General features: G+C 46.0%; 191 protein-coding genes and 1 pseudogene (1 of these 192 only partly in view). 67 read left to right on the top strand and 125 right to left on the bottom strand.

The window, feature by feature from the left end; translation table 11 throughout:
• Positions 1-66: 66 nt before the first annotated feature.
• Positions 67-2,163, top strand: coding sequence for a sigma-54 interaction domain-containing protein (locus tag HPY27_RS11425; protein WP_174225038.1), 2,097 nt, complete (start codon positions 67-69; stop codon positions 2,161-2,163).
• 487 nt (positions 2,164-2,650) lie between these two features.
• Here the strand turns inward: HPY27_RS11425 and HPY27_RS11420 are convergent, their stop codons facing one another.
• The 3 genes from HPY27_RS11420 to HPY27_RS11410 form a co-directional block, all read right to left on the bottom strand.
• A complete protein-coding gene (locus tag HPY27_RS11420; RefSeq protein ID WP_035291419.1) occupies positions 2,651-3,145 on the bottom strand; it encodes a GNAT family N-acetyltransferase in 495 nt (164 codons plus the stop codon).
• Between the two features lie 117 nt (positions 3,146-3,262).
• Positions 3,263-4,132, bottom strand: coding sequence for an AraC family transcriptional regulator (locus HPY27_RS11415; RefSeq protein WP_174225036.1), 870 nt, complete (start codon positions 4,130-4,132; stop codon positions 3,263-3,265).
• 83 nt (positions 4,133-4,215) lie between these two features.
• Entirely contained in the window at positions 4,216-5,199 is a 984-nt protein-coding gene (locus HPY27_RS11410) for a LacI family DNA-binding transcriptional regulator (RefSeq protein ID WP_174225035.1), read from the bottom strand.
• Positions 5,200-5,320: 121 nt separating this feature from the next.
• On the opposite strand from HPY27_RS11410, the gene HPY27_RS11405 reads away from it, so the two are divergent.
• From HPY27_RS11405 to HPY27_RS11395, 3 genes are all read left to right on the top strand, one after another.
• On the top strand, positions 5,321-5,950 hold the full coding sequence (locus tag HPY27_RS11405) for a YczE/YyaS/YitT family protein (RefSeq protein ID WP_017249950.1): 630 nt from the start codon (positions 5,321-5,323) through the stop codon (positions 5,948-5,950).
• A gap of 13 nt (positions 5,951-5,963) precedes the next feature.
• Entirely contained in the window at positions 5,964-6,689 is a 726-nt protein-coding gene (locus tag HPY27_RS11400) for a hypothetical protein (RefSeq protein WP_174225034.1), read from the top strand.
• A gap of 129 nt (positions 6,690-6,818) precedes the next feature.
• Positions 6,819-7,505, top strand: coding sequence for a class I SAM-dependent methyltransferase (locus tag HPY27_RS11395; protein ID WP_017249948.1), 687 nt, complete (start codon positions 6,819-6,821; stop codon positions 7,503-7,505).
• A gap of 61 nt (positions 7,506-7,566) precedes the next feature.
• Here HPY27_RS11395 and HPY27_RS11390 read toward each other — a convergent pair whose 3' ends face one another.
• The 6 genes from HPY27_RS11390 to HPY27_RS11365 form a co-directional block, all read right to left on the bottom strand.
• Positions 7,567-8,970, bottom strand: a complete 1,404-nt coding sequence (locus HPY27_RS11390; protein WP_174225033.1) for a M20 family metallopeptidase — start codon at positions 8,968-8,970, stop codon at positions 7,567-7,569.
• Positions 8,971-9,031: 61 nt separating this feature from the next.
• Positions 9,032-10,291: an amidohydrolase gene (locus HPY27_RS11385; protein ID WP_017249946.1), complete on the bottom strand. Its 1,260-nt coding sequence runs from the start codon at positions 10,289-10,291 to the stop codon at positions 9,032-9,034.
• Positions 10,292-11,035: 744 nt separating this feature from the next.
• The gene (locus HPY27_RS11380) at positions 11,036-12,340 is read right to left on the bottom strand and encodes a hypothetical protein (RefSeq protein ID WP_017249945.1); all 1,305 of its coding nucleotides are present in this window, start codon (positions 12,338-12,340) and stop codon (positions 11,036-11,038) included.
• Positions 12,341-12,435: 95 nt separating this feature from the next.
• Positions 12,436-13,251 carry an SDR family oxidoreductase gene (locus HPY27_RS11375; protein WP_174225032.1) on the bottom strand — a complete coding sequence of 272 codons (816 nt, stop codon included), beginning with the start codon at positions 13,249-13,251 and terminating at the stop codon, positions 12,436-12,438.
• Between the two features lie 39 nt (positions 13,252-13,290).
• Positions 13,291-13,746, bottom strand: coding sequence for a MarR family winged helix-turn-helix transcriptional regulator (locus HPY27_RS11370; protein WP_173622696.1), 456 nt, complete (start codon positions 13,744-13,746; stop codon positions 13,291-13,293).
• A gap of 212 nt (positions 13,747-13,958) precedes the next feature.
• Positions 13,959-14,513: a hypothetical protein gene (locus HPY27_RS11365; RefSeq protein ID WP_174225031.1), complete on the bottom strand. Its 555-nt coding sequence runs from the start codon at positions 14,511-14,513 to the stop codon at positions 13,959-13,961.
• Positions 14,514-14,736: 223 nt separating this feature from the next.
• Here HPY27_RS11365 and HPY27_RS11360 point away from each other — a divergent pair, with 223 nt between their 5' ends.
• Positions 14,737-16,368, top strand: coding sequence for a peptide ABC transporter substrate-binding protein (locus HPY27_RS11360; RefSeq protein ID WP_174225030.1), 1,632 nt, complete (start codon positions 14,737-14,739; stop codon positions 16,366-16,368).
• A gap of 348 nt (positions 16,369-16,716) precedes the next feature.
• On the opposite strand, the gene HPY27_RS11355 is transcribed toward HPY27_RS11360, so the two are convergent.
• From HPY27_RS11355 to HPY27_RS11345, 3 genes are all read right to left on the bottom strand, one after another.
• On the bottom strand, positions 16,717-18,102 hold the full coding sequence (locus HPY27_RS11355; protein WP_017249940.1) for an L-cystine transporter: 1,386 nt from the start codon (positions 18,100-18,102) through the stop codon (positions 16,717-16,719).
• Positions 18,103-18,829: 727 nt separating this feature from the next.
• Entirely contained in the window at positions 18,830-19,078 is a 249-nt protein-coding gene (locus HPY27_RS11350) for a hypothetical protein (RefSeq protein ID WP_173622694.1), read from the bottom strand.
• Positions 19,079-19,186: 108 nt separating this feature from the next.
• Positions 19,187-19,984 (bottom strand): carbon-nitrogen hydrolase family protein, encoded by a 798-nt coding sequence (locus HPY27_RS11345; protein ID WP_173622693.1) that lies wholly within the window; start codon positions 19,982-19,984, stop codon positions 19,187-19,189.
• A 169-nt stretch (positions 19,985-20,153) separates the two neighbouring features.
• Between HPY27_RS11345 and HPY27_RS11340 the strand changes: the two genes are divergently transcribed.
• The 5 genes from HPY27_RS11340 to HPY27_RS11320 all read left to right on the top strand — a co-directional run bounded on the left by HPY27_RS11340 (position 20,154) and on the right by HPY27_RS11320 (position 26,847).
• Positions 20,154-21,617 carry a sensor histidine kinase gene (locus HPY27_RS11340; RefSeq protein ID WP_174225029.1) on the top strand — a complete coding sequence of 488 codons (1,464 nt, stop codon included), beginning with the start codon at positions 20,154-20,156 and terminating at the stop codon, positions 21,615-21,617.
• Between the two features lie 15 nt (positions 21,618-21,632).
• Positions 21,633-22,328 (top strand): response regulator transcription factor, encoded by a 696-nt coding sequence (locus HPY27_RS11335; RefSeq protein ID WP_017249936.1) that lies wholly within the window; start codon positions 21,633-21,635, stop codon positions 22,326-22,328.
• A 199-nt stretch (positions 22,329-22,527) separates the two neighbouring features.
• Positions 22,528-24,000 (top strand): S-layer homology domain-containing protein, encoded by a 1,473-nt coding sequence (locus HPY27_RS11330; RefSeq protein ID WP_174225028.1) that lies wholly within the window; start codon positions 22,528-22,530, stop codon positions 23,998-24,000.
• A gap of 284 nt (positions 24,001-24,284) precedes the next feature.
• Complete coding sequence (locus tag HPY27_RS11325; protein ID WP_174225133.1) at positions 24,285-24,950, top strand: ankyrin repeat domain-containing protein; 666 nt, start codon at positions 24,285-24,287, stop codon at positions 24,948-24,950.
• A gap of 178 nt (positions 24,951-25,128) precedes the next feature.
• Positions 25,129-26,847, top strand: a complete 1,719-nt coding sequence (locus HPY27_RS11320) for a hypothetical protein (RefSeq protein WP_173622690.1) — start codon at positions 25,129-25,131, stop codon at positions 26,845-26,847.
• A 439-nt stretch (positions 26,848-27,286) separates the two neighbouring features.
• On the opposite strand, the gene speD is transcribed toward HPY27_RS11320, so the two are convergent.
• Positions 27,287-28,102, bottom strand: a complete 816-nt coding sequence (speD, locus tag HPY27_RS11315) for an adenosylmethionine decarboxylase (RefSeq protein WP_371814324.1) — start codon at positions 28,100-28,102, stop codon at positions 27,287-27,289.
• 198 nt (positions 28,103-28,300) lie between these two features.
• On the opposite strand from speD, the gene HPY27_RS11310 reads away from it, so the two are divergent.
• Positions 28,301-28,654 (top strand): DUF805 domain-containing protein, encoded by a 354-nt coding sequence (locus HPY27_RS11310; RefSeq protein WP_017249931.1) that lies wholly within the window; start codon positions 28,301-28,303, stop codon positions 28,652-28,654.
• Positions 28,655-28,757: 103 nt separating this feature from the next.
• On the opposite strand, the gene HPY27_RS11305 is transcribed toward HPY27_RS11310, so the two are convergent.
• The 11 genes from HPY27_RS11305 to HPY27_RS11255 form a co-directional block, all read right to left on the bottom strand.
• Positions 28,758-29,630, bottom strand: coding sequence for a sugar phosphate isomerase/epimerase family protein (locus HPY27_RS11305; protein ID WP_174225027.1), 873 nt, complete (start codon positions 29,628-29,630; stop codon positions 28,758-28,760).
• 45 nt (positions 29,631-29,675) lie between these two features.
• Positions 29,676-30,671: a Gfo/Idh/MocA family protein gene (locus HPY27_RS11300; RefSeq protein ID WP_174225026.1), complete on the bottom strand. Its 996-nt coding sequence runs from the start codon at positions 30,669-30,671 to the stop codon at positions 29,676-29,678.
• Positions 30,668-31,573, bottom strand: a complete 906-nt coding sequence (locus tag HPY27_RS11295) for a Gfo/Idh/MocA family protein (RefSeq protein WP_017249928.1) — start codon at positions 31,571-31,573, stop codon at positions 30,668-30,670. The genes HPY27_RS11300 and HPY27_RS11295 overlap by 4 nt, the downstream gene beginning before the upstream one ends.
• Positions 31,574-31,622: 49 nt before the next feature.
• Complete coding sequence (locus tag HPY27_RS11290) at positions 31,623-32,825, bottom strand: ROK family transcriptional regulator (RefSeq protein WP_173622687.1); 1,203 nt, start codon at positions 32,823-32,825, stop codon at positions 31,623-31,625.
• A 22-nt stretch (positions 32,826-32,847) separates the two neighbouring features.
• On the bottom strand, positions 32,848-33,810 hold the full coding sequence (locus HPY27_RS11285) for an ABC transporter ATP-binding protein (protein WP_173622686.1): 963 nt from the start codon (positions 33,808-33,810) through the stop codon (positions 32,848-32,850).
• On the bottom strand, positions 33,803-34,795 hold the full coding sequence (locus HPY27_RS11280) for an ABC transporter ATP-binding protein (protein ID WP_174225025.1): 993 nt from the start codon (positions 34,793-34,795) through the stop codon (positions 33,803-33,805). The genes HPY27_RS11285 and HPY27_RS11280 overlap by 8 nt, the downstream gene beginning before the upstream one ends.
• An 18-nt stretch (positions 34,796-34,813) precedes the next feature.
• Positions 34,814-35,704, bottom strand: coding sequence for an ABC transporter permease subunit (locus HPY27_RS11275; RefSeq protein WP_174225024.1), 891 nt, complete (start codon positions 35,702-35,704; stop codon positions 34,814-34,816).
• Between the two features lie 19 nt (positions 35,705-35,723).
• Positions 35,724-36,647, bottom strand: coding sequence for a nickel ABC transporter permease (gene nikB / locus HPY27_RS11270; protein ID WP_017249925.1), 924 nt, complete (start codon positions 36,645-36,647; stop codon positions 35,724-35,726).
• A 67-nt stretch (positions 36,648-36,714) separates the two neighbouring features.
• Positions 36,715-38,301, bottom strand: a complete 1,587-nt coding sequence (locus tag HPY27_RS11265) for a glutathione ABC transporter substrate-binding protein (RefSeq protein ID WP_174225023.1) — start codon at positions 38,299-38,301, stop codon at positions 36,715-36,717.
• 72 nt (positions 38,302-38,373) lie between these two features.
• Positions 38,374-39,438: a Gfo/Idh/MocA family protein gene (locus HPY27_RS11260; protein WP_173622683.1), complete on the bottom strand. Its 1,065-nt coding sequence runs from the start codon at positions 39,436-39,438 to the stop codon at positions 38,374-38,376.
• A 104-nt stretch (positions 39,439-39,542) separates the two neighbouring features.
• The gene (locus tag HPY27_RS11255; RefSeq protein ID WP_174225022.1) at positions 39,543-40,499 is read right to left on the bottom strand and encodes an ROK family protein; all 957 of its coding nucleotides are present in this window, start codon (positions 40,497-40,499) and stop codon (positions 39,543-39,545) included.
• 373 nt (positions 40,500-40,872) lie between these two features.
• Between HPY27_RS11255 and HPY27_RS11250 the strand changes: the two genes are divergently transcribed.
• The 3 genes from HPY27_RS11250 (at position 40,873) to HPY27_RS11240 (ending at position 43,365) form a co-directional block, all read left to right on the top strand.
• Positions 40,873-41,436, top strand: coding sequence for a hypothetical protein (locus tag HPY27_RS11250; RefSeq protein WP_017249921.1), 564 nt, complete (start codon positions 40,873-40,875; stop codon positions 41,434-41,436).
• 483 nt (positions 41,437-41,919) lie between these two features.
• A complete protein-coding gene (locus HPY27_RS11245; RefSeq protein ID WP_254612876.1) occupies positions 41,920-42,672 on the top strand; it encodes a matrixin family metalloprotease in 753 nt (250 codons plus the stop codon).
• Positions 42,673-42,840: 168 nt separating this feature from the next.
• Entirely contained in the window at positions 42,841-43,365 is a 525-nt protein-coding gene (locus HPY27_RS11240) for a GNAT family N-acetyltransferase (protein WP_174225020.1), read from the top strand.
• 69 nt (positions 43,366-43,434) lie between these two features.
• Here the strand turns inward: HPY27_RS11240 and arsC are convergent, their stop codons facing one another.
• From arsC to HPY27_RS11145, 19 genes are all read right to left on the bottom strand, one after another.
• Positions 43,435-43,839, bottom strand: a complete 405-nt coding sequence (arsC, locus tag HPY27_RS11235; RefSeq protein WP_017249916.1) for an arsenate reductase (thioredoxin) — start codon at positions 43,837-43,839, stop codon at positions 43,435-43,437.
• 14 nt (positions 43,840-43,853) lie between these two features.
• Positions 43,854-44,894, bottom strand: coding sequence for an ACR3 family arsenite efflux transporter (arsB, locus tag HPY27_RS11230; protein ID WP_174225019.1), 1,041 nt, complete (start codon positions 44,892-44,894; stop codon positions 43,854-43,856).
• Between the two features lie 17 nt (positions 44,895-44,911).
• A complete protein-coding gene (locus tag HPY27_RS11225; protein ID WP_017249914.1) occupies positions 44,912-45,349 on the bottom strand; it encodes an ArsI/CadI family heavy metal resistance metalloenzyme in 438 nt (145 codons plus the stop codon).
• 59 nt (positions 45,350-45,408) lie between these two features.
• Positions 45,409-45,714 (bottom strand): arsenical resistance operon transcriptional regulator ArsR, encoded by a 306-nt coding sequence (arsR, locus tag HPY27_RS11220; protein WP_026043195.1) that lies wholly within the window; start codon positions 45,712-45,714, stop codon positions 45,409-45,411.
• Positions 45,715-45,849: 135 nt separating this feature from the next.
• Complete coding sequence (locus HPY27_RS11215) at positions 45,850-46,449, bottom strand: response regulator transcription factor (RefSeq protein WP_017249912.1); 600 nt, start codon at positions 46,447-46,449, stop codon at positions 45,850-45,852.
• Entirely contained in the window at positions 46,446-47,588 is a 1,143-nt protein-coding gene (locus HPY27_RS11210) for a sensor histidine kinase (RefSeq protein WP_035291416.1), read from the bottom strand. Before HPY27_RS11210 ends, HPY27_RS11215 begins: the two co-directional genes overlap by 4 nt.
• 63 nt (positions 47,589-47,651) lie before the next feature.
• The gene (gene desA / locus HPY27_RS11205) at positions 47,652-48,710 is read right to left on the bottom strand and encodes a Delta(5) desaturase DesA (protein ID WP_174225018.1); all 1,059 of its coding nucleotides are present in this window, start codon (positions 48,708-48,710) and stop codon (positions 47,652-47,654) included.
• A gap of 255 nt (positions 48,711-48,965) precedes the next feature.
• On the bottom strand, positions 48,966-49,985 hold the full coding sequence (locus tag HPY27_RS11200) for an ABC transporter substrate-binding protein (protein WP_174225017.1): 1,020 nt from the start codon (positions 49,983-49,985) through the stop codon (positions 48,966-48,968).
• 117 nt (positions 49,986-50,102) lie between these two features.
• Positions 50,103-51,680 (bottom strand): helix-turn-helix domain-containing protein, encoded by a 1,578-nt coding sequence (locus HPY27_RS11195; RefSeq protein WP_174225132.1) that lies wholly within the window; start codon positions 51,678-51,680, stop codon positions 50,103-50,105.
• Between the two features lie 124 nt (positions 51,681-51,804).
• Complete coding sequence (fhuB, locus tag HPY27_RS11190) at positions 51,805-53,865, bottom strand: Fe(3+)-hydroxamate ABC transporter permease FhuB (protein WP_173622679.1); 2,061 nt, start codon at positions 53,863-53,865, stop codon at positions 51,805-51,807.
• 20 nt (positions 53,866-53,885) lie between these two features.
• Positions 53,886-54,905, bottom strand: coding sequence for an ABC transporter substrate-binding protein (locus HPY27_RS11185; RefSeq protein ID WP_174225016.1), 1,020 nt, complete (start codon positions 54,903-54,905; stop codon positions 53,886-53,888).
• A gap of 460 nt (positions 54,906-55,365) precedes the next feature.
• Positions 55,366-55,989, bottom strand: a complete 624-nt coding sequence (locus HPY27_RS11180) for a hypothetical protein (RefSeq protein ID WP_174225015.1) — start codon at positions 55,987-55,989, stop codon at positions 55,366-55,368.
• 223 nt (positions 55,990-56,212) lie between these two features.
• Entirely contained in the window at positions 56,213-58,090 is a 1,878-nt protein-coding gene (locus HPY27_RS11175; RefSeq protein ID WP_174225014.1) for an FtsX-like permease family protein, read from the bottom strand.
• A 13-nt stretch (positions 58,091-58,103) separates the two neighbouring features.
• Entirely contained in the window at positions 58,104-58,871 is a 768-nt protein-coding gene (locus HPY27_RS11170) for an ABC transporter ATP-binding protein (RefSeq protein WP_017249903.1), read from the bottom strand.
• Positions 58,872-59,047: 176 nt separating this feature from the next.
• On the bottom strand, positions 59,048-60,055 hold the full coding sequence (locus HPY27_RS11165; protein WP_174225013.1) for an ABC transporter substrate-binding protein: 1,008 nt from the start codon (positions 60,053-60,055) through the stop codon (positions 59,048-59,050).
• A 159-nt stretch (positions 60,056-60,214) separates the two neighbouring features.
• Positions 60,215-61,666 carry a polysaccharide deacetylase family protein gene (locus HPY27_RS11160; RefSeq protein WP_174225012.1) on the bottom strand — a complete coding sequence of 484 codons (1,452 nt, stop codon included), beginning with the start codon at positions 61,664-61,666 and terminating at the stop codon, positions 60,215-60,217.
• Positions 61,667-61,796: 130 nt separating this feature from the next.
• Complete coding sequence (locus HPY27_RS11155; RefSeq protein ID WP_174225011.1) at positions 61,797-63,026, bottom strand: efflux RND transporter periplasmic adaptor subunit; 1,230 nt, start codon at positions 63,024-63,026, stop codon at positions 61,797-61,799.
• A gap of 20 nt (positions 63,027-63,046) precedes the next feature.
• Complete coding sequence (locus tag HPY27_RS11150) at positions 63,047-66,178, bottom strand: efflux RND transporter permease subunit (protein WP_174225010.1); 3,132 nt, start codon at positions 66,176-66,178, stop codon at positions 63,047-63,049.
• Between the two features lie 38 nt (positions 66,179-66,216).
• The gene (locus tag HPY27_RS11145) at positions 66,217-66,600 is read right to left on the bottom strand and encodes a MarR family winged helix-turn-helix transcriptional regulator (RefSeq protein WP_017249898.1); all 384 of its coding nucleotides are present in this window, start codon (positions 66,598-66,600) and stop codon (positions 66,217-66,219) included.
• 228 nt (positions 66,601-66,828) lie between these two features.
• Between HPY27_RS11145 and HPY27_RS11140 the strand changes: the two genes are divergently transcribed.
• Both HPY27_RS11140 and HPY27_RS11135 read left to right on the top strand, forming a co-directional pair.
• Positions 66,829-67,995: a sensor histidine kinase gene (locus HPY27_RS11140; protein ID WP_173622673.1), complete on the top strand. Its 1,167-nt coding sequence runs from the start codon at positions 66,829-66,831 to the stop codon at positions 67,993-67,995.
• Positions 67,996-68,027: 32 nt separating this feature from the next.
• Entirely contained in the window at positions 68,028-68,741 is a 714-nt protein-coding gene (locus HPY27_RS11135) for a response regulator transcription factor (RefSeq protein ID WP_017249896.1), read from the top strand.
• Positions 68,742-68,831: 90 nt separating this feature from the next.
• Here the strand turns inward: HPY27_RS11135 and HPY27_RS11130 are convergent, their stop codons facing one another.
• Both HPY27_RS11130 and HPY27_RS11125 read right to left on the bottom strand, forming a co-directional pair.
• Entirely contained in the window at positions 68,832-69,290 is a 459-nt protein-coding gene (locus HPY27_RS11130) for a GNAT family N-acetyltransferase (RefSeq protein ID WP_174225009.1), read from the bottom strand.
• 131 nt (positions 69,291-69,421) lie between these two features.
• Positions 69,422-71,143, bottom strand: coding sequence for an amidohydrolase (locus HPY27_RS11125; RefSeq protein ID WP_017249895.1), 1,722 nt, complete (start codon positions 71,141-71,143; stop codon positions 69,422-69,424).
• 274 nt (positions 71,144-71,417) lie between these two features.
• Between HPY27_RS11125 and HPY27_RS11120 the strand changes: the two genes are divergently transcribed.
• Together HPY27_RS11120 and HPY27_RS11115 are read left to right on the top strand one after the other, a co-directional pair.
• Positions 71,418-71,867 carry a MarR family winged helix-turn-helix transcriptional regulator gene (locus HPY27_RS11120; protein ID WP_026043190.1) on the top strand — a complete coding sequence of 150 codons (450 nt, stop codon included), beginning with the start codon at positions 71,418-71,420 and terminating at the stop codon, positions 71,865-71,867.
• Positions 71,855-73,501, top strand: coding sequence for a DHA2 family efflux MFS transporter permease subunit (locus tag HPY27_RS11115; RefSeq protein ID WP_174225008.1), 1,647 nt, complete (start codon positions 71,855-71,857; stop codon positions 73,499-73,501). The genes HPY27_RS11120 and HPY27_RS11115 overlap by 13 nt, the downstream gene beginning before the upstream one ends.
• 122 nt (positions 73,502-73,623) lie before the next feature.
• On the opposite strand, the gene HPY27_RS11110 is transcribed toward HPY27_RS11115, so the two are convergent.
• Complete coding sequence (locus HPY27_RS11110; protein ID WP_174225007.1) at positions 73,624-75,396, bottom strand: DNA cytosine methyltransferase; 1,773 nt, start codon at positions 75,394-75,396, stop codon at positions 73,624-73,626.
• Between the two features lie 263 nt (positions 75,397-75,659).
• Positions 75,660-76,415, bottom strand: a complete 756-nt coding sequence (locus HPY27_RS11105; protein ID WP_174225006.1) for a metallophosphoesterase family protein — start codon at positions 76,413-76,415, stop codon at positions 75,660-75,662.
• 264 nt (positions 76,416-76,679) lie between these two features.
• Here HPY27_RS11105 and HPY27_RS11100 point away from each other — a divergent pair, with 264 nt between their 5' ends.
• Together HPY27_RS11100 and HPY27_RS11095 are read left to right on the top strand one after the other, a co-directional pair.
• Positions 76,680-77,237: an RNA polymerase sigma factor gene (locus tag HPY27_RS11100; RefSeq protein ID WP_174225005.1), complete on the top strand. Its 558-nt coding sequence runs from the start codon at positions 76,680-76,682 to the stop codon at positions 77,235-77,237.
• Positions 77,234-78,970 carry a DUF4179 domain-containing protein gene (locus HPY27_RS11095; RefSeq protein ID WP_174225004.1) on the top strand — a complete coding sequence of 579 codons (1,737 nt, stop codon included), beginning with the start codon at positions 77,234-77,236 and terminating at the stop codon, positions 78,968-78,970. Before HPY27_RS11100 ends, HPY27_RS11095 begins: the two co-directional genes overlap by 4 nt.
• Positions 78,971-79,025: 55 nt before the next feature.
• Here HPY27_RS11095 and HPY27_RS11090 read toward each other — a convergent pair whose 3' ends face one another.
• The 8 genes from HPY27_RS11090 to HPY27_RS11055 form a co-directional block, all read right to left on the bottom strand.
• Positions 79,026-79,559 carry a GNAT family N-acetyltransferase gene (locus tag HPY27_RS11090; RefSeq protein WP_174225003.1) on the bottom strand — a complete coding sequence of 178 codons (534 nt, stop codon included), beginning with the start codon at positions 79,557-79,559 and terminating at the stop codon, positions 79,026-79,028.
• Positions 79,560-79,571: 12 nt separating this feature from the next.
• Positions 79,572-80,189: a TetR/AcrR family transcriptional regulator gene (locus HPY27_RS11085; protein WP_017249883.1), complete on the bottom strand. Its 618-nt coding sequence runs from the start codon at positions 80,187-80,189 to the stop codon at positions 79,572-79,574.
• Between the two features lie 519 nt (positions 80,190-80,708).
• Positions 80,709-83,873: a hybrid sensor histidine kinase/response regulator gene (locus HPY27_RS11080; protein ID WP_174225002.1), complete on the bottom strand. Its 3,165-nt coding sequence runs from the start codon at positions 83,871-83,873 to the stop codon at positions 80,709-80,711.
• Positions 83,874-83,932: 59 nt separating this feature from the next.
• The gene (locus HPY27_RS11075; RefSeq protein ID WP_174225001.1) at positions 83,933-85,081 is read right to left on the bottom strand and encodes an ABC transporter permease; all 1,149 of its coding nucleotides are present in this window, start codon (positions 85,079-85,081) and stop codon (positions 83,933-83,935) included.
• Positions 85,078-86,208 (bottom strand): ABC transporter permease, encoded by a 1,131-nt coding sequence (locus HPY27_RS11070; RefSeq protein WP_174225000.1) that lies wholly within the window; start codon positions 86,206-86,208, stop codon positions 85,078-85,080. Before HPY27_RS11070 ends, HPY27_RS11075 begins: the two co-directional genes overlap by 4 nt.
• Positions 86,209-86,223: 15 nt before the next feature.
• Positions 86,224-87,162 carry an ABC transporter ATP-binding protein gene (locus tag HPY27_RS11065; RefSeq protein ID WP_173622658.1) on the bottom strand — a complete coding sequence of 313 codons (939 nt, stop codon included), beginning with the start codon at positions 87,160-87,162 and terminating at the stop codon, positions 86,224-86,226.
• Between the two features lie 118 nt (positions 87,163-87,280).
• Complete coding sequence (locus tag HPY27_RS11060; protein ID WP_174224999.1) at positions 87,281-88,396, bottom strand: sensor histidine kinase; 1,116 nt, start codon at positions 88,394-88,396, stop codon at positions 87,281-87,283.
• Positions 88,397-88,412: 16 nt separating this feature from the next.
• Positions 88,413-89,114: a response regulator transcription factor gene (locus tag HPY27_RS11055; protein ID WP_174224998.1), complete on the bottom strand. Its 702-nt coding sequence runs from the start codon at positions 89,112-89,114 to the stop codon at positions 88,413-88,415.
• A 268-nt stretch (positions 89,115-89,382) separates the two neighbouring features.
• On the opposite strand from HPY27_RS11055, the gene HPY27_RS11050 reads away from it, so the two are divergent.
• The 4 genes from HPY27_RS11050 (at position 89,383) to HPY27_RS11035 (ending at position 93,202) form a co-directional block, all read left to right on the top strand.
• Positions 89,383-90,168 carry a class I SAM-dependent methyltransferase gene (locus HPY27_RS11050; RefSeq protein ID WP_069847128.1) on the top strand — a complete coding sequence of 262 codons (786 nt, stop codon included), beginning with the start codon at positions 89,383-89,385 and terminating at the stop codon, positions 90,166-90,168.
• Between the two features lie 145 nt (positions 90,169-90,313).
• The gene (locus HPY27_RS11045) at positions 90,314-90,925 is read left to right on the top strand and encodes a TetR/AcrR family transcriptional regulator (protein ID WP_174224997.1); all 612 of its coding nucleotides are present in this window, start codon (positions 90,314-90,316) and stop codon (positions 90,923-90,925) included.
• 22 nt (positions 90,926-90,947) lie between these two features.
• Positions 90,948-92,252, top strand: a complete 1,305-nt coding sequence (locus HPY27_RS11040) for an MFS transporter (RefSeq protein WP_174224996.1) — start codon at positions 90,948-90,950, stop codon at positions 92,250-92,252.
• Positions 92,253-92,347: 95 nt separating this feature from the next.
• Positions 92,348-93,202: a copper amine oxidase N-terminal domain-containing protein gene (locus HPY27_RS11035; RefSeq protein WP_174224995.1), complete on the top strand. Its 855-nt coding sequence runs from the start codon at positions 92,348-92,350 to the stop codon at positions 93,200-93,202.
• Between the two features lie 585 nt (positions 93,203-93,787).
• Here HPY27_RS11035 and HPY27_RS11030 read toward each other — a convergent pair.
• The 5 genes from HPY27_RS11030 to trpB form a co-directional block, all read right to left on the bottom strand.
• Complete coding sequence (locus HPY27_RS11030; RefSeq protein WP_017249869.1) at positions 93,788-94,663, bottom strand: radical SAM/SPASM domain-containing protein; 876 nt, start codon at positions 94,661-94,663, stop codon at positions 93,788-93,790.
• 101 nt (positions 94,664-94,764) lie between these two features.
• The gene (locus HPY27_RS11025; RefSeq protein WP_017249868.1) at positions 94,765-95,343 is read right to left on the bottom strand and encodes a GNAT family N-acetyltransferase; all 579 of its coding nucleotides are present in this window, start codon (positions 95,341-95,343) and stop codon (positions 94,765-94,767) included.
• Between the two features lie 144 nt (positions 95,344-95,487).
• Positions 95,488-96,702 carry a NupC/NupG family nucleoside CNT transporter gene (locus HPY27_RS11020; RefSeq protein WP_174224994.1) on the bottom strand — a complete coding sequence of 405 codons (1,215 nt, stop codon included), beginning with the start codon at positions 96,700-96,702 and terminating at the stop codon, positions 95,488-95,490.
• Positions 96,703-96,759: 57 nt separating this feature from the next.
• Positions 96,760-97,698 carry a nucleoside hydrolase gene (locus HPY27_RS11015; RefSeq protein ID WP_174225131.1) on the bottom strand — a complete coding sequence of 313 codons (939 nt, stop codon included), beginning with the start codon at positions 97,696-97,698 and terminating at the stop codon, positions 96,760-96,762.
• Between the two features lie 192 nt (positions 97,699-97,890).
• On the bottom strand, positions 97,891-99,057 hold the full coding sequence (trpB, locus tag HPY27_RS11010; RefSeq protein WP_174224993.1) for a tryptophan synthase subunit beta: 1,167 nt from the start codon (positions 99,055-99,057) through the stop codon (positions 97,891-97,893).
• 214 nt (positions 99,058-99,271) lie between these two features.
• Here trpB and HPY27_RS11005 point away from each other — a divergent pair, with 214 nt between their 5' ends.
• Positions 99,272-100,597 (top strand): esterase-like activity of phytase family protein, encoded by a 1,326-nt coding sequence (locus tag HPY27_RS11005; RefSeq protein WP_254612875.1) that lies wholly within the window; start codon positions 99,272-99,274, stop codon positions 100,595-100,597.
• A gap of 52 nt (positions 100,598-100,649) precedes the next feature.
• On the opposite strand, the gene HPY27_RS11000 is transcribed toward HPY27_RS11005, so the two are convergent.
• Together HPY27_RS11000 and HPY27_RS10995 are read right to left on the bottom strand one after the other, a co-directional pair.
• The gene (locus HPY27_RS11000) at positions 100,650-101,165 is read right to left on the bottom strand and encodes an SMI1/KNR4 family protein (protein WP_173622649.1); all 516 of its coding nucleotides are present in this window, start codon (positions 101,163-101,165) and stop codon (positions 100,650-100,652) included.
• A 145-nt stretch (positions 101,166-101,310) separates the two neighbouring features.
• Complete coding sequence (locus HPY27_RS10995) at positions 101,311-101,745, bottom strand: HEAT repeat domain-containing protein (protein ID WP_173622648.1); 435 nt, start codon at positions 101,743-101,745, stop codon at positions 101,311-101,313.
• Positions 101,746-101,930: 185 nt separating this feature from the next.
• On the opposite strand from HPY27_RS10995, the gene HPY27_RS10990 reads away from it, so the two are divergent.
• Positions 101,931-103,244 carry a hypothetical protein gene (locus tag HPY27_RS10990; protein ID WP_174224992.1) on the top strand — a complete coding sequence of 438 codons (1,314 nt, stop codon included), beginning with the start codon at positions 101,931-101,933 and terminating at the stop codon, positions 103,242-103,244.
• A gap of 50 nt (positions 103,245-103,294) precedes the next feature.
• Here HPY27_RS10990 and HPY27_RS10985 read toward each other — a convergent pair whose 3' ends face one another.
• On the bottom strand, positions 103,295-104,506 hold the full coding sequence (locus HPY27_RS10985) for a macrolide family glycosyltransferase (RefSeq protein WP_017249860.1): 1,212 nt from the start codon (positions 104,504-104,506) through the stop codon (positions 103,295-103,297).
• A 254-nt stretch (positions 104,507-104,760) separates the two neighbouring features.
• On the bottom strand, positions 104,761-105,555 hold the full coding sequence (locus tag HPY27_RS10980; RefSeq protein ID WP_174224991.1) for a glycosyltransferase family 8 protein: 795 nt from the start codon (positions 105,553-105,555) through the stop codon (positions 104,761-104,763).
• Between the two features lie 329 nt (positions 105,556-105,884).
• Between HPY27_RS10980 and HPY27_RS10975 the strand changes: the two genes are divergently transcribed.
• From HPY27_RS10975 to HPY27_RS10960, 5 genes are all read left to right on the top strand, one after another.
• On the top strand, positions 105,885-106,967 hold the full coding sequence (locus HPY27_RS10975; protein WP_017249858.1) for a glycosyltransferase family 28 protein: 1,083 nt from the start codon (positions 105,885-105,887) through the stop codon (positions 106,965-106,967).
• Between the two features lie 213 nt (positions 106,968-107,180).
• Positions 107,181-107,804 carry an acetate uptake transporter gene (locus HPY27_RS10970; protein WP_174224990.1) on the top strand — a complete coding sequence of 208 codons (624 nt, stop codon included), beginning with the start codon at positions 107,181-107,183 and terminating at the stop codon, positions 107,802-107,804.
• Between the two features lie 125 nt (positions 107,805-107,929).
• Positions 107,930-108,373 (top strand): cell wall hydrolase, encoded by a 444-nt coding sequence (locus tag HPY27_RS10965; protein ID WP_017249856.1) that lies wholly within the window; start codon positions 107,930-107,932, stop codon positions 108,371-108,373.
• Between the two features lie 204 nt (positions 108,374-108,577).
• Complete coding sequence (locus HPY27_RS30125; RefSeq protein WP_254476049.1) at positions 108,578-108,883, top strand: transporter; 306 nt, start codon at positions 108,578-108,580, stop codon at positions 108,881-108,883.
• Between the two features lie 385 nt (positions 108,884-109,268).
• Positions 109,269-110,804, top strand: a complete 1,536-nt coding sequence (locus HPY27_RS10960; RefSeq protein WP_173622643.1) for a thiol-activated cytolysin family protein — start codon at positions 109,269-109,271, stop codon at positions 110,802-110,804.
• A gap of 168 nt (positions 110,805-110,972) precedes the next feature.
• On the opposite strand, the gene HPY27_RS10955 is transcribed toward HPY27_RS10960, so the two are convergent.
• The 3 genes from HPY27_RS10955 to HPY27_RS10945 all read right to left on the bottom strand — a co-directional run bounded on the left by HPY27_RS10955 (position 110,973) and on the right by HPY27_RS10945 (position 115,879).
• Entirely contained in the window at positions 110,973-113,168 is a 2,196-nt protein-coding gene (locus tag HPY27_RS10955; protein WP_174224989.1) for a tetratricopeptide repeat protein, read from the bottom strand.
• Positions 113,169-113,174: 6 nt separating this feature from the next.
• Positions 113,175-114,371, bottom strand: a complete 1,197-nt coding sequence (locus HPY27_RS10950) for a hypothetical protein (RefSeq protein WP_173622641.1) — start codon at positions 114,369-114,371, stop codon at positions 113,175-113,177.
• Positions 114,372-115,225: 854 nt separating this feature from the next.
• Positions 115,226-115,879, bottom strand: coding sequence for a lysozyme inhibitor LprI family protein (locus tag HPY27_RS10945; RefSeq protein ID WP_174224988.1), 654 nt, complete (start codon positions 115,877-115,879; stop codon positions 115,226-115,228).
• An 82-nt stretch (positions 115,880-115,961) separates the two neighbouring features.
• Between HPY27_RS10945 and HPY27_RS30120 the strand changes: the two are divergent.
• A pseudogene (locus HPY27_RS30120) lies at positions 115,962-116,777 on the top strand (IS3 family transposase); the annotation flags it as partial.
• 26 nt (positions 116,778-116,803) lie between these two features.
• On the opposite strand, the gene HPY27_RS10930 reads toward HPY27_RS30120, so the two are convergent.
• The 3 genes from HPY27_RS10930 to HPY27_RS10920 all read right to left on the bottom strand — a co-directional run bounded on the left by HPY27_RS10930 (position 116,804) and on the right by HPY27_RS10920 (position 119,995).
• A complete protein-coding gene (locus HPY27_RS10930; protein ID WP_174224985.1) occupies positions 116,804-117,265 on the bottom strand; it encodes a hypothetical protein in 462 nt (153 codons plus the stop codon).
• Positions 117,266-117,345: 80 nt separating this feature from the next.
• Positions 117,346-118,965, bottom strand: a complete 1,620-nt coding sequence (locus HPY27_RS10925; protein ID WP_174224984.1) for an NHL repeat-containing protein — start codon at positions 118,963-118,965, stop codon at positions 117,346-117,348.
• A gap of 562 nt (positions 118,966-119,527) precedes the next feature.
• A complete protein-coding gene (locus HPY27_RS10920) occupies positions 119,528-119,995 on the bottom strand; it encodes a hypothetical protein (protein ID WP_174224983.1) in 468 nt (155 codons plus the stop codon).
• A 437-nt stretch (positions 119,996-120,432) separates the two neighbouring features.
• Between HPY27_RS10920 and HPY27_RS10915 the strand changes: the two genes are divergently transcribed.
• Entirely contained in the window at positions 120,433-120,762 is a 330-nt protein-coding gene (locus tag HPY27_RS10915; RefSeq protein ID WP_174224982.1) for a hypothetical protein, read from the top strand.
• A 134-nt stretch (positions 120,763-120,896) separates the two neighbouring features.
• On the opposite strand, the gene HPY27_RS10910 is transcribed toward HPY27_RS10915, so the two are convergent.
• Together HPY27_RS10910 and HPY27_RS10905 are read right to left on the bottom strand one after the other, a co-directional pair.
• Positions 120,897-121,058 (bottom strand): hypothetical protein, encoded by a 162-nt coding sequence (locus HPY27_RS10910; RefSeq protein WP_174224981.1) that lies wholly within the window; start codon positions 121,056-121,058, stop codon positions 120,897-120,899.
• A 542-nt stretch (positions 121,059-121,600) separates the two neighbouring features.
• The gene (locus HPY27_RS10905) at positions 121,601-122,893 is read right to left on the bottom strand and encodes a helix-turn-helix domain-containing protein (RefSeq protein WP_371814323.1); all 1,293 of its coding nucleotides are present in this window, start codon (positions 122,891-122,893) and stop codon (positions 121,601-121,603) included.
• A gap of 226 nt (positions 122,894-123,119) precedes the next feature.
• On the opposite strand from HPY27_RS10905, the gene HPY27_RS10900 reads away from it, so the two are divergent.
• The 5 genes from HPY27_RS10900 to HPY27_RS10880 all read left to right on the top strand — a co-directional run bounded on the left by HPY27_RS10900 (position 123,120) and on the right by HPY27_RS10880 (position 127,287).
• On the top strand, positions 123,120-123,323 hold the full coding sequence (locus HPY27_RS10900) for an aspartyl-phosphate phosphatase Spo0E family protein (protein WP_173622638.1): 204 nt from the start codon (positions 123,120-123,122) through the stop codon (positions 123,321-123,323).
• Positions 123,324-123,566: 243 nt separating this feature from the next.
• The gene (locus HPY27_RS10895; RefSeq protein WP_174224980.1) at positions 123,567-124,649 is read left to right on the top strand and encodes an HNH endonuclease; all 1,083 of its coding nucleotides are present in this window, start codon (positions 123,567-123,569) and stop codon (positions 124,647-124,649) included.
• A 65-nt stretch (positions 124,650-124,714) separates the two neighbouring features.
• Positions 124,715-125,224: an SMI1/KNR4 family protein gene (locus tag HPY27_RS10890; RefSeq protein ID WP_174224979.1), complete on the top strand. Its 510-nt coding sequence runs from the start codon at positions 124,715-124,717 to the stop codon at positions 125,222-125,224.
• A 493-nt stretch (positions 125,225-125,717) separates the two neighbouring features.
• Complete coding sequence (locus tag HPY27_RS10885) at positions 125,718-126,044, top strand: hypothetical protein (protein WP_174224978.1); 327 nt, start codon at positions 125,718-125,720, stop codon at positions 126,042-126,044.
• Positions 126,045-126,777: 733 nt separating this feature from the next.
• The gene (locus HPY27_RS10880) at positions 126,778-127,287 is read left to right on the top strand and encodes an SMI1/KNR4 family protein (RefSeq protein ID WP_174224977.1); all 510 of its coding nucleotides are present in this window, start codon (positions 126,778-126,780) and stop codon (positions 127,285-127,287) included.
• A gap of 1,564 nt (positions 127,288-128,851) precedes the next feature.
• On the opposite strand, the gene HPY27_RS10875 is transcribed toward HPY27_RS10880, so the two are convergent.
• From HPY27_RS10875 to HPY27_RS30110, 6 genes are all read right to left on the bottom strand, one after another.
• Positions 128,852-131,761, bottom strand: a complete 2,910-nt coding sequence (locus HPY27_RS10875) for a type I restriction endonuclease subunit R (RefSeq protein WP_174224976.1) — start codon at positions 131,759-131,761, stop codon at positions 128,852-128,854.
• A gap of 38 nt (positions 131,762-131,799) precedes the next feature.
• Positions 131,800-132,930 carry a restriction endonuclease subunit S gene (locus HPY27_RS10870; RefSeq protein WP_174224975.1) on the bottom strand — a complete coding sequence of 377 codons (1,131 nt, stop codon included), beginning with the start codon at positions 132,928-132,930 and terminating at the stop codon, positions 131,800-131,802.
• Positions 132,923-134,428 (bottom strand): type I restriction-modification system subunit M, encoded by a 1,506-nt coding sequence (locus HPY27_RS10865; RefSeq protein ID WP_174224974.1) that lies wholly within the window; start codon positions 134,426-134,428, stop codon positions 132,923-132,925. The genes HPY27_RS10870 and HPY27_RS10865 overlap by 8 nt, the downstream gene beginning before the upstream one ends.
• A complete protein-coding gene (locus HPY27_RS10860) occupies positions 134,421-136,841 on the bottom strand; it encodes an N-6 DNA methylase (RefSeq protein ID WP_174224973.1) in 2,421 nt (806 codons plus the stop codon). The genes HPY27_RS10865 and HPY27_RS10860 overlap by 8 nt, the downstream gene beginning before the upstream one ends.
• A 65-nt stretch (positions 136,842-136,906) precedes the next feature.
• Positions 136,907-138,529, bottom strand: a complete 1,623-nt coding sequence (locus tag HPY27_RS10855) for a restriction endonuclease subunit S (RefSeq protein WP_174224972.1) — start codon at positions 138,527-138,529, stop codon at positions 136,907-136,909.
• Positions 138,530-139,112: 583 nt separating this feature from the next.
• Positions 139,113-139,295, bottom strand: coding sequence for a helix-turn-helix domain-containing protein (locus tag HPY27_RS30110; protein ID WP_174225128.1), 183 nt, complete (start codon positions 139,293-139,295; stop codon positions 139,113-139,115).
• Here HPY27_RS30110 and HPY27_RS10845 point away from each other — a divergent pair.
• Positions 139,263-139,844, top strand: a complete 582-nt coding sequence (locus tag HPY27_RS10845; RefSeq protein ID WP_371814322.1) for a site-specific integrase — start codon at positions 139,263-139,265, stop codon at positions 139,842-139,844. The two genes, HPY27_RS30110 and HPY27_RS10845, sit on opposite strands and share 33 nt — an antisense overlap.
• 214 nt (positions 139,845-140,058) lie before the next feature.
• On the opposite strand, the gene rlmD is transcribed toward HPY27_RS10845, so the two are convergent.
• Together rlmD and HPY27_RS10835 are read right to left on the bottom strand one after the other, a co-directional pair.
• The gene (gene rlmD / locus HPY27_RS10840; protein WP_174224970.1) at positions 140,059-141,504 is read right to left on the bottom strand and encodes a 23S rRNA (uracil(1939)-C(5))-methyltransferase RlmD; all 1,446 of its coding nucleotides are present in this window, start codon (positions 141,502-141,504) and stop codon (positions 140,059-140,061) included.
• A gap of 118 nt (positions 141,505-141,622) precedes the next feature.
• Entirely contained in the window at positions 141,623-142,513 is an 891-nt protein-coding gene (locus HPY27_RS10835; protein WP_026043186.1) for a diacylglycerol kinase, read from the bottom strand.
• Between the two features lie 112 nt (positions 142,514-142,625).
• On the opposite strand from HPY27_RS10835, the gene HPY27_RS10830 reads away from it, so the two are divergent.
• Positions 142,626-143,630: an ROK family glucokinase gene (locus HPY27_RS10830; protein ID WP_174224969.1), complete on the top strand. Its 1,005-nt coding sequence runs from the start codon at positions 142,626-142,628 to the stop codon at positions 143,628-143,630.
• A gap of 68 nt (positions 143,631-143,698) precedes the next feature.
• Here the strand turns inward: HPY27_RS10830 and HPY27_RS10825 are convergent, their stop codons facing one another.
• The 5 genes from HPY27_RS10825 to HPY27_RS10805 all read right to left on the bottom strand — a co-directional run bounded on the left by HPY27_RS10825 (position 143,699) and on the right by HPY27_RS10805 (position 147,524).
• Positions 143,699-144,601 carry a DMT family transporter gene (locus tag HPY27_RS10825; protein ID WP_174224968.1) on the bottom strand — a complete coding sequence of 301 codons (903 nt, stop codon included), beginning with the start codon at positions 144,599-144,601 and terminating at the stop codon, positions 143,699-143,701.
• A gap of 65 nt (positions 144,602-144,666) precedes the next feature.
• A complete protein-coding gene (locus HPY27_RS10820; protein WP_174224967.1) occupies positions 144,667-145,848 on the bottom strand; it encodes an ABC transporter permease in 1,182 nt (393 codons plus the stop codon).
• Complete coding sequence (locus HPY27_RS10815) at positions 145,848-146,576, bottom strand: ABC transporter ATP-binding protein (protein ID WP_174224966.1); 729 nt, start codon at positions 146,574-146,576, stop codon at positions 145,848-145,850. The genes HPY27_RS10820 and HPY27_RS10815 overlap by 1 nt, the downstream gene beginning before the upstream one ends.
• A 28-nt stretch (positions 146,577-146,604) precedes the next feature.
• The gene (locus HPY27_RS10810) at positions 146,605-147,075 is read right to left on the bottom strand and encodes a hypothetical protein (RefSeq protein ID WP_174224965.1); all 471 of its coding nucleotides are present in this window, start codon (positions 147,073-147,075) and stop codon (positions 146,605-146,607) included.
• Between the two features lie 110 nt (positions 147,076-147,185).
• Positions 147,186-147,524: a hypothetical protein gene (locus tag HPY27_RS10805; protein WP_069847196.1), complete on the bottom strand. Its 339-nt coding sequence runs from the start codon at positions 147,522-147,524 to the stop codon at positions 147,186-147,188.
• A gap of 225 nt (positions 147,525-147,749) precedes the next feature.
• On the opposite strand from HPY27_RS10805, the gene HPY27_RS10800 reads away from it, so the two are divergent.
• On the top strand, positions 147,750-149,510 hold the full coding sequence (locus HPY27_RS10800; protein WP_174224964.1) for an RNA polymerase sigma factor: 1,761 nt from the start codon (positions 147,750-147,752) through the stop codon (positions 149,508-149,510).
• A 196-nt stretch (positions 149,511-149,706) separates the two neighbouring features.
• Here HPY27_RS10800 and HPY27_RS10795 read toward each other — a convergent pair whose 3' ends face one another.
• From HPY27_RS10795 to asd, 6 genes are all read right to left on the bottom strand, one after another.
• Positions 149,707-150,345, bottom strand: coding sequence for a hypothetical protein (locus tag HPY27_RS10795; RefSeq protein WP_254612873.1), 639 nt, complete (start codon positions 150,343-150,345; stop codon positions 149,707-149,709).
• A 13-nt stretch (positions 150,346-150,358) separates the two neighbouring features.
• Entirely contained in the window at positions 150,359-151,984 is a 1,626-nt protein-coding gene (locus HPY27_RS10790; protein WP_174224963.1) for a hypothetical protein, read from the bottom strand.
• 132 nt (positions 151,985-152,116) lie between these two features.
• Entirely contained in the window at positions 152,117-153,553 is a 1,437-nt protein-coding gene (gatB, locus tag HPY27_RS10785) for an Asp-tRNA(Asn)/Glu-tRNA(Gln) amidotransferase subunit GatB (protein WP_174224962.1), read from the bottom strand.
• Between the two features lie 4 nt (positions 153,554-153,557).
• A complete protein-coding gene (gene gatA / locus HPY27_RS10780) occupies positions 153,558-155,030 on the bottom strand; it encodes an Asp-tRNA(Asn)/Glu-tRNA(Gln) amidotransferase subunit GatA (RefSeq protein ID WP_048031142.1) in 1,473 nt (490 codons plus the stop codon).
• Between the two features lie 32 nt (positions 155,031-155,062).
• Entirely contained in the window at positions 155,063-155,353 is a 291-nt protein-coding gene (gene gatC / locus HPY27_RS10775) for an Asp-tRNA(Asn)/Glu-tRNA(Gln) amidotransferase subunit GatC (protein ID WP_007717539.1), read from the bottom strand.
• Positions 155,354-156,077: 724 nt separating this feature from the next.
• Positions 156,078-156,923 (bottom strand): archaetidylserine decarboxylase, encoded by an 846-nt coding sequence (asd, locus tag HPY27_RS10770; protein WP_174224961.1) that lies wholly within the window; start codon positions 156,921-156,923, stop codon positions 156,078-156,080.
• Between the two features lie 197 nt (positions 156,924-157,120).
• On the opposite strand from asd, the gene HPY27_RS10765 reads away from it, so the two are divergent.
• Positions 157,121-158,041 (top strand): diguanylate cyclase domain-containing protein, encoded by a 921-nt coding sequence (locus tag HPY27_RS10765; protein ID WP_174224960.1) that lies wholly within the window; start codon positions 157,121-157,123, stop codon positions 158,039-158,041.
• Here HPY27_RS10765 and HPY27_RS10760 read toward each other — a convergent pair whose 3' ends face one another.
• The 7 genes from HPY27_RS10760 to HPY27_RS10730 all read right to left on the bottom strand — a co-directional run bounded on the left by HPY27_RS10760 (position 158,042) and on the right by HPY27_RS10730 (position 168,473).
• Positions 158,042-158,845 carry an MraY family glycosyltransferase gene (locus tag HPY27_RS10760; protein ID WP_174225127.1) on the bottom strand — a complete coding sequence of 268 codons (804 nt, stop codon included), beginning with the start codon at positions 158,843-158,845 and terminating at the stop codon, positions 158,042-158,044.
• Between the two features lie 257 nt (positions 158,846-159,102).
• A complete protein-coding gene (gene pruA / locus HPY27_RS10755) occupies positions 159,103-160,650 on the bottom strand; it encodes an L-glutamate gamma-semialdehyde dehydrogenase (RefSeq protein ID WP_017249797.1) in 1,548 nt (515 codons plus the stop codon).
• A 275-nt stretch (positions 160,651-160,925) separates the two neighbouring features.
• Positions 160,926-161,993, bottom strand: a complete 1,068-nt coding sequence (locus HPY27_RS10750) for a CamS family sex pheromone protein (protein WP_173622622.1) — start codon at positions 161,991-161,993, stop codon at positions 160,926-160,928.
• Positions 161,994-162,034: 41 nt separating this feature from the next.
• On the bottom strand, positions 162,035-162,934 hold the full coding sequence (locus HPY27_RS10745) for a WD40/YVTN/BNR-like repeat-containing protein (RefSeq protein ID WP_017249795.1): 900 nt from the start codon (positions 162,932-162,934) through the stop codon (positions 162,035-162,037).
• A 47-nt stretch (positions 162,935-162,981) separates the two neighbouring features.
• Entirely contained in the window at positions 162,982-164,997 is a 2,016-nt protein-coding gene (ligA, locus tag HPY27_RS10740; protein ID WP_174224959.1) for an NAD-dependent DNA ligase LigA, read from the bottom strand.
• A gap of 228 nt (positions 164,998-165,225) precedes the next feature.
• A complete protein-coding gene (gene pcrA / locus HPY27_RS10735; RefSeq protein ID WP_174224958.1) occupies positions 165,226-167,571 on the bottom strand; it encodes a DNA helicase PcrA in 2,346 nt (781 codons plus the stop codon).
• Between the two features lie 101 nt (positions 167,572-167,672).
• Complete coding sequence (locus HPY27_RS10730; protein WP_174224957.1) at positions 167,673-168,473, bottom strand: VanW family protein; 801 nt, start codon at positions 168,471-168,473, stop codon at positions 167,673-167,675.
• A gap of 195 nt (positions 168,474-168,668) precedes the next feature.
• Here HPY27_RS10730 and HPY27_RS10725 point away from each other — a divergent pair, with 195 nt between their 5' ends.
• Entirely contained in the window at positions 168,669-169,718 is a 1,050-nt protein-coding gene (locus tag HPY27_RS10725; protein WP_174224956.1) for a DUF418 domain-containing protein, read from the top strand.
• Positions 169,719-169,770: 52 nt separating this feature from the next.
• On the opposite strand, the gene mglC is transcribed toward HPY27_RS10725, so the two are convergent.
• The 9 genes from mglC to HPY27_RS10680 all read right to left on the bottom strand — a co-directional run bounded on the left by mglC (position 169,771) and on the right by HPY27_RS10680 (position 180,999).
• Positions 169,771-170,790 carry a galactose/methyl galactoside ABC transporter permease MglC gene (mglC, locus tag HPY27_RS10720; protein ID WP_017249790.1) on the bottom strand — a complete coding sequence of 340 codons (1,020 nt, stop codon included), beginning with the start codon at positions 170,788-170,790 and terminating at the stop codon, positions 169,771-169,773.
• A 19-nt stretch (positions 170,791-170,809) separates the two neighbouring features.
• A complete protein-coding gene (locus HPY27_RS10715; protein ID WP_174224955.1) occupies positions 170,810-172,327 on the bottom strand; it encodes a sugar ABC transporter ATP-binding protein in 1,518 nt (505 codons plus the stop codon).
• Between the two features lie 85 nt (positions 172,328-172,412).
• Positions 172,413-173,459, bottom strand: coding sequence for a galactose ABC transporter substrate-binding protein (locus HPY27_RS10710; RefSeq protein WP_012684421.1), 1,047 nt, complete (start codon positions 173,457-173,459; stop codon positions 172,413-172,415).
• Between the two features lie 125 nt (positions 173,460-173,584).
• A complete protein-coding gene (locus HPY27_RS10705) occupies positions 173,585-174,571 on the bottom strand; it encodes a substrate-binding domain-containing protein (protein WP_174224954.1) in 987 nt (328 codons plus the stop codon).
• Positions 174,568-176,331 (bottom strand): cache domain-containing sensor histidine kinase, encoded by a 1,764-nt coding sequence (locus tag HPY27_RS10700; RefSeq protein WP_174224953.1) that lies wholly within the window; start codon positions 176,329-176,331, stop codon positions 174,568-174,570. The genes HPY27_RS10705 and HPY27_RS10700 overlap by 4 nt, the downstream gene beginning before the upstream one ends.
• Before the next feature lie 3 nt (positions 176,332-176,334).
• The gene (locus tag HPY27_RS10695; protein ID WP_174224952.1) at positions 176,335-177,939 is read right to left on the bottom strand and encodes a response regulator; all 1,605 of its coding nucleotides are present in this window, start codon (positions 177,937-177,939) and stop codon (positions 176,335-176,337) included.
• Positions 177,940-178,008: 69 nt separating this feature from the next.
• Positions 178,009-178,494, bottom strand: a complete 486-nt coding sequence (locus tag HPY27_RS10690; protein WP_173622614.1) for a tetratricopeptide repeat protein — start codon at positions 178,492-178,494, stop codon at positions 178,009-178,011.
• Between the two features lie 75 nt (positions 178,495-178,569).
• Positions 178,570-179,808, bottom strand: a complete 1,239-nt coding sequence (locus HPY27_RS10685) for a PqqD family protein (protein WP_173622613.1) — start codon at positions 179,806-179,808, stop codon at positions 178,570-178,572.
• A gap of 36 nt (positions 179,809-179,844) precedes the next feature.
• Positions 179,845-180,999: a HesA/MoeB/ThiF family protein gene (locus HPY27_RS10680; protein ID WP_017249782.1), complete on the bottom strand. Its 1,155-nt coding sequence runs from the start codon at positions 180,997-180,999 to the stop codon at positions 179,845-179,847.
• A 500-nt stretch (positions 181,000-181,499) separates the two neighbouring features.
• Between HPY27_RS10680 and HPY27_RS10675 the strand changes: the two genes are divergently transcribed.
• Positions 181,500-182,057, top strand: coding sequence for an RNA polymerase sigma factor (locus tag HPY27_RS10675; protein WP_174224951.1), 558 nt, complete (start codon positions 181,500-181,502; stop codon positions 182,055-182,057).
• Positions 182,054-183,754 (top strand): DUF4179 domain-containing protein, encoded by a 1,701-nt coding sequence (locus HPY27_RS10670; protein ID WP_174224950.1) that lies wholly within the window; start codon positions 182,054-182,056, stop codon positions 183,752-183,754. The genes HPY27_RS10675 and HPY27_RS10670 overlap by 4 nt, the downstream gene beginning before the upstream one ends.
• A gap of 51 nt (positions 183,755-183,805) precedes the next feature.
• On the opposite strand, the gene pcrB is transcribed toward HPY27_RS10670, so the two are convergent.
• From pcrB to HPY27_RS10655, 3 genes are all read right to left on the bottom strand, one after another.
• Positions 183,806-184,501, bottom strand: coding sequence for a heptaprenylglyceryl phosphate synthase (pcrB, locus tag HPY27_RS10665; protein WP_017249779.1), 696 nt, complete (start codon positions 184,499-184,501; stop codon positions 183,806-183,808).
• Positions 184,502-184,518: 17 nt separating this feature from the next.
• Positions 184,519-184,809, bottom strand: coding sequence for a YerC/YecD family TrpR-related protein (locus tag HPY27_RS10660; protein WP_007717484.1), 291 nt, complete (start codon positions 184,807-184,809; stop codon positions 184,519-184,521).
• A gap of 119 nt (positions 184,810-184,928) precedes the next feature.
• Positions 184,929-185,984, bottom strand: coding sequence for a DUF3048 domain-containing protein (locus tag HPY27_RS10655; protein ID WP_026043183.1), 1,056 nt, complete (start codon positions 185,982-185,984; stop codon positions 184,929-184,931).
• 176 nt (positions 185,985-186,160) lie between these two features.
• Here HPY27_RS10655 and HPY27_RS10650 point away from each other — a divergent pair, with 176 nt between their 5' ends.
• Together HPY27_RS10650 and HPY27_RS10645 are read left to right on the top strand one after the other, a co-directional pair.
• The gene (locus HPY27_RS10650) at positions 186,161-186,862 is read left to right on the top strand and encodes a response regulator transcription factor (RefSeq protein WP_017249777.1); all 702 of its coding nucleotides are present in this window, start codon (positions 186,161-186,163) and stop codon (positions 186,860-186,862) included.
• Complete coding sequence (locus tag HPY27_RS10645; RefSeq protein ID WP_017249776.1) at positions 186,859-188,268, top strand: sensor histidine kinase; 1,410 nt, start codon at positions 186,859-186,861, stop codon at positions 188,266-188,268. The genes HPY27_RS10650 and HPY27_RS10645 overlap by 4 nt, the downstream gene beginning before the upstream one ends.
• A 33-nt stretch (positions 188,269-188,301) precedes the next feature.
• Here the strand turns inward: HPY27_RS10645 and HPY27_RS10640 are convergent, their stop codons facing one another.
• Positions 188,302-189,096 carry a GNAT family N-acetyltransferase gene (locus HPY27_RS10640; protein ID WP_371814325.1) on the bottom strand — a complete coding sequence of 265 codons (795 nt, stop codon included), beginning with the start codon at positions 189,094-189,096 and terminating at the stop codon, positions 188,302-188,304.
• 117 nt (positions 189,097-189,213) lie between these two features.
• On the opposite strand from HPY27_RS10640, the gene HPY27_RS10635 reads away from it, so the two are divergent.
• Positions 189,214-190,713, top strand: a complete 1,500-nt coding sequence (locus HPY27_RS10635) for an IMP dehydrogenase (protein WP_017249774.1) — start codon at positions 189,214-189,216, stop codon at positions 190,711-190,713.
• A 46-nt stretch (positions 190,714-190,759) separates the two neighbouring features.
• Here HPY27_RS10635 and HPY27_RS10630 read toward each other — a convergent pair whose 3' ends face one another.
• From HPY27_RS10630 to HPY27_RS10565, 14 genes are all read right to left on the bottom strand, one after another.
• Positions 190,760-191,851 (bottom strand): GerAB/ArcD/ProY family transporter, encoded by a 1,092-nt coding sequence (locus HPY27_RS10630; protein ID WP_174224948.1) that lies wholly within the window; start codon positions 191,849-191,851, stop codon positions 190,760-190,762.
• Positions 191,852-191,888: 37 nt separating this feature from the next.
• Entirely contained in the window at positions 191,889-192,122 is a 234-nt protein-coding gene (locus HPY27_RS10625) for a hypothetical protein (protein WP_017249772.1), read from the bottom strand.
• Positions 192,123-192,191: 69 nt separating this feature from the next.
• Positions 192,192-193,394 (bottom strand): Ger(x)C family spore germination protein, encoded by a 1,203-nt coding sequence (locus HPY27_RS10620; protein WP_174224947.1) that lies wholly within the window; start codon positions 193,392-193,394, stop codon positions 192,192-192,194.
• 52 nt (positions 193,395-193,446) lie between these two features.
• On the bottom strand, positions 193,447-194,946 hold the full coding sequence (locus HPY27_RS10615) for a spore germination protein (RefSeq protein WP_174224946.1): 1,500 nt from the start codon (positions 194,944-194,946) through the stop codon (positions 193,447-193,449).
• A gap of 135 nt (positions 194,947-195,081) precedes the next feature.
• Positions 195,082-196,056: an aldo/keto reductase gene (locus HPY27_RS10610; RefSeq protein WP_017249769.1), complete on the bottom strand. Its 975-nt coding sequence runs from the start codon at positions 196,054-196,056 to the stop codon at positions 195,082-195,084.
• A gap of 76 nt (positions 196,057-196,132) precedes the next feature.
• On the bottom strand, positions 196,133-196,939 hold the full coding sequence (locus HPY27_RS10605; protein ID WP_174224945.1) for a sigma-70 family RNA polymerase sigma factor: 807 nt from the start codon (positions 196,937-196,939) through the stop codon (positions 196,133-196,135).
• A 22-nt stretch (positions 196,940-196,961) separates the two neighbouring features.
• The gene (locus tag HPY27_RS30105) at positions 196,962-197,543 is read right to left on the bottom strand and encodes a lytic transglycosylase domain-containing protein (RefSeq protein ID WP_017249767.1); all 582 of its coding nucleotides are present in this window, start codon (positions 197,541-197,543) and stop codon (positions 196,962-196,964) included.
• Entirely contained in the window at positions 197,537-198,112 is a 576-nt protein-coding gene (locus tag HPY27_RS10595; protein ID WP_174224944.1) for a dTMP kinase, read from the bottom strand. Before HPY27_RS10595 ends, HPY27_RS30105 begins: the two co-directional genes overlap by 7 nt.
• A 4-nt stretch (positions 198,113-198,116) precedes the next feature.
• Positions 198,117-198,536: a hypothetical protein gene (locus HPY27_RS10590; RefSeq protein WP_174224943.1), complete on the bottom strand. Its 420-nt coding sequence runs from the start codon at positions 198,534-198,536 to the stop codon at positions 198,117-198,119.
• 37 nt (positions 198,537-198,573) lie between these two features.
• Positions 198,574-199,128, bottom strand: a complete 555-nt coding sequence (locus tag HPY27_RS10585) for a sigma-70 family RNA polymerase sigma factor (RefSeq protein WP_017249764.1) — start codon at positions 199,126-199,128, stop codon at positions 198,574-198,576.
• Positions 199,129-199,193: 65 nt separating this feature from the next.
• Positions 199,194-199,442, bottom strand: coding sequence for a hypothetical protein (locus tag HPY27_RS10580; RefSeq protein ID WP_174224942.1), 249 nt, complete (start codon positions 199,440-199,442; stop codon positions 199,194-199,196).
• 1 nt (position 199,443) lies between these two features.
• Positions 199,444-199,611, bottom strand: a complete 168-nt coding sequence (locus HPY27_RS10575) for a hypothetical protein (RefSeq protein ID WP_017249762.1) — start codon at positions 199,609-199,611, stop codon at positions 199,444-199,446.
• A 91-nt stretch (positions 199,612-199,702) separates the two neighbouring features.
• The gene (locus tag HPY27_RS10570) at positions 199,703-199,963 is read right to left on the bottom strand and encodes a hypothetical protein (protein WP_017249761.1); all 261 of its coding nucleotides are present in this window, start codon (positions 199,961-199,963) and stop codon (positions 199,703-199,705) included.
• Between the two features lie 95 nt (positions 199,964-200,058).
• On the bottom strand, positions 200,059-200,313 hold the full coding sequence (locus tag HPY27_RS10565; protein WP_017249760.1) for a hypothetical protein: 255 nt from the start codon (positions 200,311-200,313) through the stop codon (positions 200,059-200,061).
• A gap of 135 nt (positions 200,314-200,448) precedes the next feature.
• On the opposite strand from HPY27_RS10565, the gene HPY27_RS10560 reads away from it, so the two are divergent.
• From HPY27_RS10560 to HPY27_RS10470, 19 genes are all read left to right on the top strand, one after another.
• Positions 200,449-200,880 (top strand): hypothetical protein, encoded by a 432-nt coding sequence (locus tag HPY27_RS10560; RefSeq protein WP_174224941.1) that lies wholly within the window; start codon positions 200,449-200,451, stop codon positions 200,878-200,880.
• Positions 200,881-200,984: 104 nt separating this feature from the next.
• Positions 200,985-201,836, top strand: a complete 852-nt coding sequence (locus tag HPY27_RS10555) for a hypothetical protein (protein WP_017249758.1) — start codon at positions 200,985-200,987, stop codon at positions 201,834-201,836.
• A 168-nt stretch (positions 201,837-202,004) separates the two neighbouring features.
• Positions 202,005-202,409: a hypothetical protein gene (locus HPY27_RS10550; RefSeq protein WP_069847282.1), complete on the top strand. Its 405-nt coding sequence runs from the start codon at positions 202,005-202,007 to the stop codon at positions 202,407-202,409.
• Between the two features lie 98 nt (positions 202,410-202,507).
• Positions 202,508-202,738: a hypothetical protein gene (locus HPY27_RS10545; protein WP_232030104.1), complete on the top strand. Its 231-nt coding sequence runs from the start codon at positions 202,508-202,510 to the stop codon at positions 202,736-202,738.
• Between the two features lie 59 nt (positions 202,739-202,797).
• Positions 202,798-206,058 carry a hypothetical protein gene (locus HPY27_RS10540; protein ID WP_174224940.1) on the top strand — a complete coding sequence of 1,087 codons (3,261 nt, stop codon included), beginning with the start codon at positions 202,798-202,800 and terminating at the stop codon, positions 206,056-206,058.
• A gap of 12 nt (positions 206,059-206,070) precedes the next feature.
• Positions 206,071-206,682: an S-layer homology domain-containing protein gene (locus HPY27_RS10535; RefSeq protein ID WP_017249754.1), complete on the top strand. Its 612-nt coding sequence runs from the start codon at positions 206,071-206,073 to the stop codon at positions 206,680-206,682.
• A gap of 49 nt (positions 206,683-206,731) precedes the next feature.
• Positions 206,732-208,147, top strand: coding sequence for a hypothetical protein (locus HPY27_RS10530; RefSeq protein WP_174224939.1), 1,416 nt, complete (start codon positions 206,732-206,734; stop codon positions 208,145-208,147).
• Between the two features lie 11 nt (positions 208,148-208,158).
• On the top strand, positions 208,159-211,194 hold the full coding sequence (locus tag HPY27_RS10525; RefSeq protein ID WP_174224938.1) for a M23 family metallopeptidase: 3,036 nt from the start codon (positions 208,159-208,161) through the stop codon (positions 211,192-211,194).
• Entirely contained in the window at positions 211,194-211,613 is a 420-nt protein-coding gene (locus tag HPY27_RS10520; RefSeq protein WP_174224937.1) for a hypothetical protein, read from the top strand. The genes HPY27_RS10525 and HPY27_RS10520 overlap by 1 nt, the downstream gene beginning before the upstream one ends.
• Before the next feature lie 6 nt (positions 211,614-211,619).
• A complete protein-coding gene (locus HPY27_RS10515) occupies positions 211,620-212,039 on the top strand; it encodes a hypothetical protein (protein ID WP_017249750.1) in 420 nt (139 codons plus the stop codon).
• 13 nt (positions 212,040-212,052) lie between these two features.
• On the top strand, positions 212,053-213,861 hold the full coding sequence (locus HPY27_RS10510; RefSeq protein ID WP_174224936.1) for a hypothetical protein: 1,809 nt from the start codon (positions 212,053-212,055) through the stop codon (positions 213,859-213,861).
• 14 nt (positions 213,862-213,875) lie between these two features.
• Positions 213,876-214,964: a hypothetical protein gene (locus tag HPY27_RS10505; protein ID WP_174224935.1), complete on the top strand. Its 1,089-nt coding sequence runs from the start codon at positions 213,876-213,878 to the stop codon at positions 214,962-214,964.
• Positions 214,965-215,045: 81 nt separating this feature from the next.
• Positions 215,046-218,303 (top strand): 3-keto-alpha-glucoside-1,2-lyase-like domain-containing protein, encoded by a 3,258-nt coding sequence (locus HPY27_RS10500; RefSeq protein WP_371814320.1) that lies wholly within the window; start codon positions 215,046-215,048, stop codon positions 218,301-218,303.
• 11 nt (positions 218,304-218,314) lie between these two features.
• Positions 218,315-222,973, top strand: a complete 4,659-nt coding sequence (locus HPY27_RS10495) for a hypothetical protein (RefSeq protein ID WP_254612871.1) — start codon at positions 218,315-218,317, stop codon at positions 222,971-222,973.
• Positions 222,974-222,985: 12 nt separating this feature from the next.
• Positions 222,986-224,134 (top strand): beta-xylosidase family glycoside hydrolase, encoded by a 1,149-nt coding sequence (locus HPY27_RS10490; RefSeq protein WP_174224933.1) that lies wholly within the window; start codon positions 222,986-222,988, stop codon positions 224,132-224,134.
• Positions 224,135-224,154: 20 nt separating this feature from the next.
• Positions 224,155-226,962 (top strand): discoidin domain-containing protein, encoded by a 2,808-nt coding sequence (locus tag HPY27_RS10485; protein WP_174224932.1) that lies wholly within the window; start codon positions 224,155-224,157, stop codon positions 226,960-226,962.
• 60 nt (positions 226,963-227,022) lie between these two features.
• Positions 227,023-227,796, top strand: a complete 774-nt coding sequence (locus HPY27_RS10480; protein WP_174224931.1) for a hypothetical protein — start codon at positions 227,023-227,025, stop codon at positions 227,794-227,796.
• A gap of 3 nt (positions 227,797-227,799) precedes the next feature.
• Positions 227,800-229,959, top strand: a complete 2,160-nt coding sequence (locus HPY27_RS10475) for a discoidin domain-containing protein (RefSeq protein WP_254612870.1) — start codon at positions 227,800-227,802, stop codon at positions 229,957-229,959.
• A protein-coding gene (locus tag HPY27_RS10470; RefSeq protein ID WP_174224930.1) for a hyaluronate lyase N-terminal domain-containing protein crosses the window boundary here: on the top strand, positions 229,959-230,686 show its 5' portion. It continues 1,765 nt past the right edge of the window; the window shows 728 of its 2,493 coding nt (coding positions 1-728); its start codon is at positions 229,959-229,961; the stop codon falls past the right edge of the window. The genes HPY27_RS10475 and HPY27_RS10470 overlap by 1 nt, the downstream gene beginning before the upstream one ends.

Genomic DNA, 230,686 nt, shown 5'->3' with positions numbered 1-230,686 from the left:
AGATATCTAATCCAATATTTCCACCTAAATAAAAAAGCTATTCGGCAGATAAAAAGGAGTCGCATCATGATCAAACAGAACCCATGCATCTTGTTAATGACCCGACTAGAGACGATCAGCCTGCTGTTTGCAAACACGCTCACGTCTTTTTTCGGCAACCGCTTGGACATCATTCGAAACCATATGCAAGAACGGCTTCATCCGAGTGTGTACGATGAAGTTGATCTCATCCTCGTTTCAGACATGAGTCTCTTACACGATCAGCCAGTTCCTCCGTCAGACATCCCCGTGCTGCTAGCAAGGCGCACGATTGACATTAACAAATTGGATCAACTCATGGATTTGCCGCCAGGAACGCGCTGTCTATTTGTTTCCAACTCCATCGAAATGGTAGAAGGCGCGATTGAGCTATTGTTTCATCTCGGATTCTCTCATCTGACATTTGTGCCGTACGTACCCGATACCGAGACTCCGCTTCCTGAAAAAGATCAAATCGATGTTGCTGTCTGTCATGGACTCAGGGAGCTAATTCCTGCTCTTTTTGAAAACGTCATTGAGTTGGGGCACCGCCCTTTGGATTTGACGACGATCTTTGATATTTCGCGCCTACTTGATCTGTCTCCGGATAAGGCAAACCTGTACACGGCTGACTTCATCAGCGATTTCGTCCATATCGGACGCAAGCTGACCAACTCGGTACACAATGAGCGGAAGCTGAATGAAAAGCTGAGCTCCATTTTAAATGCCGTCCATGAAGGCATCATTGGCACAGATGCCACAGGGAAGATCACTGTGCTGAACAAAGAAGCCGAGAAAATTTTGCATATGACTGAAACCACTTGCATCGGGCGAAATGTAGCGGAGGTCATTCCCGAATTTCTAATTCTGGAAGTAGTAGAATCACACATGGAAGTAACGAAGCAGGTATTGGAATTCCGCGATTTGTACCTCTTGGTGACGAAGATTCCCACGTTCTTGGATGATCAGTTTCTGGGCGCGGTCATTACTTTTCAGGACGTGACAAAGGTACAGCAGATCGAACAGGAAATACGGACAAAGAGTGCCAATCTCGGACTGATGACCAAGTATTCGTTTGACAGTATCATCGGCAAAAGCCCGTCCATTCAGGCCAACAAACGAGTGGCGACCAAGCTGGCCGAAAGCGATTTTACGATTCTCATCACAGGGGAAAACGGAACCGGGAAGGAAGTTTTTGCCCAAGCCATCCATCAACACTCGACGCGCCGTGACGGTCCGTTCGTCCCCGTCAATTTTGCAGGGCTGACCGAGAGCTTGGTAGAGAGCGAATTGTTCGGGTACGAGGAAGGTTCTTTTACAGGAGCGCGAAAAGGCGGAAAGATGGGGCTATTCGAGCTGGCTCACAACGGGACCATTTTTCTGGACGAGATTGGGGACGCCCCGCTTAGCATCCAGGCGTCACTGCTTCGAGTTCTCCAAGAAAAGCAGGTCATGCGCGTAGGGGGCTATCGCGTCATTCCAGTCAATGTCCGCGTCATCGCCGCTACCAATTGCAACCTGATGGAAATGGTCAAAAAAGGGACATTTCGCGAGGATTTGTACTACAGGCTGAACGTCCTGCCACTGCACATTCTGCCCCTGCGTGATCGTCCCGATGATATTTTGGTGCTGATCGATTATTTCTTGCAGAAAAAAAAGCAGCGTCTGTCCTTCTCACGGGAAGTGACGGAACAGCTACTCCGTTACGATTGGCCAGGCAATATTCGCGAGCTGGAAAATTTCATTCACTATGCAGTCGTCATCGCTGAGGGGAATCAGGTGGAATTAGCTCATTTGCCGGAGCGTTTTTTTGCGGGGCATGTCTCGACTCCGCCCCTTCTCTCTCACCGGGATGATACGCTGGAAGATACGATCCGGTATTTGTCCAGGCAAGGCTCCTTGGGAGATTACGTAGCGATCCTGCAAGTACTGTCCGATTGCTACATGCGTCAGGAACGTATTGGACGCAGTGCCCTGCTCGCAAGAATGGAGAGTCCCTCCATGACTGAAGCCCAAATCAGGCACAAGCTGACCGCACTTGACCGCGCTGGATGTGTCTCCATCGGCGTTAAGAAGCAAGGGACGCAGATTACTGCGTTTGGGCAGCAGGTGTTGACGGCTTTGCTGATTATGGAAAAGGGATAATTATAGTTGTCTTCCAACAGATGTGGAGCCCGAAGCCCTACCACATGTTTTCCAGTCGCCTGTATCCTCTCTTCGTTCGGGCGGTCTCCTTCCAAACATGTGGCAGTACTTCTTTACAGCAATGTCATTATTCATTTTTTAAATCGTTTTGTATGTCAGTGCAAAGTAGCTTACTTACTACAACTTCTCGAATCACTTTCAAGGTCTTGACCAAAGCCACCTAGGAAGAAGTGCATTTCCAGTCCAAGCGCCTCTGGAGCCCTACCCAGCGTAGAAATGAATAACGGGGAATTTCAGCTTCACTTATGAGATACTTCCTCGAAACTTCAATGTTTGAAGCGCTCCCGCTATTCATTTCGGAGCGGACAGCAACAGCCCTCAGCAGGGCGTAGGCCGAAGCGTAGACTGGAAATGCACTTCTTCCTTCCACTACAGCATATAAAAAAAGCGGATAGGTTTTAGCTCCTCCGCTTTTTCATGAATCCACCTAAGTAGTCACGATGGACGACTCTATTTTTTCTGGTTGAATGATAGGCAAAATTGGTAGCTCCATCAAATTCCGATGCTTGCCTGGCCCGTAGTAATCCTGCTCAGCATGAGCCAGACGGAAACCATAGGCAGACAGCGCGCGAATAGACGATGCGTTCGTTTCACTCACCGTGACCTGCACAGTGCGAAGTGTCGGGAATTGGCGCAGGGCTTGCAGTCTGGCTTCGATTAGCCGTTTGCCAATGCCTTGGCCTTGAAACTCCTTGCTCACATTGCTGAACAGAAGCCAGCCAGTCGTCTGGTACATATCAATTCCGGCGCAGCTAAAACCGATGAGCTGGCCGTTATAGGTCGCCTTGAAAATCAGCTCAGGAAACAGCTCCATATATTTTTTCAGCTCATGCAAGTTCATTCGATCGGGTAATGTCATATCCGCCAACGTAATCATTTCCGCAAAATCATCTCTTACGACGCGCTCAATCTGCACTTCCACCCTACCCGCCTCCTGTACATTCGCTCTTGCTCTTATACAGTAGCAAACGGGTATAAAGCTGGAATGGATGTCGTGTGAAAGTACTGTAAAATTCATTGCGACCGGCTGAACAAACGTCTATAGAAGCGGAATGTAGATAGCTATTTTCATCGCCTCAGGAAAGCTCGAACCCCTCACGTCTGTCACTTCAAAATCCGGTCCCTCGCCTCTCTCATAATTCGATTGAGGCAACCATGTTCCGTAAATGTAGCGACGTGTGTTTTGCACGAGGTCGGCATCACCCGTCACTTTGAATTCCGCGTATTTTCCGCCAGGCAAGACGAGTGAAAGAAAGCCTTCAGGCAATTCATCAGGAACACGATGCACAGCCTCCCCGATCACAAAAGAAAAGCTCCCGTCATCTTCAAATTCGCAGGCGATTCCGTACGACATATCTTCTGCCGCTTTATTCGGAATCCGCAAGTAGTCTTGATTACGGCCGAATTCATAATAAAAGCCTGGAATGTCCTTAAACTGTTGCTCATCCTGTAAATTCGTCCGAAACCTGCGCCCAATGATACAAATGTCATCCAATGTCGCGATGGTTGGTTTGTTCATCGTGATCTCTCCTTTGATCGTTTGGCGAAAGGCCAAAAAGTCCATCTTAGCTAGATAAGGAAGCGAGTGATTTTCTTTGCGATACCTTCCAGGTGTAATCCCGAACTGCTTCTCAAAAGCGCGTGTCAGTGCCTCCTGCGACTGGTATTGATAGGCCACAGCAATTTCGAGCACATTGTCACTTGTCTGTTTTAGCGCAAGTGCAGCTTCCGATAGCCTGCGCTTGCGAATGTACGCCTGTACGCTGAAGCCTGAGATTGCCTGAAACAGCCGCTGAAAATGAAACGCAGAGAAATGCGCTTGAGAAGCAATTTCTGTGATGTTCATTTCTTCCTGAAGATGCTCTTCCACATAATCAATCGCGTCCTGAATCCGCTTGTACGTGTCCATCTTTGACTTCCTTCACCTATTTTTTCTTTAGTATGCGGGAGATCACTGGCATTTTTTTGATCAACTGTGCTATCTTTCAAGCTTTACGTCGTCAATCGCTCTACCAAAACGGGTGACAGTTCCTTCTCTTCCTTTTTCCCAACCAGCTGCTGTGTCCAAATCCGCTCATGCAGCATCTCAAATGCGTATTTTCCCATCAACGTACTGGAGCTGGATACAGTGGTGATCTCTAGCAATTCTCCGATTGGCTGATCATCGCATCCGACTACGGCTAAGTCTTCTGGTACGCTAATCCCCAACCTACTCGCTTCTTTGATGATCCCTGCCGCTATATGATTGCACGATACGATCATTGCTGTCGGCCGCTCTTCTGTTTGCAGCAATTTCCCCATGACATCCTTGCCGTCTTGGATCGTTAAACACTCTTCAAACGACCACTCAGCAGAGGGTGTTACGTCAATCGAACGCAGCTTTTCGTAATAGGCACGTTTGCGATGCTGACTGTTAAAGCTGTTTTTTCTGCCGATGCAATACCCGATCCGGCGATGCCCCTTCTTCATCAGATACTCCATCCCGATCAGAAACGTTTGATAGTGGTCGATATGAACACTCGAAACAGAGCTGGTATCATTTGCTTCACACGTAATGATAGGTCCGTATCCTGCATATTCATTGAGCGTTTCGCAAGAGCTGGACCTGGAGCACATGATTAGCCCGTCGATTTTTTTATTTTTGAGCAAGTGTAGGACACTGCGTTCTTGCTCGGGGTTGTTATTTGTTTGGCACACCATTAGTTTGTAATGATGCTGGACTGCTTCTGCTGCAATGCCTTCGATAATGGAGCTGTAGTATTGGTTGTTGACGAGAGGCAATGTCACACCGATGACCATCGTTTTTCCGGTAGAGAGGTGGACTGCATTACTGTTTTGAACATAATTTTGTTCTTCAATAATCTTGAGAATCTCCGCACGTTTTTTCTCGTTCACATACGGATGGTTGTTAAGCACACGGGAAACGGTTGAAACGGATACACCTGCCAATTTCGCGATTTCTCTTATGTTAGCCACTCAGATTACTCCTCTAAGTCGGATCAGTAATTATTACATACATCAAAACACATTCCGCTTGCTCTGAAAAGCGTTCCACATATTATGCTCTCCTTATGTAGAATGAAAGGAGTCGTGTTTTGTGATTCGCTTAAAATTTGAATATCTCTTGTTTATCGTAGGCTTATTGATATTGGCGCTCGGGATCAACATGATGACGACCATTACATCCTTTGGTCTTAGCCCGTATGATTCTCTGTTTATTGCCCTGTATCAAAACTTCGGGGTATCGATTGGCTTCTGGATGTTTGCCATTAACCTGACCTTTGTCATCATCGTCCTTTTCATGGATCGCAGTTACATTACTTTCGGTGCCATTTTGGTCATGGTGCTAATCTCCCTCTTTGTCGATATGATCGGGTCCATCGATGCGCTTATGGCTGCTATCCGTACATTGCCGCCGCTTCTGACCATGGCACTCGGAAACATTTGCATCGGTAGTGGTATCGGGTTGTATGTGTGTACGCAAGTGTGCACAGCTCCCCAAGAGGCATTTGTACTGGTGATGTCGAAAAGATTAAAGTGGACATTCAGACGGACAGAAATTTTGCTAGCGTGCATGTTTCTTAGTGCAAGCTTCCTGCTAGATGGCCCGATTTATTACGGAACAGTCGTGCTGTCGTTTACGACTGGCTACATTATTCAAGCAGCAATTAACGTCGGGAATAAGATGCTCCGTCTCGTCAATCAAACGAAGGGAGCGGAGGCATAATAGGAGGAAAGCCTTGAGAAATTTTCGACCAAAAGTTGTGTGTTCCCTTGCAGTGAGCCTGTTTCTATTGCTTGTCGGTTGCTCCTCTTCTACTGGTCTCGTAAAAGCTAGCGGAGAAGTTTTTGCCCAGAGCGAAATTCACAGACTGACCCAAGATCCTGAAAACGTGACGCATTACCGGCCGATGCGTATTCAGGAAATGACACCGCAATTGCCTTCGTCTCTCCAAAGCAGAATCAAGCTCGTGGATAAAACGAAGCTGCCTTTTCCTGTCGAAAAAGAGATGGCCTATCTCGTCTCATTCTCTTCAGGCCCCGAAAAAGAAACGCGACACCAACTACAGCTGACATACGCGCAGGATAACGAAGCTCCTATTACGGAAAACTTCTTCATCGTACGTATGACAGAGACAGATGAAAATCCCTTGGCCCATGTAAAGCCATCTGCTTCTGGACTGGATTCGTTTGGGAACGTCATGCGCGTTGAGCCACTGACCGACGATATCACTTTCTATCATCATATCATCACAACGAACAGCTCTTATGTGTATAACTTTTACAAGTACGATGATGAAAATCAGGCAGTAAATCTAATCGTCACAAACGCCCATGAGATGGAGTTCTATGATCAAGGAATCTTGTATCATCTCGCGTACCACACCGGAAGCACTCAACTGGACCCTACCCTTCATGATCAGATGGTAGCGCTGGCGAAGGATTTCATTTCTGTCCGTTCCTAAATGAAAAAGAAGGATTCCCCTGTAGGTCATACGACTGCGAGGTGGAATCCTTTTTCTATCTCTTGACCTTCACGTGGCGTGAAGCTTTACGATATTTTCCAGTACGATCAAGGAACTGGAGGGTGAACAATGCCAAACCACGAACAAATTTATAAGAATCAAGCGGAACAGTACGATCTGATGATTTCTAGACAACCACGTCTGCTCGCTGTCATCGAAGAAATCACTCCTATCAAAGGACAGGACGTGATCGATCTGGGAGCTGGCTCAGGAAGACTTACGTCTGTGCTCGCTCCTCATGCCAAGTCCATTCTGGCTCTCGATGCTTCTGCTGCCATGCTAGAAGTGAATGCGCAACAACTGACGCAAGCCGGTCTTACCAATTGGAAAACCAACGTAGCGGATCATCGAGAACTTCCCGTAGACGATAATAGTGCGGATGTCCTCGTAGCAGGGTGGACGGTTTGTTACCTCACCAGTTCTGAAGTTCCCAACAACGAGCTCCATCTTGAAAAGATCATTCAGGAGATGAAACGCGTGCTTCGTCCTGGTGGCACGATCATCATCATGGAGACGATGGGGACTGGATATGAGACACCTCACCCACCCCACTTTCTTACACAGTACTATTCCTTGTTGGAAACCAAATACGGCTTCTCTCACAAATGGATTCGCTTGGACTATCAGTTTAAAGACATAGCGGAAGCAGAACGGCTTTCACGGTTTTTCTTTGGAGATGAGCTTGCGGACAGAGTCGCTCGGGAAAAGCTGGTGACATTGCCGGAATGTGCAGGGGTATGGTGGCTGACTGTATGAATACAAAAAAGACGACCCCTGACCGTTCAGAAGTCGTCCGCTTGTTATTTCCACGTGTCTCTTATTTTTTCACAGAAGGCATGACACCCTCTGGAATCGGGCACACATACGTTTGACCGCCCAGACGCTGTTTCAGCTCGGCTTTTGCCTGTTCAATCAGCTCCGGATGATTTAGCATGTCAATGGCTGTAGAAGCCATGACTTTCCCCGCATGCAGCATCCCTTTATGTGCCATGGATGTCGCCCCGAGAGACACCCATTGCCAAGAGTGCAGCGTGGAGCCATTTATATAACACGCAGTCGTACATTGCGCGGTCGGCGCAATCCAGCTCACATCCCCTACATCGGTGGAGCCGTTCAGCGGGATTTTTGATCCGTCGAATGGATGGAGCCATGTCACCATGTCTGGAGCAGGCATGTCTGGTGACTGTTTTTCCGAAGTAGCGAGCTCCTGCTTGGACAGCGTCGCACGCATTTCTTTTGCCAATTGCAGTTCTGCTTCGTCATGCACAGGGACGCCCAGCTCCTGGAAGTTTTTGTACATGACCTCTTCGAGCAGCTTGTTTTGTACGAGGTTCGAGCACGCTTTGTCGAATACGATCTCTACCTCGGTTTCGGTCATGAGCGCAGCGCCTTGCGCAATTTTGCATACGCGCTCGTAAATCTCCTGTACTTGATCAACCTTTGGCGCACGCAAGAGATAGAGCACCTCTGCCTTTGGTTGAACCACATTTGGCGACAAGCCGCCGGAGTTCGTGATGGCATAGTGCACACGTGCTTCCGGGATAATGTGCTCACGCAAGTAGTTCACGCCGACGTTCATCAATTCCACTGCATCCAGTGCGCTTCGACCGAGATGTGGACTTGCTGCCGCATGGGCACTCTTTCCTTTGAACTTGAAGTAAATTTGATAGTTCGCGAGTGAATCGATGGACATGATGCTGTTATAGCCCATTGGGTGCCAGCAAAGTGCGAAGTCCACGTCGTCAAACAGTCCTGCTCGCGCCATGAACGCTTTCCCTGAACCGCCTTCTTCCCCTGGGCAGCCGTAGTAACGAACAGTCCCTGTCATGTTGTTCTCTTCCATGTACGCTTTCACTGCAACGGCTGCCGCAAGAGAAGCGGTACCGAGCAAGTTGTGTCCGCAGCCATGGCCGTTTGCGCCTGCTACGAGAGGCTCTTCTGTGGTTTGTCCTTTTTTCTGGCTCATGCCCGACAGAGCATCGAACTCTCCCAGAATCGCCACGATAGGATTGCCGCTGCCAAAACTTCCAATGAAAGCCGTTTTGATTCCGCCTACTCCACGCTCAACCTTAAAGCCTTCTCCTTCGAGTGTTTGAGCCAGCAGTGCAGCAGATTGGTACTCTTCAAAACGCGTCTCCGCGAAATCCCAAATCTGGTCGCTTACCTTGATAAAGGCATCTCGTTTTTTCTCAATCATTTCTGCAATTCGTTTGGTATGCATTCGCAAACATCCTCTCTGCCCTCGTTGTCCACGTGCTTTTCCGCTCAGGTAGGAACGTTTTTTACGTCAGCAATCGTCTTGCAATTCGGTTCAAAAGCGCTACGCTGCGTGGCAAAATTTCTTCTTGTATATCGAACTTCGGATGGTGGTGGGGCGCTGGGATATCCGTACCGATTGCCATGTACGTTCCTTTTCCGCCACGATCCTGAACGCGTTTAATCATAAAGCTGGCATCTTCACTGCCCATTGAGTTGTAATCGCCGTGCTTAAAGGAATGGAAGCCTTCTACCTGCTTGGCTTCTTCCAGTGCCAGCTCTGCCATCTCCACATCGTAATTGATCGGGATTGCTCCCCCGACGACTTCGATTTTGTAGTCGAGCTCATGCATAGCTGCACTGTGCGCGATGATGTTGCGTACGCGGTTTTCTACTTCTGCATTTACTTCTTCCGTAATGGAGCGAGTCTCCACAACCATCTTGGCATAAGCCGGAATGATATTCGCTGCTGTTCCGCCTTCTAGCACACCCACATTGATTCTCGTATCACCAGTGCTGAAGCGAGGAATCGCATGAATGTTCAACAGGGCGGTAGCCGCTCCGAGCAATGCATTTTTCCCTTGTTCTGGCGACGCACCAGCATGAGAAGAAACACCGTAGAAATGCGCCATCATTTTCGTAGTAGCCAAAAATCCATAGGAACCGCCGTGTACCTCACCCAGCGGCACATTGACACCCAAATGGTTGCAGAAAATATAGTCAACATCGTCCAAATGGCCTTTTTCCACGATCGCGTATGCACCGCGAACACCTTCTTCGGCTGGTTGGAAGATCAGTTTGAGCGTACCGGAAAAATCTCCTGCTGCAAGCACTTCTGCCAATCCCAAGCCAATCGTGGTATGGCCGTCGTGAGCGCAGGCATGCATGTTGCCTTCATAATGGGAGCGGAAGCCATTCGCTTGTGGAAAATGGTCTTGCTCCGTACTTTCCAATACAGGCAGTGCATCCATGTCAAAACGAAAAGCAACCGTTGGTCCAGGTGCCTTCCCTTTCTTCACACCGATCACTGCTGTATAGCCACCGCGCATTTTTTCAACGATCGCCGGGTTTGCACCGTCACGCAAAGCTCTTTCATACGCTGCCTCAAGAGCCGCCTCAGAAGGCAAGCCCCGACGGGAATCTCCATCGATTGCTTCTTGTCCGTATATGACCTCATAGCCGAGGGACGTCAAAATCTCTACTACCTTGGAAGCGGTACGGAACTCCGTAAAACCCACCTCTGGATGTCTATGAAAATCTCTTCGCAACGAAACCAGATCCAACATCGTTCAATTCCTCCTGTTAACTCTGGAGCATGTCTTTTTCCACGCCCAGGTCCGATAGGCAAGCTCTAGAAATATGAGAAGACTGGCAAATGTAAACCCTTACAATATACGAATATTAAAAGACATTTTCGCTTAATTGAATTATATAGTTGCCTCTCTGTTTTTTCAATAGAAGTTGTTAGACTTCTTTAAAAACAGAAACTTTTCCCGGCTGTTGTGGTGGGGAGGAAACAGGAGAAAACGCTCAGCTTCTAGGGCCACCCCCTGGGGGATTGACTGCACGACTCCATGCAAAAAGCGAAACCGCGTCCAAAGTGGTCCACTCAGGATGTGTCTCAGAGGTGGACGCTTAAGAGCGTGTTTCGCTTTTTGTATGGAGTCTCGGTCGGTGTCCCTAAGATCTTCGCTTATTTCTCCTGTTTCCTCTACGAGCTTTCAGTGTGAATCCGATTTTTAAAAGCCCTAAAAGATTGAAGAATGTCAGCAGTTACGACAGAGAAGAATATTTCCAGACGTAGCGACTTGTGGAGTCCTACCGAGCGGAGAAGGGATTTGCGGGCAAAAGAAACGCAACGTGCTCCTACGTCGAAGCGGCTACCACTTTTGCGTTTCCCCGCAAATCCCTTCGAAGCGGACAGTCCAGCCTCCCCGAGGGACGGAGCCTGGAGCCTAGACTGGAAATATTCTTCTCTTCACCGCAGCCCCATGATATAAAAAAACACCCGAACATCACGTCGGGTGCCTTCATTTTTTTAGCTGATAAAGCTTCTTCGGTCGTCCACGTACAGCCTGCTGCTCTTCCCCGCTGAACTCGGCCAAATTCACTTCGCACAAGCTGCCCATGATTCGCTGTGCATTCCGTACCGTCATCGACAAATGCGAAGCGATATCCGTCGTCGAAAACGAATTCCAGCCCATACGCTGAACCAACGCACGCAGCTTATGATACGATTTGACACTTACATTGGCTCGGTTCAGCTTTTCCAACAGCTCGCGATCACTGGAGCGGAACGAATAGGCGAGCTCCTCTGTTTCTCCCACCGATTCCATCATGACGCCATTATCCTGTACGACGACAATGCCCGCCCCCGGTCGTTCTTTTGCGTGTTGGATTGCTTTTCGCGCATTGTTTTCCGCAGAAAACGCTGTATCTCCAAAGCCCACACCTACTGCAACCGGAACCTCTGCCTCCAAAGAGAGCTGTTCCACTGTAAGTCGTAGCATTTCAATCTCTCGTTGAATCGCACCACGCGAGCTGAAAATCTGGTAGCGTCCGTTGCCATTTGCCAGCAGAGAGCCGTCAAGCCTATCGCAGAGCGCAAGCAGAATTTGTCTGATCTTCAGCTCCAGATGCTGCAAGTAAAAGCGCGTGCTAGTCCGCTCGGGAATCTTGTCAAACTGCTCCAGCTCAATGATCTCTACCCCAATTTGTGTATCCTTGAAATAGGAGCTTTTCACCTTTTCAATGACGATTTTCATTGCCTGACGAATCTCCATTTTCGTCATCAGGACACGATAGACAGGAATGCCTTCCTCGCGCAGCGCATGTTCAACCACAGAAAATGTGGTGAACGCTCCTTGTGTCTTGCCTTCACGCCAGAGCGATACATGAAACTGCGTGATCGCATCCAAGTCAAAATTCTCGTCATACATACTGACATAAATCTCCTCGTCAGGTATGTCCAACTCCGACATCGCCTCGCTCAAATGCAATCCTTCCGAATCAATCATATCAATGGAGACACGGTTTACCGCAGTCTTTTGATCAATCGACATCTGGATGAAGCAACGATACAGATTCGAACCGTTCGGTGGGCAATACACGAGATTGGCATCCGGGCTGAGCACGTTTTTAGCGATGGTAAACGGAATCGGTCCAGAGAAAAACCATCCGTTTAAATCTGCATGATGCTCCAGAACGATTTTACTCACATCCCGTACGTCTTCATAACGAAAAGGAACAAATTCGATCTCATGCTCAAACTCATTGGCAACCGCCAGTATCCGCTCCACCGAAGGAAACGGTCCTACAACACCGATTCTATACATAAGGGCGTTTTCTCCTACCTTGTCATGATCGACACCTTTTCCTCATTCATATCATGTGCCGTTCTCTTTGTCTACTGGATGCCAAGCATGCTGTACTACGCTTGCTCCATGATTTGCATAACCATTTGTTCGAGTGAAGCAGTGGGCTTGCCGATGATTCTCTCCAAATCCGTCGTCGTGCTGCTCGCATCAATTTGCATCAAGAAGCGATACAGCCAACTTTCTGCAACAGGGTCCTCCCGATGCCTGATAGATTTGCCTGTCTGTGCCGTCAACACTTCAGCCAGCTCTGCGAAATTCCAAGCACGGGAAGCCGTAAGCTCGTAAGTCTGATTTTCGTGCCCCTCTGTGCTGATGACAGTGGCAGCAGCCAATGAAAGATCCTCGCGTGTCACTGTATGAAAGCTCCACTTGCCAGGGTATGTAAGGAGCTCTCCTGTTTCGATTGCCTGCTGAATACCAAATGCCGCAATCACATCACTGTAAAGTCCATTCCGCAGAAACGTATACGGTATCCCTGTCGTGCGAATGGCGTGTTCCGTTGCCATATGGAGATGCGTGAGCGAGATATTTGCTTTTTCCAAAAAGGCAAAGCTGGTATACACCACGTGAGTGATATTTGCTTTTTTCGCCGCTTCTATGACATGACTATGCTGTCGTACACGAACGGTATCATCAGTGTGTGGGCTGGAAATAAACAAAAGCTTCGTGCCGTCCGCAAAAGAGCGCTCCAGAGACAGAGGGTCATCATAATCCGCCTGTCTTATCTCAATTCCCAACTCTCTTAGCCGTGTCGCTTTGTCCAGTCGGCGCACACAGGCAATGAGGCGTTCTCTTTCCACCCTTTTCAAAAGCTGTTCGATAATCAAGCTCCCTAGCTTGCCCGTTGCTCCTGTAATGAGAATGGCCATGCTTTTGCTTTTCCCCCCTTTTCCCCTGTGGCTCAAAGTTCATCTCACACTTTGCCTTATTTTCTCTAATAAAAAAATCAGTTGATGCAGCTCCTGCTCCTCCAGTCGTCTTAGCCCCTCTGCAATTATCTGGCGATTCCCCGGAAGGTGCTCGAAAAGAAGCTGTTTACCTGCTTCCGTCAGTGAGATTACGGATTTTCTGCCGTCTTTGGGATGGGGAGCCCGGTGTATCAGACCGTCTGTTTCCAGTGGTGCAAGCAAAAGACTAATGTTGGCCTTCGTCACTCCAATGCACGCTGCCAAGCGTGAAGGCAGGATACTGTCACCATGCTTCGCGATCTCTACCAATAGTCGGATTCTTGCACCGTTCATGCCTTTTGCATGCCAATATTTTTCTGAGAGTCCCACCAAATCTGTGGTGGCGTCTACCAAGGAAAAGAATGCTTTTGTCCGTAAAGGGGGCTGGTTTACATACGTTTCGAGATCATCTGCCATGCTCTTCCCCCCTTATTTAGTTAAGTACTTAACAACTTGAAATGTAATCCATCTGTATTTTTTTGTCAATGGGCAAAGCGCTAAAATCGGGTTTGAATCGCTTTTTATCGTAATTAAAAAGAACTGATGGGTATATACACCTTATCCATCAGTTCTTTCTATGAAAAATTTTCCCTTATTAGGTTGATTTCGAAGATTTATGTTTTATACGACTAATAGCGATTCAAGTTTTTAATGTACTTGCCATTAGCCACTTGTCCCTCGTAAATCCAGCCTGGTGGAACAGGTGAATATTTACTTACTAATAATGTGGTTCCATAAGGAGCACCAACGACATTCATGATCGTTTTGCTATCATAATTTTCTCGTGATACAACCCATCCAGTTGGAATAGGGGAGAACTTGGTCACATTGAACTCCGTACGATAAGATGCTCCTATTACATATTTTATCACCCGACCAGCTACTTCATCTCTTAAAACTACCCATCCCACTGGAACGGGAGAATATTTGCTAACTCGTAATTCCTCACCATAGGGAGCACCTGCTGTATTTTTAATTAGCTTTGAACCTAGGTCTTCACGAATGACGACCCACCCCGGTGGAACAGGAGAAGATTTTTTAATCCATTCCTCATCTGAACTCCATCTGGCAGCAGCTAATGATTGTTCTTTCTGCCCACCAACACTAGTGGCTTGAATCGGAGACGTTAGCACTGCAGAAAATACGGCTACACTTAATGCTGAAAAAACCATTTTCTTGAACATAGTGATTCCCACCTCTCCTATCATTAACATCTACCAAAATATACCATATTTTTAAAAGTGAGTAAATTTTCAAGAAAAATCAATTAATTTCATACCACCGTTCCTATCTATCCATGACCTAAGTAAATATTTTTTATCGAGAAATTAAAAAAATTCCTTTGCTATCGAAAACGCAAGCAAATATTCTGAATATACGTTTTCTATCATTTTTAAGGGGGTATTTATGAAAAAGGGACTGGCAATCGCAACCTGTCTTACCTTGCTTTTCGGGGTACTAGCGGGGTGCTCGAATTCTTCCGCACCTGCTGAACCCACTGGCTCCACTACACCTGCAGAAGCGACAAAAACAGAGCCGATGGTGTTAAAATGGAGCATCAACAGCGAACCGCCTTCGATGGACCCTGGGATCGCCGTCGACGCAGATTCGTTTGACATGATTTACGCTGCCTTTGAAGGTTTGACCAGCTATGATCTGAATGGACAGCTCGTCAATGCTACGGCTGAGAGCTTCACCAACTCGCCGGATTACATGAACTACACCTTCAAAATTCGCAAGGACGCCAAATGGAGCAACGGAGATCCTGTCACCGCCCATGATTTCGTCTATGCGATCAAGCGCAACCTCGATCCGAAAACAGCGTCCGAGTACGCCTATCAGCTTTACTACATTAAAGGAGGAGAGGAGTACAATACAGGGAAAGGCAAAGCAGAGGATGTAGGAGTAAAGGCTGTAGACGACTACACCGTCGAGTTCAACCTGAAGTCACCGACTCCCTTTTTCCGTGAGCTAACCTTCTTCCCGACCCTCTTCCCGTTGCATCAAAAAACGCTGGAAGGAAACCCGAAATGGGCGAATGAAGCGAAAACAATCGTGGGAAATGGTCCATTCATTATGGACAAGTGGGAGCACAAAAGCAGAATCGTCTTTACGAAAAATCCGAACTACTGGGATAAGAACAACGTCAAGCTCGACCGGATTGAAATCGCTATGATCGAGGACAACAATACTGCGTTCTCGATGTTCGAAAATGGCGACATCGACTGGGGCGGCTATCCTGCCTCCACACTTCCGACCGACGCAATCCCTACACTCAAAGATGCGGGCAAGCTGATGGTCGCGGATAATCCAGGCACACAATCCGTTGTTTTTAATACAAATAAACCACCGTTCAACAACAAAAAAATTCGCCAAGCCTTCGCTTATGCCATCAACCGTCAGGAAGTCATCGACAATATTTTGCAGACGGGTGTTCCAGCTGCCTATGGTTGGGTACCGACTTCCATGGGATTAAAAGCAGACGGCTACTTTAAAGAAGACCAGGCAAAAGCCAAAGCACTGCTGGAAGAAGGCATGAAGGAGCTCGGACTCTCGACCTTCCCGACTGTCACTTACACCTTTGACACGAATGATACCAACAAAAAGCTGGCTGAAGCCCTGCAAGATCAGTGGAAAAAAGCACTCGGCGTCGACGTGAAGCTGTACACAGCGGAGCTGAAGGTGTACCGCGACATGAGATCACAAGCCAACTTTGACATGATCCGCTTCCAATGGGGGGCAGACTTCAACGACCCGATCAACTTCCTGGAGATGTTCCGCGACAAAACGGGCGGAAACAACCACCCGGATTGGGAAAATGCCAAGTTCAAAGAGCTGATCGACAAGAGCTACAACGAGCCTGATCTGGACGCACGCAAAAAAATCCTGCTAGAAGCGGAAACGATTCTTATGGAGGAAATGCCGCTGGCTCCGATCAACTTCCGCGGTAGCCCTTATGTGAAAAACGACAAGGTGAAGGATTTCATCATCTTCCCACTGGGAGGCGCGTACTTCAAATACACCTCGGTTAATCCGTAGGGAAGAAAACCTCATCTTGTGCGAACATAGTCGTGGGGAAGAGAAAAACGGGCTCCCTTCGTTGGTGGCACGCCAGCGAGGAAGCGGAGATGTCCGTCTCCACTCCAAAAAGCGGTACGTCGACCAAAAGCCACCCGATGGGCGGGGGCTTCTCAGCGAAGAGGTTGGTCGACAAGCGTGTACCGCTTTTTTCCGTTCCGACTGGGTAGGCACGCCAAGGCCTCCGGTCGCTCCGTTTTTCTCTTCCTCTCCGTAGCGTTTTGGATTCACGAGTTTCATGAAACCATAAAACCCAAACAAAACAGGCTGTACCTGTCACAATAGACGGTACAGCCTGTTTCATTACATTTACACAGTCAGCGTTTTTTGGTCGTTTCCGTGGTAAGCATTGGTATCCAGCTCTTTTGTCACTCGACTCGTCAAGAGTCCGGACGTCATGCTTCCGCTTACGTTGAGCGCTGTGCGGCCCATGTCAATCAACGGCTCAACGGAAATGAGCAGACCGACAATTGCAATCGGCAAATTCATCGTGGACAAAACGAGCAGTGCTGCAAAGGTCGCTCCGCCCCCAACACCTGCAACCCCGAAGGAGCTGAGTGCCACTACTGCGATCAGCGTCAAGATGAACGATGGTGTCAGTGGATCAATTCCTGCGACTGGTGCTACCATGATGGCCAGCATGGCCGGATACGTCCCTGCGCAGCCGTTTTGTCCGATAGAGAGTCCAAAGGAGCCTGCGAAGTTGGCAATACCCTCAGGAACACCCATGCTTTGCTGCGTTTTTACATTCAGCGGCAACGCGCCCGCGCTGGTACGCGAAGTGAAGGCAAACGTCAGGACAGGGAATGCTTTTTTCACATAGGTGATTGGATTCAATCCTGCAAACGTCAACAGCAACAGATGGATGATAAACATGATGATCATCGCCACATACGAAGCGACAACGAACTTGCCCAGCTGCCAGATGGCATTGTAATCGCTGGTAGCTGCTACTCTGATCATGATTGCCAGTACACCATATGGCGTCAGGCGCAAGATCAAAGTCACGACACGCATAATAATCGTATGGAATGCATCCACAATTTTCGCGAATAATTCAGCTTGCTCCGGATTTTTGCGTTTTACCCCTAAATAGGCAACCCCGATAATCGCAGAGAAAATCACGACCGCAATCGTAGAAGTCGCCCGATCTCCAGTCAGATCAAGGAAAGGATTCGCAGGAAGCAGTTCCAGAATTTTGGCTGGCATGCTCAAGTTCTGGATATCACCCAAGCGCTGCTCCACCTGTTCAATCCGAGCCGCTTCCGCATCCCCTTGCTGGAATTGTGCCCCGTCGAGATTAAATGCCAAGGTAGTCGAAATCCCGATCGCTGCCGCGACAGCAGTCGTTCCTACCAAAAGTCCGATAATCAGCGTACTGATTTTTCCAATGTTATTGGTTAATTTCATTTTGGTGAAAGCCGATAAAATAGAGATGAATACCAGTGGCATTACGATCATTTGAAGCAGCTTCACATAGCCTTTACCTACAATGTTGTACCATTCGATGGTGGATTTAAGTACGTCCGATTTGGCTCCGTATACGTATTGCAAAATGAGTCCAAATAAAATCCCGAGTCCGAGACCAACAAATACCCGCTTGGAAAAAGAAATATGCTTCTTTTGCATGGCATACAATCCAGCAATGAATAAGAGCAACAAAACAATGTTTACGATGATCAGTAACGTCGACATATATTCCCCTCCCTTTCGTTTTATGTACCTCTCATTATTGTATTCGGTATAAATATAGTTATATTACCAACAATACCTACTGGTCAAGTATGAATTGTTTTTGTATTATTCCAAACTGTCTTACATAACGTCTTAAAAACCTTGTCCAACTGTAGTGGTGGGGAGGAAACAGGAGAAAACGCTCAGCTTCTTGTCCCACCCGCTGTGGGATTGACTGCCCGACTCCATGCAAAAAGCGAAACCGCGTCCAAAGTGGTCTCTTCCTCGAAGTTATTTCAGAGGTGGACGCTTAAGAACGTGTTTCGCTTTTCGCATTGCGTCTCGGTCGGTGTACCAAAGATCTTCGCTGTTTTCTCCTGTTTCCTCTACGAGCTATCCGTTCTAAACGAGTTTTTAACGCTTTAAAAGATTGAAGAATGCACTCTCGTTACGCTAGAGAAGAATATCTCTAGACGTAGCGAATTGTGAAGTCCTACCGAGCGGAGAAGGGATTAGCGGGAAATAGAAACGCAACCGTGCCCACGCGACGTAGCGGCTACCACTTTTGCGTTTCCCCGCTAAGCCCTTCGCAGTGGGCAGTCTATTCCCACAGTGGGACGGAGCACTGAAACCTAGACTGGAAATATTCTTCTCCCCACCGCAGCCACATATAAAGTGACCAAAGAAAAAACCAGGAACCGCCCCTTTGGACGATTCCTGATTCGTTAGTAATACGAAATCGTTTCGCTTATTTCAGTTGCTTCACCACCACATTCCACAGCCAGGTGAGGATGACCGCACCAATGGCTCCGGCAATGACGTTGAAGCCGGCCCACATCCACAGCCAATCACCCAGTACCAAATCGCCCAGCCAGCTACCCAAAAGAGCAGCAATGAGCGAAGCCCACCAGCCCGATCCTGCCGCTTTTCCTGTACAGATCAAGCTCATTGCCCACCAAACGACCACACCGACGACAGCCCATACGAACCAGAACATTCGTACACACTCCCTCTCTCATGATGGTGACGCTTACATAAGGTCCAAAATAATGACTAGTTATCTATTACCATCATATTGAACAAAAGAGAAAGTGTGCATAGGCATTTAATTGGTATACAGTTCCGCGCGGCGGTTGGCTACGCTTGGCAATTTGCCCCGTACTCGTTCAATCCGACTTACATCCAGTTCTGTGATCAATAATGTTTCTTCTTCCCCTGCACTGGCGATCACGACACCCATCGGATCGACGAACATGCTCCGTCCAGCAAAAATATTTCCGACCTGATCAGCCGCACATACAAACATCGTGTTTTCAATGGCACGCGCACGAACCAGCGTCTCCCAGTGATCCTCTTTCATCGCTCCGGCTACCCAGCCTGCTGGCACAAACAAAATATCAGCACCTTGGAGCGCAAACTGTCTCGCGATTTCCGGGAAGCGCACCTCGTAGCAAACCATCAGCCCGATTTTGCCGAATTCCGTTTCCACCACTTGATACGGATTATCCCCAGGCGCGATGAAGTCCGATTCTGTGTAGGAAAAGGCATCGTACAAATGTGTCTTGCGGTACGCGTGCAGCAGCTGTCCTTCACGGCCTAGAAAAACAGTCGTATTGTAAGCTCGGTTTTCATCACCCTCGATCGATTCAAACACACCGCAAACCACATAAACTCCATGCTCCCGAGCAAGCTCTGCCAAGCCAGAGACAAATGGACCATCCAGCTTTTCCGCTACCTCTGCTGGCGTTACCCCTGATTTTGGCGTGGCAGGTGCACTGTACATTTCAGGCAAGATGACAAAATCTGCCCCTGCTACTTTTGCTTTTGCGATGTAATCGGCTGCTTTTTGCAAATTTTGCGTCTTATCCATCGTCGCTGTAAGTTGGGCAATTGCTACTTTCATGAGTATCCCCGTCCTTTCCATTCATCCAAAGCTCTCGTTTTCTTACTTGCTAGTATAACTGATTTTGACCGAGTTCCAAGTAATTATGCTTTACCAGCTGGACGTCTTGTATATAATGGACTTGTCATCTTGCATATTTATTTTCACCCTATCGAAAGTAGGTGAGTCCATGTCCATCCGTATCAAGCTGCTGCTCTCTTACACAGGGATGCTAGTAATCAGCTTGCTGACGTTTTTCGTAGCCGCCAGCCTATTTACAATTGCGGCGACAGGCGACATTAACAGCTTTCGCGACTTTTATAAAGTGCATTATCAGCTCAATCCGCTGACTGAACAAGAAGAGAATATTTTCCTTGAATTGAAATATCTCGCCAAGAATGAACCGGATCAGTTGCAAAACCAGGAGCTGCTTGCCGATTACGATTTCAAGCTAAAAACGGTACGAGCCGGCCTGTATGTCCGCAGGGAGAGTAATCAAGTCTTTGCCTCCCCAACCATCAATCAGCCCGAGCTGGAAAACAGCTTGCCCCCCTATGACTTGAACAACAACCAGATTCGCAACACGTTCAACATCGGCGAAAGATTTTATGCGTATGCCAAGTTTGACTTCAAGTTTTCAGATGGCGCAAAAGGCAGTGTCTTTGTAATCCGCGAACGCAGTCCCTTTGGTGAGGTTATCCGCAAACTGCTGCCGATTCTCGTGTTCCTCCTCCTCGGCGTCATTGTCATTGCAAACGTCTTGTTGTACCGCTGGATCACCCGCAGCGTCGTCAAGCCGCTTGATTTACTGCGCAATTCGGCTGAGTACATCAAGGAAGGCAATCTGGACTTTGAGCTTTATCTGCACACGAAGGACGAGATTGGACAACTGAACGAAGCGTTCGAAAACATGCGCAAACGATTGCAGGAATCTGTGCAGCTGCGCCTTGCGGACGAAGAAAGCCGCAAAGAATTGATTTCCAACATCTCGCATGATTTGCGTACACCGATTACCAATATCAAAGGCTACATCGAGGGAATCCGCGATGGCGTAGCTGATACCCCGGAGAAAATGGACAAGTACGTGAACATCATTTACTCCAAAGCAGTAGACCTCGACATGCTCGTCGATGAGCTGTTTCTCTACTCCAAGCTCGATCTGAAACAAGTACCCTTTACGTTCGAACATGTAGATATCGTGCGGTTTTTGGATGATTGTATCGACGAGCTACACTACGATCTGGAAAAGAAGGGCATTACGATTCAGTGGAATAAGCGTACAGCCGAAGGCACCCTGGTCATCGCCGATCTGGAAAAAATTAAGCGCACTGTCTTAAACATTATTGGCAACTCGCAAAAATACATGGATAAGCCTGAGAAAATCATCTACGTCTCGGTTCAAGCGGACGACCAATGGGCGACCATTGAAATAAAAGACAACGGCATCGGTATCCCGCAAGAAGCCATTCCTCACCTGTTCGAACGCTTTTATCGGGTGGAGCAATCCCGTAATTCTGCCACGGGCGGTAGCGGTCTCGGACTCTCCATCGCGCGCCAGATCGTCGAGGGTCACGGTGGCACCATCTGGGTGGAGAGCAAGCAAGGAGTAGGTACCAGCCTGTTCTTTACGTTAAAACGTACCCACAAACAATAGGAGGTGCACATTCCCATGTCTTCACGCATCCTTATCATTGAAGATGAGACGACCATCGCTCAGCTGGAGCGGGATTATTTTGAACTGAACGGCTTTCAGGTCGATTTATGCCACTCTGGCAGCGAGGGCTTGCCGCTTGCCATCAATGGCGACTACAGTTTGATCATCGTTGATTTGCAGCTTCCGGGCATGGACGGCTTCGAATTGTGCAGCCAGATCAGACAAGTCAAGGAAGTGCCGATCCTGATCGTCTCCGCCAAAAAAGAAGAGATCGATAAAATCCGCGCCTTTAATCTCGGTGCCGATGACTATATTACAAAGCCGTTTAGTCCAAGCGAATTAGTAGCCAGAGCCAAAGCCCATCTGACAAGATACGAGCGTTTGACAGCCCGACAACCTCAACCATCGAACGCAGAGATTCACATTCGCGGTCTCGTCATCGACAAAGTATCCCGAAGAGTCTATGTACGCAATCAGGAAGTCATTTTCACGACAAGAGAATTCAATCTGCTTGAATTTTTAGCGACACACCCGAATCGAGTTTTTAACAAAAATGAGCTGTTCGAACGAATCTGGGGCATGGATTCCAGCGGAGATATCGCGACCGTTACGGTGCACATTCGCAAGCTGCGTGAAAAGATCGAAGTCGATCCGTCCAACCCGCAGTATATCGAGACGGTCTGGGGTGCCGGTTACCGATTTACTGTCTAAGCGTGAACACCATGATCATTACAAAAACCTTCAGCGAAAACGAGGACGGATTTTCCGCTCTACGTCAAAGCTGGGGGTTTTTTATCTTTTTTTAAGAACTTTTTTAGATTCTATTAATCTCTTGTTTCTTGGCAGTTTAGGTCTCTCGTCTATCCTATAGGTAATCAAGTAACAACTGACTCTAAAGGAGGACCAACCGATGAGAAAGTTTTCCAATAAAATTGCAATCATGATGCTCGCCACTGTTTTGGGCACAGCATCCCTTCCTTACGCTGTACTGAACGTGCAAGCAGCTTCCACTCCCCTGAGTGCACAAGAAATTCAAAAAGCGGTTAGTGAGCTCGCCAAGCTGCAAGTGATGCAAAGCAACTCCAACGCTCACAATCAAGTTACGCGCGCTGAACTGGCAAAAATGGTCTCGCACACATTTGGTTTGCAAGGCGGCAAAACAGATAAATCCGTAACCTTCACGGATGTGAAAACAAATGATTGGTTCTACAAATACGCGGTTGACCTGGTATCTCTTGATATTATGCAAGCTAAAGATGGCAAGTTCGATCCGCGTGGAACTGTAACGGATGCTGAGCTCACTCAAGTCGTTGCAAAAGCGCTCAAGCGCGATGCGAAGTCCGTTAACTACTGGGCAGAACGCTTCTTCTCAGCAGACAGCACCGCTACTCGCGGCGAAGCCGCTTATCTGTTGAATACGGCTCGTCAGGCGATGCCTTCTGACAAAGCGAGCATTACGAATGTACAAGCCTTGAACGAAATTACATTGATTGTGACCTTCGACGCTCCGTTGACCGCAGAAAACGAAGCATTTGCAAAAGCAAAAGAAGACTTTGTCTTCAGCGAAGGTCTGACACTGACTAACATGCCCCGTCTGAAAACGGGTTCTACCAATACTTACATTGTGCCGACCTCGGTTCAAAAACCAGGAACCACCTACGAGCTGACTTACAAAGGGAAAAAGGCGGGCACCTTCCAAGGCAACGCAACCAAGATCGACATGACGGAAGTACGACAAGTAACAAACGACACGTTTGAAGTCGAGTCCTTGCGTGCACATGGTGTCCTTGATTACGGATACATCATCTCTGCCTACAGCGGCGGACGTGGAGCAAATGCATTGGTGCTGGATCAAAACAACAGTGCAGACGGCAAAACGTATCAAATCATTCCTTCCATGCAGGCAAGACAAGTGACCATTACACCGGAAGGCGGACAACCAATCGTAGCGAAATACGTGCCTTTCACACAATCAACAGACGGCAAGCAAGAAATTAAATTCCGTCTCCCAGAAGGACAAGTCCTGACTCCGGGCGTTACGTACACCATTACGTCCGACTGGGCGAATATCGCGAATCCTACCTTCGTCGCAAAAGAAATCGCTCCGCTCGAAATCAGCGAAGCTAAAGCAGCTAGTGAAACTTCTATCACCATTACCCTGACAGAGGACCCGGGAGACGAGCTGTTCTCCGGACGCAGCGTAGAACTCACTAGTGCAGACGGAGAAAAACTGCTGGCGACGTACAAATATTCCAGCCGCAAAGGTACCACAGGCGTGTTTGACATCCAGCAGGATGGTAAACTGAAAGCAGATACCACATACACGGTAACACCTGTCGGCGATTGGGCTGGCAAATCTTCTGCTGAGCTGACAGTGGAGTAGTCTTTGTGTGAGTGTTCAAAAAGTCGGCTTTTCAGTACCGAGAAAGTAACGAGAACCTGAAGAAGGAGGAGCGGAGTGTAGGAAACCTACATGAGCACCGGACTTCGAAGGTGAACGTTACTTTCGATGCCGAGTTTGCTCTCAAAACTACTTCGTGATCAAAAGATGACTTTATGAACTACCTCTTTTGTGTGATGCAGGTATCCAAATCAAAAGAAAGGTGTGGGCTCGCTATACTGCGTATTGGTCTTATGACGATCGCCATCGCTCTGACTGGGTGTGAGATGAATTGGAAAACCCTTTTAGCGAGTGGCGAGCAGCAAGCAACCCAGGCGGTGAAAGTTGAAATGGATAAGCTGAATCAAGCCTTATTGACAGCAACCAGTCAAGGAGACAAAGCAGCGATTGAGAGGCTGCTTGCAGAGGGGGCGGATATTGACGCTACCGATAGTAGGGGCCGTACCTCTGCGATGATCGCGGTCCACACTGCTCAACTCGACATTTTCAACTTGTTGGTTACACACGGCGCCAACATCAACATCCGAGACAACAACTTAGACAATCCCCTGCTCTTCGCAAGCGCAGCAGGCCAGCTCTCATTCGTAAAATCCTCGATAGCAGCAGGTACCGACACGACCATTACGAACCGTTTTGGCGGAACGGCTTTGATTCCAGCAGCTGATCGTGGACATGTCGAGATCGTCAAGGAACTGCTCACCACCTCTGATATCAACATTGATCACGTCAACAAATTGGGCTGGACCGCTCTCTTAGAAGCAGTGATTTTGGGCGACGGTGGTAAGAAGCATCAGGAAATCGTGAAGCTCCTGATCGAGCACAAAGCAACTGTCAATCTCGCTGATCACGATGGCGTAACGCCTCTCGGGCATGCGAAGAAGCATGGCTACAAAGAAATGATTGAAATGCTCACGCAGGCGGGCGGTAAATAAAGAATTTCTCCCATATGAAGAAGGATAGGATCGTCAGAAATCATCTGACCCCTATCCTTTTTCTTATTTTCTAGACCAAAAGCCCCTGCTAAACTCAAAACTTTTTCTATATTCAGGCGTCAATTACTAGTGGACTATTCCATTATACCTATACCTTTTTGATTGGAGCCTGTTTTACATGACCGTCAGCTCGTTTACAACTATTTTGGAAACGGACAAACGCATCCGAAAAGCTTCTCCTAACCTTGAAGCCAAGGTGGAGATGTACAAGCTCTTTCTTGCTTCTACAGACGCTATTGAAATCCATATGAGTAACCTGACGCATCCTTTGACTACCCTCAGAATCTATGACATCCATCGAACCAAACTCGCAGAAGCTGAATATAGTACGAACGCCCCCATCATCCTTCCTTTTTTTCCGGAGGAGGATGGTCTTTACTACGTGCAACTGACGATTGGGCCTGATCCAGACCCGCAGCACATCTATCAACTGCACGTGGATAAGTACAAACGCCTATCGGGGATCATCCATCAATCGGAGGAACTTACCGCAGAAAATGGTCCGTACATGATCGGACCAGAGGATGCCATCATAACTGCTGGAACTTCAATCAGCTTTGAAGCAGGTACCTCCATCAACGTACGCTGCCAAAACAAGATCTTTGTCCAAAACGGTGCCTCTATTTCTTTTCGCGGGGAATCAGACAAACCCGTCGTCGTCATCGGTGCTATTGACGATACAACCGCACATCGTTGGAATCAGCTCGTGTTATCTCCCTTGGCTGAGGCAACCTTCCAGCACATGATTGTGCAATACGACAACGACGAAGACGGAATGGACTTCTTGACCTCAGCAGCCCCTTTCGTGGCGATCGCCTCATCCGTTGAAGAATTCGAGTCAACCGTTGCCAAAACGAGCTATGTGGAGCGGGCCGCAGTCGTGTCTCCCTCTTCTCGCTTGGACTTCATCAAAACTTGGTTCCAGCAGTCCAGCCCTTATCGGTTCCATATTTTTGGCGATCTCTTGCCTGAGCTTTATTTCGGCATTGATGTCACCACCTTTGCGCGATGGGAAACGGACACGAAGCGGATTAATGAAGAACGCGTAGAAGCTGGTGAAATCAATTACTGGGATTTTGTTAACGGCAACTTCACTGCCGATTTGATAGAAGCTACGTATCTGTTTGCCAATAATGAGAGCAGCCCCGAGCTGCGAATCCAACGATTGATTGATTTTCTGATCATCGCGCAAAAATGGAGGAGAAAACACGGGTGCTTCAGCCTGTTCGACATGATCGATCCATTCCATAATCACGACGAGGAATTTTACAAAACGTTTGAACAGATGTCGTCCTCCTTCTGGCTCGCGCACAATACGTCCATTATTCACTGGGATACGCTTTCACGAGAACTCGGCATTTGGCAAAAAGAAAGTTTCTTCGAACGGCAATTCATCAACTCCGTCATGATTCGTCTGCACTTCGCAGCCGATCTGCCGTTCTCCCTTCCGGGGTATGGAAACAACATTCCACCTGTCGGCTTTCTCGGTATTTCCATTCACTTTGGCCCGTTCCGCTATCCAGAGGATTATCCGGCACCCGAGCCTGAATTCGACGTCAATTACGGCGAACTCTCTACAGCTACCTATGTGAAATTTATGTTCGAATCGTTTCTCAATGGCAAAACGAATCCCGTCTACACGTGGTGGATACCTACGCAAGCGGATAAGGAGCTGTTTCGAACCTTGCAAGAAAAGGGCATCTCGCTGGATTCCCCTCCGGAAGATTGGGACCGCGAATTCGTGCAGCCTGCTAGAAAAACGCTGGAGGAGATTCGGGCATACTATCTGAACCCAACCCTTCGAAAAGATAAAAGAACGAAGACCTCCCACTTTTGAGGTCGGGAGAAGCCATGCCACATGACTTTCGAACAGCACAGGATTATTTCGGGGGATTGGATCTTTTTGGCAGTTATGTCTGGAAGTCTTTTGTGGGAGATGATCTTTGTTTCAGCATCTTGTGTAATCTGCATGAAGTATTTCACTTTTAAGCTTGGAACAGCGTTCTAGAAAAAAAGCTGCGAGGAAAGAAGCGCATTTCCAGTCCAAGCGCCTCTGGAGCCCTACCTAGCTTCGGAATGAATGGCGGGGGTTTTCAGCTTCACTTATGAGATACTTCCTCGAAACTGTCTACGTTTGAAGCGCTCCCGCCATTCATTCCGAATCGGACAGTCAATCCCCCTTGCGGGGCGGAGGCCGAAGCGTAGACTGGAAATGCGCTTCTTTCCCCCACTACAGCTACGAAAAAAAGCCTCCCCAATCTGAGAAGGCTTCCTCATTAATTCACAATATTTTTCCCATAGTAAATCTCGTCCATCTCTATTTGTAATTGCTTCGTAATATCCTCCTGCTCCTCCGGTGTCAGCTTATCCTTCGTGTATCCGAACAAATAATTGTTCAGATCAAATTGCCTGCGCTTGCATTTGGTGTGGAAAATATTATCTTGGTACACATTCACATCAATCATGTGGAACAATACCTTAATTTCCTCGGGAATATAATTTTGGATCGAACTGATGTCGTGATCGATAAACAGCTTGTATCCATGTATATCCCGGGTAAAACCGCGCACCTTGTAATCAATTGTCATCAAGTCTGTATCAAACGAACGAATTAAATAATTGAGTGCTTTGAGCGGAGAAATCTCGCCACAGGTCGATACGTCGATATCGGCCCGGAATGTGCTGATGCCCTCCGTTGGATGGTACTCGGGGTACGTATGCACCGTAATATGGCTCTTGTCCAATTGCAGCACCACATTTTCTGGCAAAGGTCCGGGAGATTCCTCATATGATTCAGTAGGGACTTCTACAACTGGCCCCTCGGATACAAGAACAGTGACGCTCGCACCTTGTGGTACATAATCTTGTTGGGCGACATTCAGTACATGTGCGCCGATAATATCCGACACGTTTTTCAGGATATTCGTCAATCGCTCTGCATTGTATTGTTCATCTATGTATTCGATATACGCTTCCCGTTCCGCTTTTGTTTTTGTGTAGCAAATGTCATACATGTTGAAGCTGAGTGACTTAGTCAAATTGTTGAAGCCATGCAGCGTAACGTTTTGTTCTGTTTTTTGTTCCAAGCGCATTTCCCCCTGTGGTAGCATCCAAAACTCGTTCGCTCTTACTTTTTCCTCCACCTCGTTCATAAATACCCATTACTTTTGTCCTACACAAAAATGATTCAATAGCATTAGTAAAACTTTACAGGATATGGTTCTAATCCCCTTGGTTTAGTGATAAAATATCGAAGTGTGTCAAAATTTAGAAGAAAGGGGGAAATTATCATGCATTGGTATACAAGTGTATTGAAGAAATATGTTGCCTTTGAAGGAAGAGCTAGACGTCAAGAATATTGGATGTTTACTTTGTTCAACATCATCGTATCTATGGTAATTGCTCTCGTAGACTACTTAATTGGTACAGGATCTATTTTGGGCATGATCTATTCATTAGCTGTTTTACTGCCTAGTTTGAGTGTAACTGCACGCCGATTGCACGATACTGGAAAAAGCGGTTGGTGGATCCTTCTCTCGTTTATTCCTTTAATCGGCGCAATTGTTTTGCTCATATTCTTGTGCAAAGACGGCGAAGGAGACAACAAATACGGTGCGAATCCAAAAACTTCGCAATCCTTCTAATGTCTCCATCACCTCTCCTGATAAAGGAGAGGTTTTTTATTTTTGGTCCAAAGAAAAAACGGCAGTTTGGGACACCCCAAATGCCGTTTGATCTATTACCGTTTTACACCTCGTCCCAAAAACGTCGCAGGTTGTCCATCCCAATCTTGGACCCTTCTCGACAATCCTCCATGCCTTCGAACTCGACCGTGATATAGCTATCATAGCCGGATTGCTTCACCAGCTTGACGACCTCACGGATGTTGATGTCGCCTTGGCCGACTATTGCTCCACGCAGGAAGTTGCCATTGACGGTCTTGAACCATTTGCCTGCGCCTGGATCATGGTAGGACGGCCGGAAATAGAAATCTTTGAAATGCACGAGCGAAGCGTAAGGCAGATTTTTTTGCACACCGACCAGCGATAACTCATCTACGCACATGAAGTTTCCGATATCCAGCGTCGTTTTGAAATTCGGACGATTGACCTCATGCAAGACACGCTGCACGCGATCACTTGCCTGCACCAGCCAGCCGTGATTCTCGATTGTCGTCGTTATTCCGAATTGCGCGGCATAATCAGCGATTCGGCGGCTTCCCTCGACCATCTCAGCCAAATGCTTTTCGAAGTACTCGATCGTCGTCTCCTCTACGGGAACAGTAAAGGCGGACACATCGTGGCGCATATGCTTGATACCCATGCGGTGCAGCAGATCTACATGTGTTTTTACACGTGCGACTTCTGCTTCGAAGGCTTCTTCGTCTGGTTGAATAAAGTTGGTCGGCATCGAGTAGTTGGACAGCTCAATCCCAACCGCTTTTGCCTTATCCCGAACAGCGTCTGCCAATTCGTCATTATCGACCAGCGTAAAACCGTATGGCACGATTTCCATGTGTTCGCCGCCGTTATCGGCGATCCATTGCACGACATCCAGTACATCCATTTCCCCAGCTCGGATTACTGTCAGTAGACTGTAAGTGCTCAATCCAATTTTCATCCGTTCCACCTCATTCGGTTTATTGTATAGAAAGGCTACTGCTCATCATGATGAGAAATGCACCTTGTTGATAGTCACGACTTGCTTGAGACGCTGGGATTCATAGGCTGCCTTCACCACTTCGAGTGTGCGCAGTCCATCCTCTCCTGTAATTGACGGAGGTCGGCCTTCCCTGACATTTTGCACAAAATCGGCAATAAGCCGCTCATCCATATCCACAGCCCAAGGTACATTTTGCAGCTTCGAATCGCGGTCATTGTAATAGAGCACTTGTTGCTTGAACACATCGACGTCCAACGTGCCTTTGGTGCCGACAATCCGCATCGTCACATCTCCCCACGTCGGGAACGTTTTCGGTCGCGACCAGCTCGGATCAATTCCGACGATCACGCCAGACTCCATTTCCACGGAAACCAAGCCACAATCCTCTACCTCAATCTCATAAAAGCGTGTGTCCAGCTCAGCGTAGACGCTTTTTACTTCGTCTTGGAGCATCCAGCGTACGAGGTCCATCAGATGGACGATATGATCCGTCGCTGCCCCGCCACCAGACAGCTCTTTTTCAATGAACCAGCCATCTGGCATTTGTCCGTGGTTCGTGCCATCGATGGCGAGAATGTCTCCGAGAGCACCTGACTGAACGATCTGTTTGACGTTTTCCATCACGGGTGCAAATCGAACAGGATAGGCTACCTGAAGCATGACACCTTCCTCTTTACAGACCTGAATCATTTCGCGTGCATCCGCAATCTCGGTAGCAATTGGTTTCTCGCACAGAATGTGCTTTTTCGCTCGTGCTGCCGCAATCACGTGCTCCTTGTGCTTGGCATTTTCCGAGCAAATAATGACCGCGTCGATACCAGATAGTAAAAAAGCTTGCAGATCTTCGTAAAAATCGAGCTGGTAGGCAGTCGCCATTTCCACTCCACGGCGCGAGTCATCATCCCAGACTGCTATCAGCTGCGCATCCGTGTGCTTTTGCAAATAAGAAGCGTAGCTATGCGCATGCATATGGGCGAAGCTGATGATTCCTACCTTCATCCCTCGTCACCTCCGTGCATGAGCTTCACAGGTTGTCCCGTCTTGACCGATTCTCTCGCCGCCAAAGCGACATCGAGAGCAGCGAGCAGATCACGAGAATGCAGACGTGGCACTTCCTGTTTCTGTACACAGCGAATGAAATGCTCCCGCTGTCGCTGCATCAGGTCCATCCCAGGGAATGTTGTCGAAAGAAACTGCTCTCCCCGACTCCAGCGAATGGGGGTGCTTTCCCGGCTATCATGCGCAATCATTCCTTGATCACCGGTAAGCTCAAAGGAAGCATGTTCGGCCCCTTCCGCCCAAGATAGCTCTACATGCGCAATTGCCCCACTTGCCATTCGGAGCATGACAAGCGCATAATGGACGATCTGTCCTGACTCATTCGTGCGCTTAACCTCTCGTGCCATCACGCGCTCAACCTCGCCGAACGTCCAGCGCAGCCAATCGAATTCACGTATTCCAAGCGATTGAAATATGCATTTCCCTACATTTTCAGCCGATGCAGGAGCACCTCTTCGCACGCGAATGACGCCTGCTTTGCCTATGGCCCTATTCTTTATTTGCTCGTGGGCTTGCTCGTATTCTGGGGCAAAACGCAGTGTATTTGCGAATTGCAGCACGATCTCATGCTGATCGCACAAACTGATTCGTTCACGCCCTAGAGCAGAGCCGTCTGCGCATAAAATATGCTTTCCCTCCTGGGCAGCAAGCGTCACCCATGAGTCAGCACTGTCCGTAATCGAGCGAATATCCACGATATCCACTTCTGTTCCCTGCAAGATTTCACGCAAAGAAGACAAGCTATCTGCCACACCTACAAGCTCTGCTTCTTTGATCCGAAGCCAAGCCTGTGACTCTTTGACGCTTGTTCCTGCTTCCCTTGCCACCACAACCTTTACCATGATCCCGCGCCCCCTCTCCTCGAGCTTTGTGGACTGCTTGACACAACCCTTATAGCGAAAACTGAAACGTATCCTGCAATAAAACAGCGGCAGCTCCAGCGACCTCTACATTTTCACCCAACGAATTCGGTCGAATCTCCAATTCCTCCGTCAGGATTCCATGCGCGTATTCCCCCACGTAGTCTTTTACTTTTGCGATCAACAGCTCATTTTCGAAGGCAATCTCGCCGCCCAGAATCATGACTTCCGGATTGAACAAATGAATCAGATTGACCAGCCCCGAAGCCAAATAAGAAGCGGTTTCCTCTAAAATGCTGACCGCAAGCGGGTCCTGCTCTGCCAAAGCCTGACGAAACACCGCAGGAGTAATCCGGCCAACATCCTGCTCCACCAAATCCGAGATGCGGCTCGTCTTTCCTTTCGCAAGCGAGGAGACCAGCTTGGAGTAAATCGTTGGCCAGCTCACGTAATTTTCCAGACAGCCAACATTTCCGCAGTCGCACCGCACACCTGCCCGATCAATCGTGGTATGACCGAACTCACCGGCCCCGCCTTTAAAGCCCCTGTAGATGGAACCGTTCATCAAAATACTCGCTCCCAATCCATCCCCAATCGTGACGTACAGCATGTTTTGATAATGACTGAAATCCCCGATAGTCTTCTCTGCGAGCAAATACGCGTTCGTGTCGTTATCCAGCCAGGTTTTCAACTGGAAACGCTGCTCGATCATTTCTTTCACAGGGGCGTTCTGCAAGCGGAGCTTCGGATTATAGCGAATCACCCCATGGACCGAGTCCACGATGCCTTGAGTGACAATCGAGATTCCCATACATGTCTCCAGACTCACGGCTCCACGCAAAAATTGCTCAATGATGTCCATCAAATAAGCGAGGACACTCTCCCCTTGGTACTGCTTGATTGAGTGAACTTCCTTTCGTTTGACCGCAGCTTCCAGATTCATCTCGGCAATCGTAATCTTCGAGCCAGAGATCGAAATGCCGATCAGAAAGCGACTATTAGGAGAAAACTGGACCAATATCGGTTTGCGTCCGCCATTTGACTCTCCTGTTCCCACCTCGCATACGAACGAGTCACGAATCAACTCACTGACAGCCGAGGTCACGGTAGTAGGACTCAGTTTGTTCCGCTTCGCTATTTCACTCCGGGAAATGGGCCCGTAATGACGGATCGTATCGAATATGATGGAGCGATTCAGTTCCTGGATCAGCTTTAAATCACCCGTCCTACGCATGTAACCATCCCTTTTATTCAAATCACAAATGGCAAGCGACAAAATGATCTCGGTCTGCCGCTTCCCGCAATGCAGGCGGTGTCGTCTTGCATATGTCCATCACGAACGGACAGCGCGTATGAAACAGACAGCCTGACGGCGGATTCACCGGGCTCGGCACATCTCCCTGCAAAATGATCCTCTCCCGCTTTGCCCGTGGATCAGGAATCGGAACCGAAGAGAGCAGCGCTTTTGTATACGGATGCCCGGGATTGGCAAAAATCGTTTCCTTCGGGCCAGATTCTACGAGACTCCCCAAATACATCACGCCGATCTTGTCGCTAATATGCTCGACCACACTCAAATCATGGGAAATAAACAAATAGGTTAAATGAAATTCTTCCTGCAAATCTTTTAGCAAATTCAAGATTTGCGATTGAATCGATACATCGAGAGCGGAAACTGGCTCATCCGCGACGATCAGCTTCGGCTTCAGAATCAAGGCGCGAGCGATTCCGATACGCTGCCGTTGCCCTCCGCTGAATTCATGGGCGAATTTCTCCGCATGATAGCTGGAGAGCCCGACGACCTCGAGCATTTCGGCTACAATCCGATCCCGCTCTTGGGTAGACAGCTTCGTATGAATGAGAAGAGGCTCTGCTACCACATCGCGAATTTTCATGCGTGGATTCAGTGAGGCGTACGGGTCCTGAAAAACCATCTGTACCTGCTTGCGCACTTCCCGCAGCTTTGTCTCATTCATTTTGGAGATTTCTTCACCATTGATCCAAACCTTGCCCTCATCTGGCATCAAAAGTCTTGTGACCAAGCGCCCTGTCGTCGACTTGCCGCAGCCACTCTCTCCGACCAGACTGAACGTCTCGCCTTCCTTAATCTCGAACGAAACGTGATTCACTGCCTTTACGCTTTTTTTGCTGCTTAATAGACCACTATCAATCGGGAACGTTTTTTTGATACCGTCTACCACGACCAGTGATTTAGACATGAACATCCCTACCTTCCTCTTGATAGAGCCAGCAGCGGCAAGAACGTTCCTCTCCCACCGTCGTAATGGCGGGCTCCTTTTCCCAGCAGACAGACATGACATCCTTGCAGCGCGGAGCGAATTTGCAGCCCTTGGGCATATTGTTCGGTGTCGGTACGTTGCCCGGAACCGAATCAAGCCGTGCGCGCTTTTGCCCGATTTTGGGGACAGAGCCGATCAAGCCTTTGGTATACGGATGCTTGGGTTCATCAAACAAGTCGTAAACAGATGCTTCCTCCACGACACGCCCTGCATACATGACCACGACACGGTTGCACATCTCTGCCACGACGCCGAGATCATGCGTGATCAACAGCATCGACATATGCTCGTCAGCCTGAAGTTGCTTCATTACGTCGAGGATTTGTGCTTGAATCGTGACATCGAGTGCCGTCGTTGGCTCATCGGCGATCAACAGGTTAGGATTGCAGGACATCGCCATCGCAATCATGATCCGCTGCCGCATACCGCCGGAGAGTTGATGCGGATACTCTCCCATAATCTCGCTCGGCCGCGGAATGCCCACCTTTGTCAGCATGCTCACTGCTTGTTCTCGCGCCTTTTGGTCGGGGTAGCCGAGATGCAAGCGAATGGCTTCCATCAATTGCTCTCCGATTTTCATCACCGGGTTGAGCGAGGTCATCGGTTCCTGAAAAATCATCGAGATTTCTTTCCCGCGAATACGGCGCATATCACTCTCCGAAATCGAGAGTAAATTCATTCCGTTGTAGACAATCTCGCCATTGGTAATCTCACCAGTCGTGTCCTTGAATAGGCGCATGATCGACAAAGAGGTCACGCTCTTGCCACAGCCCGATTCGCCAACCAGCCCAAGCACCTCGCCTTTTTTTATATGGAAGCTGACATGGTCGAGGACGACTGTCTTCTGGTTGTCTCTCGTAAATTGCGTCTGCAGATGCTTTACTTCCATGATGTTCTCACTCATCTGCCCCATCTCCCTCGTTTAATTCTTCGTTTTCGGGTCCAAAATATCGCGCAAGCCATCCCCAACCAGGTTGAACGCCAGCACGGTCAAAAAGATCGCAATCCCGGGAATGATGACCACATGAGGAGAAGTGGCGAGATAATCACGCCCCATACTGAGCATCGCCCCCCAGTCAGGACTCTCGGGCTTTGCCCCCAGACCGAGAAAGCTGAGACTGGATGCTGCCAAAATCGAGGTACCGATCCGCATAGAAAAAAAGACGATCATACTGGAGACGGTCTCTGGAAAGATGTGACGAAAAATAATCCGGCTGCTTTTTGCCCCCATGGACCGCGCTGCTTCTACAAACACCGCTTCCTTGGCAGCCAAGGTATTGCCGCGAATCAAACGCGCAAACGATGGAATACTGAACACCGCTACCGCCACGACGACATTCGTTAATCCCGGGCCGAGGATCGCAACGATGGCGATTGCGAGCAACAAATCGGGAAAAGCGAACATGACGTCACTCCACCGCATGATGAGGCGATCCAGCCACCCGCCGTAATATCCGCTAATCAAGCCCAATACCGTTCCAACCACTGCACCGACCAGCACTGAAGAAAAGCTGACACCAAGAGAGATTCCTGTTCCTACGATGATGCGGCTCAAAATATCTCGTCCGTATTCATCTGTCCCTGCCCAATGCTCCATGGATGAAGTCTGCAACGTCACATCATAGTTCGGCTCGTACGGATCATACGGCGCGATCCACGGGCCAAACAGTGCGATCACAAACAAAAACAAGATAAAAAACCCTGCCCAGAAAGCTGTCTTTTGCTTTTTCCACTTCTTCCAAAACTCGCTGGCTCGGGATTTCTTTTCAGTGGGAACTACAACGTTGTGCCCGATTTCTTTTACTACCTCCATTTACGTCACCTCCTTGCCATTAGCTGTCATAACGGATTTTTGGATTCAGTGCCTTGTACAAGATGTCTACCAGCAGATTCACGAGAATGAACTCCAGTGAAAACAACAGAATGACAGCCTGTACGACCGGATAATCGCGAAAAGCAATGGAATCGATCAACAGACGCCCCATACCCGGAATGCTAAACACCGTCTCCACGACAACCGATCCGCCTAACAGAAAGCCGAATTGCAATCCAGCGATGGTCACGACCGGAATCATTGAGTTTTTCAGGGCGTGCTTGCGAACGACTACGGATTCCTTCAACCCTTTTGCGCGCCCCGTTCGGATAAAATCTTCCTTTAATGTTTCGAGCAGGGAGGACCTTGTAAAACGGGCCAGCATCGACATGATTCCTGCTCCTAAGGTTAACGAGGGAAGCACGTAGCTTTTCCAGCTCTCGACCCCACCTGTGGGGAACCAGCCCAGCGTGACAGAAAAAACTTGTATGAGAATGAGCCCCAGCCAAAATCCAGGCAAGGAAATACCGGAAATCGCCGTCAGCATCCCTACGTAATCCGGCCATTTATTGCGGAAAACAGCAGAGATCGTCCCAATCAGTAGTCCGAGCACCAATGCCCAGCCCAGGCTCATAAATGTCAACGTCATCGTTACGGAAAAACGGTTTTCAAACATATCACTAATGGGAAGCCCCGTCTTCAAGGAGTGTCCTAGATTTCCTGTCAGCAGGTTATGCATGTAGTTGGAGTACTGGGTAAGCAATGGTTTATCCAAGCCCAGCTCCTGACGCACGCGCTCGATCTCTTCCAGGGTCGCTTCTTTTCCCGCCGCCAAACGGACAGGATCACCCGGAACCAGATGGATAAAGAAGAAAATGAGCAACGACACGACAAAAATAATCGGGATGATCTCGATGAGTCTCTTCACGATATAACGGAACATGGTACGGTTCCTCCTAAAAGGAAAGCAGCGCCCAGCGGCAGACAATGCCCGAACGCTGCTTCAAGTATTATTGGAATGCTGCTTCTCTTACATAGATGCCGCCACTCGGTGTGATATAAACCCCGTTCACGTTCGCGCGTTTTCCGTACAAGATTTCATCGACTGCGAGGAAAATCCATGGTGCATCTTTAAACACATTTTCTTGCACGACGCCATACAGCTGCTTTTGCTTATCTTGGTCTGACGATTGTGTCGCTTCCTTGATGCTTTGGTCGACAAGGTCATTTTTGTAGAATGCCGTGTTCGCTCCCGCAGGCGGGAAGTTCTCACTGCTAAACAACGAACGCATCGCATTGTCTGGATCAGCAGAGGACCAGCTTACGTACCACATGTTCATTTTTGCTTCTTCTGGCGACTTGATGCCGTAGATTTCATCGGACAGCGTCGCTTCTTCCATCGATTTCACTTCAACAGTAATGCCGACCTTTTGCAATTGCTGCTGAATGAATTGCATGCCCTTCATCGTATCCGAGTTCGTATTGCCCCAGATGTCCGTTGTGAAGCCGTTCTCGTAGCCTGCTTCTTTCAAAAGCTGCTTCGCTTTATCAATGTTGTATTCATAGGCGCCTTGCTTCGCATAGTGCGCAATCGTCGGGGACATCACGGATTCCAGCTGTGCGCCGTATCCGGATTTCACGACTTTAATGAACGCGTCCTTGTCCACTGCATGGTTGATGGCTTGGCGAACGCGCGGATCATCAAACGGCTTTTTCAGCATATTGATCGAGACATAGCGGGTGATGGTTGAAGGGGTGCGCTCTACCTTTACCCCCTCTTCACCGTTCAGTGTCTCTACTTGCTGCTCCGGCAATGGATAGATGACATCGGCTTCACCCGTCTTCAGCATGGCTACGCGGGAGCCGTTTTCAGGAACAGGCTTGTAGACGATTTTACCGACCTTGGCCGCTCCCTTGTTCCAATGATCTGGATTCAGCTCTACTATCAGATGGTCACCCTGTACCCATTCCACGAATTTATATGGACCTGTACCGACTGGATTTTTGGTAATGTCTTTGCCGTACTTTTCCAGAGCCGCCGGGCTGATGATTCCGGTCGTGAACTTGTTGATCATCGCGGAAAACGGCTGGTTCAACGTCACTTTCACTGTGTGCTCATCGACAACCTCTGTGGACTTGATGTATTTGTAGTTCCGATAGGCTCTCAGGTTGTTGTCTTTGTTGCTCATTCGGTCGAAGTTGATTTTGACCGCTTCGGCATTGAATGGTGTACCGTCATGGAACTTCACGTTTTGCCGGAGCTTGAAGGTATACTCTGTCGCATCTTCATTCACCGAATATTCAGTCGAAAGACCTGGCATGAGCTTCAAATCCTTGTCATAAATCAGAAGCCCTTCAAACATCGCGCTTTGGACGCCTGATGACAGTGCATCCCCTGTATTTTGCGGGTCCATTGTGATGAAGTTTTCGTTTACGGCGATGACCATCTGATCCTTTTGCGGCGCTCCCGTCGTTGCCCCTCCATTGGAAGCTGCCGGAGTTCCACTACCACTACCACCGCCACTGGAACATCCGAAAAGTAAAGCCACTGAAAAAAGTAAGACGGATGCTGTTCGCAAATACGATGCTTTTTTCATTTCTTTTCCCCCTTGTCTTCATCTACTCTATGGGTGATATCTGGATGTCCATGGATTGGTCTTGCCTGCCGATTATCGGGTAAATACGATTTCTCTTCCGGTCGCAGCTGATTCGTAAATGCCACATAGAATCTTCATCATCTCCACACCATCCTGTACAGGGCTGAGCGTTTCTTTTTCACCCAATATGCATGCGATGAAGTGATCGATCTCATTTTGGAAGCCTCGCTTGAAATCAAACGATAATTTATCCATCTGCGGGCTGACATTCAGGATCGTGTCATGCTTTTCTGCAATGATGGACAGCTCTGGCTCCACCTCTGCGCCTCCCTTGTCTCCGTACAGCTTGACGGCCAGCTCGTCTTTTTTCGCATGTAGGGTATAGCTCACATCTACGAAAAGGGACGCTCCGTTTTCAAAGCGAATGAGTGCATTGGCCATATCCTCGACAGTGTTTTGGGTAGGGTCGTAGTCAGCTGCTTTGTAAAAGGAGAGATTTTTGACGTTGGCGCGATTGCCCAGCTTGTTGTATGTATTGCCGCTGACAGTCGTTACTTTTGGGCAGCCCATCAAGTACCAGCACAGATCAATGACATGCACGCCAAGATCGATGAGTGGACCTCCGCCAGATCTGTCCTTGTCTGCGAACCAGCCTCCCGGATTGCCCAAACGGCGCAGACAGGATGCCTTCGCGTAATATATCTCACCCAGCTCACCCGCATCGATGAACCGCTTGAGCAATTGCGCATTCGTATCGTACCTTCTCACAAAGCCCACCTGGAGCAGCTTGCCACTCTCTTTTACGGCCTCTTCGATCAGGAGAGCGCTTTCAACAGTTGTACTTAAAGGCTTTTCCAAAAGCACGTGCTTACCCGCTCTAAGGGCAGCGATTGCAATATCTGCATGCGTGTTGTTCCACGTGCAAATACTCACTGCGTCTACCTGTTCATCTGCGAAAGCATCCTCAAGCTTGCTGTAGTAAATCTCGGCCCCGTATTTCTGCGCTTTTTCCTGTGCGCGCTCCTCGTTGAAGTCGACGACGGCACGAATTTCTGTACACTCGTTTTGCTGGTACGATTGCAAGTGCATGTCTGAAATGGATCCTGCACCAATCACCGCAACTCTCACTTTTGCCATGATGTTCTCTTCCTCCTTGCTTCTAATCCGTTAATTAGTTTTTTCAATGGAGTAATTAATAAGATGATACAAAATTGTTTTAATTTTTGCAATATAGATTCCAACTAAAAATTTGGTACTTTCTCTCCTGGTTGATCTAGCGCAAAAACTCCCCCTGCCGCTCCCATCACTCCAGCTTCCACCCCGATCTGGCTAAGGACGACACGTACCTCCTGCGCCAATCCAGGGATGCATCGCTCCCTCATGCTCTTCTCAATTTCCGGCATGAGTATGGTAGATGCGTTCATAACTCCACCTCCGAAGACGATGACCTCCGGATTAAACAAATAGAGCAGATTGGCTGCTCCGACTCCTAAGTAAAACCCTGCTTGCTTGATGAGTTGCTTGGAGAAAGCTTCTCCTGCTAGTGCAGCCTCACAGATTGCTTTGGCCGTGACTGGCTCATATGTGGTTGCCAGCTTGTGGCGAGCGGCGTTTTCAATGGCAGTACCCGAAGCGTAGTTTTCCAGACACCCTCGATTGCCGCAGCGGCATGGCGGTCCGTTCCAATCGATCGAGATATGGCCGAACTCACCCGCACTCCCATCCCGCCCGCAAACCAATCGACCATCACTGATCACTCCAGCCCCTACGCCTGTGCTGACGGTGACATAGATCATATTTTGTGTGCCGGCTCCTGCTCCCCACAACCACTCCGCGATTGCCGCTGCATTCGCATCATTGAACAGCCGGACGGGCAGTCCGAACCTTTGCGCAATCAAGGCGCCAATCGGGACATTTCGCCAGCCCAGATTGCTCGCAAAGACCACTTCACCGATCGCGCTGTTAATCACTCCAGCGGAAGCAATTCCTACGCCGCGTACTTTTTCGGGATCGATGCTGCCTGCTGATAGGACATCATAAATAGCAGACAGCACCCTTTCGACCACTGCCTTTTCTCCCTCTTCCGCTAAGGTTGGCAGCTGCTTTTGTGCGATTATCCTGCCTGCGTGATCAACCAAACCAGCCAAGATTTTGGTCCCACCCAAGTCCAGCCCAATCGCATATTCATCTTTTGCCATACTCGTCTCTCCTTCGTTCACCATGCTGTTTCACATTAGTTTCTCCAATGACTTTATAAATTTAACTTAGCTTTATTTGTAGCACACTACCTCCCCTTCGTCCAGATTATTCAGAAAAATAGTCAAGAGCGATTCTCTTTCGTTCCTTTAACAAATCGTGTACGGTGCAAAATTGTCGTCTACTTTGTCTACCATTCGACAATATCTCCTAAAGTAAAAAAAGAGAATATCCTATAAAATGGGATATATAGGTAGTCTTGGGAGGAGCGATGATAGCCATCTCATTATTCTGTATAGAGTACCTCAACATCTGGCATCCACTCGATGATCGTTTCAGAGCTACATTTACTCCTGTCATGAAAGGTTGATGTTCATGTTTAAAAAAGCCCTGATCATCCTGACATTAAGCTCAGTTGTCGCAGTACCAAGTGTAGCCGCACAAGCCCAAGGGGCAGCTCTACCTCTACAGGAGAAGGCACCATCCTCCGCAAAAACAATCATCAAAAATGCTGCATTTGGTCAGGAAGTCTGGGTAATGCTCGGCTCCCCTATTCCAAGCGGTTGGGTCGTAATCAGATCTTCTGGCAATATGAACCTGATTAAGGATGTGAACAATGCTCCTTCTGGTTACGAAGTTTGGGTGATGCTCGGCTCCCCTATGCCTGACGGATGGGTTGTGATCAGAAGTACTGGGACTATGAACCTGATTAAAAATCTGAACAGCGCCTCTTCTAATCAGGAAGTTTGGGTAATGCTCGGTTCCCCTATTCCTGACGGATGGGCTGTGATCAGAAGTTCTGGAAATATGAACCTGATTAAAAATTTGAACAACGTTTCTTCTGGGCAGGAGGTATGGGTGATGCTAGGCTCGCCTATTCCTGACGGATGGATCATTATCAGATCAACGGGAACAATGAACCTGATCAAGCGCCTATAGGCTAATCAGAATCATTGGATAACCGCATCCTCAATTGTTAAGCACATCGCATACATCTCATCCACAAGCTGACGTCGAAACTCAATCGACATCAGCTTTTTCCCTTTTCTCTTTGACCATAGACTGAGGACTCCAACTCCTACTCTTTATGAAAAGGGTAGGTTTTTTTTTATTCCCCCATTCGTCCTTTTTGATCAAGCCTCCCGATCATTTTCGGTAAAAAACGACTATTGCAATGGCATGAACAAGTAGAAGGTATGGTAAAAACGTTCTATTATTGTAAAAATATTGTAATTAACTTGAAAATACTGGATCTGTATTTTACCATTAGAAAAACAATTTCAAACTACTTAAAAGAGATGGACTAGTAGAAATGGAATTGTTTTTGCAATCAAAAAAAGGAGAAGGAGGCCCACAGAGAACTGTACTGGGAACCACGAAAACTCTTGCTTGGAAAGGAGCCTCATGATGTTAGAAAGAATTTTGGGTAAACTTTTATTGCTCACCATGACTCTTGTCACTCTTGTAAATGGATATTTTGTTACGCCGACAAACGCTCAGGATCAATCCGAATATCGCGTGGATTTTAGCGGTGTATCCGCTTCGATCCCTGTCAATATCCGTACCGGACCGACTACTTCTGCTACTATCATCGACAAGCTTCAACCAAATACCCGTGTACAATTTTCAGGTTGGACCCGAGGTACCTCGCTCAATGACTTTTGGACAAATGCCCCTGATAATAGATGGTTCTTCTACGAGAAAAATGGCGTGAAGTACTATGTTGCCTCTGCTTTTATTAACGGAAACCCACCTGCAGCCGATCAAAACAATACCTTCGTTTCGTATCAGGTAACCATTACGACGAATATCCCTGCACTTAGACAAGCTTATGAAAATGCCATACGAAATTGGAACAACACAGGTATTGTTTCATTAACACCAACACAAAATGCTCCCATTACCTTAGGTGAAGGCTATGCGAGGGGGTATGATGGATTTGGCTGGTGGCAATCGAATGGTTCCAGAGTTACCGGTGGCACCGTCATTCAATGGAACAGAGTGAGCAACAGAAACGCCGCTTATTTAGAAGCTTTGGCTACTCATGAAATTGGACATGTACTACGACTAAATCATAGGTCGGATCACTCGATCATGAATAACTCTTGGTTAACGAGAATCACTGCTCCTACCCAAAACGACATCAATGAGCTTCGAAACATTTATAGTCGATAACTCTATTGCCCACAAAAACAGACGATGCAAGGAACTCTTTTGGCTGTCGAGAAAGTCGACGGCCTTTTTTGATGAACAGCCCCACTCTTGATGATAGACTCCTTTCCTTCTCATTCAACAGCGTATACTATTATAAATATTCCTTACAATTCCCAAAGGAGAATCCCTATGAATAATCAAATTCTCAGTACGCGCCTGACTCTCACTCAAGTGGCATTACCCGATTGGGAGCTGATCCGCTCCATCTATTCCAACCCGACACTGATGGAGCATATTGGAGCGACCATGAGCGAGGAAGATATCCGTCGTAACTTCGAGAAAGAACTCGCTCCGTGGAGCCTCGAATCCACCCACTGGATGACTTGGATCATACGTGAAACCGACTCTGGTAACGACGTTGGCTTGATTAGCATCTGCACCCGTAACCGAGAAAATCTCACTGCGGAAATAGGCTTCATCATACTGGACGGATTCAAAGGCAAGGGCTATGCAACGGAAGCAATCAGACGCGTATTTGATTTCGCTGTGGATACTTTTGGATTCAAAAAATTTACGGCTGTTTGTTCCGAAGAGCATGTGGCTTCCCGACGCGTTTTGGAGAAGGCTGGAATGAAGCTGGATAAAATCGTGCCCGAAAGCACTGAAATTGCAGGCAAGATGGTGAGTGACTGTTTTTATTCGTTGGAGAGATAAGAAAAGGAGTGTCATCTGACAGCCTCCATTCACTGTACAGCGACACTCTATTTTCTCATCACCAGAAAACTACTTCCCCGTTTCCTTATACGTTTTAATACGTGTCCCAATTTCATCTCGAACCCTTTGAAACTCAGACCATTCTTTTCCTGCGGGATCGTCAAATCCCCAATGAACTCGTTTCACATGAGGTGGTGTGGTTGGGCAAACGGAGTCTGCATGGCTACATAGTGTCACGACCAGATCCGCTTTGTGTAGGATATGGGGGTCAATGACGTCAGAAGTTTGTGTAGAAATGTCTATTCCTACTTCTTCCATCGCTCGAACCGCATTTGGATTGACACCATGCGCTTCAATTCCGGCAGAAAACACATTCCACGAGTCACCTAAGTATTTTTTTCCCCATGCTTCCGCCATTTGGCTACGGCAAGAATTCCCTGTGCATAAGAAGTAAATGGTCTTTTTGTTTTCCATGATGTACTCCCCTATCAAGATATTGAGTTGGCAAAATACTTCCGCTTGAACCATAACGCTACGTTTACCAGTGCGATCATCACCGGGACTTCAACAAGAGGACCGATAACAGCTGCAAATGCCGCACCGGAGTGAATTCCAAAGACACCGACTGCCACGGCAATTGCCAACTCAAAGTTATTACTTCCTGCTGTAAACGCAAGAGTCGTTGTAACCGGATAGTTCGCGCCAATTTTCTTCCCCATGAAGAAAGAAATAAAGAACATCAAGATGAAGTAGATAAGAAGCGGAATTGCGATGCGAACGACATCTAATGGCACACTGACGATGCTTTTTCCTTGGATAGAGAACATAACCACGATGGTAAAAAGTAAAGCAATCAATGTCAGCGGACTGATTTTTGGGATAAACACTTTTTCATACCATTGTCTTCCTTTTGCATTTACCAACGTAAATCGCGTCAGCATCCCTGCAAGAAATGGGATACCAAGGTAGATGAACACTGATTTGGCTACTTCGGCCATCGTAATGTCAACGACTGCTCCCTGGATGCCTAGCCACTCTGGAATAATCGTAACAAACACATAGGCATAGACCGAAAAGAAAAGCATCTGAAATACAGAATTGAAAGCCACAAGCCCGGCTGCGTACTCGGTATCGCCTTTCGCTAGGTCATTCCACACAATCACCATAGCAATACAGCGTGCCAAGCCAATCATAATCAGCCCTACCATATATTCTGGCTTATCTGGCAGGAAAACGATGGCCAACACAAACATCAAAACCGGACCGATCACCCAGTTCTGAATGAGGGACAGTAAAAGAACCTTGCGATCTTGAAAGACACGTCCCATCTCTTCGTAACGAACTTTTGCCAAAGGGGGGTACATCATCAAAATTAAACCAATGGCAAGAGGGATGGATGTTGTACCAAGTTGCAAACGATTCAATCCACTTGTGAAAGCTGGAAAGAACGTGCCTACAGTAACTCCGATCACCATGGCAAGGAAGATCCAAAGGGTCAAGTAGCGATCTAAAAAGGATAGTTTTTTCATGAAGCACTCCCTCTATCTTAACAGCAGGATGTAGTCACTACTGTATTTGAAGCTACGCAACACGATGTGGATTCGATTTTATGCACATCGCTGTCAGCCTTGGTGTAAAAAAACTCCCATTCATTCCCGTCTGGATCTGTCACCCAAAATTTATCCTGCACAGCATAACAACATGTCGTATCCAGCTCATCCCGTGCGAAAAAGCCTTCTTTTTCTAGCCTTTCCTTCTGTGAAACGATTTCCTCAGCACTTTCCACTTGGAATCCAAAGTGGTTGACCTGGTTCCCACTAACGGCGTCCCGAACATTTAATGTAAAATTAAGCCCCGGACTTTCTAACAAGAACTTTGCATAATCTGTCTTTACCTTCACAGGTTCTACCCCAAATACCTTTTGATAGAATTCAATTGATTTCTCTAGGCTCGTAACGTTAATCCCAACATGCACATATTTCATTTCATGTACCTCCCTAAAGTTATATTCATCAAAAAAAATTGATGTAAGGTTTAAAAAAATTAGCAGCAGCTACCTTTGCCTGTTTTCCTGAAAATACAACAAAGCTCTTCCGATAACAGGTGATTCACTTCGCTGTCATTTAAATCGTAATAACTCCAGGTACCTTTTGTTTCTTTTATGATCAGGTTCGCATCCAGCAAAATCTTGAGATGATACGATAATTTGGATTGTGGCATGTCAAAAACCTCAGTGAGGTCACATACGCATGTCTTCCCTCTCTGACAAAGCTCATACATAATTTCTAATCGTTTCTGATCGGCAAGAGCCTTGAATTTCTTCTCATATTGCTCCAACTTTTGTTTCATCTCGTTCATCGAAGATAACCTCATTCATCAATTTTTTTTGATGTATTTATTATATGCGCAGATTCTAAGAAGATGCAATCATAAAACTAAAAACCCTTCCTGCCAAAACAGAAAGGGCCTCCTCCAGCCGGTCTGCTACTTAAACCAGCCTTTTTCCTTGGAATGCATAATCGCTTCAATTCGATTGCTCACACCGAGCTTGTCGAGAATGACGGAGATATAATTCCGCACAGTCCCTGTCGTAATGTACAACTGGCTGGCAATCTCCTTGGTGTTCTTCCCGTCAGCGATCAAGAGCAGGACTTCCTTTTCCCGCACCGTCAGCGGATTCTCCTGACCGTATGCCTCATCCACCAGCTCAGGCGCATAGATTCGTCTGCCTGCCATGATACTGCGAATCGAGCTGGCCAGCTCTTCGCTTGGGCTGTCTTTGAGCAAGTAGCCGTTAGCACCTGCTTTTAACGCTCGTTCGAAGTAACCTGGGCGGGCAAAGGTCGTGAGAATCATCACCTTGCAGCCGCTACCTTTCAATTCCTCGGCAGCGTCCAATCCGCTTTTGACTGGCATTTCGATATCCATGATGCAAATGTCGGGTTGATGCTGATGCACGAGTTTGACGGCATCCTCCCCATTACTTGCTCTGCCGACGACCTTCATATCCTCTTCCAAATCGAGCAGGGAAGCAAGGGCTCCTAAAAGCATCCGCTGATCCTCTGCAATGACAATGCGAATCATCCTCCCGCCTCCTGTTCTGGTTGTTTGAAGACATTCGGTACCCGAATCACTAGCTGTGTTCCAGACTCCGAGGACTGGATTTCCATGCTTCCGTTGACGAATTCCAGCCGTTCCTTCATCCCACGCAAACCATTGCCTCTGTAAACCAATTCCTCCGCCATTCCGATCCCATTATCCGTTACGCTTACGACGAGGTCGGTGCGAGTGGGCTCGATGACAATGGAACAGTCCGTGGCATTGCTATGCTTCACAATATTGTTGACCGCTTCTTTCAGGCACATGCACAACACATTTTCCGTCATCAGCGAAGTGTTGGTCAGATTCGTGTCGCCTTGCAGCACGAATTCAATTTCCGCTGCCTTGAAAATTTGCTTGATCCGAAACATCTCATCCTCTAGCCGCGTCCCACGCATTTGCGTGACCATTTCCCGCACTTCTTTTAAAGCGATACGCGCCGTCTGCCTGATTTCCTCCAGCTCCGTTCTCGCCAGAGCAGGATTTTTGTTGATCAGCTTGTTCGCCAAATCGCTTTTCAACCCAATCAAGGAGAGCTTCTGCCCCAACGTATCGTGCAAGTCACGGGCAATGCGCTGGCGTTCCTCGAGCTTGACCAGCTCTGAAATCCGCTTGTTCGCATGCTCCAGCTCTCCCTGCAGCTTCTCTCGCTTATTCCAGTTGTACGTGGTCACGGGCAAGAGAATGACTGCAATCATGCTAACCAAAACAAACGGAAGCTGGCCAATCAATTGAGTGTTTTTGGTGAAAAAGCCGATGTTGACCGATATGGTGGTGCTAATCAAATGTATTGTGTATAGCGTAGCAAAACCGATCTTGTTCTGGATATTCCCGATAAAGAACGCCAGGAAGAGCGAAAAATACACATAGCCGAACATCAAGGTCATGGCGACGGATATGATAATCTGCACACTCGTCCAAAAGTAAATCAGCCAGCCCTTTGACAGGAAAGAGAATACATAGCAAACGAAAAACAGAATGATCATGATGATCCCGATCACTGCTTCGTACGTCGAAGAGGACCGGAAGATGAAATAGAATGGCAGGATGTAGAAAACAACCCACACATAAGGGCTCAAGCCCGTATTTTTTTGAAGAATGTGATACCACTTCTGCTTCTGCATACTTGCCCACCTTTTCTTCGCCACTCTCTCAAGTGTATCGGAATTCAAAGGTTTATGGCAGGCTTATTTTCCTTCCAAACTCGGTTTGGAGCCTTGGAGTGCATCTATGATTGCTTCCGATTGAGCAGCAGCCAGCCGCTTGATGCCTTTGAAGCTCACAAAGCGCTTGTTGCTCTCATCCCATAAATGAAAACGCAGGCACTGCAAGCTGGCCGCCAGTGTAATCGTTGTCGCCATGTGAAGCGGCGGTGTCTCGTTATGTGCTTCTTCCAGGTTGTAGTTCGGTACGCGTGGACTTAAGTGATGGACGTGGTGAAAGCCAATATTGCCTGTGATCCATTGCAAAACCTTCGGCAGCTTGTAGTAGGAGCTTCCTTCTACTGCTGCTTTCACGTAGCTCCACTCTTCATCGTTCTCAAAGTACGAATCCTCATACGTATGCTGCACATAAAACAGCCAAATCCCAAACAAGCCAGAGACGAAAAAGATCGGACCTTGAATCAACAGGAATGCTTGCCAGCCAACCGCCCAGATCAAAAGCGCATAAAGACCGACCAGCAGCACATTCGTCAAATACGTATTCAACCGCTCTTTGCGGCGAGCTCGCTTCACATTAAAACGATACTGAAGCAAAAAGACAAAAATAGGTCCCAAACCAAACATCACGATCGGATTGCGATACAGCCGATAAGCGATTTTATTCCAAGTAGAAGCCTCGAGATATTCATTGACAGTCATCATCCACAAATCACCTACGCCTCGTTTATCGAGGTTGCTGCTCGTTGCATGGTGAATATTGTGACTGTTTTTCCATTGTTCATAAGGAACGTGGGTCAGCACACCGGTAATCGTACCAACGATGTCATTCGCTAGACGATTTTTGAAAAAGGATTGGTGGCAGCAATCGTGACAAATGATGAAGGTACGGATGACAAAGCCGGCTGCGACAATGACGATAGGCAGCGTGAGCCAATAGGACACAGACAGACTGAGATAAGCACCGTACCAGAGTAGAATCAGTGGAACTAGCGTATTGATCATCTGTCGGATACTCTTTTTCATATCTGATTTTTCAAAGGGGGCAACATTCTTTTTCAACTCGGCAATATTGGCTTGATGCATCAATTGTTTCCTCCTCGATCGAAGCGTACAGGGACATGTAAATTCGCCGGACGCAATATTCTATCTTTATTGTAGAAAATAGCGTCTAGCCGCTGTAGTCATAAACGTCAAGTCGAGGACATGACAAATGTCATGGTTGAACAAACGACTGGGAAATTTAGGTTGTATAAACCAAGCGGAACATCCCATATTATGCCAAGAAAAGACCCCATCCATACTTCGGATGAGGTCTTTGGCTTTGACGTCGTATTCTTCTTACTTCACATCGAGGCGCTTCATGATATCTTCGAGCAGCAGATTCGCCGCCTTGATGCCGCCTGCTTTGTTCCAAACCGTTTCGTCTACTTGGAAAACTTGATTGGTCTTCGCCACATTCAGAGATTTGAAGACTGGGCTTTCCATCCATTTTTTCGCGTTGTTCGCAATGTCTTTAGATTCTTTCGTTGGCTCCGTTACCCAGTAGAACAGGATGTCCCCGTCCATAGCGGACATACCTTCTTCGCTGATCATTTCTGCAAAGTTGTTTACGTCCTGGGAAGCTGGACGTGCGAGTCCAAGCTGATCGAGCAGCACACCGCTAAAGGTATCTTTTTGATAGATTTGTACGCCTTTTTTGGAGAATTTCGCTACGGATACTTTAGTAGAAGCTTTAGGACCCAGCTTTGCTTTCGCAGCAGCTACACGGTCGTCGAATTCTTTCAGAACTTGCTCGCCTTCCGCCTTCTTGTTCAGTGCTTCTGCATAGAGCGTGAAGTTGCTTTTCCATCTACCAGACAGCTCTTCAGAGAATACGGTTGGAGCAATTTTGGACAGTTGATCGTAAATCTTTTCATGACGTACTTTGTTTCCGATGATCAAATCAGGGCTCAGGCCTACAATCGCTTCGAGATTGGGCTGGTCTTCGAAGCCCAACACTTCTACACCTGTCATCTCATCTTTAATGTGAGGATACCAAGGATCTTCATCCCAGGATTGTACAGCAGCGATTGGCTTAACGCCAAGTGCAAGCAAGGCTTCGGTACCTTCATTAGTCAAAATAACCACGCGTTCTGGTGTTCCTTTAATTGGAGTGGTGCCCATTGCGTGTTTCACTTCACGTACTTCATTAGAATCGGCTGGTGCTGGAGTAGCCTCAGTCGTCGTTCCCGATGCAGCTGGCGTCTGTTGAGCTTGATTGGCATTGCCTCCGCAACCGGCAAGGACAACCAGCAAGCACAGCGCGAAGAAGCTGGTCATGATGTGGCGCATGGTACGTAAACTGGTCTTACTTTTCATATCGAGAGTGCCCCCACTTCTGCTTATCAACTTAGTGATAACAATTATCAATTGATAGTATATAGAGACTCCTCTTACTTTTCTATGGACATGGTTGTCTAATTACCATGGACCAGATTACCCCTGTGTGACCTGGAGAAAATACGCTATGCTCCTTTGAATCGTATGCTCTCTGCCAAAAGGTCCCCATGGGTCCCATTCGTGATTGGCGGGATGGTAGACTTTATTTTCCCGCACCGCACGCAAGTCTCTCCACAGCGGGTTGTTCCACAGCGCTGCCACATGCTCCCGCTCACTCCAGAACACGATGATTCGCTCCGGATTCAATTCGATCAGATCGTTGAGCGCATGGGGTTTATACGCTGCATGGGTCACAGTCGGATCAGGCGCAAATCCAAGCTTGTGATAAAATAAGTCTGCGAGGGCGTGTCCCTCTACACCATATAGTCGCACCTCATCCGCAAGCACGCGAATCATCGTCCATTCACCCGTGCGTGTAACCGGCAGTAGTGCATCTCTTGCTTGTTTTTCCACTTTGTCGATATGCTTGATAATTTTCTCAGCCTGACTCTCTTTCTTGAAGAGCGTCGCCAATTTGGTTTGGTAATCAATCCAGTTTGGATAACCGTCAAAGGAGATTGTTCCTTTTATTTTCTCCCAATCTCCTGCCTCTCGATTGTGGAAAAAATTCATCCTGACGATCACATCAGGCGACAAAGTCAAAATCTCTTTCGGATCGATCAACTGCTCTGCATTCAGTGCTTTTGTCCCGCGCAGCTTTTGTTGCAAATAAGAAGGAAAGCCCGTCCTCGTTTCAAAGTAGTTCGGGAAGGAGGGGGCAGCAATCGGCTGAATGCCCATCGCAAGAAAATGATCCTGCAAAAACAGCTTGCTGACCACGACTACCCGCTGGTCACTTTGCTTCATATAAATTTGCGGCGACAATCCTTCTCGTTTTTTGAAGAGTCTACTAAAATACAGCTCATCGGCATACCCTACGTTACGAGCCACATCCTTCACACTTGCTCCAGAATGGGCAAGCAGCTCCTTGGCCTGCTCCATCCGCAACCCAGTCAAATACTCCCCAGGTGTCATTCCCGTCGCACGTTTGAAAGCACGGCAATAAGAGCTAGGGGTCAACCCCGCCAGTTTTGGCAAGCTTCCCAATTCTAGTGACTCGCGGTAATGTTTTTGCATGTAGGCGATGGTCTCCTCAATCGCTCCAATGCCCTTTTCCTCTTTCTTTTTCTGTTCATCATGAACAATACCAAGCAGCTCGTAGAGCAATGCTTGGCTCCGCAAAAAAGAAGAGTAGTCCCGCTTCCGTGTCAAATGAGAAAGCTCCTCCAATACCGTCAGAAATGAGGCAGGAGTAGAGACAGCCAAAACCTTGGCTTCTTTTCTCTCGGGAGCGCTCTCGTGCTGATCGTGTCTCGCTTCCACGTAATGCAGCCTGTATATGTGCAACGGTCCTGATTGGCACCGTAATTCTTCTATCTTCGTCGTCGGGCGCAACAACAATAGCTTTCCGGCGTCGAGCACCTGCTTTTGACCATCAACCGTAATCTCTGTACTTCCTTCTGCCACATAGCAAAGGACATGGGTGTTTACCTCCACCTGACGCAGGTGAAAATTTTTCAATCGCTGTTTGCGAAAGGCGGTCATCAAAAAGCCAGGATAATCTTGATTCATCATCAACAGATTCACATCCTTCTATCACCGGAAATAGCAAGAAAAAGTAGACAAGCTGATTGCCAGAATCAGCCTGTTCTACTTTCATCATGTTGGAGATCTTTCTATTTGGCAAGTACCTGCCTATCTATTGTGAGGAACGAGTCGAACGGAACATCAGCAAGAACAGATAGGGCGCGCCTAGCAACGCCACTACGACCCCCGCCGGAATATCTTTCGGGATCATGACGATCCTTCCTAGCAAATCAGAAGCAGCCAGCAATACAGCTCCAAGCATGGCGGAAACGACAACTGCTCGACGATGATGAGGTCCAACCAGCATACGTGCTGCATGCGGAGCGAGGAGGCCGATAAACCCTACGGCCCCGACACTGGCAACTGCCGCTGAAGCGAGCAGCACTGCAATGACTGCCACAGACAACCGCGTCATCCGGACCTTTAACCCCAATCCAGTCGAGCTCTCGTCGTTAAATGACAAGAGGTCCACCCGACGTCCTAACCACCACGCGATCGGTGCTAAAACGAGGATCGTAGGCAACAGACGGCCTACTTCCATCCATCCCCGCCCGTATGTACTTCCTGCCAGCCAAGTGAGTGCAGGCGCTGCCAAGATCATAGAATGTACGATCAAGATATTGATAAGGGCGGCACCTGCGGCAGAAACCGCAATACCTACTAGCGTCAAGATGATTGGATTGAGTCCCCTTCTCCAAGAGACCGCGTACACAATCGCAGCAGAGATGATTCCCCCTGCAACGGCCCCAAGCGGCATCCAAGCCGAGAGTTGAGGAAACACGAGGAGCACGACAATCGCGCCTACACCCGCACCGCTCGTGACACCGACAATCTGCGGATCAGCCAGCGGATTACGTACTGCACTCTGCATGAGACTTCCGCTGATCGCGAGTGCCACACCTGCCAACATCGCTGTCAACAGTCGCGGCATCCGAAGCTCATACACCAATTGACTGTACATCTCGTTTCCTTGTCCCATGAAAATGGCGATGATCTCTGTCCACGGAAGGTACAAGTTTCCGCTAGATAAGCTGAGCATCCAAACGACCACAAGCAGCACAGTAAGCATACACACAATCAACGGATACGAAACTTTGCGTTGTGCTCCTCCGACGCTCATCGAGCCTCCAGTTCCAGCACTCATACTGCGCGAGACACGCAAAGCAAGCCAGATCAACCATGGTCCACCAATAGCTGCCGTGATGGCTCCTGCTGGAAGTTCACCATAATGATTGATGAACATACGTGCAATCGTATCGGAAGCTACAAGCAGCGCTGCCCCCCAGATGGCACATAGCGGCAGCAGCCATCTATGCTGCGTGATACCTGACAATCGCACCAGATGCGGAGCCACGAGTCCGATGAATCCGATTGGCCCGACCACACTGACACTAACACACGTAACCAAGATCGCAATAAACATGGTGAAAAGCCGTGTTTTTGCCACCTTTTGCCCCAATGACTTCGCCGTTTCTTCATGAAGGGTAAGTACATCGAGCTGCCTGGCCATGAACAAGCTGACCAAAATCCCAGCTACAATCCAAGGCCAACTGAATTCTACACCCGACCAGTCATTTTGCTTCAAGGAGCCTGAGCCCCAGAGGAAAATGCCATTTGTCGTCTCTTCATTAAACAAGATGATGGCACTCGTCAAGGAGGAGTACACCAAGGTGACAATCATCCCGGACAATGCCACACGCACTGGCGTACCTTTGCGCCCGCCAGACATGAAGTATACGGTAACGGCTGCGAGTATTCCGCCCAGCATCGCAAATGGAAGCGGGTGTTCATGCAAGAATGATGGCAAAAACACCATCCCGAACACTACGAAGAAATAGGCACCTGCATTTACGCCAAGTGTCGTTTCCGAAGCGAGCGGGTTTCGTGTTACCGTCTGCATCAATGCTCCGGCAATAGCCAATGCTGCACCAGACAAAAGCCCCATGACCGTTCTCGGAAGCCTGACACCTTGTATCATATGGTGATCGGAAATGTCTTGCGGATCAATAATGGCCTGTACAACAGAACGCAGAGAAATGTCTGCCATCCCCTGTGTCAAACTGACAAATGTAAGCACTAATAGAGCGACAAGTCCACTCCCTACCATCAAGAACAATCTCCAGCCCCCTCTTTGTGAGGAAGTGGCTGGAGTGATGTCAGTTCGTGTGAACATTTTATTTTTGGCTAAACTCATTATTTTGCCAACAGATCTACAACTTTATTCGCAAGAATCTTTGCAGACATGGTACCACCATACGGCCACAAATCTCCGCCCAGGGCGTAGACGCGATTCTCTTTTACAAAAGTAAGACCGTTCCAAACCGGGTTGTTCTTCAATTGATTCTCAATCACGTTGTCATCAGCTTGAATGATATGGAGGAAATTCGCATCCTGCAACGCTGGAAGTGCCTCTACATCTGCCAATGTCATTCCTGTCTGCTCAAATTTCTTAGGCTTATACTTATTTGTCAGACCAATGTTAATCAAGATACTTGCTGCTGTAGAGTTATCCGTAGACAAACGGAATTCTACCGCATTTTGACTGCTGTAGCCCATCGCGAGGACAAATGGAACTTTATCTGCACCAGCTTTCGTCAGTTTATCTTTTGCTTCTGCATAAATCTTGTCGAGGTCTTTCAAAGCAACTTCGGCTTCTGCATTTTTACCCGTGATATCGGCAATTTGCTTGAAAATCTCGATCATTCGATCATACTGTGATCCCTGACCTTCAGCAGGATTCGTATCAAAAGCAATCGTTGGAGCAATTTTGCTCATTTCGTCGTAATTGGCTTCTACATTTCGTTTAATACCGATAATCAAATCTGGCTTCAACATCATGATCGATTCCAGGTTTGGTGAAGTACGACTCCCTACATCCACTACTTCTGGAGCAATCTCCACAGGGAGCTTCACCCATTTTTTCATATTGGGAATATCTGCAATCCCTACAGGCTGAATACCTAGGGCCAACAAATGCTCTGCTGAGCTCCATTCCAATGCAACGATACGCTTAGGAGTGCCTTTGATAGTCGCCTCTCCCATCATGTGTTTCACTGTGCGCACTTGCTCTTCAGCCGGCTTCGCCGCGTCAGGTTGAGCTGTAGCAGCTTGGTTGGAACCAGATTGTGCAGTTGACCCAGCATTGCCGCAAGCAGCGAGCAGCAGCATTGCAGACAAAAATACAAGCATCACTGGTAGTTTCATAAGACGCATGGAAAATTTCCCCCTTACTTTTCTAGTTGTTGCTTCGAATGAGAAAGGATCATGGACATGATTTCCAATCAACCATTGATTATGATAATGATTATCATTATCTTTGTCAACTGTGGGATGTGTTCAAAGTCTTAGGCTCGCATGATCATTCGTTAACGAGTCTGTAGCCAGACGGCCCCATGCTGTACCTTTTTTGTATTTCGATCAGATCTCGTGGCGAAATACTCGCGCAGCTTTTTTTCGTCAGGCCCTATCAGGTATGTTTTGATTGGTGGAGCCGCTGTGTTAGCCGTAGCCGAAACCGGGGTCGAGGATACTTCATATGGTAGTGATAAAACGTAAAGGGGCTATCTAGAAAGTCAGTCTAAGCCGACTTTCTAGATAGCCTCACTCCAAAACAACTTTGGCATCTAAACAGGTTCAGTCTACAACACTATTTCCTACAAACAAAAATAGCAGATTAGAGCTCTTGCTTCTTCGTAGGAATAATCTCTCCCGTTTTCACATCTATTCCAATAGTGATAGATTGTTTGGGATCTTTTCCAGTAAACGTAAGGTTATATCTGCTAAATTTGTTTACAAAGCTATCTACAATATTGGCACTTGAAATCACATAGGATTTTGCTTCTGGACGTGAGGCATAGAATTTATCTACCCCGGATTTTACATTTGGGTATGATAGAACTGTAGCAGCATCCAATGATTGTATGGTATAGCTAAGGTTCCCCGTTTTCGAATCTATTGCAAAGTGAAAAAAGTTTTTTGAATCTTTTTCAAGTCTAATAACATACTTATCATACTCACCTTTTGAAACCACATCTTGATAAGCAATGATCTCATAAGATTTTGTTTCTGGAAACTGTGCATAGACGTTATCAATTGCTGCTTTCACAGCCTTGTCGCCAAGAGCTTCGGAAGCTGAGAGCTTTTTGTAAGTTCCTGCATACAATTCTTCGTTTTGAGCTACAGTCTTTTGAGTTGGCTTTTCATTTGCACTTACTACTAAAGCTCCAGATAGGGAAATCGCAGTAGCCAATCCTAAAGCTGCCAAACGTACGGATGTTTTTTTAATGTTTATTTTCATACCAATTCTCCTTCACGTTTATGATTTCTTTCCTAGGTATAAGTTAGAAAAAACTTCTAAAATATAAAGTGGGGTAAACTTAAAATTTTTATTAAAGTTCTTTGGTCATATAGCTTATCCCATGTTTTTGTCCCTTTAGCAAGTTAAATGGTCCCTTGCTTATAACGGTCCGTTTAAAAGACAAAAAATCCCCCTCAAATGAGGAGGATTTTTCCGATTAAGATTACGCTTCTTTTGGCAACACAATTCCACGATAAAGCTGAACCGTGATGTAATAGTAAATCGCATAGATCACAACGAAAATCAGCGTTGGAATCCAGATGTTCAGATACGGATCCAAGAGGATGAACGAGAACATCTCCATACCGATCAATACGTGCATTAGACCGATGATCGCCGGGAAAATGAATACCATGAACAGCTCTTTATAGATCGAGCCTACGAGCAACGATTGACGTACGCCGATTTTTCTCAGCATGCTGTAACGGTCTTTGTCACGAGCAGCCCCGGACAAGATTTTGAACATCAGGCAGCTCGCCATCATCGCCAGGAAGGCAATTCCGAGGAAGAAGCCCATGAACATCGTACCGCTTGTGAAAATGTACATGCCCGCATACGTGCTGTATTTGGAAGACGTATATACATCTTCTGCTTTTACATTAACGATAGACCCAATCAGTTGCTTTTGACGTTCATCCATTGCTTTTAATTCCTGCGTGTATTTCAAATAGTCGTCTACCTGAGCAAGGAGAACCTTGTGTTCACTTCCAGCGATCCCTTCATACGTTGCCTGATCGACAATGCGGACAGATTTTCCCTCCATCATCTGATAGTTGACGAAATTGGTAGAGATCGCATTTTCCCAATCCGCTGGAACCGGTTCGGCTTTCCCTCTCTCTTCTTTTGTCGCATTCATGACGTACACATTTTTCGGCAATGACTCTGTCACAAGTTTCGGCTTGTTGTCAGCAGAGTAATTTTGAATGCTGTTCGTGGAAATCATCAGCGGATTTGCCAGCAAGTCTTCCTTCAAGTAGTAATACGCCTTGTCGTCGACTTTGTATCGATACGTATTTTGCTCCAGGACGTTCATTTTTTTCAATGCCTGATAATCCGCTTCAACCGGATCATGCAGATTCGCGTCATACACATGGAACACCGTGGTAAACAAATTGACGTTTTGCTGGAACGCCAAGCCCCCTGCCATCGCCCCGACACCAAGCCCGATCAACATTGCTACTGTACCAAGGATTTTGGTCAGGTTGTTCACCCGAAAGCGCAGCTGTGCAAAGGTAAACGCGTTCAACTTGCTATCATTCAACTTTCTATTTTTCTTCAAAGCCTGTACAAGAACTGGCAGCAACGAGATGAAAATCAAATACGTCCCGATTGTGCAGGAAATTGCCCCTACGATAAAGCCGAGTGCTTGCAGGTACATAAGCAGATGCAAGCATGTGTAGCCCAGAGCCAACAGGATAACTCCAAGGATGGCTACCAATACCGCTCCGATTCCTTTTGACTTGATTTTGTCATTTTGCTGCTCGGCACGGATGAGAGCGAGCTCAGTAGCACGAGCCAGACGAATAGCATTAATCGTGGAGGTGATCAGAAAGAGTACCAGGAAGAATCCCCATGTCATCAACATTGCCGGCAGATAAAAAGCATAGTAACCCTCTGTCGAGATCTCCAACAGATTCATGAGCAAGACACCGATGCCGCTCGCGAGCGCAATACCAACCAGGCTACCGATCACCAAGGAAATGATTCCCATCGTCAATGTTTCCAGGAACAAAATCTGGCTGATTTTCCCCTTCTTCGCCCCTAAGACCATGTACATTCCGAGCTCTTTGCGCCGTAGCGAGAGTAGGAATGAGTTGGCATAGAAGATATAAAAAATCGTGATAAACGCCAGCAGGAACGCCCCTACATTGAAAACGATCTGAATCGAAGAGATCATCGAGTTGTTCTTCGTGTAATCAGAATTGAGGGCAAGCGTCTGGAACATGTAAAAAATCGAAATAGAGATGACCAGACCCACGAGTAGAACCAGATAGTCCTTCATCATCTTCCGCATACTGGACAAGGATAGCTTTAAAAGCATGAAACGTTACCTCCTAGCGTACATCATGTGATGCACCTAGCTCGGCCAGTACATCCAGAATTTGTTTGAAAAATTGCTGACGATCCCCCGTACGTTGAATCTCGGTATACAGCTTACCGTCTTGAATGAACAAGATACGTTTGCAATAACTCGCAGAAAAAGCATCATGCGTAACCATCATGATGGATACTTGGTGGTTCTCATTCAAATCTGTCATCGTTTCCAGCAAGCTTTTGGCATTCTTCGAGTCGAGGGCGCCCGTCGGTTCGTCTGCCAGCAAAATCGCAGGGTCATGCACAAGTGCGCGTGCTGCTGCTGCGCGTTGTTTTTGTCCCCCGGAAATTTGAACCGGATATTTTTGCAAAATCTCTTCGATCCCGAGTGTTTGTGCTACTTTACTTACTTTGTTGCTGATCTCTTTGGAAGGGACACCTTGCAGAGACAACGGCAATGCAATGTTCTCATACACGGACAAATTCTCTAGCAGATTGAAATCTTGAAAGATAAAGCCGAGCTTTTGCGAGCGAAAATCTGCGAGCTGGTCACGCTTCATCTGTGTAATGTTCGTTCCCGCAATTTCAATAAAGCCTTGCGTTGGACGATCCAGTGTGGAAATCACGTTGAGCAGAGTCGTTTTACCCGAGCCGGATGGACCCATGATTCCAACGAACTCTCCTTTATCTATGGTCATCGATACGCCTTTTAGGGCATGCGACTGGCTTTCACCTTTTGTCCCATATATTTTTTGAACGTCTTTCACTTCTAGTACAGCAGTACTCATTCTACGTTCCTCCATTCTATCTATTGGCTAGCGTTCGTTGTTTCCGTCGCTATTAACTGTAACCAAATTCCAGAATCGGAGCTATTGATGTTCCTTACAGTTTTCTTTACATTTTGTAAGGTTTATTTCGTGAGACGAAAAAAAGCCATCCGACGAGGGATGGCTTCCGTGATAAGCTATTTTTTTCTTTGTTTCTCTTCGTGCCTTTTGATCAGCATATCTACGAACATATCAATATGTGCTGTGATCGCGATTGGGTCATAGCGATAGAATGTATCGTAGTCGTTGTAGAAAATCTGATTGTTTTTGGCAGCAGCGGTCGCATTCCAGACAGCCGACTCCTGTAAGGTTTTCAAGGCTTCGCTATTCTTTTCCGGGTTGTAGAAAGTCACGAACATGTAATCCGCAGCGTATTCTGGCAAGGTTTCCATGGACAGCTGTACGGTTTGTTCTTTGGATTTGCCTGCGTGCGGCATTTTCAGCTTCAATGCATTGTACACCGTTTGACCACCGCGTCCTGCGTTGTCACCGAAGATCCACAAATCTCCTTTGTTGGTCAGCTCGTAGAGACCGACAGTCGCATTCTCATCCACGATACCTTTCAACTTTTCGCGACCCTCGGCAGCCTTCTTGTCAAAGTCTGCAATGAACTTGTCTGCCTTTTCTTTATCGCCAACCACTTCTCCGAACAATTTGACCGTATCGTAAATGTTTGTCGCCGTACCGTACGGGAGATATACTGTTGGAGCGATTTTGGACAAGGCTTCATAATTATCATCATACATGACGACAATGAGGTCAGGAGCGAGCTCTAACGTTTTCTCCACATTGATTCGCGGGCTACCTACGTCCTGCGCATTTTTTAATTGTTCAACAGTAAACGGGCTTTTGAAAGCTTCTGTCTCTGCACCGATGACGTTTCCGCCTACTGCAATCAACTCGCCTGCGTAGTAGTCGGTCACAATACGTTGTGGCTTGTCAGGAATTTGAATCGTCCCTTTTGGTGTTTCGATACTGCGCATTTTGTTCTCAGTAGGGGCTTCTGTTGACTTGTCAGCTGGCTTGGAAGCAGAATCCGTCGCAGGTGCTGACGTTGTCGTATTTGCTCCACCACATGCTGTCAAAAAAAGCGAGAACACAAAAATGACAGCAAGGACAGCTTTTATTGTTTTGTTCGGAATCATGATGAGCCTCCCTTATGTATGTTTGTAAGATAAATGTAAGTAATGATTTTATCGATATTGATTATCATTATCGTCAAAACTATAACAAAGAGTATTTTTACTGTCAATCGCCCGAGCTTTGCGAAAATAGACAAAAAAAATCCCTTTCTGAGAAAGGGATTAGTTACCGGAGCGGCTTTGTTTGATCATATCGTCCATCTTTACAAAGGTGTAGCCTTTGCTTTTCAGGCTTTTCAATACAATCGGGAGTGCCTCAATCGTGTGGATGTCATCGAGCATATGCAGCAAAATGACACTGCCATTTTTCGTCTTGCTCATGACGCCATTTACAATATCTTGGGCACTGTTTTTCTTGTCCCAATCCAATGTGGTGACATCGTACAACGCAATGACCTTGTAACCCGTGGCTGCAATCACTTTGGCTGTATGATCGTCTACTACGCCAGTCGGCGGACGGAACAGCATGACAGGCTGCTGTTGAATCGCTTCGGTAATCACCTGGTGTGCTTTGACCACGTCCTTCTGCAATTCCTCCGCTGTCAGCGTCGTTATGACCGGATGGTTATAAGAATGGTTTGCCACATCATGACCACCCTCCACCATCGCTCTCGCCAAATTCGGGTTGTTCTCCACCCCTTTTGCTCGCAAGAAGAAGGTCGCTTTGACATCATGCTCTGCCAAAATGTCTAATAGTTTCGTTACGGTTTTGTCGCTTCCCCAGTCGTCAAAGGTTAACGCGATCTGTTTTTTATTTGTGTCGACTTGATAGACGAGCTCATACTTGGCATTTTCGAATTGCGGATTCAATTTTACTGCGTCAAAGCCTGGTATTTGTTCCAGCCGCTTGCGTTCACCGCCGTTTTTCACCATCTCACTGAGCGGGACAAACTGGTAGCCGATATCCGCTGCTGCCTTGGCGATCAATGGAATTGCAGGAATCACCTCAGGATTGATGTCTGTATTGAGTGAGATAATGCTACCTCTGGACATGTAGCGAGCTATGTAATCTCCGATGGTTTTGGCGTCTTTCTGCAAATCACGGTCCTTCGGGTTGATATTGTAGCTGACGACCGCTTCCATCCCGAGATGGGCGGCTGCCAAACGAACGTCATCCGTCACATCGCCAGATTTGGTTCGCACATAGCGAGGCGAAATACCCGTCTCGCGTTTGATTACCTCATTACTCAACTGAATCTCCCGATAGATCTGCTCGTAGCTGAGCTTGCTCATGTCCAGTTGATTCAGTGTGTTGTTTTGGATTTCATGACCGCGGTTCAAAATTTCCTTGGCGATGTTTGGTTCCTCGGCGACACGCATGCCTGGGAGAAAAAAGGTTGCTTTGATCTTATGAGCATCTAGCTGCTCCAAAAGACTTTTCATCATCTTATCATCGCCCATGCCGTTAAACGTCAGAGCTAGTTCCTTGCGCCCCGTGTATACTTGAGACAACACCTTACTTTTTTCACCCGTGTAACGGGTAATTTTCTGTTTCTTCTCTATCTTCTGGCGCTCAGTGGATTCATCTTTGCTCGCAAACATCGAGCATCCGGAGACGAGCACGACTGTCATGAGCAGGACAATCCCTTTGCACAGTTTGGTGGAAATAATCATTTATGACTCCTTATCAACCGCCATAACTAAAATTATACTCTGTTTGGCAATTTTGGTAGAGTAGATAATTTTTCCATTTGATAACAAAAAGAGGCAGATTTGCTCCGCCTCTTTTTTCTTCCATTTCTGCTTACTCCTGAATACTCACCTTGCCGCCATCCACAAGCAGCGTCTGTCCTTTTACCACGACTTTATCTCCATTCGCTAGGCCAGATACTACTTCAATCAACTCGCTTGTCGAATTGCCCGTCGACACTTCCACTTGCTTGGCTATTTCCCCTTCTAGCTTGAACACATATTGTCTGCCTTCACGATCAAATACCGCCTTGCGAGGAATGACCAGTGACTTCGCTCCTTCTGAGCCTTGTGGGAAAGTAACATTCACGACCATATCGGACTTCAATTCATTGGAAGCATTCGGGATCGTGATTTCTACTGGATAGGCTTTGAGCTGCGAATCCATGACCGGACTAATTGCCGTTACATTTGCATCAATCGTTTTGCCTGTAGACTGCACGTATACTTTGACAACTGTTCCCACTTTTACTTTCGTCACATCTGCTTCGGACAAATTCGCTTTGACCACAAGTGGATTCGTTTTGACGACAGTCACAATGGGTTGCTGTCCTGTCATCTGTCCTACTGCTCCAGTCACGCTTGCGACAAATCCGTCGATTGGGGAGACAACCGTTGCATTCGCCAATTGCTCGCGAGCATTTTGCAGTCGGACCTGTGACTCCGTTACGCTCGCTGCCGATACTTGCACACCTGTTTTTTGTTTCGCGCCTTGCAGCTTCTGTTGTGCATTGTCGTAGGAAATTTGGGCTTTTGTGAGCGTTGTATTTGCCTCTTCCATTTTCTCAGTAGCAATCGCTCCCTCTGCAAGCAGCTTCTGATTACGTTGTTGATTCAGTTTGGCGTCAGCAAGCGCTCGTTCTGCTTCCGTCAAATCATTTTGTGCTTCAACCAAACTTTGGTTAGAGGTGTTGCCTGCTTGGGTTAAGTTCGCTTTTGCCACACTAAGAGATGCTTCTTGTTCTCTTACACTGTTAGACAGCTCATTCGTATCGAGTGTAAACAATAATTGTCCTTTTGTTACGGCCTGACCCAGCTTTACTGGGAGAGATGCAATTTTCCCGCTAGTTTTTGGTGACATTTGGACTTCCTCACTCGGTGCCAATTTTGCTGTCAGTCCAGACTCAGATGTGACCACACCTTGTGCCACTGTTGCAACCTGTACAGGGGTAACCGTTTCTGCTGGTTGGGCAGCAGTCGTCGTCGCATCCTCCTGGCTTGCGCAGCCTGTGACCAAGGTAAGGGAAAGTAGCGCCACAATCGCGATTCTTTTATTTATGATCATGAATGGTTCCTCCTCTTTTCTCATGCATTTGTCGATTCCAAAGTGGCAAGGCTTTTCTTTTCCTGCTTTTGCTTGCGTTTGTTGCGTCTCTTTTGTCCCATCTCGTCAAACCATACGGTAACCACAGGTACGAGTATCAGTGTGATCATGGTGGAGAAGATCAGACCATACATGACAGTAGTAGCCATTGGCGCTTGCAGTTCTAAACCAGACCCAGCAGCAACGGAGAGCGGAGCAATAGCCATAATCGTCGTGAGGGTTGTCATCAAAATCGGGCGCAGACGAGCAGGCCCCGCATGTAAAATCGCTTCATGTAACTCCCAACCCTTTGCACGCAACTGGTTGATCAAGTCGATTAACACAATCGCATTGTTCACAACCAGACCGATCAGCAAAATGTACCCGATCAAAACAGATACGGTAATAGGCGTACCTGTAAACAAAAGCCCCAATATGACCCCAGTAAGGCTCGGAGGAACCGAGAACATGATGATAAATGGACTAAAGAGTGATTCAAACTGAGCAGCCATGACCATGTACACAAGCACGACGGACAAGACAATCGCGAGACCCAGATTCACAAAAGAATTTCCCATATCCTCGCTTTGCCCGCCCATTTCGATGGTGTATCCGTCCGGAACATTCAGCTTATTGATAATACTCGTAATTTCCGTCGAGGCCGCTTGCAGGTTATCCCCGATCAAATCGCTTGTGACCGTCACTTCACGCGTCATGTTTTTGCGCTCAATCGATGGCGGTACATCGACTTTGCTGATGGTCGCTACGGATGTGAGGCTGATTTGAGCGCCCGTCGGCGTGGAAATACGCAAGTTCTTCAAGTAATTAATATCTTCCTTATAGTCTTCTGGCAGCTTGAGATTGATATCAATTTCATCTTCGCCCGTACGATACTGGGTAACCGTTTGACCTTGGAAAGAAGTTCGCACAGCAGAAATGATTTCATTTGTTGTCAATCCGTACAAACTCGCCTTCTCTGTATTGACCTTCACATCGAACTCCTGACTCATTTCCTGAACACTGGTAGATACGTTCATCGTTCCCGGTACCTTGGCTATTTCCCCTTTCACAATCTCGCTCAGTTCCGTTAAGACGTCCAGATCATCTCCGCGAATTTCAATCGAGATAGCTGGTCCGCCCCCCATACCACCGGAAAGGGATTTCACCTTGATATCTGCTCCTGCAATATGCTTGACTTGCTCTTGCAAACTCACAGCAATTTCCTCTGTTGATCGCTTTCTTGTAGAAATCTCTCCAATTTGCAGATCGATCGTTGCGTTATGAGAAGTAGATGCACCGCTCTCTGAAATACCGTCGCCACCCCCGACCGAGGACTTGACCAATTTCTTTTCTGGCACTTGATTGACCACTTCTTCTACCTGCTTCATTACTTTTTCAGTTTCCGTCAAGACGGTACCCTTTGGCAGCTTGATCTCTACCTGGATTAATCCTTGATCCATATCTGGGAAAAATCCTGCGCCGAGAGATGGAACTAGCATTAAGGAGCCAATCAACATGGCAAAAGCAGATCCAATCACCGTTTTTCGATGACCCAATGCCCATTTGAGCACCCTTTGATAGCCTTTTTCTACTTTATGGAACCCGATATTAAACCAGATCAACGGATTGATGCCTCGATAGTTTTCGTGATTCGTATGCTCCGGTATTGTTTTTAACATACGAGCACTCATCATCGGAACCAGCAAGAACGTGAAAACGAGTGCTGCGATGTGTGAGAAAACGACCGTCAAAGCTAACGGTGCGAACAGCTCAGCAACCAGACCTTGTGTCAGTGCAATCGGTAAGAATACGCAAATTTGTGCCAATGCGGAAGCCATTACTGCCGTTCCTACTTCTTTGGAACCGACCAATGCCGCTTCCATCATGCTCTTACCCTGTTCCCGCTGACGGAAAATGTTTTCCAGCATAACGACCGCAAAGTCTACTAATGATCCCAATCCGAGTGTGAGACCTGCTAGGGAAATCAAGTTGATTGTTTGACCCGTCATGTACATCAAGAGGAAGGTCGATATGATCGATACAGGCAGGACAATGACCGCAATGAGCATAGACGACAGACTGCCCAAGAAGAAGAACAGCATGAGTACACCAATGGCACCACCTGCCAGAGCATGTACCACCGTGTTGTCAACAGAGCTCTGGATGTATGTGGAGGTATCGAAAACGATACGTGTTTCTACATTTGCTGGAAGCGTGCTATTAATCTTCTCTAGCTCTGCCTTTACGTCTTTCGCGATTTTGATCGTATTGCCTCCGGTGCCTTTCATCACAGCAACTGCCAAGCTCGGCTTTCCATCAACGTAGCTCAGCTCGGTCACTTCTTTGATCGTGTCTGTTACTTTCGCGATATCGCTTAATCGGATGAAGCTTCCACCGACAGAGATCGGAGTGAGTGCAATGGTGTCCACATTGGTGAATTCTCCTTGCACGCGGATACTGGTCTTTCCGTCACCTTCCCGTATCGCACCAGCTGATCCAGATACATTGCTGTTTTCTAGTGCTGACTTTATTTGATCCAATGTCAATCCATAGGCAGCTAGTTTGGCGGGGTCCACGATGATGTCGACGATTCGCTCTTGCCCACCTGTCACAGTGACAGAAGCGACACCGTTAATTCGTTCCAAGCGGGATTTAATTAAATCATCTGCGACTTTTTTCAGTTTGTTGACATCTTGATCGCCAGTTACAGCCAGGTCAATAATCGGCTGGCTCGTCGGATCAAATTTCAACACCCTTGGTGAACCAGCTGATTCAGGCAAGCTCCCTCGGACCAAATCTACTTTATCTCGCATATTCAGCGTCGCTTGATCCATGTTTGTTCCCCACTTGAAATGGAGGATGACCGAGGATGAGCCATTAACAGAAGTTGATGTGATCTTGTCTAAATTCGGAACCGTGCCTAGAGCATTTTCCATCGGTTTGGTAACCAGCTTTTCTACCTCAGCTGGAGCCGCCCCCTCTACAGAGGTAACAACTACGGCGACCGGAGAAGTCAGCGATGGCATCAATTCAATAGCCAAGCGAGGAAAGGTAACCAAACCAAAAATGAAGATCGCTACGGATATCATAATCATCGTGACCGGACGTTTAATGGACAGTTCTGATAAATTCAAAATTTTCTCACCTCTTCTTTTGTAGAGAGCTCAGCGTATCAGCTCAGTATTTCTTTCTCCAAAATAAGCGCGCGCAAGGAATGCAGCGATGCAGGTGTGCAAGCACTTCCTTCTTGTCCCGTCCAATTCGCTGGCACACGCTCCGTCAATGCTGCCCACACAATTCTCCGATCCGATTTATCACGAAATCTGCGCACCAAGTTCATCTGTTCCAACCGACTGATTAAACCTGAGGTCGTACTATACGAAAGATCAATCGCCTTGCTGATTTCTCCCATTGTTTTCGGGCTGATCGCGATTTGCTCCAGAATGAGAACTTGTTGCCAGGTGATATCACTTGAATCCAATGCTTGCATGGAAAGCGTGGAAAACACGGTGCTCGTATCCCGTAGAATCTTCGCTAACTGAAACAGTTCGTTCATAAAAGCCTCCTACCCATTCTCTATTTTTCGGACTATCGTTCGGGGAGTTCCCCTCCACAGATCACATTGTACTTATACGATTCGTCCCCGAAGTCTATCGGGTAGTCAAATTGTGGAATTTGATTTTATCTATCCAGAGATAGAAGACCGTACACCCGGAGATAGACGACAGCGCATGCTAAAATGAAACTATAATGGGTACGTATTCCAAGAAAGGAGGTTGTCTTCTTGAACGCTTCAACTGCATCTTTACGTTCACGTTTCCTGCTTATTTGTTTTTTTGTATTGTTCTCATTTTTTCTCATTCCAACTGCTTACATGCATGAACCCACCATTCCCTTTATCATCACTCTGATCATTATCTTCTGCTTCCTGCTGGTGTTTCTCAGGCCCCAAAAAAATTGGAGACCTTTTCAAAAAGACATCGCCATTATCGTTCTTGGTACCGTGTCATTTATAAAGGTTCTATATGTAGGAGAAGAGGTCGGTCTATCCTTGCCATTGGTAGCTTTTATTGGATTTCACATTCTTGAACGCCGCCGATTGTACTATGCGATTTTTTTTGGCGCATGCTCCTTTTCTCACATGTTCTTTTATAAAGACTATATTTTTGAGGAGGTAGTAGGCTATGTCGTGGCCTATATCGGATGGTATATCGGCGCACGAGGATTATCTCTTCAAAAGCAAGCAAAGGAATCGAGTCAGCAGCATCTGAAACAATTGCAAGAGGCGCATGTTGAACTTCAGGAAGCTCATTCTGAACTTCAAGCAGCCTCTGTGAATACACTCCGTGCCGCTGTCCTGGAGGAGAGGACCAGAATCGCCCGTGATGTTCACGACGCCTTGGGACACAGTCTCACATCGTTAATCGTTCAATTGAATGCCTTGAAATACATGCTGCAAGGCGGACCGAGTGACGCACAGGAGGCTGTGCGAGACATGCTTTCGGTATCCAAGCAAAGCCTCGATGATATACGCTCGTCTGTACATACATTAGCCGCAGACAAATCCTCTCTGGGAATCTCACCGCTGCGTATACTCTTATCACGAGCCCAACAGCATACCAACATCAAAATGCATTTGATCAGTCCCAATCCAGATATTCCGCTCTCACAGCAGATGACCATTACGCTTTACCGGATTCTCCAAGAAGCTATTACCAATTCCATTCGACATTCGAATGCAACAGAGATTTTCATCTCAATTGAAAAAAAGCAAAACTTCCTATTCCTGTCTATTTGGGACAATGGGAATATTACGAATCATCATCAAATCAAACTAGGCTTTGGTTTAACAGGTATCGCAGAACAAACCAAGCAATTAAATGGAGACCTTTCCTATTCCATTCGAGAGCCCCACGGCTTTCAAATTGATATCAGCTTTCCGCTTTGGTAAACAAATAGCGATCTATACGGAGGAATGCCAGCATGGTAAATAAAATCAAAAAAGAGACCATTCGTGTGGTCCTGGTCGATGACCAAACGATGATCCGTCAAGGATTGGGGTATGTCATAAAAATGCAGAAGGATATGGAAGTAAGCGGAGAGGCTTCCAATGGAGAAGAAGCCGTGAAGCTCGTAGGAGAAGTCATTCCTGATGTAGTCTTAATGGATGTACAGATGCCAAACATGTCAGGAATCGATGCAACCCGAGAAATCACTCGCCTCCATCCTTCGATAAAAGTATTAATCCTCACAACCTTTGACACGTACGATTACATCGTAGACGGTATTCGGGCAGGTGCTATCGGCTATATGCTAAAGGATTCCGATTCACAGGATATGTTGGACCTCATTCGCAGGGCCCATCAAGGAGAGGCACTTTTCTACACGGCTACTGCTGCCAAGGCTCTAGCGGAGGTTCTACAGTGTCAACAAAAGAATCACGAGTCTGCCTCTCATTCTGACTCTGATGCTGAATCTGTACTTCCCCCTCTTGTCATGTTAGATCAGTTGACCGATCGAGAGCAGGACGTACTAGAGCAGCTATCCTACGGCAAACGGAACGATCAAATTGCGCAGCACTTGCTCATCTCCGAGGGAACCGTCAAGACGCATATCCATCGGATTTTGCAGAAAATGGGCGTAGAAGATCGTACACAGGCAGTTGCCAAGGCGATCCGGTATAAAATCGTGAAATAATAAAGGAAACGAAAAAAGCCCAAGCAAATAAGCCATGCTTGAGCGTTGACAGCTGATTGGAATAGACTGCAGCTATTCCCTACTCCGTACCTATCCGATCTCCACTTCCAACAACGGCAATACTCTTCCTGGGAACACGGTAGACACGATTTCTCCTACTCGCTTTGCTCCCCTCGACAAGTAAAACGGTTCTGCGTACGGGTCACTATGGATGGTGATGACTGAGATTTCTTGCTTTTGTGCCACTTCTACCATATGCTGCCACAGAGCCTTTCCGTAACCTTTTCCTACTGCCTCCGGTTCCATGAACAAAAAGCCTAACAGCCACTGCTCTTGCTCAGCATCCTTTTCCAAACTCATGAAGCCCTTGATGCTGCCCTCATCCTCTAGCACATATACTTCGTGTTTCTCGATATAGGCAGGTGATAGCGTCAGGTCGTCACGACAGGCCTCCATGAATTCATCACTGTATCCCCAATAAGCTTTGGAGCGATAGGCTAGCTCGCTCAGTTCGCTTGCTTCTTGTCCTTTTGCTCTGCGAATGTTCATCTTGACCCTCCCATTTATACAATTTTTGTAAACCATCTAGCGTTTACCTGATTCTTCACGTACAAAAAGAATCCTTCCCGCCCTCACGCACAAAAAAATGGTCATCGCAATGGACGACCATTTTTCCTCTCTTACTTTGCTTCCTTTTGACGATAGACTTCCTTCCCTTCAACCAAGGTCAGCACGACTTTCGCATCCTTGATTTGAGTGGCCGGAATTTTGAACAAGTTTTTATCGAGCACGATGAGATCTGCCTTCTTGCCGACTTCGATCGAGCCTGTGATATCATCCACGTGGTTGGCGTAAGCACCATCAATCGTGAAGCTGGCGATCATTTCAGCAAGCGTCGCACGTTCTTCTGGATTGGCGATTTTGCTCGGATCGGTTACACCATCCTCGATCCGCGTAATGCCTTGTTGAATGCCGTGCAGTGGATTGAATTCTGGCGTTACGATGTAGTCAGACGAAGAAGCTACATGCACCCCTTTATTCAGGAAGCTCTTCATCGGGTATTCTTTTTCTGCGCGTTCGCGGCCCAAGTACGGTACTTCGATCTCATCGTAGTAGCCCTCTTCCTGCATAAACCAGAACGGCTGCACGATTCCGACTGCCCCCAGCTTTTTGAAGCGCTCGATGTCTGATTCGTTGACCAGTTGCAAGTGAACGAGCGAGTGGCGAGCATCGTGCTTGCCATTTTGTTTTTCAGCGAGCTCCATACCGTCCAGTGCAATGCGGGTAGAAGCATCACCGATGGAATGGACGTGCAATTGGAAGCCTGCCTTGTCTACTGCGGCAGCTGTTTGATTGTAAACCTCTTGCTTCCAGATTAATTCTCCGTTTGTTTCTTTATGGACATACGGTTTTTCCAAGTAAGCGGTAGCGCCTTCTACGACACCATCCAAGAAGATTTTGACGGCGTTGACTTGGAATAGGGGGTTTTGATTGCGCTCACGGATTTTTACGAATTCTGCAACCTGTTCAGGTCCCTTTTCCGGATTCGCTGTCAATGCATTGCGGAAGCGGATGGTCAGCTTGTCCTCTTTCGCGAGCTCCTCGTATGCTTCCAATACGTTCGGATAGCGCAGCATATCCGGGTCGCGCACTGTAGTTACACCGCGTTCAACCGCTTTTTCTTGGTAAGCTTCAATTCCGGACTTGTATTGCTGTACGGTGTATCCGCCGATTTTTGACAGTACCAGATCCATGGCGCTTTCACGCAGCGTTCCAGAAGGTTCTCCTGTTTTCGGATCGCGCTCGATAATGCCGCCTTCAGGATTTGGCGTATCCTTCTTGATTCCGGCCAGCTTCAATGCTGCCGAGTTCACCCACAAAGAATGTCCATCATCCGAGGTCAGTGCGATTGGAGTCTTTGGGACAATTTTATCCAATACTTCCTTGCGTGGACCGATACCAGGTACTACCGGATTGCTCCAGCCGCGGCCTTGCAATGTTGGTTCGTTTGGATGCTCTTTTACGAATTTCTCGATGGTTGCAACATATTCCTCGACAGAGCCTCCGTCAAACAAATCAATGGAGAAAATGAGTCCCGTCGTTTTACTCGCATGCGTATGGCTGTCGATAAAGCCCGGCAACACCATTTGACCTTTCAGATCGATTACTTTTGTATCCTTGCCGATGTGTGCTTTCGCATATTCATCTGCGCCGACAAAGACGATTTCGTCACCGCGAATGGCCACTGCCTCTGCCCAGCTGTTCTTCATGTCCACTGTGTAGACCGTACCGTTGGTTAGCACGACATCTGCTGGCTGTTTTGTCTCTTGGGCGGCAAAAGCCGACATCGGGCTCATCAGCGCTGTGGCAAGCAATGCGCTGGTTAATTTTTTCCCAAACACGTTCAAATCCCACCTATCTATTTATCTAAGATGAAAAGAATGCCAAAACTGATTGTAGCATCGCAACTCTGAAAATTCCATGAATCCGGTCGAAAATTAGTATATTTTCCCGATTGATGGCGAAATCACTCACATATTGACTAATGGAATTGGTCAAATTGGTAAAAGGTTGATTTTGACTTCCCTGCATGATTCGATGTATACTCGTAAATGTTTTAGGGGGTAAACATTTTATCACATATATAATTAAATAGTGAAAACAGGAGAGGGTACTATGCCAAGCCAAGTCAATTTTGAAGAGCTTTATATTCAACTCCAACGAAAAGTTTCGGCTGAGTCGCACAAGCGTCTGGACCCACTCGTGTCAGGATCACAAGCCATGCTTTTGCGAATTCTAGATATGAACGGTCCGCAGAAGGCATCTTCTATTGCAGAACGTATGAATATTACCCCCGGAGCCGTTACGAGTCTCGCTGATAAATTGATTGCTTGCGGCTATGCCACGAGAAATCGTGACAATACGGATCGCCGCGTCGTACAACTGGACATAACCGATCAAGGAAAAGAAATCCTACAGCAATACAAAGCTGTGGTGAGGAACACCATTGAACAGTTTTTTGCCGGCGTATCTGATGAAGACAAGCAACACTTAGTCCGCATCTATCGCCAGGTTCTGAAAAATATAGAGCAACAAAGAGAGGAGCATCAAGATTGCAACAGCTAACAGAGAAAAAGAAAGTGACGATTATGATCGCGATTATTACAGCTATGTTTTTCGCCGCGATCAACCAGACTATTATCGGAGTTGCCATGCCGCGTATTATTTCGAAGCTGGGTGGCATGGATTACTATTCGTGGGCGATTACGATTTATTTGCTGACCTCCACTGTCGCTTCTGTGCTGGTTGGGAAGCTCTCCGATATATATGGAAGAAAACCATTTATATTGACGGGTATCGGGTTGTTTAGTATCGGGGCCTTGTTGTCCGGGTTTTCTACCGACATTTTCCAATTAATTACGTATCGTGGCATTCAAGGAGCAGGTGCCGGGATCATCATGTCTACTGCCTTTACCGCTATGGGTGATCTGTATGAACCTCGCGAGCGCGCAAAGTGGGGCGGAATCATGAGTGCCGTCTTCGGCGTATCCAGTGTGCTTGGTCCTCTGATGGGTGGCTATATCGTCGACCATCTCGACTGGCACTGGGTGTTCTGGATCTTCTTGCCGATTGGCGTAATTGCCTTTTTGTTGATCATGATTCATTTCCCAAAAGTACCGAAGCAAGAAGGAGAGTCAGTCGACTACTTCGGCTCGCTGTTCTTGACGCTCACCATCGTCCCGATGCTGCTCGCCTTCTCATGGGCAGGAGATGGTCCGGGCAAATACGCTTGGGGCTCGTGGCAAATTATTGGTTTGTTTGCCACCACAATTGTTGCGTTGATCGTGTTTATTATGATTGAAATGAAAGTAAAAACGCCTGTACTTCCACTGGGCTTGTTCAAAAACAGTATTTTTACTGTCTCCAATCTGGTCGGATTCTTCCTCAATGCCGGGATGATGGGCGCGATCATTTATGTGCCGTTCTTTGTCCAAGGGGTCAAAGGCATCTCTCCGACGATGGCCGGTTATGTGGCGATGCCGATGTCTATCGCCATGCTCGCGACCTCCGCAATCGCCGGACAAATCATGACCAAGACAGGAAAATATAAAAAGATGGCGTTGGGTGGACTTCTCGTCATGACCTTGGGCATGGTGCTGATGTATTTCATGTCTCCAACCACACCGATTTACTTGCTCGTGATCTACATGGTCATTCTCGGATTGGGGATCGGGATTGCGATGCCGGTCTTCTCCTTGACCGTGCAAAATGCTGTCGCACCACAGCAATTGGGTGTCGCTACAGCAACGTCGCAGCTTTTCCGCAACCTCGGTGGGACCATTGGAATTGCTGTCATGGGAACCGTCATGAGTGCCAGCATGTCTGCGAAAATGACGCAACTGTCGGGAGCCATGGGTCAAGGGAACAATCCCGCAGCAGCCGATCCTGCTCTGGCAGAAAAGTTGGCGCTCTTTACGAATCCACAAAATTTGTTGGATCAGCCGAAAATTGAAGCCACGCTGGCTAGTCTGCCACCGGATTTGCAACCGCTGTTTACTCACATGCTGGATATGATCCGGGAAGCGATGAGCTATGGGATTACGACTACGTTTTTAACTGGAGCGATTGTAGCGGGAATCGCTGTCATCATCGCGCTGTTCCTGAAGGAAATTCCACTACGTAGTGGGAAGATGGGACAGAAGCCGAAAGGCGATCGTGATGAGAAGGACTTGCAGGTAGGTAGGAAAGGCGTAAGTTAAATAAAAGATATTAATTAACTTGGTTGGAAGGGATCTTCTTACTCTCTTCCAATCAAGTTAACTACTAGTGAAGTGATCTTGAAGTCTCTTGATTTTAATTAATTGAACAACTAATTCCTAAATTAGTTGTTCATAATTAATCGGTCCCATTTTGTCAATAAATAGTCCATAATTCCTTCTTCGTCCGCTATTCCTTTCATATTTATCAACTTAATAATGTCATTGTCATCAAAATATAAGATATATACAGGTTCACGCTTACCGAGTGCATCCTTACATCGTTTCTGTAAAGTTTCATGATTTTGAACTTGCCGACAGACCAGAATACCTAGATCACCAGCTAGATTTCCAACTCTACCAAGTAACTGATCTACTTCTGGATTATTAGGGTCTGAAGTATAATTTTTGCACTCTATCAAAATTTTCGGGCAAAAAACTTTGTATCGATCTACGATATGCGCAAAAAAGCCATTAATGGCTTGATTGTTAAAAACGATATCGACTCTTTTTCTCCCCTCATTCATTCGGACTTCTTTCTGTCCTCGTTTTAAGCTCTCCTTAAAAATATGATTAAGACATTGGAAAATGACTCTATGATACTCTTCAGCATTCTCCTTACCCGAAGGCAAAGACTTTAATCTATGAATAAGTACCTTCCCTTCATCCAAGAAATCATCAGGACTATTTTGAAAGTTGTTAAATTCATTAGCTTCTTGGTGAAAAGGGGTTACTTTGTCGCACTCAGTTTTATTCTCTCCACTACTCAAGTTTAGATTTAGTAAACTTTCATTCGGCGTAAATACAATGTCAGCATCATTCTTATCACTCGCACTAAGTACCTTCCCTTCATCCAGGGAGTCATCAGGACTAATTTGAGTTTTGTTAAATTCATTAGCTTCTTGATGAAAAGGGTTCACTTTGTCGCACTCAGTTTTACTACTTAAGTTTAGATTTAGTGAACTTTCATTCGTCGCAAAAACAGTTTCAACACCATTCCTATCACTCTCATTTTCACAATAAAGAACATTATAAATTTCTTTAGCAAGATAAAAAGCTAACTTAGGAGGAAATGAATTTTCAATTTGTTTGAACTTAGATGTTTTATCTCCTAAAAACATAAATTCCTTTGGAAATGACTGTAAAGCTGCTGCTTCTTGCCAAGAAATAGTATAAAGTTTATCAGACTTTTGATGATTATCATCAATATAGATGTGTGTGCCAGAAACTATAGAAGGAGCCAAGCCATCCAGATCAAGAGCTCTAGTTCCTCTCCATCTTTGCACACTATTCACATGAATGCTTTTTCGGTCATGTATATTCGTACGCTCTAAATCTTCAATTGCCTCCCGAACTGATAGTTGTTTATCATGCTTTGCAGGAAATTTGTATGCTCGTTTTAAATCAAACCTAGTCCCAATAAAAACAAGCCTTTCGCGACGTTGGGCTATACCGTAATCTTTTGCGTTAAGTACGCTATATGAAATATTATAACCATTGCTTTCGAAGGATGTTTTATACTCATTCAGGAATAATATATTTTCCCTTAGAAATTTTGGACCCTCAAGCAAAAAAGCCTTGGGTTTAATATGATTAATGATTTGTGCTAATATCCAATCAAGGTTATCATTTTTATTTTTTATCCCCTTAGATGCTATAGAGGAAAAGGATCTAATAATTATAGATCCAACGACTACATCTGATATCGGAATTTGTTCAATATCGATATCTCTTATGTCTGCATGAATAATATCAGCCGAGGACCAGTGTTTATGGGTATAACAACTATTTTTATCAATATCGATACCCCACGTAACATCAAATCCTGCTTCTTTAAATCCATAATCCATTCCACCTGCTCCGCAGAATAATGAAATCACTGTAGGATTCATCATCATGCTCCCTTCTTACCACACTTAGATATAGTAGCTAAGCCGCTGACTTTAGTCCTATTTTACAATAAACAGAGTTCTTCAACAATTTACTATAATTAAAAACAGTTTAGTATGATGTATATCTTTTCATTATTAATCTCATCCTTTGTAAAACACAGAAACTTTACAATAAAATAGTTTGTAAGAGAGTATGAGGTCTTTCTTCCCAACACTTTCTTTAAAACTAAAAAGTGACGTCAGATAATACGTCCGACGCCACTTCCTCATTACAGCTCCGCTCTTCCCATTCGGATCGCATGGGCATAGTCTCTGCGCCCGTTTTCCTCAGCTTTTCTAGCTGCCTGCTCGAAATCATAAGGAACCAATACGTGCTCGACCAGCCACGAGCCGCCTTGTTGTTTTACCGTGACGTACTTGGCATGGGGCGTCTTCGATTCCATCGAATGCGGGTACGGCGCTTCCTCAAAATACGCTGGAAGTCCCACGCTTCCCGGGTTTACCACGAGCTTGCCATCTGGCAGCCATACAGATTTGGGCACATGAGAGTGTCCGCAAAAAATGACCTGCTGCTGAATGCCAGTCAGCTCGATCATTAAGGCATTTGCGCTTTTGTCTTCTATCCCATATGGAGCGACATTCTCTAATAAGTACACATCATCGGCAAAAGGTGTGCCGTGGCAAAACAAGAGATCGTCAAACGTCCACTGCTTTTGGAATGACCCGATCCAGCTGAGCATTTCTTGTGTAAGCAGTGGCTTCACGTATTCGAAGGTGATGGACTCCATTTGCTCTTCCAGTAAATATCTGTCACAATTACCCATGATGTGGATGATCGTAGATCGCTCCATTAAGAGCTCTGCCGTTTTAATCGGATCAAGCGGTCCAAATAAAGTGTCGCCTAAATTCACAATGGTTTGAATACCGCGGGAATCAATATCGTGCAGCACTGCTTCCAATGCATAGGCGTTGCTGTGTATGTCGGAGATCACCGCGATGGAATGGTTGTTTTGGCTCAAGGTCATATACTCCTTTACGAAATTCGAAGCATCTGTGCTTATAGTATTACTGCAAAATTATGTAGATTTCCTGCTCCATTTAAGTGATGGCGGCATACGTGATAGATCAAGAGGATGCCCTTCTATCAAACGAAGAGAGGCATCCTCTTCCTATGCCATTTTTCAAATTTCATGAAAAAGTTTGAGAGGGGAGCACCCTCGTTTTCGTCTATAGTAGTGAACACCAAAAAGGAAAGCTGCGCAGCACCTTTTTGCAAGGAGGTAACAAACATGCAGGACGATCGAGAGGTCATTGCGGAGGTTCTTCAAGGAAATAAAGAGGCTTATGCTCTGATCGTCAATAAATACAAGGGAAAAATCGGTTCGATTCTTGGGCGCACGCTCCAGCATTCTCATGATGCCGAAGACATGGTGCAGGAGGTTTTTATCAAGGCGTACTACAGTCTGCCAGATTATAAACCCAACTACTCCTTTTCAGCCTGGCTGTATCGAATCGCGATCAACCGCGGGATTGACGAGCTGCGGAAACGAAAGCGGATGCCTTCCGTAACGGAGATGGATGTCGAGGTCAAAGACGAATGTCCGATCCCGGAGGAAGATTATCTGGAAAAAGAACAGCGTCATGCTTTGCGACAGCAGATGATGACACTGGACAAGAACCACAGGACGATTCTCGCTTTGCATTATCTCCAGCACCTAAGCTACCGAGAGATTGGCCACAAACTATCTTTGTCCGTAGATACTGTGAGAATGCGCCTTTCCTATGCCAGGAAAAAGCTGCGAGACCAGCTAAGTAAGCCGGAGAAAAAAGGGGGAACCCCGCTTTGAATTGCCTTACGCAAAGACAGCTGATCGCCTACATGGAAGATCGTTTATCACCAGTGAACAAACGAAATATCGAAAGTCATCTCGATCATTGCACACACTGCCAGCACCAACTGGAGCAATGGATCGATGAGCTGCACCAAACAGAAGAAACGATGTGGGAAAACTCCCTCTCACCAAATATGGATCAAAAGATTATTCAGATGCTCTCCCCTCATCCCGTGAGAGTATTGAACCCTGCAACCCCTTCACATCAACCACCCGCGTGGAAACAAAGGAGTATCACGATCATGAAAAGAATGACGCTTGCCGCCGCTGCATTAACCATCGTCGTCTCGGGAGGAATGCTCGTCTCCCCGACCTTTGCCAGTTATGTCCATGCTGCTTTTACGAACAGCCCGATTGGCAAGGCTGATCCTGTAGCACTTGTGAGCAATAGCTTCCTGCAAAAACTAGCGGACAAAGGAATTGCTCAAGCAGCCAAGAATGGATTCGCGCAGTCCGTTGAGGTAAGTACGACCGATCAAGGCCTCACTTTTACTGTGCATGAAGTGGTCGCTGACCCGCTGCGTATTAGCATAGCAGCTTCTTTAAAAGACAAGAACGGTAAGCCGACGGACGGTTTTTTGAGCCAAATGATCAGAAGAGATAAGAAGGAGCAAGTCATTACAATCAAAGACAAACAAGGGAACGTACTGAAGCCTGTTGAGTCATCTGCAAATGATGAAGATTGGCACAATGTTATGTATACAGATACCGGTACCATGTCCTTGAATCGTGAGCTGCGCAGCTACTTTGCTGATATCAGTGAAATTCCGGACGAGCTGATTGTAGAGTTCAACATTAAACAATTGGGCCACATCAAAGGAAACTGGAAGCTGTCCGTACCTGTTGACATGAAAAAGGCAAAGGCCGCGACGAAGACACATGAGATCAACAAAACATACACGACTCCGCAAGGGCTCAAGCTGGACGTAAAACAGATGACGTTTGCACCGAGTGGGATGGAAATGGTCGTAGATCGCTCGAATACGGATAACCAGCGAAAAGAATACAGCTACGAGCTAGTCAATGAAAAGGGCACAGTTGTCGCCGCTTGGGATTCCGATGCTGTCACCCGTAAAGCCAGCAAACAAAGCAATGTCATCCCGTATTTGAAATGGGATCATACCCGCTCTACTGAAAATGGAACAAGAGACTTCCACTACTTCCAACCAATCGACGAAAGCCAAAGCCTCACCTTCAAGCTCGGGTCTGTATATACAGAGGAAACAGCTAAGCTTAACGCGAAATTGGACACCGATCGCCTTGAGAAGAAAGAAGTCATCACAGCGGATGTCCAGGGAGATCAGTTTACTTTCAAAAAATATCAAAAGGATCCAAACGCGGTCGTTGATTTTGAAGGCTATGACGGGTATCACCGCGTAAATGACGATGGGTCTACCACCAAAGTGGAGGGCTACCACCTGACATTCGAGGCAACTCTCTCTCCAGATACTGCCGCTATGGGTCCATATCAATACTGGACCATTACAGACGAGACTGGGAAAAAGTACGAAGACGCCGACTACTTGATCGACAAGACTGAGTATGAAAATGGCCGGGCGATTTTTGGCGGTTCCATCTTCTTGAAAAACCTCACATCCCTGCCTAAACAACTGATCATTACTTCCGAGAAACGCATGGTTGAACACAAAAATGTGGAGTGGGAAGTACCGATTTACGACGGAAAATAAGAGACATCTTCATACGCAAAAGGCTGGTGGTACCCTTCGTACCGCCAGCCTTTTTTCAAGTGATATATTCCTGCTGCAAAATCCCCATATGGACGATATCATGCCATTTTCCCTCTCGAAACAAAAACTGCCGCGAGACCCCCTCCTGCTTGAATCCGAGTCTCTCATACAGCTTTATGGCTTTTTCGTTAAAGGAAAAGACACGCAACGATACCCGATGCAGATTCATTTCCAAGAATGCATAATCCAGCAGCAGCTTCATCGCTTCTCGTCCATACCCCTTTCCCCAATACTCCTTCTCCCCAATATCGATGATGCACTCCGCATTGCGGTTTTTCAGGTCGATTTGGATGAGAGAGGTAATCCCGATCGGTCGATTGGTTTGGCTGTCTAGGATCATATAGCTCTTCGAGGAGCTTGCATGCAGAATGACCTGGTTCACAAACCCGTTCGTATCTTCCCATGTATAGACGTCCATAGACGGATTCGTTGTCCGCATGACTTCTACGTCATTTCTCCACGTGTGGTAGACGTCCACGTCCTCCCCCGTCATTTTTCTCAAATAAATTCTCTCTGATTGAAACAACATTCATCCCCCTCCTTATTGAGTCGGTCCCAGCATCGCTCTCAATGAAAACAACAATGCTTCCATCTGCTCGGGCACCTTTGTTTTCTCTGCGCCCAAATGCGCGGTATCCAGCATCAATCCATCGATAACCGAGATGAGATAGCGAGCAATCGCCTCAGGTGGTAGCTGTGGCTTGAACTCACCTGTCGCTGTCCCATGCGCGAAGAAAGCCGTCAACACATCCACCATTTTTTCATAGCGAGTCGTGATGTATGGATAGCTCTGTTGCTTTTGCTGATCTTTCAGTGACAGGAAAAACTCTGAGTTGGCTTGGGATAGTGTTTGTTCGATTTTCTCGATCTCGACCTGCTGTTTGGAGACCCATTTGATGACTTGCTGCCAAGACGTTTCGCCAGCAATCGGTGTGAAAAACTGTACATCCTGTTGATCTTCGAATTGCAGCAGCTCCAAATATAAGTGCTCCAGGTTATCAAAGTAGGCGTACAAGGCTCCCCGCGATACACCAGCCTCTTCCATGACGTCTTGCATGGTGGCCCGTGTATAGCCTTTTGTGATGAACACACGTTTTGCCGCTTGTAGCAGTTCGATTTTCTTTTTGGTTTTGTATTCGTCGCTTACTTTTGGGGCCATGGGGTTCGGGCCTACCTCCTTCGAACAAAATATACATAGATGTCGTTTTTGTTGGTGAGATCATTATAAACGACACTAATGTCGTTTTTCAACTCCTCATGATTTCTTTCAACGGGAATAGCCGCATGTCCAATCATTGGAAAAATCATGGCATATTCTGTGTTAGATTGTCATGAAAGGATGGGGCATTCTTGAAAAGAAAAAAGTCGAAGGGTCTCAAGAAAGTCTTTGGACGTTTGGTACAATATGGACCTTATCTGGAACGTCGTAGAGACCTAAGTAATCATCTGAGAGATGAATGTAATGAGTTGAATCCGAATAATCCGAGTGGGGCTTTTTGTTGTTACCATTGCAGTAGATGTGCCATATATGGTAATCGTTTTGGTGACTATGACTGCAATTATTGTAATTCCGCAGAATGTAGGGGCGGATGAACGGCGTTCCTAGGTATAGAAAACGCGAAAAAGCACCCTGCTTCACCAGTAACAGTGATCCAGGGTGCTAAAACAGCAACTCACTCTATTGCGTCCGATCCGGTATGACAAACGACACCGTTGTTCCTTCACCCGGCTTACTCGTGATGCGCAAGCCCTTCCCGTACATTTGCGTCAGTCTGCGATTCGTGTTGGATACTCCGATTCCGCCTCTTTCCTTCTTCGACAAGTCGAGAATTTGACGCACAGTCTCTTTCTCCATCCCAATACCGTCATCCTTCACCTCAAAAAGAGTGGCATTCTTTTGCCGGACGATGCGGATATGAAGAGTTCCTCCCTCTATTCGGGTAAGAAGACCATGGTTAATTGCATTCTCCACCAAAGGCTGAATGGTCAGTGGCGGGATGAGAAGATCGATATCTGGCTCAATTTCCCACACGATCTGTAACCGCTCGCCAAATCGTTCCTTTTCAATGTAAAGATACGCTTGGACGAGCTCTAGCTCATGGGAGAGTGTGACTTGTTTTCCTGTATTCAAAAAGTCGAAGCTGATGTGCAAGAAGGCGGTAAACGCATCCCCGAGTTTACGCATCTTCTCCGTATCAATGTCACTCAATGCCATAATCGAGCTAAGTGTGTTGAACAAGAAATGCGGGTGAATCTGCGCCTGCAAGTAGGCAGCCTCCATGCGCAATCGTTCATCGACTGTTTGCTTGAGCGTCGTCAACGACCAGACGCGATATTTCAGCTCCATGCCATCGACTGGTTTGCATACATAGTCATTCGCACCAGACAAATACCCGGTGTATACATCTTCAGACTGGCTGCGCGCCGTTAAGAGCAAGATCGGAAGCTCGGAAACAGAGAAATGCTCCCGTACCTTTTGCGTCAGCTCGTAGCCCGACATATGCGGCATCATGACATCGATGATAAGCAAGTCCCACTGCTCTGTAAAAAGCAGATCGAGCGCGTCTCTTGGCGATGTGCACGTAGTGATTTGGTAATGCGAGGATGAGAGCATTCGATCCAGCACCCTTAGGTTAACCGGGTCGTCATCGATCGCTAATATGTTCGCCTTTCGGTCAACAGATGCATGCGCAGCCGTTTGCTGAAAAGCCAAGATATCTGGGGCTTCACTATGCCTCATCTGGTTGCTAGCCGTCACTTGATTGTTCTTATCCATCTGCTCCACATATTGGCTCTCTGCTGCCTTCATCTCATCTGTACTAACCACGGGCAGCCAGAAGCTAAATACCGAACCTTTGCCCGGTTCAGAGTCGACTCTCAGCTCGCTATCATGCAGATCTACCAGCTGTGTACAAATAGCAAGACCGAGGCCGATTCCTCCCCCATCGTTCGTTGCTTGCGCTCCCTGCTCATACGGCAAAAATATACGTGCCTTGGTCTGCTCATCCATCCCGATTCCTGTATCGGATACATAGATCGCCACCTGTCCGTCCACGATCTCAGCAGAAACGACGACAGATCCTTCTTCTGTGAATTTCAGTGCATTGTGAACAAGATTGAACAGAATCTGGACTAGCCGCTTCTCATCTGCCAAGATTGCCGGGATAGACTCTGGTATGTCCATTTTCAGTTGAACAGGCTTGCCTTCTACCAGGTAGGTGAGCATGCTGATGATGCCAGAAACAACCGATTGAATATGCAACGGCTTCTTCTGCAACACGATATGCTTGTCCTGCAACCGTACGACATCTAGCAAATCGTCCAGTAAATGCGACATTCTGCGGCTGATCGTGATTAAGAGCTCCATATCCTGCGTGCTGCGACCGCCCATGACATGCCTTTCATTGTTCACGACAGTCTGGGCGATATTCATGATGCCGTGCAATGGCGTTCTCAGTTCGTGAGAGGTATGGGCGAGAAACTGGTCTTTGAGCTTGTCGGCTTCTTTCAATTGCTCCGTTAGCTGTGCCTTTTCCGCTGAATTGCGAAAGAATCGCTTGAACCAATAGGCAGAAAAGCTGACAAGCGCAGCAATCAGGTCGAGCGGATAATACACGTACTTGATATCGATGATTTTATATTCCATGAGTGCGGACCATATAACATTGGAAAAAATACTCATAGCAGCGATTAGCAAAAATACAACATCATGCTTGTTTTGCATGAGCATGCGGCTGATCCTGAATACAATTAGCAACAACGGGCCGAAATAAAGAATAACCAAAAATGGCGTTCCAGCTAAAATATACACCCATTGTGCCGTTCCCAGTATGATAACTGCCGAATAAAGACTGAACACGGAAAGATATGCCCTGAACGGCTTGACGTTTTCTTTCTCTCCCTGTTCAGATAGACTTCTGACCAATAATATCATCAGTAAAGGCTGCCATATGTAGGCGAGCACTTCTACCTTGAGCGCCCATGTATAATCGATCGGGAGCCAAAGTAACAGCAGATTGTCATAATCGGACACAGTCTTTATCCCCACGCAGGAAAGCAACAGCCAAATCACCAGAAACTCTTTGTGACGGGCATTCAATATGTACAGGATGCCTGCATACAAGCCATGTAGCAACAAGATGAGGAAGATTGTCATCTGGAAGCCGATAGAATACCAACGTTCGGTGTCAACAGCGGCCTGCGACCCGAAGTAAATCGATCTGACGATGCCCCCTTCGATTGGATTATGAAAGTTGGCCGTTCGGACGAGCACTTCAATGACCTTTGCATCACCTGCAATGTACGTAGCCGTGGAGGATTGCTTCCGCGGAATGTAATCTTCCGCTGTTGTCGCAGGCACTCCGACTCTGGCTAATATCTGTCCGTTAACCTCTATGGTGGAAGATGCGTCCACTTGCGGAACCCATAAGGTGTATGGCTGATTTAGGGGTTGATCGACCAAGATACGTAAACGGTATGTTCCATAACCATACGATGATGGAGAGTCCCTAGAAAAAGCGCTGCTCCAATTGCCAGGCACTTGAACGTATTGTCGTTCGTCATTCGATGATTGCTTGAGATCTTCATGCGTGATCAAAGATTCAGGGAAAAACTCCCATTCCCCATCCAGTGAAATGGACGGGGAATTTTCAAAGTCCCACCCGCGCATATCAAGAACGCCTTGAACCACAGGCGGATGCTCTGGAAACGCATGAAACGAAAACCAGAACGTTCGAAGACCTAGAAGAAATGCTAAAAACAAGAGAAGAATCACAAGATGCTTACTTATGAGTGCATTTGAATGACTCCGTTTACGGATACTTTGCTTTATCATAGTAAGCATCTTTCGACACGCTTCGAATTATCCCTTGTCAAATTACAGTTCACCTAGTCCTATTTTTCTCACACAAACTGTCTGCTATCGTTATTCCGCCCAAACCGATAGATGGCGATCAAGGCAAAAACCGTAGCGAATGCGAGCAAAATAGCTATGTTCAAATACAAGCTCCCCAGACTGTACCCTTGTTGAAGCTTATTCACCGTATCGAGCAACCAATGCTGGGGCAAGAATGTTGAAATTTTGCGCACGGTGTCCGGCATGATTTCCATGGGAAAGAAGCAGCCAGCCAGGAGGCACGTCGGTACAATGATCAAGTTAGAAATCGCTCCGGCACCTGCTCTACTCTTCGCAAAGGCAACGGTCATCAGAGAAAGTGCGATTGCCCCCAGCGCGAACACGAACAGCGGCAGAATCATTTGACTGTACGAGACGCCTGCATCTATGCCGAAGACGTTTTTCATGACGAGCAAGGTCACAATGATTTGCAGCAGCAAAATAAACATGCTGACGATAATATTCGAGAATACATAGGATCTAGCCGACATCGGCGAAGAAAGCAGTCGCAAAAAGGTGCGATTTTCTTTTTCTTTTAAAATGATCTCCGACATGTTCACCGCTGAAAACATCATAAACATAATGAGGAAACCAATCGATTGATTCGTCATACGCGTCACGTTCGAGGTGTCTGGAAGCTCTACGATATTGAGCTTGTAGCTTTGCTCGTGGTATGCCGTATACAGCTTCGTGAACTTAGCCTCATCCGCTTGTGCCGCTTTTCCAATCGCGGCAAGATTGCCGATATAACTGTGCAGCATGGCCTTCACGTAGGCAGTAACCTGTTCACCTTTTACTGATACCATATTCAAGTGTGCTGGCGCCCCTTTTCGAACACTAGCAGCATACCCTGACTCGAAAACAATTCCGCTATCCAGCTCACCAGAAACAATTTGTTCACGCATCGTTTGTTCATCGATGACTGTGACCTTGATATGATTCAATCTCTCGATAAACCGGATCGTGTCCTTCGTGATCACCTGGTCCCCATCCTGATTGATGATTCCGACATGGATCGTACCGCTGCCTCCATTGCTGTAAAGAGTAAGAGATAACAGAACACCTAAGATCGGCAAACCCAAGTAAGTAAACCAGCTTTTTTTACTGCGAAACGTCTCCATCAGGGTTTTCCGAATTAGCCATAGCATCTCACTCATACAAAAGCACCCTCCCGTCTGCGCATCGTGATAACAGAAAAGATGATGAACGCCGTGGCAATGCTCACATTCATCGCAATCGCAAACCATGCGCCTCTCGGATTGTCTGTGTAGATGATTTGCATCAGACCTGTATTCGCCCAGTGAAGGGGAGAGACTTTGGACAAGAGGCTGAATAGACCAGCTGATTGATCAACGGGAAAATAGGCACCGCCTACAAAGGAGGCGACTTGCGTAAAAATATTGTTGATTGCCCGTACTCCTTCCCCTTTGAAAAGAAAGCCAATCCCCAGACCCAAGCTGACTGCAAGCAACACCTCTGTCAAAAGTACGAGGATAACCATTCCGTAGTGGTTACCCCAATCTGCTTGGAACACGAACTTGCTGACTAAGAACACGACGAGTACGAAAAACATATTGACGAACGTACTGCCGATTATTTTTCCGGTAAAAATGGCACCTTTGCTGACAGGTGCTGCCATTAATCGTGTGGACGTTTTGTTCGTACGCTCCTTGGTGAACAAATAACTCGCAGAAAACATCGAGTAGAGCGCAATCATGGTCGTCATCGCAATCGCGTAATAGTCGATTGCCCCCGGTTTTTTATTTGCATGCAAGGCCGTTTCATGAATAAAATCATCACGCTGTCCGGTACCCTTGACGATTGCCGAAGCAGATTCGGGATCTATCTGATAAGCTGCAGATGCGAGCGAGTACCGATCTGCAAAAACGGTTAGCATCCCCGCAAGGATATTGCTTCCTATCGCATTCTTGCTGCTTCCATAAAACTCAATCCCCGTATCACTGACGACTGCATACCCCGTATAGCGATCCGCGCGAACTTCCTCCTGCCCGTCCATGCCTGAACTTACTGGAGCGGCCTCCACTCCTTTATCACGCAATGCTTTTATAAACGTGTTCCATGCCGTAGACATTTGCGCATTCGTCCCGTTGCTTTTATACAGCAAGCGCATGTCTCCTACGGTCCTCGTATCATCGAATGCATTGGAAAGGGCGGAACCTAAAATCAGCATCAAGATGATGGGAAGTGCTAGCATAAACATAAACGTTCTCTTTTCACGAAGGCTGGACTTGATTTCTTTTACAGCGATACTCCATATGTTCATGGCAAAGCCCCTCCTCTAGTCTCGCAAGTTTCGACCGGTTAAGGTCAAGAACACAGTCTCCAGATTCGGCGCTTGCTCTTCAATGGAGCGGATTTCTACCTGGTCCTTGATTAATTGTTGAATGATCCGGTTCAGGTTGTTGATCTCCGTTTTCGATACGATTTTGATCGTATTCTCTTCTTGAAGCACTGCATTCACACCAGGAATCGCCTTAATACCTTCAAGGTTTAACGGTTCATCTGCCCGGACGCCAATCCAAATTTCCTTCGCGTCGGTAATAATCGCTTTTAGCTCCTCCTTCGATCCTTCCGCGATGACTTTTCCATGATCAACGATGGCAATACGGGTGCAGATTTCTTCGACTTCCTCCATGTAATGGCTCGTATAAATGATCGTGCAGCCCATGTCGTTGAGCTTGCGTACCGAATTCAAGATATAATTGCGCGAATGAGGGTCAATCCCGACAGTAGGTTCGTCCATGATGATCAGCTTCGGCCGATGGGCAATGGCGCAAGCAATGTTTAATCGACGCTTCATCCCGCCAGAGAAGTTTTTGGGAAAGCTAGTAGATTTGTCACCGAGACCTACGAATTCAAGCGCCTCTTCCGTCCGTTCGCGAAGCAGTGATCCACGCAGTCCGTACAAGCCAGCAAAAAACCTCACGTTTTCATAGGCAGTCATATCCTCGTAGATGGCGATATCTTGTGGTACGATACCGATGTTCATTTTGGCGAATTTGCTGTGTTTCTCAATGTTTTTTCCCAGCAGGGTAATCTCACCCTTTGTTACGCGCAACAGGGAGGCGATCATGTTGATGGTCGTGCTCTTTCCCGCTCCGTTGGCCCCCAAGAAACCAAAGATTTCTCCTTCACGCACATTCAGAGACATATTGTCGACGGCGACGAACTCACCGAATTTTTTCGTTAGCTGACGAATTTCCAATACATGACTCACATCACTCACTCCCTTCGTGGCTATGTCTGCATTGTAATAAAAAAGGATGCCCCTATGTCAGTGCATAAGTTCATCCCTTGGCACATGAGAATTCTCATGTTGTTTCTCATGATCTTTTTCATTCGTTGCGATAAGGCAGCAGTGTGGTCACGCTAAAGCCTCGCGTACCGTCTACAATCACTGTTCCACCAGCGGAAGCAGCTCTCTCCTCCATCCCGAGAATGCCAAGCCCTTTTACAATCTTTTCTGCGCCGGCGCCATTGTCTGTGACCACTGCTTTTATGAATGTATTCAGCACCCGTACCTCTAGGGAAATCACTGTCGCCTTCGCATATTTGAGTGCATTCGTGACCGCTTCCGTTGCATTTTGCTGGATGATTTTCCACTGAAGCGGTGTAATGACGTCAATGTCCCCGGCAAAAGTAAGCGTGGCTGTCACTGTCTCTCTGGCAGACAGCTCATCGACAAACGACCGGAGTCGATTGATTCCCAGCTCCTCCGGCCGTGGCTTTACTTCCTTGAGTGTCACTCTGATTCGCTCCAGCCCTTCCTTCGATATCGTGATCGCATTGCGGAGCAGCTCGGATGCCTTGTCCTGATCAGTCGCCATCAGCAGTCGCGACGCTTCCATTTGTATCAGCGCACCTGCAACTGCATGTCCCACATCGTCGTGAATTTGTTGAGAAAGGCGATTGCGCTCCTCCAGTTGAATCGTGTAAGTCGACTGGCGGAAGTATTCACTGCTTTCGTTTAAGGAGCGGGTCAAGCTTTGTAAATCCTCTCTCAGCTTTTCCCGTTCAGCTTCTAACCTGCCGAGCTTGTCCGTTAGCCTGCTGCCACACCTATACAGCAAAAAGCTAAGAAAGGCCGTTAATAAATACAAGGGCACCCATTCAGATGGCACCATGAACAAAGGCAACAACATACAGAGAAATACGACCATCCGCTGCTTACCTGCCAAAAAAGCTAGCTCTAAAACGTTGATTGGCAACAGCAGCATAAACAACGGATCCAGCACAAGTCCACTCGCTATCACAAACATGATGGATAGCCAAACAAACCATTGCTTATGATTCATCTGTTTCAAAATGAGAATAGTAAGATTGATAGCCAGATACAACAAGTACACGAGAGTTTGCCACGGGTCAACTTCAGAAGTGGGATGAGCCAGAAAAGAAGTCACGATGATAAAACCAAGCACCGCTGTCTTATTCGCCATTGTCCATAACGCCATCGGTTGTGACCTCCTTTCAATCAGACATGTTCGTTTCGCCCGTCAAATAATAGATGGCAATCTGCGTACGATGTTCAAGTGCTGTTTTATTCAAGATGGAAGTAATGTAATTCGCAACTGTCCCCTCGGAAATATACAGCTTCTTCGCGATTTCTTTGTTCGATAGTCCCTTGGCGATCTGCTTCATGACATCGAGCTCCCGTTCCGTAAATAAGCTTTGATCGATTTTGCTTTCGGTAGGGTTGGCTGCTTTCGCTTTGGGAGGAGCGGTAGCGGACACGGTATCCGTAGCGTTCTTCCCTGTATTCAGGTTCATTTTGATCTTATCCAGGACGACATCCTGCAGCACATGATGGTTGTTATAGACACTCTTGATAGCATCTCGAATGCGGTTGGGATCATTGTTTTTCAATAAATAACCGCGTGCCCCCGCTTGAATGGCTTCGAGGACAAACTCGTCATCGTCGAATGTGGTCAAAATGAGCGGTTTGACCGTAGTCTCGGCAGTCAGCACACGAGTCGCTTCCACTCCATTCATGTTCGGCATCCGAACGTCCAAGAGCGCGACGTCTACCTCGTTCTGTTTGCAAAACGTCACCGCCTCGACCCCATCCTCCACACTCCCGACTACTTCAAACTCCTCGAAGCTCGTCAGGATGATTTTCATGCCTTCGCGTATAAACGAATTGTCGTCTGCGATCAACACTTTGATTTTCAAAGCAGCTTGCCTCCCGTCGAACAAACCCTCGACCGCATAAAGAGCGGACGCATCTATTTTTCCCAATATTACCACTGTCCCGCTTTGCTTCACAATTGTAGAATCTCGCCCCCAATTGTTTCAACTTTCAGGTCACACATGGAAAAATTAACACTTCGAAAAGATATAGACACGAATGAGCTGTGTCAGTATCATAAATTACCTGAGCCCTCATAACCAACATACCTGGGCCAATTTTTTGAATGGAATACTCTATGGAGGGGAATTTGTGGAAACAGCACAACTAAATAAAACGGCTTGGAACACTGGGGCATATCAAGCGTGGCTGAAGCGCTTTGGAACACCTGTTGAGGCAGCGGTCAAAATTAAAGAAGACCCCCAAAAGCGAATCGGTAAAGTATATGAGCACATGGGGGATATTCGCGGCAAAAAGATTATCAATTTACTCGGTTCAAATGGAAACAAAGCCGTTGCGCTTGCCTTGCTAGGTGCCGACGTGACCATCGCCGATTTCTCTTATGAGAATGAGCAGTACGCCAAAGAACTGGCTGCAGCTGCCGACGTTGACCTGACTTACATCGTTTCCGATGTATTGCAGCTCCCTCCAGATGCATTGTCTGGTGAGTATGATCTCGTTTTTATGGAATTCGGTATTCTTCATTACTTTTTGGACTTAACCGAATTATTCCAGGTGGTCAACTCGCTCCTGCGAAAAGGCGGCGTGCTCGTCCTCCAAGATTTCCATCCGGTATCCACAAAACTCATCTCCTCACGCGGAACGACTGCTACTATCCGCAAACATAAAGTAACAGGCGATTATTTCGACACCTCGCTTGAGGAAAAGGACATTGCTTTCTCCAAATTCCTTTCAAACGGGATGAATGACACTGAATCAAAAGTATTGTTACGCAATTGGACATTAGGGGAAATTGTAACGGCCATTGCAAGCAAAGGGCTGTGCCTAAAAACGCTGGAAGAGCTCCCGAACCTTTCCTCGGAAGTTTTTGACAAAGGAATCCCGAAAACCTTCACGATTATCGCCGAGAAATTATAACGAACGTTTGCCATCATCTTACTAAATTCCTACTACCGAACAGAGGAGACTTACCCTCCTCTTTTCTTTCAAGTGATTATAGACTGACGGTCAGTCATATGGTAATCTGTATCCAACCACTTACTGACAATCGAAGGAGGCGCCGATGAAAAGAATCGTAAAAGACCCCACAACACGGCGAGCAGAAATATTGGAAGCCGCCGGGGAGCTATTTCGAAATCAGGGTTATGTCCATACAACCGTGGATGCGATCATTCAAAAGGTGGGCGTAGCGAAAGGAACCTTTTATTACTACTTCAAATCGAAGGAAGAAATCCTCGAAGCATTTGTCCAGTCCATGGTCGATACACTTTGCGAAGAATATAAAAAAATCGCAGATGACTCTACCTTAAGTATCATGGAGAAGGTTCGCCAGATGCTGCGCAGTCAAAGCCAACCCATCGACAAGCAAGCCGAATGGATGGAAAGCTTGCATCGCCCTGAAAACAGAGAGCTTCACGAGCGTCTGAACATCGCCATTATCTTGAAAATTGCCCCTGTCCTTGCGCAAGTCATTGAACAAGGACATAAAGAAGGCGTCTTTCATGTGGAGAATGCCTTGGAGACCGTTCAGTTTCTCCTCGCTGGCTCACAATTTTTGTTGGAATCAGGCATTTTTCATTGGGAGCATGAGGAGCAGACAAAACGATTACAAGCCATGCAGGTGATTATTGAAAGGTCACTAGGAGCTGCGCCGGGGTCCTTCTCGTTTCTGTGATGGATGAAAAGGAGGAAAGACAATGATCGCTCATGATAAAGCCTTTCGCAGATTCCTGATCATTTGGTCAGGGCAGCTTTTATCAGCTATCGGAAGTGGACTTACCGCTTTTGCCTTGGGTGTCTTTGTTTTTCAACAGACCCAATCTACCACGAGCTATTCGTTCATCATTCTCTGTTCTTTTCTCCCCTCCTTCCTTTTACTTCCCTTTAGCGGGGTGCTGGCAGACAGGTTTGACCGCAAAAAAATGATGATCATTGGCGATATTGGTTCCATAACTGGTATCTTGTTCATCTTGCTTGTCATGCTGTCCGGGCATATGGAATTATGGCACATCTATTTGGGCGTCGGCATCAGCTCGCTCTCTGCCGCCATCCTAAACCCAGCCTTTAAAGCAGCCGTATCCGATCTGGTTTCGGAAGAGATGTACTCACAGGCTAGCGGGCTCATCCAGCTGGCAAGTTCCGCTCAATATCTTATTTCTCCACTGGTTGCTGGGTTTCTTCTCAGTGCTTTTGATATCCAGCTCGTCTTACTCATTGATATGATGACCTTCCTTCTAGCTGTCGGCGCCGTGCTGATGATTATGAACCACGATGCCACTCCCCAGAAACAGGAAAGACAAAGCTTTTTTCGCGAAATGTCTGAAGCCTTCCGCTATCTCCTTTCAAAGAAAGGGGTTTTCTCGTTAGTTTTGTTAATGTCCGTCGTGTGCTTTTACATCGGACTGATGCAATCGCTTTTTGGGCCTATGATGCTGACATTAACTGATTCCAAGACGCTCGGTATTGCTCTCTCTGCATCTGCATCGGGCATGCTCGTCAGTAGCCTTTTGATCGGACTCTTCGGTATGGGTAAGAGCAAGGTGATCATGCTGTCCTTCTCTCTCGTACTTGCTGGGTTGTTTTATGCCCTGATGGGTGTGTTCACCTCCGTTTGGCTGATTATGGTTTTTGGCTTCCTCTTTTTCATCACGCTTCCCTTTGTAAACACGAGCCTCGAGGTTCTCATCCGGACGAATGTCGAGAATGAACGGCAAGGCAGAGTATGGTCGATGATCACGGCTATTTCGCAAATCGGGTTCGTACTGGCATTTGGATCGGCAGGATTTTTGGCGGATCATGTATTCAATCCGTTGTTTGATGCAGATCAATTGCTTGGGCAAACGGTCGGGCACATCATCGGAACGGGGCCTGGCAGGGGGATTGGTTTTCTGTTTGTTCTCTCTGGCGTACTTGTGACGCTACTGGGAATCGTAATCGGGCGTGTGAGGAAGATACGGGATTTGGAAGGAATGACACTGAAAGGTAACCACTCGTACAAATAAAAATATTTTCTCAAAACCTATGCAACATATTCATATTTTCCTCCGTCTGGAATGTCGAGTTCATGAGACTTACACCTAGAAGGAGGAAGATTCAAATGAAAAAAGCGATATCTACTTCGTTGGTTGCTATTCTACTCGCAACAAGTGTACCTGCTGCTCTGGCTGCTGACCAGGAGAGCAAAGGAAATGGGAACGGCAAGCCCGAAGTAAAGGCAGAAGCAAAAGATAAATCAAAAGAAACTTCTGTCAAAGAATCTGATACCGATACCGACGATGAGGACTCAACCGAAGCTAGCACAGATACCAACATCAAAGACGTAAAATTGAAAAAACAGCTGATCGAGCTTCGCCAAGAGCTCAAGCATACGGCTGAAATCACGGAAGATCAAATAAAGGAATACGAGCAGCTGGTAGCTGAACTGGAAAAAACCACTGACAAACAGGGAGCTTTGGACGTACAGCTTGAGCTTCTTCAGCGCACGTACCAAAAAGGAGATCACACACCATTCAAAAAGCTTGGAGAACTCCTTGAGAATACTGGCTCGACAGAAGTGAAAGCATTCGTAGATGGAAAACAAGTACAAGCGGATGTGGCTCCGTATGTACAAGGTGGAAGAGCTTTGGTGCCTGTGCGTGCCATCAGCTCCGCATTGAAAGCGGAGGTTAACTGGAAGCCAGAAACTCGTACCGTCGAAATTACGCGTGGCGAAAAATCTATCACGCTGTACCTTGATAAAAAAGAAGCAACTGTAGACGGGAAATCCATTTCTTTGGACACTGCACCTGTACTGAAAAATGGACGTGTATTCCTGCCTCTGCGCTTCATCAGTGAACAACTGAACGCGGAAGTAAAATGGCAAGAAGAAGGCAAAATCGTCATCATTGACGACATTCAAGCCTCTAAAGAATCCGACCAAGATACAGACTCCAGCGATACATCTGCAAAGTAATACAGACTACAAGCCCTCACATAGCTGAGGGCTTTTTACCTTTCGTCTACCCTGGCTCATATGGCCTAGAAAAAAAGATAGTGGTTCTCATTAGCTCTCTTAGCTATGGGATCTGCTATCTTTTTTGCGTTTTACCATCACTTTTGCCCAAGACTTTGTGGGTGGATAGCGGCATTCGCCACTTTTCCGCGTCTGAAAACAAGCTTATTTCCCCTATAGTTCGTCCAGTCATGTCCAAGCGGCATTCATAAAATATTGTATGAACGCTAAGGAGGTGGATGTATGTCTTGTGGTTGTAATGATCGAGAAAAAAAACACGAGATTGAAAAAGATTGTGACACAGACATAGAAAGGGATTTCGATAGAGACGTGGACGAAGATTTTGACAGTGACCATGATCGTTGTGGCTGTGGTTGTCGCCGCCGTCGTCGTCGTCGTCGCTGCCGTTTTTGTTCCTTCTTCCGTCGCCGTCGTCGCCGCTGTCGTTTCTGTTTCTTCCGTTGTCGCCGTCACCGCCGTTGATAGTAGTGTCCTTCTAATAATGAAGAAACGTCCGAATCATTTGACTCGGACGTTTTGCTTTTGCTACGCTCCAAACCTCTGGCGGTACCCACATCTTCTGCATAATTCCTCGACAGCTTCCCTGCGAGAAAATCCTTCTACCAGAGCATTGGCCCGCTCGCCATCCACAATATCAGTGAAAGAGGTCTGATTGATATTCCCTAGATTAATAACCCCTTCTCCATCGAGACAGCAAGGCACAACTGTTCCATTCTCGAGAATCGCTGCCTGCGTGCGCAGACCATGGCAAAAGCCTTTTCCATCATCCTCAGGCGCTGTCAGACTCGGCCACTGGAATTCGTAATCTTGGTTCAAATAAACGCGGTCATCGATTTTCACCCCGCTGCCCGGCATTACTTTTTCTTCAATTCGATAGTCCAGCCCAAATTCTTTTTCAATCACTTCAAGCGTCTGGCGGTTTCTACTCTTTTGAATGTTCGTGGCGTTATCCTGCGTCAAGTTCCACAGACGGAAAGAAAAAATCACTTGATGCTCCTGAGCTTCCCGAACAAAGGAAAGAATCTCGCGCAAATACCCTTCGCGGTCGGTTGAGCCGATATGTCCGTCAAAGCTGTGAAGCGAGAAGTTCATTTGCCGGAGCGCAGGCTTGCCCAGCAATTTATGCCGATTTTTCGCGATCAGCGTACCATTTGTGGTGATATTGACCTTGAAGCCTTTCTCATGACTGATATCGAGCAGCTCATCAATTTTGGGATGGAGAAGCGGTTCCCCTTTGACGTGCAAATAAATGTAATCGGTGTGCGGTTTGATCTCATCCAGCCTTTTCGCAAAGTCTTCTACTTTAATAAAACTTTTACTGCGCTCTGTTGGCGGACAAAAGGTACAGGCGAGATTACAAACACTGGTGATTTCTATATAGACTTTCTTAAATGTTTTCAAGATGTTTTCCCCATTCCAGATGCCTATGATTGATCATACCCATCATAGTAACATAGGAGGGCTTTTACGGGTAACGGTGTATTCTGGTGAATGGGCAACATTCATCCCTTTCCTTTTTCATAGTCCTCTTTTAGCATTCCATAAATCTCTACATCCACGATTCCTTTTCCCGACCATAGCGTTGCTTGTCTGAGTGTTCCTTCTTTCATAAAGCCACTCTTCATCAATACTTTCTTGGAGTTCTCATTCGTAGGCATCACTTCTGCCTGTATTCGGTTGACGTTGACATCCCTGAACAAAAAGTGGAGCAATATGTTTACTGCTTCCGTCGCAATCCCTTTTCCCCAATGCGCTTCGGACAAGAAGTAGCCAATCGTCACCATGTTTACCTTTTGATGAAAGTCGAAAGCTTCCATAATGCCAAGCAAGTAATCGGGGTTATCATTGGCGAATATCCCCCATTTGATCCTCGATTTTTTCAAATAGTCTCTCTCAAAATGCCCGATCATGTTTTTCACTGTCGCTTTATTATGCTTGGGGATAATGCCGCAGTAGGCAAATACATGATCATTGCTGTAGATTTCAAATACTTCGTCCAAATGCTGCTCTTCGATTTTCTTCAAGGTGAAACGATCTGATTTTAAAATGGGAAACTGGTTAAAAAGTACATCAACGTTCATAATTTCAGCTCCATCTTTTGAGATTACCTAACTTCTTAATTTTTCCAACATAACTCTTTTTCCTCCTTATCCACCCCATAGAAAAAAGGTATGGAAGCATGCCTCCATACCTGCATCAAAAAGCGAGTAGTACTACTAATTCATCTAAATGAGCATCCCCGCAATCGCTGCGCTCAACAGATTCGCCAAGGTTGCCGCAACTACTGCACGTAAGCCCATCTCCGCAAGGTCTGATCTTCTTGACGGAGCAAAGCCGCCCAAGCCCCCAATGACCATAGCCAGCGCAGCCAAATTGGCAAAGCCGCAAAGGGCGAAGCTGATGATCACAACGCTTTTTTGCGACAAATTTGCGATCTCAGGTGCAAAAGCCGTGTACGCGACAAATTCGTTGAGGACAATCTTTTGCCCGATGAACGAACCAGCTTTTAGCGCTTCCTCCCATGGAACCCCGATCATAAAGGCAATCGGCGCGAACAGGTAGCCTAAAATATGCTCGAGCGTCAACGCTTCTATTCCCACTAACCCGCCAAGCCAGCCAATAATCGAGTTCAGCAAGAAAATCAACGAAATAAATGCGAGCAACAACGCACCGACACCAGCAGCTACTTTTAGCCCGTCTGAAGCTCCACGAGCTGCCGCGTCAATGACGTTTCTGGACTCCGTATCTTTCATTACTTCCACATGTTCCACTCTGTGTGGCTGTTCTGTCTCCGGCATCATCATTTTCGCAAGCAACAGACCACCCGGCGCTCCCATGAATGCTGCGGCTAGCAAATACTCAATCGGAACTCCAAGCATCGCATACCCACCGATAACCGAACCCGAAACGCACGCCAGTCCGCCTGTCATGACAGCAAACAGCTCGGACTTGGTCATTTTCTCAATATAAGGCCTTACGACAAGTGGCGCCTCAATCGGACCCAAGAAAATATTTGCAGAAGCTGACATGGATTCGGTCTCGCTCGTTTTGAGCACCCTAGACAAAAATCCACCGATGATTTTCGTCGCCCACTGCATGATTCCGAGATAATACAGAACCGAAATCAAGGAAGAGAAGAAGATAATGATTGGCAATACTTGCAGGGCAAACGTAAAGCCTGCGTTCTGTGCACCGAGTATCCCGCCAAACAAGAACTGAATTCCGGCATTCGTCGAATCAATCATGCTTTGAACAATCGACGCCAAGTACTCCAGAAGCTTTTTCCCAAAATCCCATTTCAGTACGATCAAAGCAAAAATAAACTGAATCGAAAACGCACCAATGACCGTTCTCGGATTGATCGCTCTCCGATTTTTCGAAAACGCAAAGGCTATTAAAAAAATTCCCAGGATGCCGAGAACTCCCCAAATGTATTGCATGAACGTATCCTTTCCTTATCGCCAGCTGTGTCGATATCTAAGATGACTTGCTTTGTTCTAGTTCGCTTTTTTCGCTAATTCTGTTATGTAATCAAAAAATGCATCACGATCTACGTCATAAACCACATGTACAGGGCGTCCATCAGCCGTCTCAACAGTTCTGCCTTGGCTTGCCCCTTCTGTAATCACGATGCTGTTAACCGTTTGTACCTTTACAAGATCACTATTGCCAACAAACGCTGTCGTTAATACATCCCACAGGTAGTAAGTCGAGTTGGTCGAGAAATGGACAAGCGGCGGCACCATTGCATAGCATTGACCCAAGAAATCCACACCGATATACTTGCGTGCTTTTGCCCAGCGCTCACGAACATCCAGTGTCAGTGGGACTTGGTTCGTGCTCTCCAGTGCGACCAATTCAATCTCCATTCCGCTTTCCCATACGCGAGCAGCCGCTTCCGGGTCCCAGAATACGTTCCACTCTGCGGTTCCATCGTGCTCAGGCTCATGCACGTTTCCTTCTTCACGGAATGTTCCGCCCATCCACACCAGACGCTCTACTTTTTCTTCGATGGTCGGATCGATATCCAATGCACGCGCAAGGTCAGTCAAAGGACCAGTAAACAACAAAGTCGTTTTTCCTTCCGTAGCACGCAGCGTTTCAATAATATGAAGATGCGCAGGCTTGTCCGCTACTGGCGTAATCACTTCTCCTGATTCATTGAGCAAGGGCAGTGCGTCTACATAAAAGGCATGCATGCGCCAGTCCTTTGGAAAAGGATTTTTCCCGCGGGAATTGGACTCTGCTACATCCAGACCGCCTTTACCGAAACGATCAATGATTTTCCGGCTGGCAAAAATCGCTGGTTCCAAGTAGCAATCCGCTGGAATGACGGATACCCCCGTCAGATTCACATTGTCCATTTGGAGCAGCAAAAATAAAGAAATTAAATCATCAACGCCGCCATCATGGTTAAAGTAAATGTTTTTCTTCATCATTATTATCTCCAATCTCATACATGAACTTGTAAGAAGTACAATGAAACCACTATTATTTGGAACCCTTCAAAAAATAATACTAAAGTTTCACTAAAAAATATATAACCATTATGAACAACACAACTGAAGAACGAAAAAGAGACTATCCTCCAGTAAAAAATCTACTTTCGCGATAGCCTCTAAGTCACTTTATTTGTTTAACAGATGGAAAACTTGCTCTACGTCTTTGTCACCTCGTCCTGAAAGGTTAACAATCAGGATCTGCTCTGGTGAAAGAGTGGGGGCCAACTGCAAGGCATAGGCAATGGCATGTGCGCTTTCCAAGGCGGGAATGATCCCTTCTGTTCTGGACAGTTCTTGAAAAGCCGCCAACACTTCTTCATTCGTCACCGTATAATAATCCGCTCGTCCACTGACTTTTAGCTGGCTGTGCTCTGGACCAATTCCAGGATAGTCCAATCCAGCCGCAATCGAATACGTTTTTTGCGGCTCTCCATTTTCATCCAGCAATACGAGGCATTTAAAACCGTGAATGACAGCTGGAACCCCTTGGGTCAAGGTAGGTGCCTGATCAGGCTCCACACCAATCAGACGTACGGATGGTTCCTCAATATAATGGGCAAAAGCCCCAATCGCATTGCTGCCACCGCCAACAGCAGCGATGACCGCATCTGGCAACCGACCTTCTTTTTCTAAGATTTGTCGCTTGGATTCTTCACTGATAATCGCTTGAAAATACTTTACCATCGTGGGGAACGGATGCGGACCAACCGCAGATCCCAATAGATAGAACGTGCTCTGATAGTTTTCAACCAAATCATTCAGCGCTTCATCAACCGCATCCTTCAATCTTCCTTGCCCTTTGGACACCGCTACCACTCTTGCCCCTAAAAGCTCCATCCGAAACACATTTAACGCCTGTCTTTTCGTATCCTCCGCTCCCATATAGATCACGCAATCCATGCCAAACATCGCGCAAACAGTCGCGGTAGCAACTCCATGCTGTCCTGCACCTGTCTCGGCAATAATACGCTGGGCACCCATTCGTTTTGCCAGAAGGATTTGCCCAATGACATTATTGATCTTGTGGGCACCCGTATGGTTTAAATCTTCCCGCTTTAGATAAATTTTGGCACCGCCGAGTTTTGCAGTTAAATGGCGAGCAAACGTCAACGGATTTTCCCGACCGATATATTCTTTCAGATAATACTTGTACTCTTCGATAAATTCCTCATCATCTTTATACCTTTCAAATTGTTCAGCCAAATAGTCCAATACTTCCTGTAATTGTGGAGGTACAAAGCTTCCTCCGAACTCACCGAAATATCCCTTCTTTGTCTGTTCTGTCAATGACATGCTCATCTCTCCTCAGCTATAACTAGTCCTCAATCCTTCCTTGCATTTTATAAGATCAAAAGAGCGTGTGTCAATTTAGTTTTATGATTATTCAGAATTCATTTGTTTGTTGGTATTTTTTACAAAACCATCATTTTAGCTTCATATTTCCCCAATATAGATAGGGTAGTCTAACAAAAGTGATTCATTACGTCGTTTTTTCATTCGGAGGGATATGATGAAGATTCTTTTTCAAAAGAAAAGCTTGCTAGTCGCAACAATTGCGGCTCTTTCCTTGATCGGCACACAAGGAGCAGGTGCAACTCAAAATGTAACGGGAGCACCAGTAGTAGCAGAAATACATGAATGGAAAAATCCTCCTGCGCTCACTGAAGGTATTAAGGAAGGCGGCTTCTCTGGTCTCGTGCATCTTCCTAACGATCCTCCTTCTATTTTTTATACACTGGCTGACCGTGGACCAAATGGGCAATACGGCAAGGACGAGCTGCGTACGTTCCCTGACCAAAACTACACACCACGCATGTACAAAATAAAAGTAGAAAACGGGAACATTCACGTTTTGGAAACCATCAAGCTGCGTTTGCCACAGGGCAAGATCAACCCTTTTACGAAAACTACTTATATTAGTGGATTGCCGAACCTCGCTGGCCCTGATGAAGTTCCTTACGATGTAACGGGAACTAAAAAGCTTAGTTACGATCCAGACGGTTTGGATTTGGAAGGCATCGCTTACAACCCGATCGACGATACTTTTTGGTTATCCGACGAATATCGCCCATCCATCATTCAAGTAAAGCGTGACGGCACAATCCTGGGCCGCTATGTACCAAAGGGTACCAAAGAAGCCTTACTTGCAGCAGGTGCACAGATGGAGATATTTGATACGCTGCCAGCCGTCTATTCCAAACGCATTGCAAACCGTGGCTTCGAAGGTGTCACGATCTCGCCAGATGGTAAGTTCTTGTATACTTCGATCCAAAGTCCGATGGCACTCCCTGATAAAAAGACAGGCGAAGCTTCCCGTAATTTGCGCATTTTAAAGATGGATCTCGCCACCAAAAAAGTCGTAGGCGAGTACATGTACATCGCAGAAAACGCGAAAGACTTCGTGAAAGTGAAACAAAAAGACGTCGTCATCAGCGACTTGGCCGCACTCAGTCAGGATGTTTTACTCATTGACGAGCGAGACAAAAATGCCGGTGCAGACGCACAGCTTAAGCGTATTTACAAGGCTGATTTTTCGAAAGCAACCAATCTACTCGGTACGTCAACAAGTGAGCATGACTTCGAAAAATTCACCGTTGCCCAAGTGAAAGAGAAAGGAATTATGCCGATTTCCAAGGAATTGCTGGTGGATGTAGCCAAGCTGAATTATCCGCATGAAAAGCTGGAAGGATTAGCGATTGTGGATAAAAATACGATTGCCATTGTGAATGACAATGATTTCGGCGTAGATGGCTATGATGAGAAGGGCAAGATTAGAATTAATAGCAATCCGACACAGATGTATGTGATTAAAGTAGGTAAGGATTTGAAATAAAATGTAGAGAAAAGCCTCGTGGGTGATACATGTCCACGAGGCTTTTCCTTAGTTATTCGTCTCCGCCTTCATACAGCTTCGATAAGAATTCTGTAAATGTTTCAGCCACTGGGGAGATCGCATCTCTTTGCCATTCTTCCAATGATTTTTCTTCTATTTCACCCTCATACAGATCTTCCTCTGTGATCAAAAATTCGTGATGTACGAAAACAACGATTGGTTCAGCATGCTTTCCGTTACTATAGTCAAAGCAAATGTAATTACCAGCAGCATCATACCCGATTGGGATCACTCCGTCAGGTACACAATCCTTAAGATCCTCGTGTGCTGTTAAGATATAGTAACTCCCAACCTTACTACTAAGGCTATAGAATGTATGAAATACTTTACCTTCTCCTTCCTCGTAATCAAAGACACAAGGAACAGGACATCCTTCATTATTCTCAAGCATGCACTCTACAAAATCTTTGGGAAATCGTACGCCCAAGGCAGCTTCTACTTCCTCGATATCTTGGATGTCTATTTTCTCTGTGCAACTTTCAAATGTTACATGCTTTGGAATTCCCATGTCATTACTCCCTGTGAAAGAATTTCGCAATCATTGCACCACTTTACTTATATCGGTAATTCTTACATTTCGTTGAAACCAAAAAAACAAAAAGAAGGGGCGTGATCCCCTTCCTTTGCCACTCATTCCATGTCTACTGTTCTTTCTATAACGAGGCCCATGTGCTTTCTAGCCACTGATCAAAATCAGCACCTTTTTCTCCCTCGTACGTATCATAGATATCGCTTCTCATTTTTTGCAGTTTCTCTTTGAACTCCTCAAACGTATGGCCTTTTGGCAAGCTTTTCTTAATTCTTACCAAGGCTTTCGTTGCTCCTTTGATCAAGTCGCCTTTTTTCTGAGCAGGTAAACGGACACCTTCCCCAAAGGCTTTCAGTTTATGAAAAGCAGTCTCTTGCACTTTGTACACCGAATCATTTTCCACGATACGCTTCAGTAATTGAATCGTTTGCTCATGCTTCCACTGCCCTAATTCTTCAACAGCCTCTAAGCGCTCTCTCCAATTTGATGTTCGATTAGCAGCTTTCTTTAATTCCTCAAAGTTTAGGGGAAACTCATTTTTGATTTCAGTATTATTCAATCGAATCTATCTCCTTCTGACTATCATCCTTCTATTATGACACTACGTCACACGAATAACACCACCTGATCACATATAAATTCCTCGAATCTAGGTCTGTTCCCGTCATCCCATGAATAAAATGAACGGAATTTCGCCAGTTCACCTGTCTTCTATCCATCGAGAGGAAAATGGAGGGTTGCCTATTGTTAGCAGTCAGGAAGAAAAAAATATCCCTTTGGGTGATCAGCGCAATGATGATCTTTGCCATACTGTTGCTCTTTGTGCCAACTGTAGAAGGGGCACAGGGCAAGGGATCTGAAGCATCCACAAACATAAATGTTGTAGCCGCAGCCAAAATCGCACCAAAAGGCTTTTATGCAAAATGGGAGATGGATGTGGGCGGAGCAAGAGGATGCTCCTCGTTGTGTTGGGAGTATTTTTACTTCATCAACGATAAGCAGGTGGCAACAACATTCCCAGATGGCGGAATAGATGCACTCAATTGCAGTAAAAATACATGTTTGACCTATCAAATCAAAGGGAACAAACTCACGCTCAGTAACGGAAAAGCGTATACGTTCAAGGTCAAATCAGCAAACGAACTGGAAATCAACGGTGGAAAATATATCAAATATGCCCCCTCCTCTGGGCTGAAGCTTCAAGGCAAGTACGAGTCTTTCAGCTATTCCTCCAACGTTCTTGGCACCGGATACGCAAGCTCGATCACCTATGTATTCAATAAAGACGGTACCTTTGTAGACAGCAGCTTCGTGGGCGTCACCACAGATGGTTCCAGTACAGGAGATAATTCGGGCACTTCTACTAGCGTTGGATCAGAGTCCAAAGCATCCGGAACCTATCAGATCGTAAATTATACTCTCTCTCTAACCTATAAGGATGGCAAAACGAAAAAGCTCCTATTTTTCCTACCTGAACAGCCAAGTCCCAAAATGCTGCGCATCGGAGGTCGAGACTTTTTGCTCGCGGATGGTAACGCCGCGAAACCTCAGCCTCCTGAACCGCCTTATACTGATTTTCTCACCACCAAAAAAATCGCCAAAAAACAAGTACTCTTTACCTTCAAGCCAAACAAGAGCGACCAGTATGACAACATCAAAATTACACTGCAAGGCTATCAATGGGCAAAGCTGACGATTGAGCCTGCTTACGTTAAGTCTTTTCAAGGGTTCAGCGATAAAGGGATTGTCGCCCTGACAGTCAAATACCGAATCGATAATACCTCTGCGCAAACGGTTAAAGTTAGCAGCTTGCAGGCGAAGCTTGATTTGCCCAATTCCAAAGCCACTGTAAAAGCCGCGAACGGATTGACCCCCACAGTCAAGGACGAGTTAAAAGCAGGTGAAAGTGTGGAGAGCATGCTGGTCATTTTGGTTCCAGCGGAGCATTTTGACAAGAACAAGGATTTCAAGCTGTGGTTCGGCCCATTGCTTAACCTCAATGGCCAAGACGTGCTTCAAGAGGAATGGCTCCATTTCAATATATGGAAAAAGTTATAGAAAAAAGCTTCTCGCCTCTCATGATTAAGGAGGCAAGAAGCTTTTCATTTTTAATCAGGCACGAACATCTCCATGATACGTCTTGCAGCTTCTTTGTATCCGCCAGCGTTACGCAAAGAATCCCCTACCTGCATCGCACGCTCTTTATAGGTCGATTCATTCAACACTTGCAGCAAAGCATCCTTCAAAGCTGTCGGTGTAAGCTGCCCTCTATCTAACATAATCCCCGCTCCCAGCTCCTCCACCCGCTTCGCCACAATCGGTTGATCAGAGCTTAATGGAATCATGACGAGTGGTACATGAAAATAGAGAGCCTCACTCGTACTGTTCATGCCAGCATGGGTAATAAAAGCATCCGCTTGCTGAAGCACTTCCAGTTGAGGAACGTAAGGCTCAACGATGAAGTTCGGTGGAATATACTCTCTGAGCGATTCCAGCTCTGTATCTTTTCCGCAAGACAGTACGACTTGAGCTGGGATATCTTGAAAGGCTGCAAAGCACAGTTTGTACAATTCCACATCTTTGGTCAAAATACTGCCCATAGAAATGTATACGACCTTATCGTATGGGGAGCGAAGCTTTTCAAACGGAAAAGAAGGAGCATCAGGGCGCGAAGTAATCGAAGGTCCTGTGAAAATGTAACTATCGTCCAGCTTGTCAGCATCTGGTTGGAATTCACGGCTGGTAAAGACAATCTTCATGTCCCCAAACTGGCGGGTAATATCTTCAATGGCAGGTACGGGTACGTTGCATATACGAGCAATGCTTTGTGCAGTCTGCGTCACTCGTTCATAAAGTGCATTCACATCTACATCACTTGCATCAAATACTTCTACAATCTGGCTGAGCGGTTCAGCAAAAGCCAGGTTGGTTACGGAGCAGATCGTCGGGATTCCTAACTTCTCCCCTAAAATCGCCCCTCCCCACCCAAACAAGGAGTCAAAAATCAGGTAATCAAATGATTCATTTTCTATCTGCCGGAGAATCTCGGGAATGCGGGGTTCAATAATACCTCGCAGCATAAAATCGGTGAAATGAAGAGGGTGATTAAATTCTGTTGGGTTAAAGCCTAAATCACGAAATACTTGTTCATCCATTTGATAAGCCCGGAATTGCGCCCCAGTCTGGGCAAGCCTATCCCGATATTCTTCTGAACACATATAGACGACTTCTTCTCCGTTGTCGACTAACTGCTTCACTAATCCCAATGTAGGATTCACGTGACCATCTGCTGGAATCGTAACATACAATACGCGTGCCACTCACTCCACCTCCAAAAGAATACCTAATTAGAAATTGTTTCCATTTCATTATAGGTCAGGTGGTTGGTGAAAATGGTTACATTCCAAATATTTCATAATTTGTTCAATATTTTATATGAAGATGTTTAGTCTCGCAGTTAAACCCTTATATTCCAATGATTTCAGAAACACAAAAATCCCTCCAGCCATCATTTCTCCATGTGAAGGGATTTCCATCCGTTTTATTTAATTTGTAAGCCCCGAAGGCCCGATGCCTACAAGGAGTTTAACTTCTGTACTTTTTTGAGATAGTGAAAATATTCCTCTCGAAGCGGGTGCTTTTTACTCAACCACGGTTTGCTATCTTCCCCTGTGTAGTGAATAATGGCCGGGTCTATTCGCAGGTTGCTTTTATAAAGATGCTTGGACTGATAATTCCACTTTGTATCGAGTTGGAGCCAATTATCATGAAGAATCGCATTCATCGGATCTTGACTGGGATAACGAATAAGACTTTGGTTCTTTTTCATGTAATCATAAATCTTGCTCGTGATGTTATGCTCTCTCCATTTATTCAAATTCATGACTAATACTCCCGCATTAAAGTAATCACAGTCATCCGGAATAGACAGATCGACATGTCTTAATTTGTTTACCCCTTGCCAAGAATCCTTCACGGCTGCAAGTAAGTAATCATCAATATTGGTGTTCCATAATGGAGTGATGTCTTCTTTAATAACCATATCACTGTCCAAATAAATCACTTTTTCAATCTCTTTGTCCAAGAGGTCTGGAATCGAAATTCGATGATAGGTTTCCTGCGTAAGATGATCACGGACGAGGAATCCATCATATAGGGTCGGATCAATCGTTACATATTTGATTTGAGCATGGAATCGTTTCACAGTTTTCGTTAAGATGGATTTGTTTTTCCCTGAGACTTGACTGTCAATAACGTGAACGATGACTGGGTTTTTAGAGACCTTATTTTCAAAAAGGGAATATAACATGACTGCGAGATGGATAGCAAAACCATCATTAACGGCTGTTACAATATGAATCGTGCCCACTATTCTCCCACCCCATATCCTTATTGAGCTATATATACACATTATTCATGGACAGCGTTGGTTTGTGTAATGAAAATACCTAATTATTTCTAGATGGGAGCACAATTCACAGCTGCAAGCCTCCGCTAATGCGGCTTTTTTCTGTGATCGATCAGAAAACCGTTATACGACTAGAGCATGTTCTATCCATCCCCATAAAATATATAAGCTGTGAGGAACGACTCGAATTCGGCAATGACCTTATCCCATAAGAGCGTTATTGGGGTAATTTGTCCAAGCTCCAGACAGACAGGGAACAAGAAAGTACCTATTTAAAAGGGTGATGAAATATGATCTCCTTTGTGGTTGGCAGAGGTATGGGCCATCTCGGTAGATGCATTAGCATAACGGAAAAATTGCAGCAACACCATCTTCCTATTCACGTGTTTGCCTTTCGGGAAACACATGGCTATTTAGCGAAAAACCTGCACAATGACGTCCAATTGAAGGCCTTTAAATCCAAAAAATTCGAGGATGGTAAACAAACCACACTATTAATAAATGATTGGCGCGCCGATGTGCCTCGATTTCGCAGTGAGGGGAAAGTCGATGGAAACACAAAGGTAGTGACCCTCTATCACAGTGACTTTATCATCGATAAAAGTGATTCAGCTCCCATGCAGGAATATAAAAATCGCATTGTAGAAATCGCCAATCACTCCGATATCTTTCTGCACATGAATCTGATTCCGCCTAAGCAGACCCATCCGCAAATGAACTGCATCTACATCCCGATTCCTTTAATCACCAGGGAAATCAGCCAGTCACCGGAAGAAGTGCGACGCATGTTAGGTCTTCAGCAGAACGAGTCGTTTATTTTGGTTCACATGGGGGGCGGACTCGCTAACCGTTATGAACAGATCGTGAAGTGGTATGATCAAATAAACTCACTTGCCAGCCGCTATCGATTTGTTATAGCTGGGCAATTGGCAGATGAAGATTACCCATTCGATGAAAGAATCATCAAAGCCCCTCTCATCCCGAATGGCAAAAACCTTGTACAGGCGGCCAGTCTGGTCATTAGCAAACCGGGCATGGGCATTTTAGGAGATTGCATCTCTACAGGAACTCCATTGCTTTTCCTTCCGCCGGATGATGCGGAACGCGAGCAAAAAATAGATATGCTGCGAGAAATAGCCAATAGTGATCAGGTATCGATCCAGGAACCGGCAGAGATTGTACCAAAGATCGAGTATGCTTTAGGAAATAAAGAGGTCATTCAAAAAAGATTTCGTCTTATCCCTACCAACGGCGCTGAGGTCGCAAGCAAAATTATCGAAATGGCATACCAGATCCCGCTATCGAAATTGCCAAAAAGCCAGGAAGATCTCTTGAACTTGACGCCATATCGCTCATTTGGAAATAAGGACTGATGACTTTGAAGCAAACAAGGAGGACTGTCTTAGGTAGAAGATCAATTTCTACTTAAGACAGTCCTCTTACTTTCGCTCATTTCCCCGCAAAATTCCCTTCTATGCGCCGAGTATATTTTCGATTAGAATATATCAGTGCTACTCTGCTATCGGCAGAAGGTCCAAATCTTTCACAGGTTTACCCTGATAATATTGGAGGCTTTTACTACTATCATGAACAGTCAACAACATACCAACGTCAAAATCGTCACAGCCGATCCGAGCGCGATCGGTTTGTTCGGACTGGCTATCGTTACGTTCGTAGCTTCTTCGCAAAAGCTTGGGCTGACAGAAGGGCTTGGACTCGTGATCCCTTGGGCCATCTTCCTCGGTGCTTTTGCCCAACTCTACGCCTCTATCCTCGATGCGAAGCACAACAACACATTCGGGACGACCGCTTTTGGGGCGTATGCATTCTTCTGGTTCGCGACGGCAAGCAGTTGGCTTGTGAAGCTCGGTGTATTCGGTGAGACACTCGCTGCGAATGCTGACGGTGCACAGCTCGGCTTTGCCTTCGTTGGATATCTCATCTTTTCCATTCTGATGACGATTGGATCGATGGAGACTCACAAAGTATTGTTCTTAATCTTCGTCCTGATCGACGTTTTGTTCGTGGGTCTGACTTTTGATGCTTTTGGTGTTGCTTCTGGCGTATTCAAACCAATGGCTGCTTATGCTGAAATGGGAATCGCTCTTCTCTCCTTCTACGGTGCAGGGGCAGCGGTGTTGAATAATCACTTTGGTAGAGTATTCCTTCCTGTTGGTCGTCCGTTTGGGATTTTTAAAGATCGTTCTTAGTTTGGTAGCCGCTCTTCGCGTTGTTCTGCGAGGGGGCGGCTTTTTCTATTCGTTGAAAAGCCAGCGTAACATATCCGTTTCATCTACAATATAATGTGCCTAGAACAATCTAAAGAGGTGAGCCGATGGCAGTCGTAAAAGCCAGGAGCAGTGATATTGACATGTTGGCAAGGTTGCTTCGAGCCGAAGCTGTGGGTGAAGGCGAAATGGGTATGCTCCTTGTTGGAAATGTTGGCGTTAACCGAGTAAGAGCGAATTGCTCCGATTTTAAAGGAATCCGAACCATTCCCCAAATGATCAATCAGCCGCATGCGTTTGAAGCTCTGCAACATGGTATGTACTACCAAAGATCTAGAGATAGAGAACGCCGTCTGGCACGACGGGCTGTGAATGGGGAGCGGCATTGGCCGGGCAAATTCTCCCTCTGGTATTTTCGTCCGGGCACGGCGCAAAATCCCCTGCCTTGTCCGCCAACCTGGTATAATCAGCCGCACGTAGGACGATACAAGCTTCATTGTTTTTATGAGCCGACCGCGAAAGAATGTGAAAATGTATATAATACTTTTTAATTTTATGGGCGAAAACAGCCCAGACATTACACTGCCCCAAGCGAAAAAAGGGGCAGTTTTTTTATAAGCTCGCGCGGGAATGTGATCATGCATGATTCGATACGTATCATACGCTAGTCACATCCATAGGTGTGGCCTGCCCAATCATTGTTTTTGGTTTGAACATACACTGTTGAGAATTCATTGTAAAAGGAGAGATTTTTAATGGCATTTAGACCACCTCTAGGGCCACCTCCGGGTCAGCCGCCAGGAGCACAGCAAGTACCAGAGCCGTTAACTCCTCCCCCATCGTTCATCCCCCCACAACCCGCTCCCTTTCGAATTGATCCAAGGGCTATTGAAGGTTGTTTGTTTCGTTTTACGTATCTTTGGCTTGTAAATGGAGAGCAATTCTGGTTTTTCCCCGTTTTTGTAGGTTCTAGGTCGGTTGCAGGGTTTAGATGGACGGGGAGGTCTTGGAGACAAACTGGATTTGATTTACGGTTAATTATTGCATTTACATGCTTGTAAGCCACGGCTCCCTTCCCTTTTACACCGATTCGATCAACAGGATACACATACTTTGAATTCGGCAACACAAACCCCGGATGTATTCAACCTGTCGCGCGAATTCATGGGCTGCACGATCTTTGTCGTTAACGTGCAGCCTATTTAAGCTGCCTACTCCTCAACCATAACTACTCACCCAAAGTGTCGTTCTAATCGAACGGCTATTTTTTTTGTACACCATTTGTTAAATGGCTTCCATAGCTGTAAGATATGCCTCACCATATACTTTTTCTGGTTAAATCTAAAGATTATTTCCGAAACGACCGATATAGTTAGTATTCCGGAAAATATTTACTGTGAGCATATTTATTTGACGTCATGCTCACATCTCAAAGGAGGATATCTTATGAAGAAACGAAATCATACTAGAATTTTTAAATTAATCGCGAGTTTATCTGTTATTTTCGCTACTGTAAATTATCCAGTTATCTCTTTTGCCGAAACAAGTGATTCTAGTTCAGTCAGTGAATCAAGCAACGCCGATGACATTAATACCGGTATAGCAGACTTAGACTATGATAATGACGAAATTTTAGCAGTAAGTGGTGATGAGATAGATAGCTTTGTTCCAAAAGAAGGAATCAATCCAAAAGGTAAGTTTATTGTCATCGAACGTAAAAAGAAGTCACTTGCAACTTCTCCAGTCGATATTTCCATTATTGATTCTATGACTAATCGCACTTACCCAGGAGCATTACAACTTGCCAATCAAGCTTTTACAGAAAATAAACCTAGTCTATTACTCGTACCAAGAAAACCTTTGACTATTAGTATTGATTTACCAGGTTTGAAAAAGGAAAATTCAATTACTGTGGATAATCCAACATACGGTAATGTGTCTGGAGCAGTAGATGAGCTTGTTTCTAAATGGAGCGATGAGTATTCAGAAACACATACTTTACCTGCGCGATTGCAGTATGCAGAATCAATGGTTTATAGCAAATCTCAAATCGGAAGTGCTCTAAATGTTAACGCTAAATATCTTGATTCTACATTGGGAATTGACTTTAATGCGATTTCTAGTGGAGAGAAAAAAGTGATGGTGGCGGCATATAAACAAATATTTTATACGGTAAGTGCGGAACTGCCTAACGATCCATCCGATCTTTTTGATGATAGTGTTACTTTTAAAGATTTAAAACGTAAAGGGGTAAGTGATCAATCCCCGCCTGTAATGGTATCAAATGTAGCTTATGGTAGAACCATTTATGTGAAATTAGAAACAACCTCTAAGAGCAAAGACGTAAAAGCAGCATTTAAAGCCTTGCTTCAGAATAAAGGCAGTGTAGAAACGAATGCCGAGTACAAGGATATTTATGAAGACAGTTCCTTTACAGCTGTCGTATTAGGCGGAGATTCACAAGAGCATAACAAAGTGGTTACAAAAGACTTTAGTGAGATCCGTAATATCATTAAAGATAATGCAGAATTTAGCCTAAAGAACCCAGCATACCCAATCTCATATACAAGTGTTTTCTTAAAAGATAATGCAATTGCTGCCGTTCATAACAATACTGATTATATTGAGACTACAGCTACAGAATATTCGAAAGGCAAAATATCCCTTGGTCACTATGGCTGGTATGTCGCTCAATTTGATGTTTCCTGGGATGAAGTTTCCTATGATGAAAATGGTGAAGAAATACTCACACATAAAACGTGGGAAGGAAGCAACCAAGACAGAACAGCTCCTTTCAATACAGTCATTCCTCTGCCTCCTAATGCAAAAAATATAAGGATTTTTGCGAAAGAATGTACCGGCCTTGCTTGGGAGTGGTGGAGAACCGTTATTGATGAACACAATGTTCCATTAACTAGTGAAATTAAAGTTGAAATTGGTGGAACGACATTAAATCCAACAGGTGGTATTACATTTAATTAGTTGAGAAAAGAAACGGCTGAAATCCTTTTTATCAAGGACTTCAGCCGTTTTTCTTTTTCTTATTCCTCATTCAAATGAATAGCCGTTACTGGATGCTCCTCACATTGCTTGCCCTATACCACGTGGCCTTTGATGGGGAAAGTCCTCCCTTGTCCACAAAATATTTCATTATTTCGAAACGAACAGGGAGGGTAACAGTTGCATCATTTCATTCACATGCGGTGATTCTCCAAACATGAGATGCTTGTTCCAATCTTCCGTGCCAAGTTCCCTATCACCCATTTTGATAAAACACAAACCTCTCCGATAGTAAATATCTTGTTCGTCTGCATCAGAAAACGCTAAGGCCTCTGTATAATCGGAAATGGATAATTGCCACTCCTCCTGTGCTTCATAGACCCATGCACGGTTGTAAAGGACGGTTGCATTTTTCTCTAGTGCAATAGCTTCAGTTAGATCAGCTATGGCCCTGTCATACTCCCCCATCTCATAGTACAGGACAGCCCTATTTGTCCAGGCTGCCATCATTTCCTTATCCTTGTTTAGGGCAGCGGTAAACGTTTTTAGAGCTTGATCATTATTGCCATCCGACATTTCAATTAAACCTAGTGTACACAGAAGCCGCGCATGATCAGGCTCTATTTCTAAACCGAATTCAGCATCTTTTCGGGCCATTTCGAATTTCTCCGCTTGATACAATAATGTAGCTCTGTTAAGTAATCCATCAAGATTTTCGGGGTCTATATCAAGCAAGTAGTCATAGTCCGCCATTGCTTTCTCCACATCTCCAAGACGATTGAAGGCAGTAGCTCGATTGAAATAAACCTCTGGAAACGGAGGACTAAGCTTTATCGCTTGGTTATAATCTTCAATGGCTTCATCCAGTCGCCCCATTCGGCTATAAAGGTTTCCACGATCAAAGTAATATTCTGGATAATTGGAATCAATCTGTATCACTTGGCTAAATGTTTCAGCTGCTTCTTCAAACCTTTTTAAAGCTACGTAAATCAGCCCTTTATTATGTAGCAACACCGAGCGATGCAACATATGTTCATCAGGAGCAAGAGTCTGATTTAACCTTTGCCATCCTTCCGTAACCAATCGAAGCGCTTCTTCAGGATTATCCATATGTAACTCTACTAAAGCCAATCCATTTTGGTTAAATACTTGTTGAAATGCACGTTCTTTTTCATCTTCAATCAATTCTGCCAAATCAATGGCTTTTTGTATCCATTCTTTCGCCTTCTCGTGTTCTCGTTCTCGGTGATGCCTCGTATAGTACATCGAAAATCCATATGAAATTTGCATATGAACTCTAAAATCATCAGTGTTTGCGTACACTTCTCCTAAAAGCGTCGGTATATCATCAGTTTCACCCAATGCAGCCAGAGACGTAGCCATTTTCATTGTAAAATACCGACTATTATCAAATTCGCTGCTCCAATTCGTCAGTTTCCGGCCACGTAGGCTCATATCGATAGTCGCATCGTAAAAACCCATGTTAATGCTATAACTAACTGCTTTAAACAACGCTTCGCTTGCTGATTTCTCAGAAGTACCGCGTTCCAGATGAAACGGAATGGCGCCTAAGTGCAGTGACCACTGCTCTTCTTTTATAAGAGATTCTGCCCGCTCTTCGTGAAGGCTCTGACGAATTTCAATAGGAGTTGCTTCATAGGCGAGCAATTCCTGCTCACAATCTGATGTGCAGTCAGAAAATATGTATCGTTTCGTTAGCTCAAGTCGCTGTTCGTCAGATAGATTTACTATCCCCCTATCTTGTTCGATGTCAGAAAGAATAGTAGTAGGCTCCGTATACGTTTGTAACGCCTTTTTCAGGGCTTCCTTTTCCGCTATTTCACTTGAACTTACGATCACCTGAATCAGGTCAGACTTCGCACGACGCAGAAGTGTACTTATAAATTCTGCATCAAGTTGATCACAGGCCTGCACATTTTCAAAAACCAGGGTCAATTTTCCCATTCGTTCCCGATTCGCTAATGCCAATAAAAGATCGATCAAACCATTCGACATGCGAAGTGTACGCAATTTCGAATAATAACGTGTTCTCTCTTTCGGAATAGCAAGAGAGGTAAGTGTTTCTACACTAACAGGAATGACTGCTTTCAGTTCTGGTGCTATGGATAAGATCTCGGTGCAGTGTGATAAAATCAGGTCTGGCCATTTCGAATAAGCTTCTGGAATAATCTGGCGCAGAAGGTCACCAGTACCTGTATAGGGTCCTCTAAGATTGCAATGACAATTGCTGACATAACATGTGGAGTATTGCTCTTCGAAGTACTTCTTTTCTCGGTCGCTGCGTCGAGATCCAATCAGCCATTGGTGTGTAATCGATTGTTTCATTTCGACTCATCCCCTCTGTTCCATTGATAAATTCCGAATTTCCCTTTTGTTTCTACGCTCTTTTAGGTATAGATAAAATACAATTCCATACTGGACTCCCGTTATAGACAAGAAAACAACGGAATCCCAGAATTTCATATCTTCTCCTGTAAATATGGAGAGAAAAATATTCGTTAAAAGTTGAATAGCGACCGGAATCATATAGAGCATCATTCCTGTCATCATCATCCAGCCAGTTGCGTAAAAAAAGCTGTACCATCTCGCTACCTGATGATCCCGTTCCGTATACTTGGACATATCGACCATCTTGTTCTTTTTTCCAATTAGTCCATACCATATATTTTTCAAATAGGAACGTGTAGCCTCCTGAAGATTTACACACCCCAACATCGTAATCATTAAATAATAGATATCTGTTTGAAGATGAAAATAAAATTGCCAGAAGAAACGCAACAGCGTTGTAAATGCTAGTCCCATACAATATGCAGCTATGATTGTCTTCTCACCTGTATTTATCCAAATTGCACCAGCAACGATCACCAATAAGGAATACCACAAAATATCACCGAACATTCCAACTAAAAATGGAAGAACACGCTTTCGTTTTGGGAATCCCCAAATACCTGGCATGGAAGAAGTGAAGACCAAAAAGTACATTCTTCTGCCTATACTTAGTTCTGACGGGATACCCAGTCTTCGTCCGGCAAGCATGTGCATCCATTCATGAAACAAGATCCCTGGAATCTGACCGATCGTCATGCCAAGAAAAACCACCATGGCGTATTCGGAAAATAAGATGCTTAATCGACCCGGACGAATCTGTGGATATTGGTATAACAACCACAAGGCACAAGTTATGATGGCAACATAAATCAGCCAACCAAGTGGAGAAAAAGCTAGCTTACCCAACCATTGCCCCGATACTTTCTGCGCTTTCGTTTCCTTTTCCTCAACATCACAAATAAATGTCAGGTCACGTAATGTCTGCAAAAAATCATCCATGTCCACTTCATCGTGATAGGTATCTTGATACCAGGAATGCGCTTCGGCAACCCCCATGCCCTCTTGCAGTTTTCGTACAAGTGCTGCTCCATCCTCAGGAAAAACAGCAAACGTATCCGTCCCAAACCGCCCAATCAGGACTCCTTGCTTATCCTCCAGAAATGTTAACGGGTGTAATTGGATCACGCGATTTTCGTTCATGACTTTCCTCCCGGATGTTGTCATGCTATCTTCATAATTGAAAAAGAGGGGCAAATGCCCCACTTTTCCATGTTACTGACAAATCTTTATGCCTGCTCACATGTGCAGTCGTACATTGTGTTAGCTACTGAAGTCAATTTTACAGGCTCGGTTTTTTGCACAGTAATTTTTTTCATAATAATGCCTCCGATAAATTGTTATTTATACCATATTCGCGAATGTATGGTATATACTGGTAATAATAGCTTGTAATTTTCTGACTGTCAATAATCTTTTGATTTTTTTGAAAATAAAATATATTTGGAAAAATAGCAGAAAACGAAGGTAGGTAAATTAGGATTAAAAATTATGGTAACTGGGGATGTTTAACCTTTGTTATGAGGCGAGCGTAGGGGAATTAGGTTATATTTTTCAAGCAATTTTTGTCGCTAAAAGAACTAAGAAAACTTCTCACAGAGCAAACGAGGGATATATCCGATTAAGAAAAACAAATCATTTCATTCGTCACCCACCCCATATAAATAAAATAGCTTTCATCTGCCACGAATTTTTCTATTTTTGCGATTCCATTTATTTTAATGCTTTTCCAATCTCCCACATTACTCCACCCTTTATATCTTCAGAGTCTTATCGCTTCCATTATGAATCAAATTTATTACGAAATAACCCTTCCACATTTAGGAAGGGTCTAGACACCAATGCATCTTGCTTTAATTTTTCTGTACTAACAGTGTCAGCACTCCACATGTGACGAGTAGGCAGTAGGGGTGGTAGCCCCGCAGCGTGAATACAGTGTTATGCGCCGTTACTGTCTTCGAAGCATCACCTAAAAACCTTAGATCAAGATTCCAACTCTATTTTTTACTTTGGTATAAAAACTCAACTTCACCATCTAGCAAATATCGATATTCAAATAATTGCATTGTTCTTTCCCTAATTCTCTCCCGTATAACCGTGCCTAGGCTTACCGATCCTTGTGATCCAAGGTAACCATTATTAATAAATGTCTTCTCTACAAATTTTGTTTCCCTTAAGTGATACTGTAACCATACTTTCTGCGATTCAATTAGTGCTTCTCTTGGTTCTCTATCCAACTTAGAAAGAAGCTTTTTATATATTTGATTCAACTCTTTATCCCAAATCTCTGTATATTTGCTTTCCAAAGCCCCCCATCCCAATGTTGTAATAATCTCTTTGGAATTTTGAAATTCATTAAATTCCACTTCATAATCATGATCTATAGGATTTCGAAGCATTTCATCATAAAATTCTCCAGTCAAATCATAGTTCCCAATGTTCATGGATAACACTTCATTGTTAGAAGGATCTGATCGACCTTCAGTTATTTCTTTCGATTCTGTTCCATTACCTGTACTCCCTACATCAGGAGGCCGTTCAGAATTCATTATTGATTTAGTTTCGCTGTTCAAAGTAGTCGATTGACTAATATTTTGACAAGATGAAAACATTATCGTAATAAAAAATAATAAGAGTATCTTACCTCTCATAAAATATCTCCTTAAATATTATCTTTACTATTTACCGGTAATGGTGCATAACGTCTTATTCACGAACTTCCTAAATAATCCCATTCAGAACAACCTTGATAAATACTCGGTATCAGCAATGTGCGACGTCCTGCAAATCGCAAGAAGTACGTTTTACTATGAAACGAAAGAACAACCGAACGAAGACGCTCTAACCGAAGCGATTGTGGAGATTTTCCACAAAAAATCGAAAAGCTTACGGTACACGAAAGATCAAAGTCAAGCTCCATGAACGCGGATTCGTCGTCTCCAGACGTAGAATTGGTCGGATCATGAAAGAGCAAGGGCTCGTTTCCACCTACACCGTGGCTCAATATAAGCCCCATAAAACCGCTTGTAATGAAGCAACGACGGGGAATGTTCTGAACCAAGAGTTCCAGCAGGAGGAAGCCAAACGCTTCGTTGTCAGCGATCTGACGTATGTGAAGGTTCAGAACCGATGGCATTACATTTGTGTGCTTGTCGATTTGTTCAATCGAGAGCAGGTCCAAATAAGGATGCTGCTCTGATTTCCCGTGCTTTTGCGAGCGTCCAGGGCGATTTACGTCAGATTCAGTGGTTTCATACTGACCGTGGCAGCGAGTTTAAAAATCAAAAGATAGACGAACTTCTGGAGACGTTTGAAATCGGCCGATTCCTAAGTACGAAAGGCTGTCCATACGACAACGCTGTGGCTGAAGCCACCTACAAAATCATAAAAACAGAGTTCGTGAACCAGATGAACTTCCAGAGTCTTCGTCATCTGGAACTGGAATTGTACGATTACGTGAATTGGTTCAACAAGCATCGCATTCATGGGACATTAGACTATATGACGCCTGTTCAGTATCGCCAAGAAGCCCTTAAAATAGTTGTCTGATTTACTGTTGACAATCCAATTCAACCTTATGGGATATAAGGTGGCAAGCCCATTACCTTAAAAGAGTCATCTATTTTTTTCACGGTGTATTCAATTTGTTTTCCGTTCTCAAATGATGTGTCATCCAAATATTTAAAAGAAAGAACATAGACATATTCTTCATCACTAATCTTAGTTTTTTCAATTATTGTATCAATTTTTACTATGTTCCCCCCATTGATTGTACAGTAATTTTCCAGCAGCTTTTTATAATCATCTTTGGTTACTGATGGATTGTTTCCAATCAGGGACTCATAATCACCACCGTACAATTTTACCATTGTGTCATAGTCCTGTTTACTCAAAGCATCAAAATATTGATTCAAAACTATATCTGGATCTTGTTGGTTCTCTTTCACCTTTTCACCCGTTTGTAGACATCCAGCTAATAGAGTGGTCAGAATACAACAAAGCAAAAACCACATACCTTTAGTCAGATTCTTATACAAAATATGCAGCCCCTTTCGTTAGAATAAAAAGCTAAGATACCCAATAATATGAATATCTTAGCATAAATGTATATTTCCCCTTACTCTTTTATAGTGTGAGGTGTATAACTTTGAGCATCATCCCAACTTCTGTAGTACGATTTTGCTTTGTCTCCGGTTCCATCAGTTGTTGCTTCATAGGTATAAAATCCTTTAGGATTGTCTGTTCCCTTTTTTACTGATTCCAACATCCAAACGTGTCCTTTTCTAAGTCCGATGTCACCAGCTTGGAAGTCATACCAACTAGTCTTTTTGAATTTCTTTGTCAAATTAGAGGTTCCATATTTGTCACCTAATTCATATGCAGATGATATAAAACCACTACAATCAATTCCTGCTGTACCAGACGAACGGTAGTCTAAGTTTGTATTTACGTTTCCAGCCGTATCCCCATTGGATATGCTATCCTTGAAATTATCCCCTGAAGAGTTGGAAGTATCTACACCATCATATCCTCCCCAGTTATATGGAATACCCTGTTCTTCAACCGTCTTCGTAACTTTTGCTAGATGATCAGGTGGTGTAGTGTTTTTAGTTGATGAAGTTTTCATCTTCTTAGGATTGTAGTCCCATGATATATATGTCATTTCCTCTGCTCGTTGTAGCGCTGTATACCAATCATTTACTTGAGCTTTTGCTTTAGAACTTCTAATCTCAACCTTTTCTTCGTCAAAGAATACTATATTATGCTTATCTTCAGGTTGGATTTTTTTAAGTAGTTGCTTGTCAATGTTAGTCTTTTTTTCTTCAGTAAAGGGGAGTTCATAAATCTCTACGGAATTTTTCTTTGTGATCATTTGATATGCTTTTCCCTCTTTTGTTACATATAAGAACTTAAACGGAATTGAAGTAAAGTAAGTATCTTTTGTGGGAATTGCAAGAGCAGTTCCAATTTGCTCACCATCTTGATAGCGTCCTACCCTTGTTTCAACATATAAGCCTTCACCAATTACCGCTTCCTTTTCAACAATTAGCTGCTCCCCTTCTTCTGTGCTTTTTAGAAGGGCTGTTTCAACAGGAACATGATCATACGAAACTTCAACTTTTTGGTCTGAGGTAACCAATTCAACAGTGTTATCATCAATACTTTTTACTTCAAAAGTAGGCTCTTCTTTTAGAGATCTTTTCCCCTTGTTAAGACTGAGTTCTGTATCATCGAGCAAGCGAACAACAATCTCGTTGTCCCTATTAAAAAACAGACCACTAATTTCAAATCTTTTTTGATTTACAGGTACTTGGAACTCATTCTCCAGCTTGCCATTTTCGAATTGAAGAACATGCCCCAAGTCACTCAGTACGTAGATATTATTGTCTTCATCGATTTCAACATCAAAAAACTCTTTATCTTCTGGTAAGTCAATGGTTCGCTCACTATTCCCATTTTGGTCGTAAACTTCAATCTGGTGCCCAATCGTATCCAAAATGAAAAATTCCCCACTGCCAGAAACCGCAAAACTTTTGGGACCTCTCAGTTCTATATCTTCCAATTCCTCATCAGAAGAATAAGCAATTTCTCCGCTGCCACTCCCCACATCAACTTTTAATACTTTATCTGCGCTGCTATTATCTTTGCTTCCTGCTAAAACAGAGCTACCACTGATTGCTAAGGATACTCCTAATACACTGGCTACAATGCCTTTGATATGTTTGCTGCTAAACATTTAATTCACTCCTAGTACTATATTGGTTTTTCTTATTCTCCCATTACGATTCGCGCACTTCTTTCCCCCTTTCCAGTATGGAACTGAAATGACTGAGTAAAAGATGCTCGACCTTGCTTATTAAATTACAATATTTGGAATTTCCTTTTTCTTACAATAACTTACCATATCTGATAAATCTCTTCAAATTATTTCTTAGCTTTATTCCTGCACTTATGATGTTTCCACATTTTAGACACAATTGATTTGTACTGTAGTTGAGCTTATCAATAATCTAGAGCGAAAATAAAACGAGACCCATTTGTATTGGGTCTTAAGTAAACTCCTATAGTGAGAGCTTGTTCATGTAGCACTTTTTATTTTTGTTTTACGACCCCAAGTGCTCTCTGTCTGACTTTGCATTGCACTCCAGCTTTTGAGTAAATCTTAACTGCATTCTAAAAGGCGAAGCCCTCCTTCGGAATAACCCGAGGAGGGCTTTTTTACGTTATGCGTTCAATTTTAGAGTCGCCTTTTCCTACGCTTCATGTAGTACAACATTCATACTGAATCAAATTCGAGATTATTTTTCCTGCTCGTAATCCCATTTTCCATTCTTTTCATTATATTTTAGTTTGAAGATCAGAGCCTCACCGTCTTCTCTGTTAAACGAAAAAGAACCTTCTTTTAACTCTTCATCCAGAAGAATAACCGGAATGGTATCCCCTACTTTTGCGTGCTTCTGCATGATCTCGTCCTGAACTTCAATGAAGGCATCCTTCACGTCTACAGAACGTTCATTTTCTATTTTATCCATTAGCGGCGCTCTTTTAGTGAATTCGTTATAAATCCACTCTTTTCCATTTTCGTCAGTCAAAGTTTTCATGGCTACCAAATCATCGGACTTTGCTTCGATCCCCAATGAATTAAGGGTTTTCATTTGATTTCCTTTTTCGTACTGCTCAACATCTTCACTTGCGTATAGACTGCTACCTGCGAAAATTGCACCAGCTAAAACAAGACACGAAATTGCTATACTGCGTTTTTTCATAACCTCAAATACCTCCTATATGCTTTTATTTAAAATATTCCCTCTCAGACGTTTCGGGCACCTTATCACCTATCTTGTTGTAGGCATAATGGGACGATGTGATTTTGGCTTTTATTAATGCTGTAACATTAGCCGTGTAATCGACTGATGCATAATCTGTACCATTATCGTAGTCTGTTTTCTTGAGATTTCCATTCACGTAGAAATAAGAGTAGTTAGGCGACTTCGGAATTCCCAATAAATAACACCTTTAAACGATAATCAAAAAGTTGACCATTTTTGGGGCAAACGCTCATCTTCAAGTTGATGACTACTTTCTCTCATAACATGTAGTCTGATAGGAAAGCACTAATGATTTCAACAGGTTACGATACAATTAATATGTTAACTGGTACAATTATTTCGTACCAAATGAACTCAACAGGGAGATAGTAGTAATGACCAACTGGAAGAATATTAAGATTAATGGAGTAAGAGGTATTGACAAATGCGTGGCAGAATTCCGTATTAAGGAAACTGGATCCGGACGAACTCCATCTGGTAGGTTCAAAGTGAAAATATTTGGGGAACAAGATGGAGATTTCTATGGTATTACAAATATTGGAGTAAAGAGACTTGATGATGAACCGGCTGTACTTGGTTTGGGAACAAGTAAAAGTATCGAAGAAGCATTAAAAAATACTGTTGACGCTTTCGTGCAAAAAATGAATTTTAAAGGACAGCTAACAGATGATGATTTTGAATGGGCTGAACTTGACGATTTTTAATCTTATTTAATTTGTAAAACGCTAGTTCTAAGAACTAAGCGTTTTCAAGAGATACTCATCAATGCTGTTAACAAGACTCGAAGAACTCATCGATTTCTGCTTTTCTCTTAAAATAGACTTCTTTAGCATGTGCTTCACGTTAAATCTTCGTAGTGGTTTTCATCCAGAACCATCTCTTCTGTTTGTACGGTTACTTCATCATTATTCTCTTCAGTTTGCGATGTTACTTCAACATTAGTGACTTTGCTACTCTCTACAACCTCATTAGCTGACACATTTTGTGTTTCGACACTCAAATCAGGTCAAGTCTCACCACTGTCTCCACATGTGTGGTGTGAGCAAAATAGACAAGCTCCCGATGTGGCAGTATTCGCTAAGTAATATCCTAGATTAGCTCTCGACAGATGCATCCTTTTCGTCTCAATAAGTATTGTGGATATTTGTGCAGAGAAGATGAATAAAAGCACCTTGGCAATAGTTGTCAAAGTGCTTTTGTTACACAAGAACAAAGAATCTGATTTTACCACCCTGGGTCAGTGCCATAGGAAATTACTTGAGAATGGTTTGGAATGTTTTGTACCTCATTTGCTTGAATAGTTAGAGGCACAGCAACTAAGAACACCGTCATAAATATATGCAAGAGAAGCCTGTTCATCACTTTCCCCTTTGGATTTCGTTTATTAATGTCCGGGATTATCCGAATATAACTTTATAGTTTTTATTGGAGAAACGTTAGTTCCATGTTCAATTTCATTCCTAACATTAGGAGTAGTTACTGTCAAGACAGAAAACGACATTATAACAGAACACGTTACAATATTCATTACTAACTTTTTCATCATTCATCCCTCGCTTCGCTTTCCTTATATACTTCATTATATACCTCTTTCAGATTTCCTATAAGTTCCAATTTCATCATTTTTTCATGTGTGTAATGATGAGAATGTATCTCATTGTAACATTGCAAAATACTTTTATAATCATTTATCTTAGCGTAATGTAATATACTATTTAGATAAGCTTCCATTCCTTCATCAAAACACCCCCTCATAACCAAAAATCTGCCTTTGTATTTGTAGTACCTTCCTAGTTCGGCATATTGATATGGATCGGTGTACTGAAGTAGTATTTTACTCTCTTCTGACCCCGGAATACTGCTAATTGAATCAAGATCATTGACTTTAAATAAAGCTTCCAAAAGCATATTTACTCGATGTAAACGATTACTATCAGTTACTTCTTCTACACACTGATACAACATAGGAATAGCAACGCTATATTTCCCTGTCCGAGATAGAATAATGGCGCGGTAAAACTTCAACCGTTTAATAATCTGCGTGTACTTCAATTCTTCATAAATATTCAGGTGTTCTTCCAAGTTACTATATTTTCCTAAGAATAGGTATGAGTTGCATATAGCTAAAGCAACCTGTTCTTTTAACGTATTACTTGTCTTATCTTCGAGATGACCTGTTTTCCCCAGTTCAATACATTTGTTATAGTCCTCAATGTTATGAGCATGAAGCGCCATTCTATAATAAAATGTAATCTTTTCATCATGGGATAGGAAGTCAACATAGTGTAAAATTTCCTCCCCATTGCAAAAGGTTTCCTTTAGTTTTTTGAGATCATTTCGTTCAATTAGATATTTCTTAAATAAAGCTTTTGCAATGTATTTCGGCTCTCCGCACTGTCGTGCATAATTTGCGATGACCTTAAAGAGAGCTAAGCGTATTTCGTTATTTATTACTATTACAACAGTCGAATCAGAGAAGTTATACAGTCGCTCCAATGCCTTCTCAATCTTTTCATTAGGGGATTGAAGAAATTTCAATGAAACTCTTTCGACTAGTGAAGTATGATCACATTGAATAACTTCTTGAAGAATTTCAAATAACGTTTCACTCCTAGTCTCTTCCTCAAGGTATCCTTCAATAATTTCTTCATACGGGTATGGAAATAAAGCGGCTATGGACTTCACTGTTTTAAATTCAGGGCGTTTTGTCTCTCCACTCTCAATCTTCTGTAGTACGCCTCTACTTACACCAGTTCTATCTTCTAACTCAGCAAAAGACAAGCCTTCATTTCTTCGGCTCTCAGACAACATATCCCCAATTGTTTTCTTTTGCACTATATTCCCCCCACAACAAAAACTTCCATTTTTTTACAATGCAATCGAGTAGGATTATAGCAAGTCGATGTTTGTGAATCAACAAAAACACACAGACATATTTCGACTGCGATTTGCGGAAATTATCGAATGATGTCAAATGTATCAAGGTAATTTTTTCCATAGTTTTTGTGATATACGTGCTAGAGTGAGAATAAGGGGGTGAGACTATGGGGGACAGATAACGATGGTTGAATGGCCAGAAGTAGGCAACGAAGACCTTACACAAATCATCAAGAATCTACAATATCAGCTTAAAGAAGTCTTCAAACAACAGGGTAAACTGACAGACTCCGATATGTTGAAGATAAGTCAAGAACTAGACAAGTACATCTTAGAGTGTCAACGAAGAAATCTTACTTATCAGAAAGGAGGAAAATTTCAAAAGTGAATGGACTTGTTTTGAGAAGGCAAATCGACAAGAAAGGACGTTCCCCCTTTGCTTCCCGGCAACAGGAACGCCCTTTTATAGGAGCTGCTTTAAACTCCTCTTTTTAACTCTATCACGAGATGTTCAGATTCGGAAGAAGGAGATTCTTACGAAATAGACCTAAAAAACATAGCGGAGCATTTGTTCGAAGAACTCGGATAATTAATTTTAGAGACTAATTTTTAAAGAGGAGTAGGGAAGCCTATGAAGAAATTCAAAAGAGTATTAGTGCCTTTTGTCGTGTTCTCATTGCTAGTTGCTCCTGTGTCAGTCTTGACGCCAGCATCTGCTGAAAGTATACAGGAAATTGCCGAGACAGAAGAAGTCGTTGATTTCGAAAACCTTCCCATACAACTGGCGGAGGGGGTAACACTTGAGGAATTGGCAGAGGCCATCAATGAACCACGTATTCTTGAAAGCAAAAACGTAACTATAATAGAGAACAGCTCAGCGGATGAAGTCATCGGAAAGCGTCAAATGGTGTATAGCCCTAATGCAGCACCAGTTGAAAAAGAAGATGACTCTATCTTTGACTTCGGTGCCTTCTCTTACAATAGTGCCGACAAAGTTGCCAAGGTTGCTGAATCTGACACTGACGAGGTTGAGCCAAGGAGTTGGCGTCCTAGCATTGATGGAGTATTCTTTGATCACCAGATGACGTCCGACTGGGCTGGTGGTGACGTATACTCGACCGTTAAAGTAATCGCCGTGGTAGGCAGAGTAGCCTCTGTAGACGCTACTCACACTATCATCCGTTCAGCAAAAGAGGACGGGAAATATAACGTAGAAAAAAACGGAAGTTTGTATTTTAACCCCCCTTACGAGAACCTATCTACGCATAGGGTACGCGTTAATGCGGAGACTTACTGGTGGTCAGGAAAATTGGAAGGAGTTGTTAGATACCTGGGAGGGGGCTCCTCGCCTATCGCTCCTTTGAGGGAGGTAGAAAAGATCCTGACTAACAATAAAGGCGATATTTACCCTGATTACGTCGATCCGCAGTCAAACATCAAGTTAATTAAACCGGACGCTGACATGGTACCTCAGAAGAGGGAGCGAGATTCGGGGTATAGAAAGGACTTCGAGAGACGTTACGTTGGTTACTTCGGTCAACCTCAATATTTCGCTTGGGATGATGTTGAAATCCATCATATGATTCCGCTAGAATATTATGGAAGGAACCATTTCGACAACCTGATTCCTCTTCTCAAAAAGGATAGAAAAAACGATTACATTCTGCCACATAGGGAAGTAACTGAGTGGTGGGAGAGTTACCGGAAGAATTGAGAAAAATGGACTACCGTCTGTGGGATGGTAGTCCGTATTTTCATTAGAAAGGGTGTGAATACTCCGTGAGCATTTCTTTTAACCGTATTTTAGACAAGATCAAGGGAAGAAGAGAGCAATTGAACGGTGATTTGCATATTATCGGTGAAGAATTTGAGTTTATTTTTCAAATGCCTACTGACTCTGCCGCAGAGTTAGAGAAACTAAAGTCATTTGAGCTACCCGAGGATTATGTGAGCTACTTCTCTCAGTACAACAGAGCCGTATTATTTCGCGATTTAGAATTTGGCAGCAGTCTCTTCACGATATTAGACCCTCACAATGTTATTGAATACTGGAAAGGATACAGCATAGATCACCCTTACTATCCTATCGCATGGAGTAGCCACTCGCTAGGTTGTATATGCGTAGATCAAGACCGACTTGATAGCGGAAACGGCTACCTCACATGGATCGAATCGATGGACCCTGATAATCCGATTGACATTGATCTGACATTTACAGAATGGCTGGATAAGCTCATCGAGCATGAGGGGAAGGAATTCTGGATTCCGTTCCATGAGGAGGAAGAGTAATTCAGGATGAAATCGGACGACTAATGCATGACTGCCAAAAAGCTGGGAGTAAGCTCTCAGCTTTTTTTCTGTATGTTGGGGGGAATCCCGGCTCCGCTTTTGGCTCTTGTTCGGAAATATTTAAAATTTCTTAATAGTAATATTACTGGTAGTTTAAATGAAAAATGCATTCGATTAGAGGGACAGAGCAACGTTCTATTGGCCTCCGACTGGCTGGTAAAACTACAACACCTTAGCATACGCTACTTTCCGTTCGTTAAGCGACTTAATAATTTCCCAATATATAAATATTTAAACACTCATCTTCGAGTTGACCACCTACGATACTTCATTTCACACAAAGTAGCTTTTTATTTCCTGCACCAATGCTCGTCAAGGATAAAGGGTAAACCCCTTGCTAGGCAAGTCCTTGACGAGCATTGGCTCAGCAAAAACATTTGCTAATAGGTGTGAAAATAATGATGTGTGTTTAGTCTTCCATGTGGGTAACTTTATGTTGATCAAAGTGGTCAACATTTTGGCAAGCGTTCACAGGTGGAATCAGTACAGTGGAAAGTTTGCACAAAAAGCAGTAGAAGGGGCTGGAACTTATGTCAGTTTCAAAATTGGTATAAAAATTCCATATATGGTAATATTATTAAAGCTAAAAGATCGCTTTGAAAAACCATTTCAGTATGGCGACTATGCACTAGGAGCATTAGTATGGATGCAACAAGAAAAAGTACCTCTTTGGGGTGATATTATTTCAGCGTCAGTCCCGAAAAGTGGTACAGAGATTTCCCTCATTTACATTAGCGAAACCGGGAAAGATTATAGCTGAGAGTATCGTGCCCGTTTTGAGGTTGAGAAGGATGGAACAGTTAAAGTAGATCATTGGGTAGTGGATTAGTAGATTTGAAAGAAAATGTAGGGATGTCTTATGGGCATCCTTTTCATTTTTGGTATAATTTAGGTTATTCAAGGGTGGTAAAGGTATATGAGCGAATCTGTCTTTAGTTTCATAGAGCTACTTGAAATTGCTGGAGGCATATTCTTTATCAATTTTGTTTAGGTATGGATTAAGTAAGCATAATGCTACTTGGAAGTTTATTATACTTGAATACTTTGCTATTGTTATGAGCATTTGGATTATTAAATCGTTGGTGAATCTTATTTTTGGTTAGGGGAACATGTTTGGCGATAAACCAGATACATACAAGACATGCCGAATAGATGCACCTATTCAGTTACTTTGGTAGCAGCCATGACCCACTCTCTACTTTCAACTGATAGTGTTTCATTTGTAGTAGGTAGCACATTAGCACAAAAAAGAGGGGTTCTCCGCCCCACTTTTTCAGTCCGCCAATCCATCTCCGCTTATTTTTCGTGAAATGCTTGGCATACCCAAGAGTGGACTCAATCTCTCCTTTTGCATATGGTGGGGATAACAGCTAGGATAATTTAATTCCGTTACCAAAAGACTTCCACCGAAAAGAGGTTACTCCTTGGTGGGCTAGTTATGGCAAATATGTACCTTCTGGTGATGACTATTAAAGAATAGTAGGTGATTCTCCTTGAAGAACAATTTATCTGAATTGGTATTGGAAGGGTTAAAAAAAAGACTCGATAATAGTAATCGATTATTAGTGCAAAATAGGAATGGAAAAGTTGATACAGCCCAGTTTACATTTAACCCTCCTGCTACAGCAGGGATGATTGAAGAGTTCTTAAGAGACACTCACTGGCACTTACCAACTGACTATAAGAATTTTCTCCTAATCCATAATGGAGCATGGCTATTCGAAGGTGTAAGGTATGGTGGAGGATATGAGTTACTGAGTCTGGATGAAATTAAGAATAGTCACTTAGATTATATGCCTAAACATTGGTATCCTATCTCGATCAACAATAGCGATTACATTTTTATTGACTCTAATCAAGTTGCGTCCGGTCAGAACAACTATTTAGTGTGTTTTAATCATGATGATGTATCAACCTCAGAAGGTTATTACTTAAATATGACTTTTGAAACTTGGTTAGAAAGATTAATAATTGCACAAGGAACAGAGTTTTGGACTTGGTAAGTGGAAATAAAGAAGGGGCTGTTTCAAAAGTCGATTTTTTCGACTGAGAGACACCCCATTTTTAAAATCGAAACTCTTGATACATCAACGTTTCAGAGGGACTTCTCTAGTTGTCTAGTTGTAAGGAAGATATGGAAGCACTCATTCAAGCTTACTCTAAACAGATTGAATCTGCCCCCTACTTTCACATAGAGTACAGTGCCGACGGGAAAGCAAATTTTATAGAAGTTACCTCGGATACAGAAAATTGTTATATGTGCTCTTTTAAAGGGTTGGATGTCTTTAATATCAAGGTAGAAAAATTGGACTGTCATTCAATTGACAGTCCTTACTCTCATTGAAGGATGTGATCCTGTGAGTAATCCTTTTGAAGCCCTCATTAGTAAAATCAGGGGGAAGTAGGACAAGTGTAGACGGGAACGTGCATATCAAAAACGAGGACTATCATTTTACATTCTACATCTCGAACGAATCTATCACAGATACAAAGGAGAAATTAAAATCGTTTGAGTTACCAGAGGATTACGTCAGTTTTTTAAGCCACTACGAAAGTGCAACACTATTCAAGAGCGCCAAGCAGAACTCTGGGGGTTATGATGTGCTAAGTGCCGAACTCGTCATTGGGTACTGTAAAGCCTACAGCATCGACCATCCTTACTATCCTATCGTTTGGAGAGATAACTCAAATAGCTGAATATGTGTGGATCAAGACAGAATACATAGTGGCAAAGGGTACCTCACATGGGTTGGATCGATACTACCAGACGATACTATAGACATAGATCTGACGTTCACAGAGCTGCTGGAACAACTTATTGAGCATGACGGAATTGAGTTTTGGGATCGACCCATTGAGGAGGAAGAGTAAGAAAAAAGGACGCCTTTTATAGTGCGTCTTCAGGATGAATCAGACGACTAATGCATGACTGCCAAAAAGCTGGGACTGAGCTCTCGGCTTTTTTTCTGTAAGTTAGGGGTAATCCCAGGGCCTCTTTTGGCTCTTGTACGGAAATATTTAAAATTTCTTAATAGAATATTAATGGTAGTTTAAATAAAAAATGAGAGCACACAGTAAATCTGCAGAATCTGGTAAATCGAATCTTAGATTGTAAAATTTATTGGCATCCTCTTGCGATTTCGGCTTATACAGGTCAAAAAGTTCTTCAAAGATAGATAATTATTCTTTACTGCTACTGAGTATCTCCTAAACTATTGCACCAAGCTCGCGGCAGAACTGAACTTTGTTTTTCTGATTATCCTTAGGCATTCGACCATCTCCAGACCTTCTTACTCTACACCCGGTGACTTAAACGCAGAATCTTCACAATACAGATTAGTTATCGTTTACATATTCCTTTCATCTTTGCCTTCAGTTCGCCCGGCAGAACCCTCAAACACCTTTTTTGAAATCTCATATGCAACAACTGTCATTTCATTAGTAAGGATGGTTCTGCCGGATTTTCATCACATCTGGTCCTATTTGAATTAATTTTCGACCTTTTCAATAACAACAATACTACTGATCATCACTGAATGATCTGTTTCCCAACTTTAATTCTTCGAATTAGTAATACTGCTCAATGTACTGATAGGCTTTATCAAAGACTTCTTTGTCTTTAATTTTGTATTTGACCCAGACAACACTCCGAAGAGCTTTCTTCACTTCCTGTTTTCCTGCAGTTGTACCCTGCCAACCATCGAAACGTACAATCTTAACGATATCATCTATATCGCCAACAATTCGCTCGACTATAATTGGCGTCTTTGAATTCCTCACACCATCAAATAGCTCTGTCAATGCTGCCTTGCCTTTGTCTAATTCTTCCTCAGGCACTACTTCTTTTTCAGCTTCTGCCGCTTCCCGCGCAAGTTCTAATAGCAGTTTTAGAAACTCAATACTGGTTATGAGCCCTTGTTCGTGTTTCTCACGGAGATTTTCAAGTTTTTCTCCCAACTTAACGAATTTAACATCATTACTGTGTTTTCGAATTTTCGCGACCAAATCAATTTCGACTTTGATCGTTGTCTTTCTCAAGTCCTTTTGTTTTTCAATAAATTCATCGATTAAATCTGCATCCATTGTAAGAATTTCCATATCATCATGTACTTCTCCGACTTGCAGATTCTCATGAACCAATTCCAATGTCTTCGCTCCGAGTGAAGCCCAAATCAACCCTCCTCTTCCATCAGTAGGTTTCACCGATTCGAATACTCTTGTCAGCCATTGAAAATCGTATTTCATTGAATTCAGAAACGGATCTGGTGATAGCGCATCCCACGCTCTATTGAGCACTTTATAATCGGCTCCAAATTCGTCTTTGATTTTATTAGTTGGCAAACATTCTTGTGCAGCAATCAAACCTTCCCAACCATCTATTGTACGGTCTACTCCCATGAAATAACTCAAGCACTTACGTATTAGTGCAGGGATCTGCTTTTTGACCTCTTCAATATTCGAAATGACCTTTTTCATACTCGATTCATCAAAGTCCAAAGCTGTTGCTACATTATCAAAAATACCTATGTAGTCAACAATTAAACCGTGTGTCTTACCTTCATCATAGGTTCTGTTAGTACGACAGATGGCCTGCAGCAAGTTATGATCTTTCATTGGCTTATCAAGATACATAGCTTGCAATATAGGTGCATCAAAACCAGTAAGAAGCTTTGACGTTACTATTACGAGCTTCAGGGGGTCGTTAGGTTCTCTAAATCTGTCTAAAATCTTTCCTTCTGCGTCCCTATCACGTTTATAGGCTTTATATTTATCTTCTTTGTCATTGTTGGTGTCCATAACGATTGTAGTTGCATCCGGACCTAGCAATTTATCAAGTTCTTCTTTATACATAAGGCAACACGCTCTGTCATAACAAACAACCTGACCTTTGTATCCGTTCGGTTCAATCTTCCCCTGATAATGCTTGGATATATGTTCGCATACCTTTCTGATACGCTTGCGGTCATACATAATTGCTTTCATGTTGACCCTTCGAGATAACTCTGCTTTATCTTCTTTAGATAAATTCTTTGTTAATGCTTCAAATTCAGCATCGAGCTTTTCTCTATCAACATGCAGGTCAACTGGAACCGGTTCGAAATTCAATGGCAGTGTCGCATGATCGCGGATTGAGTCCGAGAAGGAATACTTGCTCATATATCCACTCTTATCTTCAACTGCACCAAATGTATTGAAAGTATTTCTATCAATGCGATTAATCGGTGTACCTGTAAGGCCAAAGAAAAACGCATTCGGAAGAGCAAGACGCATCTTACTACCTAGATCACCTTCCTGAGTTCTATGAGCTTCATCAACCATAAGAATGATATTGTCTCTAGGGTTTAGTTCCTTTTTAATATCACCAAATTTAAAGATAGTTGTAATTGCAATCTTTCTCTGGTCTCCTAAAAAGAAGGATTCTAAGTCGTCCTTTGAACCAAGACTGACGAGATTAGGAATATCTGATGCGTTAAATGTAGCAGTTATCTGCGTCTCTAGGTCAATTCGGTCGTCAACTATAACTACTGTTGGATTGTTTAATTCAGGTATCATTCTAAGTTTCTGTGCTGCAAAAACCATCAGCAATGATTTGCCAGAACCCTGGAAATGCCAGATAAGACCTTGTTTTGGGTATCCAGCCATTACGCGTTCCACAATAAGATTCGCACCCTCATATTGTTGATAACGGCAAATGACCTTATATTTGCGATACTTTTTATCTGTTGCAAATACTGTAAAAAACTGAAAAATGTCCATGACCTTGTCAGGTGTAATCATATCTTCAACACTGATTTTTACATCAGCAAGACTTCCTTCACTTTTATGATCCGGAGTATGCCATGGACCCCACATTCCAATTGGCATGCAAACTGAACCATATCTATAACATTTGCCTTCTGTAGCAAAATTGAATATGTTAGTTACAAACATGCCTGGTATGCTTTTTTCATATGCAGCTATGTCTCCAGCAGCATCCAACCAGGTTATAGAATTACGAACAGGTGTTTTCAACTCGCCAATCGCCACAGGAAATCCATTAATCAGAAGAACAATATCAAGCCTTTTACCATTCTCTTTTTGTGGATATACCCATTGGTTTGTGACTACATATTCGTTCAGCTCTAAGTCTGCTTTGGTCATCGTTCCGAAGAATCGAATTGGAATCATTCGTCCATCTTTGCCGAATGGGTAGGAATTCTCTTCAAAAACCATCTTCTTGAACATTTCATTCTGCGTTATTAGGTTGTGCGGCTGAACAGTCAATATTAACGTACGCAGTTTATAGATAACTTCATCTGCGCGGGATGGTTCTTCAGCAATTTCAGGATTAAGGCGGATGAGCGCCTCTTTAACCATAGATTCAACCATTACATCCGAGTATTCGCGTGGCAATTCTTCGGATGATACATACTTCCACCCATTACTCTTAAGTGTTGAGATTACCAGTTGTTCAATCGTATTATCTTCATTAAACATCAAATGCGCCTCCAATCTTTAACAAAATCTATGTTCAATTAACCAAAGTTCTTCAACATTAAGGCTTTAATAGTGGTTTCCAGGTTCTCAATATTCTGTTTTAATTCAAATTTTGATTTATCGGTCTGTTGGACAAAATCAGCAAATTGGTTTTGAAGACTAATCGGTGGTATAGGAATGTTGTAATTTTTAATATCTCCCATCGAAATATGTGGTACCGTCGTTTGTGTGATATTACAATGCTTTAAAAAGGCATCACTTTTTAGAACCCATAGGATATATTGCTGGTTCAAGTCTTTACTACGAATTCTTGCAGTTCGTTGTATTAATAATGCCGGCAATTCGGATTGCTTTATCATAGCTATTTTAAAACCACTAGAAATCCATGGACGATCCATAGCAAGTACAATATCCCTTTCTTGAAGTAAATACTTATCTAGTCCTTCGGTAGAGGGCCACTTCTTAGCTTCTTCCCATGCAATTCTGTCAGGCATTATAATAAGTCCGCCACAAATGTTAATGCCATTATCTACATACCCTGAGCTATCAAAAGGATTCCCAGCTAATATGTCAGCGTGTTCTCTTAATGGGCTGTATGACCAGTCATTCGATTTTCTAGTAAGATCCCCAAACATCTCGATAAATTGCGATTTGACAAGCTCATCAGTGAGATAAAGCAATCTCTTGTAAGCTTCTTTTGTATCATTAGCAGCCCATAATAGATCAGCGAGTTTTTCTTGCTTGTTCATATGAGGAAGTATAAATTCAAGTTCTTTAAGCGCACTCCAATTAATAGTAGGCGACAATGATCCAACTGAAATTCTAATAGCTGCATCAAAGAAATAATCCGAACAAATGAAAAAAGGAAACAACTTCCTTGAGATTACTTTCTCATTAGGCCGCAGAATCATCCCATGAGCAGAAAAGAGCCCATCATGGGGTGCAATAGCTGCTCTTCTTAAATAGGCATTCCTTTTCCCAAAAAGAATATCTCCCTTTTGCATTAGAAGTTTATCGCCTTTTATTGGCACGTCGCTTCCCCATCGTGTAACAGAAAGACTGCCGCTATCTAAATGTTCTAGTCCGATATATGTTTTCATATCATCTGATGTTGGCTTTCTTTTTTGAGTTATATTAAATGCAATATCTTCAAATCTATATTTAGGCATTTTCATCACCACCATTTTCAAAAAGCATGTATTTCAAAGTCTCATAAGATTCTCTAAAAGTATCACTGCTAGCAAGCCATCCATCCAGTGCCTCTTCCACAGAATATAACGTCTCCTGATCTTCAACGCTGTTAGACCCATTTACATAAAGCGGAATACTCAGCTTACTGTCATATCCGATAATCTGTTCTACTGTGGCAATTGCTGAAAAACCATCTTGAACTTTAAATTCGGTGTAAGTTTGTGCTATCTTCTGTATATGATCTTCTTCCAAATAACTCTCTGCATTTTTTCGAGTTACTTCATTTTTTGCATCAATAAACAATACATGTCCTTTACGAGAATGTGCTTTTCTCGTTCGGCAGATAATAATACATGCCTCCATCGGTGAATTGAAAAATAGATTTTTCCCGATCCCAATTACACATTCGACCAAATCACTTCTTACAAGCTTTTCACGCATTTCTCTTTCTTCATCCCTAAACAAAACACCATGTGGAAATAAAATTGCACATCTACCCGTATTTGGATTAAGGCTCTTCAAAATATGTTGAAAAAACGCGTAATCAGCCCTTCCTTGAGGTGGTGTACCGAGAAAATTCCGGCCATACTTATCAGCTGAAAATGCTTCTCTATCCCATTGCTTAATCGAATATGGTGGATTCGCTAACACTAAATCAAACTGCATTAACTCACCATGCTCCACATAAGCAGGTTTCTTTAAAGTATCGTCATTTACTATATGAAAGTCCTTTACACCGTGTAAAAACAAATTCATCCTTCCAATTGCAGATGTAAGAGCGTTGATCTCTTGCCCGTATGCTTTTACATTTCTCCATTCAAGTCCTTGTTGCTTCAAATAAGCAATGGCTGAAATAAGCATACCTGCGCTACCACAGGTAGGATCATAAATACCTTCGCCAGACTGCGGTTTAAGCATCTCTGTCATAAGATGAACGACGGTACGATTTGTATAAAATTCTTGAGCAGTGTGCCCACTATCATCAGCAAATTTCTTGATCAAATATTCATAACCTTGTCCGAGTTCGTCCTCAGGACAATTTTTCATACTGAGCGTTTTTGAAGAGAAATGCTCAATAAGGTCTTTAAGTAATTTATCAGGTAATCTGTTTTTATTGGTCCAAGCACCATCCCCAAAAACACCTTGTAATTTTTCAGGATTTGCTTTTTCAATAGCTCGAAATGCATTTACAATTGCAACGCCCACATTTTCTGATACTGATCTGACATCATTCCAGTGAAAACCTTTCGGAACAATGAATCTATGATTTTCTTCCCACTCGATTGCATCCTCATCTCCGTCATATTCCTCAAGAATTTCTGCACATTCTTCATCATATACATCACAAATTCTTTTGAAAAACATAAGTGGAAAAATATATTGCTTATATGAACCTGCATCAATATGAGTTCGTAAAAATACTGCTGAATTCCATAAATATGATTTCAGCTCGTCTAGCGTAATTCTATTACTCACTAATGTATCCCCCTTCTACCAATAAGGATTTTAAGTTTTCTTCTGCTTCAATTACTTCATCTAACGCCGCTAAAAATTCCCTTTTGACTTCTTGAGGACATTTAGTTTCCATTGCTGCTTTTTCAATATAGTGGTTAACAGAGAGTGTAAACTCTTTTAATTTTATATCTTCAATAGACACTACCTTAGCTTTTTCAATAACAGAATCATAGTTTTTGAAAAGATTATAAACTTCCTCTACATCTTTTTCTGTCATTATATTTTGAGCTCTTTGCGCAGTATAAATCTTTGATGCATCAATCAGACAGACTTTCCCTTTATGTTCTTGTACTTTATTGTTGTTTAAAATCAGAATACATGCCAATACACTTGTACTGTAAAATAAGCCACTTACCAAAGTAATGACACATTCTAACTTGTCTGATTCGATTAGTTGTTTACGAATTTCTCCTTCTCTACCTCCGCGGAAGAGGACTCCCTGCGGAAGAACGACCGCACAACGCCCATTCTTTTTATCCATAGATTGCACCATATGCTGTAGCCAAGCAAAATCCGCACTGGAATCAGAAGGGGTCCCCCATAAATTACGACCATAAATGTCTGAGGCAAATTGATCCGCACCCCAAACTTTTAATGAAAACGGTGGGTTCGCAACTACACAGTCAAAAGTTTGTAATTCTCCACGATGTATGAAAAGAGGCGACTTTAAAGTATCACCTTGTTTAATCTTAAAATCTCTTGCTCCATGTAGAAAAAGGTTCATTCTTGCGATCGCTGAAGTTGCTAAGTTCTTTTCTTGTCCATAAATCCTACCATACGTGCTTTTATCATCATGTACGTTACGTATCGCTTCGATCAACATACCACCAGTACCACAAGCAGGATCATAAACAGTCTCACCTGGCTTCGGATCTAGGATTTTGACCATTAATTTTACAACTGCTCGGGGTGTATAGAATTCGCCTGCATTTTTCTTTGAAAGATCAGCAAATTTCTTAATTAAATATTCATAACTATCTCCCATCACATCAGATGAGTAATTTTCATTGCCTACTTTAATTTCTGACATGTGTTCAATGAGATCCTTTAAGCGTTCATCTGACAGTTTGTTTTTATCAGTCCAGTTTGCGTCGTCAAAACTAGAAAAAACGCCATAGAGTGTATCTGGGTTAGCACGTTCAATGCCGTTCATTGCATTGACTATTGCTACCCCGACGTTCTCACTAACTTCGCGAACGTCCTGCCAATGGCAGCCATCAGGAATAATGAATCGATGGTTTTCTGGAAAACTAGCAAACTCTTCATCACCACCAGATTCCTCTAATGCAGCTTGTGTTTCTTCATCATAGACATCTGATAATCGTTTAAAAAAGAGAATAGGCGTTACATAGCTTTTATACTCATCCTGATTAATTGGACCACGCAGAATATTGCAGGCTTCAAAAAGGTGAGAAAATAGCTTTTGGCTTGTTGTTTCTTCAGGCTCTGAAGTACTATTTTTTAGTGCTTCATCAGCAGCATCCATTGCTGATTGGATCATTTCTTCTCTACCTCCAGTTTTTAATTTGGCTCCGACTGACTCTTCTTTAATGCTGACGCTCCCTGAAGACTGTATCTTTTCCATCTTTGCGGGATATAGATTTTCGAACTCAAGCAATATCCTCAGAAGCCGTTCATCAAGAAATGTCAATGCATGTTTCCTGATATGTGTCGGCACACCGTAGTAGGCTTCTGCCACGCCTCCAGTAATTGCTGCCAACGTATCACTGTCTCCACCAACAGAGACAGCGTTACGGATTGCATCTTCAAAATTGGAAGACTCGAAGAAAGCAACAAGTGCTTGCGGAACTGTTTCTTGGCAAGCTTCGTTAAATTGATACGTTTCCCGGATTCCATCGAGCGAGAAATTCATGGGGTAGTAGTGCTTATCAACATAATCACGAATTTCCAAGATATTTTTCCCGCTAAGAGCCAGATAAACTGCAACCGCAGTAGCTTCAGCGCCTTTTATCCCCTCAGGATGGTTATGTGTTATAGCTGTCACCTTGTGCGAAAGTAATCTAGCCTCTTCGATGGAATTGGCTACATAACCACAGGCGCTAACTCTCATTGCAGCACCGTTACCAAAACTGTTGTATGGCTCAGGAGTATTACTATACATCCATTTATAGAATCTCTCTCCATACCCGCAATTCGGATAGTGTCTCCCAATAACTTGCATGGATTTAACAGCTTGGTCGCCCAAGTCTCTATAATCACGTTTACAGCTCATAAGTGCATCACAAATAGCTAATGACATCACCGAGTCGTCAGTGAAAAAGCACTTGTATGTTAAAAACTCAAAATTTTTCGATCGATGATTATTCCATTCAAATCTGGAACCGACAATATCGCCAATTATAGCTCCGATCATGTAATTTCCTCCCCTGGTGCCGGGCTGATACTTTTCTTACATCACAGTTATCTAAGTCAAATATTTTATTTTTTCACCTTCAAAATACTATTTTGAAGTCGCTCCATTACTCCATTCCATCTATCTTCAGCAAGACGAATGCTTTCTACATATCTGGAACGTTCCTGTTCATATTCTTCTGTAATCATTTTTTGTTCTTCAACCTTAAGCAACGGAATTTCTAGCGACTTCAAGTCTTTATAACTAATATTGATGACGACTGTCCCTTGCTGCTTTCCTGCTAAGGTTTTGTTCCCCATAGGACTATCCAAAAAAACTTTTAAGTACGTCCCTAAAAGCAGTTTTTCATTCGGTCTTATTACAATGATGTTCGATGACGCGATGCAAGGATACTTCTGTTCTTTAAAAACTGCTATTCTGATCGCTGTTCCCCGTGCTGGCAATAGTAAATCCCCATCTCTAAGTAAGTAATTCGCAACTTTACGTTCTTCCTCTTCGATGTGATCAAGACCCTCATAATCAATGTCAAAATCATTTAGGTTCGATATATTTACGACTCCAATGCTACCATTAGCATCTTTCTTGCTGATCGCCTTTCCGCGAAAAACTTCAGCAACATTACCTAGTTCTTCTTTTTTAATGCTTGAGTTCTGATAACGTTGCCAATCTTCATCCACCATCCCAAAGATATGATCAACATTCCAATAACCCATTTCCATTAACTCGTCCAACATAACAAATGTATCATCAATGAGAACCAATTCATCTATTCCATTTTTTTTGATGTTGCTTGTAGCAGCATCATATCTTTTAATCATTACATCTTCTGTTCGGCCTGTGGTGATCGTAAACATATAGGTTTTAATAGCGGTAGATGCAAAAATCCCGGCTGGTAGCTCAGCTATTTCTTCTAGTTTATACATGCCCTGTATAAAATCTCTTAAGTCCTTAATTGAGCCCGCAGCAAAGGTTATTCTAGCTGGTAATACAATCACTAATACACCCGAACTATTCAGATGTAAGAGCAAGTTCTCTACAGCTATCATTTCATATTCCCTACAAATGAAATCTCCATTATCTTCTCCGCGTTCTCTTGCCCCAAATACAGGTACCGCCAGAATTAAATCAAACTTCCTTGCTGAAAACTCGTAATCATAAATACTAGTCTGTTCGACAATTACATTCACATGCTCCTTAAACATTTCATCAAAAAGAACTTTACTCACACTATTCATGGTAGTTATGTAGAATTCGCAATCAGAATGTCGGCTTACTAATTCAGTAAGGTAAGGTACAAATTTTTCTGCTTCAGGAATCAATACCGTCTTAGTGTTTGGATTAAAGTGTTTTTCAAATTCGGTAATCAGCACTTTCGGTATATAAAACATCTCTTTATGATCTGCAGATGCAAGAGCCATTTCCCAATCAATATCTTCATCATCCATAGCCATAAAAGCACCAAAAAACGCCTTTGAATCCGGATATGGATTTTTCATTCCACAACTATTCGATATTGAAAGCATCACTTCATAAGCTTTCTGCTCAGTAGGTTTTTTTGAATTGGATACAAACTCCTCTTTTGTCTTTTTCAAAAGGAACAATGCAACAGGCAACTCTGACTGAGCAGTATATCCCCGCAATGCATTAAAACGATTCCAAATATGGTTCATCCGCTTGTCGTTACGCATCTTTATAACCCCCTTGCAAAACAACTCACTGTTATCATACCTAAAATATAGCATCGTAGATAATTCACATCAATAGATATTTCATTTTGGTACTTAAATACCAAAATGAAATACGTTATTATTTCATTCTTTCTACTGTCTATTACTTCATACGCCCCCAATTAAAAAAATTCGAGAAAAACCTGAAGTCAGACTTCGTGTTTCTTTTCGAGCATTATCAAAGAGCCCTTGTACTCGTAGCTAATCTTCATGATATCCAAGAACGGAATATTCCTTGATACCTCGTCGTTTACAACTTGAACGAGTCTATAACGCGTGAGACAAATTAAACACCTTCAAGAGAACAATAACTTTATCATAAGATATGGTTCGATCTTGGAGTTTTTTTACGATTGGTGACGAATCAGTTACCTCAACAGTGTATTGACAACTGAAAGTCGAATTCACTATTTTCTGTGTAACTTATCACTAATAGTTAGTAACACCTTTGAGTCCTTAAATAAAAAACAAGAATCAATAAAATGATCCTCGTTCTTTTTAGAAATCTATAAGTAAACATCAGGGATAACCCTCTCTATGTCTATTACTGATTTCTTAACCATTCTTCGATAATATCCATTGGAAACATAATTCTTCTACGAATACGAACATGAGGGATCTGCTTCTCTCGAGCCATTGCATAAATGCTATTCGTTGATACATTTAAGTACTTTGCAATTTCTGATACAGAATATTGTGTAAAGCTTTGGAATGCGAGCCGTACTATTGGAGAATGATGATCACACTCGCATTAACCACAAGCCTTCGACGCGGCGAACTCGTAGGTCTTGAATGGAAACATATTGATTTAGAAGCTGGTATTATCCATGTGAAACAAAGCATCACTAACTTTATTAACGGGAAGTCCTTACGTAAGATTAGCTTGACTGATGGTGTCCAATCTGAGTTGAAGGAATATTATAAGTTCTGCACTCAAGATTGGGATAAATTAGTGGGGACTCGCGACGAAGAACATTTCTTTGTGTTTTTTAATCAATTTGGAAGAGCATTTTACCCAGAAAGTCCGTATATGTGGTTCCGAGGTTTGTTTAAAAAGTACAAATTAAAATACATCAAGTTTTATGATCTGCGTCACAAATCGGCTACCTTTTTGAATAACAAAGGCGTTCATGCGAAAATTATTTCAGAACGATTGGGACATGCCAACATCACCACGACCATGAACATTTACGGGCATGTCTTATCAAAAGCAGATAGAAAAGCTGCCAATAAGTTTTATCAAATTATTCGACTTAATAATCCAAAAGAAGCTTAAGAACCCGAGTGATTGATTGCAATCGTTCAGGTTCTTTGTTTACAGTTGACTATAACAGGTACACTATCAATATTTAATATATATGAGGAAATACGCTTCTTTGGGCTAGTTATTGCTGATGTTTAACACCAATTTATCACCAATACCAATAAACAACCTCTGTACCAATAATTTTGACAAGCTGTCCTATTCAACATGCCCTTTATTTATAAGGTTATTTAACATCTGTATTATTCCTGATCAACAACGCAACCGACTCCACATGCCCCGTATGCGGAAACATATCCACCGGCTGTACTTCCTTCACCGCGTAACTGTCAGCGAGCACCTTCAAATCCCTCGCTAACGTAGAAGGATTACAAGAAACATAAACCACTCGCTCCGGCTGCATCTCCAAAATCGTCGTCAACAACGCCTCATCACAGCCTTTGCGCGGCGGGTCAACGACAATCACATCCGCCCGTATGCCTTTCTCCTTCCAAGCTGGAATGACAATCTCCGCAGGCCCTGCCTCAAACGTCGCATTCTCCACGCCATTCAACTGCGCATTCCGATTCGCATCCGCAATCGCTTCCGGCACAATCTCTACCCCATACACATGCTTGGACTTCTGCGCCAAAAAGAGCGAAATCGTCCCGATACCGCAGTACGCATCAATCACCGTCTCCGCACCAGTCGCACCCGCATACTCCAGCGTCTTATTGTACAGCACCTCTGTCTGCGCAGGATTAACCTGATAAAACGAACGCGCTGAAATAGCAAACTTGATCGGACCGATATAATCGTAAATCACATCACTGCCCCAGAGCGTCACGGTCTTTTTACCAAAAATAACGTTGGTCTTATCTGGGTTGATGTTCTGCACGATACTCGTCACGCCAGCGACCTGTGCACGAATCGCTTCCACCAGCTGATCGCGCTGTGGAATCTGCTCCTCTGTCGTTACGAGCACGACCATGACTTCCCCTGTCTTCACGCCCACCTTAACGACCACATGACGCAGCAGGCCTGTATTGCGAGTCTCGTCATATGCTTTGATATTCAGCTTGGTCGCCGCCTGCTTCACGGCTGCCACTGCTTCATCATTCGCCTGGTGCTGGATGAGGCATTCGTTCATGTCGATGATCGAGTGGGATTTCTCCGCGTAAAAGCCGCCGACCAACGCCCCGTTTTCCTCGCCGATTGGTACCTGTGCTTTGTTGCGGTAGCGCCATGGATCGCTCATGCCGAGTGTCGGATGAACGGTAATGGCCCCTTCCCCTTCGACTTGGAAGCCGCCAATGCGCCGCAGGTTGTCCCGCACGATTTGCTGCTTGTGTCGCAGCTGCTCCTCGTAAGCGAGATGCTGCAACGAACAGCCTCCGCAACGGTCGTACAGCGGACAGGGCGGCTGGAAGCGATGGGTACTCGCTTCTACTACTTCTGTCAGCTTGGCAAAGCCGAAGTTTTTCTTCACATGGTCGACGCGCGCATGAACTCGCTCTCCTGCAAGTGCGCCATCTACGAACAGCGTATATCCTTCAATCCGGCCGACTCCTGCTCCTTCGTGGTTCAGTCCGGTTATCTCCACTTCCACGGTTTGTCCGACACGCACTGGGACGTCCAGCTCCACTTTGGCTGTCGGGTGCGGACCGCGCCGCTTCTTTGTTGTCTTCGCCACTATCTATTGCTCCTTTTATCTTGCTCTATAGGTTTTCGTTTTCGCTCCAGGAAACATGCAGGGATGCACAGCGAAAAGCGGCATCCCCACGGCTATTGCTATTCATTTTACTATCTTCTTACGGGACGAACAACTCGATATGCCCCGGCAACGCTTCCACCACGCAAGGCAGCTGTCCGCCCAGCTCACCGTCCAGATTGAGCTGAACCGTCTCTCCGCTCGGTGAAGTGGCTTTGATGTAATCTGCCTGGAAATACAGGATGTTTGGGTCCTTCAGGTGCTCGCCGCGAACCGCCTGTGTCGCCAAGCGAATAAACTCCGCAATATTCAACTTCTTCACAACGATGACATCTAGCTTGCCGTCTGACAAATCGGCTTCCGGGGCGATGTTGTCAAAACCGCCTACCGAGCGGCTATTGGCGATGAGGAACACCATGATTTCTTCATCCAACAGCACCTCTCTACGGCTTTCCAGACGAACACGGATCGGGTGCAGCGACGGCAGCTTCTCCAAACCCTTGACGTAATACGCCATTTGTCCGATTAGCGTTTTCAGCTTGCTCGGAACCTCATAGGTCAAATTCGTCAGTGAGCCGCCACCCGCGATATTCATAAAATAGCGGTTGTTGATGCGTCCCAGGTCAATGCGTTTCTTCTTGCCCTGGGCGACAATCTCCGTTGCACGCGTGATCGATTTCGGTATACCGACCGCCCGGGCAAAATCATTGCTGGTTCCGCAGGGGATTATTCCTAGAGATGGACGCGCTTTATGCTCTGCCATCCCATTTACTACTTCATATATGGTTCCATCTCCACCAGCGGCCAGGATGACGTCAAAACCGCGAGCTACTGCACGAGCAGCTTCTTCTGTCGCATCATCTTCCCCTTTGGTCGCATAGCATGAAGTTTCATATCCGGCCGACTCCATTAAATCGAGGATTTCCGGCAATCGCCGACGCACGATCTCCCGGCCGGAGCTTGGATTGTAGATTAATCTGGCTCGTTTCAAGGCAGATCCCTTCTTCCTTCCCTCGCTCACGGGGGTACTCTCTTCCATCATATCCTGTATAGCCATTTTTGGGAATCGCTATGCTCCATATAGCGTGATAAGATAGAAAAAGATGGAAATCAAGGAGATAGGGGAGACGCTTGTGAAGAAGATCATCGTGGGAGTAGATGTGGGTGGCACTGCAATCAAGATGGCTTTGATTACGCCAGAAGGCGAGCTGGTTACTAAAATGCAAGAACCGACGCCTGTTGCGGATGGCGAGGATGGCATTTTGCAAAAAATCGTAGACATGTCTCATGATCTTCTTGCACAGCACGACTATTCTCTTTCACAAGTCTGCGGAATCGGTGTAGGAGTACCCGGACCCGTCGATGGCGAGAAGGGAATCGTCTTCCAAGCGGTGAATCTTCACTGGCGCCAACCCGTTTTATTAAAAGAAAAATTGGAAGCCCTTACAGGTCTGCCAGTCGCGGTCGACAACGATGCCAATGTCGCAGCCCTCGGGGAAATGTGGCAAGGTGCAGGCCAAGGTGCACAAGACCTCGTTCTCATCACGCTCGGCACAGGTGTAGGTGGAGGCGTCATTTTGAATGGAAAGGTCATCCATGGCATCAACGGTGTTGGCGGTGAAATCGGTCACATCACCATGACCCCGGATAGCGGAGCTCCCTGCAATTGCGGCAAAACAGGTTGTCTCGAAACATACACGTCTGCGACTGCCATCATTCGGGAAGGGCGATTTGCAGCTACAAACGGATCAAGCCCGGTGCTTGCCGCTGTACTAGCCACCAAAGGAAACATTGCCGCCAAGGATGTCCTCGAAGCAGCCGTAGCAGGGGACGCAGCAGCTCTAGCCATTACCGATCAAGTGGCGCTCTATCTCGGTCTCGCTCTCTCTCATTTGGCGAATGTACTGAATCCCGCGAAGTTTATGATCGGTGGAGGCGTGGCCGCAGCAGGTGACTTCCTCTTTTCCCGAATCCGCGAATCATTCAAACGCTTTGTTCCATTCACCTATGTCGTCGAGTCCACAGAAATCGTTCCGGCCGAGCTTGGCAATGATGCGGGTGTGTACGGTGCAGGCTGGCTAATCCGCTCACAAATGAACGAATCCTGATCCGCTATAAAAAGATGGACGCTCCTGCACGTGAATCCTCACAGCAAGAGCGTCTTTTTGGAATAGCCTTATGAAGAAGCCTGCCTAGGTGCCACCTCTGGCTCGCCGCCTTTCCCTGAAACAATCAGCGCAGCACCGACGAGCACTGCACATCCCCCCAACAACTGGAGCAGGCTAAAAGCTTCGCCAAACAACAACGCCGAAAACCCAAACGTGACCACAGGCTCCAGCGTGCTTAGCACCGACGCTTTTGTTGAGCCAATCAATTGTAAGCCGCGGAAGAAAAAACTGATAGCGACCACCGTAGAGAAAACGACAATCCCCAGCAGCGCCCACCACCCTTGTACCGCAAAAGACAGGTCGACACCTCCGTCTTTTAGCGCAATGAAAAAGGTAGAAATGGCAGCAAACAGGGCGATGTACGCAGACGTTACATAGGACGAGACGCCTTTAACCACTCGATTTCCCACCACAATATAAACGGAATAAAACAACGCCGCTGCAAGCGCCAACAGCACGCCAATCGGCTGAATCCCACCAAATGACAAGCCGAGCACCAGTCCAAGACCAACAAGTGTGATCAGCATGGCGATGACAGTCTTTTTCGTCAACTGCTCTTTCTCGACGAAGTAGCTCAGTATGGCAACAAACACCGGAAATGTATACAGCAGCAAGGCCGCCATTGAGGTCGGTATGTACTGTACCGCAGAGAAAAAGCTAAGGGATTGCAGGGTGTACAAAATCCCGCCGAGACAAAACATGGCGAGCACCTGTCTTTTATCCAAGCGAAGCGACTCCTTACGCCAGAGCAACAAACCAAAAAACAGGGCAGTCGCCAATAAAAACCGCAAAAACAAGAGCGTTGAAACAGACACACCCGCTTCGTAGGCGTACACAGCAAAAATAGACATGACGCCAAAACCAGCAGCCGATCCGAAAATATAGAACACACCGACATACAGCGGATTCACAACATTTCACCAGCTTTCTCGAAATGACAGCGACGAGTGATGCGACAGGTCTGAAAATGTTACGATCAGTGCTTCAACCCCGCCCCTTCTCTGCGGAATATACGCGACGCGAGAAAAATGGTGAAAACCACATAGATAAGCAAAGAGCCAATCCCCAGGAGTGCATGCATCGGGTCGACCTTGCCATAAAACACTTCCTTGGACAGTGCGACACCGTTGAACACGGGCATCACGTAGTAATGTGTAGGGATGTCGACCGGACTGACTGGCATCAGCATATATGAGGGAACCATCGCCAAAAATATGACAGCACTCATGTACGTCTGCCCCTCTTTAAAAGACTTGGCAACCGTACTCAAAACAAGCTCCAACCCTGCAAAGAGCGCCGCCAACAACAAAATAGTCACGATGAGCACCAACAAAGTGACAGGCGAGAAGAAGGCGAGTGTAAAATGATCTCCTTCCGTCCCCATTGGTCCCAGACGTATGGCCAGCGTGACAGAGATCAGTGACGCTACTGCCCCCATGGTACTCATGGTCATGACAGCCAACAGCTTTGCCGTGAGGATGTGCTGGGCTGCAATCGGTGCCGTCAACAGCGATTCGAGTGTTCCCCGCTCTTTCTCACCAGCGACGAGATCATTCGCTGCGGCCATTCCCGCAGATGCGAGTGAGACTACCAACATCAACGGAATGATGCCAGCCAGCATCCCTCCCGACTTCCTTTCCTCAGAGGCTGCATTTTGAAAGGTGGAGACAATCGGTTGAATCGTCTGCTCGGACAAGCCCGCTTGGTTCAGCCTTTTCGCTACGACGTCTTTGCTGTACGCCTCTACTGTCTGCTCGATCAACGTACGGGCATAGACAGATTTTTGATTGGTGGAGTCATAGGCAACTGATAGCTTTGCTGTTTTTCCCGCCGCGATCTCTTCATCGAAGCCAGCAGGAATCGTCAAAATGGCGCGCAGCTGACCTGCTTGCAGTGCTTGCTCCGGATTGGCTGGCTCTAGGATTTGAACGGCAGGATTTTTTTGCAAAGACGTAATCAATGAGGATGATCCTTGAACAGCTAACGGGATGTACTCCCTCGCTTCTTTTTCCACATTGCTATAGGATGTTCCCAGCAAAAAGAAGACGAACGGAATGACGAGCAATGGCACCAGGAGCGTCCCCATCCACGCCTTACGATCGCGAAACAAGTCCATCAGTTCTTTTTTCAGTACGGTCCAAACGACATGCGAGCCCATCAGCCTTCGCTCCCTTCCACGACAGCCATGAAAATGTCGTCCAGATCCTCTGTCCCAAACTGCTCGCGCAACGTATCCAATCCTCCGGCGAACCGCAGCTTACCCTTGTGCATGAGCGCAACCCTTTTGCACAGCTTGTTAATCTCGCCCATGTTGTGACTGGAGAACAGAATCGTCTTCCCCTCTTCTTGCAGCATTCTGACCATTCTTCGAAAGATGGTAGCAGCCGTTACATCCAGTCCTGTCGTCGGTTCATCCAACAAAATGACATCCGGATCGTGTACCAGCGTCCGGGCAATCGCTACCTTTTGCTTCATTCCCCGGGAAAAGGCCCCCACTCGCCGATCGATAAAATCATCCATCTCAAGCATCCGGCTCAGACTATGAATCCGCTCCTCAAGCCTCGCTTGCTCCAATCCGTATAGATGACCGAAGTACGCGATATTTTCCCGCGCTGTCAAACGGCTGTAAAGTCCCACATCTCCCCCGAACAAAATGCCGATTCTGCGGCGCACTTCAAGCGGTTGCTGTCGAACGGAAAAACCACTAATCTCGATGTCTCCCTCGGTCGGGGTCAAAACTGTCGCCATCATGCGCATCGTCGTTGTCTTACCCGCACCGTTTTCTCCGAGAAGTCCGTATACCTCGCCTGCCTCGACGCGAAACGATACATGCTGGACCGCTGCGATTTCCTTGAATCGCTTGCTGACATCCTTGACCTCAATCAACAGCAGCCCCTCCTCTCCCGTATTTTCACTAGAATCGTACCTTCAGTAAGTACGATGCCCGCTTTTCTCCCGTAAACGTCACCTGTACGACACCCGTCCGCCCACGCAAAGCCCTCGGTATAGCGCCAGTGACTTGGAATTCCCGCCGCTTCTCATCGACTCGCGCGACAGACACGGAGCCTGGGGGCGAAAAGACCTGGTCGCCTTCCGGTGTGTAAAACGACAGGGTGATTTCTCCGGGTTGCCCGTGTGCTTCTCCCGAAAAACGGATGATTTCCATCATTCCTGACACCGCTGACACTTCCGTGAGGTCAAAAAGCGGATGACGCAGGTTCGCAAGCGTCTGCCCTTTTTTCCAGTCCTGCAAAAACGCATCAAACTCCTGTACAGCAACCATCCACGCCGCCGAGGAAGTCGTAGTCGTAGGGACATGCGAAGGTATTGCACCAAAAATAAGTGCAGAAGACGTCATCATCAGCGGCAACCAAATAGAAAACATGCTAATTCCCTCCAATAATTGGTGCCCTTAGCATGCCCTCACAAAAGTTACCCGTATGTGTCTTTGGCGAATCAGAATCTTTTGACTTTAAAAACGGTAACTCTCATATCCTACAACGGATAGCGCTCTTTCCACTTTGTCAGGGAAAAATCTTCAAACAGCGCGACGAAAGACTCCGTATCGTTAATATAATGACGGGTTTCTTTTGCCTCTGGATGCTTTTCTAGATACAACGTTGCTACCAAATGGCTGACAGGAACACCTTCTGCCTCTTGATCGTAAATGCCCCGCTCAGCGAGCACTTTGCCAAAATAACGCACATAGGTGACGGTTATTGTTTTTTCTTGACCATCTTCTTGCCACGTAGAAATGGAACGATCAAATGTATCAGACGGTGATCCACCTTTTCCAGGTGCCACACTTTCTCCTGCAACAGAAATGAGCTTCATGTACTTCCATCCTCCTTTTTCTTCCTGTACGTTCATTATAGGGGAGAGTGGAAATTGTTACAAATTGCTTTGTCATCTGCCATTGGAAAAACCACTGCCTTTATTTGTCTGATACACTAGACAGAACGATTTAAAAAACTCCGAAATTTTTTCGCATCCCGTGTCAGATAATCCGTGAACCAGAAGTCTACATAGTAAATCAACAAATCACGAGGAGTTTTTGCGATGGATCACTTGTTAATCAGGCCCAAGACTCATGAGGAACACACCCAGACAGACGACGAGACTTTGGTAGAGCAGGCAAAAGCCGGAGATCAGGAGGCGTTTAGCGAGCTGGTCAGGCGTCATCGCTCCAAAGTATACGGCTATGCACGGTCGTATACACAAGAAGCCTTTCTTGCCGAAGACATCGTTCAGGATGCTCTCATTCGCGCCTTTTTGCACCTTGGAACGCTGGTGGATAGCCGACGTTTCCTCCCTTGGCTGCATCGGATTGTGCGCAATCAAGCGTACACGCGTCTGGCGAAGGGGCCGCAAAAAAGGGAAACCGTCTTCTCGAGTCTAGGCAAACAGACGTATGAGCAGGAACCGACTGACTGGGAGGACCTCGATAGTATTCTGCACAGGCTGGGACGGTCTTGGTCACACTCTGCGCAGAACACCAATCCCGAAGAGGTCATGGTGCGGCGTGAACTGTTTGAGACGATCAGGAGCCTGCTGTACTGCCTCAATCCTCGGGAGAGACGCATTGTGGAATCTCACTTTTTTGACCATTTGGCCCCTCATGAGATCGCCCACATGTTCCAGATGTCCCAGGCGAATGTCTACCAAGTGCTATCGCGTTCTCGCAAAAAACTGATTCAGGAGAAAACTCGTGTCGTTGTTGATCAATACATGAAGACGAGAAAGGTTGCGGGGAGTATGAAACAAGCAGTATTAAATAAACCAGAAGCCTTCACTATGCCTACTTGGGTTACTTGCGCAGCAGCACTATACGGATTGGTAGAATCGACCGATCGAAAAATGTCTTTGCCGATGATCCTTGGCCTGAGCGGGCATGCCTTTCGCCTGACAATCGTCCCTGAAAATATCCACATTGCGGGTCCGACGATGTTTCACTTTCAGCGGGTCTTGCAGCAGGGTTTGAAAAACATGGGCTTTGAGTCTCGTGCCGTTACCTCGTATCATCTTTCCTGCGAACCAAGCATGAATGCCAATCAAGTAGAACCTTCGCTGCTCAGCCCGGAAGCACGCCAGAAGCGTCAGCTGTCTGTCCTCTTGCCAGAAGCATTGGAGCTGGTTCACCGCTCCATCGACAAAGGGCACCCTGTGCTTGCTTGGGACCTGTTCATGCCAGAGTTCGGATTGATCTACGGCTATGATGATGAAAAAAGAGTGTTTTACGCAGGAGATAACTGCCGAAACGACAGCACCATTCCTTATGAAAACTTGGGACGGGGTATCCTCGAGGAGCTATTTGTCCTTGCTATCGACCGTGCGTTTCCAATCGATCAACGCACGATGCTCGCAAATGCCCTCCAATCTGCACTCGTTCATTATCGTGGAGAAGAACCGCAGGACGCGAGCTGCGTCAATGGTCTAGCCGCCTATGCTGCTTGGCAGGAAGCCTATGAAAAGGGAACAGTTGAGTCGAATGGCAACGCGTATACGACCGTGATGAACGGGGATGCACGTCGCTACGCCTCTCTTTTCTGGAGCGAAATCGTTGATACGTGGACAGATTCTGTGTTTGATGAGGTTCGCCCACTGATGAAAGAAGCGGCTAGCTTGTACGGGGCGATTGCTGATGGCTTTGACACGTTAAGCAAGCTCTTCCCGTTCCCGGCTGGAGGCGAGCCGAACGATTCGGAGCAGGGTAAGCAGGCTATTGCGTTGTTGCAGGCGATTGAGCGAAATGAGCGTGCTGCCGTATCTGTACTGGAACAAATACAGACGGGACTCATTGCAAATCAGGCGCGCACATAAAAGGGACAGAAAAAAGAACGCAGTCAGAAAAGCTGCGTTCTTTTTCGTTCGAATTATTCCTCGTATTCGCCCCATTCAAGTGTGCCGTTTACGGCATCTACGTAAGGCCAGCCTTTGCTCTTGTCAATCGTATAGACAAGGGTGAGAAAAGGAGCTTCCTAAATGGGGTACTGGATACCTCCAAAATATGACCAGCTTAATCCGTCGTACTGGATACCTCTAAAAGATGACCAGCATAATCCGTCGCCACGTATATGCCCGTTCCATTTCCCAATATCTCCAGCCCATTTAGTAACTTTGGATAATAAACAATACGGTATATTGCTAACGGATCAGTCAAAACTTCAGAGTCTACTTCTTCAACAGCGTCCGATAATTGAGGGGAGCCTAATTGTTTTCTTTTGTCTGCTCCCAATAACTCAAGCACTGCTTTTTCTGCCCGTTGCAAAATAACCTCGTCTGTCGCAATTTCCCCTTGCTTCCAAATAGGAAAACTAGCGCTGTACATGAACAGCTCTCCAGTTTTGTTGTCAAAGACAACAGTGGCACCCATGTCATTGGATTCGGGACTTCTCAGATAGAGCTTTAACAGTTTTTCATCGATCTCACTTTTCACAATCGTTCGTTTCGTCAATGCTTTCAATGCAGGCTCCAGCTTTTCTAAAGCAGCTACGATCTGCGTGGCCCGCTCTGGGAGCTTTTCCTCGCTTTTTGTAACAGTTGCACTGTGGCTAGGATGGATTTCAGGACTTGCAGCCAAAGCTGTTCCACTTGTTCCTAGCAACATCATTGCTATTGTCAAAGCAATTGCTATGTGCTTCCCATTTCGTTTCATTAAATCTCCTCCCTTAATCCTCTATCTCGTCCCACGTAAACGATCCGTTTACGGCATCTACAGTTGGCCAGCCTTTGCTGGTATCGAGTTTGTAGGCAAGAATGGGAGCATTATGATCACTGGATGTCGGCCAGATGTAAGTCAGCTTTACCGGTACATTTTTGGCGAAAATTTCGGCAACCTGCTGGTCTGTTACGGATGGTTTGAGCACAGGATATTTGCGATCCTCTGCGGGAACTGAGGCCAAGAACTCTGCGACTTGTCCTTTAATTGGATCAATAACTACTCCATAGGAATACTCCATGACTGGTATACCGTTTTGTTTCTCGAAAAATAAAAAGCCGTACTGCTCGATGGATTTCTTTTCCTCAGTCTCTTGCTTGTTATCCCTATTCGAAAGAACCTTCAGAGCCAGTGAATCTTCTGGTTTGATCCGTTCGTACATTTCGACTTGCCATTCGGATGTTTTAGCATAAGGCTCCAAGAAAGCAATCGCTTTTTGTAACGATTGTTCTTTGGTGAGCGGAGCAGGAAGATATGGGATATGCGTCCAATTCAGATAACCACCAATCTCTCCTGTCATTTTGTCCTCCACTACCGAAGCGTAATTCACTTCAACATAGTTGGCCCAATAATGATTGATTATGCCGTCCTGCTCCTCCTTTCGATAGGTCGAATACGTCTTCTTCGTATCTATTCCAAACAGGCGCTCTAAAATTTGTGTATCCGTTGCATTTTTCTCAATGAATGGCTTTGCCTGGGGCTTCAAGGAAATATTTTTCAGATCGGCAGCATTTAGCTTGCCTTCCCCGTTTTCTTCCCCCCATCCATCAACGATCTGCTTGCCTGTCAGTGCATCAAATATTGGAGATGTTCTTAGCTTATACGCTAAGCCAGGCTTACCTTCACTGCCTTCCCATACATATCCATGCTGGATTCGTTCAGGTGTAAAAATCTGCTTCTGGATCGCCTCTTTTGCGACAGCTTTTTTCGGGTCAGCAACCTGAACTCCCTTCAAATCGAGTGGTTCAAACGAGATCCCGATTAAATGACCGGCGAAATCCATGTCTACATCTATGCCAAAACGCGTTCCTTCTATTTCCAGACCGTTCAACAGAATCGGATAATAGACATTTCGGAATTCAATTGACTCTTCCTCATCATCCACGTATGTTGACAATTGTGGGGCATCCGTCATGCTCCGCTTCTTCGACCCAAGCAACTCCTCAACGGCTTTATCGGCTTTTTTCAAAATGGCCTCATCTGTTGCTTTTTCTTTCTGATCCCAGATGATGGTGGCAGCCTCGAAGCCAACCATCTCACCGCTATTGCGATCAAAAAGGATATACGCATCCTCGTGTATGTTGTCTGGATGATGCATAGTCAAGACCACTTGATTTTCATCTTGCTCGGAAATGAAGACTTCCCGTACCGTCAAAGTTTTCAAAGCAGGCTCCAGCTTCTCCAGCGCAGCGACAATCTCTACCGCACGAGTAGGTAGCTTGACTTGTGCTTCCGATGGAGTTTCTGCATTTTTCAAGATCATTTCCGGGCTTGTAGCAAATGCCTGGGCACCCGTTCCCAGCAGCATGGTTGTCACTGCAAAAGCAGCCGTTGCACTTTTCCAATTTTGTTTCATGAACATTTCTCCTAATCAATTATGATGATAGCTACGCATTCTATCTTACTTTTTTTCCACTATTTAGCATAGCTTACAGCACAAAAAAACAGCACTCTCCCCTTCCAGAGAAAGTGCTGTCGTATGTTTTGCCTACAGGCTGTTCAATACTTCCTGAATCAACTTGTTTACCATTCCCGGGTTTGCCTTACCTTTGGTTTGCTTCATGACTTGGCCCACGAAGAAAGCAGCTGCTTTTTCGTTTCCGGCTTTGAAGTCTGCCACGGCTTGCGGGTTGGAATTGACCGCATCGACGACGACTTGACGCAGAGCGCCTTCATCGCTAATTTGGACAAGTCCTTTTTCTTCGACGATCTGCTTCGGCTCTTTGCCGGTCTCGACCATCTCTTTGAAGACGGTTTTGGCGATTTTGGAGGAAATGGTTCCGTCCTCGATCAGCTTGATCATCTCACCCAAGCCTTTTGGTGTCATTTTCACATCAGCAAACACCAGATTGTTGGCGTTGAGGTGTGCCAACAGGTCAACCATCAGCCAGTTCGCTACGGACTTCGGCTCTGCTCCTGTTTTCACAGTCTCATCAAAGAAATCAGCCGTCTCCTTGGAGATCGTAATGACTCCGGCATCATCCCGAGACAAGCCAAACTCGTTCACATAGCGTGCCTGACGAGCATCTGGCAGCTCTGGAATGGTTGCGCGAACCGCTTCAATCCACTCCTCGGAAATCTGCATGCGAACCAGATCCGGGTCTGGGAAGTACCGATAGTCGTGCGCTTCTTCTTTCGAACGCATCGTCAACGTCTTCTTGTTCGCTTCATCCCAACGGCGTGTTTCCTGAACGACCTTGCCACCGGAAGAAACTACCTCCGTCTGACGCAGTACCTCGTACTCCAAGCCCATTTGTACGTTGCGGAAGGAGTTCATGTTTTTCAGCTCAGCCTTGGTTCCGAATTCTTCTTGACCATACGGGCGGATGGAAACGTTAGCATCGCAGCGCAGGGAGCCTTGTTCCATGCGAACGTCAGATACTTCGGTGTACTGGATGATCGCTTTCAGCTTTTCCAGATACGCACGTGCTTCTTCCGGTGTGCGGATGTCTGGCTCAGAAACGATCTCGACGAGCGGTACCCCTACGCGGTTGAAGTCTACCAGAGACTCTCCGCCAAAATCGCTGTGCGTCAGCTTACCCGCATCCTCTTCCAAATGCAGACGAGTGATGCCAATGCGTTTCGTCTCACCGTTTACCTCGATGTCGATCCAGCCATTGTAGCCGATCGGCTGGTCAAACTGCGAGATTTGGTACGCTTTTGGCGAGTCTGGATAAAAGTAGTTCTTGCGGTCGAACTTGGTCTCACGGGAAATCTCGCAGTTGAGGGCGAGTGCTGCTTTCATCGCGAATTCTACCGCTTGCTTGTTCGTTACAGGCAGTACACCTGGGTGTCCCAAGCAGATCGGGCATGTATGTGTATTCGGCGGTGCACCAAATTCAGTCGGGCAGCCGCAAAAGATTTTACTGTTGGTCGATAGCTCGGCGTGAACCTCCAAGCCGATGACGGTTTCGTATTTGCTCATGCTCTTACCCCCTCACCCATTCCGGTTTGCGCCCGTAGAAGCCTGCTGTTTGCTCATACGCATGGGCTACGCGCAATACGGTGGATTCGTCAAATGCACGACCTACGATCTGCAAACCGATCGGCAGACCATTTTTGGAGAATCCGCACGGCACGCTGATTGCTGGCAGTCCAGCCAGGTTTACAGGAACGGTACAAATATCTTCCAGATACATTTTCACCGGATCATCTACGTTTTCGCCTACTTTGAAAGCCGTAGAAGGCGTGGTTGGGTGTAGGATTACATCGTAGTCAGCAAAAATGTTGTTGAAGTCCTGAATGATCAGGGTGCGAACCTGCTGCGCCTTTTTGTAGTAAGCATCGTAATAACCAGACGAGAGCGCGTAGGTTCCGAGCATGATTCGGCGCTTCACTTCTGGGCCAAAGCCTTGGCTACGGGATTCCTTGTACAGCTCGATCAGGTTTGCCGCATTGTCTGCGCGTACACCATAACGTACGCCGTCAAAACGAGCCAAGTTGGACGAAGCTTCAGACGAAGACAAGAGGTAGTAAGCTGGCACTGCATATTCCGTGTGCGGCATGGAAACCTCGCTCCATGTAGCTCCCATGCTCTCCAGCTGCTTCAATGCTGCCAGAACAGCATCGCGAACCTCAGGGTCAATCCCTTCTCCGATCAACTCTTTCGGTACCCCGATACGCAGTCCTTTCACATCTCCAGTCAACGCGGACAAGTAATCCGGTACGTCCACATTAGCAGAGGTAGAGTCGTATTCATCATGTCCCGCAATCGCTTGCAGCACATAGGCAGAATCCTCAACGTTTTTCGTCACAGGTCCGATTTGATCCAGCGACGACGCAAACGCAACCAGCCCGAAACGGGATACGCGTCCGTACGTAGGCTTCAAGCCGACAACGCCACAAAAAGCAGCAGGCTGACGGATGGAGCCACCTGTATCAGAGCCGAGTGTGAAATAAAAATGACGCGCAGCCATTGCCGCCGCTGAGCCACCGGAAGAGCCTCCCGGAACGTAGTCGGTGTTCCACGGGTTTTTCGCTGGGAAAAAGCCGGAATTTTCGTTGGAGCCGCCCATCGCAAACTCGTCCATGTTCAGCTTCGCAACGATGACCGCATCGGCATCCTTGACCTTTTTGGAAACAGTCCCGTCATGGACAGGATCGTAGTTCGCCAAAAATTTGCTCGCGCAAGTCGTGCGAACGTCTTTTGTAACCAGGTTATCCTTCAGTCCGGCAGGCAGGCCGTAGAGAAGACCCAGTTCCTCATTTCCTTTGACCAGACGCTCGTCCAATTGACGGGCATGAGCCAAGGCTCCCTCTTCATCTACATGCAGGACGGATTTGATTTCTCCGTCATGCTCCTTGATGCTAGCGATGGAAGCCTGCACCAGATCCGTTACCGAAATCTCTTTTGCGCGCAGGGCGCTATGTATCTCAGACAATCGCTTGTCAAACAGCGACACAGTGGGTTCCTCCCTTCTCGTTATCCAGTAGGTTATTCAAATACAGCCGGTACTTTAAACTGCCCGTCTTCGTGATCTGGTGCGTTTTTCAGCACGTCCTCACGCGGCAGGGACGGTCTGTTTACGTCTTCGCGCATGACGTTTTTCACGTCTGTAGCATGACTGGTTGGCTCAATATTGGATGTATCGAGCTCATTCAGCTTGGCTGCAAAATCAAGAATCGCATTCAGGTCTTTTGTGTACCGCTCCGCTTCTTCCTCAGTGAGCTGCAAACGGGCCAAATTAGCTACGTGTTCTACTTCTTTGCGAGTAATGGCACTCATTCTTTCCACCTCCGAATCGTATCACATAACTTTGATCTTACTTGAAAAGAGCAGGTTCAGTCAATTTTCGTAGGGATTTCAACAGGAAAAACAAATAATGTTGTCGACAAAAAAATATTGATCGATTATTAACCTATAAAAACTTTGTCCGGCTGTTGTGGTGGGGAGGAAACAGGAGAAAACGCTCAGCTTCTTGTCCCACCCGCTGGGGGATTCACTGCCCGACTCCATGCAAAAAGCGAAACCGCGTCCAAAGTAGTCCATTCAAGTTGTTGTTTCAGAGGTGGACGCTTAAAGGCGTGTTTCGCTTTTTGCATTCCGTCTCGGTCGGTGTACCAAAGATCTTCGCTTTTTTCTCCTGTTTCCTCTACGAGCGTTCAGTGTTAAACGGGTCTTAAAAGACTTAAAAGATGGAAGAATGTAATCAGTTACGACAGAGAAGAATATTTCCAGACGTAGCGACTTGTGGAGTCCTACCAAGCGGAGAAGGGATGAGCGGGCAAAAGAAACGCAACCGTGCCCGTACGACGTAGCGGCTACCACTTTTGCGTTTCCCCGCGAATCCCTTCGGAGCGGGCAGTCTTAGCCCTCAGCAGGACGGAGCCTGGAGCCTAGACTGGAAATATTCTTCTCCCCACCACAGCCACATCTACTAGAAAACTTCATCTCCTAAGAAAAACAAGCCCAAGGCATTTGCCCTGGACTGTGCGTCTTCTATCTCTTGCTATTCAGCCTTCTTTTTCGCCAAGGCCTGCCCCATCAAAAGAGACTTCCCTTTTTCAACGCCCGTTGCCCATTCGAGCTCGTTGGACTCCAACAACAAAATGACGGTGGATCCAAATTCGAACCAGCCCAGCTCCGCCCCTTTTTCATAACGAGGTGTCCCAGCAATATTCTCGTGGGTTTGGCGCCCATGCTTGATATTCGTCGTAGCTGTGTTGTAGCAGACCTTCACGCTTCCTACAAACAAAGCTCCTACTTTAACCAAAGCCATATCGCCCAGGCTATCTGTTTTGATGTGAGTTACCAAGCGTTCATTGCGGGCAAACAAGCGGTCTACGTTTTCTATTCCGAGCTGGTTGACTGGATAGAGTCTGCCAGGCAAATAGCAATAACAGCTCAAATCGCCCGTTACCGGCATATGAATCCGGTGATAGTCCCTTGGACTCAAATAAATGGTGATAAATTTACCACCGTAGTAACGCTTGGCCTCTTCCTCCGAACCGCCCAACAGCTCACTCACACTGAACTCTTTTCCCTTTGCTTGAATCAAGGTACCTTCGCAAATATCACCTAACTGCGAAACAGTTCCATCTACCGGGCTGACGATGGTATCTGGGCCAGGTGCAATCGGTCTCGCTGCGGGCTTCAAGCGTCGGGAAAAAAACTCCTTCAGCGTGCGGTATTCCGAAGCCGGCTTTTCTATGATGGACGTATCAATTTGATAGTGCTTTATGTATCGTTGAATGGCTAATCGACTAAAGGGAGTAGCGGTAATTTTGCCCATAGTCCGCGACATCGCGTTTTGTGGCAAGCGATGAATGAGACCTGGGAGCAGCTTTTTGCCCATAAGAAATGCTCCTTCGTAAAACAACAATACCCTTACTTTACCACTTCTGCTAACAGCCAGTAAACCCCGCACTATTACCAGAGGTTCATCATTTTCTTCGACGGTCTTGCTATACTATAATCATTCTAACAAGCCAACTATCAGTGGTTGTTCAAAAGGTCGACTTTTTGAACACACATTATCAGGAGATATCGGTTATGGTGAAGAAGCTCGATTTTACTACCCTTGTCAGTCAACATGGAGATATCCTAACCAGTCTGTTCGATCATATGTCGGACATGTTCTTTCTCATGGCTGTCGAACAAGCTGCGGACGGGGAGTATCAGTTCCGCTATGTCTTGATGAATCCATCTGCTATGCACAATGCTCAATTGTGCGAGGAAGCATACGGAAAAACGTTTGAGGACGTGTATCCTCATGAAAAAACCAGCTTATTACAGCATATGTACACACAAGCAGTAAAAAGCGGGAGTCCGATCCACTTTACTGCAAATGGTGACATCATTGGCGAATCCATTCTTTCTCCTGTCTACGATAGTAATGGTGTATGTACGCATGTATTTTCCATTACCCGCGATGTTACCGAACGCACAAACCTGGAATCACAGCTGGCCTATATGGCGTATCATGATGTGCTCACAGGATTACCGAACAGGCGCCTCCTCTCCGAAAAGCTCCAGCAAGCTCTACGTGCTGCCCAATCAAAAGAGGAGATAGTCGCTGCCCTCTATTTGGACTGTGACCGCTTTAAAGAAATTAACGATACCTGGGGTCATGACACTGGAGATTTGTTTTTGCAAATGTTGGCTACACGCCTCAAATCATCCGTTCGAGATGGAGATATTGTCGCACGTCTGGGTGGAGACGAGTTTGTCATTGTTCTGACCGGCATTCACTCCGAACGTCAGGTTGAAAAAATTGCGAACCGTATCCTGCTTGCGACTCAAGAGCCGTGGATGATCGAGGACCGGGCCGTACCGTTCTCGACAAGCATAGGCATTGCCCTCTACCCTGCATCTGCAAGCGAAGCGGAACAACTGTTGAGCAATGCAGACAAAGCACTTTATCAGGCCAAAAAGACAGGGCGCAATCGTTTCTTTTTCTTTGACCCCATTTGATTATTGACTATAAAACAAAAACACTGCCACGACGGAGAACAGCAAACTCACCACATACAGAATGATGACCGTCTGCTTCGTAGACAACCCCCGGGACATGAGCCGATGATGAACATGTCGACGATCCGCTTGGTACATGGGGGAGCCTGCCAAAAGCCGACTGATCATGACCTGTACAGTGTCTATGACGGGCAAGCCTACTGCCAGCACAGTCACGACTAATGAAATGAGCGTAGCCCCTTTCATCGTTCCTTCCAACGAGATCACGCCGAGAGCGAATCCCAAAAACATCGATCCCGCATCACCCATAAAAATTTTCGCCGGATAAAAATTAAAGCGTAGAAAAGCGAGTGCAGCACCTGCCAGTGCGACTGCCAATAGTGCCGTTAATTCTTGACCTTTGAGCATCGATAAAAAGAACAAGGTCACCGCTGAGATCACAGTAGCACCTGCAGCGAGTCCGTCCACCCCATCCAAAAAATTCACCATATTGATCAAGCCGACGATCCACAGCACGGTCATCAGCAGGGAAACCAGGATTGGAAATGAGATATACATCCCTTCCTCTCCCCCCAGCCACATGAAATTGATTCCCCGAAAGCGAATATCCATGAAGAATGTCAGCGTCGCTACCAATAACTGCACCATCAGCTTCGGCAGTGCCGGAAACTCTTTTTTCTTCGACTTGTACGTATCGTCTACCCATCCAATGGCCACCAGCATGGCCCCTCCAACTGCCAAAACTGCAACGGTTTTTTGCGCCCCTGCAAAAAAAGTTGACACCAACAAGAGACCGACGAACATCGCCAACCCACCAGATAATGGGATCGGTCTGCTATGTCCCTTTCTTCCCTTTGGTATATCTAGCAGCTTTGTTTTCCAAGCCAGCCAATTTGCTACTGGCATTAACAAATACACAACAAAAAACGAGGAGAGTCCTGACACGATATAAGTAAACAGTTACCCTCACCTGCTTTGCCCTTCATTTTGTCTTTAGTGTGGACAAAATGGGAACAAAAAAGCCGCCCCTGTATAAGAGGCAGCCTTTTTTATTGCGAAGCTTACAGTTTTTCGGAAACCATTTTTGCTTGTGTGAAGAGCAAGAGGTAGTCTGGTCCACCCGCTTTGGAGTCTGTACCGGACATGTTGAATCCTCCGAATGGATGTACACCTACCAAAGCGCCTGTGCACTTGCGGTTGAAATACAGGTTACCAGCATGGAACTCTTCGCGTGCACGCTCCAGGTTTTCACGGTTGCGGCTGATGACAGCGCCAGTCAAACCGTACTCGGTGTTGTTCGCGATTTCCAGTGCATGATCGAAATCGTTCGCTTTCGTGAACGCTACCACTGGGCCGAAGATTTCTTCTTGCATGATGCGAGCTTGTGGATCTACATCTGCAAATACAGTTGGCATGATGAAGTAGCCGGATTCTGGACCTTTTTCGCCACCTGCAACCAGTTTGCCTTCTGTTTTACCAATCTCGATGTACTCGAGGATTTTGTTGTATGCTTTCTCGTCAACTACAGGACCTGTGTAGAACTCGTTGGTTCTGATGTCGCCGACAGTCAGTTGTTTGGTCAGCTCTACTACGCGGCCCAGTACTTGATCGTACACGTCTTGGTGAACGATCGCACGGGAGCAAGCGGAACATTTTTGACCAGAGAAGCCGAATGCAGAAGCCACGATGGACTGTGCAGCCAACTCGGTGTCGCAATCGTTGTCAACCACGATGGAGTCTTTACCGCCCATTTCGGCAACCAGACGCTTCATCCATTTTTGACCTGGACGATGTTTCGCAGCCAGTTCGTTGATACGCAGACCTACGTCACGGGAACCTGTGAAGCTGATGAAACGAGTCAGGTTGTGCTCTACGAGGTAATCGCCGATTTCGCTACCGGAACCTGGTACGAAGTTCACAACACCAGCTGGTACGCCAGCGTCTTCGAGGATTTCCATGAATTTCGCAGCGATAACTGGAGTAGTAGAAGCAGGCTTCAATACAACAGTGTTACCCGCTACGAGAGCTGCTGTCGTCATACCAGCCATGATCGCCAGAGGGAAGTTCCAAGGCGGGATAACGATACCTACGCCAAGTGGAATGTAGTACAGTTCGTTGTCCTCATCCGGGATACGTGGCAAGTCATGGCGCTGGGACAGCTTATCCATTTGACGTGCATAGTATTCCATGAAGTCGATTGCTTCTGCTGTGTCAGCATCAGCTTCTGGCCAGCTTTTTCCTGCTTCTTTTACGAGCCAAGCAGAGAACTCATGCTTGCGGCGACGCAGGATTGCTGCTGCTTTATACAGATAGCGGGAACGAGCTTGTGCAGGCACCTTTTTCCATGTTTCGAAAGTGCTAGCAGCTGTTTGGATCGCTTTTTCAGCCAGTGCTTGGTCAGCCTGGGAAACTACGCCCACTACTTGTTCTTTATTAGAAGGGTTGAAGGAGCTGGATTTCTTTTCAGTTGTGATGCGTTCTCCGCCAATGATAAGCGAATACTCACGGCCAAGCTCACTTTCTACCTTAGCGAGCGCTTCTTCAAATGCCTTTTTATTTTCTGGCAGACTAAAATTGGTGAACGCCTCGTTTTTGAATTCCACTTGCATCTGTGACGCCTCCTTATCGATATCTTCCATGTTTCGGATCACTCATAAAACATATGCAAGGATCATACCAACCAAACAATTAAAAGCTCGACTCTATTAGTGTTTGCATTTTTCCCGAAAAATCACCGCCATGATTCAAGAAGTATTTCGAACACTTTTGTACATGAACCGTTCATCACTTTACACTTTTGTTCAACTCACTATCTTTTGTGTACAAAAAAACACCCGACTTACTCACCTTTTCAGGCGATCATTCGGGTGCTTGTTGCTTTTCCTTATTGTCTGTAAATATGCATATACGGCTCACCATTTGTCGGTCGAATGTAGAGCGACAATGGTTTGTTCATCGACTGCACGTACATGTTGACATGGACGTTCTTATCGAATAGTTGGTTGATACTGCCCGCTGCAAATTGAGTAAACTGCAATACCTCTGTTCTGGAGTCATACTCTGCCGTAGCTGTGATTGTCATTTCCGTCAGCCTGCCATCCATGAAGCGCCCCAGACCAGTCATCCCGATGTACTCACCGAAATAACCCTTAGACTGGCGCATGAGCTTATCGTACTGCAAGGACACTTCTGGGTACTTCTTCTCAGCCTCAGAGCTTGGGAATAGTAAAAACTCCTCTTCGATCGGCAGCCACTTGGATACCGTTGCTTCATTCGCCCCTACAGTTCCTGACATGATAAAGTGACCTGGCACCAGAGAAGAATTCGCTTCCGGTACTTGATACATCAAAATCAATATCGGAACCTGCGGGCTGTTGGCACGTACAGACTGCACAATACGAGCTGCGACCTGCTGGCCTTTTGCTTGCAGTTCTTGAGTCGTGTAGACCTTGTCCTGACCGGTTGCATCCTGGTAGTTCGGCGAAAGCGACAAGCCCAACACCATGCCAGCCAAGCTCTTATCCTTTTTGTTCAGGTAATCGTGCTCCAACACGTGCACGAGAATTCCGTTTTTCTTTTTCCCGTTGGCCCCAGCCGTCTTTTCTTGTGCAATCCACTGGGTGACTTGCTCTTTTTTCACCACTTGACCTTCTTGGAAATAATACTCGGACGTCGGGAATGTCTCCCGAGCAAACTCCATCAGGCCTAATTCAAGATGACTGAAATCGATGCGATATTTCGTATCCCCAAGCATACCTCGCGTCTGGTTCGGCTGATATGGCGTAATACTGCCGTAGTAATCCTCTGATACTTCCACTACCTCCGACAAGGACGGTGTAGTAGGCTCAGGAGCTTTGTCCTTGCCCCCAGGTATCAACGAGCAGCCAGTCAATGCCATCACAAGAAGTACAGCTGTGAAGAACCTGCATCCTGTCAAAAACTTCACTTTCATAGATTACTCCTTTTCGTATCCAAAAGTGGGCGATGTACAAATCATTCGTTCCACTTGATCCATCGATTGTCTTCGAGCTTATAGATCAATGCCGATTCGCCAATCCCCACCCATTTTGTATCCTCGCCACCTGACGCAATGACAATCAGCTTTTCTGGTGAGCGAGCATCAAGCAAACGCCATTCGCCCTTGATTTTCTCATAGATACCTTTTTCGGTTGCGACAGCGAGAGTGCCAGTTCGTCTGTTAATGGCGAGCGAATAGATCTGCTGTGCTCCGGGAATCTCCTCTGTCTTCCACTGCCCCTCTTCATTATAGAGCAAGCTGAATTGAGCCGCTACATAGAGTCGGTCTTGTTCGGGATCAAAGTCCATGGCAAATACTTCCTGGTCCATCGGCTGCCACAGGCTCCAAGATTGGGCCTCGTCCGTCGATTGATAAATGCCTTCACCCGAGACAAAGGCAAACAGACGTATTTCGCCTCCTTGGCGACTCCCCACAAAGCTGCTGATATTCGCAGGCTCTGGCAACCCCTTGTTGACAGAAGCCCATTTTTTACCGCCATCTGTCGAATGAAGAACCCCATCAATCCCGCCGACAAATATTTGCTTCGGATCATCCGGGTCCACAAACCAACCTTCGATCGCATACTGCTCTAAATCTGCCGAGAGAGATCCCCATGATCCACCCCCAACCGAGCTATACAGCCCTGCATCGGTGCCCACCCATATTTGCTTAGCATCATCGGTCATCATCAGATTGTGAATGGTTGCTCCCTGCTCCAATACGTCCTGATAGGTCAAGTCCCCTTGTAGAGCAGCAGCTGTAACTGTTGGAGGATTCGTATTGATTTGTTCACTGCCAGTACTGCTGTTACTTCCACAGCCAACCAATTGCAGCATGGCTAATACACCGATTCCCCATTTCAGAAAGCTATTCATGCTCTTCACGTCCCTTCCCTTACTCATCCGTTGTCGCCACCGTTTTCTTAGGCGTTGCTCTCCAATACTTGCAGGAAACCTGCTTCGTCCATAACAGCCACGCCTAGTTTTTCTGCTTTCTCCAGCTTAGAGCCCGCTTTTTCACCTGCAATCACCAGGTCTGTCTTCTTGCTGACGCTGCCCGTTACCTTCCCACCCAAGCGCGCAATCGCTTCCTCTGCTTCCTGTCGCGATAATTGCGTCAAGGTGCCGGTTAAAACGATTGTTTTGCCTGAGAATGGGAGGTCTGCGCCACTTTCAATGCGGATTCCTTTGTACTCCATGTTCACTCCGGCCGTACGCAGTCTCTCAATAACTGCCTGAGCCTGCGGCTGTGCGAAGTAGTTCACGAGACTCGCAGCCATTTTCGGCCCGATCTCATCGATTTGTGTAATCTCTTCTTCGGATGCCTGCATAATGGCATCGATATTGCCAAAATGCTCCGCGAGAACACGTGCCGCCTTGGCTCCGACCAAACGAATACCAAGACCAAACAGTACGCGCTCCAGCGAGTTTTCCTTGCTCGCTTCAATCGCCGCGAGCAAATTATCTACGGACTTTTCACCCATGCGCTCCATGCCCATTAGAACATCGCGCTGTTGATGCAAGTAATACAGGTCAGCAACACTGTGAATAATACCGTCGCGATACAGCTGAGCCACGACCTTTTCTCCCAAGCCGTCAATGTTCATGGCTGTTCGAGACACGAAATGAATCATGCCTTCACGGATCAGTGCCGGACACATCGGATTGATGCAGCGCAGAGCCACTTCTTCCTCCAAGCGCACCAGCTCACTGCCGCATTCTGGGCAATGCGTTGGCATGGCAAACGGTACTTCATTTCCAGTACGACGCTCTGGCAAGACCGCGATAATCTCCGGGATAATGTCCCCGGCTTTTTTGACGACAACATGATCGCCGATAAGGAGACCTTTTTCCCGAATAATATCTTCGTTGTGCAAGGAAGCACGCTTCACAGTCGTACCTGCCAGACTAACTGGCTTCAACAAAGCAGTCGGGGTAACATTCCCTGTACGCCCCACAGATACTTCAATACCTTCGAGAACCGTCACCGCTTCTTCGGCAGGGAACTTGTATGCGATAGCCCAACGCGGACTTTTCGCAGTAAATCCGAGCTCCTCCTGCTGCGCGTAACTGTCGACCTTGATCACCATGCCGTCGATTTCATAAGGCAAATGTGGACGCTTCTCTGTCCAGCCGGCAATAAAAGTGAGAAGTTCATCGACTTCGTCAAATACGCGTCGCTCCTGATTCACCATGAAGCCGAGCGTCTCCAGCAAATCAAGCCCTTCACTGTGCGATTCCACTGACTCCCCCTGCAAATCGCCAATGCCGTAAACAAACGTATCCAGTTGACGGGATGCGGCAATCTTTGGATCGAGCTGTCGGAGCGAGCCTGCTGCGGAATTGCGCGGGTTGGCAAATAACGCTTCTCCACGATCCTCGCGTTCTTTGTTCAGCTTTTCAAATGCTCCTTTGGACATGTAAGCCTCACCGCGAACCTCAAGGGTCAACGGTTTCGTCAGCCGCAAAGGAATGGAACGAATCGTTTTCAGGTTTTGTGTGATGTCTTCGCCTGTTGTTCCGTCTCCACGGGTAGCCCCGCGGACGAACAGCCCATTTTCATAATGAAGTGACACGGCCAGACCATCAATTTTCAGTTCAGCTACATATCGGACAGCCTGACTGCCAACGGCCTGACGTACTCGGCGGTCAAAATCCCTGATGTCCTCCTCATTAAAGGCGTTTCCGAGACTAAGCATCGGTGTCCTATGAACGACCTTTTCAAAGAAGGGCAGCGGTTCTCCCCCTACACGCAAGGAAGGAGAATCAGGTGACTGCAAATCAGGGAAGCTGGTTTCAAGCTCCTTTAGCTCCCGCATCAATTGATCGTATTCCTGGTCAGAAATCTCAGGTCGATCCTCTTCATGGTAAAGACGATTATGCCGCTCAATTCGTTTCGCTAATTCTTTAATTTTTGTTTCCGCCGTCAATCGATCCATTTCGTTCATCCTTTCTTACTCTTACCTGTTCAAAAAGTTGGCTTTTCAGCACCGAGATAATGGTGAGAACCGTACGAAGGAGGGGCGGAGTGTAGGTCCCTACATGAGCACCGGACTTCGAAGGTGAACGCCATTATCGATGCGAATAAGCTTCCCGGACTGCTTCGTGATCAAAAGACGACTTTTTGAACTACCATTTTTGCGATTGGCTGTATTTGCATTTGCACACTATCCTTTTTGAATAGGAGCGAACTTCGCTAATAGCTTTTTAATGCCAGTCGGGCTTGGGAATGCAATGTCGAGCTCCATGTCGTCGCCCGTTCCTTTTACTTTGACGACCGTACCGTTGCCCCATTTGCCATGTGCTACTCTGTCGCCAACCTTCCAATCAACGCCTGCTCCTTGACCGTGACCAGGCAGTTTTTCACCCACTGGACGGGTAAACGTAGCAGGTGTGCTGCTTGCGGTTCGCTGACCCATGCCAAACTTCGGAGCAGAGCCTGCTTGTGAGGAAGACGCTCCAAACGGTCTCGCTCCCGTGTCACGTCCAAAAGCACTGCCTTCACGCTGTCCAAATGCACTGCTTCGTCCACCGCCGAAGCTTCGGTCCGCTGTCGCTGGATTTCCTTCCAACAGCTCAGCCGGAATTTCTTGCAGGAAACGAGACGGCGCATTCACATTGGTCCGTCCGAACAACGTCCGCATACGGGCACAAGTCATGTACAGACGTTCCTCCGCCCGTGTAATTCCCACGTAAGCCAGTCGGCGCTCTTCCTCCATCTCGGTATCGTCAAACAAAGAGCGACTATGCGGGAAGACACCTTCCTCGCAACCAACCAGGAACACGACAGGAAACTCCAGCCCTTTGGCGCTATGCAAGGTCATTAATACAACCTGCCCATCTGCCGATACTTCCTCCTGAGCACCATCTTCTCCCAAGGAATCGATGTCTGCCACCAACGCGAGGTCAGTCAGGAAGGCTAGCAAGCTCTTGTCTTCATTTTTGCGCTCGAACTCCTGGGTTACAGACAGGAACTCCTCGATATTCTCCAGACGCGCCTGTGCTTCCAGCGTTTTTTCTTCTTTTAAAGAATCGCGGTATCCAGAGCGCTTCAGCACTTCTTCCACCAGCTCAGTCACACTCAAGTAATCGGTCATTTGCATCACATTCGAGATGAGATCATTAAAGGACAGGATCGCATTCGTCGTACGTGAAGGCAGCCCCATATAAGCCGTCTCCTGAATCGCTTGGAAAAGGGACTGACCATTTGCGTTCGCATACGCTTGTAGCTTATCTACTGTCGTATCCCCGATATTACGCTTCGGTACGTTGATAATGCGCTGCAAGCTGATATCGTCATCCGGATTGGAGATGAGACGCAAATAAGCCAAGATGTCTTTGATCTCTTTGCGATCGTAGAACTTGGTTCCGCCGACGATGGTGTACGGAATGTTCGACTTGATGAAAACTTCCTCGACCACACGGGACTGTGCATTCGTCCGATACAGGACTGCAAATTTGTCGTAGCGCTTGTACTGTGCCATCTGCTTGCGAATCGTATCGACAATAAAATACGACTCGTCATGCTCGGAATCACCCTGGAAGCACATGATCTTGTCGCCACCCGGATTCTCCGTCCAGAGCTTCTTTTCCTTGCGCAGCTTGTTGTTGGCAATAACCTGGTTCGCCGCCTGCAAAATCGTTTTGGTAGAGCGATAGTTTTGCTCGAGCTTAATAAGTTTGGCTTCGGGATAGTCTTTTTCAAAGTTTAAAATGATCGAGATGTCGGCACCGCGCCATTTATAAATACTTTGGTCAGCATCCCCCACGCAGCATACATTTCGATACTTGTCTGCCAACATGGAAATCAAAAGGTATTGCGCCCGGTTTGTATCCTGATACTCGTCAACGTGTATGTAACGGAATTTCTTTTGATAAAACTCCAAGACTTCCGGCACTTCTTTAAACAGACGAACCGTCGTCATGATCAGATCGTCGAAGTCCAGCGACTGGTTATTTCTCAGCTTTTTCTGATAAGCCGTGTAAACCTTTGCTGCCACTTGTGCAAATGGATCGCCCGCAAGACGCGTATAGGTTTCTGGATCGGTCAGCTCGTTTTTCGCTCCACTGATCGCTGCCAAAATCGAACGCGGCTCATACTGCTTCGGATCGATGTTCAATTCTTTTAAACATTGCTTGACGACAGACAGCTGATCACCGGCATCCAAAATGGAAAAGCTGCGATTGATACCGAGTCGGTCGATATCCCTGCGCAAAATCCGCACACACAAGGAGTGAAACGTCGACAGCCATGCATCCTGCGCTGCCGCTCCGCCAATAATGGCAGCCACACGGTTTTGCATCTCCCGTGCTGCTTTGTTGGTGAAGGTGATCGCCAAAATGCTCCAAGGTGCTACCTGTTTGGCACTGATCAAGTATGCGATACGCTGTGTCAGTACCTTGGTCTTGCCGCTACCCGCACCGGCCAAAATCAAGACGGGGCCTTCTGTTGTAAGGACTGCTTCCCGCTGCTCCGGGTTCAGCCCTGCTGTGATACGATCTGCAAAAGACATATGTATAAATCCACCTTTCCACGTTCCCTAGACGAAAGCATATGTTCCTATTTTCGCACAGATCGCAGTGGAGTTCCAGTTCGTATCCCGAACAGGAAACATCATCCTTTCGGCAGCAATGGCTCGTACATCAAATAAGCCCGATTCTGCGTCAGCCATTCTTGCTCCACCCATTCTCCTTCCAGCGAATAAACATCACGATACAATTCATTCTTCCGTTCATACCCTCCCCAAATCGAAGGATGGATCTCATGTTCTTTCTCGATAATGACATACGTCCGTGTCGGTGGCATGTCTGAACGCCATTCCCCTACCAAATGTGTATCGGTCAGATAGACATGCAGTTGAAAGGGCTGAGTCGTCCGGTTGGCGATTTGCAAATCCAGATAGTTATAGAAACAAGTTGCCCCACTTCCGAACGGCTGTGTCCGATTCGAATCGGGAAAAACATCGTAGCTATGACGATGTCGTTCCGTCACTGTCAACGGCGTATGCAGGGTCATCCAGTACAGCAAATTGGAGAGCTGACAAAGCCCTCCGCCAACTCCAGCTGTGACGCGTCCCTGTGAGAGCAGCATGCCCTCTACATAGCCTTTGCTACGGGTCGGCTTGCCAATCTGTTTCCAGTACGAAAAGGTTTCTCCGGGATGGATAAGCAATCCGTTCAGTCGTGCAATCGCCAGACGCAAATTGATCACTTTGTTGTGCTGCATCCACATTTCCACGTTCTGCAATGGGCGTAACAAAATCGTTTGATGAGAATAATGGACATAACGCAACCATTCGCTTCTTTTCTCATGAGCGAACCTCGTTTGACCAAATGTCCATTGTACATACCTTTTCCAACGAAAATAGGCCATGCCTGCTGCCAGACGCCACTTTCCCCGTGCGATCGGTTTCATTGCGCACCCCGACTTCCTGATTATTACAATAGACGCAAGAATTTGGGATGAAGTTGCGGTCGAATACGGGAGAGCCCCTCACTTCTTACACTTTTGTAAGCGAGACGTAAGCATATGCCATTTCTCCTCCATTTCCGGATGAGCTAGGATAGGAAAAGTGCGCGATCGGACGACGAACAACGAGAGAAGGAAGTGATGGGATTGAAAGAAAACGCACCTACCATGAACCAACGAATTGATACAGTAGATACCGTACGGGGCTTCGCCTTAATGGGCATTCTCCTCGTCAACATCGTGGCATTGCTGTATGCACAAACACCTGAGATAGGAAGTGTGGACCACTGGCTGTTCCAGTTTTTCAATTTCTTTGTGGAATCTCGCTTCTTCGTGATCTTTTCCTTCTTGTTTGGCGTGGGCTTCTATATTTTCATCAGTCGTGCAAAAGCAAAAGGGGCCAATAGTACCGTTTTGTTCATTCGGCGTTTGATTGCGCTGCTCGCTCTTGGCTTTGTGCATAAAATGTTTCACCCTGGCGAAGCACTCTTCATCTACGCCATCTTCGGCTTCATCTTACTGCCTTTTTATCGTTTGAAGGCGAAAACCAATCTGGTCGTCGGCCTTATTCTGTCTATAGCTGTCTGCGCTACCGGCTTCAAGCCGCTTTTAGTGCTTCCGTTGTTTATTTTGGGACTCGCTGTTGGGCAGTACGGGGTCTTTCAGGACATTCCGAGATTTTTGCCTGTGATTAAAAAAGTGCAGGGCGTGACCTTCATCCTTTCGTTAATCGGCTTGTTTATCCAATACCGGCTGACTCCTGCTGATCCAGCAATGGGTGGAGCGAATCTGGTTGTAGACGATACCATGTCAGAAGAAACCCTACAGCATTTGATGAACTACACGATTGCTTTGACCTCCACAGGTCTTGTCATGGCTGCCTTCTACACAACGACCCTGATTCGGCTCTTGCAAAATAAAACCGTCCAAACGCTCTTGTCTCCGCTAACCAGCTACGGTCGCATGGCTTTGACAAACTACGTCGGACAAACCGTATTGATCCTTGTGGGAAGCTATTTGTTCGATTGGTTCGGCAATCTGGGCTACTTGCAAACGACACTGATCTGCCTCGGTATCTACGTGGTGCAAATGGTATTTAGTGTACGCTGGCTGGCTGTCTTCCGCATGGGGCCACTTGAGTGGGTATGGCGATTATTTACGTATATGAAAATCACACCACTGCGAAAATAAACAAGCAAAGACCCCAGAAAAAGCTGCCTGACAGCTGATCCGGGGTCTCTTTCTATTTTTTCGCCAAGTATTTGCGAATGTCAAAAGCAACGGCTGCCACAATGATGAGCCCTTTGATGATGAGCTGCCAATACGGGTTGACTCCGATAAACGTAAGTCCGTAGTTGATGACGCCAAAAATAAGGACACCCGCAAGCACACCTGGAACGGTACCAATTCCGCCAGACGTCGAGACTCCACCTACCACACAGGCTGCAATGGCGTCCAGCTCGTACATGTTGCCGTAGTTGTTCGTCGCGCCACCTGTTCTGGCTGACTCCAGAACGCCTCCGAGTCCATACAGGGCACCAGCAATGGCATAAATAATCATGAGGTTAAAAGCGACGTTGATCCCGGAAACAGTTGCGGCCTGCATGTTGCCTCCGATGGCGTACATGTTTTTTCCAAGCCGTGTTTTATTGAAAATCACCCAGACGATGAACGCAACCATGATCGCAATGATAACGATATACGGAATCGAATACGGGCCACTCGGGCCGATGTACCCTGTCCCAAGCTGATTGAAGTCACTGCGCAGTCCAGCAATTGGCTGCGATTGATTGGGCTCCATATCAAAATAGATGGAGTTGAATCCGTATACAATGACCATCATGCCCAACGTGGCGATAAAAGGGGGCACACTAAAACGAGACACAATGATGCCATTGATCAGACCAACCAGCAAGCCCGCAGCAATTGCAATGAGAATGGGGATAAGCAACGGCAAATCGGGTAAATCCGGGAAAAACCTCCGCGGATAATCTTGGCTTTGCAGCATCGAGGCGGAGATGACAGCCGTCAATCCAACCACTCGCCCCGCTGAGAGATCCGTTCCTCCTGTGATGAGAACAAACGCAGCACCCAAGGCAATAATGGCGCGAGTTGAGGATTGCATCAAAATATCCCGAAGCGTTGTAATGGAAAGAAAATTGGGATCGTAAATCGCTATTCCCGCTATTAACAAAACCAGAACGATATAGATGGCGTTTTGCGTAACAAAGCCTTGCACCTGTTTAGCAGACAACTGAGACATACCTCTTCCCCCTCCTTTCTCATGCAAGATGTTTGGTAGCCAGCCGCATGATCTCTTCTTCGGTTGCCGCTGGGCCAGACAAAAAACCCGAGAGCCTCCCCTCGCACATGACCATGATCCGATCTGACATTCCAAGCAACTCCGGCATTTCCGAGGAAATCATGATGATGCCTTTTCCCTGACTCGCCAGCTCCGCGATGATGGTATAGATTTCGTATTTGGCGCCGACATCGACTCCACGCGTAGGTTCGTCCAGCAATAAAATATCCGGATCAGTCAAAAGCCACCGCGCCAGCAGAACCTTTTGCTGATTGCCTCCTGACAGGTTTTTGATCAGTGCTTTCATAGAGGGAGTCTTAACACGGAGCATCTCGATGCTGCGGCTGACATCGGCTCTACACTTGCGCTCATTGAGGAGCAGAAAAGGGGTTTGGTAACTGGACAAATTCGCAATGACCGTATTTTCCAAAATCGATAAGACAGGAATGATGCCGGTGACGCGCCGCTCCTCCGTCAAGAGCGCCATTTTGTACTTCTTCGCATCCTTCGGTGATTTGATCCGTACCTCCTGACCGTTGATCGACACTTTCCCTGCTGACACCGCGCGCAGTCCAAACAATGCCTCAATCAGCTCTGTTCGTTGTGCGCCCACGAGGCCGCCTATGCCCAAGATTTCGCCTTTCCGTAATTCAAACGACACGTGCTGAAATGACTGGGGGAAGGGTGAGGTCAGTCCCTCTACCTTCAAAATCGGTTCCCTTGGCGTATTGGATCGACTCGGGAAACGCTGCGTCAGGTCCCGTCCGACCATTCTGGAGATGATCAGGTCTGTCGTCAGCTCGGTCGCCCGCCATGTTCCAATGAGCTTGCCATCGCGCATGATCGTCACGTCATCCGCAATCCGTAAAATTTCTTCCATCTTGTGTGAAATATAGATGATGGCGACACCTCTGCTCTTCAGTTCGCGGATGATCGCAAATAACTGCTCCACCTCGTTTCCCGTCAAGGAAGACGTCGGTTCGTCCATAATAATCACTTTGGATTGGTAGGAGACAGCTTTGGCAATTTCAAGCGACTGTACCTTGGATACAGACAAGTCACGGACTACAGCGTGCGGATTCAGGTCCATTCCCAGATCAGCAAACAGCTTCTCTGTATCCGAAAGCATTTTTTTCTCATCCACAAACGGAAAAGGACCGATTCTTTTGACCGGAAAACGTCCTAGCCATATGTTTTCCATGACATTGCGAAAGGGCACCGGATGCAGCTCTTGATGAATCATGGAGATGCCATGTGCCAGCGCGTCCTTTGAGCTGCTCATCGTCACCTGCTCATTGTTTAACACGATTTCTCCCGCATCTGGCCGATAAATTCCGAAGAGACACTTCATCAGGGTCGATTTGCCTGCTCCATTCTCTCCCATCAGTGCATGGACTGTGCCGGGACGGACTTTTAGCGTGACATCATCGAGTGCCTTGACCCCTGGAAATTCTTTATGAATGTGGTTCATTTCCAACAAAAACGCATGCTGGTCCATGCGAATGCCCTCCTTTTTGCAAAAATCATCCCCATCACCGAAACAGGAGAGTCGGATTCGTCTCTTCACCGACTCTCCTGCTTTTTTATTTCGCGTCGTTCATGTTTTCCTTGGTGATTTTTTTGTAGGGCACCCACACGTACTTGCCATCCGTAATGTCAAAGCCTGTGGAATCTTTCGTTGGCGTTTCGCCCTTTGCCAAAGACGCAGCGATACTAAGGGTGGCTTTTCCTTGGTTATTCGCATCGTTGAGGACCGTTCCGAGCAAGGTTCCTGCCTCCAGCTCCTTCAGTGCAGGCGCTGTGGCATCCACGCCAACAACGGGCATATACTTGCCATTCGCAAAATAACCGGATGCCTTCAGCGCTTCGATCGCCCCTAGTGCCATATCGTCGTTGTTGGCAAGAACAGCTTCGATCTTGTCACCGGATGCTGCGAGGAAGGCTGCCATCTTTTCCTGCCCTTTTACGCGATCCCACATGGCTGTATCTTCCGCGACCTTCTCTACTTTAATCCCTGCATCTTCAATCGCCTTCACCGAAAACTTCGTCCGCAGCTCAGCATCCTGATGCCCTGGCTCACCTTTTAACATGACGTATTGGAGGACGCCATCCTTGTTTTTATCTGCTTCCGGGTTTGCCTTCCAGTAATCGACGATCAGCTGCCCAGAAATCGTGCCGGATTCCTCCGCTTTTGCTCCCACGTAATAGACCTTATCCCACTTCTGCATATCCTCTGGCATCGGCTCACGGTTAAAGAAGACGACAGGAATATTGGCTTGCTTCGCCTTGTCGATAAGGACACCAGCAGCTGTGCGATCCACCGGATTGATGGCGAGGGCGTTTACCTTTTTGTTAATGAACAAATCCACTTTGTCATTTTGCGTAGGCTGGGCATTTTGGCTGTCTACAATGTCCACTTCCGCTTTGCCCTCCGCGGCCTTAGAAATCGCATTGCGCACTCCTGTCATGAACGTATCATCGAACTTGTAGATGGCGACTCCGATTTTGGGATTCCCCGCAGGAGCCGATCCTCCCCCCGACGCTGCCGGCTGCGAACCGCCTGATTGTGAGCATCCAACCACCGAGAGTGTAACAGCGGCCACCAATGTAGTGGCAATCAGCTTTCTCATTCGATAATCCCCCTTTATCCCCTATGTTTACATCTGATATACACCAAATGTAAGCGTTTTCCCAAATGTGTTCCATCGAAAATCCTGCGCATTTCTATCAAAATTCTCATCTGTTTTTCGGGGGCCTATTTAACGAAGGGGAAAAGGAGCTTTTGATTCTCCGACCAGAACATATTCTCCCGATCGATTACTTTTGTTCCGGTGTCGACCAGACTGGGCACGGCTTCACCGTTGCTCGCTTCGACTGCGTACTTGACCCCGAGATATCCCATCGATAGCGGCTTCTGGATGATCGTCGCGGAAATGATTCCTTCCTGCAAATACTCCAGTACTTCCGGCGGACTGTCGATTGCTACGATTTTGACTTTGTCCCGCAGTCCACTGTTTTCCATTTCCTCGGCCACACCGATCGCAGTACTGGCATCGAGTGCAATCACCCCTTTCAACTGCGGATGCTTACGGATCAGTTCGCGCGTCCAGTCACCGATCTGCTTTTTATCCAAGGGAACATTTTCGTTGGCCACCAGTTCAACCTGCGTTTCCCGTGGGAGCAAATCGAGGACGCCCTGTTCTCTTTGTTTGGCATTGGCCTTTACCCGATCTGTGCCGAGCAATGCGATTTGTCCCTTTTTTTCGATCAGGAATACCATTTTTTCGAATGCCTTCATGCCCATATCGTAGTTATCCGTCCCAATGTAGCTTTTGACGGCTGAATCATTTCCGACTGTGTCGAGTACAAGGATCGGGATGGCCCGCTCTCTTGTCAGCTTGATGGCTTCTCGCAAGACTTGTTCGTCACTAGGTGCCACCACGATTGTCTCGGAGCCATCAGCAATTGCCTGCTGCACCAGTTCCATTTGCCTGTGGGCATCCTCCTCATAGTCCGGCGCGTAAAAATTCAGGTTTCGCTCATATTCCTTGGCAGCCATCTCCGCTCCGAGCTTGACCGTTCGCCAATAATCGCCGTGCTTCATACGGACGATCAGCGCCACTGTCTTTTTCTTGTCTACTTCCCCATTCGTAAGCGGAGCACTGCACGAGTAGAAAAGCGTCACCGCTACCAAAAAGAACAGTCCGTATACGCTAAATCGTTTCACCGCTGCTGTCCTCATAAACGATCTCGCTCCTCTGCAAGTTGGCGCGGAATCCATACACGCACAACGGTCCCCTCTTCCTGTTCGCTCGCGATTTCCAAACCGTACTCTTCGCCGAAGGTCAAGCGGATGCGCTCTTGCACGTTTTGAATCCCAACGCCCGAGCCTTCTTCGCTTTTGTAAAAGCCAGCTTTTACTTGTGCAAGAACATCAGGGGACATGCCCAAGCCATTGTCGCTTACCTGGAGTAACACCTTACCGTCGATGAGTGCTGCCAATATACGAATCCTGCCCGGATCAGCCAAATGCTCAATTCCGTGGTAGATGGCGTTTTCCACAATCGGCTGGAGCAGTAACTTCAGCGTCAGACAGTTGAGCACCTCACCTTCATCCTCGACCACGATCTCGTACTCAAATTTTTGCTTGTACCTCATTTTTTGAATAATGAGATAATGTCGCGCATGCTCCAGCTCTTCTCGCACCGTAATAATGTTCTTGCCTCTGCTCAGGCTAATCCGAAACAGCTTTGACAACGAAGTAATCGTGGTGATGACATCCTCGTTTTTTCCGTTGCCGACCATTCTGACCACAGAGTTCAACGTGTTGTACAGAAAATGCGGATTGATCTGTGCCTGTAGCACCTCCAGCTCGCTTTTTCGTTTGGCTTCCTGTTCCCAAATGATCTGGTGCATCAATTCCCTGACCTTCGCGACCATCAGATGAAAACGCAAGGAAAGCTGCTCGACCTCATGGCTTCCCCGGATCGGTTCACTCTCTGAAAAGTCTCCTTGCTCCACCTTTTCCATGGATCGCTCCAGCAGCTTGATCGGTCGTGATATTTTCGCAGAGAGATAATGCAGCACGAACAACACAATGACAATCACAAAGATGAGCAGCCAAAAAATGAAGCGACTGATTTCTTTTTTGGTCGTCACAATCTCGTCCATGTAGGACACCCCAATGATTTTCCAGCCTAGCTGATCGATCGTTTTGATGGTAATCAAGCGCGTTTCGTCCTGTGTCTCTTCTACATAGCTGCCGTAGGAATGCTTCAGCGGCAAGGAACGGTTTTCATTTTTCAATCCGGCGTAAATCAACTGCTGCTGCGGATGGTAGACAATGTTCCCAACCAAATCGATGATGTAGACGTACCCCTTTTTCCCCAAGCCCACTCTTTGGCACAGGTCATCGATCTCTTTGAAATTCACATCGACTAAAAGTACAGCCGGAATTTCTCCGTCAGGTCCGTGGAGAAGAATTTCCCGACTCATCGAGACGACCCAGGTGTACTCCCCTTTAAACAAGTTCTGGATATGCGGGAGCGAAAAGGACAGGTTCGTCGGGTCCTCGATCGCCTTTTGGAACCAGCTCTGTTCGGTCAAACGAGTGTTTCTCCTCAGTACTTTGGAAGGAGTCGTGGCCAATAACGTTCCGTCACGTGTAAAAACCGCGATGGAGACGATGTCCTTTCTCGTTTCTACGATTGTCTCCAGCTGTTCACTCAGCTTGTCTGCCGTGAGTCCCTTGCTTCTTCTGATCTTATCATCGACGAGTTCGAAAATTTGCGTCATCCCATTCAAATAGCTGTCCAGATTGTATTTCACCTGCTCCAGGATTTGCTGCGTGTGCAGATAGGCGTTTTGCTCAGCTGTCTGCGCAAATTTTCCGTACAGCATTACTCCGACAAACAGCATGACGAGTACCGTCACGAGTGTAAAAGAAGTGGTAATGATAAATTGAATCCTTTTGACCTTGATCACCGCGAGCAATCTTTTCATCGGTTAACCTTCCTGCTCGCTCTGACTTCGGTACTCTTTAGCGGACATGCCTGCATACTTGCGAAAGCTGAAACTAAAGTAATTGGGATCGGTATATCCTACTTTCTCCGCGACTTCAAAGGACTTCAAATCGGTCGTCCGCAACAGCTCCTTGGCTTTTTCCATGCGCAATGACAGGAGATAGGACACAAAGGTGGTTTTCGTCTCTTTCTTGAAAATACCGCTAAAATAACCGAGGCTAATGTGCAGATGATCGCACACCTTGTGGATGGATATGTCGGGAGAATGGTAATGCTTGTGGGTGTAGTCCAATGCCTGGGTGATCAATCTTCTGTACGTCGTTTGCCGTCCGCTTGCGATACTTGCCATGATGCGCTCACAAATTTCTGTAATCTGTACGCGTGCGTCCTCCATACCAGTAAAAGTCGTCATGACCTGCAACAGGTGGTATTGCCCACCAAACAACTGATCCATATCGACCTCAGCTCGATGGGCCGTCTTCAAAATCGTCGTCATAATCTCCAACAAAAAAATTCGATAATCGTCAATCGATATGGGTACACCCATCATTTGATCAAACATTTCATCGATTACGATCCGAAGCTCCGCACTCGTCCCCATTTTGATACACCGAACAAATTCATGCTCCCTTCTCTCATCGAGTCGTATCTGCTCACTCGCTTGCTTTTCCACGTCATTGATCACAATCATCCTGTTGCAGCCAAGGATGCTTTTGTAGTCGAGTGCCTGCCTAGCGTCCTCATACGAGTAAGGGAGTGCTGCTACATCTGTCACGACGTTGCCGATTCCGATTGTTACCGTGATGCTCATATATTTTTCAATCGTTCGCCTGATTTCATCTGCGATGTTTTGTGTTCGCACTTCAATTCGCTGCGTGTCGTCTGCCATTGTTTGCATGAGCAGCACGACCTGATCTTCATGGAGAAACACAATGCCCTCCTGTTTGCCTGCGTTCAGCTGCTCTTCTGCAATATTTTTCACTGCAAAAAGAAACAGCTGCTGCTCCTCCTGCTTGGGCTGGTCGACACAGATGATAGCCACGAGATATTCGGGACTCCTGAGCTCTATCCCGTATTCGCAGGCTTTTGAAAAAACATCGTGCTGGACTAGCTGACGACTCAGCAAAGATGATAAAAAAACCTCCCGCAAAACCGGCAAGCTTTTTCGATAACTATCGCGCAAAAGCTGAACGTTTTCCCGATGTGCCGCCTCTTCGTCCATCCGTCGCTTGACCTTGTCCAGCGCTTCCATCAGCTCACTCGCAGAAAACGGCTTGAGCACATATTCATCAATTTGCAGCTTCACGGCCTTTTGTGCATACTCGAACTCATCAAACCCAGTCAGGATAATGATGCGAATGGCAGGATACTCGCGCCCGATGGACTCCGCCAGCTGAAGTCCGTTCATAAAGGGCATCTTGATGTCGGTTACGACGACGTCCGGTCGCAGCTTCTCAACCAGCTCCAATGCCTCTCTGCCGTTCTCTGCTTTGGCAACCACCTCGTATCCGTGGCTATGCCAGTCAATTTCTTGGCTAACCCCTTCTCTCACATCTTCTTCGTCATCTACCAATATCAGCTTATACATAGGCACCTCCCGCTGTTGTATTTGTACAACGGGAGGCGACTGTTTTCCTGCCAATGGAAGGTTATGGCGTTACCACGTCATATTCAGATCATCTGCATAGAACAGAATCGCTTTATGATAGGCCAAAATCGTAGGATCGCTTGAGGTTTCTGCGAGGTTTTTCAGGAGGAGATTCATGGCTTCGTGGTGCTTCCCGAGATTGTAATAGGCCATGGAAAGAAAAATCGGAAAGGAACGGTCCTCGGGAAACTGTTGCATCCCCTTCGCGAGCGTAGCTGCTGCCTGCTCGTATAGTCCCAGCACGCGATACGTACTGCCCAGACCCAGTAATGCCCCTTGCAGGTCGTCATCGACAGACAGTCCAAGCTCAATCGCTTTTTCGTAAAAGGGAACGGCTTCCTTCTCCAATCCAGCTGCGTCGTGGCACCACGCACATTGATAATGGGCGACAGGATCAGTCGGGGATTGGCTGACGAGCTGAAGGGCAAGCTGGATCGCTTCGTCCAGATGCCCTTCTTTTCGCAGTTGAATGATATTTTGGATCATCGGGTTCATGTGAGCACTTCCTTTGCCTGAGTATCTCTCTTCCCCCTAGCGTAACAGGGCAACTTGGCAAGGTGAAGACGTAATTTATGTGCCCTGCAAAGATTTTGCCCGCTCTCTTTCGCTTCTCCGTTGTCGGTACGCTCTCATCCACGACCAGCCCAAAATGAGAAACGGAACCAGAACCAACAGGATCAACAGAATGCCGTCCCAAAACTCCCACGAGTGAAGCGGAGCGTTCTTCATGTCGTCGCCGATGATCCAGATAAAATCGACCGCCATGCGCAGTTGATACTGGACAAAGAACCAGATTCCCCACACCGATCCAATCAAGTAGACCCAGCTATACCAGCGGATAACTCTTTTCTCATGGTCGGCTACGTACTCCCATTCCTCCTGCTCATCCTGCCTCAAGGAACGGAATTTCCCTTTTAGAAACAGACGTGTATTCACCATCAAATTGGAGCAATGGAACTTGGTTGCCAGCACGTAATACAAATCCGTCTGCATGAAAACCATGAACTGAAAGGCCAAAGCCATGAGCAGGATCACATTCAGCATACGAATGAATGCTTCCATGAAAGGCACAAGCGTCAGCCAGCCTTGATCATTGGCAAACAACAGAATGACACCGATTCCCATAAACATCGCATCCCAGGACATTCCCGCCAAAAACGCCCTGTATCTGCGCTGTGGCTCCACGAGAACAATATTGGACATATTCGTCTCTGCTACAGCAAAAACAAGTCGATGCCCCAGACCAATACGACTGCCGATTCCCAATGATCGGGCCGCCATTAAGTGGGCCATCTCATGGAAAAAGAGAAAAACCCAAGTGGCCACGAAAGAAACCACAACCGAAACCGTCACGGAAGAAGAAACAAAAATATCGGAATAGACCGGAATATACTTGCCCGTAAACACACAAATCAAAAGACCTGTGACAAATAAGAGACCGTATAATCCAAAGGCAACACGATTAAAGAAAAACTGACCCGTCTCCTGCTTGATCCAAGAGAAATGATCTACTACCGGTACTGGCTCGTTGACAACTTCTCCATCTGCCATGTACACAAATTGATAGGAAGCAATTAAATCCTGCGCAAAGTCAAGCACATCCACCGGTTCGCCCAACTGTTCTTCCATGATCGTCGCGACTTCATTGATGCTCTTCCCTTCATCCAGCATATCGATGATCTCGACACCAATGGCCGGAAGCACAATGAAATTGCTGATATCCGTTCGTCCAATGAGGATCTCTTCCTCGTTTTCCGCCCGACGCGCAAGCGGGTGCATCTTGAGAATGCTCTCTCCTGAGATGTTCACTTGACCGACACCTTCCTCTCTTACAGGAACGACTCCTTACTTTGCGAGCACTTCATTTCTCTTGATATGAAAAATCGGCTCCGTTCCGCTGCCGCCCCCGCAAGTTGGGCATTCGGCTTCATTTCGCTCCCACTCAAAAAACACGCTCTTTTCCAACGTGTTGAAATCAAAAATGATAAATTTGCCTGCCGATTGTACCGGAGCGATTCCTGTCAAATACCTGATTGCATCGGAAGCCATCATTCCCGTAATCATCATGGTGTTGGGGGCAATGGTGGCGGTAGGCAGAATAAAGTTGGTATCGAGCAGCCTTTGGATCAACTGCGGATAGTCCTCGATCTGTGTAGAACGATGCAAATGCATGCAGTCGATACAGCCTGTCTTGCCCGGTTCTACCATGAAGAACTGTCCTTCGATCAGGTTGAATCCCCCGGCAATGAACGGGATTTGCAGCTTGGTGCAGGCATGATTCACCCATCTCTGCAAAAAGAAAAAGGGCTGATCGGCTGCGAGCATCACGAGGTCACTTCCGGCAATAACCCGCTCCACGTCTTCGCCTGACTTGATTTGCAGCGTCTCCGTTTCAATCAATACCTCAGAATGAAGCCTTCCGATGAAATCACGTGCCGCTTCCACCTTCAGGCGACCAATATCATGCTCGTTAAAGACCATTTGTCTGTTCAAATTGCTGAGCTCTACTCTATCAAAATCCACGAGCTTGATATGCTGGATTCCCGCTCCTACCAGATTGACCAGTAGTGTAGAGCCAAAGGCACCCATTCCCAGGATCGTCACTTTTTTTCTACTTACTTGCTCCTGTAGCTCGCTTGGACTTTGATTGAGATCGGTAAACAAGGAGAAGTAGCGGATATTCGCTTTATATCTTTCCTTTTGTTCTGAAGTCAGAGCGGAAGCCTCTTCCTTCGCCTGATCCATCAGGAAGCCCAATCCACTCAGTGATTCCACTGCTTCCGATATTTCTTCATACGTAATTTCGGGGTAATCCACAACCAATAATGTATGTATTTCACCGATAGTACGAGTGCCATCCATCAGTCTGATCATCTTGCGGATGGACCCGTTCTCGTCTTCCAATTCGAAGGTATAGCCAGGAGCTTCTCCCAAGCGGATCATTTGCTCTGTCACTTCATAAACGGGATGTACTGGTTTAAATAAAGGACGACGTTCCATACAAAACACCTCCCAATAATGGGGTTCGCTAACCCGGCTCATTTTAGATAAAAAAAGGGAATAGCTCGTGTGCTATTCCCCCTCTTCTTAAGAGAATTAAGCTGCTACTGCAGTAGTGCGAACGCTTTCAACTTTTTTCGCTTGGATTTTCATGGATAGTTCCTCCTCTCTATGATCGAAAATTAAGACAAGTTCATTATATTTCATAAATTTACATAAATCTACAAATATTAGCAAAAAATTATATATTTTGGTAATATTCGACTATTTATTTCGTATGCAATAGGATTTTCCTTCCATTTTCTATGAATATTCTCAAAATTCCTTCTTTCAGGGAAATGTTTTTCATTCTTTTTGGAAAATACCCCTGATTTTGGGACACTTTTATTTGGGGATTCGTAGTAATAGGATGTAATAGGGAAATGTAACCAAAGTCATTTTTGTTTGATCAAAAAAGGAGAAGCTGCGCAGCGAGCCTTTTTTGCTTAGGGGGAGCACAAATGGAGGAAGATCAAGTGATCATCGGGCGGGTCTTGAAAGGAAACAAAGACTCCTACTCCGAGATCATTTCCAGATACCACGGAAAAGTAAGTTCCATTCTTCGTAAAATGCTGGGACATACACCGGATGCACAAGATATCGTGCAGGAAATTTTCATCAAGACGTATTACCATTTACCAGAATATAAAACAAACTACGATTTTTCTGCATGGTTATACCGGATAGCAGCCAACCACTGTCTGGACGAGCTGCGCAAACGCAAGCGAAAGCAGCGGCTCACCGCAAGCGAAGAGATAGAACCAGTGGATAGCCATACGCCGGAGGTTGCCTTACTGAATAAGGAGGGTCAGCGCCTGTTGCGTCAAAGGATGATGTCCGTCGAAGAAAAGTATCGGATCGTCCTCGAAATGCGCTACTTCGAATCATTGAGTTGTGAGGAAATCAGCCATCGACTGTCCATTCCGTCGAGTACTGTGCGGACGCGCCTGTCTCGTGGGAAAGACAAGCTCAGGGAAGCAATCGGGCATGCAGGGCAAGGGGGGGACTTTCATCTATGAAATGCTTAGATAAAGGACAAATTGCTTTGTATCTATACGACCTTCTGGAGCCAGAAGAAGCCAAGGACATGTCCGCCCATTTGGAAGAGTGCCGTCATTGCCAGCGTAAGTTGAAGCAGGAGCTGGATGAGCTGGAAGATCCGGAAGACTCACTGGCGACAGACGAGCCGTCCGAAGTTGTCATTCATAGCATCATGGCGAACCTTCCCCCTTACCCTATACACGTTCTGAAACGATCAGAGAGACAAAAATCACAAAAAAAAATCAATTGGAAAAAAAGGAGTCTGGATATCGTGAAAAAAGCAACGATCGCCGTAGCAGGAATAGCAGCAGTCGTCTATTTTGGAACACTTACCTCCCCTTCTTTTGCAACTTATGTACATGGTTTGTATGCATCTACCATCAAACCTCAGCTGAAGCAGACGCAAGAGAGCAGCCTTTTTGAAACACTAGCCTCCACAAACCTCCTCATCCAACGTGGCCTTCAAGAAGGCTATAACCAAAAAGTTGATCTGAAAGCTGTCGATAATGGAATGACCCTTGAAGTAAAAGAAGTCATGGCGGACTCAAGGGATGTCCGAATTCTTTTTACCATCAAGGATCAGAATGGAAAACCAATTGAGGATCTGTTCTCTCGTGTTTTGCAGGACGATGTTCCAACCTATGAATTGAAAATAACAGATAAGGATGGCAAGACGTATACAAATTACGATCAGGAATTTCAAAACGGGCATAATGATTTGATCTCAGTAAAAGGACAGAGCGAGCTCATTATGCTCAGCCGTCCCATCCAAACCTTTTTTAGTGATACGAGCGAGATTCCAGATGAATTGAACATCGAACTTGTGATCAAGGACGTCGAAGACCTTGACGGAAAATGGAAGGTTACCTTTCCAGTTGACATTTCCAAAGCGAAAAAAGACACAAAAATTGTTCCCATCCATAAACAATACACCGCTCCAAATGGCGAATTGATTGATCTCAAACAAGTCATGGTGACACCAGGCCAGATGGAACTCGTCATCGAGAGCACCTTGGCAGAGGATACCTCTCAGAATCTTACCTATGAAATTGTGGATGATACGGGAGTGGTGCTTGCGAAATGGAGCGAAATGGACAGAGGGAACAAGGAGAGGTACCCACAGCCATATTACAAAAATGTAGCCAGAAACTACGATGTCCGTATTGTCGATGACACACCTACAGGCAAAATCGTTAACTTTCTCACATTTCACTCCTTGCCAACAGATAAAGACCTGACCTTTAGAGTCGCAGCGACCTATCAAACAACTTCCGCAGACTTTGAGCAAAAGCTGTCCATTGATACTCTGAAAAACAAGTCTGTCACGACAGAGCATGATGGAAACGTGTTCACCTTCTCGAATTTTACTGTAAAAGAAGAAACGATTAGGAACGAGAAGAGAATGAGTGCAACGATGCAACTGGATGCAACCTTGGCACCAGGTGTTGCGGACGTAGATAAATTTGCAGCAGTAGATGAAAATGGCAATAAATACACTGGCTATTTCAAAGGCTCACTAACAAGAGATGCAAAAGGCAATATTGTCTTGAGCGGTCCACTCGATTTGGTGAAAGATCTGAAAGTGATCCCGAAAGAACTGACGATTGTCATTAAAGAACAATTGAAAGAAAACAAAGATGTCGACTGGAGCGCAACCCTTCCCTTGAAAAACTAAAGCAGACATGAAAAACCACCTCGCCCAATCATAAGTTGGGGAGGTGGTTTTTTAGTTGCTTGTTCTCTTAACGGCCTTCACAGTAGCTAATGCAGCAGCTAGATCGTCATAGATAACATTCCCTACGACAACCGTATCTGCAATCGCAGCCATCTCTGCCGCTTGCTCCGGGTTGCGAATCCCGCCACCATAAAAGAGGTGGGCTTCGCCCGCGCCTGCTTTGGTAGCCTTCACGATTGCCGGATCGCCGTATGTACCGCTGTACTCCATATAGACAATCGGCAAACGACATATGTTCGTCGCTACCTGTGCGTACGCTTTGGCCTGCGAGGCATCCGCAATCGGACGTGCTTTCGTCAGATGTGCTACGCCCGCATCTGGATTGGCGATAATATATCCTTCTGTAATGATCTCATCCCAATGAATATAAGCGCCAAACGCTTGAAGCCCCGATACATGCGGAGCAAAAATCCAGTCTGGATCGCCAGCGTTCAGTACGAGCGGGATCAAGTACGAATCAAATCCCGGCACAACTGCATCCAGCGAGGAAATCTCCAGGACAGCCGGTACTGCGTAACGTCGCAATCGCGACATCAATTCGAGCGTATTGTCATAGGTCACACCGTACGTGCCGCCTACAATGATCGCATCTGTTCCGGACTCGCAAATCGCCTCCAAGGCCTCGTCATCGATTGTTTTATCCGGGTCTAGTTTAAATGTATGGCGCCAGCCACGATAGTCAATCAACGTTGCCTGCCTCCTAGCTATTTTCCGATCCGCTCAAGCGCCATCTGGTATCCGTCATTTCCATAGTTCAAACAGCGTTTGACACGGGAAATAGTCGCCGTACTTGCGCCGGTCTCTGCTTCAATCTGATTGTAAGTAAAGCCTTTGCGGAGCATTCTCGCTACTTCCAGGCGCTGTGCGAGCGACTGCATTTCGTTCACCGTGCACAAATCGTCAAAAAATTGATAGCACTCTTCCATCGTTTCCAGGGAAAGAACAGCTTCAAACAACTGTTCGAGCCCTTTTCCTTTTAATTTTTCCAATTGCATGTCTGTCACCTCTGTTATATAGTCCGTCTTTCGAACGGTTTCTCACTGTACAATTTTTAAGCACTAAAGCTTTAACAATTATCTTAGAAGAAACCGCCTTCATCCGCAAGCCCTAATCCTTACTGGAACTTGAGCGACTTCGACAGACCCGGTGAGGTCGACAATATCGCCACCCATGTATTTCCTGGCAAAAGCGGTGCCTCTTGCGTCAAAGCCGCGTCCTCATAGGCACGGATGACACCATTGCTGCGCTTCCATTTGACCTTGCGTGCTTTTCCTTGCTGGAATAAATAACCGTCCCCCGGCCCGATTACATCGACCGATAGACGCCCTTCTTTATCCAGCACGCGGTGTTTGGCGGAGATGACCAACAGATTGCTCGTGGACAACTGTTTCTTGTCGCTTAAGTCCAAATGCGGCTTGCCTGCCGTAAAGCGCATGTATTTCTTTTGCTCGGCATCATAGGTAAAAGCAGCTTTATTCAATGAGTGGAAGGTCAGATCTACCTGTGTTGCAGGCTCGCCTTCCTTGATCTCAGCGTCCTCCTTCAGGAAAGTGAAGTGAGGCACCTCTGCCGTTTGACGCATCCCTTTATCCTGCATCGCTTTTTCCAAGAGCTCTGGCTTGGTGTACAGGTTATGTGGCATTTTCCGGAATTTTTCTCGCCAAAAGTATTGACCGTTCGGAATTTCATCCAGATGGCTGTAGTCTTTTCTCGCCAAGGTTTCCAGCGCATCCGGACTGCCTCCTGCGTGCACGAGGACCGCATCAAAGCCGTTCCCGATCTGGATAAAATAAGGACGGATACTGCGGACAGGTCCAATTACTTCTGGTTTTTGGCTTTGGAATATCGCAAGAAAGCGGGTCATTTCCCCTTCTGACAATACCTCATAAATCATATCCGCTTTGTTGACGCCTGTTTGTGGACGGGCGGGCGGCGCGTTGTTGATCATTACCATGATCGGGCGTTTGCTCCCCAGGTTTTCGTGACTGCCAAGTCCTGTCATTGGTGCCTTATACGCATACTCGACGGGCTGATTCGTTTCCGGTGGCGTTTGCACAATCGGATCGGGTATCTGCGGACTAGGTTGGGTGTCCACCGGCTTTTGAGCGCAGGCCGTTGTTAAGAGCATGAAGGCTAGTACCATGAGAGACGATTTGACTGTTCGTTTCATATGAATCGCTCCTTTCCATCTCTCGTTGTCTTTTTTTCCCTGTTTCTTTTTCCAGAAGGATACAGGGGAATCCTGCTTCCACACGTTTTCCACGATTCTCATACGCCCGTGCCACACATCTTGTTTTTGGCTATGCTACAATAATGAAAAACAGATGCAAAGCGAGGCCACAATCTATGAATACCCCCTACCTCGTCTATCTGGTGGACGATGAAACAAACCTGTTGGAGTTGCTGCAATCGTATTTGCAAAGTGCCGGATTGCAGGTGAAAGCGTTTTCTAGTGGCAAGGACGTCTTGCCGTTACTTGATGAAGATACACAACCACATTTGTGGATATTGGACATCATGATGCCCGACATCGACGGCTATGAGCTCTTGCGTCTCATTCGTGAAAAATCAAATGTCCCGATCATCTTCATCTCCGCTCGCGATCAAGATGTCGATAAAATCATCGGACTGGAACTAGGCAGCGATGACTACTTGGCGAAGCCTTTTCTACCACGCGAACTGGTCATCCGTGCGAAAAAGCTGCTACAGCGCACCTATGAAAAGCCCGGTGCCACTGCTTCCTCTACCCAAACTTTCCAAGATTGGGTAACGGTTGATCCTTATATGATCTCAGAAAAAGGCAGACAAGTAAAAGAAGGCGACGAACTCATTGATTTAACCACAAAAGAATTCGAGCTCATCGTCTACCTTTTGCACAATCAAGGCTTGGCCTTGAATCGCGAGCAGATTCTGACCTCCATCTGGGGGGAAGACTACATCGGTTCAGACAGGGCTGTCGATGACTTGGTGAAGCGCATCCGCAAAAAAATGCCCAAGTTTCCATTGGAGACGGTCTATGGCTTCGGCTACCGAATGACACGTATATGAGCAAATTCCGACTGAAAAACCTGCCGATTTCCAGGCAAATCCTCATTTTGTTCATGATCCTGACAAGCGTCCTCGGGGTTGGCCTTGGCATCGGGTATCCACTGGCTGTCAAACAGTATCTGGTATCCAACACTTACACGCTCTTGGAAGAAGAGTTTTACACATTATCACAACATATCTCCTTCAACGAGCATAATGAGCTGCTGCCTGTTCCGGCTGCGGCCCCTTACTTTTTACAGCTCTTGCTCCAACGTTATGAGTACTCATTTGATATGATCGTCTATGCTGAGAACGGACGAGAGCTGGGCAGCCGAAGCAATGGCCGCATTCCCTACGAGGATGCCAAGGAGTTGTTCCGACAAGCCGCCTCGTATCCAAGCAACAAGCTCCAGCATGGTTCGCTGGACCGAGGAGCCGAGAGCTATTTGTTCGTCAGCAAAAAAATGGATTACCACGGCTTCCCCTACTACATGGTGCTGTTCTCCAAGGAACAGGAGCTCAACCAGATCAACTCGATTTTGACACGTCAGTTTTTGTTCATATTTGGTCTGCTGCTGCTCGTAAGCTGGTTGTTGGCCGTGTGGTTTAGCGGGTATTTGAGCAGACCGCTGCGCACACTTGAAGAGCTGTGTAAAAAAATCGCTCGTCGTCAGTTCGATATCCCGCTTACGATGGATCGCGGAGATGAGATCGGACAGCTCGCCCGCTCTTTCGATATGATGAAAAACCAACTGAAGGAATACGACGAGTCTCAGCAACATTTTGTCCAAAATATTTCCCATGAGCTCAAAACACCAATCATGGCGATTCAAGGATACACGCAAGGCCTCATCGAAGGCGTCTTTCAGGGCCCACAGGCTGAAAAAGGGCTTGCCATCATCATGGAGGAGAGCAAGCGCCTCGAAAAGGTCGTCGGACAGCTCTTGTATATCACGAAGATCGAGTCTGTCTCTCAAATGATGCAAGTCGACCGCGTCGACCTGTCAGAGATGATGCACCTGTTGAAGCAGCGTCTTTCCGTGCTCAACCCGCAAATCGAGTGGGAGTTAAATCTGGCAGCCGACTTGATCGTGGAGGGAGACGGCGAGCAATTGAGCACTGCGTTCGTGAATATCATGGAAAATCAACTGCGCTACGCCAAAAGCCGACTTACCATCACAGGGAGACACGCGGGAAAAAGCGTCGTCGTCGCGATTTCCAATGATGGGCCACCCATTGAGGAGGCGCTGCTGCCGAATTTGTTCCAGCGTTTCCGCAAAGGAAAGTCGGGCAAGCATGGGCTTGGACTCGCGATTGCCCGTGCCGTTTTGGAAGCACATAAAGGGACGATCGATGCCCGCAACGATCCAGATGGACCTTGCTTTACGATGATCGTACCCGTTGAATTTAAAGGCCGATTGAACTGATAGGAGGGGACACTTGTCCTCTCTTTTTCTATTCTAAAGGACAAATTCAATAAAAGCGTAGGAAGATACCGTGACAAAACCGAGCTTCTCATACACGTGTATCGCCGTGGGATTATCTGCAAAGACAACCAAATAGACATGATCAGACTTCTCCAAGCCAATCCGGGAAATATCTGAACTGATTTGCGTACCCAACCCCTTTTGCCGATGATGGACAGATGTGCCAATGTTCCCGATTTCGACGTAGGCTTCGTCATAGACATGAAAGCCGGCTACGGCCATTGGCTCTCCTCCTTCCGAAAAGAGCGCGATGTGTGGCATTTCTGCTACTTCCTCCGCCCGAAAACTAATCATCCCGAGCTCTGCCGCCATATTCTCCACGATCTGTGCTTCAGATAACTCCAGTATTCGTGATTCTCCCACAGGTAAAAGCCGTTCTGGATCTGCTAGTTTCATCAACCGCATGGTACGTGTGGCGAGTATATTCGGAATCTGTACGCGCGTCAGACAAGGCTCTGCGAGTGCAATCACGCCCTTTTGTCCATCTGGCAGGCTGCCATCTAACACTTCTTTCATATAGGAGAGCATCGGTTCCACCTCGTAATTTTCCTCCCCCTCGACCACATGGAGAGAAAATGCGTGAAACGGCATCCCTTTTAAGTAAGACCCGATAGCGGTTACTTCTCCTTGGACGCTGTCCGTTACGACGACGCTCCGATCCGTTCGCAAGTACATATTCCCGTATAAAATATACGAATCTTCTAACGAAATTTGTTCCAAAAGCTGGCGTTGTTCATGACCTGTTCGCAATTTTAGCAAAGAAATCACTCCTTCTACCGATTCCCTATTGACGTTGTCGTACATCGCGGTTAACATGGTAAAAATTTCTCTATTAAAGAGGCAGTTCAAAAAATGGAAACCAACATCACCTAGGAGGAGAGAATCGTGGCTTATTATTACACAGAACCATCTCGGACGTTTAATGAGTTTTTGTTGTTGCCAAATCTCACCACAAAAGAATGCAATCCGAACAATGTGGACTTATCCACTCCGATTACCAAGTATAAAAAAGGTGAAAAGCCTGCCATCTCACTAAACATACCGTTCTCATCCGCAGTCATGCAAGCAGTTTCCGACCATCATATGGCGGTCGCATTGGCTAGATGTGGCGGTATTTCGTTTATTTTTGGCTCCCAGTCTATCGAGAGCCAGGCAACCATGGTTCGCAAAGCAAAAGGCTACAAGGCTGGTTTCGTCGTGAGCCGCTCCAACCTGACACCAAGCCATACGCTGAAAGACATTTTGGAATTGAAAGAGGCGTCAGGCCACTCCACCGTTGCCATCACGGAAGATGGTACGGCAAAAGGTAAGCTGCTCGGAATCGTAACGGGTCGCGATTATCGCATCAGCCGCGACTCTCAGGACAAACTCGTCAGCGACATCATGACACCATTCTCGAAGCTGATCTATGGCAAATCTGGCATCTCGCTCTCCGAAGCCAACGACCTGATCTGGGAGCACAAGCTCAACTGCTTGCCAATCGTAGACGAAAATCAAAATCTCGACTTCCTCGTTTTTCGCAAGGACTACGATTCCCGCAAAAACAATCCGCTGTCCCTCTTGGACGCGAACAAGAGCTATATCGTAGGTGCCGGTATCAATACAAAGGACTACAAGGAGCGCGTCCCTGCGTTGGTGGAAGCAGGCGTTGATATTCTGGTCATCGACTCCTCCGACGGCTTCAGCGAATGGCAGCGCGAGACGGTTCAATATGTAAAAGAAAACTTCAATGTTCCGATCGGTGCAGGTAACGTCGTCGATAAGGAAGGCTTCCGCTACCTCGTGGAATCGGGCGCAGATTTCATAAAAGTAGGAATTGGCGGCGGCTCCATCTGCATTACCCGCGAACAAAAAGGAATCGGACGCGGCCAAGCCTCTTCCCTCATTGAAGTGGCAGCAGCTCGCGACGAGTACTTCAAGGAAACAGGCATTTACGTTCCGCTCTGCTCCGATGGCGGAATCGTACATGACTACCACGTGACACTGGCTTTGGCTATGGGAGCAGACTTTGTCATGCTGGGACGTTACTTCGCTCGCTTCGACGAAAGCCCGACAAAAAAAGTGAAGATCGGCAACAACTTCGTGAAAGAATACTGGGGAGAAGGCTCCAACCGCGCTCGCAACTGGCAACGCTATGACACTGGCGGCAAAAGCAGTCTCGTCTTTGAGGAAGGCGTAGACTCCTACGTTCCATACGCGGGCACCCTGCGCGAAAACATAGACCGTACCTTGAGCAAAATCAAATCGACCATGTGCAATTGCGGGTCGCTCTCCATCTCAGAGCTTCAGCAAAAAGCGCGAATCACCGTCATCTCTGCTACTAGCTTGGTAGAAGGCGGCGCACATGACGTTATCTTGAAAGAAAGCAGCATGGCTGCTGAGTAATACAATCGACGCGTAATCACAAAAAAACAGTCTGCGGCTCACAATGCTAGCAGACTGTTTTTTTTCTTAGGGCCCCCACACTCAGTAAGAGAACGGGCAAGAACAAACCGTACGTCAAGGAATAAGGCATCCAAATGTCCGAAACGAAAGAGTCAAAATACGGGCGGTTAGGCATCGTCGTCAATGCCAATACGATCATGATCATCCCCAGCGGAAGTGTCAAATGGCGGTAATCCCGCAGCCCCAGTGTATATGCGATTCCAATGTTCGTCGCATAATAGCAAATCGTAATTTTGACAAAGAGCGTAATAAACCAGATGACGGCCATCAACACTTCGATTCGCTCAAAAAAATTGCCGATACTGATTTTTTGCGCAAGTGTGTAGCTTGGGTAAGCGAGCAGTACGGTAATATCGGCACCCAAGACCAAGATAGCCACTGCGGTAATCATCGTCAGGAAGAAATTCGCAAAAAGGATGCCCAAGATATACGCTTTGGCCGCACGCGCTGGCCGTTTGACCAAGGGAAACATCACGATCAGAATGACCGTTTCCAGCAAATAACCCACGTACCTGAAGTTCCCCCCGAAAACAGGAGCAAATCCATGCGCAAGCACAGGCTTCACATTTTCTATTTTGATCTGGGGGGAAATAAATGCGATCAAGATAAAAAAAAGCAACAGAAAATACGGAAACAACAGCTCACTCACTCGAGATAAGGCTTCTGCTCCACTGCGGACCCCCATGACGATGATCACCAGAAAAAGGACAAGAATAATTTCAATGGGGGTCTCCTGCATAATCTGCGTCGTGACAAAATCGCCAATCTCCATCAGCATGAGCGAAGCGTCGATGAAAAAATAGCTGATGAACAACACAGCCACCGCTTTCCCCAGCCACTTCCCCAATATTTCCGCGCTGTACTGAAAGATCGACTTGTTCGGATACCGCATACTCAGCGAAACATACAGATAGGTTAAAAGAAAGCCTTCCCCCCACCCGATGAGGGCGGAGATCCAGGCATCTTGTTTGGCAGCGGTAGCAGTAAGGGATGGTACGTACAAAATCGCATCACCAATCCCAAAAAGCGCCACGAGTATCATGAATTGCCTTGCGCTAATATGGCCGTTGTCTAACAATTCCTCTCGCTCCCCCGCCTCGCTACTGGCTACTGCTTCATTCCACAGTTCCCAAAATGAAGTCGCTGAATGGTTTATAGACAAATGTGATCCAGTCCAACGGGTTCGGAATATTCGCCTCAAGCGATTCCGCTATGCCAAGTCCCGTCGCAACTACTAGCAAAATGAAAAAAACCAGCATTTCCCTTTTCATCGCGTTCTTTCTCAGATAAGGCACTTCAAAGAGGGCAATGAATAGGCTGATCAGCAAAATCAACATGATGGTCCACATGCTGTGCAGTGCACCTACTTTTTTTGCAGGATTACTTTTACCATTTCCATGGATGGAAAAAGTTATGCTCTACTCCTTTTTCATGAAAGGAATAAACGAATTGCCCACTTTTCCTGTCCGCCTGAGCTTCACGTCTGTTTTGATTTTCACTTTCAGGTTGGAGAATTGAGAATCCCAATCCTCTTTCACCTTTTCCCACCCTTTGGGGTCATTTTGGTAGATCGACTGCCCAAATCCAAAAACATCTGATCGGTATTGCTTTTGTGCTTTATGGATGGCGCTTACGATTTTGTTTCTGATCTGCTTTTCTACGTCAGCTTCCAATTTGTATATGGTTTTGGAATCGGACAAATCGATACGGCACGCCACCTCGCCCACATTGCCTTCTGCGGAAATGCTCACCTCTACTTGTGGTTTTCCTTTTTCCACCTTGCCTTTCACAGTTGTTTTGTTTCGGATGATCTCAATGACAATTTTATTGTTTTTGGTACAAGGAATTTCTTCTACTGTACTGTCCACTCTGTCCGTGATGTAGCTGAATCCGATGCTTTCCTCTTCGTTAAACCACCCCAGTAGCTTGTCTTCTTTGAAGACACCGATTTCGTGATACCTTAGCAGCGTTGACTGGCTTTCTTTTTGGGAAGTACCACTAGAAGTCCCCGTATGTACCTTCCCTTTCAGATTAACGCCTACCAACACTGGCTCGATCCCTTCCCGTAGCAAATCCGCAATAAATTCATCCAATTGAATGGAGACAATTGATCCCCAAGCACTCTCTGCCGTTTCCAAGCTTTTATAGAGCTTCGTCGCCGGGATTTTTTCCAGGGGGTCGATCATGCTGAGAATTTGTAGTGCTGTCGCGTCCTTGGCCAGAATGACATAAAAATCGGGCCGGACCTCATGATCGCGAAATAACAAATCCAGCACTTCCTTTGTCCCTTCTTTTGCTATCTGCTCCCCCAAAACCAGCACCTGGATATGGGAAAAGTAAAGCCTTCTCGGCGTTACCGTTGTCATTTTCCGGATTCCCTCAAAAATGCTTGATGCCCGCATGCTATAAGTCGCAACAGCTGATTGGCTCATCCCCCCGCTCTCCTTTGACGCTACCCCTCCCGGATTGACGATTTGGGCGGATATCACATACTCTCCATCAATCTTGTCGATACCCGTTCCCATGACGATTGCCAAATCATTTAATTCCCTGCGGTTCCAGCAGCCTGTCAATAAAACGAGAAGAGCCAGGGCCAGGAGGAACACTCCTTTTCGATTCATGCCTTCTCCACCTCGGCTATCGATTTATCATCACATCGGCACGATACTTGCGCTATATTTTACTTTTTCGTTCTCTGACGCTGTTTTTCTGGCGCAAAAAATGGGGACGCGTATGCATCATCCAGATTGGAAGCCGAATCAGCGTATCCTTTTGATCGGATAGATTCACTGGTGCAAGCGGAGCCATATAGGGGACACCAAACGAACGCAGGGTGCACAGGTGAATGCACAAAGCAATCATCCCCACAAATACGCCGATCAGACCAAAGCTGGCGGCCAGTGCGATCACCCCGAACCGCAACATCCGGATCGGAATGGACATAGAGAAGGAAGGGAAGACAAAGCTGGTGATCGCTGTAATGGAAACGACGATGACGGTAGCGGGTGAAACAAGCCCTGCCTGCACGGCAGCTTCCCCTAACACGAGTGCTCCCACGATGGAAATAGCTGACCCGACCGCCCTCGGCATTCGTACCCCCGCCTCTCGCAGCATTTCAAAGGTAAACTCCATCAACAGCGCCTCAATTGCTGCTGGGAAGGGCACGCCTTCACGTTGGGCTGCAATGCTCATGATCAGATTCGTCTGTAGCATTTCCTGATGGAAGGTCGTAACGGCGACATACAGGGATGGCGCGAGCAAAGCGATAAAGAAAGAGATAAGGCGCAAAATTCGCAGAATCCCAAAATCCGCACGCATGTAATAGTCCTCGGAGGACTGAAAGAATTGGACAAAGACAGCTGGGACCAACAAAACAATCGGTGTACCGTCCACCAGAATGGCGACACGCCCTTCCAACAGCCCGGCTGCCACCGAGTCGGGGCGCTCTGTATTGTAAATGGTCGGAAACGGCGTAAAGGTATGATCCTGAATCATTTCTTCGATGTTTCCGCTCTCCAAAATACCGTCAATCGTGATTTGCCCCAAGCGTTCTCGGACTTCTGTCACTACGCTTTCCTGCACGACTCCTTTTATATACATCATGGCGACTTTGGTCTGTGTCATGTCCCCGATCTGCATGGTCTCCAACCAAAGATTGCGATTATTGATCCGCCGGCGAACCAAAGCCGTATTGGTCCGGAGGTTTTCCGAAAACGCTTCTCTGGAACCCCGAACCACCGTTTGTACGGAAGTCTCCTGAACACCACGATCTTCCCACTGCTTCGTATTTGCGATAAAGCCATACGAATACCCATCTACCAAAATAACGGTATCCCCCGTCAATATCGCATCATACAAATGGTCAAAGTCATAGACCTCTTCCACTCCACCGATCGTGAGCAAGAAGTCCTTCATCAGCATCAACGGATTCGCTTCTACGGGGAAGTCCTCTTTCCTGGCATGAAGCATGAGAGACTCCATGAAGCCGCTAATCATATTTTTGTCGACCAGACCCTCGGTGTATAAAATCCCCACCTGCATCTGATCGACAGCCTCCAAACGCACTTGGCGCGTCACAAGATCCGTGCTGTTGCCGAGCTCTCGCTTCACCTTTTCCAGATTTTCGTCCAACGAGTAAAGGAAGGGCGCAGCTTGTTTTTCTGTATGGATCATTTCAAATCACTCTTTTTCCAGTTCGGGATATGTTTACTATCCCTCATGGCTCTGGGGTCTATGCTGAACACAAAAAAGCCCCCTATTCTAGGAGGCTTCGGGACTGGTCATATTATTCGACAACTGTCATCATTGTTACGGCAAACGATATACGGCAAATGGTTCCCCGTTTCGGTACGTGTCACTCAATCGGTCCAGCTCTGCCAAGGTCGCTGCATCCAGCGTCAAAGCTGCACTTTGCAAATTATCCGTTAGCTGTTCTACACGGGTCGCGCCCACGATCACCGAAGAGACAGCCGGCTTGTGCATGAGCCAAGCTAAGGACAGCACACTGGAGGATACACCAACCTCCGCCGCTACCTGACTGATTTTGCGTCCAAACTCCAGCTTGTCTTCACTCAGCAACCGCACGAATCGCGGCTCCTTGTCCGCCCGCGAACCAGCTGGGGCCTGTTCTGCGGAGGTATATTTGCCTGTTAAAATGCCGCCAGCAAGCGGGAAGTACGGAATGATCCCCACCCCCTGGTCCAGACAAAGCGGTACGAGTTCACGCTCCGGTGTCCGATCTGCCAGCGAGTAGCTGACCTGCGTCGATACGTAACGATTCAGCCCTTCCCGCTGACTGATGCCAATTGCCTTCATCAATTCCCAAGCCGCATAGTTAGAAGCCCCGATGTAACGCACTTTCCCAGATCGAACCATGTCATCTAGTGCGCGGAGTGTTTCTTCCAAAGGCGTCTCTGGATCAAACGTATGAATTTGATATAAGTCCACATAATCGGTGCGTAAACGCTTCAAGCTGTTCTCCAGCTCCAGCATCAGGTGGTAACGCGATGAGCCTCTCTGATTCGGTCCTTCGCCTTTTACCAGACCAGCCTTCGTCGCCAAAACGACCTCGTGCCGCTTTCCTTCTAGCGCCAGCCCGATGATTCGCTCCGATTCTGTTTGCGTGTAAATATTTGCCGTATCAATAAAAGTAATCCCGCTTTCGATTGCGGTATGAATGATGTTTACAGACGTTTGCTCATCCGCACGCCCTCCAAATGAGTTCGTGCCTAATCCCAATGCTGATACCTTCAATCCACTGCCACCGAGTCGGTAGTATTTCATATTGTGATCGACCTCTTTTCATAATAGGAGTGCTCTTCCATTATCTCCTACTTTGGGTGGGGATTGAAAAATAAGATTAGGAAAGTTTATTTTTCGAAATATTCTGAATTTTTTTCATGGTTCTTGATACACACATTTGGGATACCTTTAAAAAATCTGCTGTTTGTGTCTGATTATAGCCTGCCATCCTTAATTGCAGGACTTGCCATTCTTTTGATGAGATTTGATTTTGCAGTTGCGCAAGCATTGCAGCAACATATAGCTTGTCCAACACATATTCTTCCACGTCTCGTCCTTCGTCCTTCAAGACATCCATAGCGGTGGCAGCTTCATTGCCCGAAGCGGATGCCTTCAGGTGTGGCTCCTGTAAATACTTCACAGGTCTCCCGACATCCAGCGCTTTTTTGATCTGTTCCACAGATTCCCCCAACAGTTCGGACAGTTCTTCCATTGTAGGGAGATATCCCAGGTCTGCTTCTATTTTAGTTATCTGTTGGAGAATCGTTGTTGCCGTTCTAGTCGGCCGTACAATATGTCCGCTATCTCGAAAAAAGCAGTTGATCTCCCTCACAATTGTGATGACGGCAAAGGACGAAAACTTCACGCCTCTTGCTATATCAAAGGCTTTGATGGCCTTGATGATTCCCATTCTCCCCAATTGCAAGATATCCGCTTTTTCCAAGCAATATTGCTTCACTAATGTCTCTGGCTTTCCGATATATTTGTGCACAGAATGCCAAATGAGATCTTCATTTGCGAGTATCACTTCACCCAGATACTCACTGTCTTCCTTGCAGCGGCGAATATTCTCCATGTTATACAAGGAGTATTGTTCTTTTTCCTTGCCAACTCTTTGTTTTACGAACATGGCATGCTCACTCATAATACCTCCTCCCAGCCTATCTTCATGATTCTCTTAATAAGCCGTTCATTTTTTGGTAATGGGTCATGACTTTTGTATAGTAGCCATCGTGATAACGATTTCGGTCGACATTTCCCTCGCCTTGGTTATAGGCGATGATGCTTAAACGAAGGTTTCCATATTTCTTTTGCAAGAGATCCAAATACTTGATACCTGTTTGTAGATTGGTCACGGGATCAAACAAGTCATCAGGATGAACTCCCAGCCCGCTTCCTGTACGCGGCATGATTTGTAATAGTCCTCTAGCGCCCTTGCCAGAGATCGCGTCGTGCTGAAAACGGCTTTCCTGCCAGATCATCGCCATGATCAAAACCGGATCTATTTCGTATTGCTTGGATAATACAAAAATTGTTTCTGTATAAAGCTCGACTGTAGCAATATCCAGTCTCGGTGCAACCTGTGTGATTACGTTTGCAAGCTCCCTTTTTGTACGCAACTGCCTATCTGTGTCCCTGGCCATTTTCACCACAGGATGAATTTCCAACAGCCCCTTTTCCACGGCTGGCCCTACAACATTTGCGGGAATGAACACTGCGGCAACAATGCCGATTAGCTTTGTTAGCACGTAACTCGCTTTTTCAGATGTAGCTGATGGACTGCTTGCAGAATGTTTTTCTGCATACTTTCCACCCCGATTGCCGTATCCAGTGTATGTACTGATCGGCGCGAAGCATGGGCAAGGGAAAGATAGGCTTCCTGCACCTTTAGCAGCATGGCATTATTCGCATCTACTTCCGTTCGCAGAAAAAAGGTTGCATCGGGCCGCTTCGTCAAATCACTCATCGTGGCATACCAGGAAAGAGGAGTATCCTTCATATAGAAGTAGTAATAATTGGACAGTTCGTAATGATCAATGATGATGAAGTCGACGTTCTCCTTCGAAATCCGCGCCATCTCTCGTTGATAGTCCAGAAAATCCGCTTCAAATAGCTTTCCTACCGCTTTCTCATCCAGTTCAATTTCGCAGCGAAGCCACATGCCAATGACCGCTCCGATTGGGGTATCTAAACGCGGAAACGTTACTCTTTTCACTTTATATCCGAGGCCTCTCAAATTTTCTTCTAGCAACGCCGCTTGGGCTTCCTTCTCATTGGCGTCAATTCCTTCGAAAGCGACAATCATGGGCTGTCTCATGGCACTAGATCGTCTCCTCATTTGTCGAGATTTCCTCTGCTGCTTCACGAAGCTTTTTCTCTGCTTCAAGCTCAGCAGCCTGAGTAGCCAGATGGTCTGCTAGCATTTGCTCGAATTCTTCCTTTGTAATCTCATATATCTCGGATTGGAGTAGGTTCACCGTGTATCCCATACCGTCGGTCAGTAAAAAGTTTGTGTAGGTCAATGGCTCCTCACGAAACTCCTGCTTTTCGTAATCGAAGGCAATGACTGCTTTTTCAATGCCCGCTACGCAACCGCCGAACCAAATATTGACCTCTTCTTCTCCACCCTCGGCTGTAGGTGTTGTATGCATATTGGTCGGAACGTGTACATATTTTCCAATGACCTGGTGGGAGAGCTCCTCTGTCAATTCCTCATTCATCTTTTTCAACAAAACTGCCATGCTGGATCATTCCTTTTCATCGATTATTTGTGTATGTCTACAGCTCACCGTACTGCTTCAAAATCGCCTTGATGATTTGACACACTCTTTCCTTGCTGATGTTGAATTTCTGACCAATTTCCTCATGGTAGTAGCCTTCACTTCTCATTTGGAGAATCAGCTTGTCTCGCGTGGACAGCTTCATATACTCCATGATGTCGATCATCATCTCTACTTCCTCATATCGAAACTCCTCACTCGGAGCAGCAATACGGCTGATCATCGTTTCCTCTTCGTTCTCATCTCCACCAGAGACAAGAACTGCATTACTGTTTGTCAGGTTTTTTTGCGTGCCGGCTTTCCGCAAGCAGTCACGAATTTTATTGGTAATCACATGATCGACAAAGGTAGTCACTCTGGCTTTTTCCTGGTCGTAATCCTTCATCGTGCGATACACCTTTAAGAGAACCTCCTGAACGACATCATCATGGGTCATTCCAGCAAACGTCATCCCGGTCAGCTTGGCTTCACAGTTTTCTTTTGCCTTCTGCAAAAAATCATCGACTTTCCCTTCGAAAAATAACTCGTCCATTTGGTGAAGTTGATCTTTCATACTTCTCCCCTCCTCATGCTCCTATTCACAGTGGCTCTATCACACTAGGTAATTTGAGGAGAGTTTTAGCAACCAGTTTTCAAAATTTTTTTCGGACAAGTTTGCAAGGTACCAGCCGTGAATACTTTTCCATTCAAAATCTTCCATGCGGCGCACTGACGCTTGATGTACCATTGGCAATCGCGGCAAATGTCATGAACCACACAACGACAAGTCATGGGCACGACATCTTGTTCCTTTGCTGACATCACGATGTCATTGACTGTCATTTTCTTCTGGCAGACTTTTTCATAATCACATCCGTGACAGGCCATGCTACCCACCGATCCTGACGATCCCGATTCCTTTTAAGGACTCTGGGTTCACTTGAACATGCTCGCGAAAGAACTCTTCCAAAACGGCTATCGGGGTGTCTTGGGTCGACGTATATTTCATGACCTGCACCTGCTCTCCATCTGCCGAAAAACTAATCTGATATAACATGGTTTCTCCCCTCCTTTTGCCTCTTGTCGAATCTATACGAAGCGATTTGAGGTGAATTAAGCGGATTTTGAAAATAAAAAAAACCAGCCGTTTATTCCAGCTGGTCCTCTACATATAATTCCTCTATCATTTCCTCTGTTATATTCATCTTTCCAAATTCCTGACAAACTTTTTGAAATCCAAACAGCAAGGAATCGTTTTCTGTGAAAACCTCGTTCAGATCCATTCCCACCATGCCAAACGCGTCACTAAGCTCCTCCCAGCCTTCGCGATCGATATCCTCTCCTAGCAGAAATTCAGCTAATGCAGAAATAATCACGACATACAATACAGCTTTTTTGGAATCTCTCATTCTTATCCCCTCACTTCTTTCTCGTTTGAGATAGAATAGACAGTTTCGAATGAGTTTTCTCTCTACAAAAAGAAAAAGCCCGCTTTTTTACGAGCTTACTTTACATCTGAGATTATTTTTTGAATCAAACTTTCATCAATCAAATGGCTGGCTACTGTCAATGCCTTTGCCATTCGTTCCTTATCTCCATCAAAAACCTCGTGGATAATGTGACGCACACTTTCTTCATTCAGCATGAAGTTCTTGGCCATCGCCATAATCCCAACAACGGCTTCATGATCTTCGAGCGCTTTCGCAGAAACTTTTTCCTTCGTTTGTTGAATGATGATTTGTATCCTATCACTTCGCAATGTTATGACCTCCTGGCTTTATTTACGATCGAATATGTATTTCAAGGGAGACATCTTCCCCATCTGTCTAACCTATGAACGTAGAAGGAGCACATTTTGTTCCAAAAATTCTCAGAAAAAGGGGGTGAATCATTCGTGGTTGTCGACCTCTATCATCATCTCTATGAATTACTGTCTACGGATAGTCAGGTGCTCGCATTACTCGGCATTGCTCCAGACGACAAGGCCTCCCTATCCAAGCAGATTATCAAGCGAAGAAAGCTCGCCGTGCTATCTGATGTTGCGAAGCCTCTCCTTTCCTTCTACGCAACTTCCGGAAAGCGCGACACCGTTAATCCCCTCCTTCTCACCAGCTTCTTCCGATTCGATGTGATCACGCCTGGTGATATCGAGCTGGCGCATCAAATCGCGAACCATCTTTTCCATCTCTTAGACGGCAAAAGCTTATCGATGAATGGAATAGAAGGTTTGGACACGTATGTCGTTTCCCAGCAGGAAACGGATATGGGTCATTCCTCTGCGTACTGCTTCACACTGATCACGAAGTTTACTTTGCAAGTTTGTTAGACATTTCAAAACCCCGTCTATCCTATGACAAGCTGATCGAGGTTCCCTTTCCACACGATTCAGCAACAGCACCCAAATCCCCTATTTTGAAGGAGTGACTTTCATTGTCTAAAAAAATGATTATCAAAGGTGTCGGTCAATTTCTTGCCAAACGCGCTTCCAAGGATGGAAATGGCGTCGAAGTCATTACGCTTGGTAATATGCAGGACTTGAAAATTGACATGAATGTTGAAATGGAGGATATCTTCGGCGGCGATGGACTCTTCGCCATTGATACTCTCGTTAAATCGAAAAGCATTGAGATTACCGCAACGGATGCCAAATTTGATCTGGCCGCACTTGAGCTCATGATGGGCTCCAAGCTGCAAGAGCAAAAGAGCGACTATGTGTATGTGCTGGGTGAGCAGAAAGCAATCAAAGCTGGCAGCCTGGATCGATCTGCATCCACTGGCGACGCTGGTGTTTGTGAAGTTGACTTTGGCGGTACCCTCTTCAACGGCGGCGGATTTGCTGTTCGTCTGAAAAATAGCAATCGTCTTTTGAAACAAGTTAGCTTGAGCACGTCTGCTGCTCCAAAAGCTGACGAATTCATGGTGGATACTTTCAAAGATGGCAGTGAAGATAAAGCTCGTCTCATCTTCTCGCCTGCCCTGCTCAATGAAGATGTGGTCTTCAACTATCAGCGAACAGAAATCGTAGATGTAGTCGATATTTTGATGGATGAAGTGCCATTCCCTGTTCATGTCGTCCATCACGGCTCTTTCCTGCAAAAGGACGGAACCTATGCAGGTATTGAAACAGAGCTGTTCTCCTGCATGGCAAAAGGCAGCTTCTCGATCGATGCGGCACGCTCCACAGCCAGCACTTCCGCTATTTCCTTGTCCGTTATCGATCCAGAGCGAGCAGATGGCAAGCTAGGTAGTGTGAAACGCTTCGTATCTAACAAAAAAGTGTAAATCTTTCGAGGTTAAGCAGGCTGAGTGGAGAGCATCATGCTCTTCGCTCTTGCCTTGCTCTTTTAAAAAGGGAATAACTTACAACGAATCATAGCGAACGAAATCACATTCAGCAAGTGGATAAATTTTACTGATGATTTCTCGGATAGTACAAGGAGGGATTTTTCCATGCTAAACCACCAAGAAGATCTGGAAAAAAAACACGCAGAGATGATGAACCAGGAAGCTGTAGAGCGTATCAAAAAACAGCAGGAGGCTGATCTGGTAGAAGCTATTTTCTTTGAAGATGATAGTGAAATCATGCTGCGTGACGGCAAAACCTATCGGATTCCGCCTGTGACCTTAAAAGACGCCCGCATCCTGATGAAAAAGCTGGGAACCGTCCATATCGACGCAATTATCCTAAATTTTCTCCCCTATGAAAACAAGGAAGAAGATTTATTCGATATCCTACTTCTAGGCTTTCGCAACTACCCTATGGTCACTCGCGAGTACTTGGATGAACATTGTGATTTGGAGACGGCCAAAAAGCTTATTAACATTCTCATTGGTCTAAACGGCTTAAAAAAGTAGAGAGTGGCGAGGGTGACAGTTCCGCGATTCGCGATATGGAATCTGGTGAGCCACTTGATTGGGGCGATCTATTTTTTCATCTCCATAAAGACTGTGGTTTGAAAAAATGGGATATTTGGGAGTACACCCTTCCCCAAGTAGCAGAGTTAATGAAGAGAGTGAATAAATACATTCAATTTGAGGTAGAGACACGCATGGGTTTTCCTTTCCTGAGAAGAAAGGGAACGAATTCTGTCGACAGCTCTCCCCATGCATCTAGCTCGCAAGACTATCAGGAAATTTCCGAAGACGATATTGCCGTACTTGGCAAAGTGTTAGGTGGTCTATAACCCGTTTCTGTCTATTCTAAGACCAGAACGGGATTTTTCTTTTGAGGAAGGTGATATTCATGGAAACTCAACGCTTGACCGATGCCCTCCGCTCTGTAACGAATGCTGCACGGAGTTCTGTAGAGCAGTCGGCATCTCCATTTCGTGCCCAACAAGCTACCCCATTTTTTCAAGCACTGCATCAACAACTGTATGAATTGCGCCAGATGATACGCGACATTGAGTCGAAGCCGCTCAGTTTTTCTCGTAAGTACGAGTCTCAGCCCGTTTCCCATGCTGCTCCTACTTCCCGGCTATCCGTAAGTACAGGAGAAGTCATTTCTCCGTTCCGCTTTGCTACTTTTCCTGATGCTCCTGTTAAAAGAACGGAAAAGTCCTACGGCACAAGAAGCACCCGCCATTCACAAGCATGGGAAGAAGCTGCCGTAGATATGTTACGAAACATGATGAGTAACGGCCTTCACACGCTGATCACCTCGATGGATATCGAAAATTGGGAGTCAGCGAAATCTTTGAACCGTATGATTAAGAAGGCAGAGCGTAATTTTTTGTTCAAAGACACAAACATGATGGATTTGGCGCAGGCACGTGTTTCTGGACGAACGACGGATCAAAAACAAGTGGAAGAAGAAGCACTTGGTTTGCGCGAATACTTGCGATCGGGAGTCAAACAAGACCTGCGGGATATCGCGCTAACACATGCCGTCAGCCTTGAAGAAGTAACCAGAGCTTACTATACGTCTTCTCGCCAATCCAATGACCCGCATGTAACTGTAGCTGATATTCGGGAGAAAGCAGCTCTATTACCAGATGACCCTCTTGCTCCCCAAACCCAGATGCAATCCATCTGGCAAGCAGCATCCCTTGAAGCATTCGATCTTTTTAAAAATCAGCCCGGTAGCTTTCCCACGCTTTTGGTCCACTTGCTTCAGCGCATGAGAGAAAGCCAGAGCCAATTATCGCTCGCTGTGCGCCTGTTGAAAAATGCTGCGGATCAATACGGAGGAAAAGCTGCCTACGTCAAAGCTCAGCGCAATCTTCATGAAGGAAGTGAGCAGCGAAGACAAGAGCGTGTTACCGCCCTGCTTGGTCAATCCTCTTCACCCTTTACGCAAGAAGCACTGGAGATCCAATCCTGGCAATTGCAAAATCTGTCTTCCTATCAGGCTAGCCGCACTCGATTGATTCGCAACAGATTGGAACAGAAAAGGGTACAAGAGCTGTATCCGTACAATGACAAATTGTTAAAAGCACTGATTGCAGAAGAGAAAAAGCTGCTGAAACAGTTGCATCTGCTCTGGCTGAAGATGCGCGATGTAGAGCGTCAGGCACATTTGCTCACCAGCCGAATCCTTTTGGTCCAGCGCGCATTCGGTGGATTGCAAAGCACGATTACCACCTTGATTCCTTCCGTCTCCTCGCTGGACGAGAGACTGCGTGCTCTATCTGATACGTCCGTTGCTACTGATGAGCAAATCCAGAACATGACCAGTGACTTAAAACAGCAGGAAAAACAGCTCCAGAAAACACGGGAAGCCTTGAAGGAATTGACAGAAGCACTGTCCACGGCTGTACCCAAACCTCCGAGTACCGTAGCGGGTCCTCAGGCTGCTCCTACAGCCGCATCCCCAAGCAGTTCATCCTCTGCCGCAAGCAGACTCGCCCCTGTTGCTGCTCTCGCTTTTGAGGAATTCTCGGGTGATCTCAAGACGAAGATACGAGATAAGTTCTTGAAAGGAAAAAAGAAGGAGGACAAGAAAGAGTCGGACGATACGGCGGACGATACGGATGAGTCAAGCTCCACACCGGATATCCCAACGAGAGAGAGAGCAAACAGAGATTCAACGCCTCCCGATGATACAGCCCAGAGAGTACCACTATGGCGAAAAGGATTAAAAACCGCCGGGAAATTGTTAAAAGGTCTAGGTCTTGTAGGCGTTGGCATCACAGCGCTAAATTTTGTGGATAGTCTAAACACAGATTGGCTGCAACCTATGTTTATGTCCGATTCCCAGCGACAAAGCAAAGTGTTGGAAAATCAAAAGGACCTCGTGAATGAATTCGTGAGTATTGACAAGATGCCTCCTGGTTTAAAGCATGCTTTTTTTGCATCGACATTTCTTACAGGTCTTGGAGATGGTTTGATCAACTTCATGGGTGGCACTGCACCTTCATGGAGCGATTACATTAACTCTTTCGTAGCTGCTTACAAATATGATGGCAAAGACCTCAAAGAAGAGTTAAATAATACCCTCCAGCTAGACAGCAAGGAATCTCAACTCGAATTCGATAAATATAAAGCTGCGTACAAAAATAAAGAAGAAAAAGACAAGAACTCAATGCTTATAGATATCGATGACAGCGGCTCCAAGCTGGACAATACTCCAATTACTTCATGGGAAGAGGTCAAAACACTCGACCTTGGCAAAGAAGTGGTTGGTCATCACCTGGAAAGCCTCTCTCTAGAGGAAGGCAAGTTAAGATCCGAATTAGAGAGAACGCAGGCTACTCTTAAAAATCAAGGTAAATCCGATGATTCTCCAGAAATGCTGAAAGCTTATGATGATTACTACAGTGGTATTAATACGAAACGGAATGAACACTTAGCCTTTTTCGAAGAAGTATTCGCTAAAATCCCTAAGGGTACAGCTGCCTCTGACGTAGTAGACTCAGTAATCGCTGATATAAAGGCTTCTATCGCACAAAATAGCCTCGATAAAAACAACCATACCTCCGGCACAAAAATTAATTCCGTGAAGGACAAGCTGAGCTCTGAGCTGGAAAGTAAAGAACTTCAATATTCGATCGACAGAAACAAAGCAATCTTGGCAGGCCACAGCGCAAATTCTGAAGTAGTAAAGAAGCTTGATGAAGAATATTTACGCAGTATCAATGAGACTTTCGAAGCGACGAGTTCTGAATTGGATCGCCTTTTGTCCGGGAACCAAATGAATGAGACATTCAAGAAAGACATCGAGAACTTAAAAAAAGGCCTCGAAAAAGCCAAATACGACAATCTCGTATCTCTGCACATGTCCAAGCAGCCCACCAAAGGAACCTTCAACATGCCCGACGGCTTGCAGCCACTGACCTACTGGGGCATGCAAACGGCCAATGGAACACACAGCACCTACGACTTTACCTATGGCGGCGGCAGTAATGTGAACATTACGATCGACAAAATGAGCGGAACGGAAGCTGACCTACAGCGCATCGGCTCGACCGTCAGCGAAGCCGTTCGCAGTACACAAGCAAGCCTATCCACCGAATTAAGCCAACAAGTCCGCTCCGGCATCGCCACGAGCTACACGAGATTGTAAGGAGGTACAACGATGACCCAACAATACGCCTTTGGCACTGCTAATCAGCGCTACAAAAAAAAGCTGTTCCTTGATACTGGCTTTGAGTTTATCGAAGTAAACGCCCGACTCATCGAGCCCTATTCTCCGCCAAGCCCCCAGCCTTCTTTGCGCGAAATCAAAATCATTAACGCTCCCTCGCACATCCACCACTCCGGTTTTAGCAGCTACCAGTGTTCATTGACCTTACTTTTTCCAGACAAGGAATCGTATAACCAATACTTGAGCTACGCAGGCTGGACCCACAAATTTTACGATGAAAAGGGAAGCATTTTTCTCGGAAGCGCAGAATCTATTACCCCCCAAGTCCTTGAGGCAGGACGGCGCTACAGTGTAACCGTCGATCTGATCCTCATCAAAAAAGACTCAATTGAGCGCGAATCACGCTTTCGGTTTCAAGATATTGAGGGACATTGGGCACAGAAAAACATTGAGGAAATGGCCGATCTCGGGCTCATCACGGTTATTACCCGAGATGGGAAGCCTGTCATTTACTTCCGCCCCAATGATTTTGTGACACGCGCCGAATTTATTGCCTTTTTAAATCGGACAAGGCGACTGGTAGAACGGATGATCCGGGAATAGCTGAGGCAGTTAAAACGTTTCTGTCTACTCTATATAGGAGGTGATGAAAATGATCAGCTGGGCTGATGTGAATGAAAAAGACTGGTTTTTTAATGAAGTAATGGAGGCCAGCAATTATTTGATGGCTGACGGAGAACCGTTCATTCAAGGGATTGCTTATGGCTCCTTTGAAAGCAATGCTCCTTACTTGTATGAGGAACAGAAGGGTTCCACTGGGCAAAAGGTATTTACACTCACTGCCAAATTGACACCGAGTGCAGATAACCCTCTCTTTGTCTATATTGATGGCACGCAAACCCTTTTCAAAGAAATTCGGCCGAATCAAACAGACCCGAACAAAACGGACGTCGAGCTGTATTACGCTCCATCTGCCAACTCGGTTGTCGCTTTTTCCAGCTTCGGCAAGCCTGCCTTGGACCGTTTTGGCAAACCAATTCCCCCCAACTCCTCTTCCTTTGCTTACCCGAACAAACGCCTCGATAACGGAGACACGTATTTCTACAATCCGTTTAGCCGTCAATTCAACGAGTATTTGTACGCTTATGGTCGCTCCTTGAAGCGAATTGATGTGCCTGAAGAGGAATGGAAATCGACACCTGCCCAAGACCTCGCCAAAAAATATATCGGACTCAAGCAAGACGTCTACATGGTTAGCCCTGCTCCCGGAGCCACGATTTATCTTCCCTACAATCTAAACGGCGTACAGTTGCGCTTCATCTACAACAGCTACGAAAACGGCGCTCTGTTTATGCGAGGCGGATATTTTTCGGTGAAAAGCCCTGGCGTTTGGAGAAATGACCGCTTCTTTCCCAACGCCTACATTAATCGGGCAGAGGCTTTTCTGCTCATTGACCGGCTTCGGCGCTCTTTTTACCAACGCTTTACGGATTCACAGCCCCCCACACAGCGGCTGGATGAATCCCACACGGCATACGAAGGGCAACGTGTTTTCCGCCTAAACGGTACCTATCCCGCGGGTAAAAAGCTGCTTGCCGTCAAAGTAGATGGAAAAGTGGTGAATAGTTCCGACTATCAAGAATTTGATGATCATACGGTACTGTTCAACATGCCGCTTGAGGCGGGCAAAAACGTTCATTTCCTCTATGTCAAAGAGACGAGCACCCGCTTTGAAGATGTCGGGCGCGAAAAGTATATGTACAACAGCAACACCGGGGAAAAAATTGCACTAAACGGTGGGATGACAGGCAGCAAGCCTTCATGGTGGGCACCAGCCGTCCTCTCTATGGAAGATGAGCGGTTTGGGAACGGAGATTACTTGATCGAAGGAATTGCGATCAACAATTTCGTCGATGGAGCGGCTGTCGTCAACCATATGTACGAGGTATCGTCATCCAACGCGGAAGAGAAAGAAAAATGGTTCATGCCTTCCTCGTTGCTCACCCGGGCACAGGCCGTCTCTTTTTTGAATCGCTTTCGAAAATGGTCCCTGGAACGGTTTAAATAGGAGGTGTTTTCATGCAAACGATGTCCAATGAACTGCGCAGAATTCTCTCCGAAAGACTCAAACTGGGAGAATTATCGAAGCCCGCGTGTCGCGTCGAGATAGATCGACTCATCTTCGTGCCGGGCCGTACCGAAGAGCTCGATTTCATTATGAGTGATCCGCGGGAAGAGAAAACATTGACCCGCACCATCATTCAAGATGGTTCAGGGGACGGGGGAACTGCTCTCTCCAAGATTCCCTTTGTCTTTCCTGTCGAGGGCAAAAGCATCCGAGATATTACCGCCTATATGGGCGACAATCGCAAGCACCAAGGGATCGATATTGCTTGTCCGGTCGGTACGCCTATCAAAGCTGCCTGGGCTGGCCAAGTAAAAAAAGTGACCGTGTCTGAAAAATATACGAGCTTTGGCTTTCGCGTAGAAATTCAGCATGCGGATGGCATGTGGACCCGTTACGCCCATATGAGCGAAATCCACGTCAAAACAGGGGATTATGTCACGCAAGGCACTATTATCGGAAAAAGCGGCAATACAGGAGACGTCCGCTCTGCAGGTGTTACGAACATGGGCACCTATGACGATCCCAATTCCCCCCGCTCCAAAGGAAGAGGAGCTCATCTGCACTTTGAAGTCTGGAACGGACAAGCCGTCATCGATCCGTTTCCTTATATGAATGGCTCGAAGCATCTGTTCGCTGCCTCTTCCAATAACGGCGCAGGAGTCACAACCGATGCCACCTATGTTGGAACGCCAGGAGCAACTCTTTTTGACGAACGGTTTACCAATAATACGTGGCACACAAAATCTGTCTACAAAGTAGACGAGCTGACCAAAAAACTATCCATGATCGAGAGAAGCTCGACTGAGCATAGCAACCTCACCTTTACCTTTGATCCCAAAGGGTACAAGACCGTCTTCCCATCCCCTACCGTTACGACAGGTATGAATCTCAAGCTGACCTCCGTTCACCCCGGCATTTTTAGCATGGGGTTCTCTACCAACTTCGGTGAAGGTGCCGGCGAGCTGCGCGTTTTTTTCAATGGAAAAATGCAAGTCAAGGTCATCAAATTCTCCGGGACAGAAAACGTAGAGATTCGTGATATCCCCTTTCCCAATGGAGAAATGGAAATCCGTATCGAGCTGTTCTGGAACGGGAAACAGGTCAATCGTTTTTCCCTCCAATACATTCAGATCAAGGAATTGCAAGGGCGACCTGATCTCTACGGGAACAAAGACAAAGTGGACCCGACTGTGCAGCAGGAGTTTTTTGAGGAAAGGGAAATTACGAGCACCTTCATGCCTGGTCAGCCGCGAAAAGTATCGCTCCAGGTCGGAAAGTTCGTCTATATGGACACCCTTACCCTCGACAATATTAACCACATCGAAATGGACGACCAATATGAAATGGAATCATGTGAGGCACGCATCACAATCTCAAACCCTGGCGGCTACTACAGTCCGGACTATAATCCGTTTTACTTTCCCGAAACCTACAAGGAAACGCCTTGGTCTTATTTTGTGAATGGATTCCATGTCGGTGTTCTCTCCGAAAATACTCCTGTCCGGATCTACATGGGTTATGGTCTGAATTTGATGCGGGTATTTACGGGGCTGATCGACAAGCTCGATCTGAATGGCGAGGAATCGACCATGACCATTTACTGCCGCGATATGTACAAGAAGATTTTGAACAAGGTCATTACCGAAGACAAGCAGTATCCCTCAGACGTCGGGCATTCTGCCGCACATGATACCAACGTTTTTTCCTCAATGGCTCGCCGGGACAAAATCATCTCGATAGCCAAAAAGCAGGCCAAGCAGCAGGGCCCAGAGCTCGATTATAAATTTCTGCTAGCCATTGCAGAGCACGAAACCAAAATGGGGACGCTGGGGAAAGGTCTTCCTCCAGGAGACTTCATTCTCGGATATGGATGCTATACCGGAGAAAAATGTGACCCGCAATACCAAGGGCTCGAACGACAGCTCTATCGCGGAGCCGTCCGCTATCGGGAAGCCATGGCGAGCAAAGGCTGGCGCTTTCAATCTGTCGACGATGTCAAATATTTTTGGCAAGGAGGCGACAAGGGCGCTTATCAATGGGCGAGCGATACGAACTGGTATAACAGCGTGTGGCAAATCTATCAAAAATTCCGCTCAAGCACGGAGTTTGATGCGATTCCAGAGTGGGAGAGTACCGCACCTGTCCCAACCGAACCAACTGCCAAAGCTGCCTACCTCAAATCCGCCATCGTACAAGACTTGATCGCTTATGCAGGAATGTACGGCTGGCGCAGTAATCCGCAAGACATTTTCTACCCCTATGCCATTGTACAAGAGACGAGCTATACCCACGTGACGCAGGCGACAGGCAAAGTTTTCAAAGCTGTACCGGATAAAGAAGGCGAATTCGTTGAAGTCGATCCCGAATCCACTTTGACCCCAAAAGGTTGGAAAAATCCTTTTGTTGAGCCACCCGGACGCAAATTCGAATCGTATCAATACAAAGTCGGAGAAGCCATCGCGGAAATTATGAAAGAGACGCCTTTCCGTTCCTATTGTGACCGTTACGGTACGTATCGCCTGGAAGAGATTGATATGAATCGGCCGATTGTGGCTACTTTTACCGAGCATGACAATTTGATCACGATTCATAAGACCATCGATTTTTCACGTGGCAAAAGCCATCTTGTCATTTTGGATGAAGAAAATAAGGTTGGTCATTTCGTAGACACGGAGATTTTGATGGAGCTGAAGGGCGAGGTACGTACAGGCGTTAGATCTGTTCCTTTTGCCAAAACAGACGAGCTGAAGAGGCTAGCTGCCCAGCGAACGTTTTTTGATTTGAAACGCTTGTGCCGTACGCTGCAAATTTCCATTCCCGGCAACCCTGCCTTGGATGTCCTCGATCGCATTTACATTATCGACTCCAATACAACCACCCGCGAAGCGTATACCATCAAAGGAATCCGCACGATGTTTGATGCGCAGAACGGCTATATGCAAATCCTCGATTTATTTTGGAGCAACAACGAGGGGGCGATTGTGTAATGGCCGGGATTGCTAATGATTATTTAATTTACCCGATCCTCGATCTGATCCGTGATGAAGTGCACCGTACTACGAAAGTCGCGGCAGACCCGTTCGCAGAGGAACCCTCTGTTCGTCTGATCCGGGAACATCCTCTCGATCCGGAAAAGGTCACGGGTGCCAAGCTATTCTACGAGTCTGGCTACATGCTGGACATCTCCCTCACGTTTGGCTCTACCGACACTACCACCTTCCCCCTTGAAGTCGATCAGCTCCATCCAGACTGGGAGTACTATTCTCTTTGGCGATTGACCTCAGTAACCACTGCGGGATACGCACCTGACGGAAAAACGGTAGGATCTTACCTGATCCGTCTACTCTATGATACGAGGGGCCTCTTAACTGGCACCGATGTCCTTCGTATAGAGAAAGAGAGGTGAGTACTAGTGGGCTTCTCCGTTGCTTATTCGGGCGGGGGCGTAATCGACAAGGTACGAGAGCTCCCCTACCCACACTTTTCCAAATTTACCGAGCCCTTCATTCGCGGACGCATGATTGATGTGACCGCGTCCAAGCAAGTCTTTTCCGATACCTATGCCCTTCCCTATCCGACAGAATTTTTATCTGTGGCGTTTGCTACCAATAATTATTGCGTCGGCGATTACTGGGAGCTGAGTCTGGACGGCGTGAAGGTCTGTGAAACGATTTATACCAAAGAGCTCCCGGAGTCCGTCTCGATGGGAAATAGCTTTGGGATCGTCTATCCGTTGAAGCCAAATGCGCAGATCCGCTTTGACTTCCACAACATTTCAGGTACGGAAAAGAAAGTTTGGTACAATGTAAAATTTTTACGCAAGAAACTGTAAAGGAGGCGTATGGATGCCTAGTAAACAAGTAGCTTGGATCGAGGGCGAGGTCACAGCCGATTTGCTCATCAACAAGCTGGCTGATGAAATCGTCAACGCCAAAATCCCGGATACGAAGAACCGATGGGAAAAGGTGTTTGAAGTCAATGAAGACAAGTGGGTTACGTTTAAGAAGACGACTGTTGCGGATACGCAAGGGACGTACAAGCATACGGATGGGAAGAGTTATCCGGTTTATAAATTACCGGATTTGCGTGAGTTGAGAGCTGTATACTCAGGGACACCCCTCGTTGATGAAGATGGGTATGTCTATGAAACATTTAACTCTGCCAATACGAAATCGGGTAAAAAAATTCAGGTAAAAGAGTTTGTCTATAAAAATGATGAAGGCAATGACATTTCCCTATCTGTCCCAGGTCTATTGGTGGTTAATGTCGATGATACCGATTCTGCAAACACAGTCGGTAAGAAGTGCTATGTACTCCTTCAAGGTAAATACGAGCTTGATGGAGTTACTTTTACACCTGGAGCTGAATGGAACGAGTACAAGATCATCACACAAATGCCTTCCGATTGGAACGACGTTCTAGCAAAATCTAAATGGACTGTCTATTACGCAGGAGGTAATTCAACCTATGTAGATCCCACTCCCTACAAATTCGGAATGGTCAAATACATTGCCAACCCCGTCCATCACTACGACCGCACTGTCGTCCTAAAAGCCGTTCCTGACGTACCTTCGGGCCAAACGCCTAACGATTATTTCGTCATGCTGAAGCATCCCATCCAGCAATACAACTACTTGGATGTGTCGTATGGCAAAGGCTTCACAGGCAAAAATCCAGTAGGAAAATCAGCCGATACGTACCTCCTTGCCTGCGATAATAGCACCATCATTCCTGGTAAAGTCCCGGTCATCCTCGACCAAAAACAAGCCGAGCTTCAATACAACAAATGGAATGATCCCGATGATACCGACAAATACACTCCACCTCACGAAGCATGGGCACTCGATTACGATGACAAAGTAGAAATCAAAAGCCCTTCCTCCCACTTTTTCTATGGTGCCGACTCTGTCGTCTCCTGGGTACCAAACAAGAAGCGTCGCCCAGACTACTGGGTCGAATACAATCTCTCCATCAGCAATGATCGTGTAGCAATCGTAATTGAGGGTGACCCTTCACCTGATATGGATGCCTACTACAGCAGCTTTGCTTATATCGGAAAAACCATTCCTTTTGCTGACTATGACCACAAAGGTAATTTTGGAATTACTGTCGGCATGGGTGATTTGACAAAGGAAAAATCAGGCTTCCTTCCAGCCGACATCAAGCAGGACACCAATCCTAACTATTCGGGCTGGGGACGCTATACCTCCAACGGCATGTACTCCTTCTCCATGCTGCAAACCCGAAGCTCTGTCTACTTCCAGGCGTACTACCCCGCCTTCATTACTCAGCTCCCCAAATACGATGGAGTGGGCACGCTCCCTCCAGAGCTGTCCAAGATGGTACTCGAAGCAAACGGCTTCCAAAGCTCGAAATGGACGAAGAAATATCATGCATCACCGATCTATCTGGTACACCAGTTCGAAGGCTATCGGGGCTACCTCGATAGTGTCGTAGCAATCGAGGACCATAATCTAATCAACAAGGACGAGCTCGTCGTAGATACAGAGGAACCAAAAGACCCGAAGGACCCCGCTGCCGGAACTTGGACAGAGGTATACAAGTTCTTCCGAATCAATACCCCTGTCAACTTCTTCAAGTACTCCCCCAACCCTACGGATTGCACCATCGCCATCTTAAAAGAAGTATATTAAAGGAGGAATTTCACATGGCCAATTTTAAATACACTGAAAAAATCACCACTTCTAAAGAGCTCCTGGATACGATTAAATCTGAATTCGAACAACTTACTAACTATACCTTTAACCCAGCTGCCGGAGAGACACAAGAAAAATCAACCTGGACAGTCATGACCGATCTCACCAAAAAAGATACCGCTTCTGGCAAAACCTCCGAGCTGGTCTTAAAGGGTAGCTCCAACATCAACAACGTGTCCAAAGATTTTTATGTCAAATTCGTCAATCCAGGCTTCACCAACCCGAAGGAACACAGCTCCTTGACGGTTCAAGTATTGGCAGACTACAATTCCACAGCCAAAACCTTCGCGACAGAAGGACATCCAGTCAATTTCGAATGGGCTGACGAGAAATTCGTCGTGAATGGCAAACCGACAGATCGTACGATTGATAAACCTGTCTACCTGTACATGAACGTGATGAACAATCGCCTTTCACTCGTAGCTGTTGGTGATCCGGCTGTTCACTTTGAAGATTATCGTAAGAGCTTCCTGTACGTAGGCGCACTCAAGCCATTCAAGTACAACATGGATGACGTAGTTGGAAACATCATGCTGACAGCCGGAGCTGTCGCTACTGAGCCTGCTGCTCCGATCGCCCCACACGATTATGGTCAATACACTTCTTTTGGCAACAACACCTTGCAAATGCTGGCGACAAAATCGGGCATTCGCTTCCAAAAGCACTACCCTGCCTTCATTACCCAAGCTCCACAGCCGGGCAAGGCATATAAGGATGGTCCTCTAGGCGATACTGGATTGCTGCTGGAGCCTCAAGGCTTTAACGCATCTGCTTGGACACGCCGTTACCATTTGAGCCCGATTTATGTCGTGCACGGATATGATGGATACCGCGGCAGCTTGGATGCATGCATTGCTGTTTCGAAAAACAACATTCTCCACTTGGATGAATTGATCATTGATGTCGATCCGAGCGACACGACTAAGAAACACAAACAGGAAGTTTACCGCTATTTCGACCACAATACCGAGCAGAATTTCATGAACTACTCCGCCAACGTAAAAATGGGGGTCGCATTCCTGAAGGAAGTTCGCTACTAAAAGAAGTCCCTCTAAAACCGTATAGCTAGCAAAAGGGGGAAACTAGAACGCATCTCTGGTGTTCCCCCTTCTTTTTGGGAGGTGAACTATTTGACCGGGATTTCTTCTCTAGCAGCCTATCAATTCAGACTTGCAGACCACCACACTTCTATTCGCAACTATATAGGAAACGTAACTTTCACGACTTCGCCCTCCCGTAAGTATTCCTTCGTCTATATTCCCTACGGACAAAGTGCCAGTATGGTCATGCTGGATTATTTGCTCGCGAATCGGAAATCATTTCATGCTGATCTTCAAGACTCTTTGCAAGATATGATCCGGAATGATACCAGCATGGCCAATCCCATGGAACTGGTCGTGGTATCCGATCGCTCGCCGCTTAAAGAAAGCTTGTTTCAGGACGATGCCTTGGATGCTGACCGGATCATCAAACAGCCATTACAAGTTATTCGTCGCGTTCATTTATCAGATCGGATCAAAACAGCAGGAATGGCAAAGCTCAATCCAGCCCAAATGTCCGTGCGCGTAAATAAGGATGAGCTGTATATTGATTTGCCACCAGCTGGAGCGAACCGTACCTTTTCCGCAGAAGCTGATCTTATGAAAGATCATTACAAGGCAACACGGACTGAGCGATTCGCCGGGAAAAAGATAGATGAATGGTTCACGGGAGAGCGTACTTCCACGTTTGATTTATTCGTCAACACGGAAAGAAGCTTAGCTGAGCGGAAGTTTTGGGCGTTGCTCTTTTTGCAGTTAGAAAGAGAATACGCGACTAGATCGATTGCTCACAACCTCACTGTTGAAAACGCTATTCCCCTATCCATCCGCGACAATAAACATGCCATGTTTACGGATTGGTCCCGTTCCATTGGCGAACGTCAATTTGCCTTCCAGATGACCCGACACTTCGTGCAAGCCTTTCACCGGATTAAAACAAAGTCGACGAAGGTGCTTCGCGACATGGACTGGGCTTATCTCAAAGCCCGTCAGTATGACTCCTTGCTGCACTTCCTTCACCGTGCAAGCAGGATCGCTACGCAAGATTTAGCTATCCATACGGCTTCCACAGGCACCCGAACCATACACCAAGGTGGTTCTATTTTACAGAAGCACGACTGGGGTTATCGATATTTCACGCGCCTTCTCTCCCTTGATTCCTTTTCACCAACAGCTTTCCGTCCGTACCAAAATGATTTGTTCATCATTAGCTCTCAACTCCATGCTTTTCGTCCCTATCAATCACCAGGCACACTCATGACACAATATACAATCGGTAATCGAGACGCGGCTTCGGACTTAGCTATTTTTATGTCACAACTTACTGGCACACGTTCGATTCAAACAGATGCATCGATCTTGAGCTATCTCGAACAAGCTTTTCGACGCAACAGTCCTCAACTGTTTATCCCCAATCCTCTCATCCATTCTCAGCGCGAAAAAGTCAGTAAGCTCTGGATTCCCCAGCACTTCGAACTTGGAAAGAAACATCTTTCTCGCCCCACTTCGATTATCAGGGATGACGTTCGCGCAGATCGCCAGCTCACACATGCTACTCATCTTTGGGAAAAGGAACGCGCCATCGATCTTAGCGGGGGCAAAGCACCTAAGCCATCTTTTTATCAGGATGAGGATGACCAATTCGCCCTCTTAGAAAATGTACGCCCAAGTCTCCTGGCTGAAGATATGGTCTTCGCGACCATCTTACGGTTACTGCCCACTCATCTTTTGGAGGATATCCTCGCCTCTAAAGAATTTCCTTCCCACCTGATGGACGACATGATTTTTGCCTCCCGCCTTACAGACGGTCAAAGCATTTTGGAAGCACTCATGGAATGGGCACTGACCAACAAGACTTTCGAGGCTTATGTGGATGAAGAATTTTTGGAGGGTGTGCGTACGCGGGTTCAGGCATTGATCGAATCCGAAGTCATCTTCAGTAAGACGTTGCAAGAAAAGGCAGGGATTCTTTCCTTTGAGACATGGGAGTCCACCCGCCCGAACGAGGTTATCTCGCATCTTGAAGAGGACAGAGTTTTAGGGAAACGGGAAGTCTTGCTCTCTTCCACGGTCGCAGAAGAAGGAATCGCCAGCCAATTAGAAGCGGCTCCTGCATCTATAGCAGAAACACTCGTTGGCGAAGATGTATTCCGTCCAGCCGAACTGCAAATTGAGCATCCTTTTGGTTACATGGAACCCGATCCGTCCGTTTTGTTTGACGAGCATACTGCCCGTAAATCCGCTCACGCCAGCGATCTTGACGAATTGCCGGTCACCGCACTGCTGCGCAGCAGAATCACGGAATTGTGCAGCGGCTATCTCTTCGCTACCTCCCCGCATGAACGAGCCAGTTACCTCGTCGATTTATACGATGTGGCAGAAAAAAGCGCCCGCGATGGAGAACTGCAGGACGATGAATGGCGTAAGTATGCCAAGCTCGCGCTGGAACAAACGGTATTGCATGAGCAACTGATTGCCTATCAACCAGAAGCAGCAGCTCATTTGATCGAATCCATCCTCAGCTACAAGCAACCAGATCAAGCTGTTATGAACGCGGATTGGATAGCCAACAACCAAGAGCGTGCTACCTCACTTCTCACCCAAATCATGGGTAAAAAAGAACTCGCAGATGCCGTCATCCTGGAATACTTCGCTGGCCAATTGGATCGCGGAAAAGGTTATATCGAACAACCATTGATTTCGGTCCGCGACTACAAGAATGCCTGGGCAGATCGTATAGAAGAAATAGGACAAGGTTTGGTCTACGACTACTCCAACGATGTACTCGAAGCTGAACACGATCCCGAGCATTGGTCAGGTGGTTTTTCTGTTCCAGAAGCATACGATCCCCATGATCCATTCAATGCGTACTACCCATGGACGACAGATAGGAACGCACTCGCGATGGGGCAAGACAACTGGACTCGTTTTGGTTCTGGTACATGGGAGCATAATCGCGACCAAGGCACATTTACCCACACAAAAGGCTCCAGTGGCATGAGCGGCTACATTCGAAATGACTTTACCTATACAGACTATCAGTTTGAGGTCGATTTCAAAGTCGATGAGCCCGCAGATGGAGACAGCGCTGGTATCGTGTTCAAATATCACAACGACCAGAACTACTGGATGTTCGTCGTCAGTGATGGAAGCGCCAGCGGAATGCCGCGACCCATGCAGCTTTTCAAAGTAGAGAATGGCAGCTCAACCATGTACTCTACCCCGATGAACCCGTTTGCCTGGGAAAAAGAGAAATGGTATACGCTGCGTGTTTGGGTAACGGGTAACCGCATCCGCGTCTGGGTAGATCATAACCTGCAATACGACTTTACCGATTAGAGGTGATCATTTTGGGTCATACGTTTGGCATTTTTTCTAAATCAGTGGGCAACGTCACATTCGGAAAAATGCGCTCCTCATTGGTAGAGGGCGCATTCCACCCGAATCATCCGGACAATCCGGACAGCCCCAATCGTCCTCGCGCAGAGGATCGTTACGCTGGATATCAGAATCCGCTGCTAGGTGATCCCGGCAAGGGTCAGATTGGTCGTTGGCAAACGGTCAATCTCGACTCTCTCGAAAGCATGATCGATCAGATGATGGAGCAATTTGTTCGGGACAAAAACTGGTACGCAAAGGTTCGTTGCCGCGAAGCGCTGTGGAACATGTACCGTCGTCTGGAATGGTGGGTCAATCAGCAAATCGATCCGCAAAAAAACGACTACCAGCGCGCCTTGCTCATGGTACGAGATTGCATTTACAAAATCCTGAAAAACGCCGAACAGCCAGATGGAACCCACCAAAATGTTTCGCTGCCAGTCTGCCCGGCTCCATACTATCATCACTTCAGCGGCTACTACCTCAATCATTACGATGCCATCGATAAAGAAGTCCCGACCTTCGATATGCGGACTCTCCCACTGACGGACAAGTTTCACGGCCTTTTCCGTTACGTATCCTCGACAGAAGATCAGGAATGGAAGATGGTTCACTCTGTCGGCACCAATGAGATGGCGGGGAATGAAAATATCATGAAGCTGGATGTGACCACGCTCAAGCACGGTAACTCCAGCAAGGTGACTTTTCAATGGCGCTTTAAAAAGCAAGGCTTCATTCGTTTCAAGTACATGGCTAGCACCTCTCCTGGCGATGGGTTGCTGTTTTTTATTAACAACAATCAGGTTGGCGGGGAATGGAATCAGAACAGCAGCTGGCAGGAGGCGAAATTTAACGTCAAGCCAGGGCAGACGTACAAGTTTGACTGGTTTGTGCGTCGGATGAGTGATCGGCGGTTTGGGAAAAACGCGGTTTATGTTAAAGATGTAGAGTGCGTTGAGGTGGTGCAGAGCTTGGATGAGCAGACGCCGCCGGATGTGGATACGTTGGGGGATGCGGCTTATGACATTCCAGGGTGGGAATGGATTACGTTTTCAGATAAGAGCATTATCACCACTTATTTTTCAGGAATTAACGATATGCTTTCAAGGAAAGTTCAAAGGGTTATCGACGCTGAATGCGCTGGAGATTTCAGTTTTCAATACGAAATGGGAGTGGATAACCCGCCATATACGGATGAATCGTCATTATTTTTCGATGAAGAATTTGTTTCTCTTACCCAGTCCGGAGAAGGGGTACGAGGAAGTACCGCTGTCTCTCACCATGGATGGCAATGGTCATTGGATGGACGATCATCCTCCACACAAGAAGATTCTGCTGTCATTTCTTATGACGTTGAAATTGGTGACAACTGTTCCGTTGATTTAACGGGGGATGTCCAACTTATCTGTCCACCGCTGGAGATTGATCACTACGAAGAACGAACTACCACTGTTACTGATCCGATTAACTTTTCCTTCACCGGAGAAAATCGCTGGGAATGGGAGACGATCCCTGGACTTGGCAGCGGAATTTATATGAAGGACCCAATCGTTTCAGGAAATGGAGATGCCACCTATACTTTTGACCTGGAGGCTGATGGGTGGATTGAGTTTAGCTTTACCACTGGTTTACGTGATACAGAAAGACTCCTCGTCATTATCAATGACGTGCAACAACTAGAAGCAACAGGTGATGAATGGGAGAAAAATGTACAGCTTCCTTTAACAAAAGGCCGTAATACCGTTATTTTTCGAATTCAAGATGACCTGACAGAAGAACCCCTTGAGGAAACTTATCCTGGTGAATTCTCTTATCGCTCGTCAAGTGGCAAACATAAAACACCAATGGGCAGCTACATTGATGTAGACCGGGAATGGAAGACAGACAGAAACTCTAGTTACACAAAAAAGGATCGTGCAGAAAATGTGTACGATATCTTTCTGAATCCTGGTTCATCCTTTGAATTTTCGGAAGAACTGGAGCTAAAAAGTCTTGTTGATGAATCGAAAGAGGACGAATATGAAGTGATATTTTCTGAAGACTTCAATAATCGGGATAAATACGCACGTGAAATTCGTGTTGATGACAATTGGGAATGGGAAGATATCGTTACTCGTTATCATGGGGAAGGTCACGGGGGAGACGGCGTACTCAAGGTTGAGAATAAAGACGGTACCCGGAACCGCCTTTATGTCGAGAATATAGATTTGGATGAACCGGGATTCGTAAAGTTTGAATATGGCGGTTCCTTTTCAGACTACGAGTATCTCAGTCTATATAGTAACAATCGGTTAATTTGGTCTGAAAACAAAAGCTCGAGTGATCCTCTTGGTCATACGGTAGTAGTTCCACTTAGCCGAGGAAAACAAACGTTAAAGTGGGTTTTTGAAGATTGCGATAAAGTCGAAGTTGAAGACCCTGATTCTGGATACAAGCCTCCAACGAAACCCGCTCCTTCTACAGGTGGGGAGCAATGCTATCCGGCTGGAACATACACTCATCCAGCTATATACGGCCCTGGATCTAAGCCACCTCATAAGACACATCTGAAATTTGACTGGGGCTATCAATATGATCCTTCAGAACCTGTTAAAGTATACTATGATGCTTCTGGTTCTGTCCCCATTGCTCATGGCACTTATAGAGATGATTTTACAATTAGACGATTTATAGATAATTCATCCATCACAAAAGCGATATATTCAGAACAATTGGAGATATATTCCGGTAAAGGCTTCGATGTTCCTAATGCATTCGATGTGCCTGTTGAATGGATATTCCGCCCTATTCCTGACGCTCCTAACAAGACACCGATACACTATGAAAATTCCTATGTTTTAACGTCTGAACAGGTTACAAATAAAAGCTATCCATATGTTTATTGGTATGCTGTCTTTGATAGTGTAGGTAATGAACGTTTAACAGTTGAGTTCGACTATCAATACTATTGTTATGAAATAGATAATCGACAAGGAAATAAAAATGGGAGACAAGTCTCTACACTAAGAATTGCTAGTAACGCAGCAGTGGCAGAATACAAGCGTGAAACCAATTCTCACATATACGCAACACGTAGAGGTATTAGATGGAGTACCCCATCAATCCCTCGCACAGGTAATAAAATGATGAATGTAGGGAAACTACAGAATCCCTATAAAATAAAAGATTGGAGCGGTTCAAAACCCCACAGCTCCCAAGAATTTTACTGTAACAAACCAGGCACCTACTGCATCGCCTTTGAATTTCAATCTTTTTTAGGAAAGAGTTCAAAGGTTGGCAAAGATAATATTCCATATTATATCGCAATCCGTAATCTCAAACTCCAATCCAATAAACAGCGTAAATTTAGTAATGACTTTGATAACACACAAGTCCAATTAACCGTAACTGATTTATCTAATCGTACAATTATCGATAGCGAGCTCCTAACTACAGAAGGTAAAGGATGGGTAGAAAAATCAATAAAATATGAACTTCCTCTAAACTCACACTATCGAATTGATTACACGTTATTAAAAGGATTAAGTCATAGAGGAGGAAAAGATGACAACGGCGGTTGCTTTCTGTTAAAAAATGGAACCGTTCAAGAAATTTGGAAAAGTTATTGTAAAGATAAACTTGGTTCTATTTATCCAAAAGACAACTCGCCATATGAACCTAATCTCCCCCCTCCCACTCAAGTAATCATACCCGACGACTCCTGGTGTTGGATCGATACAATCGAGATCAGACAAAGTAAAAAATCAAAACCATGCCGTGATGCCTATGTCCGCGTAAGAGTTTACGATGAAGACAACGGAACCATCATATCCGAAGAAAAGTACTCTGATTTTGATGATATACAAACAATCAAAGCTGCCATTACCAATGATTCTGACGAAGGGAAAAATTATTCTATCCGAATCAAGTTCTATACCGATTGCGATGCTGAAGCAAGATTGAGCAATGGAGAGCATACCTTCCATGACAAGCTCCCGCTCCCTAAATCATCTGCATTTGTATACAACTTCAAAACAACAGCCAACGTCCCGATATGGATGGGAGGATGCAACGGCAGCAATATTCAGGTAAACATCTACGATCAAGCAGGCAACAAACTTCAAAACACTACCGTTAATCTCTCCGGAAACTACGACTTTACCCTCGAAAACCTATCCAAACCTAACGTTACCAAAGTACGCGTTGAAATTACTACAGAACAAAAAGGCGAAATAAGCGAGTGGACTGGCAAAAGCTATTTGACTACGTTCAAGCTCCGAAATTTCAAAGCAACGGAAAACTGGACAATTGTCCCCTCTCCTTTTAATAGCCAATTGGACTTTTTCATTGATGGCGTTCTTCGAGGTAGCTATACAAATGCCGGTGGGGCTCCTGTGTTTCAAGTAGATAGAGGAAGACATACTTTCACCTGGGTATTTACAGCAAAAGGCACATCGGAAGTTTGGGATTACTGCAATATCGACTACATCAAACTAACCAACTGGATCTGCGACAAGGTCCTCGTCACCCCCTACTGCGATCCCGGCAGCGGGGACAAATGCGTCGAAGCACTGATCAAATGCTTGCTGGCGATCTGGAAACAACGCCCTGAGGCATGTGTGATTGGCAAACGAATATGGCTATTTACGTAAGGAGGTACTTCTATGAGTGTAGTTTCTCGGCGTAAATCAGGGTTTCTCTTCGAGGATTCTTTCGATTCTCTAACCCTCGATTCCAAGTGGAACATGACACCAAATGATTCTTCAAGGTGGTCGCTATCTGACGCACCAGGCTCGCTCCGTTTAAAAGGCGGAGCTGAGCCACTTCAACTCTTTTTAGATTCACTGACACCCGTAAAACAATTTGTCCTCGATATGAAAAATTCATACAATCCGAAAGCTTCCGGAAACACCGGCGGATTAACTGTCTTCATAAACCATAACGACTTTTTCCATGTCGAAGAATATTACGATGCATCGCAAGGTACTGCGAAAACCTTCCCCTGGCTTCGATTAATACGCGACTACAATACCTACACCGCGTATTGGTCCGAGGACGGAGCCATCTGGCATATCATCGGTTCAGAGGAATTTAATCGCCTTGCTCCTAAAATCGGTATGTTTCTCAACAGCAGCGCTACAGACGACTATCTGGACATGGAACACGTCCGCGTTTTCTCCCTCCCCACTCTCACAGTCTCAAACCTCTCCCCCGGCACCCGCGTGGAGCTGCTCGATTCCACAGGAGCTCCTGTCGACTCAAAAACGTGTCGGACAAGCCAAACATCCATTCAATTTGATTTGACTCAGCATCCTATTCCTTTCAATGGCTCCCTACGTATTGCGGAAGCAGACGGAAAAACAATCATTAGCTCCAGCGACCAGATGGAAATGTGGGGTGGGGACGAATACAGTTTTTCCCCTTCTCCCACCCTCTTTTTTATCGATGGCGAAGGAAATGAGGTCCCTCTGCAAGACAACACAGAGGAATTTCTCGGTCATATGCTCCAAGGCCAGTACAAAGAAGTGAAAATGATCGCCCGAAATACGATGCGTCATGGAACTTTTACAGGTATCCAAGGCGTTCTCACCTCCTATGCAGGTACCGATCAGTACAAGCGACTTGTAGATGTCGCCACAGACAAAAACGGTGTGCCCGGCACGTGGGGCGATTCCTTCACCCTGCCAGATACTGCGGCAGGAAATGAACAAGTTTTCTGGACGCGGATTTCCCGAGAAACCGATCCATCCCTTATAGATAAAACGACGCATGTCCATTTCGGTCTCAATTTGTCCGCCATTTATACCAAATAAATCAAAAAGGAGCTGAACGTATGTCGGTCAGAATCACCCGAGCAGGCACCGAAGTCGTCCTGGATCATAATGAGTTGGCCAACAAGGGAAAACGTACCCATGCCGAAATCGACTCCTACCTCCAGGAGCTTGATGATGCCAGAGGAGATAAACCGAGCTTAAAGGATAAATTCCGTGAGCTAAAAGACAAAGATGATGAACAGGATCGTCAGCTTGATGCCGTGAAAAGTGATGTTTCTACTTTTCAAACGCGGCTAAATACGTTATCATCAACGGTCAGTGCGGCAGAAGCGAAAAATCAGACGCAAGATCTCCGTCTTTCGCAAGTCGAACAAAAAAACGCCCAGCAAGACCAAGCCATTCTAAAGCTGCAAAGCGATGTCTCCTCTAACCCCAACGCCGAGGTGGTCGCTGCACGCCGAGATCGGGATGGAAGAACTTTTCCTAGTCTGAAAGCTCGGTTGGATGACATGCAGGGGAAGATTGGTACGGGGGGTGGCGGGGGAAATAATGGAGGAGCCTCAAGCAGCTCCTTTGATTTACAGACCCCAATCAATATTTTGCTGAATACCTTCCGTGATGCGGAAACACATAACAGATCGGCCTATCGTCAAAACAACATGTATGTAGATGTATTTAGCGATTCCTCAGGAATTGATACCGAAAAGTCGTCTTCTTTTGGGATTATAAATGGTGCTGTCTTACCCGGAGTTCACGATACAAACATCATCATGTCCAGTCCTACTGAACCTGCCCCTTATCATGTATCCTCTTCTAGTGAAACGTCTGGTTATCCCGGATGGTTGGGAATCAACGGAGTATTAACTGATTACTATTATTCAAATGGAGTAACTCCTCCGGCAGAAGGTCATTGGTGGCAAATTGACTTTTCCATCCCTAAAATTATTACTAAGCTCGCAATCAAGCCTCTTCGAATTTCCAGTGGACAGTACAGTCTCGCCTCGTTTACTCTTCAAGGTTCACACGATGATACGAATTGGACAGATATATACGTAGGATCTCATGTGAACACTGATTCAGAAACAGAACACAACTTCACCAATACTACTGCATACCGCTATTACCGCATGGCCAAGCTTCGCAGTCATCGCAGTACAAACACGGTGATTTATACTGGTTGGCACGAGATTAAATTCTATGAAATTATTGACGCGGTTACGCTCGTAACTAAAGCGGTTAATGTTGGCCGCTCTCCAAACAAGATTATTACGACTGCGGAGTATACTGACGCGGTCACCTTCGACCTAACCCTTGATGGAACAACCTGGGTAAACAACATCGATTTAAACAAGCTACTCGATACCTCTTCACTAAAAGGTACAAACCTCCAATTACGAGCTAACATTCCAGCTACAGGCAGTTTAAACTCTTTAGGGTTTACTTGGTATGACGATAGCATGCTTGTGGGGATGCCTGGTAAAGAAGAAGGAGGCAACGATCGTAGCAGTACCAAACCGTTAGTAGACGTCGTTGCTGCTACTAATATTTTGCGTAATGCTTATCGCACTTTGGAAGGCGCGAATCAGGGAGCATCGGTTAGGCACAATTTGTATGCAGATGCTTTTGTAAATGCGTCGGGAATTGATGCCTCTAAGTCCGAATCCTATCGAATTGGGAATGGAAAATTTGTCAAATCCGCGGGGGCTATTTATAGCTGGCAGACACTTGGTGTGCAGACTGCTTCTTCTGTTGGAGATTACAACAACAATAATCCTTCCTATCGACCATTCAAAGCAAATGGCACCACACCGACCTATTCTGTTGAAAAAATCGCAGATGATAATGCTACCGTATCTCCAGGTGGAAATTCTGATTACTGGCTTCAGAGTGGTACAAGCGCTGACTTATTCATGAAATGGGTGACACCCGTAGAAGTATCCAAAATTATTCTTTGGATGAACGGCAGTTATGGTGGGAATCACAACTATTGCGATCACCAAATTTTCGTCAAAAATCCTTCATCAAGTAAATGGGAGGCTGTTACTCCAAGGATAAATCTCGCTACGATAACTGATAAAGGCGTACATGGTGACGGTTCTTGGCACTACCCCCTCAACCTGGACTATCCTATTAATGAGGTCAAAGTAACTGTCTGGAATAAAAGTTCATATATGACCGTCACTGAAATACAAATACTGCAAGCATCTGATAAAAATCCTGTTATGGTTTCCAAGCCAATTCCATTGGCAAAAGCTCCGACCCATCTTTTATTGGATGCAGAGTATGAGGGCAACGCCAGCATTGATTTGTCATTCGATGGAGGAACCACGTTCACAACTGGTTTTCCTTTGAATCAGTTGGTTGACTTAAACACTTTCCTACCAGGTAATTCTCTTGTCATTCGAGCCAACCTTAGTGATAAAGCAATCCTCAACAGCATTGGTTGCATTTGGTATGACAAAGACACTCTCCCCACCTATACAGATACGGTAGGAGGTAGTTCAGGCGGTAACGTACCTGGAATGATCCAAGTAGAGAAATATGGCGTTATCGCCTCTCCCGTTTCTCCTTTAGAAGTAAATATCACCATCCCCTACAATTCTGACTATAAATTACCCCCTATTGAGGTTCTAAAATTTGCCCCCGGTGAACAAAATTACACTCACGAAATTGCATCCTTTTCTAGCAACGAGGCCTCAAACTTTGATCATGACCATTATATGGAGTTGGATGGTACATTACGGCTTAAAACCGACTATTTGATTGAAATGACAGAAGACGTAGTTCTTCCCTCTGGTAATAGAGTGTACTCATTATCCCTTGATGTGAATCATTTTTCTCGTATAGAGAAAATCAAGGTGAATTGAATATGGATGAGAGTTCAATTTAGTATTACGAAAGTTCAATGAATTGTTGAGGTGACAAAAATGCCAATTCCAGCAACAACCGGACAATTAAGAACAAAAATCTCAGATATGCAGATCGGTGACTATGTGAAGTGTTGGTACTCCTTTCATAGAACTAGTGGAAGCTTATCTGATAGTCCAGCAGGGATATTAGTTGGGTTAGGGACAGATACATTCTCTACGGCTGAAGAAAAGCCAGTAACAGGAGAGTCCACTACTAACAACTCCAAATTATTTTATTTTGTGAAAGTTGCCAAAGGATTGCTGATCGCTGATAGGGTGTGTCAACACTCCATCTCTTGGGATGCCCTGAATGCAGGGAAGGTGATACAAGGGAATCCCTATTCGTTTAGTACAAGCTCGAATATCTCACAAGGCTATGCTTCGAGTGAGAATATTTCAGGTACACTCCGATCTCTCACAGGTGGAGTAGCTTATGCAGATGCAAATGAAAATAAAACCTTAGATGCCAGATTGAGCAATGGAACATGCTTTCCTGTGAACAACGAATATGATAAGTACTTAATGGGATTTCCTCAAAGCATGATAAATGATGGATATACAGTAGATGATGTATTTCATTACAAAGTACGTTTTACAACTACGCAAGATACCACTATGACAGGTTCTCGTATATCAAGTACAGGAACTATTGAAGTTCAAGACAATACTTGGCGAGTTGGAAGGGGAAGTGAGGATAGTTTCCCAATATGGAAAGGTTTAGGGATGGGTAATTCATCAATAGCTTATGCGAGTACAGGTTTTCGGCCAGTATTTGAATACAAGGAAGTGTAGCGTATGGAAAAAAATGGAGATCGGTTACTTACACCAGTAGCGGGATGGAGACGATATGAGAATGACAGTCCAGCCATTTCATATATAGGCTCATGGGTTGTGCAACCAAGTGCTGGAAGTTCTGGTGGAAATGCCATTTATGCTGAGAGGAGTGGCAAAAATAAAGTCAAGTTTAACTTTTATGGAAACAAGCTAAGAATTTTAGGTGTGGCTAATGCTGGGTATCATCCAGACCTAAGAATAGTAATTGACGGCGTAGAAGAAAGCTATAGCGCCATTGTTGGAGCTCACAATCAAGGTTCTATCCTACAATACGAGAAACTAGGGCTAGAATTAAAAAAACATTCTGTTGAAATTTACAACAATGGTGACGGGTTCTGGTGGTATATTGATGCCATTGATATCGATGCTGATGGTAGAATTTTTCATCCAGATGAAGTAGTAGATGTTAAAGATTTAACTGTAGGAAAACGTATTCGTTTTAACTACTTGGCACCTGCTGGTACGTTTGGAACCATATCGATCGGAAAAGAAATGTCAGGACTTCTTCCCAATGCTCCTGCAACAAGTGCAAATGGCGATGGATATTTCATCATGTACGGTACAAATCACAAAGGTGATAAGTTGCTGATGGCTGACCGCAATATCCAAATCATTTCATGGGATGCCTTAAATACAGCAGGGATTGCAAGCGGAAGCGGGCTGCCAATAAAAAGCCTGCACACCATTCCAGGTTTGTCTGGGTATTCTTCTGCCGTGTGTAAAGTTTCTGCTTCAACAGAGTACAACACAGCAAGTTATCATGCATGGAAGGCTTTTGATGGATCAGAGACTACGTACTGGACAAGTACTGCTGGTACTGAAACAACAGAAGAGATTTTAAAGATCGAGTATTCTACGCCAACAAGAATTACTTCGTATGATCTATATGCAATATACAGTCCGAAAAAATGGGTCTTCGAAGCTTCTAATGACGGAACTTCATGGGATATCTTGCATAATGGAAATGAAGTATCCAGCTGGCACGGTCTTAAAAAGACCTTCTCATTCAATAATGATAAAGCTTACACACAATATCGCATCAGAGTATCAGAACGTTACGTGTGGAACGGCCTTTATTATGTCGGCTTTTATACTGCCCAATTGTTCACATCCTCTGATAGAGAAATAACATTGCGACTGCCGACAGGTGGAGTACATGCATCGGATAAAGACAACGAATGGGATAAGTACATTACCGATGACCAGATCTGGAATAATGTAAATCACGGTTCATGGACTAGTACAACTGATCAATCCAATTCAAAGGCCCGCGTGATTCGAGGTTATAACGGTCTCAAAAACTGGATATCTGGTTCAACAGATCTAACAACTCCTGGCCGAGGCTTCCGTCCCGTTCTCCTGATTGAGTCAATAAACAATAGATTCCTCGTACAAGACGGTTCAGACGTGAAAACGTACACTTCTTCCGGCTGGGAAACCGTTGGTACTACTCCCCCCACAGACGATATGTTTCTAAATAAAGGCATGCTTGATCTCAGTGCATGCACCCCATTCCTAAAGGAATTAAAAGACAAATCCACCCTCAAAATCCTTGTTTCGAAACCTAAGAGAGAGCCAACAGTCGCTCATCTCACTGGAGTCCCTATACCAAGAATAGTGAAAATGAAAAATGATACTAGCTTTCTTGGCGTAGCTAAAATCAACGCTTTAACCTTATCAGGTACAGAGAAAGGCGTTTTAAGAGTCGCAATAAGTACGGACAGTGGAGCAACATGGGGAGCAAAACAAAAGGATGGCTCATGGACAACTGTTGATGTTACTAACCCCATTGATTTCAAAGCAAAAGCAATGACAATAGACGATTTCAATAGCATCTCTGAATGGGACGAGAAGCTTGGCCAATCTAGAAACTTGCGATGCGCGTTCTACTTCGAACAGTCATCATCCACTGATGAAACAAGTCTAGACTCCCTTACAATGAATGTGGACTTACTAGATTCCTGGGACATGGCGATGCCCGGGGTCGATTACAAATATGGGTATAACCGAAATACCAATCTCCGAGTCCTCTTGCTGTCAAATGGAGACTACAAAATCAACGTTGGCTCTGGCGGCGGCAGCGGCTCCACCCTCACAGAAGTAGATGGAGGTACCTTTTAATGACACTACCAATCAAATTCAAACGTGGAAAAGAAAATGATTTGCCTTCCTCCGCCCCAGCTGGGGAACCTCTTTTTACCACAGACACTCATAAACTATTTATTGGGACTGGTACCGGGATCGCTAGTGCCGGAGCTGACCCAGCATTAAAAGACCGGATAGATTCGATCGAAAAACAGCGAAGTACCATTACTTATACGCACCATGAAGATTTTAGCAACCGCTCCCGTATTGATTTTGATAAGACTACGGCAGCAGTTCGGACAAATGCAGTCAGGGTTGCCAAAACGGCTTCTTTTCAAGAGAGCTTTGAAAATACCAATAACTACGATAGCATCAATTCCACTAACATCTTGTTCGATACTTCGAACCAGAAAGCATCAATTGCCCCCGGGAATTCGAAAGGGATCCTCTATACCAAACCTATTCCTGTTAAAAGCTCCGATACCGTCACGATAAACGCCAATACTGTCCTTCCTTCAACAATGGCATTTTCTCACTCGGAACGTCTCACCAACGATGATACTCGCTCCTACTTCCAGCCAATTGCATTTACAGATCGAACGAATCGGACATGGCATGTCGCTTTCCTGAAAACAGAGGGAGTTTATTATCGAGTTGAAAACCCGGATGGCTCGCTTGCTTTTGAGAAAATATCTCCTACTCCATTCAGTCCTAACTTTGATCCTGCTTCAACTAATGGAGTCTATATACCTGATGTAAGTTT

The organism is Brevibacillus sp. HB1.1 (assembly GCF_013332445.1).
GTDB classification, from domain to species: domain Bacteria; phylum Bacillota; class Bacilli; order Brevibacillales; family Brevibacillaceae; genus Brevibacillus; species Brevibacillus porteri.
The sequence above is the reverse complement of the archived record's forward strand: the minus strand, read 5'-3'. Positions and strand labels throughout refer to the sequence as shown.

Bases quoted from the DNA above. Each gene is read 5' to 3' on its own strand.
- HPY27_RS11425 (WP_174225038.1), top strand. From the start codon at position 67: ATGATCAAACAGAACCCATGCATCTTGTTAATGACCCGACTAGAGACG.
- HPY27_RS11415 (WP_174225036.1), bottom strand. From the start codon at position 4,132: ATGGACACGTACAAGCGGATTCAGGACGCGATTGATTATGTGGAAGAG.
- HPY27_RS11395 (WP_017249948.1), top strand. From the start codon at position 6,819: ATGCCAAACCACGAACAAATTTATAAGAATCAAGCGGAACAGTACGAT.
- HPY27_RS11390 (WP_174225033.1), bottom strand. From the start codon at position 8,970: ATGCATACCAAACGAATTGCAGAAATGATTGAGAAAAAACGAGATGCC.
- HPY27_RS11385 (WP_017249946.1), bottom strand. From the start codon at position 10,291: ATGTTGGATCTGGTTTCGTTGCGAAGAGATTTTCATAGACATCCAGAG.
- HPY27_RS11380 (WP_017249945.1), bottom strand. From the start codon at position 12,340: ATGTATAGAATCGGTGTTGTAGGACCGTTTCCTTCGGTGGAGCGGATA.
- HPY27_RS11375 (WP_174225032.1), bottom strand. From the start codon at position 13,251: ATGGCCATTCTCATTACAGGAGCAACGGGCAAGCTAGGGAGCTTGATT.
- HPY27_RS11370 (WP_173622696.1), bottom strand. From the start codon at position 13,746: ATGGCAGATGATCTCGAAACGTATGTAAACCAGCCCCCTTTACGGACA.
- HPY27_RS11365 (WP_174225031.1), bottom strand. From the start codon at position 14,513: ATGTTCAAGAAAATGGTTTTTTCAGCATTAAGTGTAGCCGTATTTTCT.
- HPY27_RS11360 (WP_174225030.1), top strand. From the start codon at position 14,737: ATGAAAAAGGGACTGGCAATCGCAACCTGTCTTACCTTGCTTTTCGGG.
- HPY27_RS11355 (WP_017249940.1), bottom strand. From the start codon at position 18,102: ATGTCGACGTTACTGATCATCGTAAACATTGTTTTGTTGCTCTTATTC.
- HPY27_RS11350 (WP_173622694.1), bottom strand. From the start codon at position 19,078: ATGTTCTGGTTCGTATGGGCTGTCGTCGGTGTGGTCGTTTGGTGGGCA.
- HPY27_RS11345 (WP_173622693.1), bottom strand. From the start codon at position 19,984: ATGAAAGTAGCAATTGCCCAACTTACAGCGACGATGGATAAGACGCAA.
- HPY27_RS11340 (WP_174225029.1), top strand. From the start codon at position 20,154: ATGTCCATCCGTATCAAGCTGCTGCTCTCTTACACAGGGATGCTAGTA.
- HPY27_RS11335 (WP_017249936.1), top strand. From the start codon at position 21,633: ATGTCTTCACGCATCCTTATCATTGAAGATGAGACGACCATCGCTCAG.
- HPY27_RS11330 (WP_174225028.1), top strand. From the start codon at position 22,528: ATGAGAAAGTTTTCCAATAAAATTGCAATCATGATGCTCGCCACTGTT.
- HPY27_RS11325 (WP_174225133.1), top strand. From the start codon at position 24,285: ATGAATTGGAAAACCCTTTTAGCGAGTGGCGAGCAGCAAGCAACCCAG.
- HPY27_RS11320 (WP_173622690.1), top strand. From the start codon at position 25,129: ATGACCGTCAGCTCGTTTACAACTATTTTGGAAACGGACAAACGCATC.
- speD (WP_371814324.1), bottom strand. From the start codon at position 28,102: ATGCGCTTGGAACAAAAAACAGAACAAAACGTTACGCTGCATGGCTTC.
- HPY27_RS11310 (WP_017249931.1), top strand. From the start codon at position 28,301: ATGCATTGGTATACAAGTGTATTGAAGAAATATGTTGCCTTTGAAGGA.
- HPY27_RS11305 (WP_174225027.1), bottom strand. From the start codon at position 29,630: ATGAAAATTGGATTGAGCACTTACAGTCTACTGACAGTAATCCGAGCT.
- HPY27_RS11300 (WP_174225026.1), bottom strand. From the start codon at position 30,671: ATGAAGGTAGGAATCATCAGCTTCGCCCATATGCATGCGCATAGCTAC.
- HPY27_RS11295 (WP_017249928.1), bottom strand. From the start codon at position 31,573: ATGGTAAAGGTTGTGGTGGCAAGGGAAGCAGGAACAAGCGTCAAAGAG.
- HPY27_RS11290 (WP_173622687.1), bottom strand. From the start codon at position 32,825: ATGCGTAGGACGGGTGATTTAAAGCTGATCCAGGAACTGAATCGCTCC.
- HPY27_RS11285 (WP_173622686.1), bottom strand. From the start codon at position 33,810: ATGTCTAAATCACTGGTCGTGGTAGACGGTATCAAAAAAACGTTCCCG.
- HPY27_RS11280 (WP_174225025.1), bottom strand. From the start codon at position 34,795: ATGAGTGAGAACATCATGGAAGTAAAGCATCTGCAGACGCAATTTACG.
- HPY27_RS11275 (WP_174225024.1), bottom strand. From the start codon at position 35,704: ATGGAGGTAGTAAAAGAAATCGGGCACAACGTTGTAGTTCCCACTGAA.
- nikB (WP_017249925.1), bottom strand. From the start codon at position 36,647: ATGTTCCGTTATATCGTGAAGAGACTCATCGAGATCATCCCGATTATT.
- HPY27_RS11265 (WP_174225023.1), bottom strand. From the start codon at position 38,301: ATGAAAAAAGCATCGTATTTGCGAACAGCATCCGTCTTACTTTTTTCA.
- HPY27_RS11260 (WP_173622683.1), bottom strand. From the start codon at position 39,438: ATGGCAAAAGTGAGAGTTGCGGTGATTGGTGCAGGATCCATTTCAGAC.
- HPY27_RS11255 (WP_174225022.1), bottom strand. From the start codon at position 40,499: ATGGCAAAAGATGAATATGCGATTGGGCTGGACTTGGGTGGGACCAAA.
- HPY27_RS11250 (WP_017249921.1), top strand. From the start codon at position 40,873: ATGTTTAAAAAAGCCCTGATCATCCTGACATTAAGCTCAGTTGTCGCA.
- HPY27_RS11240 (WP_174225020.1), top strand. From the start codon at position 42,841: ATGAATAATCAAATTCTCAGTACGCGCCTGACTCTCACTCAAGTGGCA.
- arsC (WP_017249916.1), bottom strand. From the start codon at position 43,839: ATGGAAAACAAAAAGACCATTTACTTCTTATGCACAGGGAATTCTTGC.
- arsB (WP_174225019.1), bottom strand. From the start codon at position 44,894: ATGAAAAAACTATCCTTTTTAGATCGCTACTTGACCCTTTGGATCTTC.
- HPY27_RS11225 (WP_017249914.1), bottom strand. From the start codon at position 45,349: ATGAAATATGTGCATGTTGGGATTAACGTTACGAGCCTAGAGAAATCA.
- arsR (WP_026043195.1), bottom strand. From the start codon at position 45,714: ATGAAACAAAAGTTGGAGCAATATGAGAAGAAATTCAAGGCTCTTGCC.
- HPY27_RS11215 (WP_017249912.1), bottom strand. From the start codon at position 46,449: ATGATTCGCATTGTCATTGCAGAGGATCAGCGGATGCTTTTAGGAGCC.
- HPY27_RS11210 (WP_035291416.1), bottom strand. From the start codon at position 47,588: ATGCAGAAGCAGAAGTGGTATCACATTCTTCAAAAAAATACGGGCTTG.
- desA (WP_174225018.1), bottom strand. From the start codon at position 48,710: ATGCATCAAGCCAATATTGCCGAGTTGAAAAAGAATGTTGCCCCCTTT.
- HPY27_RS11200 (WP_174225017.1), bottom strand. From the start codon at position 49,985: ATGAAAAGTAAGACCAGTTTACGTACCATGCGCCACATCATGACCAGC.
- HPY27_RS11195 (WP_174225132.1), bottom strand. From the start codon at position 51,680: ATGATGAATCAAGATTATCCTGGCTTTTTGATGACCGCCTTTCGCAAA.
- fhuB (WP_173622679.1), bottom strand. From the start codon at position 53,865: ATGTTCACACGAACTGACATCACTCCAGCCACTTCCTCACAAAGAGGG.
- HPY27_RS11185 (WP_174225016.1), bottom strand. From the start codon at position 54,905: ATGCGTCTTATGAAACTACCAGTGATGCTTGTATTTTTGTCTGCAATG.
- HPY27_RS11180 (WP_174225015.1), bottom strand. From the start codon at position 55,989: ATGAAAATAAACATTAAAAAAACATCCGTACGTTTGGCAGCTTTAGGA.
- HPY27_RS11175 (WP_174225014.1), bottom strand. From the start codon at position 58,090: ATGCTTTTAAAGCTATCCTTGTCCAGTATGCGGAAGATGATGAAGGAC.
- HPY27_RS11170 (WP_017249903.1), bottom strand. From the start codon at position 58,871: ATGAGTACTGCTGTACTAGAAGTGAAAGACGTTCAAAAAATATATGGG.
- HPY27_RS11165 (WP_174225013.1), bottom strand. From the start codon at position 60,055: ATGATTCCGAACAAAACAATAAAAGCTGTCCTTGCTGTCATTTTTGTG.
- HPY27_RS11160 (WP_174225012.1), bottom strand. From the start codon at position 61,666: ATGATTATTTCCACCAAACTGTGCAAAGGGATTGTCCTGCTCATGACA.
- HPY27_RS11155 (WP_174225011.1), bottom strand. From the start codon at position 63,026: ATGATCATAAATAAAAGAATCGCGATTGTGGCGCTACTTTCCCTTACC.
- HPY27_RS11145 (WP_017249898.1), bottom strand. From the start codon at position 66,600: ATGAACGAACTGTTTCAGTTAGCGAAGATTCTACGGGATACGAGCACC.
- HPY27_RS11135 (WP_017249896.1), top strand. From the start codon at position 68,028: ATGGTAAATAAAATCAAAAAAGAGACCATTCGTGTGGTCCTGGTCGAT.
- HPY27_RS11130 (WP_174225009.1), bottom strand. From the start codon at position 69,290: ATGAACATTCGCAGAGCAAAAGGACAAGAAGCAAGCGAACTGAGCGAG.
- HPY27_RS11120 (WP_026043190.1), top strand. From the start codon at position 71,418: ATGCCAAGCCAAGTCAATTTTGAAGAGCTTTATATTCAACTCCAACGA.
- HPY27_RS11110 (WP_174225007.1), bottom strand. From the start codon at position 75,396: ATGATGATGAATCCTACAGTGATTTCATTATTCTGCGGAGCAGGTGGA.
- HPY27_RS11105 (WP_174225006.1), bottom strand. From the start codon at position 76,415: ATGACCTTGAGCCAAAACAACCATTCCATCGCGGTGATCTCCGACATA.
- HPY27_RS11100 (WP_174225005.1), top strand. From the start codon at position 76,680: ATGCAGGACGATCGAGAGGTCATTGCGGAGGTTCTTCAAGGAAATAAA.
- HPY27_RS11090 (WP_174225003.1), bottom strand. From the start codon at position 79,559: ATGTTGTTTCAATCAGAGAGAATTTATTTGAGAAAAATGACGGGGGAG.
- HPY27_RS11085 (WP_017249883.1), bottom strand. From the start codon at position 80,189: ATGGCCCCAAAAGTAAGCGACGAATACAAAACCAAAAAGAAAATCGAA.
- HPY27_RS11080 (WP_174225002.1), bottom strand. From the start codon at position 83,873: ATGCTTACTATGATAAAGCAAAGTATCCGTAAACGGAGTCATTCAAAT.
- HPY27_RS11075 (WP_174225001.1), bottom strand. From the start codon at position 85,081: ATGAGTGAGATGCTATGGCTAATTCGGAAAACCCTGATGGAGACGTTT.
- HPY27_RS11070 (WP_174225000.1), bottom strand. From the start codon at position 86,208: ATGAACATATGGAGTATCGCTGTAAAAGAAATCAAGTCCAGCCTTCGT.
- HPY27_RS11060 (WP_174224999.1), bottom strand. From the start codon at position 88,396: ATGGCGTTATGGACAATGGCGAATAAGACAGCGGTGCTTGGTTTTATC.
- HPY27_RS11045 (WP_174224997.1), top strand. From the start codon at position 90,314: ATGAAAAGAATCGTAAAAGACCCCACAACACGGCGAGCAGAAATATTG.
- HPY27_RS11040 (WP_174224996.1), top strand. From the start codon at position 90,948: ATGATCGCTCATGATAAAGCCTTTCGCAGATTCCTGATCATTTGGTCA.
- HPY27_RS11035 (WP_174224995.1), top strand. From the start codon at position 92,348: ATGAAAAAAGCGATATCTACTTCGTTGGTTGCTATTCTACTCGCAACA.
- HPY27_RS11025 (WP_017249868.1), bottom strand. From the start codon at position 95,343: ATGAACGTTGATGTACTTTTTAACCAGTTTCCCATTTTAAAATCAGAT.
- HPY27_RS11020 (WP_174224994.1), bottom strand. From the start codon at position 96,702: ATGCAATACATTTGGGGAGTTCTCGGCATCCTGGGAATTTTTTTAATA.
- HPY27_RS11015 (WP_174225131.1), bottom strand. From the start codon at position 97,698: ATGAAGAAAAACATTTACTTTAACCATGATGGCGGCGTTGATGATTTA.
- trpB (WP_174224993.1), bottom strand. From the start codon at position 99,057: ATGTCATTGACAGAACAGACAAAGAAGGGATATTTCGGTGAGTTCGGA.
- HPY27_RS11005 (WP_254612875.1), top strand. From the start codon at position 99,272: ATGATGAAGATTCTTTTTCAAAAGAAAAGCTTGCTAGTCGCAACAATT.
- HPY27_RS11000 (WP_173622649.1), bottom strand. From the start codon at position 101,165: ATGGGAATTCCAAAGCATGTAACATTTGAAAGTTGCACAGAGAAAATA.
- HPY27_RS10975 (WP_017249858.1), top strand. From the start codon at position 105,885: ATGATCTCCTTTGTGGTTGGCAGAGGTATGGGCCATCTCGGTAGATGC.
- HPY27_RS10970 (WP_174224990.1), top strand. From the start codon at position 107,181: ATGAACAGTCAACAACATACCAACGTCAAAATCGTCACAGCCGATCCG.
- HPY27_RS10965 (WP_017249856.1), top strand. From the start codon at position 107,930: ATGGCAGTCGTAAAAGCCAGGAGCAGTGATATTGACATGTTGGCAAGG.
- HPY27_RS30125 (WP_254476049.1), top strand. From the start codon at position 108,578: ATGGCATTTAGACCACCTCTAGGGCCACCTCCGGGTCAGCCGCCAGGA.
- HPY27_RS10960 (WP_173622643.1), top strand. From the start codon at position 109,269: ATGAAGAAACGAAATCATACTAGAATTTTTAAATTAATCGCGAGTTTA.
- HPY27_RS10955 (WP_174224989.1), bottom strand. From the start codon at position 113,168: ATGAAACAATCGATTACACACCAATGGCTGATTGGATCTCGACGCAGC.
- HPY27_RS10950 (WP_173622641.1), bottom strand. From the start codon at position 114,371: ATGAACGAAAATCGCGTGATCCAATTACACCCGTTAACATTTCTGGAG.
- HPY27_RS10945 (WP_174224988.1), bottom strand. From the start codon at position 115,879: ATGAGAGGTAAGATACTCTTATTATTTTTTATTACGATAATGTTTTCA.
- HPY27_RS10925 (WP_174224984.1), bottom strand. From the start codon at position 118,965: ATGTTTAGCAGCAAACATATCAAAGGCATTGTAGCCAGTGTATTAGGA.
- HPY27_RS10920 (WP_174224983.1), bottom strand. From the start codon at position 119,995: ATGAAAAAACGCAGTATAGCAATTTCGTGTCTTGTTTTAGCTGGTGCA.
- HPY27_RS10915 (WP_174224982.1), top strand. From the start codon at position 120,433: ATGACCAACTGGAAGAATATTAAGATTAATGGAGTAAGAGGTATTGAC.
- HPY27_RS10900 (WP_173622638.1), top strand. From the start codon at position 123,120: ATGGTTGAATGGCCAGAAGTAGGCAACGAAGACCTTACACAAATCATC.
- HPY27_RS10895 (WP_174224980.1), top strand. From the start codon at position 123,567: ATGAAGAAATTCAAAAGAGTATTAGTGCCTTTTGTCGTGTTCTCATTG.
- HPY27_RS10885 (WP_174224978.1), top strand. From the start codon at position 125,718: ATGTTGATCAAAGTGGTCAACATTTTGGCAAGCGTTCACAGGTGGAAT.
- HPY27_RS10875 (WP_174224976.1), bottom strand. From the start codon at position 131,761: ATGTTTAATGAAGATAATACGATTGAACAACTGGTAATCTCAACACTT.
- HPY27_RS10870 (WP_174224975.1), bottom strand. From the start codon at position 132,930: ATGCCTAAATATAGATTTGAAGATATTGCATTTAATATAACTCAAAAA.
- HPY27_RS10860 (WP_174224973.1), bottom strand. From the start codon at position 136,841: ATGATCGGAGCTATAATTGGCGATATTGTCGGTTCCAGATTTGAATGG.
- HPY27_RS10855 (WP_174224972.1), bottom strand. From the start codon at position 138,529: ATGCGTAACGACAAGCGGATGAACCATATTTGGAATCGTTTTAATGCA.
- HPY27_RS10830 (WP_174224969.1), top strand. From the start codon at position 142,626: ATGGAAATCAAGGAGATAGGGGAGACGCTTGTGAAGAAGATCATCGTG.
- HPY27_RS10820 (WP_174224967.1), bottom strand. From the start codon at position 145,848: ATGGGCTCGCATGTCGTTTGGACCGTACTGAAAAAAGAACTGATGGAC.
- HPY27_RS10810 (WP_174224965.1), bottom strand. From the start codon at position 147,075: ATGTTTTCTATTTGGTTGCCGCTGATGATGACGTCTTCTGCACTTATT.
- HPY27_RS10805 (WP_069847196.1), bottom strand. From the start codon at position 147,524: ATGAAGCTCATTTCTGTTGCAGGAGAAAGTGTGGCACCTGGAAAAGGT.
- HPY27_RS10800 (WP_174224964.1), top strand. From the start codon at position 147,750: ATGGATCACTTGTTAATCAGGCCCAAGACTCATGAGGAACACACCCAG.
- HPY27_RS10795 (WP_254612873.1), bottom strand. From the start codon at position 150,345: ATGAAACGAAATGGGAAGCACATAGCAATTGCTTTGACAATAGCAATG.
- HPY27_RS10790 (WP_174224963.1), bottom strand. From the start codon at position 151,984: ATGAAACAAAATTGGAAAAGTGCAACGGCTGCTTTTGCAGTGACAACC.
- gatB (WP_174224962.1), bottom strand. From the start codon at position 153,553: ATGAGCAAATACGAAACCGTCATCGGCTTGGAGGTTCACGCCGAGCTA.
- gatC (WP_007717539.1), bottom strand. From the start codon at position 155,353: ATGAGTGCCATTACTCGCAAAGAAGTAGAACACGTAGCTAATTTGGCC.
- asd (WP_174224961.1), bottom strand. From the start codon at position 156,923: ATGGGCAAAAAGCTGCTCCCAGGTCTCATTCATCGCTTGCCACAAAAC.
- HPY27_RS10765 (WP_174224960.1), top strand. From the start codon at position 157,121: ATGGTGAAGAAGCTCGATTTTACTACCCTTGTCAGTCAACATGGAGAT.
- HPY27_RS10760 (WP_174225127.1), bottom strand. From the start codon at position 158,845: ATGTTCGTCGGTCTCTTGTTGGTGTCAACTTTTTTTGCAGGGGCGCAA.
- pruA (WP_017249797.1), bottom strand. From the start codon at position 160,650: ATGCAAGTGGAATTCAAAAACGAGGCGTTCACCAATTTTAGTCTGCCA.
- HPY27_RS10750 (WP_173622622.1), bottom strand. From the start codon at position 161,993: ATGAAAGTGAAGTTTTTGACAGGATGCAGGTTCTTCACAGCTGTACTT.
- HPY27_RS10745 (WP_017249795.1), bottom strand. From the start codon at position 162,934: ATGAATAGCTTTCTGAAATGGGGAATCGGTGTATTAGCCATGCTGCAA.
- ligA (WP_174224959.1), bottom strand. From the start codon at position 164,997: ATGGATCGATTGACGGCGGAAACAAAAATTAAAGAATTAGCGAAACGA.
- pcrA (WP_174224958.1), bottom strand. From the start codon at position 167,571: ATGTCTTTTGCAGATCGTATCACAGCAGGGCTGAACCCGGAGCAGCGG.
- HPY27_RS10730 (WP_174224957.1), bottom strand. From the start codon at position 168,473: ATGAAACCGATCGCACGGGGAAAGTGGCGTCTGGCAGCAGGCATGGCC.
- HPY27_RS10725 (WP_174224956.1), top strand. From the start codon at position 168,669: ATGGGATTGAAAGAAAACGCACCTACCATGAACCAACGAATTGATACA.
- mglC (WP_017249790.1), bottom strand. From the start codon at position 170,790: ATGTCTCAGTTGTCTGCTAAACAGGTGCAAGGCTTTGTTACGCAAAAC.
- HPY27_RS10715 (WP_174224955.1), bottom strand. From the start codon at position 172,327: ATGGACCAGCATGCGTTTTTGTTGGAAATGAACCACATTCATAAAGAA.
- HPY27_RS10710 (WP_012684421.1), bottom strand. From the start codon at position 173,459: ATGAGAAAGCTGATTGCCACTACATTGGTGGCCGCTGTTACACTCTCG.
- HPY27_RS10705 (WP_174224954.1), bottom strand. From the start codon at position 174,571: ATGAGGACAGCAGCGGTGAAACGATTTAGCGTATACGGACTGTTCTTT.
- HPY27_RS10700 (WP_174224953.1), bottom strand. From the start codon at position 176,331: ATGAAAAGATTGCTCGCGGTGATCAAGGTCAAAAGGATTCAATTTATC.
- HPY27_RS10695 (WP_174224952.1), bottom strand. From the start codon at position 177,939: ATGTATAAGCTGATATTGGTAGATGACGAAGAAGATGTGAGAGAAGGG.
- HPY27_RS10690 (WP_173622614.1), bottom strand. From the start codon at position 178,494: ATGAACCCGATGATCCAAAATATCATTCAACTGCGAAAAGAAGGGCAT.
- HPY27_RS10680 (WP_017249782.1), bottom strand. From the start codon at position 180,999: ATGGAACGTCGTCCTTTATTTAAACCAGTACATCCCGTTTATGAAGTG.
- HPY27_RS10675 (WP_174224951.1), top strand. From the start codon at position 181,500: ATGGAGGAAGATCAAGTGATCATCGGGCGGGTCTTGAAAGGAAACAAA.
- HPY27_RS10670 (WP_174224950.1), top strand. From the start codon at position 182,054: ATGAAATGCTTAGATAAAGGACAAATTGCTTTGTATCTATACGACCTT.
- HPY27_RS10660 (WP_007717484.1), bottom strand. From the start codon at position 184,809: ATGCAATTGGAAAAATTAAAAGGAAAAGGGCTCGAACAGTTGTTTGAA.
- HPY27_RS10655 (WP_026043183.1), bottom strand. From the start codon at position 185,984: ATGAAACGAACAGTCAAATCGTCTCTCATGGTACTAGCCTTCATGCTC.
- HPY27_RS10650 (WP_017249777.1), top strand. From the start codon at position 186,161: ATGAATACCCCCTACCTCGTCTATCTGGTGGACGATGAAACAAACCTG.
- HPY27_RS10645 (WP_017249776.1), top strand. From the start codon at position 186,859: ATGAGCAAATTCCGACTGAAAAACCTGCCGATTTCCAGGCAAATCCTC.
- HPY27_RS10625 (WP_017249772.1), bottom strand. From the start codon at position 192,122: ATGTGGACCATCATGTTGATTTTGCTGATCAGCCTATTCATTGCCCTC.
- HPY27_RS10620 (WP_174224947.1), bottom strand. From the start codon at position 193,394: ATGAATCGAAAAGGAGTGTTCCTCCTGGCCCTGGCTCTTCTCGTTTTA.
- HPY27_RS10615 (WP_174224946.1), bottom strand. From the start codon at position 194,946: ATGATCCATACAGAAAAACAAGCTGCGCCCTTCCTTTACTCGTTGGAC.
- HPY27_RS10610 (WP_017249769.1), bottom strand. From the start codon at position 196,056: ATGAAATACTACCGACTCGGTGGCAGTGGATTGAAGGTATCAGCATTG.
- HPY27_RS10605 (WP_174224945.1), bottom strand. From the start codon at position 196,939: ATGAGTGAGCATGCCATGTTCGTAAAACAAAGAGTTGGCAAGGAAAAA.
- HPY27_RS10595 (WP_174224944.1), bottom strand. From the start codon at position 198,112: ATGAGACAGCCCATGATTGTCGCTTTCGAAGGAATTGACGCCAATGAG.
- HPY27_RS10590 (WP_174224943.1), bottom strand. From the start codon at position 198,536: ATGGCAGTTTTGTTGAAAAAGATGAATGAGGAATTGACAGAGGAGCTC.
- HPY27_RS10585 (WP_017249764.1), bottom strand. From the start codon at position 199,128: ATGAAAGATCAACTTCACCAAATGGACGAGTTATTTTTCGAAGGGAAA.
- HPY27_RS10580 (WP_174224942.1), bottom strand. From the start codon at position 199,442: ATGGCCTGTCACGGATGTGATTATGAAAAAGTCTGCCAGAAGAAAATG.
- HPY27_RS10575 (WP_017249762.1), bottom strand. From the start codon at position 199,611: ATGTTATATCAGATTAGTTTTTCGGCAGATGGAGAGCAGGTGCAGGTC.
- HPY27_RS10570 (WP_017249761.1), bottom strand. From the start codon at position 199,963: ATGAGAGATTCCAAAAAAGCTGTATTGTATGTCGTGATTATTTCTGCA.
- HPY27_RS10550 (WP_069847282.1), top strand. From the start codon at position 202,005: ATGCTAAACCACCAAGAAGATCTGGAAAAAAAACACGCAGAGATGATG.
- HPY27_RS10540 (WP_174224940.1), top strand. From the start codon at position 202,798: ATGGAAACTCAACGCTTGACCGATGCCCTCCGCTCTGTAACGAATGCT.
- HPY27_RS10535 (WP_017249754.1), top strand. From the start codon at position 206,071: ATGACCCAACAATACGCCTTTGGCACTGCTAATCAGCGCTACAAAAAA.
- HPY27_RS10530 (WP_174224939.1), top strand. From the start codon at position 206,732: ATGATCAGCTGGGCTGATGTGAATGAAAAAGACTGGTTTTTTAATGAA.
- HPY27_RS10525 (WP_174224938.1), top strand. From the start codon at position 208,159: ATGCAAACGATGTCCAATGAACTGCGCAGAATTCTCTCCGAAAGACTC.
- HPY27_RS10520 (WP_174224937.1), top strand. From the start codon at position 211,194: ATGGCCGGGATTGCTAATGATTATTTAATTTACCCGATCCTCGATCTG.
- HPY27_RS10510 (WP_174224936.1), top strand. From the start codon at position 212,053: ATGCCTAGTAAACAAGTAGCTTGGATCGAGGGCGAGGTCACAGCCGAT.
- HPY27_RS10505 (WP_174224935.1), top strand. From the start codon at position 213,876: ATGGCCAATTTTAAATACACTGAAAAAATCACCACTTCTAAAGAGCTC.
- HPY27_RS10490 (WP_174224933.1), top strand. From the start codon at position 222,986: ATGAGTGTAGTTTCTCGGCGTAAATCAGGGTTTCTCTTCGAGGATTCT.
- HPY27_RS10485 (WP_174224932.1), top strand. From the start codon at position 224,155: ATGTCGGTCAGAATCACCCGAGCAGGCACCGAAGTCGTCCTGGATCAT.
- HPY27_RS10480 (WP_174224931.1), top strand. From the start codon at position 227,023: ATGCCAATTCCAGCAACAACCGGACAATTAAGAACAAAAATCTCAGAT.
- HPY27_RS10475 (WP_254612870.1), top strand. From the start codon at position 227,800: ATGGAAAAAAATGGAGATCGGTTACTTACACCAGTAGCGGGATGGAGA.